Origin of the sequence: Streptomyces sp. NPDC001137 (assembly GCF_040298885.1) — a bacterium.
GTDB lineage: Bacteria > Actinomycetota > Actinomycetes > Streptomycetales > Streptomycetaceae > Streptomyces.
The window spans coordinates 452,213-646,830 of the sequence record NZ_JBEPBA010000001.1; the positions used below are offsets into that span (position 1 = coordinate 452,213).

The following is a 194,618-nucleotide window of genomic DNA, read 5'->3' on the forward strand; positions in this document are numbered from 1 at the left end:
ACGTGAGTGCTCCTTGACGAACGGATGGGATGGTTTAACGCATAGAAGAGTAGCCGATCGAAGGACCGACCCCGCAATCGGCTACTGTCAGTAGCGGTGACCGGACTTGAACCGGTGACACAGCGATTATGAGCCGCTTGCTCTACCGACTGAGCTACACCGCTGTGATGCGATCCGTTCCCGTCTTGCGACGGGAACCTCACACACCAGAGCCCCAATACGGAATCGAACCGTAGACCTTCTCCTTACCATGGAGACGCTCTGCCGACTGAGCTATTGGGGCGAGCGATGAAGACATTACACGCTCCGCCGCCGTTCACCCAAATCCGTTTCGCGGCCCCCGTCCCGGCCTGTTCCACGGGCGGCCGAGGCCTCCGCCCCGGTCCGTTTCCCGGCTGTCCCGGGAGCCACTGAGGGCGCTTCCATACGGCGGACCACACCGGTACGACTATTGCGCTCCTCCCCGACACGGGCGGATCGCCACCCTAGGCTCGACTCACTCTGCGTGATCTTGCGTTCCCCTGCGCAGCCCCCGAGCCCCTGGAGTGCGATGCCCGACAGCCAGCCGCAGCCACCACCCTCGTCGTCCTCCTCTTCGGGGTCGTCCTCCTCATCGGGGTCCTCGGGTTCTCCGGGGTCCTCGGGGTGGGTGGGCGACCCGGCCGCCCTGCTGCTGTGCGGGGCCCGGCTGACCGACGGCCGGACCGTGGACGTGCGGCTGAGCGGCGGGCGTATCGAGGCGGTCGGCACGGCCGGGAGCCTGGCCTCCGGCGGAGCGCGGGACTGCGGCATGCGCGTGGATCTCAGCGGCTATCTGCTGCTGCCGGCCCCGGCCGAACCGCACGCGCACGGGGACACCGCGCTGTCCGCCGAGGACGACGGTCCGGCCTCGTACGAGCCCCAGGACGTCCAGCGCCGGGCCACCGAGGCGGCGCTGCTGCAGCTGGGGCACGGGGCGACCGCGCTGCGGGCACATGTGCGCGTGGGGGACGTTCAGGGTCTGGGCGCGCTGGGTGCCGTACTGCAGGCGCGGCGTTCGCTGCGTGGGCTGACGGAACTGACGACGGTGGCGATGCCGCGCATGCTGACCGGCGTGGCCGGGGCGGACGGGCTGGCGATGCTGCGGGACGCCCTGAAGATGGGCGCCTCCGTGGTGGGCGGCTGTCCTGACCTGGACCCGGATCCGACCGGTTACGTGGAGGCGATCCTCGAGGTGGCCTCCGAACACGGCTGCCCTGTCGACCTGCACACCGACGCCGCCGATCCGGCCCGCCTCGCCCGCATCGTCGCGATGGCCGGGGGGCTTCGTCCCGGGGTGACGCTCGGACCGTGCGGCGGTCTCGGCCGGCTGCCCGCCGAGACGGCGCGGCGCACCGCCGACCAGCTCGCGGCGGCCGGGGTGACGGTGGTGTGTCTGCCTCAGGGCGGCTGCGGCGGCACCGACCGGCGCGACACGGCTCCGGTACGGCTGCTGCGGGCGGCCGGCGTACGGGTGGCAGCGGGCAGCGGCGCCCTGCGCGACGTGTCGAACCCGGTGGGACGCGGCGACCCCTTGGAGGCGGCCTATCTGCTGGCCTCCCGGTACGGGTTGCGGCCCGAGGACTCGTACGACGCGGTGAGTTCCTCGGCGCGGTCGGCCATGGGGCTGCCCGAGGTGCGGGTGGAGGCGGGTTTCCCGGCCGAGTTGCTGGCCCTGCGCGGCGACCGGCTGGCGGGCGCGTTGTCGCTGGCCTACAGCCGCATCGTGGTGCATCGGGGGCGGGTGGTGGCGCGGACGAGCGCGGTACGGGAGTACTGCAACTCGGCCGCGGCGGCTGAGCTGGGGTTGCCTCGGCAGGGGCGGGGGGAGTTGTCGTGACGGGTGGGGCGGGAGTGGGAGTGGGGTCTCATGTGAGAAGTGGGCGCACCGGTTGTGGGGGTGCGCGGGGTCGGGGTGCGGTGCTGCGGCCGTGGTGAGGAATCCCGGCGGGTGTCGAGGGGCGTGCAGGGCGCGCGTGTAAGCGTTAGGGGCGGTCGGCGTGAGGCTTGTGCGCGGGGCGCGTACGCCGGGAGTGTGCACCCGCGCAGCTTGCGCGCCGTGCTCCGGCCCACGCGCGGACCGGTGCGCAGCCAAGCCGTCGGTTCGGGCGACGGGAATGCGTGCCACCGGAACCACTCCGGGGTCTTGCGCACGGAGCGGGCGGGCAGGGCGAGCACCAGCGATGCGCGCCGGGAGCGCATGGTCGGGGGTCGTGCGCTCAGCGCGCACCCTCCGGCTGTGCGCTCCGCGTGCGCACGGTGAGGCGTGGCTCAAGTCGTGCGGCGGACGCGGTCGTCCGGGCGTACGGTCGGAAACATGCGCATTGTCATCGCTGGTGGTCATGGTCAGATCGCGCTGCGGCTGGAGCGGCTGCTCGCTGCGCGCGGAGACGAGGTCGCGGGGATCATCCGTCACGCCGAGCAGGGCGACGACCTGAGGGAGGCCGGTGCCGAACCGGTCCTGCTCGATCTGGAGTCTGCCTCGGTCGAGGAGGTCGCGGCGCATCTGCAGGGCGCCGACGCGGCGGTGTTCGCGGCGGGTGCGGGTCCCGGCAGCGGGGCGGCCCGCAAGGACACGGTGGACAAGGGAGCGGCGATCCTGTTCGCGGACGCGGCGGTTCGGGCGGGCGTACGACGACACGTGGTCGTCTCGTCGATGGGCGCCGATCCCGCGCACCAGGGGGACGACATCTTCGACGTGTATCTGCGCGCGAAGGGCGAGGCCGACGCCTACGTACTGCGACAGGACGCCCTGGACGCGACGATCCTGCGCCCCGGGATGCTGACGAACGACCCCGGCACCGGCCTCGTACGACTGGAGGCGCACACGGGCCGCGGCACGGTCCCGCGCGACGACGTGGCCGCCGTACTGGCGGAGTTGGTGGAGACCCCGGCGACGGCCGGACTGACCCTGGAACTGGTCGGCGGATCGGCGCCGGTGTCGGTCGCGGTGAAGTCGGTGGCCGGGAACTGAGGATGGGCGGCGAGGCGAAGGGTGCGGCTTGAGAAGATCTCTCTGGGTTTGCTGTAAGTCCCTTTTAGAACAGGGGCAGTTGGCCGGGCATCTCCGGGACGACGTATCCGTCCAGTGACGGCTGGGCCGCGTCGAGTTGTGCCTGGTGGCGTGAGCCGGGGCAGGAGACGAGTACGCCGTTCTCGCGCGCGCCGGGCGGGTCGTGACGAGCGAACCGTCCGGCGACGACGGCGATCTCGCGACGGCATTCGGGGCAGCGTCTGCGGCGAGTGGACATGGGGCAAGTGTGCCTCGGGCGGGGTGCGTTGTGCGCGGGGCGCACGCTCCGGCCTCCGCATGGACCTCGCACGCTGTTGTGTCACCCAGGGAGCCCCCAAGCGCCCGCGTCACCCCCGAAGCCTTCACCGGGGGCCTAAGCGGGGAGTAGTTGCCCCGCAGTTCTCGAGTGGTTCCGTCTGCCCAGGTGCGCTCCCCCGCTGCGAACTACGGTACGCCGGGGAACGGGCCGGACGCTGAGACCGGCCCGCCGGGGTCAGGAACGGATGAACGCGAGGATGTCCGGGTTGAGGACCTCCGGGTGCGTCGACAGCATCCCGTGCGGATAGCCCTCGTAGGACTTGAGGGTCCCGTTCTTCAGAAGCTTGACCGTCAGGGGTGCCGAGTCGTCGTACGGGACGACCTGGTCGTCGGTTCCGTGCGCGACGAGGACGGGCACCTCGATCTGCTGCAAGTCCTCGGTGAAGTCGGTCTCGGAGAACGCCGCGACGCACTCGTAGTGCGCGTTCGCCGCGCCCATCATGCCCTGGCGCCACCAGTTGTCGATCAAACCCTGCGACACCTGCGCTCCGGGACGGTTGAAGCCGTAGAACGGCCCCGAGGGAATGTCGATGAAGAACTGGGCCCGGTTGCGGGCAACGCCCTCACGGAAGCCGTCGAAGACCTCCATCGGCAAGCCGCCCGGGTTGGCCTCCGTCTTCAGCATCAGCGGTGGCACGGCGCCCACCAGGACCGCCTTTGAGACACGGCCGGGCTTGGCGCGGGCGACGTAGCGGGCGACCTCGCCACCGCCGGTGGAGTGGCCGATGTGCACGGCGCCCCGCAGATCGAGTGCGTCGGTCAGGGCGGTGACGTCCGCGGCGTAGGTGTCCATGTCGTGGCCGGTCGCGGTCTGGGGGGATCGTCCGTGGCCACGGCGGTCGTGAGCGATGACTCGGTAGCCCTGCGCCAGGAAGAACAACATCTGATTGTCCCAGTCGTCGGCGCTCAGCGGCCACCCGTGGTGGAAGACGACCGGCTCCCCATCCCGAGGACCCCAGTCCTTGTAGAAGATCGTGGTGCCGTCGTCGGTCGTGACTGTACCCATCGCAGATCCTCCGCTGGTCCAGGCGCACCCCAGCTACGGAGCAATGGGTGGGGGGCACGCGGGACTTCACGCCCAGCGGGCGCGGTCCGGATTGCCCACATTACGCCCTGTCCCTGCGGGCCACATCCGCAGCTTGTCGACGTCCGCCAAGCCTCAGAGATCGTCTCAACCGGCTTGATCGTCAGGCCGGCGGCCGTAATGCCGCCGCTGCGGCATCCATCCTCCTCAAAAGCCCGGCGAACTCGAAGGCGACCTCGGAAGAGCCGTGGCGGAGTTTCGGCATGCCGCCCCTGACGACAGCCTGCTGCGGGACCGCACTTGGGGAGGCCAGGAGTGGCGCCCGTACGTCTCACACGTAGCCGCGCCGCCGTACGAAGCCCAGGGCGAGCCCGCCCAGCGGGACGTTCAGCCAGAAGGTGAGCAGCCGGTAGACCAGGACCGCGGAGGTCGCCGGACCGGCGGGGACGCCGAGGGCGGTGAGGGCGGCGATCAAGCCGGCCTCGAGGGCGCCCAGGCCGCCGGGGACGGGGGCCGCGTTGGCGAGCAGACGGGCCGCCATGTAGGCGGCGCCCACCTGTACGAAGGGCAGGTCACCGCCGAGCGCGTGCAGGCTCAGCGCGAGGCCGACGACCTGGACGAGCGGCAGGCCGAGCGCACCCACAACGCCGATCGCGAGCTTGGCGGGGTCGGAGGCGATGCCGGTCAGCGTCGTCCCCGCTGAGCGCAGGAACGGCCAGACCTTCTCGCGCAGGAAGCGGCGGCCCGGTGGGGTGAGGCCGAGCAGCCCTCCGGCGGCCAGCAGGAGCGCGATCACGGGCAGGGCGTACTTGCCGGCGGGCAGGTCCAGGTGCACACCGCCGTGGTGCTGACCGGCCGCGGCGAAGAACACAGCGGCGACGACCGCGTTGGAGACCGCCCCGGCCAGGCTCTGCACCCCGATGGAGGCCGTCGCAGCGCCGGTCTCGATGCCCGTCTTCTGCAGATAGCGCAGGTTCAGCGCCATGCCGCCGACGTTGCCCGGGGTGATCCGGTTCAGGAACGAACTCCCGAACTGCACCTGGTACGTGGGCCAGAACGGCAACCGCCCGGGGACACTGCCCAGTTGCAGACAGGTCGAGAACGCCTGCGAGACGAACGTGACGGGCACGACCGCGAGCAGCCACCACCAGTCGGCGTCACGCAGTGCGTCAAGGGCGGCCGGGGCGTTGGCCAGTTGTGGCAACACCAGGTGCAGCACGAGAAACGCGCCGAGCAGGCCCAGGACGCTCTTCCAGGTGAACCGCGCGAGCTGGGCCGGCTTGGCCGCCGGGGCATCGCACGCCGTGCGCACCTCCTCGGCGAGGTCGTGCATCAGGTTCGGCCGGCCGCCCGGGCGCAGGGTGCGCCGCCGGCTCCCCTGCGCGGCCTCGCGGGCGCGGGCCTGGTCGTAGCGGGCCACCTCGCGTCGCGCGGGGCCGACCAGGGCCAGCGGTTGCAGATACGGCAGTGCGGTCGCCAGCGCCGTGGGGCCGAGTCCGGCCAGCGCGCAGGCCGTCGCCCGGGTCGGGCCGACCCGTACCGCGGTCGTGGCAAGGAGTTCGGCCAGGTCGGCGCCGAGGACCTCGGGCGGCGCGTTGAGCTGCGCCCGTGCGAAGGCGGTCAGCCGCGGCTTGCCGTCCGGGGCGAGCACGATGTGCTCGGGGCGCAACGCCCGGTGCGCCAGCCGGTGTTCCTGCAGGCGGGCCACCGACGTCCACACCGCGCCGAGCAGCGCGTCGGTGCATTCTTCGTCCGGGACTGGGGCATCCTGCCCGACGGTCACCAGCAGCGCACTCGAGCCGGTCACGGGGTAGGCGATGACGGGCTCGGCGACCCGGGCTCCGGTGCGGCCGGCGAAGACCAGCATGAGCAGTTCGTGCTCGGCCGCGCCGAGCGCCGTCTGCTCGCCGGGGTCGGCGGGATGCCGCAGCAGCAGGCGCCGGGCGAGCCGGAAGAACAGGTCGCGGTTGCGGTCCTCCGCGGCCAGGACGCGGACGGTCAGCCGCGCGCCCTCGGTGGTCTCGGCGCCGTAGAGCATCCCCTCTCCCACGAGCTGTCGGTGGTCGGGGGCCTGGCGCAGGGCGGCGAGCGGGATCCCGCAGGCGACGAGCGCGTCCGCGACGGCCCGGGCGGCGGGCGGTCGGTCGGACCGCCCGCCATGAGCAGGACCGCCGAACCCGCGGTGCCGCCCACGGCGAGGGCACCCACCGCGTCCAGCGGGACGAGCGAGGCGGCCAGCACGCCGAGTGCGGCGCAGCCGACGACCAGGGCCCACAGGGCCCGCCGCCACGGCCGTGCTAGCCACGGTCCTGCGGCGACGACCGCCGAGGCGCAGGCCGCCAGGTACACCGCCGGCGGCCAGCCCACGTGCAGCAGCCCGCCGCGGCCCACCAGGACCTCCGGCCACAGCTCGGGGCGGCTGTCGGACAGCGCGAGCCGGGTGAGCGTCCAGGCGACCACCGCGCCCAGGGCCGCGGCGGGCAGCACGCGCAACACCGCGTCCACGCGGCGCTGTACGACGAGAACGACCAAGGCGGCGACCGGCGCCAGAATGGCGATCACCTGGACCGTGCCGACGAGGCCGTCGCGCAACCCCGGTGACAGCGCGGTGGCCGCGGAGAGCAGGCCCTGCTGGGCCTTGCGGGCGAAGTCGCGGGTGGCGACCGCCAGCAGCACCGTCACTCCGAGCGCGGCAAGGGACACCAGCAGGCGCAGCAGGTCGGCCGCCCGGCGCACATCGTGCGGCGCGGCGACGTCGATGTCGGGCTCGGCCCCGCCCTCCGACGTGCCCACGAGGTCGGAGGAGAGCACCGGGCCGTGGTGGTCGGTCATTTCCGGCCGCCGGCTGAGGTGCGAGAACGGCGCATGCGCTCACTCCCTCGGGCACAGGTCCGGCTCGGCCGGACATGTCTCCATGCTTCCACGCGGCCGTGGTCCGCGTAGGGGGACGATGCTGTCGTTTCCGGGGCCGTCAGCCTCCTGTGGAAGGCCGGGCGGCGCCGTCCAGGCGGGCGCGGTTCTCGGCGAGCATCTCCTGGACGCGGCGCTCGACCTCCACGGGGTCGACGCCGAGGGCGCGGCCCATGTGGATGGACCACACCTCCGAGCGCACGTTGGTCTCGAAGTCCAGGTCGGCGCGGACGTTCTCGCGGGCGGCCTGACGGTTCTGGCTCACCATGACGAAGGTGGACAGGAAGATCGCCTCCAGGCTGACGATCATGGTGAGCAGTCCGAAGGGAAACGGGTCCCAGATCGCTCCGTCCCCGAAGACCCCCTCGTTGCACACGATCCACACCGTGAACCACGCGGCATGCAGATACACGAACGTCATGGTCCCGGAGAAGGCGGTGATCCTGTCCGCGATCTTGTCCTGGGTCCCACGCATCCGCGCGAGAACGTCCTGTTCATTGACGATCCGTACGCCCGGCCGCTTCGGCGCAGTGCCCATCCCTTCTCCCTGCCCGGTGTCCGACGAGGAATCGCCGTCAGCGTACGGCGGGCTGTAGCGAAGTCGACCCGATGGAACTCGCCCGTCGGGCCGGACCACTCCGTTGCCGTGCTGCCGCGCGTCTGCGCGAAGGTTCTGGCGCATGCCCAGCAGCGGGCGAACCGCCAGATTGAGGGTGGCCTGCGGGAATGGGATGAGACCGGTCCGTGCCCCGGGGGACGCCTGAGGGACATGCCCTGATCAGGGGTGGGACTCACCTGAGATCAGGTGAGTCAAGTCGCCCTTTTTCGGTTCTCGTTCGAATGAGGTTGCTCGAATACGAAAGGACCCCCTCCATCCTGCTCTTACACAGGTCAGAGGGGGTCTCTCTCAGCGTGGCGGCGCCAGGATTCGAACCTGGGAAGGCTGAGCCGGCAGATTTACAGTCTGCTCCCTTTGGCCGCTCGGGCACACCGCCGGGTTTGCTGCCGTTCGAACCGCTTTTCGGCGGTGCTCCCTGGCAACGACGTAAACAATACCCGATGCCGAGGGGTGCTCCGCCACCCGATTGATCTGCGCCCGGAGGACCGCGGGTGGCTAGGCTTGTCCGGATGCGGCCCGGGACCACGCCGGGCTCGGCGCCCGCCCCCACGTACGCCGATACGCCTCCGTACGCACCCCATAACGCACCGATACAAGGAGCCACAGGACATGGCCGACTCCAGTTTCGACATCGTCTCGAAGGTCGAGCGGCAGGAGGTCGACAACGCCCTCAACCAGGCCGCCAAGGAGATCTCGCAGCGCTACGACTTCAAGGGCGTGGGCGCCTCGATCTCGTGGTCCGGTGACAAGATCCTCATGGAGGCGAACTCCGAGGACCGGGTCAAGGCCGTCCTCGACGTCTTCCAGTCCAAGCTGATCAAGCGCGGGATCTCACTGAAGGCGCTGGACGCGGGCGAGCCCCAGCTCTCGGGCAAGGAGTACAAGATCTTCGCATCGATCGAGGAGGGCATCTCCCAGGAGAACGCGAAGAAGGTGGCGAAGATCATTCGCGACGAGGGCCCCAAGGGAATCAAGGCGCAGGTGCAGGGCGACGAACTGCGCGTCAGCTCGAAGAGCCGTGACGACCTGCAGGCCGTGATCGCGCTCCTGAAGGGCAAGGACTTCGACTTCGCGCTGCAGTTCGTGAACTACCGGTGAGCCACCGCTTCACCGTCATCGGCTGACAGCCACCGGCCGGCCGTCCTCGGCCGCCGGTCCACGAGGAAGGGTGGGCACCTGGCGGGTGCCCACCCTTCTCGCCTGCTGGCTGCGGTCCGGGGCGTGCTCGTCGTGCTCAGTTGCGCGAGTTGCCGAACAGGATGCGGTAGACGATCAGGAGCACGAGTGAGCCGCCTATCGCCGCGGCCCATGTCGCGCCGTCGTAGAAGTTCTTGGTGATCGGATGGTCCAGCCAGCGGGCCGAGATCCAGCCGCCGATGAACGCACCCGCGACGCCGATGAGCGTCGTGCCGATGAAGCCGCCCGGGTCGCGGCCGGGCAGCAGGAACTTGGCGATGGCTCCGGCCAACAGCCCCAGGATGATCCAGCTGATGATGGTCATGCCGTGAACCTGCCCTTCCGCACTGGGCCTGCACTTTCCGGACAGTGAGATTTCGGTCAAGATCCGCTGTGCGCCACGTGCTTGTTCCTGCTCTGTTGATGAGCAGGACGTCCCGGCGGCACTCATCGGTTGCAGTGATCAGTAGGGTGCCGGACATGGCATCGAGTTCTGCTTCCGAACTGCGGCGCACGCTGGGCGTGGGCGACGCCGTCGTCATCGGGCTGGGCTCGATGGTGGGTGCCGGGATCTTCGCCGCCCTGGGGCCCGCGGCGCGTGCGGCCGGGTCAGGGCTGCTGCTCGGCCTCGCCGTCGCAGCGGCCGTCGCCTACTGCAATGCCATGGCGTCGGCGCGGCTGGCCGCCCTGTATCCGGCCTCGGGCGGCACATATGTGTACGGGCGTGAGCGGCTCGGCCCGTTCTGGGGTTATCTCGCGGGCTGGTCGTTCGTGGTCGGGAAGACCGCCTCCTGCGCGGCGATGGCGCTCACCGTGGGGGCGTACGTCTGGCCGGGGCAGGCGCACGCCGTGGCGGTCGCGGCCGTGGTGGCGCTGACCGCGGTGAACTACGGCGGTGTCCAGAAGTCCGCGTGGGTCACCCGGGTGATCGTGGCGGTGGTGCTGGCTGTCCTCGCTTCCGTCGTGGTGGTGTGTCTGGGGGCCGGGACGTCCGCCGCGGGGCGCCTGGGTGTAGGCACCTCGGGCGGGGTGGGCGGGGTACTGCAGGCGGCGGGTCTGCTGTTCTTCGCGTTCGCCGGGTACGCACGCATTGCGACCCTGGGCGAGGAGGTACGGGATCCGGCGCGCACCATCCCGCGCGCGATCCCCTTGGCACTGGGCATCGCGCTGGCGGTGTACGTGTGTGTGGCGGTGGCTGTCCTTTCCGTGCTGGGGGCCGGGGGCCTCGCGCGTGCGGGTGCTCCGCTGGCCGACGCGGTGCGGGCGGCCGGCGTGCCGGGGCTGGTTCCGGTGGTGCGGGTGGGGGCCGCCGTGGCGGCGCTTGGTTCGCTGCTCGCCCTGATCCTGGGCGTCTCGCGGACGACCCTGGCCATGGCCCGCGACCGGTACCTTCCCGGCGCGCTGTCGGTCGTACATCAGCGCTACCAGGTGCCGCACCGGGCCGAACTGGCCGTGGGTGCCGTGGTCGCCGCCCTGGCCGCCACGGTGGACGTACGGGGTGCGATCGGCTTCTCCTCCTTCGGTGTGCTGGCGTACTACGCCGTGGCCAACGCCTCTGCCTGGACGCTGAGTTCGGCCCCGACGGCTCGGCTGTTGCCTGCGGTGGGTCTTCTCGGGTGTGTGCTGCTGGCGTTCTCGCTGCCGGCGGTTTCGGTGGTTGTCGGCGCGGGAGTGTTGGCGGTGGGTGTGGGCGCGTATGGCGTACGGCGATGGGTGGCTGCGCGGTAGCGGCGTGGACCGAACACCGTTCGGGGCGGGCACCTGATCAAGGCTTCCGACCCAGGATGGGCATGCTCGGCCATCAGGGCCGGGGGCAGGGCACGTTCTTCCGGCTGCCGGCTCGCGGGATCTCCGCAGTCGCCGTGCCAGAAGGATCGCTGCGATGTCGTACGCATGGTGTCGCGGCTGCTAGGACGCTTGCGCCGCCGTCGTGCGTATGCGGAAGTCGGTCCAAGGGGCCATCTCGAGCTCCTCGTTCGTCTCCTCGTACCAGCCCGTGCCGTCCACCCAGGACCTCAGCCAGGCCGTGAGGCTGGGGGCGTCGACATACCAGGCGTGGTCGGCGCTGTCGGCGTTCGGCTCGAAGAGGAGGACTGGTGCTTCCGGGTTGCGGCAGTCCACGCACGCGTACATCGCGCAGCCCCAGTGGGATATCGGCAGGACGCCTTCGGGCCAGGGCCAGTCGGGGTCTCTGCGGGCGCTCTCGCGGTTGGCCAGGTACTGGACTACGGCGGCGGGCTCGCCGGCGGGCGGGCTGTCGAGGAGGGGCAGCAGGCCGTACTCCGGTCCGAATCCGCCGTCTCCTATGCGGAGGTAGAGGTCGGCGAGCAGGGGCGGCAGGGGGAAGCCCAGGGTGGTTTCCGCGCGGGCCAGCGTGGACGCGTCAACGGGCTCGGGGAGTGAAGGCCAGCCCCATGGGCGGGTGTTGCGTGCCTTGACTGACACCCGTGCCAGCAACTGCTCGTTCTCGGTCATGGGTTCATGATGCAAGGCACCACTGACAATCGGGCCGGGCTGTGGACAACCCTCGGACTGTGGAAAACCCGGTCACTCGGACGGGGGCGAGCGCTCCGCACCCGCCCTGGTCCCAGTCGGTCAGCGAGGGGCGAACGGCTGGTCCGTCGGCACGATTTCGCGGCCGAGCGGCAGCAGCGAGACCGGGATCAGCTTGAAGTTGGCGATGCCGAACGGGATGCCGATGATCGTGATGCACAGGGCGATGCCGGTGACGATGTGCGTGAGCGCGAGCCACCAGCCCGCGAGGACCAGCCACAGGACGTTGCCGACGCAGGAGGGCGCACCTGCGTCACGGCGCTCGACCGTCGTGTACCCGAAGGGCCACAGGGCGTAGACACCGATACGGAACGCCGCGATGCCGAACGGAATGCCGATGATCGTGATGCAGAGGAGAACGCCCGCGGCCAGGTAGCCGAGGAACAGCCAGAAACCGCTGAGGACGAGCCAGATGACGTTCAGGATGGTTTTCACTGGGGGCGACCTGCCATCTTCTCGAGCCGGGCGATGCGCTCCGCCATCGGCGGGTGAGTCGAGAACATCTTGGAGAGTCCCTGGCCCGGGCGGAAGGGGTTCGCGATCATCATATGGCTCGCGGTCTCGATGCGCGGCTCGGGCGGCAACGGCAGCTGCTGGGTGCCTGCTTCCAGCTTGCGCAGCGCGCCGGCGAGCGCGAGGGGATCGCCGGTCAACTGGGCGCCGGAGGCGTCGGCTTCGTATTCCCTGGAACGGCTGATGGCCAGCTGGATGACGGTGGCCGCGAGCGGGCCCAGGATCATGATCATCAGCATGCCGAGGATGCCCGGGCCGTCGTCGTCGTCGGACCGGCCGACCGGGATCAGCCAGGCGAAGTTGACCAGGAACATGATCACCGAGGCCAGGGCGCCCGCGACCGACGAGATGAGGATGTCGCGGTTGTAGACGTGACTGAGCTCGTGGCCGATCACGCCGCGCAGTTCGCGCTCGTCCAGAATGCGCAGGATGCCTTCCGTGCAGCACACGGCGGCGTTGCGCGGGTTGCGGCCCGTGGCGAAGGCGTTCGGCGCCTCCGTCGGGGAGATGTACAGGCGTGGCATGGGCTGGCGGGCCTGGGTGGAGAGGTCGCGGACCATGCGGTACAGGGCGGGAGCCTCGAACTCGCTGACGGGGCGCGCGCGCATCGCGCGTAGCGCCAGCTTGTCGCTGTTCCAGTACGCGTACGCGTTCGTGCCCAGTGCGATCACAACCGCGACGACGAGCCCCATGCGGCCGAAGAAGCTGCCGATGACGATGATGAGGGCGGACAGTCCTCCGAGGAGAACCGCGGTCCTTAGCCCGTTGTGCCGGCGGTGCACGGTACGCCCTCCAAGTCGTGCAGCAGGGGAACCCTTTGCTTGCTGATCTCGGTGCCACTGGTGCCGTGGTGTCACGTCCAGTGGACCCTCCCGTACTGGTCAACGCCAGGCGAGGGCCACTAGTTCCCTTGTGCGTACGGCGGCCTGCGTGGGCCGTCCGGGTGATGGCGCCCCTGGGTGGCCGACGTCGGCTCAGAAGAGGGCTGTGCCGGCGAAGCGCAGGACCAGCTGGGGGGCTCCGGAGAGGGCGATGCCGAGGACGCCGGTGAGGGTGATCGCCGCGGTGAGGGGCGCGGGGAGGGGGTGCTTGACGGGCTCGCCCTCGGGGGCGCGGAACAGCAGTGCCGTCCATTGGAGGTAGTAGAACAGGGCGATGACGACGTTGACGGCCATGACCACGGCCAGCCAGCCGAGTCCGGCGTCGACCGCCGCCGAGAACACGGTGACCTTGGCGAACAGGCCGATGATGCCCGGGGGCAGTCCGGCCAGGCAGAGCAGGAAGAAGGCCAGCAGGAGGGCCGCGATCGGATTGCTCGCATAGAGGCCGCGGTAGTCCGTGATGCGGTTCGCGGACCTGGTACGGCCCACCAGTGCGGCCATCGCGAAGGCTCCCAGGTTCACCGCGGCGTACATGAGGGCGTAGGCGACCGTGGAACCGATCGAGTGTTCGGCGTTGTCGGAGTAGGCGGCCGCGGCGATCGGTACGAGGAGGTAGCCGGCCTGGCCGACCGACGACCAGGCGAGCAGTCGTACCGCGCTGTACGCGCGCGTGGCTTGCTGGCGCAGCGCGCCGACGTTGCCGACCGTCATGGTGAGCGCGGCCAGCGCCGCGAGCGCGGGACCCCAGACGTCGGCGTACGAGGGGAACGCGACGACCGTGACGAGGATCAAGCCGGAGAAGCCGACCGCCTTGCCGACGACGGACAGATAGGCGGCGATGGGCAGGGGCGCGCCTACATAGGTGTCGGGGACCCAGAAGTGGAAGGGCACGGCGGCCGTCTTGAAGGCGAAGCCGACGAGGGTGAGGACGACGCCGGTCTGGGCGAGCGTGTGGAGCTGTCCGTCGACGTGCTGGATCCGGTCGGCGACCTGGGTGAGGTAGAGGGTGCCGGTGGTGGCGTACACGAAGCTGATGCCCATGAGGCTGACGGCGGTCGCGGTGACCGACGACAGGAAGAACTTCAGGGCAGCTTCGGAGGACTTCTTGTCGCCGTGCCGGATGCCGACGAGGGCGAAGGCGGGCAGGGAGGCGACCTCCAGGGCGACGATCAGGGTGGCGAGGTCGCGGGAGGCGGGCAGGAGCGCGGCGCCGGCCGCGGAGGAGAGCAGCAAGAACCAGTACTCCCCTTCGGGGAGTTGTCTGTCGGCGTCCTTCAGGGCTGTGACCGACAGGAGGGCGGCGAGGAGGGCGCCACCGAGGACCAGGAACTGGATGACGAGCGTGAAGCGGTCCGCGGTGTAACTGCACGCGTGTGTGCCGTTCACGCAGAAGGTGCTGCGGTCGCCGTCCAGGAGGGGCAGCAACAGGAGCGCGGAGGCGGCGAGGCCGGCGACCGACACCCAGCCGAGGAGTGCCTTCCTGGCGTCGGCGACGAACAGGTCGGCGACGAGGACGACGAGTCCGACGACCGCCGTAAGGGTGGGTGGCGCGACGGCGAGCCAGTCGACGGACTGGACCAGACTCTCGGCCAGCGGCTGGGCCAGGGAGCTCATCGGGTGCCTCCTGAGAGGAGCTGCTGCACGGCCGGGTCGGTCAGGCCGAGAAGGGCCTTGGGCCACAGGCCGGCGGCGACGGTGAGGGCGACGAGCGGGATCCAGGCCGCGAACTCGTACGTGTGGACGTCGGCGAGCTGCGGCGCTTCCTGCGGTACGGCCCCCATGCAGACGCGGCGGACCACGACCAGCATGTACGCGGCCGTGAGGAGGGTGCCGAAGGCCGCGATCGCCATGAAGGTGAGGAAGGCCGGTCGGCTGAGGTCGCCGGCGGGCTTGAACGCGCCGAACAGGGCCAGCATCTCGCCCCAGAATCCGGCCAGGCCCGGCAGTCCGAGCGAGGCGACCGCGCCGAAGGCGAGCAGGCCGCCGAGCCGGGGCGCCTTGCCGTAGAGCGCGGCACCGGTCTCCTCGGCGAGGGTGTCGAGGTCGGTGGTGCCCGTGCGGTCCTTGAGCGCGCCGACCAGGAAGAACAGCAGGCCGGTGATGAGGCCGTGGGCGATGTTGGCGAACAGGGCGCCGTTCACGCCGGTCGGGGTCATCGTCGAGATGCCGAGCAGGACGAAGCCCATGTGCCCGACGGAGGAGTAGGCGATCAGGCGTTTGAGATCGCCCTTCGCGCCCTGCTTGGCGAGCGCCAGGCAGGCCAGCGAACCGTAGATGATCCCGACGACGGCGAAGGCGGCGAGGTAGGGCGCGAAGGTGTGGAAACCGTCCGGCGCGATCGGCAGGAGAATCCGGACGAAACCGTACGTACCCATCTTCAGCAGGACACCCGCCAGCAGGACCGAGCCGACGGTCGGGGCGGCGGTGTGGGCGTCGGGCAACCAGCTGTGCAGCGGCCACATCGGCGTTTTGACCGCGAGCCCGATCCCGATCGCCAAAACAGCGATGACCTGCACGGATGCGGTCAGCGACCGGCCGTTGTCAGTGGCGAGTGCCACCATGTCGAATGTGCCGGCCTTGATCCCGATCAGGAGCAGGCCGAGCAGCATGACGACCGAACCGAGCAGTGTGTAGAGGATGAACCGCCAGGCGGCCTGGGTCCTGCCCTCGCCGCCCCAGCGGGCGATGAGGAAGTACATCGGGATGAGGACCATCTCGAACGCGAGGAAGAACAGCAGCAGATCGAGGACGGCGAAGCTGGCAAGGGTGCCGGACTCGAGGACCAGCAGCAGCGCGACGAAGGCCTTCGGGGTCGGGCCCGCAGGCATCTTGAAGTAGGTGTACAGCGCGCAGAGGAAGGTCAGCAGCGCGGTCAGGACCAGAAGGGGGAGGGAAATGCCGTCGATGCCGAGGTGGATCCGCACATCGAGCGCGGGGATCCAGCTGATGTCCGTCGTGGCCTGCATCTTCGACGGGTGGTCGTGGTCGAAGCCGAGCGCGAGGACGACCGCTGCGATGAGCACCACGCCGGTCACGGTCACGCCGTGGCGGAGCACGGCCTGCTCGGGAGACTTCCCCTTCAGTCCGGGCGGAGCGGGCAGCAGAGCGGCGACGGCCCCGAGGAGCGGGCCGACGACGACGAACGCCAGAAGGAACTGCATCACGGACTCGTTGATATCGATCACGCCTGCTCACGCTCCCGTGGCGACGAGGAGGACGGCGACCGCCAGGACGACGGTGCCGGCGAGCAGCGCGCTCACATAGGTCTGCACATTGCCGGTCTGGGCGCGCCGTACGGCGGCACCGAGCAGGCGCGGCAGGGCGCCCGCGCCGCGTACGTAGGTCTCGACGACCTCGCGGTCCAGGAAGCGGACGAGACTCGCTCCGGCCTGGACGGGGCGGACGAAGAGGGCTGCGTACACGGCGTCGAGGTGGAAGCCGACGGCTGCGTGCCGGTGCAGCGGGCCGAGCAGCAGTCGTCCCGGGTCCGCCGGGTCGGGTGCGTAGGCCACTCCCCCGTATGCGGGCGCGTGGCTGGCGATGGCCTCGGCCTCGACGAGCCCGGCGTCGCCCTCGGGGTGGGCCGCGACCGCGCCGAGCGGGACACGGGACGCGAGGGCCGTGGTGTGCCGCCAGGCCGCATAGGTGACGATGCCGCCGACCAGGGCCACGCCCGTGCCGAGCACGGAGGTGGTGAGCGTCGGGGTGAGGTCACGGCCGTCGAACCAGTCGGGCAGCGAGCGGTAGGCGAGTCCGCCGAGCGCCAGGGAGGGTACGGCGAGCACCCACAGCACCACGGTCATGGTCAGTGGCTGGCGGCCGTGGTCGGGGGCCTCGGCACCCCGGCCGTGGAAGGCCAGCAGCCACAGGCGGGTCGCGTACGCCGCGGTGAGTACGGCGGTGAGCAGGCCGGCGACGAGAGTGATCCAGCCCGCGGCGGCGGGGGCGTGCCCGGTGTGGCCGGTGGCCACGTGCTCGGCCGCGCCGAGGACGGACTCCTTGGAGAAGAAGCCGCTGAAGGGCGGGATCGCGGCGAGCGCGAGAAGCGCCACGGTCATCGTCCAGTAGGCGTCGGGGATGCGTTCGCGCAGGTTCCGCATGCGGGACATGGTGGCCAGCGAGTTGGTGCCGGCGGCGTGGATGATCACGCCGGCCGCGAGGAACAGCAGCGCCTTGAAGGCGCCGTGGGACAGGAGGTGGAAGACGGCCGCTCCGCGGTCGCCGACGGCGAGGGCTCCGGTCATATAGCCGAGCTGCCCGATCGTCGAGTAGGCGAGGACGCGCTTGATGTCGTCCTGGGCGAGTGCGGCGAGACCCGAGCCGACCATCGTGACAGCCGCCATGACGGCGAGGACGACCATCGCGGCCCGTGAGGCCTCGAAGACCGGGAGGAGGCGGGCGATGAAGTAGACGCCGGCGGCCACCATCGTCGCGGCGTGGATCAGCGCGGAGACGGGCGTAGGGCCCGCCATCGCGTCGGGGAGCCAGGTGTGCAGCGGGAACTGTGCCGACTTGCCCGCCACGCCCGCGAGGAGCAGCAGGGCGACCAGTGTCGGGTGGTGGAGTCCGCCGCTCGTGACGGTGCCGAGGACCTTGGTGATGCGGAAGGAGCCGGCGTCGGTGGCGAGGGCGAACAGACCGATGAGGAAGGGGACGTCACCCAGCTTGGTCACCAGGAAGGCCTTGATGGAGGCGGCGCGGGCCTCCGGGGTCTCCCAGTAGTGGCCGACCAGGAAGTACGAGCAGATGCCCATGATCTCCCAGCCGACCAGCAGCACGATCAGGTCGCCGGAGTAGACGACGAGCAGCATCGCGGAGGTGAAGAGGGAGACCAGGGCGGCGTACGAGGGGTAGCGCGGGTCCTCGCGCAGGTAGCCCGTCGAGTAGATCTGCACGCAGGTGGCCACGACGCCGACCAGGACGGCGACGAGGGCGGCGAAGCCGTCGATGTGCAGGGCGAGTTCGATGGGGACCGAGCCGGTGGGCGTCAGCTCGGTGGCGGAGTCGATCGCCTGGTCGCCGCCCTGGCGCACGGCGACCAGTACGGCAAGGACGAGGGAGGCGAGGGTCGGCAGGACGGCGAGCGGTCGGACGAAGCCGGGTGCCGTGCGGCCCAGGAGCAGTCCGCAGGCGGCGCCCAGGAACGGCAGGAGGGGGACGAGGACGGCGAGGGTGGTCGTGGTCACGCGGCGGCCTCAGCCTTCCCGGTCTCTTCCGCCGTGAGGGCGCCCCCGTCGGGGCCGTCGCTCTCGTGACCCTCGGCGCTGTCGCGGAGCTTGTCGATGTCGGAGGTGCCGCGGTTGCGGTAGACGGCGAGGACGATCGCCAGGCCGATGCCGATCTCGGCGGCGGCGATGGCGATGGTGAACAGGGTCAGGGCCTGGCCGGAGTGCAGCTTTTCCTGGGCCGCCTTGCTGAGCCATACGTCGAAGGCGACGAGGTTGAGGTTGACGGCGTTGAGCATCAGCTCGACAGACATCAGGACGAGGATCGCGTTGCGGCGGGCGAGGACGCCGTACAGGCCGGTGCAGAAGAGGAGGGCGGAGAGTACGGCGGGATAGGCGAGGTGCATCAGCGGGCGCCTTCCTGCTCGGCCGGGCTGGTTCCCTCGACCCGGCCATTCCGCTCGATCGGGTGATTACGGGAATCCGGGACGGATGGGGAACTGCCGGTTGCTGCCCGGGAGTTCACAGGGGGAGAGCTCATCTCCGCCTTCGCCTTGCGGGACAGGACGATCGCGCCGACCAGGGCGGCGAGGAGGAGGACGGAGAGGGCCTCGAAGGGGAGGACCCAGTTCTGGAAGAGGCTCGCTCCGGTGACGGCGGTGGAGCCGGCCGCCGGGCCGTCCAGGTCGATCCAGGTCGTGCGGAAGGCGTCGACGACGACCCACACCAGGGCGGCGGCCGCCGTGACGGCCACGGTGAGCGCGGCCCATCGGTTGCCGGAGTCGGCGTCCGGGGAGCGGCCGATCGGGGCCTTGGTGAGCATCAGACCGAACAGAAGGAGGACGACGACGGATCCCACGTAGATGAGGACCTGCACCCAGGCGATGAACTCGGCGGTGAGCAGGAGGTATTCGACGGCAAGGCCCCCGAGGGTGACCACCAGCCACAGGGCGGCGTGCACCAGCTGCCGGGTCGTGACGGTGACCAGGGCCGCCCCGAAGGTGGCCAGGCCTACGAGGAGGAAGGCGATCTCGACACCGGTCGGCGAGAGGAAGCCGTGGGTGCCGGCGGCGGCCGTGGTGGCGTGGGCGTGAGCTGCCCTCGCGTGGGTTGCCGTGGCCTGTGCCACCGTCGCGGTGGCTGCGATGAAGGTCACGACGCGCCTCCCTCGGTTTCGGTCGGCCGGGCAGGGTCGGCAGGGTGCGAGGGCTCGGCCTGCGCGGCCGCGAGCTTCTCCGCGGTCTTGCGGGCGGCGGCGATCTCCTTCGGCTCCTCCGCGCCGGGGTCGAGGGCGGGCGGGGCCGGGACCGTCCACATCCACTCACGGAGCTTGTCGCGTTCGTGGGTGAGTTCGTGGATGTCGGTCTCGGCGTATTCGAACTCCGGGGACCAGAACAGGGCGTCGAAAGGACAGACCTCGATGCAGATACCGCAGTACATGCACAGGGAGAAGTCGATGGCGAAGCGATCGAGGACGTTGCGGCTGCGTTCGCGGCCGCCGGGGGTGGCCGCCGGCACCGTCTCCTTGTGGGAGTCGATGTAGATGCACCAGTCCGGGCACTCGCGGGCGCAGAGCATGCAGACGGTGCAGTTCTCCTCGAACAGGCCGATGACGCCGCGGGTGCGGGGTGGCAGGTCGGGCTGGACGTCCGGGTACTGCTCGGTGACGGTCTTCCGCGTCATCGTGCGGAGGGTGACCGCCAGGCCCTTGGCCAGGCCGGAGCCGGGGATGCGGGACCGGGTGGGTGGAAGCGGCTCAGCCATCAGGAGATCACCACCTTGACGATGCCGGTGAGGGCGATCTGAGCGAGGGAGAGGGGAACGAGGAGGGTCCAGGAGAGTTTCTGGAGCTGGTCCTCGCGCAGCCGGGGATAGGTGACGCGGAGCCAGATCACGAGGAAGGCGAGGACGGCCGTCTTCAGCAGGGTCCAGACCCAGCCGAGGCCGTCGGCGCCCCAGGGGCCGTGCCAGCCACCCAGGAAGAGGACGGTGGTCAGGCCGCACAGGACGATGATTCCGGCGTACTCGGCGAGGAGGAACAGAGCGAAACGCAGGCCGGTGTACTCGGTGTACGCGCCGAAGATGATCTCCGAGTCGGCGACGGGCATGTCGAAGGGCGGGCGCTGGAGTTCGGCGAGGCCGGCGACGAAGAAGACGATCGCGCCGACGATCTGCCAGGGCAGCCACCACCAGTGGAAGGCGTCCAGGATGCCGGGGAGGGAGACCGTGCCGGCCGCCATCGCGACGGAGGCGGCGGCGAGGAGCATCGGGAGTTCGTAGGCGAGGAGCTGCGCGGCGGTGCGGAGGCCGCCGAGGAGGGAGAACTTGTTGGCGGAGGCCCAGCCGGCCATGAGGGAGCCGAGGACGCCTACGCCCATCACCGCCAGGACGAAGAAGATGCCCGCGTCCAGGACCTGGCCTACGGCGCCCTCGCCGGGGCCGATGGGGATGGCGAGGAGAACCAGGAGGTACGGGAGGAGCGCCACGGCGGGGGCGAGCTGGAAGATGCGGCGGTCCGCGCCCGCCGGGACGACGTCTTCCTTCTGCGCGAACTTCACGCCGTCCGCGACGAGTTGGGCCCAGCCGTGGAAGCCGCCGGCGTACATCGGGCCGAGGCGGCCCTGCATGTGGGCCATGACCTTGTGCTCGGTCTGGCCGACGATCAGGGGGAAGGTGAGGAAGACGACGAACACGATCAGAAGTCGCAGGGTGACGTCCAGAGCGTCGGTCACTGCGTGCCTCCTGCGGGGTCTTCTGGGTTCGGGGTCGGATCTTCGGCGGACGGATCTTCGGGCGCGGCGTGGGGGTTCGATTTCGCCGCAGGCCTCGGCTCGTTCTCCGCGGGCGCCTCGCCCTCCAGGCTCCGCTCGCTCTCAGGCCTCGACTCTTTCTCCGGCTTCGGCTCGGTCTCCGGGCTCGGTCCGGTCTCCGGCTCGTCGAAAGCCGGGCGGGCGTGGTGCCACGGGGCGTCCGAACTGCGGGGGGCGGGTGCGGGTCGGGTGGTCGGGGCCTCCGACGACTGGGTCCGGGGGGCCTGCGAGGCGGAGCCTTCACCGGCGCTGTGTGTGCGTCGCGGCGTTGCCGCACCCGAGGCACCCGGCTCCTGGTCGGCCGAGGCGCCCGCCGCCGGAGTCGACGCCTGCCGGTCGGCCGAGGCACCCTCAACCGGGGTCGGTGCCGCCTGACTCGCCGACCCTTCCGCGGCCGACCGCGCCCGCCGCGGAGCAGCCGGAGCCGCCTCAGCACCCTCCGCCGGAACCGACCCCGCCTGACTCGCCGACCCTTCCGCCGCAGACCGCGCCCGCCGCGGAGCAGCCGGAGCCGCCTCAGCGCCCTCCGCCGGAGCCGGTGCCGCCTGGCTTGCCGAGCCCTGGGCTGCCGAGCGGGCGCGGCGGACCGGGCGGTCGGCTGCCGCGCGGTCGGCCGGGGGGCGGCCTGCGGCTCGGGTGGGGCGGGCCGGGGCAGGGGGAAGCTGGCCCTTCAGGGGGCCCCATTCGTTGGGGTCGGGGACGCCCGGGGGGAGCATCTGGCGGCGCTTGGGGCCGCCGTGGTCGGACTCGCCGGGTTCCTTGGCGCCCGGCCAGGCCTTGGCCACGCGGGCGGCCAGGACGAAGTCCTTGCGCAGGGGGTGGCCCTCGAAGGTTTCCGGGAGGAGGAGGTGGTCCAGGGCGGGGTGGCCCTCGAAGACGACGCCGAACATTTCGTGGGTCTCGCGTTCGTGCCAGGCCGCGCCCGCGTACACCCCGACGGCGGAGGCCAGTGTCGGCGCCTCGTGCGGGACCGTGGTGCGCAGCAGCAGACGGCGCACGGGAGACAGGGAGACGACGTGGGCCGAGACGCGGAAACCCGTGCCCGGTTCGTCGACCGCGCTCAGCCAGTCGAAGTAGGTGCACGACAGCCGGTCGCGGGCCACCTCCAGCGCTTCCACCCAGGTCGCCGGCGGGACGTCGACCGTCAGGAGTTCGTACGACTCCTCGGCGGTGGCCTCCGTACCGAACAGCTCGTCGGCGGGGGCGGGGAGCCAGCCGACCGTGCTCATCGCTCCTCCCCCGAAGGAGCGTCGGGAGCCGACGGGGATCCGGCAGCCGGTGGCTTCACCAGGCCGCTCTGCAGGGCCTCCGCCGAGGGGCGGGCCGGTCCGGTTGCGTACCGCTCCCCCAGCGACTCCCGGGCGATCTTCTCCTGGAGTTTGAGGATGCCCTGGAGGAGGGCCTCGGGCCGGGGCGGGCAGCCGGGGACGTAGACGTCGACCGGGATGATCTGGTCGACGCCCTTGGTGACGGAGTAGGAGTCCCAGTAGGGGCCGCCGCAGTTGCTGCAGGCGCCGAAGGAGATGACGTACTTGGGTTCGGGCATCTGTTCGTACAGGCGCTTCACGGCCGGGGCCATCTTGTCCGTGACCGTGCCGGACACGACCATCAGGTCGGCCTGGCGGGGACCCGGCGCGAAGGGGATGACGCCCAGGCGGATGAAGTCGTGGCGGGCCATCGACGCGGCGATGAACTCGATCGCGCAGCAGGCGAGGCCGAAGTTGAAGACCCACAGCGAGTACCGGCGGCCCCAGTTCAGGACCACCTTCATCGGCTCGGGGGCCAGGCGGGCGAGGGCGCCCAGCCGTTTCGGCTCCGGGAGGAGTACGGGCTGACCGTTGGTGTCCGGCGTCGTCACGTCCATGCCAGGACGCCCTTCTTGTATGCGTACAGCAGGCCCACGGCAAGGAAGCCGAGGAAGATGAACATCTCCACCAGTGTGGTCACGCCGTACCCGTGCGCGGCAAACACCGTCGCCCAGGGGAACAGGAAGATCGAGTCGACGGCGAAGATGACGTACAGGAAGGCGTAGACGTAGTAGCGGACCTGGGTGTGGGCCCAGCCCTCGCCGACGGGGTCGACTCCGCACTCGTACGTCAGGAGTTTCTCGGGGGTGGGGACCACGGGCCGCAGCAGTCGGCCGGCGCCGAAGGCGACGGCGACGAAGAGCACGCCGACGACGGCGAGCAGTCCGACGACCGAGTACGACTGGAAGTAGTCCGCCGCGACGACGGTCGTATCGGCGACGGTCGATTCCCGCACGTCCGTACCCCTCGCTCCCTGCGACCTTGATGAACGCTGCTGTTCGACGATCTGTACGCACGGGAGTCTAGGCCCTGATAAAGAGACGGTAAGCAGCCCGTCACCGCTTGAGACGACCTTGAGATCCCAGGAAGCCGCCGAGGAGCTGCCGGGGTGGGGTTTTCCCCAGGAGACGCGGGCGGCCGACCTCATGGCGCGGGCGCCCGGCGCGCGGCACGCTAGCCCATATGACCGAACGACACGCGCGCCCGATGGGGGCCCCGGAAGGTGACGGCGACCGTCTGCCGCCGGCCCGTTTCGCCTACGACCGGCACACCTGGAAGGAGATCGCGCATCTGCTGGCGAACCTTCCGGTGTCACTGATCGGGTTCGTCTACGTCGTGACGGTGCTGTTCACCGGCTTCTGGCTGACCGTGACGGTGATCGGGTTCCCGCTGCTGGCGGCCGGTCTGACCGGCGCCCGGCTGCTGGGCAGGATGGAGCGGGCGCGGGCCAGGAAGCTGCTCGGGGTGCGGGTGGACGAGCCGAGCCGGCTGCCCGGACGCGGCACCGGCTTCCTCGCGTGGATGTGGATGCGGGTGAAGGACCCGGTGGGCTGGCGGACGGTGCTGTACGACTTCATCCGGCTGCCCTGGGGGATCCTGACCTTCGTCATCACGCTGACCTCGCTGTTCGTGCTGTGGCCGGTGCTGCCGTTCATCGCGCGGGGGCTGGCCAACGCCGACCGGGCGATGGTGCGCGGGCTGCTGTCGCCCTCCGACGAGCTGGAGCGGCGTATCGCGGAGCTGGAGTCGGACCGGGGGGTCGTGGTCGACACGGCCAACGCCGATCTGCGGCGGATCGAGCGCGATCTGCACGACGGGGCGCAGGCCCGCCTGGTCAATCTGGCGATGGGTCTTGGCCTGGCCAAGGAGAAGCTCCTGGAGGACCCCGACTCGGCCGCGGAGATGGTCGCGGAGGCGCACGGCGAGGTGAAGCTCGCACTGCAGGAGCTGCGGGATCTGGCCAGGGGGATCCATCCCGCCGTACTGACGGACCGGGGGCTCGATGCCGCGCTGTCCGCGGTCGCCTCGCGCTGCACGGTGCCCGTGAAGGTGACGGTCGATCTGGCCTCGCGGCCCGCCGCGGCCATCGAGGGCATCGCTTATTTCACCGTGTCCGAGCTGCTGCAGAACGTCAGCAAGCACAGCGCGGCGAAGACCGCGTCCGTCGAGGTGTGGCGGGCGACGGACCGGCTGCTCATCCAGGTCGAGGACGACGGCCGCGGGGGCGCGCGCCTCGACGGCGGCTCGGGGATGCAGGGGCTCGCCGACCGGCTGGACGCCGTGGACGGACTGTTCGTCATCGACTCGCCGCCAGGTGGCCCGACCGTGGTCACGGCGGAGCTGCCGTGGCGCGACCGCGCGCCCGGCAAGGGGTAGGGAAAACCCCCCTTCCAAGAGGCCGACGGCCTCCATGGTCCGCGGACCTGCGGCGCAGCAGTGTGAGGGTACGGCAGGACAGCCGCAGCCGGACAGGGCGAACGGGACGAGTAGAACGGACGACGCCGATGGCCACGGAGTACGGACAGGGCTACGGGCACGACAGCGGGCTCGCCTTCACCGAGGGGACGCGGCGCCGGCTGCCGGCCGGGCTGCGGGCGCCGTTCGAGGGGCGCAGCTGGCGCGAGTTCGGGTATGTGCTGCTGAGCCTGCCGATCGGCATCATGCTCTTCGTGTACGCCGTCACGATGGTGTCGCTCGGGGCGGGACTGCTGGTGACGTTCCTCGGCATTCCGGTGCTGGCGGCGGGGCTGGCCGGCTGCCGCGGCTTCGGGGCGCTGGAGCGGGCGCGGGCGCGGGGGCTGCTGGGCCTCGAGGTGGCCGAACCGGAGCCGCTGCGGATGCGCAAGCCCGGGGTGATGGCCTGGATGGGGGCCGTGCTGAAGAGCGGCACGTCATGGCGAGCGCTGCTGTACGCGCTGGTGCAGTTCCCGTGGTCGGTGTTCTCGTTCGTGGTGGCCGTGAACTTCTGGGCGTACGGGTGGGGGTTGCTGACGTATCCGCTGTGGTTCTGGCTCTTTCCGATGTACGGCGGTCAGGGCGGGCTTCAGCTGTACGGCGACGGCAGCCACAGCATCTACCTCGACAACCCCTTCGAGATCACCGTCACGGCGCTGGTGGGGCTGTTGTTCACGCTGGCCACGCCGTGGATCGTGCGGGCGCTGACGATGGTGGACCGGGTGCTGGTGCACGGGCTGCTCGGGCCGTCCCGGCTGGCGACGCGCGTGGTGGAGCTGGAGTCGGACCGGGGCGTGGTGGTGGACACGGCGGCTGCGGATCTGCGGCGGATCGAGCGGGATCTGCATGACGGGGCGCAGGCCAGGCTGGTGGCCTTGGCCATGGATCTGGGGCTGGCGAAGGAGAAGCTGGCGGAGGATCCGCGGGCGGCGGCGCGGATGGTGGACGAGGCGCACGGTGAGGTGAAGACGGCGCTGCAGGAGCTGCGGGATCTGGCGCGCGGGATTCATCCGGCGGTGCTGACGGACCGGGGGCTGGATGCGGCGCTGTCCGCCGTGGCCTCGCGGTGCACTGTGCCGGTGCAGGTGGAGGTGGATCTGGTGGAGCGGCCGGCGCCGGCGATCGAGGGGATCGCGTACTTCACGGTGTCGGAGCTGCTGCAGAACATCAGCAAGCATGCGCGGGCGACGTGGGCCGCGGTGGACGTGTGGCGGGTGGAGAGCCGGCTGATGGTGCAGGTCGTGGACAACGGGGTGGGTGGGGCGGATGCCTCCGGGGGGTCGGGGCTCGGGGGGCTTGCCGAACGGCTGGATGCGGTGGACGGGATTCTGGTGGTGGATTCGCCGGTGGGGGGGCCTACCCGGGTGACCGCGGAGTTGCCGTGGCGGGGGGAGCGGGCGCTGGGGTGAGCGCCGGGGGCCTGCGGCGGAGCCGCTGATGGATGCAGTCGCCCCTGCCGCCCCTACCCGTCCCGTCCCATGGGCGCTGCCCCTGCGGCCCCGCCAGGGGGCTCCGCCCCCTGGACCCCCGATCGGCCTGAACGGCCTCGTCCTCAAACGCCGGACGGGCTGAAAGTGCCTGACCGGAAGCCGTCGTACCGTGCGTGTAGTCGCATTGATTCCCGTTGGTCACGGGCAATCGGGTCCGAATGCTGGAATGCTGGACTACTGGCAGACGGAGTCGGGCTGGGGGGCCGGGGATCGTGGAGGACAGGGTGCGGGTGGTCATCGCCGAGGATTCAGTGCTGCTCAGGGAGGGGCTGACCCGGCTGTTGACCGACCGTGGGCATGACGTGGTCGCCGGGGTGGGTGACGGGGACGCGCTGATCAAGACCATCACCGAGCTGGACGCGCAGGGTGAGCTGCCCGATGTCGTGGTCGCGGACGTGCGGATGCCGCCGACGCACACCGACGAAGGGGTGCGGGCCGCGGTGCAGCTGCGCAAGGCGCATCCGGGGCTCGGGGTGCTCGTGCTGTCGCAGTACGTGGAGGAGCGCTACGCCACCGAACTGCTGGCCGGTTCCAGTCATGGCGTCGGATATCTGCTCAAGGACCGGGTCGCCGAGGTCCGGGAGTTCGTGGATGCCGTGGTGCGGGTGGCCCAGGGGGGTACCGCGCTGGACCCGGAAGTGGTCGCACAGCTGCTCGGGCGCAGCCGTAAGCAGGACGTGCTGGCCGGGCTCACCCCGCGGGAGCGGGAGGTGCTGGGGCTGATGGCCGAGGGGCGGACCAACTCGGCGATCGCGCGGCAGCTGGTCGTGAGCGACGGCGCGGTGGAGAAGCACGTCAGCAACATCTTCCTGAAGCTCGGGCTGTCCCAGAGTGACGGGGATCACCGGCGAGTTCTCGCGGTCCTCACCTATCTGAACTCCTGACGGGCTGACACTGAGTCAGTAAGCGCGCGTTCAGTCGTCGATCCACTGTCCGTCCGGCGTCCGTCCAGCCCCAGAACCGAACCCATCGCACGGAGCGTCTTCACTGGAAGCGCCGGGGGGCGAGAAATCATGACAAGTCAGGGCGTCGCACCGTCTCAAAACTGTGTCCATGATGCGAATGGCCACGGGAAGGCGACCCTAACCGACGTAGGGTTGATTTTGGGAAGGCCTACGGGAAGGCCGGTCCCAGACAGCCGCCTCGAGGGAGGTCCAGTTCAGTGACCAGCCAGGTCAGCAGGACAGCGGAGCAGGCAGACGGAGCCGTCGTAGGAGAGCAGCGGGGGCCGGGCGGAACGAAGGACGTACGCAAGCTGGACCGGGTGATCATCCGCTTCGCGGGGGACTCCGGCGACGGTATGCAGCTCACCGGTGACCGTTTCACCTCCGAAACCGCGACCTTCGGGAACGATCTGTCCACTCTTCCGAACTTCCCCGCCGAGATCCGGGCCCCTGCCGGGACCCTGCCCGGTGTGTCGTCCTTCCAGCTCCACTTCGCCGACCACGACATCCTCACCCCGGGCGACGCGCCCAATGTGCTGGTCGCCATGAACCCCGCCGCCCTCAAGGCCAACATCGCCGATCTGCCGCGCGGCGCGGAGATCATCGTCAACACGGACGAGTTCACCAAACGGGCGATGCAGAAGGTCGGGTACGCCGCCTCTCCGCTGGAAGACGGCTCGCTCGACGGGTACAGCCTGCACGAGGTGCCGCTGACGACACTGACGGTCGAGGCGCTGAAGGAGTTCGATCTCTCCCGCAAGGAGGCCGAGCGCAGCAAGAACATGTTCGCGCTGGGGCTGCTGAGCTGGATGTACCACCGGCCCACCGAGGGCACCGAGAAGTTCCTGCGGACCAAGTTCGCGAAGAAGCCGGAGATCGCCGAGGCGAACCTCGCCGCGTTCCGTGCGGGCTGGAACTTCGGCGAGACGACCGAGGACTTCGCGGTCTCCTACGAGATCGCCCCGGCCACGACCGCCTTCCCGACCGGCACCTACCGCAACATCTCCGGGAACCTGGCCCTCGCCTACGGCCTGATCGCCGCCTCGCGCCAGGCCGATCTGCCGCTGTTCCTGGGCTCGTACCCGATCACTCCGGCCTCGGACATCCTGCACGAGCTGAGCAAGCACAAGAACTTCGGCGTACGGACCTTCCAGGCCGAGGACGAGATCGCCGGCATCGGCGCGGCGCTGGGCGCGGCCTTCGGCGGCTCGCTGGGGGTGACGACGACCTCCGGCCCGGGTGTGGCGCTCAAGAGCGAGACCATCGGGCTCGCCGTCTCGCTGGAGCTGCCGCTGCTCGTCATCGACATCCAGCGCGGCGGGCCGTCCACCGGTCTGCCGACCAAGACCGAGCAGGCGGATCTGCTGCAGGCCATGTTCGGGCGCAACGGCGAGGCCCCGGTCCCGGTGATCGCCCCCAGAACCCCGGCCGACTGCTTCGACGCCGCCATGGAGGCGGCGCGGATCGCGCTGACGTACCGCACCCCGGTGATGCTGCTCTCCGACGGCTATCTGGCCAACGGCTCGGAGCCCTGGCGCATCCCCGAACCGGACGAGCTCCCGGATCTGACCGTGCAGTTCGCGCAGGGCCCGAACCACACCCTGGAGGACGGCACCGAGGTCTTCTGGCCGTACAAGCGCGACCCGCAGACCCTCGCCCGCCCCTGGGCCATCCCCGGCACTCCCGGCCTCGAGCACCGCATCGGCGGCATCGAGAAGGAGGACGGGACCGGGAACATCTCGTACGCCCCCGCCAACCACGACTTCATGGTCCGCACCCGGCAGGCCAAGATCGACGGCATCGACGTGCCAAAGCTGGAGGTCGACGACCCGCACGAGGCGCGCACGCTGGTGCTCGGCTGGGGTTCGACCTACGGACCCATCACGGCGGCGGTACGGCGGCTGCGCACGGCCGGGGAGTCCATCGCGCAGGCCCATCTGCGCCACCTGAACCCCTTCCCGCGGAATCTCGGCGCGGTTTTGAAGCGTTACGACAAAGTGGTGATTCCCGAGATGAACCTCGGACAGCTCGCCACGCTGATCCGGGCGAAGTACCTGGTCGACGCCCACTCGTACAACCAGGTGAACGGCATGCCGTTCAAGGCTGAGCAGCTCGCCACGGCTCTCAAGGAGGCCATCGATGGCTGAGACGTCCACGGAAGGCACGGGCACGATCGAGGCGCTCTCGCTCGTCCCCAAGGCCGAGGCCCGCCAGTCCATGAAGGACTTCAAGTCCGACCAGGAAGTGCGCTGGTGCCCCGGCTGCGGTGACTACGCGATCCTGGCGGCCGTCCAGGGCTTCATGCCGGAGCTTGGCCTCGCCAAGGAGAACATCGTCTTCGTCTCGGGCATCGGCTGCTCGTCACGCTTCCCGTACTACATGAACACGTACGGCATGCACTCGATCCACGGCCGCGCGCCCGCCATCGCGACCGGGCTCGCCGCCAGCCGGCGGGACCTGTCGGTGTGGGTGGTCACCGGTGACGGCGACGCCCTGTCCATCGGCGGCAACCACCTCATCCACGCGCTGCGCCGCAATGTGAACCTCAAGATCCTGCTGTTCAACAACCGGATCTACGGTCTGACCAAGGGGCAGTACTCGCCGACCTCGGAGGTCGGCAAGATCACGAAGTCGACGCCGATGGGCTCGCTGGACGCGCCCTTCAACCCGGTGTCGCTGGCGATCGGCGCGGAGGCCTCCTTCGTGGCCCGCACCATCGACTCCGACCGCAAGCATCTGACCGAGGTGCTGCGCCAGGCGGCCGCCCACCCGGGAACCGCGCTGATCGAGATCTACCAGAACTGCAACATCTTCAACGACGGCGCCTTCGAGGCCCTGAAAGACAAGCAGCAGGCCGAGGAGGCGGTGATCCGGCTCGAGCACGGGCAGCCGATCCGCTTCGGCAGCGGCCTGTCCAAGGGCGTCGTCCGGGATGCGGTCACCGGTGACCTGAAGGTGGTCGACGTGACCGCGGAGAACGAGTCCCGGATTCTGGTCCACGACGCCCACGCCGAGTCGCCGACCACCGCCTTCGCCCTGTCCCGGCTGGCCGACCCGGACACCCTGCACAACACCCCGATCGGTGTGCTGCGATCGGTGGACCGGCCGGTGTACGACACCCAGATGGCCGACCAGCTGGACACGGCGATCGTGCAGAACGGCAAGGGCGACCTGGCCGCGCTGCTGGCGGGCGGGGACACCTGGACGGTCGTCGGCTGACCTGTGCGTAAGGGCCCGGACGCTGTACGGCGTCCGGGCCCTTACGCATCGATGTCACGCGTCGGGGATGTCCCGCTTCGCACGCAGGAGCGTCTCCCGAGTGATGACGACGATGCGCTCGTAGTCGGCGCGGGCGGCGTCCTCAGGGAGCAGGGCATCGAGCTCTTCGGTACGGTCCGTTCCGATGACGGCGAAGCTTCCGTCACTCAACTCGAAGAGATCGGGGCAGGTTTCCCCGGTCCAGCATCCGCGCGACTTGGGAGGATCTCCGAGACGGCGGCGGATATAGGGGCTCCACAACTCTTTGGGCATGGGCAATTGACTGACCTTTTCTCGATGCAGTGACCACCCTGAATTCGAGGTCGGCGTACCCCCACGACCGCACCCCGGATCTGCTGGCCCGAGTAAACATGACTCGCACCCAACGCGGGGACGTTTCTGCCTGTTTACTCCCCAGTCAGTCGACCGGCCCGCCCGCCGGAGGGGCATCCCGCGGCGCGGCCTCCTGCTCGGCCCCCACGACCCACCATTCCTCCAGGTCGTCCCAGCGTTCACCCATGATGACGTCGACCGCCCTGCCGATCCGCGCCTCCAGGGAGTCGAAGGGCAGCGCGTGCCGGTGCTCCCCCGTCCGGTCCCAGTACTCGGCGAACACCGCGTTCTTCCCCAGGATCCGCAGGGCACCGAGGAGTTCGCCCCGGTCGATCGCACCGATCTGGTAGGCCAGCAGGATCAGGCCGTACTGGCGGTTGGCGAAGAGCATCTGCCGCCGCCTGCTCTCGGAGACTCCGTCCAGCGTGCTCACCACCTCGGCGAGCAGCGGATCCTCGATCGCCCGGTCCAGCTGCTCCACGAACAGGCGGTGCAGCTCGATGAGGTTCGCCCGGCGCAGCTCCTCGCCGGCACGGGCGAGCTCGTCGGTCAGACGGCCGACCTGCTGGAGTAACTCCCCGACGAGCGTGTCCTGTTGCGGTACGGCCATGTCCGAGTCCCCCGATCCGACGCCCCGCTAGGAGGGGTGTTCCCCGAGCGGTTCGGCCGCATGCGTCAACGCGCCCGTGCGGGCACGTCAGCCCTGCTCAGGAGCCTGCTTTTCGCGCGTCGTACGCCTCGCGCGCCTCCTGTACCGCCCCCATGCGCCGCTCGGTCCACACCGCCAGGGCCCTCACCTGCTGTGCCGCCTCGCGCCCGAGGTCGGTCAGGGAGTAGTCGACCCTCGGCGGGATCACCGGCTTGGCGTCGCGGTGCACCAGTCCGTCGCGCTCCAGGGTCTGCAGGGTCTGGGTGAGCATCTTCTCGCTGACGCGGCCGATGGCCCGGCGCAGTTCGCTGAAGCGGTAGGGGCGCTCCAGGAGTTCGATCAGGACCAGGACGCCCCAGCGGCTGGTGAGGTGCTCCAGGACGAGGCGGTAGGGGCACATCGCCTCGCCGGTGTCGTACTTGCCGACGGGTACCGGTTCGACGGCGGACTCCGGAGTACTTACTGCCATGCCAGTACCTTACTTCAAAGTGGGTACTTTCCAATAGTTAGCGCCACTCCTAGGGTTAGTGGCACATCCGCACCCCACAAGGAGATCGCAGATCATGAGCATCGTCGTCACCGGGTCCACCGGACACCTCGGCCGTCATGTCGTGGAGCAGCTGCTGGAGAAGGTCCCGGCAGAGCAGATCACCGCCGTCGTACGCGACGAGGCGAAGGGCGCCGACTTCGCCGCGCGCGGTGTAAAGCTCGCGGTCGCCGACTACAACGCGCCCGAGACCTTCGACAGCGTCTTCTCGGCCGGTGACAAGGTGCTCCTCATCTCCGGCAACGAGTTCGACAAGGGCCGTGTCGGCCAGCACAAGGTGGTCATCGAGGCCGCGAAGGCCGCCGGCGTCGCCCTGCTCGCCTACACCAGCGCCCCCGGCAGCCTGACGGCCGCGCTCGTCGACGACCACCGCGGCACCGAGGAGGCCCTTCTCGCCTCCGGCGTGCCGTTCACGCTGCTGCGCAACGGCTGGTACCACGAGAACTACACCGAGAACCTGGCCCCCGTGCTGGAGCACAACGCCGTCGTCGCCGCCGCCGGTGACGGCCGGGTCTCCTCCGCCTCGCGCGCCGACTACGCGGCCGCCGCCGTCGCCGTACTGACCGGCGAGGGCCACGAGAACAAGACGTACGAGCTGGGCGGCGACGAGGCGTGGAGCTTCGCCGAGTACGCGGCCGAGCTCAGCAAGCAGACCGGCAAGGAGATCGTCTACAGCCCGGTCTCGGTCGAGGCCTACACCGGGATCCTGACCGGCGCCGGGCTGCCCGGCCCGCTCGCCGCCGTTCTTGCGGGCGTGGACGCCTCCATCGAGAAGGGCGAGCTGGTCGTCTCCACCGGCGACCTGTCCCGCCTGGCCGGCCGTCCGACCACCCCGCTCGCCGACGCGATCGCGGTGGCGGTCAAGGGCTGACGCTCCCGGGCGCCCGGGTGCGATACCCCCGCCTGTCATGACCGTATGGCGATACGGGCATGACAGACGGGGGCGCTCGGCGTTACCTTCTGCCTGGCACGCGTGCGCGACGAGGTGAGGAGGGGCCCGTGACCGGGAAGTCGAGGGGCGATCGGCGCATAGGACTGCTGAACGGCTTCGCCGCCTACGGGATGTGGGGACTCGTCCCCCTCTTCTGGCCCCTGCTGAAGCCCGCCGGCGCGGTCGAGATCCTCGCCCACCGGATGGCCTGGTCCCTTGTCTTCGTGGGCGCCGCGCTCGTGGTGATGCGGCGCTGGGCCTGGGCGGGCGAGCTGCTGCGGCAGCCGCGCAGGCTGGCGCTGGTCGCGGTCGCCGCGGCCGTCATCACCGTCAACTGGGGCGTGTACATCTGGTCCGTGAACAGCGGGCATGTGGTCGAGGCCTCGCTCGGGTACTTCATCAACCCGCTGGTCACCATCGCCATGGGCGTGCTGCTCCTGAAGGAACGGCTGCGGCCCGTGCAGTGGGTGGCGGTCGGGACCGGCTTCGCCGCGGTGGTCGTGCTCACGGTGGGATACGGGCAGCCGCCGTGGATCTCGCTCACGCTCGCCTTCTCCTTCGCGACGTACGGGCTGGTGAAGAAGAAGGTCGGGCTCGGCGGGATCGAGTCGCTGGCCGCGGAGACCGCGATCCAGTTCCTGCCCGCGGTGGGTTATCTGCTGTGGCTGAGCTCACGGGGGTCGTCGACGTTCGCCACACAAGGGGTGGGGCACGGGGCGTTGCTCGCCGCCACCGGGGTGGTGACCGCGTTGCCGCTGGTGTGTTTCGGGGCGGCGGCGATTCGGGTGCCGTTGTCGACGCTGGGGCTGCTGCAGTATCTGGCGCCGGTGTTTCAGTTTCTGCTCGGCGTTCTGTACTTCCACGAGGCGATGCCGGTGGAGCGGTGGGCCGGGTTTGCCCTGGTGTGGGTCGCCTTGTGTCTGCTGACCTGGGATGCGTGGCGCTCCGCGAGCAGGCCCGGCCGGGTTCGCGTGCCGAAGGTCGAGGCGGCGCCGCCCGCCGCTGTGGACGCCTGACCGGGGGCTCTGCCCCCCGGCCCCCGTGCCGGCCTGAACGGCCTCGCCCTCAAACGCCGAACGGGCTGATAGTGCCTGCCCAGCCAGAACGTGGACGCCGGTCCGGGCTGAGTGTCGTACCCGGCCGCTATAAGTGGTCCCATGACACAGACATCCGAAGCCGCCCCCGTTCACTGGAAGCTCGTCATCGACGCGGCCGATCCCCATGCGCAGGCCGACTTCTGGGCCGCCGCGCTGCGGTACGAGGTCGAGGACAACAGTGCGCTCGTCGAGCGGCTGCTGGAGCTCGGGGCGCTGCCTGTAGCGGCCACCGTCGAATTCCATGGGCGCCGGGCCTTCCGGGACCTGATCGCCGTACGGCATCCGGACGATCCGTACGACAAGGAGCGGGGGACGGGGCTCGGGCGGAGGCTGCTGTTCCAGCGGGTGCCGGAGGCGAAGAGCGTCAAGAACCGGCTGCATCTCGATCTGCACCCCGGCAAGGGGCGGTGGGAGGGCGAGGTCGAGCGGCTGGTGGGGCTGGGGGCGAGCGTGCTGCGGCAGGTGAAGGAGCCCGCCGGGGAGTGGGTGGTGATGGCGGATCCGGAGGGGAACGAGTTCTGCGTGCAGTAGGTCACAGCAGGGGAACCCCCGTGGGCCGGATGTTCCGTTATGCGAAACGGCTGTCCTGATAACGCTCTTGACGGGTGATTGGTAAAGGATTCACCATCCGGGGACCCAATTCACTCCAAGGAATTCGGAGCCCCCACATGAACTTCTCCGTTTCCGGGCGTGCGATGGCAGCGATCGGCGTATCGGCTGTCATGCTCCTGACCGGCGGTTCCATAGCCGGTGCGGCGCCCTCGTCTGCGGCGGCCGCCGCGCCCGACATCTCCGTGGCGAACGTCAGGGCCCACCTCGCCCAGCTGCAGTCCATCGCCACCGCCAACGGCGGCAACCGCGCGCACGGCAGCGCCGGCTACAAGGCCTCGCTCGACTATGTGAGGGCGAAGCTGGACGCGGCCGGATTCACCACCGCCGTCCAGCAGTTCACGTCCTCCGGCCGCACCGGATACAACCTGATCGCCGACTGGCCGGGCGGGAACGCCGACCAGGTCGTCATGGCCGGCTCCCACCTGGACAGCGTCAGCAGGGGGCCAGGCATCAACGACAACGGCTCCGGCTCGGCCGCCGTCCTGGAGACCGCCCTCGCCGTCTCACGGGCCGGCTACCACCCCGCCAAGCATCTGCGTTTCGCCTGGTGGGGCGCGGAGGAGCTGGGCCTCGTCGGCTCCAGCCGCTACGTCGACGGCCTCTCGGCCGCGAATCGCTCGAAGATCAGCGGCTATCTGAACTTCGACATGATCGGCTCGCCGAATCCCGGTTACTTCGTCTACGACGACGACCCGGCGATCGAGAAGACGTTCAAGGACTACTTCACCGGACTCGGCATCGCCACCGAGCCCGAGACCGAGGGGGACGGCCGCTCCGACCACGCGCCGTTCAAGGACGCGGGCGTCCCCGTGGGCGGGCTGTTCAGCGGCGCCGACTACGTGAAGACGGCGGCGCAGGCGGCCAACTGGGGCGGTACGTCGGGGAAGGCCTTCGACGCCTGTTACCACCGCTCCTGCGACACGACGACCAACATCGACGACACCGCTCTGGACCGCAACAGCGACGCCATCGCCCATGCGGTGTGGAAGCTGTCTCAGTAGCCGCCCGGACCGTCAACCCGATGTCTGCTGGGCCGACTTGCGGGCGCGTTCGGTGAGCCGGCCCATGCGGGCGCGGGCCGACTCCAGCCGCTCGATGTCCTCGGCCGCCGGGCCGTCCTCCGCCGCGAGCTCGGCCCACAGGCCGATCAGTTCGCGGCCGAGGTCCAGGCCCTGCTGCGGATCGCGCACGGCACGCCAGGCGGAGGCCGCGCTCTGGATGTTGCCGTAGGCCGCCTCCGCGTCCCGGGCGCGACGGTGGATCCGGGCCAGGTCGAGCGAGAGCCGGAACGCGCGGATCGGCTCGCCCGCCAAGTAGGCGATGTACGCGGTGAGTTCGCGCAGCCGGAGCACTTCGGGGTGCTCCGGCCCGAGCACCGCCGACGCCTCCTCGACCGTGGTCTCGGCCAGCCCGGCCGCCGTGTCTGTCCGCCCCGCCTTCACGGCCTCGTTGATCCGCGCCATCGGCTCGGCGAGGAAGGCGGGAGCGGTGGACGGTTCGTCACCGAGGACGGCCTCGGCCACGGCGTCGAAGCCGCGGGCGGGGGTGGGCTTGGGGTCGGGATCGAGGGCCGGGTCCGGGGGGACCAGGAGGAGGGGGCCGGTCGTCGAGCGGTGGGGGGCGGGGGCGTCCGCGGGTTCCTTGCGGGGTGCGGATTCCTCGGGAGGTGCGGATTCCTTGGCGGGGACGGGTGCGTCCTGGGGTTCCAGGTGGCGCTGCGGGACCGCGTCCATCGGTGGGGGCGGGCCGAACTCGCCGGTCGGGGCCGCCACCGTGCCCGGGGCCCTGTCCTGTACCGGTTGCGGCAGCGCACGCAGCACGAACGTCGGCGGGCTCTCCCGCGTGGGCTCCGCGGACGCCCGCAGCACGTGCGTCGGCTTGTCGCCCTGGGGCGGCAGCGGCTCGGGCTGGGGCGGCGGGGGCGGCGGACCCTCCGCCGCCGGAACAGTCATCCCTACGGGTTCCCCGGTGAAACTGCTGGACCCGTCCGTGTCCACCTGAAGGTGTACGACGCAGCCGATCCGCTCGTCGTGCACGGTGGCGTGGACGGGGCGGCCGGTGGCGAGCGCGATGCGGTGGAGGTGGTTCAGGACGGTCTGCTGGATCTCCTCGCCGGTGGCCGCGGTGACCGGCACACCGCCGACCCAGGCGCCGACCGCACCGGTTTCGGGTACGCGAACGTCGATCGGTGCTCCCACAAGGGCCGTGGAGCCCTCGGCGCGCTGGTGTTCCCGCTGCTTCTCGCGGCTGAGTCGAGCCATCGGTTCCCTCACTCGGATGCGTCGGGGAGTCTGCGGACAGCGCGTTCGGGTTCCATGGTGCTCCCTCCCGCCGTCGGGTTTCCGCTCCCCCGGCGTCAAGATCCGTTCGTGCACGTACTGTTGAGTCTCGCCGGTCGCTGCCGGTTCTCCGGTCACCGTGGCGTCACAGACTCGTCCCAGGAGCTCGCCCCCGTCGCCCGCCCGGCCGGTGCCCGGAGCACCGGTGGGTGTACGAGGGAGGAAGACGGGCAGGCGGACGGACGTGCAGCAGGGACCTGAGATCTGGATCCGCGGCCCGGTCACCGTACCGGAGCCGGGACCGCGGCAGCCCGCCGCGTCCGCGGCCACCGCCCGCCGCTACTCCTGGGTGGGCACGCACGGCGGCGCGGGCGCGTCCACACTCGCCGCCGTCTACGGCGGTCACGACTGCGGCCGTGCCTGGCCCGGCCCCGAGGACCCCCCGTCCGTGCTGCTCGTCGCCCGTACGCATGCGTCGGGGCTGGCGGCCGCCCTGCGCACCCTGGAGGTCTTCCGCCTCGGAGAGGTCCCGCCGGGGCTCGACCTCGACGCGGTCGTGCTCGTCGCGGACGCACCCGGGCGGTTGCCGCGGCCCCTCGACCGGCAGGTGCGGCTGATCGAGTCGCTCATCGACGTCTACCGCGTGCCCTGGGTGTCCGACTGGCGCCTCGGTGACCTCGGCGGGAGGCCGCCGCGCGAGACGGAGGCACTGGCCCGCCTCACGGGGGCGGCTAGGCGGTGATGTCCTTCGCCGTGAACCGCGCCCACGCCGCCGAACCGAACACGGCCGCGTACAGGGCCTGGATCTCGAGGTTCTTCACCAGGTCGTCCCAGTAGACCGGGTCGCGCATCAGGTCGGCGAAGGACAGCCAGTAATGGGAGAAGAAGTACGGCTGTATCGCGTGGAGCTGGGGTATCTGGTCGAGGATCTGGACGGTGATCAGCAGTCCGACGGTCGTCGCCATCGCGGCGATGCCGCTGCCGGTGAGGGTGGAGACGAACAGGCCGAGTGCGGCCACGCCGATGAGGGACACGGCGACGACCAGGGCGATGAGCAGGGCTCTGCCCAGGCCCTCGGTGAAGCTGATCTGCGTGCCGGAGATGGTCGTCAGACCGCCGAGCGGGAAGAGTATCGCCCCGACGGTGAGCGCCGAGACGGCCACCACGAAGGTGGCGACCAGGCAGAACACCATCACGGTCGCGTACTTGGTGAGCAGCAGACGGGTGCGCCCGGCGGGGGCCACCAGCAGATAGCGCAGGGTGCCCGAGTTCGCCTCGCCGGCGATGGCGTCACCCGCGATGACACCGATCGCCATCGGCAGGAAGAACGGGAGCGTCGCGGCCAGCGCGGTGAACACCAGGAACAGGCCGTTGTTGGTGATCTGCGAGATGAACGCGGGGCCGCCTCCGCCGCGACCGGGGCCGGCCGAGGAACCGTCGCCGGTCTCGATCTTGACTGCGATGCCGACCAGGATCGGGACGGCGGCGAGTACGGCGAGCAGGGCGAGGGTGCGCCAGCGCCGGAAGGTGGTGATCAGTTCGCTGCGCAGGAGCCCGAAGGTCCACAGCAGCCGTGGAGTGCGGAGACCGCCCACTGCTTCAGCCTGCGACATCGAAGCCCTCCCCCGTCAGCGCCACGAACGCGTCCTCCAGGGACGCCCGTTCCACACCGAAGCCGCGGACGCGGATGCCGGCCGTGACCAGCGCGGCGTTCACCTCGGCGAGGTCGCGGTCCGGGGGCTCGGCGGTCACCCGGTCGTCGGTGACGACGACGTCGGCGGCGCCCTGCTCCTTCAGCACCCGCGCCGCGTCCCCGGGGTCGGGCGTGGTGACGACCAGCCGGCCGCGCACCCCCGCGGCCAGGTCGGCCACGGCGCCCTGGGTGATCAGACGGCCCTGCGCCATCACCGCGGCATGGGTGCAGACCTGCTCGATCTCGTCGAGGAGGTGGGAGGAGAGGAAGACCGTCGTACCGTCGGAGGCCAACTCCCTGACCAGGGAACGGATTTCGCGCATTCCCTGCGGGTCGAGCCCGTTGGTCGGCTCGTCGAGCACCAGCAGTCGGCGGGGCTGGAGCAGCGCCGCCGCGAGGCCGAGCCGCTGCTTCATGCCCAGGGAGTACGCCTTCGCCTTCTTGCCGGCCGCCGCGGTCAGACCCACCCGGTCCAGCGCGGCCGCGACGCGGGTACGGCGGGTGCGCGGATCGGCGGTCGGGTCGGCGGCGTCGTAACGCAGCAGGTTGTCGCGGCCGGAGAGGAAGCCGTACAGGGCGGGGCCCTCGATGAGGGCGCCGACGTGCGGGAGCACGGTGCGCGAGGCCCGCGGCATGGGCTGTCCGAGCACGCGCGCAGCACCCGAGGTGGGCTCGATCAGGCCCATCAGCATGCGGATGGTGGTGGTCTTGCCCGAGCCGTTCGGACCGAGGAAGCCGAAGACGCTGCCCGCCGGGACGGTCAGGTCCAGGCCGTCGACGGCGAGTTGTCCGCCGCGGTAGCGCTTGGTGAGCCCACGGGTGGCGATGACGCTGTCACCCGGCGGCTCGCTCCGCTCCGGCTCCGTGGCGGACTCCTCGTCCATCGGCTTCCTCGATTCGTGCATGTGCTGCCTCTCGCGCGGCGGCTACGTACAGTGACTACGTACGAGCATCGCGCAAGGTTCCCGGCCAGGCGCTCGACGCATCGATACAGCCTCGCGCCCCTTTCGGGGCGCTGCGCTCAGCCCGCGTTCGCCGCCTTGACCAATGCGTCCTTGTTCACCGCGCCGACGTAGACCTTGCCCTTGTCGGTGATCAGGGCGTTGATCAGACGGGTCTTGAAGACCGTGCCCGAGCCGAACTTGCCGGAGACCTTGTCGCCGAGCGAATCGAGGAATCCGCCGAAGTTCCCGCCGACCTCGGAGCCGGACGGGATGCCCTTGCCGCCGGTGTCGAAGGTGGCGATGGAGGTCCAGCCCTTGCCCAGGACGTTCAGTCCGTCGAGGCCCTTGCCGAGGTCCTCGTCCGGCCTGCCGGGCTTGCCGGGCTTGCCGGGGAGCTTGCCGGCCTTGTGGTCGCCCTTCGGGGCGCCCTCGAAGTGGCCCTTCGCGTGGTCGCCCTGCTTGTCCTCGGTGACCTTCGCGCCCTTGGGCGGGGTGAAGTCGAAGGTCGATGCGCTCGGCTTGGCGAAGCTGACCCGGGTGAAACCGGCATCGATCACGGCGGCTCCGCCGCTCGCCGGGGTCAGGGTGAACTTCAGCGGCAGCCCGGTCTTCGAGTCCACGGCCACCGTGATCTGACCGACCGTCGAACCGGACTGCTTCGGCTTGATGACGAGCCGGTACGCGTCACGGCCCGCGACCTGGGCGGTCCCCTCGACGGTCACCGAGGTGGTGGAGTCGACCGACTTCAGGGCGTCCTTGGTGAGGTCCTGGGGCGTGGCGGGGACGTCTTCCTTCTGCTGCTTGTCCGCGCCGGCCGGGGCGGTCGAGTGGTAGACCTCGTTCGACTGGCTGTCGTAGCCCCAGACGTCCTTGCCGTTGTGGATGATGCTGTATTCGGCCGCGTTCTCCAGCAGGGACAGCTTCTGCCTGTCCTGGCCGTCGGCCGCGACGCGCAGGGTGTGCGTGCCGGTGGCGAGCTCCGTCAGCTTGGAGCTCGGGTCGGCGGACGAGCCGTCACCCGACGTGCCGGCGCCGGACGTCAGACTGCTCTCGAGACCGCCGAGGTCCGGCAGCCCCAGGTCAGTGGTGATCTTCACCGTGCCGGACAGCTGCTGCACGTCCGACTTGGCGATCTTGTCGATGAGTTGCTGCGCGCTGATCTTCGGCAGGTCGGGGTCACCGGAGTCGGCGAGCGCCGGGACGAGCCCGATGGTCGCCGCCGCCACCCCCACCACCGCGACCGGGACCACGTACCGCGCGGCCTTGCGCCGACCCGCGCGCAGGTCGTCGGCCTCCCCGGCGGTCGTACTGTCGTCGGATTCGTACGGTGCCATGTGTGCGCTACCTCCGTCGTCGGCGGCGGCTTGTCCAACTCGCGTGTTTCTGTTGTCCACCCCGAGCCGCCATTCTCACCCGAATCGGTGATCAGTGGTGATTTCCGTGGTTTCCATCTCACCAAATCGGCCAGGAGGAAGCGTCAGCCCCGGGGGCCAACTCCGTGTACACCTGGGGTATGACGCGACAGGGCGGCGCCTGCCCCCGACCCGTAGGGGTCGCAGGGGGAAGACGCCGCCCTGGGTGAGCTCCCGTCAGTTCTGCAGGAAGACGTAGTCCGCCCGGTACGGCACTCCAACGATCGCGCCCGGAGTGCAGGAGCCGGCCGGGGCCACTCCGCCCACGGTGTTGAGCCGCAGGATCTCGGTGGTGTTCGCGAGCAGACCGTGGTGCTTGCCGGCCTGAGTGGCCTTGAGGTCGAGCTCGGGGATGTTGCCGTCCCCGTTCGGCGTCTTGGCCAGGACGGCCCCGGTCACCGCGCTTCCGTCCGGCGCGACCCACTGCGGCGTACCGGAGTTGGGCGCCACGAAGGAGTGCCGGATGCCGCCGCCGAGCAGGGCGCCGACGTCTCGCTGGGCGAAGGCGTAGCCGCCGCCGGTGGCCGGCTTGCACTCGTAGATCTGCTTGCCCTTGATCACGGACGCCTGGAAGTTGTGCAGGGCGTGACGGAAGTCGAAGGCGGCGACGGTGACCTTGTGGAGCTGGCCGCGGACGGCTCCGCCGGGGAACTCGGTGGTGTGCAGGTTGGCGTAGAACGAACCGGGGTCGGACTTGAGGGCGGCGAGCAGCCCGGCGTCCTTGACCTCGACCGTGCCGGTGACGCTGTGCCGCTTGCTGTTCTTCAGCAGGTCGGTGAAGTCGACCTTGACGCCCCCGTTGGTCCCCCGGGCGCCCTGGTGGATGTGGAGCATGGTCGGTTTGCCGGTGCCGCGCCAGGTCACGGCGACGGACACCTTGTCGTCCTGCACCTTGATGAACTCGAGCGCGGCGCCGTCCTTGTCGCCGACGGCCGGACCGCCCGCCACGGGAACCTCGTTGGCCCCCCGCAGACTGGCGGCAAGAACGGTTCCCCCGGTGTCGCCGGACAGGGTCCCCCCGGCGGCGTGGGCCGGGATCACCGCGGCGGCGATCCCCCCTGCGGCGGCCACCGCGGCGGCGGCCACCATCAGGCTCTTACGGCGCTTCGAGAACGTCGTGTTCATGCCCATGATTCTGTTTTCTCCCCGTAGACCGGCCGACACCCCCTGCGTCGGCCTTCTGGGGAGGACTACGGAAGCGATCTTATTCTGGACTCAGTCCAGATATGTGACGTGTATCACATCACTCGAACATGCAGGTCGGAGTGGCAGCTCAGCCGGCCCGATGGACGACGGCGTCGCACATCTCCATCAGCGCCAGCTTCGCATCGCACTCCGGCAGCGGGGCCAGCGCCGCTCGCGCGTCCTCCGCGTACCGCACCGTGTCCCGGCGCGCCTGCTCCAGCGCGGGATGCTCCCGCAGCCCGGCGAGCGCCTCGGCGTGCCGCGCGTCGTCGCTCAGGTCGGAGTCCAGCAGCTCGCACAGGGCGATGTCCTCGGCGAGCCCCAGCCGGGCCGCCCGCTCCCGCAGTCGCAGCACCGGAAGGGTGGGGACCCCCTCACGGAGGTCGGTCCCGGGCGTCTTCCCGGACTCGCGCGACTCGGAGGCGATGTCCAGTACGTCGTCCGCCAGCTGGAAGGCGACCCCCAGCCGCTCCCCGTACTGCGTCAGTACGTCCACGACCGTCTCGTCGGCGCCCGACATCATCGCCCCGAAGCGGCACGACACGGCCACCAGGGAACCCGTCTTGCCGCCGAGCACGTCCAGGTAGTGGTCGACCGGGTCCCGGCCGTCCTGCGGCCCCGCCGTCTCCAGGATCTGCCCCGTGACCAGGCGCTCGAACGCCTCGGCCTGGACCCGGACCGCCTCGGGGCCGAGGTCGGCGAGGATGTGCGAGGCGCGCGCGAACAGGAAGTCGCCGGTGAGGACCGCCACCGAGTTGCCCCAGCGGGTGTTGGCGCTGTCGACGCCGCGCCGCACGGCGGCCTCGTCCATCACGTCGTCGTGGTACAGCGTCGCCAGATGGGTCAGCTCCACCACCACGGCCGACGGCACGACACCCGGCGCATACGGATCACCGAACTGGGCGGCGAGCATCACGAGCAGCGGGCGGAACCGCTTCCCGCCCGCCCGCACCAGGTGCTGGGCGGCCTCCGTGATGAAGGGCACCTCACTCTTGGTGGCTTCGAGCAAACCTTCCTCGACGGCCGCCAATCCGGCCTGGACATCGGCTTCCAGAGCCTGGTCCCGCACGCTCAGCCCGAACGGCCCGACGACGGTCACGAGGGGTCTCCTGTCTGCTGGTGTCTACTGGCGGTTACACGGTTTGTCGATAGGTCGCTGACATCACTCAAGTCAGCGTATCCGGTCACCTTTCGATCACCGATGCCACCCACCCGTCCAGCCCGGGCGGTATCGGATCACGACCGGTATGTTTTTGATCAACCGATAAGAACGGATATCTATCGACTTGTCTATCGGGGTGTCGGCCGACCCGCCTCTCGGAGCACCCCCCGGCTCGTCCCCGGCGCGCCGCTCGGCGTGTCCCTCGTTTGAACGAGCCCGAAACATCCTTCCCCCACGAAACGACTCACGAGGACCTCCGGATCCCGGGCCCGGGGTGCTCGACGGGCGACCGTCATGACAACGACGTGCACCACATGACAGGTTCCGCTTTCGCCCCCCAATGAGGCGATGGGCGGCTGGTTGACTATGAGTTGGGGTCATTGCCCTTTTTGCCGTTCTTGCGGATGCCGGTGACTTGACTCACACGGCACGACGGACGCGCGGTGCCGATTCCCCCGCCGCTTCCCCACCCCCGCAGGCGAGTTGAGGCTTGGCAACCGCAAAGGATCAAGCACCCCATAAGCCTCAGACCAAGGTCAATAGGCCTGATCTGTGAGCCCGACACTTGTTCCCGCCATGTGCTCTCGCATACGTTCCCGGCCTGTCGGGCGGACGCCGAATCCTGCCGCCGCCCGCGCACGACCATCGACCGAACCACTCGCACGGCAGGAGCGGGGGAACCAGGTAGGCCGCCGGACCGGGCATCCCGGTGCGGCTAGGGGTGAAGCCGCGTCGCCGTACGGCTGCGCGGCCGGGCATCTCCCCGCCCGAACCCGACAGCTCACCTCGCAGGCGACGGAGAGGATCCCGCCATGCCTGCAACAGGTCAGCACCGCCGTCCCAGAAGCAACCGCCTCGCCCGCAAGCTCGCCGTCACCGGCACCGGCGCCGCCGTTCTCGCCCTTCCGCTCATCGGGGCGAACACCGCGTCCGCCGCCACCCCGACCGTGGCCAACGTGAAGTCGATGGGCTACGCCGACAATCTCGACGGCTGGATCAGGGGCGCCCTCCAGGTCATGAAGCAGAACGGAATCCCCGGGACGTACAACGGGATCTACCGCAACATCATCCGCGAGTCCTCGGGCGACCCGGCCGCCATCAACAACTGGGACTCGAACGCGCTCGCAGGCACTCCGTCCAAGGGGCTGCTGCAAGTCATCGACCCGACATTCCTCGCCTACCACGTGCCCGGCACGGCGATGAACCCCTTCGACCCGATCGCAAACATCACGGCCGCCTGCAAGTACGCTGCCGCGCGGTACGGGTCGATCGACAACGTGTTCGGCGCCTACTAGGCGCTTTGCGGCGGAGCCGCACAGGGATACAGCCCCGCGCCCCTTCGGGGTGCGACCGCTCACAGCCCCTCGAGCTGGCCGAGCTCCACGAGTTCGTCGAGCTCCCCGAACTCGACGAACAGTCGCTCGAGGACGACGGCGATGCCGTCGTCCTCGTTCGACAGGGTGATCTCGTCGGCCACCGCCTTGAGTTCGGGGTGGGCGTTGGCCATGGCGACGCCGTGGGCGGCCCAGTCGAACATGGGAATGTCGTTGGGCATGTCGCCGAAGGCGATCGTCTGCTCAGGACCGAGTCCCAGGTGTGCGGCGGCCAGTGCGAGGCCCGTCGCCTTGGTGATGCCGCATGGCTGGAGTTCGACGGTCCCCGGTCCCGACATGGTGACGGTGGCCAGCGAACCGACGACCGAGCGTGCCGTCGCCGCCAACTCGTCGTCGGACAGTGCGGGATGGCGCAGCAGCACCTTGCTGATGGGTTCGCACCAGAGGTCGTCGCGCCGGTCGACCCGGACCGCCGGCAGCGTCGGATGCGGCATCAGGTAGCCCGGTTCGATGAGCGTGAGGCCCTCCACACCGTCCTGGTCGACAGCCGCGTACACCTGGCCCACCTCGGCCTCGATCTTGCCGAGGGCGGTCTCGGCCAGCTCCCGGTCCAGGGTGACGGACCACAGCAGACGGTCCGCGCCCACGTCGTACACCTGCGCGCCCTGCCCGCACACCGCGAGCCCCCTGCTGCCCAGTTGGTCGAAGAGCGGCCGCACCCTGGGGGCCGGCCGGCCCGTCACGACGAGGTGCCGGGCGCCGGCCCCGGCGACCCGGGCGAGCGCGGCGAGGGACCGGTCGGACAGCGTGTCGTCGCCTCGGAGCAGCGTGCCGTCCAGGTCGGTGGCGATGAGTGCATATGCGGTGGGTGCGGCCATGATCAGAGAATACGGACAGGACGCCCCACCGACTCATCGCGAACCGGACGACGGCCCGTTGCTCCACCGTCCCTCGCCCAACTCCCTTATCCTTGTGGGCTCTTCATCATCAGGCCGGGGCCCGCGGCCCCGGCCTAGCCGTGCGCTGCCGCCAGGTGTTTGGCCAGCCTCGGAGAGGCGAACTCGGTACCGCACACGAAACGCATCACCGGGCCGTACGACGCCGCGGCCGGCAGGCCGGTGAAGTACAGGCCGGGGACCGAGGAGACGTATCCCGCGCCCAGTTTGGGTGTGCCGCGGCTCACCGCGAGACGCGTGCGCAGTTCGTGGCCGAGGAAGTCCATGGCCGCGATGTCCACCCGGTAACCGGTGGCCGCGATGACGTGGTCCGCGGACATGTCCTGGACGCGGCCCGCGTGGGTGCGCACCGTGAGCTCGCAGCAGCCGTCGGCCGCGTCCGCCCGCACGATCCGGTCGACCTCGCTGACCTGTACCTTCCCCTCGAAGCGGTCGCGCAGCCACCAGGCGCCGAGCGGGCCGAGTACGCGCCGCACCAGGTAGTGGCGGGTCTCGGCCGGCAGGTAGCGGTAGGGGTGCGGGTAGTAGCTGAGGGCCCACAGGGACCAGGCGCGGCCGAAGGGCGACTCGGGGCGCAGCCTCGGCTGCTTCCACGGCGGTGCGCCGAAGGCGACCCTGCCGCGGCCCCGGGAGACCACCCGCACCCGTGCGCCCGCCTCCGCCGCCAGCGCCGCCGTCTCCAGCGCGGACTGGCCTGCGCCGATCACGATCAGTTCCTTGCCGGCGTAGCGCGTCAGGTCGTGCTGCTGGGAGCTGTGGGAGACCGGGCCCGTGGGGGTGGGTCCGTCCGCCGCGGCGGTGGCCAGTTCGGCCGGCAGGTACGCGAGGCCGGACAGACCGGTCGCCACGACGACCGCGCGGGCGGTGAACAACTCACCGGAGTCCAGCTTCAGTTCGAAGCCACCACCCTTGCGCCGGTCCACCGACACCACCCGCACCCGCTCCAGTTCGGGCACCAGCTTCTGCTGGAACCACTCGCCGTAGGAGATGAAGGTCTCGACGGGGATGATGTCCTCGTCCGTCACCAGCCGCCTGATGCCGGCGGCGTCGCAGTAGTCTGCGAGTGTGTGGCCCTGCTGCGGCGCGTCCAGACTGGAGGCGGCAGGGGTCGACTTGAGGAGCATTCCGGCGGGCATGTGGTCGCGCCAGCTGACCATGGGCTCGCCGAAGACACGGACCGGCAGTCCGCGTGCTCGGAGATGGGCGGCGGTCGACAGGCCGAAGGGCCCGGCGCCGATGACTGCAACCGGTTGAATCACGAAGTCCCTCCCCAGGACGCTCACTTCGTCACTTCGTGTGGTTCGTCTCGGGCGGCCGACCGGTCGGCTAGCCGCCTGAACTGGTGGTGCTGCCGCGGCGGTTGGTCCGCCACAGCTGGTACAGGTGCTTCGCGCCCGGCCGCACGAAGCGCGCGAGCATCGTGAGGAACGGCAGCGGGTCGTCACCCGCGAGCCAGGCCAGCTCCGTCCCGCTCGCGCGCGCCGGTGCGTGCGGCGTCGTATAGCCGCTGCGGCGGTAGGCGAGCAGGGCGGGCAGGTCGATGTTCTCCACGATGTACCGGTGGCCGGCCCGCTGTTCCCCCTCCGGGACGGAGCGGCCGGTCAGGTCCAGATGCATGGCGCGGACGACGTCCACCCCCGACTCGTTCTCGAAGAGCCGGAACTGGGCGCCCATGCGGGGGTTGAAGTCGAGGAGTTTGTACTGTCCGTCGCGCCGGTCGAAGCGCAGGTCGAGGTCGATGATGCCGGTGAAGCCGATCTGCTTGATGAAACGCGCGGCGATGTCCGCGAGTTCCGGGTTGTCGACGACGTACGCGTTCGCCGTCATGCCCGCGTGCGGCGGCCAGGAGCGCACCTTGACGCCGGTGAACATGGCCAGCGGGGTGGAGTCCTGGTCGAAGTAGGCGTGCACGATCCAGTCCTCGGCGTCCTCCCTCGGCAGGTACTCCTGGAGGATCACCCCCGGGCACTCGCCCCAGTCCCGAGCGAGGCGCAGCAGGCCCTCGGGGGTGGAGATCCGCGTGGTGCCGTTCACCGCCGGCTGCCTGCGGCGGACGAACGCCTCACGGTTCTTGGCGACCACCGGGAAGCGGGCCTTCTCGGCGAACGTGACGATGTCGTCGTACGACTGCGGGAAGGCGGCCGTGGGGCTCGGAATGCCGTGTTCCACGCACAGTTCGTGCAGTCCCTGCTTGCTCGCGAGGCGGCGGGGCAGGGCGGGCTCGACCCGTGGGAACAGGAAGCGGCCGGCGAGCGCGTCCTGGTGCTCTGCGATCAGCACCGCCGCCTCCTCGTCGGTCGGGACGAGGACGGCCGGGCGGCCGATGCGGCGCCCGATGCGCAGCAGGCCCTCCACCAGACGGGCGGGTTCCTCCGTGCCGGTGGTCGGCCAGACGAAGGCTTTCTCGAGATAGCGGGAGGAGGCGGCGGGTGTGTAACGGTCCTCGGCGATCGCATACATCGGCACGCCGAGACGGCCCAGGCTGCGGATCGCACCGACACCGCCGTGGTGCAGCGGGTAGTCGCCGAACTTGACGATCAGGCCCGGCACTTCACGGTCGGCCGCGAACGGCACACTGCGCGCGCTGCTGGCCACGGGTCCCCCCACGCGTCCCCCCTACGGACCGGACCCACCCCGTCCGTGTCCCCCAAAGGACGCTAAGCCGGAATTGCCACGTCCGACAAGCCCAATTCGGACATTGCAAACTCTTTAGACACTGCCCAAGACTGGCAACCCGGCCGTAACGTGTGGCGCGTCCACACAGCGGCCATGTAACGGTTCGCGCAGGTGGCACACGACAGACGGTCCGCGACACAGTGAGAGTGAGGCAGCACCCCATGCCCCCCTTCGATGTCCCCGAGGGCGATCCCTTCGGTCCGCACAACCTTCCGTACGGCGTCTTCTCCCCCGCCGGCTCGACGGAGCGGACCGTCGGCGTCCGGCTCGGCGAGCATGTCCTGGACGCGGGCGCGGCGGCGCGGGCGCTCGGTTCGCCGTACGCCTCCCTGCTCGCGCGGCCCTCGCTGAACCCGCTGCTCGCCGCGGGCCGCACCACCTGGTCGGACGTACGCCGCGCGCTGACGGCGTGGGTGACGGTACCGGCGCACCAGGAGGCGGTCGGGGCCTTTCTGCATCCGCTGGCGTCGGTGACGCTCCACCTCCCGTTCGAGGTCGCGGACTACGTCGACTTCTACGCCTCGGAGAACCACGCCCGGAATGTCGGCCAGATCTTCCGCCCGGACGCCACGGACTCGCTGACGCCCAACTGGAAGCATCTCCCGATCGGTTACCACGGGCGGTCCGGCACGGTCGTGGTGTCGGGCACGGACGTCGTACGGCCGTCCGGGCAGCGCAAGGCCCCGGCCGACGCGGCGCCCGTCTTCGGGCCGTCCGTCCGCCTCGACATCGAGGCCGAGGTCGGATTCGTGGTGGGTGTGCCCTCGGAGCGCGGGCGGCCGGTGGCGCTCGGCGACTTCCGGGAGCACGTCTTCGGTCTGTGCCTGCTCAACGACTGGTCCGCGCGGGACATCCAGGCCTGGGAGTACGTCCCCCTCGGCCCGTTCCTCGGCAAGTCCTTCGCCACGTCGGTGTCGGCGTGGATCACCCCGCTGGACGCGCTGGAGGACGCGCGGGTGGCACCGCCGGAGCGGACCCACCAGCTGCTGCCGTATCTGGACGACGCAGCCGACTCGGGCAACGGTCCCGGCGGGTACGACCTGCGGATCTCCGTCGCGATCAACGGCTCCGTCGTCTCCGAGCCGCCGTTCTCCACCATGTACTGGACGGCCGCGCAGCAGCTGGCCCATATGACCGTGAACGGCGCCTCCCTGCGGACCGGCGATCTGTACGGGTCGGGCACGGTCAGCGGTCCGGAGCCCGCGCAGCGCGGGTCGCTGCTGGAGCTGACCTGGAACGGGCGGGATCCGCTGGAACTTCCCGAGGGCAAGCGGACGTTCCTGGAGGACGGGGACGTGGTGACGTTGTCGGCGTGGGCGCCCGGACCGGGCGGGACCCGCGTGGGCCTCGGCGAGGTGAGCGGCCGGATCGTGGCAAGCGCGACTGAGTGAGCGGGAGTTGCGGGGCGTGACGGCGGCGGCACGGGTCGTGCGGGTGGTCGTACGAGACGTGCGAGATGTACGAGGTGTGTCGTACGGGACGGCCGTCGTCCCCTGACTCCTGGGCCGTTCGCCGTCATACTGGCGGCGGCGCCTTGTGCGCCGAGCCGCACCACCCGAGCGCCCCGCCCCTTCCTCCGACCAGGATCCGGAGACCGTGGCATGACCGTCTGTCTGCTCCTGCTGAGCCTCGTCGCCCTGATGGCCGCCGTGCCGGTGCCGCGTGCGCTGGTGCGGTCGGCGTGGCCCGAGCGGGAGCCCGTGGTCGCGCTGTGGGTGTGGCAGTGCCTGGTCGCCACGGTCCTGCTGTGCTGTCTGACGGCGCTCGTGCTGGGCGCGGCCGCCGTCTTCCACACCTTCCGCGACCACGTCTTCGCGCCGGCGCCGCCGGCCGTGACCGCGGCGTACGACCTGACCGCCGCGCCCGCCTGGTCCGCGGCCCTCACCCTGCTGCTGGCCTGCGGCGCCGCCTGGACGACGGCGATGCTCGCCCGCGAACTCGTCGAGGCGCGCCGCCGCCGCGGGCAGACCCGGGCGCATCTGCGCGAACGCGCCCCCGAGCTGCCCGCCGGGCTGGAGGAGGCGGCGCGCGGCCCCCTGCTGGTGCTGGAGGACGAGTACCCGGACGCCTGGTGGATGCCCGGGCACCCGCCCCAGCTGGTCGTGACCACGGGCGCCCTGCACCGGCTCACCGACCACCAGCTCGACGCGGTCCTGACGCATGAACGCGATCATGCGCGGGCGCACCACGACTGGCTGCTGCATCTGTCGAGCGCGCTGGCCACCGGGTTTCCCCGCATCCCGCTGTTCGCCCACTTCTGCGAGCAGACGCACCGGCTGGTGGAGCTGGCCGCGGACGACACGGCGTCCCGCCGGTGCGGCCATCTGACCACCGCGCTCGCCCTGATCGAGCTGAACCAGCACCGCGGCGTACTGTCCTGCGCCTCCAGCCACCGCCTCCTCGGCGAACGGGTCGACCGCCTCCTTGAGCCGCCGCCGCGGCTCGGGCGCCGGCACCGGGCGCTGACGACGACGGTGGCGGCGCTGGTGCCGTTGCTGCCGCTGCTGATCGCGTTCGCACCGGGGCTCACGGCGCTCGGCTGAGCCTTGCCCTGAGGGCTGCTTTCTTCGGGACGGGCGCTTTCGGCCCGACGGCCTCGTCCTCAACGCCGGACGGGCTGATCCGTCGTGGCAGATCTTGCTTGAGGGTGAACGTAATCCCAGGTCAGCGCCCCACCTGACGCCCCGGCAAGTGGCGCAACACTGCTGCAACACTCCGTTCCCTACCAGCTCGCTATGGTTCGAAGCATGCCTCCCGCCGACCGCATCCGAGACCACGCCGGACAGGGCGCGACCACCGTCGCCGCCCACCGTGCGCGGCGTCGGCTGCGCGCCGACCAGGCAAGGCAGCTTGCCGACCTGCTCCGCCACCAGCTCCTGGCCGGCGGTTTCCCGGACGGCACACTCCCGCACGAGACGACCCTCGCCACGGAGTACCGCGCCACCCGCAACACCGTCCGCCAGGCGCTGGACCTGCTGAGGGCCGAAGGCCTCGTGGAACGGCTCCCCGGAGTGGGCACCGTGGTCGTCGCCGAGAAGTACCCGCACGGCCTCGACCATCTGATGGGGCTCGCGGAGACCCTCCACGAACACGGCCGCGTCACCAACGAGGTCCGCACCGTGGGCCCCGCCCCCGCACCCGCCCCGGTCGCCGAACGCCTCCGCGTCCCCGCCGGCGACGACGTCCTCTACATCGAACGCCTGCGCAGGCTCAATGGTCTGCCCCTCTCCCTCGACCTCACCTACATCCCGCTCGACATCGGCACCGCCCTGCTCGGCGCCGACCTGGAGAACACCGACGTCTTCCGCCTCCTGGAGACGATCACCGGCCGGCGTCTCGGGCACGCCGAGATCACCCTGGAGGCGGTCAACGCGGACGCCCACTCCGCCGCCGTACTCGAAGCCCCGCGCGGCGCGGCCGTCCTCATGCTGGAACGGCTCACGCACCTCGCCGACGGCCGCCCGGTCGACCTGGAGTTCATCCGCTTCCGCGGCGACCGCATCACCATGAGCGGTCTGCTGCACCGCTCCCTCTGACCTCTCCCCGCCCTCTTTCAGACCCGTTTCCCGGAGACAGCCATGCCTTTGGTGCCCCAGCGGGCCGACGTGCCCGTGACCATCGACGAGTCGAAGTGCATCGACGGCTGCACCCTCTGCGTCGACATGTGCCCGCTGGACTCCCTCGCCATCGACGAGAGCAGCGGCAAGGCCTATATGCACGTCGACGAGTGCTGGTACTGCGGCCCGTGCGCGGCCCGCTGTCCCACCGGAGCCGTGACGGTCAACATGCCCTATCTGCTTCGGTGAAAGGCCCCGAACTCCCATGAAACACAAAGCAGTTGCCGCAGCCGCCGCCCTCCTTCTCCTCCCGCTGACCGCCTGCGGCGGCAACGCTGCGGCCGGCAGCGACGGCTCCACGGTCACCGTCACCGTCGGCTACCAGTCCAAGACCATCAACACGGTCACCGCGGGCACCCTCCTGCGCTCCCTCGGCTACTTCGAGAAGGAGCTGAACTCGCTGGGCGACGGCAAGCACTACAAGGTGGACTGGCAGGACTACGCCACGGGCGCCCCCATCACCGCGCAGATGACCGCAGGAAAGATCGACATCGGCTCGATGGGCGACTTCCCGCTCCTCATCAACGCGGCCCGCGGCAAGCAGCTCGGCAAGCCGACCCACCTGGTCTCCGTCACCGGCTACAACCTGCGCGGCGGCCTCAACACGATCGTCACCTCCCCGGACTCGAAGCTGGCCACCCTCACCGACCTGAAGGGCAAGAAGGTCTCCACGAGCGTCGGCTCCGCCGCCGACGGCACGCTCGTACGGGCCCTGCAGCGCGCCGGCATCGACCCCGACAAGGGCATCCAGAAGCTCAACCAGCAGCCCGCGGTCGGCGCCTCGGCCCTGACGGCGGGCAGCGCGGACGCCTTGTCGCAGTTCGTCGCCTGGCCGGGCCTGCTCACCTTCCAGGGCAAGGCGAAGGCCCTGTACGACGGCGGCCGGCTGAACCTCCCCACCTTCCACGGCGTCACCGCCCGCGAGGACTTCGCGGGGCAGCGGCCCGCCGTGCTCGAAGCCTTCCTCAAGGCCCAGTCGGAGGCCACCGACTACCTCAACGCCCACCCGGTCGCCGCCGCCGAGTCGGTCGCCAAGGCCACCGGACTACCCGCCGAGGTCGTCTACCTCTACAACGGCGCCCACGGCATCTCCACCTTCGACCCGGCGGTCAAGCCGCAGCTGATCTCCGCGCTGAAGAAGGACGTCGCGGTCCTGAAGTCGGCCAAGCTGACCGGCGACATCGACGTGGACTCCTTCGTCGACGACCAGTACGTCAAGAAGGCCCTCGGCTCGGACTACGCCCAGCGGCTCGCCGCGACCCCGCCGGCCTCCGCGAGTGAGGTGTGGCCCAAGGGCGCCGAGAAGACCGTCTCCTTCAAGTCGCCCGCCGAGTTGCTCGGTTACGTGAAGAAGCACACGGACGGCATCCGCGCGGCCTACGTCCCCGACGCCACCACCGGCACCCTCTGGTTCGCCGACAAGGCGGTCTGGGTGGCCGACGGCAGCCGGCTCCTCCCCTTCGTCGCCCCCGCCACCGCCAAGGCCTACGTCACCGCACACGGGGGTGCCCGCGTCATCACGTACGCCGACGCGCTGGGGCAGGCGTCGTGACCCGGCGAACGCCACAACCGGAGAACCGGTTCGCGCCCCGCCGTCCGCGGCGCGCGGGCCGGTATGCCCTGCGGCTCGTCTCGCTCGCGGCCGCCCTCGGCGCCTGGCAACTGCTGGCCGGACTCAACGTCGACCTGTGGCTGCGCTTCTCGCAGTTCCCGACCGTCACCGATGTGGCCCGCACCTTCGCCGACCGGCTGTCCGGCCCTGACTACTGGACGGATCTCACCGACAGCCTCACCCGCATCCTCACCGGCTTCCTCCTCGCCGCCGTGCTCGGCGTGGCGACGGGCGTGCTCGTGGCGCGCTCCCGCCTCGCCGAGGACCTGCTCGGGCCGGTGCTGGAGGTCGTCCGCCCGATCCCGGCGATCGCCCTGGTCCCCGTCGCGATCCTGCTCTTCCCCTCCAACGAACAGGGCATCGTCTTCATCACCTGCACCGCCGCCTTCTTCCCCGTTCTGGTCTCCACCCGGCATGCGGTCCGCGCGCTGACGCCCGTGTGGGAGGAGGCGGTCCTCACCATGGGCGGCGGCCGGTGGCGAATCCTCGGCTCCGTCGTCCTGCCGGGCGCGCTGCCCGGCATCTTCGGCGGGCTGTCGGTCGGCATCGGCGTCTCGTGGATCTGCGTCATCTCCGCCGAGATGATCTCCGGCCAGTACGGCGTCGGCTACCGCACCTGGCAGGACTACACCGTCGTCAACTACGCGGGTGTCTTCGTCGGCATGATCACGATCGGTGTGCTCGGCTGGGTGACGTCCACGGCCGTGGAGCTCCTCGGCCGCCGCCTGACCCGCTGGCTGCCGCGCACGTCGTATCTCCCCGGCGCACGGACTCCACGCCCGGCGCGCGGTGCCGCCGCCCCCGCGCCGGTGAGCCCCACCACCAAGGAGGAGGCGCCCCATGACCAGCTCGTCTGACCTCCGCTCGCCCGCCCGCACCGGCGCGGGACTGACCCTGCGGGACGCCACGCTCGGACGGCCCGGCGCACCCGTCCTGGAGGGAGTCGACCTCGACGTGGCCCCCGGCGAGATCCTCACCCTCGTCGGACCCTCCGGCTGCGGCAAGTCGACCCTGCTGCGCACCCTGGCCGGACTGCTCGCACCCCTCGCCGGAGACGTCGGCCAGGACGGACACCCGCTGACCGGCCCCGCCGCCGACCGCGCCCTGATCTTCCAGGAGGACGCTCTCCTGCCCTGGCGCACCCTGCGCGCGAACGTCGAACTGCCCCTCGCCGTCAAGGGACTGCCCCGTGCGGAGCGCCGGCGCCAGGCGGAGGCCTGGCTGGAGCGCGTCGGCCTCGCCGAACAGTCCCGGCAGCTGCCGCACCGCGTCTCCGGCGGCCAGCGCGGGCGGGCCCAGCTGGCCCGCGCGCTGGCCGGCGCACCCCGCGCCGTCCTCATGGACGAACCCTTCGGCGCCCTCGACGCCCAGACCCGCGCCGGCATGCAGGACCTGCTGGTGGAGGTACTGCGCGGCACGGGCGCGACGGTCGTCTTCGTCACCCACGACGTGGACGAAGCCCTCTTCCTCGGCGACCGCGTGGCCCTCCTCGGCAACGGCCGGCTGACCGCCGTACGCGAAGTGCCGCGCCCGCGCGACCGTACGGCGCACGACGATCCCGCGCGCGTGGCGCTGCGGCGCGACGTCCTCACCTCGCTCGGTACCTGAAAGGCCCTCCGGTGACCACCCCCTCCCTGAACACGCCCCTGGAGATCCCCGCCCTCACCGACGCCGAGGAGATCCACTGCGACGTCCTCGTCGTCGGCGGCGGCACGGCCGGCACCATGGCCGCGCTGACCGCCGCCGAGCACGGCGCGAACGTCCTCCTGCTGGAGAAGGCCCACGTCCGCCACTCCGGAGCGCTCGCCATGGGCATGGACGGCGTCAACAACGCGGTCATCCCCGGCCGCGCCGAACCCGACGACTACGTCGCCGAGATCACCCGCGCCAACGACGGCATCGTCGACCAGTCCACCGTCCGCCAGACCGCCACCCGCGGCTTCGGCATGGTGCAGCGCCTGGAGTCGTACGGCGTGAAGTTCGAGAAGGACGAGCACGGCGACTACGCGGTCCGCCAGGTCCACCGCTCCGGCTCCTACGTCCTGCCGATGCCGGAGGGCAAGGACGTAAAGAAGGTCCTCTACCGGCAGCTGCGGCGACGCGAGATGCGGGAGCGGATCCGCATCGAGAACCGGGTGATGCCGGTACGCGTGCTCACCGCCGAGGGGCGCGCCGTGGGGGCGGTCGGCTTCAACACGCGCACCGGCGCGTTCGTGGTGGTGCGCGCGGGCGCGGTGATCCTCGCGACCGGCGCCTGCGGCCGACTCGGCCTCCCGGCCTCCGGCTATCTCTACGGCACGTACGAGAACCCGACCAACGCCGGTGACGGCTACGCCATGGCCTACCACGCCGGCGCCGAGCTCACCGGTATCGAGTGCTTCCAGATCAACCCGCTGATCAAGGACTACAACGGCCCCGCCTGCGCCTACGTCGCCAACCCCTTCGGCGGCTACCAGGTCAACCGGCACGGCGAACGCTTCGTCGACTCCGACTACTGGTCGGGCCAGATGATGGCCGAGTTCGCGGCGGAGGTCGCAAGCGACCGGGGTCCCGTGTACCTGAAGCTGAGCCACCTCCCGGAGGAGTCGATCTCCGCCCTGGAGTCGATCCTGCACTCGACGGAGCGGCCCACGCGGGGGACCTTCCATGCGGGCCGGGGTCACGACTACCGCACCCACGACGTCGAGATGCACATCTCCGAGATCGGCCTGTGCGGCGGCCACTCGGCTTCGGGCGTAAGGGTCGACGACCACGCCCGCACGACCGTCCCCCGTCTGTACGCTGCCGGTGACCTGGCCTGCGTACCGCACAACTACATGATCGGCGCGTTCGTCTTCGGTGACCTCGCGGGCGCGGACGCGTCCCAGTACCAGGCCTACGAGGGCGAGTTGCCCGAGGAGCAGCTGCGCGAAGCGCACGAACTGATCTACCGTCCGCTGCGCAACCCGGACGGCCCCCCGCAGACCCAGGTCGAGTACAAACTGCGCCGCTTCGTGAACGACTACGTGGCGCCGCCGAAGTCCGGCGCCCGCCTGTCCCTGGCCCTGGAGGCCTTCGAGCGGATGCACGACGACATCGCGGCGATGGGTGCGCGCACCCCGCACGAGCTGATGCGCTGCGCCGAGGTCTCCTTCATCCGCGACTGCGCGGAAATGGCCGCCCGGGCCTCCCTGGCCCGCACGGAGTCGCGCTGGGGGCTGTACCACGACCGCATCGACCACCCCCGGCGCGACGACGCCTCCTGGTTCCACCACCTCGACCTGCACAAGTCCCCCTCCGGTTCGATGGAGTTCACGGCCCGTCCCGTGGCTCCCTATCTGGTCCCTGTCGACGAGTTCACGCCGGTGGGCGGCCCGTCCCGGCACATCGGCGAGGTCCACGCCGACGACGTGGCGACGGCCGGGTCGCGGGATGCGGCGCCGGTCGCCACGGGGCCGACCTCCGCACCTGCCGCCGGGCCCGTGGGCCATGGCTCGGGCGAGACCGCCTCGCCCCGGCTCCTGGAACTGCTGGAGCTGGCCGAGGAGCAGCCGGAACTCGCCGCGATCGAGCCCTACTTGACCGACCTCGACGCCGCCGTGCGGCGCACCGCGGTCTCGGTTCTCACCGAGACGGTGCCGCCCGGCACCGGGCAGGCCCTGGCCGGCGCCCTCGGCGACCCCGACGGTGACGTACGTGCGGCCGCCGCTGCCTCGCTGCGCGAGCTGGTCGAGACCCTCCCGCCCGAACCCGACCTGGGTGCCGCCCTCGTCGCCGCGGTCGCCGAGGCCGACCCCGTGGTCCGCGCCGCCGCCCTCGACGTACTGCGCGCCCTGCGCCTGGGGAACGTCGGCGTGTTCGCCGGGGCGCTGGACGATCCCGACATCGCCGTCCGTATCGAAGCCGTGCGCGCGCTCGTCTCGGTCGATGCGGTCGAACCGCTGTCCCGTGCGGCGGCCGACGCCTCGCGCGAGGTCCGCGTCGCCGTGGCCAAGGCGCTCGCCGCCGTCAGCCCCAGGGCCCTTGCCGCGAGCGGCCGGGAGCTGCTCACCGGCACCCTGGACCGGCTCTCCGAGGACAGCGACCCCCTGGTCCGCGGTGCCGCGCTCGGCGCCCTGTCCACCGTCGGCTGCCCGGCCCCGCTCGCCGCGCGTGCCGTGGCCGCGCTGGCCGATCCGGCGTGGCAGGTCCGCGCCGGTGCCGCCGCCGCCCTGTCCGCCGCGCCCGCCGACACCGCCGTGCCCGCCCTCGCCAAGACGCTCGCCGACGCCAACGCCGACGTGCGCAAGGCGGCGGTGCTCGCCCTGACCCGGCACAACGGCACAGCGGAGGCCCGGGCGGCCCTCGCCACCGTCACGTCGGACCCGGACGCGGACGTCAGGGCGTACGCGGCGCGGGGGCTGTGACGGCGCCTCGGACCCTGCGACCGCGCCTCCGCCAGGGGCTGACGCCGACCCGCCGGCCCGCCCTTATATCCAGTCCGGCTCCGGCTCCGGCTCCGCATCCATCTCGGGCCAGTCGTCCTCGGCGCCCGCACCGGCTCCCGCATTCCCCGGGGCCGTGTGAGGTGCTGTGACGGCGCCCCGCACCCTGTGACCGCGCCTCCGCCACAGGCCGGCGCCGACCCGCCGGCCCACCCCTATATCCAGTCCGGCTCCGGCTCCGCATCCATCTCGGGCCAGTCGTCCTCGGCGCCCGCACCGACCCCCGCATCGGCATCCCCGGCGGGAGCCGTGTGCGGTGCGCCGCTCAGTGAGGACAGCACCTCCAGCACCCCTTCCCCGTACGTCGCCAGCTTCTTCTCGCCGACCCCGCTGATGCCGCCGAGCTGCGTCACCGATGTCGGCCAAGCGGTGGCGATCTCCCGGAGCGTGGCGTCGTGGAAGATGACATACGCCGGGACGCCCTGTTCCCGGGCCTGCTCGGCGCGCCAGGCGCGCAGCGCCTCGAACGCGGGCTGCAGTTCCTCGGGCAGCTCGGCCGCCGCGGCCTTGGCCTTCCGCTCACCCCTGCCGGAGGAGGAGCCCGAGGCCGAGCGCGAGGTCGCCGGCTTCTTCGGCTCCTTGCGCAGCGGTACCTCCCGCTCGCGCCGGAGCACCGAACCGCTGGCCTCGGTCAGCACCAGCGTGCCGTACTCCCCCTCGACCGCGAGCAGCCCCTGCGCCAGCAACTGCCTTATGACGCCCCGCCACTCGCCCTCGTCGAGTTCCTCGCCGATACCGAACACGGACAGCTGGTCGTGGTCGAACTGGATCACCTTGGCCGTGCGCTTGCCGAGCAGGATGTCGACGATCTGGACGGCACCGAACTTCTGCCCCCGCTCCCGCTGCAGCCGCACCACCGTCGACAGGACCTTCTGGGCGGCGACCGTGCCGTCCCAGGTCTCCGGCGGGACCAGGCATGTGTCGCAGTTGCCGCAGCCCGCGGGATCGGGCTCCTGGCCGAAGTAGGCGAGCAGCTGGCCGCGCCGGCACTGGGCGGTCTCGCACAGCGCCAGCATCGAGTCGAGGTGGGCGGCGGCCCGGCGCCGGAACGCCTCGTCGCCCTCGCCGGACTGGATCAGCTTGCGCTGCTGTATGACGTCGTTGAGGCCGTATGCCATCCATGCCGTCGAGGGCAGTCCGTCCCGGCCGGCACGTCCCGTCTCCTGGTAGTAGCCCTCGACCGACTTCGGCAGGTCGAGGTGGGCGACGAACCGGACGTCCGGCTTGTCGATGCCCATGCCGAAGGCGATGGTCGCGACCACGACCAGGCCCTCCTCCCGCAGGAAGCGGGACTGGTGTGCTGCGCGCGTGCCCGCGTCCAGACCTGCGTGGTAGGGCACCGCCTCGATGCCGTTGCGGCTCAGGAACTCCGCCGTCGAATCCACCGACTTGCGGGACAGGCAGTAGACGATGCCCGCGTCCCCTTCATGCTCCTGCCGCAGGAAGCTCAGCAGCTGCTTCTTGGGGTCGGCCTTGGGCACGATCCGGTACTGGATGTTGGGCCGGTCGAAGCTGGCGACGAAGTGCCGGGCCGTCGGCATGTGCAGCCGCTGGGTGATCTCCTGGTGCGTGGCGTGCGTGGCCGTGGCCGTGAGCGCGATCCGTGGGACGTCCGGCCAGCGCTCGCCGAGGAGGGACAGGGCGAGATAGTCGGGGCGGAAGTCGTGGCCCCACTGGGACACGCAGTGCGCCTCGTCGATCGCGAAGACCGCGATCTTGCCGCGGGAGAGGAGGTCCAGCGTCGAGTCGAGGCGCAGCCGCTCCGGCGCGAGGTAGAGCAGGTCCAGCTCCCCGGCCAGGAACTCGGCCTCGACGACCCTGCGCTCGTCGAAGTCCTGCGTGGAGTTCATGAACCCGGCGCGCACGCCGAGCGCACGCAGCGCGTCCACCTGGTCCTGCATCAGTGCGATGAGCGGCGAGACCACGATGCCTGTGCCGGGTCTGACCAGGGCGGGGATCTGGTAGCACAGCGACTTGCCGCCGCCGGTCGGCATCAGGACCACGGCGTCGCCGCCGGTCACCACATGCTCGATGACGGCTTCCTGCTCGCCGCGGAAGGCCTCGTAGCCGAAGACCCGGTGCAGCGTGGCCAGCGCCTCGCTGTCTGTCACCCCTGGCATCTCGCTGATCCCGCCCGTCCCACCCATAGTTCCGTCCCCCGTACGTCGTCCCTCGACCACTGCCTCCACGATAGGGGCCCGGACTGACAGCCCAGGAGTTATCCACAGGCCCGTACCCCCTCCTTACGGCAGTGTGGGCCCCGGTTCCTGTTCGAGAACCGGGGCCCACGCCCACTCAACGCAGGTTCGTGCGGGTCAGCGCACGAACACTCCTGCCTGGCTCGCCAGGTCCAGGAAGTACTGCGGTGCCACACCGAGCACCAGCGTGACCACGACGCCGAGCCCGATCGCGGCCATGGTCAGCGGCGACGGCACGGCGACGGTCGGGCCCTCGGGCCGCGGCTCGCTGAAGAACATCAGCACGATCACGCGGATGTAGAAGAAGGCCGCGATGGCGGACGAGATCACACCGACGACGACCAGCGGGGCCGCCCCGCCCTCCGCCGCCGCCTTGAACACGGCGAACTTCCCGGCGAAGCCGGAGGTCAGCGGAATGCCGGCGAAGGCCAGCAGGAACACCGCGAACACGGCCGCCACCAGTGGCGAACGCCTGCCGAGCCCCGCCCACTTGGACAGATGCGTCGCCTCGCCGCCCGCGTCGCGCACCAGCGTCACGACCGCGAAGGCGCCGATGGTCACGAAGGAGTACGCGCCCAGGTAGAAGAGGACGGAGGAGACGCCGTCCTTCGATGTGGCGATGACACCCGCGAGGATGAATCCGGCGTGTGCGATCGACGAGTACGCCAGCAGCCGCTTGATGTCGGTCTGCGTGATCGCGACGATCGCACCGCCGAGCATGGTGACGATCGCGACGGCCCACATGACCGGCCGCCAGTCCCAGCGCAGGCCGGGCAGGACGACATAGAGCAGCCGAAGGAGCGCACCGAACGCGGCCACCTTGGTCGCCGCTGCCATGAACCCGGTCACCGGGGTCGGTGCGCCCTGGTAGACGTCCGGGGTCCACATGTGGAACGGGACGGCACCGACCTTGAACAGCAGCCCCATGACGATCATCGCGCCGCCGACGAGCAGCAGGGCGTCGTTGCCCATCGTGTCGGCGAGCGCCGGGTCGACGTTCGTGACCGAACCGTCGACGACATGCGCGATGGTCGCGTACGACACGGAGCCCGCGTAGCCGTAGAGCAGTGCGATGCCGAACAGCGTGAACGCGGAGGCGAACGCGCCGAGCAGGAAGTACTTCACCGCGGCTTCCTGCGACATGAGCCGCTTGCGGCGGGCGAGGGCACACAGCAGGTACAGCGGCAGTGAGAAGACCTCCAGGGCCACGAACAGGGTCAGCAGGTCGTTGGCCGAAGGGAAGACCAGCATGCCGGCGATCGCGAAGAGCAGCAGCGGGAACACCTCAGTGGTGGTGAACCCGGCCTTCACGGCCGCCTTCTCGCTGTCGCTGCCGGGCACGGAGGCGGCCTGCGCGGCGAACGAGTCGACGCGGTTGCCGTGTGCCTCCGGGTCCAGGCGCCGCTCGGCGAAGGTGAACAGGCCGACCAGTCCGGCCAGCAGGATCGTGCCCTGCAGGAACAGGGACGGCCCGTCGACCGCGATCGCGCCCATCGCCGCGATGTGCGCCTTGGTGGTGCCGTACCCGTCGGCCGCGAGTCCGACGACCGCGGCGAAGGCGGCGCAGAGCGCGACGGCGGACACGAACACCTGGGCGTAGTAGCGGGACTTGCGCGGCACGAAGGCCTCGATCAGTACCCCGACGATCGCCGCGCCCACGACGATCAAGGTGGGCGACAGCTGCCCGTACTCGATCTTCGGCGCATTGATCTTGGAAATCGGATCGGCCGCGGTTGCCGCCGTTGTCCACAGGCTGTGGACGGCTGATGCGCTCACTTGGCCACCGCCTCCACCTCAGGCTTGGGGTCCTTCTTGTGTACGTCGGACAAGGTCGACTTCACCGCCGGATTGACGATGTCGGTGACCGGCTTCGGATAGACGCCCAGGAAGATCAGCAACACGATCAGGGGGGCGACGACCACGAGTTCGCGTGCCCTGAGGTCCGGCATCGCGGAGACCTCCTGTTTCACCGGGCCCGTCATCGTCCGCTGGTAGAGGACGAGGGTGTAGAGCGCGGCGAGCACGATGCCGAAGGTGGCGATGATCCCGATGGCCGGGTAGCGCGTGAACGTGCCGACCAGGACCAGGAACTCACTCACGAACGGCGCGAGACCGGGGAGCGACAGGGTGGCCAGGCCACCGACCAGGAAGGTGCCGGCGAGGACGGGGGCGACCTTCTGCACACCGCCGTAGTCGGCGATGAGCCGCGAGCCGCGCCGCGAGATCAGGAAGCCCGCCACCAGCATCAGCGCGGCGGTGGAGATGCCGTGATTGACCATGTAGAGCGTCGCTCCGGACTGGCCCTGGCTGGTCATCGCGAAGATGCCCAGGATGATGAACCCGAAGTGCGAGATCGACGCGTACGCCACCAGCCGCTTGATGTCCCGCTGCCCGACGGCGAGCAGCGCCCCGTAGATGATGCTGATCAGGGCGAGGACGAGGATGGCGGGCGTCGCCCACTTCGAGGCCTCCGGGAAGAGCTGGAGGCAGAAGCGGAGCATCGCGAAGGTGCCCACCTTGTCGACGACCGCCGTGATGAGGACGGCGACCGGGGCGGTGGCCTCCTGCATGGCGTTGGGCAGCCAGGTGTGCAGCGGCCACAGCGGCGCCTTCACCGCGAAGGCGAAGAAGAAACCGAGGAACAGCCAGCGTTCGGTGCTGGTCGCCATGTGCAGCGAGCCGTTCGCGCGGGCCTGGGCGATCTCCTGGAGGCTGAAGTTCCCGGCGACCACATACAGGCCGATCACCGCGGCCAGCATGATGAGGCCGCCGACCAGGTTGTAGAGGAGGAACTTCACGGCCGCGTACGACCGTTGCGTGGACGCCGCCTCCTCGCCGTGCTCGTGGGCACGGTCCCCGAAGCCGCCGATGAGGAAGTACATCGGGATCAGCATGGCTTCGAAGAAGATGTAGAAGAGGAAGACGTCGGTGGCCTCGAAGGAGATGATCACCATCGCCTCGACGCCGAGGATCAGGGCGAAGAAGCCCTGCGTCGGCCGCCACCGCTTGCTGCCTGTCTCCAGCGGGTCGGCGTCGTGCCAGCCCGCGAGGACGATGAACGGGATCAGCAGCGCGGTCAGCGCGATCAGCGCCACCGCGATGCCGTCGACACCCAGCTCATACCTGACCCCGAAGTCCTTGATCCAGGCGTGGGACTCGGTGAGCTGGTAACGGCCGCCGTCCGGGTCGAAGCGGACCAGGACGGTGATCGCGAGGGCGAGGGTGGCGAGCGAGACGATCAGCGCGAGCCATTTGGCGGCGGTGCGCTGCGCGGCCGGCACGGCGGCCGTGGCGATGGCCCCGATCGCCGGGAGCACCGCTGTCGCTGTCAGCAGAGGAAAGGACATCGGTATCAGACCGCCCTCATCAGCAGGGTCGCGGCGATGAGGACCGCCGCACCGCCGAACATCGAGACCGCGTACGACCGCGCGAAGCCGTTCTGCAGCTTGCGCATGCGTCCGGACAGGCCGCCGACCGACGCGGCCGTGCCGTTGACGACGCCGTCGACCAGGGTGTGGTCGACGTACACCAGGGAGCGCGTGAGGTGCTCGCCGCCGCGGACCAGGACGACGTGGTTGAAGTCGTCCTGCAGCAGATCGCGGCGGGCGGCCCGGGTGAGCAGCGATCCGCGGGGGGCGACGGACGGGACCGGGCGGCGGCCGTACATGGCGTACGCGATGCCGACGCCGATGATCAGGCAGACCATCGTCCCGCCGGTGACCGCCGCCGCGCTCAGCGGGGAGTCGCCCTCGCTGTGACCGGTGACCGGCTCAAGCCAGTGCAGGAAGCGGTCGCCGATGCTGAAGAACGCGCCGCCGAAGACCGAGCCGACGGCCAGCACGATCATGGGGATCGTCATGACCTTCGGGGACTCGTGCGGATGCGGTTCGGCGTGCTCGCCGTGATGCTCGGCAGCAGGCTCCGCGCTGGGCGCCTGAGGGGAGCGGGTGGGCTGGTTGCGCCAGCGCTCCTCGCCGAAGAACGTCATCAGCATCACGCGCGTCATGTAGAAGGCGGTGATGGCCGCGCCCAGCAGGGCCGCGCCGCCGAGGATCCAGCCCTCGGTGCCGCCCTTCGCGAAGGCCGCCTCGATGATCTTGTCCTTGGAGAAGAAGCCGGACAGACCCGGGAAACCGATGATCGCGAGGTAGCCGAGGCCGAAGGTGATGAAGGTGACCGGCATGTACTTGCGCAGGCCGCCGTAATTCCGCATGTCGACCTCGTCGTTCATACCGTGCATGACCGAACCGGCGCCGAGGAAGAGCCCGGCCTTGAAGAAGCCGTGCGTCACCAGGTGCATGATCGCGAAGACGTAGCCGATGGGGCCGAGGCCCGCCGCCAGCACCATGTAGCCGATCTGCGACATGGTCGAGCCGGCCAGCGCCTTCTTGATGTCGTCCTTCGCGCAACCGACGATCGCACCGAACAGGAGCGTGACGGCACCGACCACGGTGACCGCCAGCTGTGCGTCGGGCGCGCCGTTGAAGATCGCTCCGGAGCGGACGATGAGGTACACACCCGCGGTCACCATGGTCGCGGCGTGGATGAGGGCCGAGACCGGGGTCGGGCCCTCCATCGCGTCCCCGAGCCAGGACTGCAGCGGCACCTGGGCGGACTTGCCGCAGGCGGCGAGCAGCAGCATCAGGGCGATCGCGGTGAGCTTGCCCTCCGACGTGTCACCGACGCTGTCGAAGACCGGTCCGAAGGCGAAGGTCCCGAACGTCGTGAACATCAGCATGATCGCGATGGACAGGCCCATGTCGCCGACGCGGTTGACCAAGAAGGCCTTCTTCGCCGCCGTCGCCGCGCTGGGCTTGTGCTGCCAGAAGCCGATCAGCAGGTAGGAGGCGAGGCCGACACCCTCCCAGCCGACGTACAGCAGCAGGTAGTTGTCGGCGAGGACGAGCAGCAGCATCGCCGCGAGGAACAGGTTCAGATAGCCGAAGAAGCGGCGGCGGCGCTCGTCGTGCTCCATGTATCCGACCGAGTACAGGTGGATCAGCGAGCCGACGCCGGTGATCAGCAGGACGAACGTCATCGACAGCTGGTCGAGGCGGAAGGTGACGTCCGCCTGGAAGCTCTCGACCGGGACCCAGGTGTACAGGTGCTGGATCAGGGTCCGGTGTTCGGCGTTCTTGCCGAGCAGGTCGGCGAAGAGGACGACGCCGATGACGAAGGAGGCGCCGGCGAGGACCGTGCCGATCCAGTGGCCGACGGCGTCGAGCCGCCGGCCGCCGCACAGCAGTACGGCCGCTCCGAGCAGTGGCGCCGCCACCAGCAGCGCAATCAGGTTCTCCACGATTCAGCGACCCCTCAGAGCTTCATCAGGCTGGCGTCGTCGACCGAGGCCGAGTGGCGGGAACGGAACAGGGACACGATGATCGCGAGCCCGACCACGACCTCCGCGGCGGCGACGACCATCGTGAAGAAGGCGATGATCTGGCCGTCGAGATTGCCGTGCATCCGGGAGAAGGTGACGAACGCGAGGTTGCAGGCGTTGAGCATGAGCTCGATGCACATGAACACGACGATCGCGTTGCGCCTGATCAGTACGCCGGTGGCGCCGATCGTGAACAACAGGGCGGCGAGATACAGGTAGTTGACTGGGTTCACTTCGACGCCTCCTCGGCCCGCTTGAGGTTCGCCGGATCGATCGCGGTCCGCTCCAGGCGCTCCTCCGCGCGCTGCTCCAGCGCCCGCAGGTCGTTGAGCGCCTCCGCCGAGACGTCACGGATCTGGCCGCGTTCACGCAGCGTCTTGCTGACCGTGAGCTCGGACGGGGTGCCGTCGGGCAGCAGGCCCGCGATGTCCACCGCGTTGTGCCGGGCGTACACGCCGGGCGCCGGCAGCGGCGGTACGTACTTGCCTTCCCGGACGCGCTGTTCGGACAGCTCGCGCTGGGTCTTGGCGCGCTCCGTGCGCTCGCGGTGCGTGAGCACCATGGCGCCCACGGCGGCCGTGATCAGCAGGGCGCCGGTGATTTCGAAGGCGAAGACGTACTTGGTGAAGATGAGGGCCGCGAGGCCCTCCACATTGCCGTTCGCGTTCGCCTCGCCCAGGCCGTTGAAGTCCTTGAGGGAGGCGTTGCCGATCCCGGCGAGCAGCAGGATGCCGAAGCCGAGCCCGCACAGAAGGGCCAGCCAGCGCTGGCCCTTGATGGTCTCCTTCAGGGAGTCCGCGGCCGTCACGCCGACGAGCATCACCACGAAGAGGAACAGCATCATGATTGCGCCCGTGTAGACGACGATCTGCACGATGCCCAGGAAGTAGGCGCCGTTGGCGAGGTAGAAGACCGCCAGGATGATCATGGTGCCTGCCAGCGACAGCGCACTGTGCACGGCCCTCTTCATGAAGACGGTGGCCAGGGCGCCGATCACGGCGACGGTGCCGAGGACCCAGAACTGGAAGGCCTCTCCGGTGGAGGTGGAGTAGGCGGCGAGTTGCGCGCTCATCGGCCGATCACCTTCTCCGAGGCGGGCTCTTCCTCGCCGAAGGTCGAGGCGGCCTCCTGGACGACCTCGCCCTTGGAGTGGGCCGCCTGGCGCTCGGTGCCGGGCGCGGCCTCGGTGACGAGCCCCCGGTAGTAGTCCTGCTCGTCCATCCCCGGGTAGATGGCGTGCGGGGTGTCGACCATGCCCTCTTCGAGGCCGGCGAGCAGCTGCTCCTTGGTGTAGATGAGGTTGGCGCGGCTGCTGTCCGCCAGTTCGAACTCGTTGGTCATCGTGAGCGCCCGCGTGGGACACGCCTCGATGCACAGGCCGCACAGGATGCAGCGGGCGTAGTTGATCTGGTACACGCGCCCGTACCGCTCGCCCGGCGAGTAGCGCTCCTCGTCCGTGTTGTCGGCGCCCTCCACATAGATGGCGTCGGCGGGGCAGGCCCAGGCGCACAGCTCGCAGCCCACGCACTTCTCCAGGCCGTCCGGATGGCGGTTGAGCTGGTGCCGTCCGTGGAACCGGGGGGCGGTGGTCTTCTGCTGCTCCGGGTACTGCTCGGTCAGCCGCTTCTTGAACATGGCCTTGAAGGTCACGCCGAAGCCTGCGACGGGGTTCATGAAACCGGGCTTGGTCTCCTTGGGCTCCTCAGCCATCGGACGCCTCCTTTCCATCCGAAGATCCGTCACTGGCAGTATCCGACCCACCACTGACAATCAGCTCTCGCTCGCGGCGCGGACTGCGCCTCGGCACCGGCGGCAACTCCTGTCCCGGCAGCGGCGGTACGGGGAACCCGCCCGCCATCGGGTCGAATCCGGCGGCCTGTTCGGCAGGCTGCTCGGCCTTCCCGGCCTTGTCGCGGAAGATGTCGGCGACGAAGGACAGAAGCAGCAGGGCGAGGACGCCGCCGCCGATGTAGAGGGCGATGTCGGCGAAGTCGTAGTTCTCGTTCCTGAGAGCCCGGACGGTCGCGACCAGCATCAGCCAGACCACGGAGACCGGGATGAGGACCTTCCAGCCGAGCTTCATCAGCTGGTCGTAGCGGACCCGTGGGAGCGTGCCGCGCAGCCAGATGAAGAGGAACAGCAGCAGCTGCACCTTGATCACGAACCAGAGCAGCGGCCACCAGCCGTGGTTGGCGCCCTCCCAGAAGGTGCTGATCGGCCAGGGGGCGCGCCAGCCACCGAGGAAGAGGGTGGTCGACACGGCCGAGACCGTCACCATGTTGACGTACTCGGCGAGCATGAACATCGCGAACTTGATCGACGAGTACTCGGTGTTGAAGCCGCCGACCAGGTCGCCCTCGGACTCCGGCATGTCGAAGGGCGCGCGGTTGGTCTCGCCCACCATCGTGACGATGTAGAGGATGAAGGAGACCGGCAGCAGGACGATGTACCAGCGGTCGTGCTGCTGCTCGACGATCGTCGACGTCGACATCGACCCCGAGTAGAGGAACACGGAGGCGAAGGCGGCGCCCATGGCGATCTCGTACGAGATCATCTGTGCGCAGGAGCGCAGACCGCCGAGGAGCGGATAGGTGGATCCGGAACTCCAGCCCGCCAGCACGATGCCGTAGATGCCGACCGAGGCGACCGCGAGGATGTACAGCATCGCGATCGGCAGGTCGGTCAGCTGCATCGCCGTACGGTGGCCGAAGATCGAGATCTCGTTGCCGGCCGGGCCGAAGGGGATCACCGCGATCGCCATGAAGGCCGGGATGGCCGCGATGATCGGCGCGAGGACGTAGACGACCTTGTCCGCGCGTTTGACGATGACGTCTTCCTTCAGCATCAGCTTGATGCCGTCGGCGAGCGACTGGAGCATGCCCCAGGGGCCGTGCCGGTTCGGGCCGATGCGCAGCTGCATCCAGGCGACGACCTTGCGCTCCCAGACGATGGAGAACAGCACGGTCACCATCAGGAAGGCGAAGCAGAAGACCGCCTTGATGACGACCAGCCACCAGGGGTCGCGGCCGAACATCGAGAGGTCTTCAGCGGCGAGGTACGGGCTCATGCCTCCACCTCCTCGGGGGCCGCGCCGACGAGCGTCGCCGGGCCGATACGGACGAGAGCGCCGGGCAGCGCCCCGGTGTCGGAGGCGACGCCCCCGCCTGCGGAGTTCAGCGGGAGCCAGACCACCCGGTCGGGCATCTCAGCGATCCGCAGCGGCAGTTCGACCACTCCGGAGGGACCGGTCACCGCGAGGGTGTCGCCGTCCTTGACGCCCGCCTCGGCGGCGGTCGCGGCCGACACGCGCGCGTGGGCGGCGTGCCGGGTTCCGGCGAGCGCTTCGTCGCCCTCCTGGAGGAGCCCCTGGTCGAGCAGGAGCCGATGGCCGGCCAGTACGGCTTCCCCGGCGGCGGGCCGCGGCAACTGGGCGGCGGTCTCCAGGGGTTCCGTGGCCCGGGGGCCGTCCCACGGACCGAGCCGGTCGATCTCCGCGCGTACGGTGCGCAGATCCGGCAGACCCAGGTGGACATCCATGGCGTCGGCCAGCATCTGCAGCACGCGCGCGTCGGTGGGCGCGGGGCGGCGGGTCATCTGGTCCGGCTTGATCGCGGCCTCGAAGAACCGCACCCGGCCTTCCCAGTTGAGGAAGGTCCCGGCCTTCTCGGCGACCGCGGCGACGGGAAGGACGACATCGGCGCGTTCGGTGACCTCACTGGGGCGCAGCTCCAGGGACACCACGAAGCCGGCCTCCTGCAGCGCTTCACGCGCGCGTGCCGGGTCCGGCAGGTCGGCGACCTCGACACCCGCGACCAGCAGTGCCTGCAGCTCGCCGGTGGCCGCGGCCTCGACGATCTGGCTGGTGTCGCGGCCGTAGCGGTGCGGAAGTTCGGCGAGGCCCCAGGCCGCGGCGACCTCCTCACGGGCGCGTGGATCGGTGGCCGGGCGGCCGCCCGGCAGCAACGACGGCAGCGCGCCCGCCTCCAGGGCACCGCGCTCACCGGCCCGCCGCGGGATCCACACCAGCCGGGCACCGGTCGCGGAGGCGGCCCGTACGGCTGCGGTCAGTCCGCCCGCCACGGCGGCCAGCCGCTCGCCGACGACGATCACCGCGCCCTCGGCGCGCAGCGCCTCGGCCGCCCTGGCCCCGTCGTCCTCCAGCCCGACCCCGCTCGCGAGTGCGTCCAGCCACTCGGTCTCGGTACCCGGGGCGGCCGGCAGCAGCGTGCCCCCGGCCTTCTCCAGACCGCGCGTGGCGTGCGTGGCGAGCGAGAACACCTGCTGGCCGTGCCTGCGCCAGGCCTTGCGCAGCCGCAGGAAGACGCCGGGCGCCTCCTCCTCGGCCTCGAACCCGACCAGCAGAACGGCGGGCGCCTTCTCCAGAGAGGTGTACGTGACGCCCGTACCGTCGAGATCACGTCCGCGTCCGGCGATCTTCGCGGCGAGGAAGTCGGCTTCCTCGCTGCCGTGCACGCGCGCGCGGAAGTCGATGTCGTTCGTGTCGAGGGCCACGCGCGCGAACTTGCTGTACGCGTAGGCGTCCTCGACGGTGAGGCGGCCGCCGGTCAGGACGCCGGTCCTGCCGCGGGAGGCGAGCAGTCCCTGCGCCGCGATCTGCAGCGCCTCCGGCCAGGAGGCCGGTTCGAGGTCGCCCTCCGCGTTCCGTACGAGGGGTGTCTGGAGCCGGTCCCGCTGCTGTGCGTAACGGAACCCGAAGCGCCCCTTGTCGCAGATCCACTCCTCGTTGACCTCGGGGTCGTTGGCGGCGAGCCGCCGCATGACCTTGCCGCGCCGGTGGTCGGTGCGGGTGGCGCAGCCGCCGGAGCAGTGCTCGCACACGCTCGGCGAGGACACCAGGTCGAAGGGGCGGGAGCGGAAGCGGTAGGCCGCCGAGGTGAGCGCGCCGACCGGGCAGATCTGGATGGTGTTGCCGGAGAAGTACGACTCGAAGGGGTCGCCCTCACCGGTGCCGACCTGCTGCAGCGCGCCCCGCTCGACCAGCTCGATCATCGGGTCGCCCGCGATCTGGTTGGAGAAGCGGGTGCACCGGGCGCACAGCACGCACCGCTCACGGTCGAGCAGCACCTGCGTGGAGATCGGCACGGGCTTCTCGTACGTGCGCTTCTTGCCCTCGAAGCGGGACTCGGCCTGCCCGTGGGACATCGCCTGGTTCTGCAGGGGGCACTCGCCGCCCTTGTCGCAGACCGGGCAGTCCAGCGGGTGGTTGATGAGGAGGAGCTCCATCACACCGTGCTGGGCCTTCTCGGCGACCGGCGAGGTGAGGTGGGTCTTCACCACCATGCCGTCCGTGCACGTGATGGTGCAGGACGCCATCGGCTTGCGCTGGCCCTCGACCTCGACGATGCACTGGCGGCAGGCACCGGCCGGGTCGAGGAGGGGGTGGTCGCAGAACCGGGGGATCTCGATGCCGAGCTGCTCGGCGGCCCGGATGACCAGGGTGCCCTTGGGCACGCTGATCTCGGCGCCGTCGATCGTCAGCGAGACGAGATCCTCCGGCGGGACCGCCGCCTCTCCCCCGCCGGAGGGAGCGTTGGTGGTCACGGTCATGCGTTCACCTCCGTGCGGGAGTCGGCCCAGGCCGTCGACTTGGCCGGGTCGAAGGGGCAGCCGCGGCCCGTGATGTGCTGCTCGTACTCCTCGCGGAAGTACTTCAGCGAGGAGAAGATCGGCGAGGCGGCGCCGTCGCCGAGGGCGCAGAACGACTTGCCGTTGATGTTGTCGGCGATGTCGTTCAGCTTGTCGAGGTCGGACATCACGCCCTTGCCGGCCTCGATGTCGCGCAGCAACTGCACGAGCCAGTACGTCCCTTCACGGCACGGTGTGCACTTGCCGCAGGACTCGTGGGCGTAGAACTCGGTCCAGCGGGTGACGGCGCGTACCACGCAGGTCGTCTCGTCGAAGCACTGCAGGGCCTTGGTGCCGAGCATGGAACCGGCGGCGCCCACTCCCTCGTAGTCGAGGGGTACGTCGAGGTGCTCGTCGGTGAACATCGGCGTCGAAGAGCCGCCCGGCGTCCAGAACTTGAGGCGGTGGCCCGGCCGCATGCCGCCGCTCATCTCGAGCAGCTGGCGGAGCGTGATGCCGAGCGGGGCCTCGTACTGGCCGGGGCTGGCGACATGGCCGCTGAGCGAGTAGAGCGTGAAGCCGGGGGACTTCTCGCTGCCCATCGACCGGAACCATTCTTTGCCCCGGTGCAGAATCGCGGGAACCGACGCGATCGACTCGACGTTGTTCACAACAGTCGGGCACGCATAGAGGCCCGCCACAGCGGGGAAGGGGGGACGGAGCCGCGGTTGACCCCGGCGGCCTTCGAGCGAGTCGAGCAGTGCGGTCTCCTCACCGCAGATGTACGCGCCGGCGCCGGCGTGCACGGTGAGCTGGAGGTTCAGCCCGCTGCCCAGGATGTTCTCGCCGAGGTAGCCGGCCTCGTAGGCCTCGCGCACGGCCTCGTGCAACCGCCGCAGAACGGGGACGACTTCACCACGCAGATAGATGAAGGCATGCGAAGACCTGATGGCATAACACGCGATGACAATGCCCTCGATGAGGCTGTGCGGGTTCGCGAAGAGGAGCGGGATGTCCTTGCAGGTTCCCGGCTCCGATTCGTCGGCGTTGACAACTAGATAGTGCGGCTTTCCATCTCCCTGGGGAATGAACTGCCATTTCATTCCCGTGGGGAATCCCGCGCCGCCGCGGCCGCGCAGCCCGGAGTCCTTGACGTACGCGATCAGGTCGTCCGGGGACATCGCGAGCGCCTTGCGGAGCCCCTCGTATCCCTCGTGCCTTCGGTAGACGTCCAGAGTCCAGGACCGGTCCTCGTCCCAGAAGGCCGACAGCACGGGTGCGAGCAGCTTCTCGGGACTGTTGTTCCTGAGTTCGGGTGCCAAGGTCATCACTCCCCCTCCTCGGCGGCAGGCCCTGCCGGGTGGGCCGGGTCGGAGGCCGACGTGTCCTGTGGCGCATCGTGTGAGCTGAGGTGCTCGGTCGGCGACGGCTCGTGCACTGCGCTGTCCTGCGGCTCGTCCTCGTGCGGGCCGCCGTCCCGCGGATGGACCACGCGCGCGGGTGCGGCCTCTCCCCTTGCCAGGCGAAGGCCCACCAGCGACGCCGGTCCCGCACTGCCGCTCTCCTCGACGGCCCCTGGCCGCTCGTCGGGGAAGCCGGCCAGAATCCGCGCGGTGTCCTTGAAGGTGCACAGGCGCGCCCCGCGCGTGGGCTCGACGTCCCGTCCCGCGCGCAGGTCGTCGACGAGGCGCTTGGCGCTGGCCGGGGTCTGGTTGTCGAAGAACTCCCAGTTGACCATCACCACCGGCGCGAAGTCGCAGGCCGCGTTGCACTCGATGTGCTCCAGGGTGACCTTGCCGTCGTCGGTGGTCTCACCGTTGCCGACGCCGAGGTGCTCCTGGAGCTCCTCGAAGATCGCGTCACCGCCCATCACCGCACACAGGGTGTTGGTGCAGACGCCCACCTGGTAGTCACCGCTCGGCTTGCGCCGGTACATCGTGTAGAAGGTGGCGACGGCGGTGACCTCGGCCGTGGTCAGGTTCAGCACGTCCGCGCAGAACTGCATCCCGGTGCGCGTGACATGGCCCTCCTCCGACTGCACGAGATGCAGCAACGGCAGGAGCGCGGACCGGGAGTCGGGGTAGCGGGCGATCACCTCGCGCGCGTCCGCCTCGAGCCGGGCCCGGACGTCGTCCGGGTAGGCGGGCGCGGGCAGTTCGGGCATGCCCAGGCTGACGCCCCGCTCCGAAGAACTGGTGGTCACCGGTCGACGCCTCCCATCACGGGGTCGATGGACGCGACGGCGACGATGACGTCGGCGACCTGGCCGCCCTCGCACATCGCCGCCATGGCCTGCAGGTTGGTGAAGGACGGGTCACGGAAGTGGACCCGGAAGGGGCGGGTGCCTCCGTCGGACACGGCGTGCACCCCGAGTTCGCCCTTGGGCGACTCGACGGCCGCGTACGCCTGTCCCGGCGGGACGCGGAAGCCCTCGGTGACCAGCTTGAAGTGGTGGATCAGGGCCTCCATGGAGGTGCCCATGATCTTCTTGATGTGGTCGAGGGAGTTGCCGAGCCCGTCCGGTCCCAGGGCGAGCTGGGCGGGCCAGGCGATCTTCTTGTCGGCGACCATGACCGGTCCGGGCTGCAGCCGGTCCAGGCACTGCTCGACGATCCTGAGCGACTGGCGCATCTCCTCCAGGCGGATCAGGAAGCGCCCGTAGGAGTCGCAGGTGTCGGCGGTCGGGACGTCGAAGTCGTACGTCTCGTAGTCGCAGTACGGCTGCGTCTTGCGCAGGTCGTGCGGGAGGCCGGTGGAGCGCAGGATCGGGCCGGTGGCGCCGAGGGCCATGCAGCCGGCCAGGTCGAGGTAGCCGACGTCCTGCATACGGGCCTTGAAGATGGGGTTCCCGGTGGCGAGCTTGTCGTACTCCGGGAGGTTCTTCTTCATCTTCTTCACGAACTCGCGGATGTGGTCCACCGCGCCGGGCGGCAGGTCCTGCGCGAGTCCACCGGGGCGGATGTACGCGTGGTTCATCCTGAGGCCCGTGATGAGCTCGTAGATGTCGAGAATCATTTCACGATCACGGAATCCGTAGATCATGATCGTGGTGGCGCCCAGTTCCATACCGCCGGTGGCGATGCACACCAGGTGCGAGGAGAGCCGGTTCAGCTCCATCAGGAGCACCCGGATGATCTTGGCCCGCTCGGTGATCTGGTCCTCGATGCCGAGGAGCTTCTCGACGGCGAGGCAGTAGGCGGTCTCGTTGAAGAAGGACGTCAGGTAGTCCATGCGCGTCACGAACGTGGTGCCCTGCGTCCAAGTGCGGAACTCGAGGTTCTTCTCGATGCCGGTGTGCAGGTAGCCGATGCCGCAGCGGGCCTCGGTGACCGTCTCGCCCTCGATCTCCAGGATCAGACGGAGCACTCCATGGGTGGAGGGGTGCTGGGGCCCCATGTTGACGACGATGCGCTCGTCGTCGGCGCGGGCCGCCGACTGGACGACCTCGTCCCAGTCGCCACCGGTGACCGTATATACGGTGCCTTCAGTGGTCTCGCGAGGAGAGGCTTGCGAAGTGCTCACGAGTACGACCTCCGCTGGTCCGGAGCCGGGATCTGGGCGCCCTTGTACTCGACGGGGATGCCGCCGAGGGGGTAGTCCTTGCGCTGCGGATGGCCCTGCCAGTCGTCCGGCATCATGATCCGCGTCAGGGCCGGGTGACCGTCGAAGACGATCCCGAAGAAGTCATAGGTCTCGCGCTCGTGCCAGTCGTTCGTCGGGTACACCGACACCAGCGACGGGATCTTCGGGTCGGCGTCCGGGGCGCTGACTTCGAGGCGGATCAGCCGGTTGTGGGTGATCGACCGCAGGTGGTAGACGGCGTGCAGCTCGCGGCCCTTGTCGTGCGGGTAGTGGACCCCGCTGACGCCGGTACAGAGCTCGAAGCGCAGGGCCGGGTCGTCGCGCAGGGTGCGGGCGACGCGCAGCAGGTGCTCGCGTTCGATGTGGAAGGTGAGTTCGCCGCGGTCGACGACCGTCTTCTCGATCGCGTTGTCCGGGAGGAGGCCTTGCTCCTCCAGGGCGCCTTCCAGTTCGTCGGCGACCTCGTCGAACCATCCGCCGTAGGGGCGGGCCGCCGGTCCCGGGAGACGGACCGAGCGGACCAGGCCTCCGTAGCCGGAGGTGTCGCCGCCGTTGTTGGCGCCGAACATGCCGCGCTGGACGCGGATCTCCTCACCGCCCTCGCCGCGCATGCCCGGGAGGTTGGAGGCGCCGAGATCCTTCTCCGGGTTGACCCCGTTGGTGCCGTTCGCGTCGCTCACCGCAAAAGCCCCTTCATCTCGATCGTGGGCAGGGCCTTGAGCGCCGCTTCCTCCGCCTCGCGGGCCGCTTCCTCGGCGTTCACGCCGAGCTTGGAGGACTGGATCTTCTGGTGCAGCTTGAGGATGGCGTCCATCAGCATCTCGGGCCGTGGCGGGCAGCCGGGCAGATAGATGTCGACCGGCACGATGTGGTCGACGCCCTGGACGATCGCGTAGTTGTTGAACATGCCGCCCGAGGAGGCGCAGACCCCCATGGAGATCACCCACTTGGGGTTCGGCATCTGGTCGTAGACCTGGCGCAGCACCGGCGCCATCTTCTGGCTCACGCGGCCGGCCACGATCATCAGGTCCGCCTGGCGGGGCGAACCGCGGAAGACCTCCATGCCGAAGCGCGCCAGGTCGTAGCGGCCGGCGCCGGTGGTCATCATCTCGATGGCACAGCAGGCGAGGCCGAACGTGGCCGGGAAGACGGACGCCTTGCGCACCCAGCCCGCGGCCTGCTCGACGGTGGTCAGCAGGAATCCGCTCGGCAGCTTTTCTTCGAGTCCCATGTGTTAAGGCCCCTCAGTCCCATTCCAGGCCGCCGCGCCGCCATACGTACGCGTACGCGACGAAGACGGTGAGCACGAAGAGCAGCATCTCCACGAGCCCGAAAATCCCCAGGGCGTCGAAGGTGACGGCCCAGGGGTAGAGGAAGACGATCTCGATGTCGAAGACGATGAAGAGCATCGCCGTCAGGTAGTACTTGATGGGGAAGCGCCCGCCGCCGGCCGGCGTGGGGGTCGGCTCGATTCCGCACTCGTAGGCCTCGAGCTTGGCCCGGTTGTACCGCTTCGGACCGATCAGCGTGGCCATGACCACGGAGAAGATCGCAAAGCCTGCCCCGAGGGCTCCCAGTACGAGGATGGGCGCATACGCGTTCACCGCTCCTCGCTCCTCTCAGTCGGCACTGACTGCTGGCGATGGCATCGGACTCACACCGACCTCATACGTCTCTCCAACCCCGCGCGTCCCGGCGAAGATCGAGAACATGTGAAGCAGGTCACAAGCCCAACTGCCTCGCATCTTATGCCCGCCGCTCTGTGATCTGCGACACGGGGTATTACACAACCTTTGTGATCTCCACCACCTGATGAAGGATCATGAAGTCGGATGAGCGGTGATCTTCGTACGCGAAGCGTCCAAGTGATCACCAGAGGTGACATTTTCGCTCGTCCGCGCAGCTCGGGAGGGGCGTCTCAATATCAAGAGACTTCCCTTGCATGCAAATTGGTCTTGGACGAGATGTCCTGATAATGCGCCCCGTTCACACATCAGAGGGAGGTGTGCGGTGCGGTGTGGACGCGTGCACGCATTCACGAGCGGGAGCCCTGTCGTGACCCGGGCGCAATCTGGTCGTGATCTTCGCGCGAGACGCGCACATTGCCGTGACCGTTGCGTGACCTCCGCCACACCATGAGAGGCGCCTGAGAACGGGGCTTGGCCACCTGCGCCAACCAATGGTAGGCGCGGGGCAATTCGGGCGTAATCATGAAACGCCGTGATCACAGGCCTGATGGGACGCGTCCGCAATGTCCGTTACGGCGTCAATAAAGAGCGAGCCGCCCGGAATTCGGGCCGACGGCTGAACAACTGTGGCGCACCACACGTTTCTTGAAGGTATGGAGGAGCCCCTGATACCCGTTGTTCTCATGTCCCACACCGCTCACATACGCAGCCACCGGAAGCCCCGCCGCAGCGCGACGACGAGTCTCGCGGTGCGCGCCGGAGTTGCCGGTGGCGTCCTCAGCATGGCTGCCGCGGGCGCGTCGGCCTCGGCGAGCGCCGCCGAGACCACGCAGACCCTGCAACTGCCCACCCTGACGGCCGATCTGGCCACTCAGGTCGCCCAGTCCGCGGACGCCACGCAGCAGGCAGCCGCGAACTACGAGCTGCAGGCCGAGCGTGACGCGGCCGCCGCAAAGGCCGCGAAGCAGGCCAAGGCGGACCTCGCGGAGGCGAAGAAGAAGGCCGAGGCCAAGAAGAAGGCCGAGGCCGCCCGCAAGGCCGCTGCCGAGCGGGCCGCCTCCCGCAGCGCGGAGCGGACCACGCTCTCCGCCACGACGAGCACTTCGACGTCCACGGCCACCGGTTCGGCCGCCGCGATCGTCAACTTCGTCAAGGCTCAGGTCGGTAAGGCCTATGTGTCCGGTGCGACTGGTTCGTCCGCTTACGACTGCTCGGGTCTGGTGCAGACCGCTTTCAAGCAGATCGGCATCAGCCTGCCGCGGGTCTCGCAGGACCAGTCGACCGCCGGCACCCAGGTCTCGCTGAGCAACCTGCAGCCGGGCGACATCCTGTACTGGGGCAGCGCGGGCAGCGCGTACCACGTGGCGGTGTACGTCGGCGACGGCATGTTCGTCGGCGCGCAGAACCCGTCCACCGGTGTGGTCGAGAGGCCGCTCTCCTACGACCCGCCGACCGGCGCGGTGCGGGTGCTCTGACGCCCCCCTCCGCAGCACAACCCGTGCTGCACGGACGCACGGAAGGGCCGCAGCCGCTCGGGGGCAGCGGCCCCTCCGTCCTTTCGCCGTCGACCCGCTTCAGGGGTTCCGTTTCCGGCGGCCGGTACGGCTCCCGGATCTCACACGGTTCGGCGTCCGAATTGTCCGCGTCCAGGAGGGCGTTGAGGGCCCGTCGCGCGGACTCGTCGGCGCCTTCCGTCGTCGCCAGGTCGATGTCGGTGTGGACGTAGTCGCCGGCGAGGAAGAAGTTCGGTGCCTTCGTTCGGGCCGCCCAGGTCCGTCACCGCCGGGTCCATGAGCGAGCCGAGACGGTCCTCGTCCGTGAGGGCCGTCTCACCGGCGTCGTTGGGGGGCCGTCCTTCAGCTGGGCCCCACAGCTCCCGGACCGGGCGGTGGTGCGCGGGTGGGACAAGGACGGCGAGCCCCTCAGCATCGAGGGCTCGGGGTGTTTCGGGCGCTGCCCGGCATACGCGCCGACCACTACCACTGCAACGGCCAGGTCTGCCTGGACAGGCTCTCCGAGCGGGAGCGGCAGGACGCCCTCAGGCAAATGGCGGCCCGGCGCGACGAGGTGTTCGCACGCCGAGCCGCCACCGTGGAGGCTCTCAGCAGCTGGTCACGCCTTCGGGGCCACCCTGCTCAGTCCGTTGATGATGCGGTCCATCGCGTCGCCGCCGGTCGGGTCCGTCAGGTTCGCCAGCAGCTTCAGGGTGAACTTCATCAGCATGGGGTGGGTCAGACCGCGCTGGGCCGCGATCTTCATGACCTTCGGGTTGCCGATGAGCTTCACGAAGGCGCGGCCCAGCGTGTAGTAGCCGCCGTAGGTGTCCTTGAGGACACGCGGGTAGCGCTGCAGGGCGAGTTCGCGGCTCGCGGGCGTCGGGCGGGCGTGGGCCTGGACGATGACGTCGGCGGCGATCTGGCCGGACTCCATGGCGTAAGCGATTCCCTCGCCGTTGAAGGGGTTCACCAGGCCGCCGGCGTCGCCGACCAGCAGCAGGCCCTTGGTGTAGTGGGGCTGGCGGTTGAAGGCCATCGGGAGGGCCGCGCCGCGGATCGGGCCGGTCATGTTGTCCGGGGTGTAGCCCCAGTCCTCCGGCATGGAGGCGCACCAGGCCTTCAGGACCTCGCGCCAGTCGAGCTCCTTGAAGGAGTCGGAGGTGTTCAGGACGCCCAGGCCGACGTTGGACGTGCCGTCGCCCATGCCGAAGATCCAGCCGTAGCCGGGGAGCAGGCGGTCCTGGGGGCCCCTGCGGTCCCAGAGTTCCAGCCAGGACTCCAAGTAGTCGTCGTCGTGGCGGGGCGACTCGAAGTACGTACGGACCGCGACGCCCATCGGGCGGTCCTCACGGCGGTGCAGGCCCATCGCCAGCGACAGGCGCGTCGAGTTGCCGTCGGCGGCGACCACGAGCGGGGCATGGAAGGTGACTTCGCGCTTCTCCTCGCCCAGCTTGGCGTGCACGCCGGTGATACGGCCGGTGCGGTCGTCGATGATCGGGGCGCCGACGTTGCAGCGTTCGAAGAGCCGGGCGCCCGCCTTCTGGGCGTTGCGGGCGAGCTGCTCGTCGAAGTCGTCGCGCTTGCGGACGAGGCCGTAGTCCGGGAAGGAGGCGAGATCCGGCCAGTCCAGCTGGAGGCGGACGCCGCCGCCGATGATGCGCAGGCCCTTGTTGCGCAGCCAGCCGGCCTCCTCGGAGACGTCGATGCCCATCGCCACGAGCTGCTTGACCGCGCGCGGAGTCAGGCCGTCGCCGCAGACCTTCTCGCGCGGGAACTCGGTCTTCTCCAGCAGCAGTACGTCGAGGCCGGACTTGGCGAGGTGGTATGCCGTGGTGGAGCCGGCCGGGCCCGCGCCCACGACGATCACATCGGCGGTGTTCTCGGAGAAGGGCTCGGGGGAGGGCTCGGAGTGGGGCTCGGTCACGACGGTCACGGCGGGATCTCCCCAAGTTCGATAAATCTCTGTGCCGAGCGGCACTGGACACAGGCAGTCTATTCAGCAGAATTGATCACCAGGCTGAAGGGCTGCCCTCGTGAACCGAGCTCTCCCCGTAGTACGGCTGCGCGTCCCCACCGACGAGGACGCGGTTGCCTGGCACCGCGTCTTCGACGACCCGGACGTCATGGAGTTCCACGGCGGGAAATCCGCCGACCTCTCCGTCTACGAGGAACTCACCGCCCGGCAGCGCAGACACGACGCGGAACTCGGCTTCTGCCTGTGGACCATGGTCGACGAGTCCGGTCAGGTCATGGGCTTCACCGGCGCCCAGCCGTGGCCGCAGGACTGGGGCCCCAAGGGCGAGATCGAGATCGGCTGGCGGCTCGGGCGGGACTTCTGGGGCAAGGGATATGCCACCGCGGCCGCGCAGATGACCCTGGAACGGCTCAGAGCGGCGGGCGTGCCGAGCGTGGTGGCAATGGTCAGGCCCGGGAACGAGCGGTCCATCGCGGTCACCAGGCGGCTGGGCATGGAGCCGGCGGAGAGCTTCCCGCACCCCCGGTTCCAGGAGGACGCCCTCTGCTTCCGGCTCCGGCTCCACAGCTCGTGACGCACAGTAACCGACTGCTACAGAAAGATACTTGACGCTTCCGGTCGGCGCCCCCGTGCGGTTACCCTTCCAGTACCGCTGGGGGTGACATCTGTGCGAATAACACCCAAAACGCCCGAGGTACGCGTACCACGGCTGGTCGGACTGATGGCCATGGACGCGCGCAGGACGGCGGAGGCGACCGGCCTCTTCCTGAATGCGCCGGACCGGCCCGACTTCCACCAGACCGTGGTCGAGTACGTCGTACGGCAGTATCCGCAGCCCAATGCGGAGGTGCCGCGGGACTCCGTGATCTACGTCTGGTTCGACTTCGGCGAGGGAGAGGGCGGCGGAGGCGTGCGCGAGCCGCGCATCCCGAGGCCCCCCACCGGCGGGCTGCAACGCGAGCTGGACGAGCCGGGCGACCCGTACGTCGTCAGCTCCGCCTGAACGTCAGGCCTTGAAACCGCGGTGCAGGGCCACGACCCCGCCCGTGAGGTTGCGCCACGCCACCTTCGACCAGCCGGCCTTTTGCAGGTGCTCGGCCAGCGCGGGCTGGTCGGGCCAGGCGCGGATGGACTCGGCGAGGTAGACGTAGGCCTCCGGGTTCGAGGAGACCGCGCGGGCCACCGGCGGCAGGGCGCGCATCAGGTACTCGGTGTAGACCGTGCGGAAGGGCGCCCAGGTCGGGTGCGAGAACTCGCAGATCACCACGCGGCCGCCGGGCCTGGTCACCCGGTACATCTCGCGCAGGGCGGCGTCGAAGTCCTGCACGTTGCGCAGCCCGAAGGAGATCGTGACGGCGTCGAAGGTGTCGTCCTTGAACGGCAGCTTCGTCGCGTCGCCCGCGGTCAGCGGCAGCCAGGGGTGCTTCTTCTTGCCCACCTGGAGCATGCCGAGGGAGAAGTCGCAGGGGACGACGTACGCGCCCGCACGGGCGAAGGGCAGCGAGGACGTGGCCGTGCCGGCGGCCAGGTCCAGGATCTTCTGCGCGGGCCGGGCGTCGACCGCCCGGGCCACCTCCTTGCGCCACACCCGGTCCTGGCCGAGCGACAGCACGTCGTTCGTCAGGTCGTACCGTTCCGCCACGTCGTCGAACATCGAGGCGACTTCGTGCGGCTGCTTGTTCAGGGAAGCGCGGGTCACGCCGCCATTCTTGCAGCCCGGCCCGCGGCTCCCGCTCAGGGGAGGACCCTGGGCTTCTTCTTCGCAGCGACGTCCTCCACCCATCCGCACACCACGACGAACACTTTGCGGGCTAACGGCGCCGGTGCACGAGGCGCCCCGCGCACACCGTCGCGAGGCACGCGCCGGTTTCGTCGAACACGGCGAGGTCGGCCCGGCCGGACTCGACCAGGGCCGAAGGCACCGCACCGGACAGTACGAGGACGTCGTTCCGGTCGGCCGCCGCCCGCAGTTCCGGCGAGTCGGCGTGCTGCGCGAGGATCGCCACGGCGCCCGACTTCAGCACGGCGTGGATGCGTTCGCGCGGGCTCGGCGCATCGGGAAGCGGGCCCTCGTGGAGCCGCCCGGGTTCCAGGACGCCCGGCCAACTCCGCACCCGCGCCTGCGGAAACCGCTCCCGCACCTGAGCAAGCGGACCCACCGCGGCGATCCGGTTCCCCTCGACCGCCACGGCTCCGTCCTCGATCGCTTCGACGTCCCGGCCGGTGCGGACCTCGTCCGCCGTGTGAATCGTCAGCACCGGTGCGTCAGTTGGAGGCCAGCAGCTTCAGCTCGGGATGCGCGGTGCCGCCCGCGATCGCCGTGGACGAGATGTGCGACATCACCCGCTCGTCGACGGGGTCGTTCGCCGGGTCGTCATGGACGACGATGTGCTCGTACGTCGTGGTCCGCTGGGCGGGAACGCGCCCGGCCTTCCTGATCAGGTCGATGATCTCGAGCCGGTTGGAGCGGTGCTTGGCGCCGGCCGAGGAGACGACGTTCTCCTCCAGCATGATCGAGCCGAGGTCGTCGGCGCCGTAGTGCAGGGACAGCTGCCCGACCTCCTTGCCGGTGGTCAGCCAGGAACCCTGGATGTGCTGGACGTTGTCCATGAACAGCCGCGCGATGGCGATCATCCGCAGGTACTCGAAGAGCGTGGCCTGGGTGCGGCCCTTCAGGTGGTTGTTCTCGGGCTGGTAGGTGTACGGGATGAAGGCGCGGAAGCCGCCCGTCCGGTCCTGTACGTCACGGATCATCCGCAGGTGCTCGATCCGCTCGGCGTTGGTCTCGCCCGTGCCCATGAGCATGGTGGACGTCGACTCGACCCCCAGGCGGTGCGCGGTCTCCATGATCTCCAGCCAGCGCTCGCCGGACTCCTTGAGCGGCGCGATGGCCTTGCGCGGCCGCTCGGGAAGCAGCTCGGCACCGGCGCCCGCGAAGGAGTCGAGCCCGGCCGCGTGAATACGGGAGATGGCCTCCTCCACGCTCACCTTGGAGATCCGGGCCATGTGCTCGACCTCGCTCGCCCCCAGGCTGTGGATGACGAGCTGCGGGAACTCCTTCTTGATGGCGGCGAAGTGCTTCTCGTAGTACTCGACGCCGTAGTCCGGGTGGTGCCCGCCCTGGAACATGATCTGGGTGCCGCCGAGTTCGACGGTCTCCGCGCAGCGCCGCAGGATGTCGTCCAGATCCCGCGTCCAGCCCTTGGCGGTGTCCTTGGGAGCGGCGTAGAAGGCGCAGAACTTGCACGCCGTGACACACACGTTCGTGTAGTTGATGTTGCGCTCGATGATGTACGTCGCGATGTGCTCGGTGCCGGCGTACTTACGGCGGCGCACGGCGTCGGCGGCGGCGCCCAGCGCATGCAGCGGGGCGTCGCGGTAGAGGTCGAGTGCCTCTTCGGGGGTGATCCGACCACCGGCCGCGGCACGGTCGAGGACGGACTGAAGGTCGGCCTTCTCGGTCACCGGGGCGTCCCTTTCGTCAAGGGTTGTGGACAGACCAGCCCAGCCTACGTCAGGCCGTGTACGCCCCGATCAGCAGCCCGAGAAACGCCCCGCCGAGCAGGAACGGCCCGAACGCGACTGCCTCCTCCCGCCCGGCCCGCCCCGTGACGGCGACCGTGCCCCCGTACAGCGCCCCGAGCAGGAACGCAGCGAGGGTGCCGAGCATGAGCGTGGGCCAGCCGTACCACCCCAGGGCGGCGCCCAGCCCGAGCGCCAGCTTGACGTTCCCCAGGCCCATGCCGTCCGGCTCGATGAGGGACAGCACGAAAAGGAACCCGCCGAGCGCGAGGGCGCCGTACAGCGCCGTCGTCCAGTCACCGGCGTGTTCGGGCAGCGGTGCCACCGCTCCGAGCAGCACGAGGACCGCGCCCGCGAGCGGCAGCGTCAGAGCGTCGGGCAGTCGCCGCAGCCTCAGGTCGACGACCGCCAGCAGCACCCCGACGGGCCCGAGCAGCAGCCAGACACCGAGTTCGAGGCGGGTGCCGGTGGCGGCGGCGAGGGCGGCACAGAGGGACGCGGTGGTGAGGGCGAGGACGCCCGGGCCGCACGACTGCACGGAGAACCGGTGGGCGGCCCGCGGCAGCAACACCCCTGCTGCCGCGCCCCAGAGCGCGGCGACGGCGATCAGCAACTTCATCCGTCCCGGGGGTCGTTGGCCGGCGAAATGGTGCCCCCCAGCCTCACACAGCGCCGAACAGAGAGGCGAGCCCCCGGTCGAGGGCCGGTTCCAGGGGCTCGCCGCCCGGCTCGGTGACCGTGTAGGAGCGGAGCAGGAAGCGGTGCAGGGCGGTGGTTTCGAAGCGGACCGCGGCAATGCCCTGCGGGGCGTGGAGTTCCACGACGGTGTGGGCCGGGCCGTAGGGGCGGAGCCGTACCGTGCCGAGACCCGCGGGGCCGCCCAGGCCCTCCTCCAGGAGGCTGCGGGCGAAGGTCCAGGTCACCTCCTCCTCGTCGAGCGAGATCCAGGCCGGGAAGACGAGATGCACCGCCAGCGGGTCGTCGGAGAGATATCGGAGGGTGACGGGCACCGCCAACTCCTGCTGGTCTGGGGTGAGCAGGTGGGCGCCGGTGGGCTGCTCCAGGGCTATGTACACGAGGGGGCTCCCTTTTCGGGCATCTAGAGCATTTCGAGCATGTCGGGTTCTGCGGCGGCCCGTTGGGCCTGTGCATCTCTTGGGAGCCCCTTCGGGGGGCGGGTATTACGCCGTAACGGAAATCAACTCTCGTGACGTGCGTCACATCGGCAATACGCCGCAACTTTGATTGAACCTTTTGCCATCTAGGCTTACAAATCTTCCTCGCCCTCAGTAGTAGGCAACTGGAGCGTTCCGCCATGTCCGACGGTTCCACTGCAGTGTCCGCACCGGCTTCCGCGTCCCATGCCGCCACGGCTGCGTATGCCCGGATCTATGAGGAACAGCAGCCGCGACTCGTCGCCTACGCCCGCTCGCTCACCCGGAACGCCTGGACCGCCGAAGACCTGGTCGCCGAGGCGCACTTCCGGGTGTGGCGGCGGCTGGCCGCGGGGCACGAGATCGACAACGTGCCGGCGTATCTGATGACGACGGTGCGGCACCTCGCGATCGCCGCGGGGAGCGCGGTGCGCGAGACGCCGCGGGACCCGCACGGCGAGGAGCGGGGCGAGACGGACGCTCATCCGCACACGGACGACCCAGCCGAGCGGGTGTCCTCCGTCGACCTGGTGGTACGGGTGCTGGGGCAGTTGCCCGAGCGGTGGGTGAAGGCGCTGTGGCTGGCCGAGGCGGAGGGACAGCCGCTGGCCGCGATCGGTCCGCAGCTCGGGACCAAGGAGGGCGCCACGGCCGTGCTGTTGCACCGGGCCCGGGAGGGTATGCGGCAGGCGTTCCTGCGGACGCAGACCGGTGCGCCCGACGACCCCGCGTGCCAGGTGTACTGGGCACGGATGCCCGCGTATGTACGGGGTGCGGCCACGGCGAAGCAGTCCGAGCGGCTGCTCGGGCATGTGGACGCGTGCGACGACTGCCGGGCGCGGCTGGCCGCGCTGATGAGCGCCAACGACCGGCTGCCCGCGCTCGTCGGGCCGGCGCTTCTCGTGTTCGCGGTGGGCGGTGCGGGCAAGTTCCTGCTCGCCTTCGCCGCCGGGTCCGCCGGTGCGGCGACGGCGGCCGGCGGGCACGCCGGGCTGCTGCACGGAGTGCGCCAAGCGGCGGTCGGCGGTTCGAAGACGCAGGTGGCGGCGGCTGCCGGGGCGGTCGTGGCGAGCGCCGCCGCGCTCCTGCTCGTCCTCGGCCCGGCCGAATCGGGCCGGATTCCGCACCGGACGCCGGTGGCCGACGCGCCCGTGGCTCACGCCCCGGTGGCCGAGGCGCCGGCGAGGGGCGGCGGGAGTGGGGCACCGAAGAAGGCCGGTGCGTCGACCCGTGCGGCCGGCGTTCCGAGCAGCGAGCGCGTGCACACGACCGACAACGGCAGGCCGGACGACACACCACCGCCCACCAGAACCGCGCCGGAGGCGCCGACCGCGCCCGCACCGAAGGGCACGGATCCGGCTCCCCCGAAGACCCCGGCACCTCCCACCAAGCAGCCCCCGAAGACCCCGGCACCTCCCACCGAACAGCCCCCCAAGACCCCAGCACCTCCGACCAAGCAGCCTCCGAAGACCTCGGCGCCTCCCACCAAGCAGCCTCCGAAGACCCCGGCACCTCCCACCAAGCAACCCCCCAAGACCCCGCCACCTCCGGCCCAGGAGTATCCGGAACCTCCCGGCGAGGACGCGCCGGAAACCCCGGCCGTCCCCTCCTCCCCGCCCGCATCGCAGCCCGAGACCCCGACTCCCGTGGAGCCCGGGCCTGTTGAGGACCCCCAGGACCCGACTCCCAGCCCCGCGGGGACCGAGCCGCCATCCGGGTCCGCGCCCACCGCCCCACCGGTCTCCGCACCTCCGGGGGACGGCTGCGGGAACCAGCACGACAGCGCGGGGCACGGCTCGGAGTAGACCCGCCGCCACCACGGACCCGCCGACGCGACGACCCGCCGTGGTCACACGGGCACGGTGCGTCGGCCGAGCACCCGCCGGTCGGGTGGGCACGACGTCTACAGTGGTGGCGAGGAGGCCTGATGAGCAGCGGAAACCACACCGGAACGCGTACCTCGCGAGCCCGCTCCCCGCTGCCACCACAGGTGCTGATCCCGTCGCCGACGGCGGCATGCACGGGCCGCCGGTCCGCCCCCGGGCCTGATCTCCGGCAGGAAACCGTCCCCAAGGGGAGCCCGCCGTGAAGAGATGCCTCGGACATCGCGGTCTCGGCGCTGTCGCCGTCCTCGCCGTCGCCGCGCTCAGCGCGTGCGGTGGCTCCGGTACCGACTCGGGGGGCGGCGCGAAGGGTGCCCCGGTGGTGGGTGTCGACTATCCCCGCTCCGACACCGACTTCTGGACCTCGTACATCAAGTACACCCCTAAGTTCGCCAAGGAACTCGGCCTGCGGCTGGAGACGACCAACTCGCAGAACGACGTCGGCAATCTCGCCGCCAACGTGCAGACGCTCATCATCCACGGGGTGAAGGGCGTGGCGATGGCTCCGCAGAGCACGGGTGCCATCGGGCCCGTCCTGCGGCAGTTGTCCGCCCAGAAGATTCCCGTGGTCACCCTGGACACCCGCCCCGACACCGGCCGCGTCTACATGATCGTCCGCGCCGACAACCGCGCATACGGCGAGAAGGCCTGCCGGTTCCTCGGCACCAAGCTGGGCGGTGAGGGCAAGGTCGTCATGCTCGAAGGCGACCTCGCCTCGATCAATGCCCGGGACCGCACCGAGGGGTTCAGCGGGTGCATGAAGAAGAACTACCCCAGGATCGAGGTCTTCGGCGAGGCGACCGGCTGGGACGGGGCGGTCGCGGCCCGGAAGCTGCAGACGGATCTCACCGCTCACCCCGACATCAAGGGCGTCTACATGGAGGCCAGCTCCATGCTCTCCGGCACCCTGCAGGTGCTCAGGCAGCAGGGTCTGCTGGTCGGTCCGAAGGACGACAGGCACGTGTTCGTCGTCTCCAACGACGGCACCCCCAGAGAGCTCCAGTACATCGCCCAGGGCAAGATCGACGCCACGGTCTCCCAGCCCGCCGACCTCTACGCGAAGTACGCCCTCTCCTACCTGAAGGCGGCGATCGAGGGCAGGACGTTCAAACCGGGCAGGACCGACCACGACAGCACGATCGTCCAGGTCCGCGGAGGTGTGCTGGAGGACCAGCTCCCCGCCCCGCTGGTGACCGCGGGCGGCGGGACGTACGGCGGGGTTCCCAGCCTCAGGAGCGACGACACGTCCCTCTGGGGCAACAACCCCTGACCTGGGCTTCGTCTACTTGACCTTCGACATCCGCGCCTTGGGCTTCCCCTCCGCGTCGCTGTCCGACATGTACATGAGGTCGTTGCCCTCCCGGGCCAACCGCACCGTGTGCGCCACCGGGTTGCACCCCGCGTGGTTGGACTTGGCACCCACCGACGTCGTGACGAGCTCCTGCTTCGTCACCTTCTTCAGGGTCAGTACGTCGTTGCAGACGCCCCCGAGCTGGTCGGTCTGCCGGACCCTGCCCACCTCCTCGCCCACGACCGCCTGATGGACCGTCACCCGGAAGGTGCCCGCGGGCAGGGCACCGTCGAGGACGAGGCCCTGGCCCTCCCAGGTGCCGAGGTAACCGGCGGGGACGGCGGCGCCGTCGGCGGCGGTGGTGGAGTCGGCGCTGGGTGAGGCACTCGAAGTGGCGCCCGGCCCAGGGGAGTACGCACCGCTTCCGGAACTGCCCCCGTCGTTCTCCCCGTTGCCCGGCAGCAGGTGGAACAGGAAGACCGACCCCACCGTCACGGCCGCCAAGGCCCCCGCGACCGCCAGTGCCACCGTGCAGCTCAGCCGCCGCCCACGCCCGCCGTCGCCCGTCGTGGACGCGGCCGTCACGGTCACGCTGACCCTGCCGGGGTGCTGCTCGACGGGAGGGGCGTCCCGCGGCTCGGGCACAGAGGCGGCAGACGCGGGAGTGGAAGAGGCAGAAGCCGCGGGTGCGGGCGCGGAACCGGAAGGGCCGGAGAGCGACGCAGCCGTCGGCATGACCGGCGCCGGCCCGAACTCCCCCATCGTCGGCTGCCCGGTCACCTCCCGGCCGGCCGTCGACCGCCCGGCTCCTTCCCCGCCCGCCGTCACCGCGTTCCCGACCGAAGGGCTGCCGAATGCCACCGGCCCCGAGGCCGCCTCGTCCCCCGCCTCCAGGTTCAGCAGCTTCACGACACTGCGGCTCACCTGTTCCACCAGCGTCCCCGGCAGCCACCCGGCCGCCACCAGCCGCGCCGCCCCCTCGGGAGCCAGCCGCCGTGCCACCTCACCGGGCGTCGGCCGCCGGCCCGGCTCCTTGACCAGGCACGCCTCCGCCACGTCCCGCAACTCACCGCTCAGCGAGCCGAGTTCGGGCTCCTCGTGGACGACCTTGTAGAGCAGGGCCGCGGACGAGTCCCCGGGGAACGGAGGCTCCCCGGTCGCCGCATACGCCAGCACCGCGCCCAGCGAGAAGACGTCGGCTGCTCCCGTGGCCCCTTTCCCGAGGATCTGCTCGGGCGACATGTATCCGGGCGAGCCGATGGACACGCCGGTGGACGTCAGGGAGGCCGTACCGTCCGTCGCCCGCGCGATACCGAAGTCGATCAGCAGCGGGCCGTCGAGCGTCAGCAGGACGTTGGAGGGCTTGACGTCCCGGTGCACCAGGCCCAGTTCGTGCACCGCCGCCAGCGCCTCCGCCAGCCCCGCACCCAGCACCCGTACCGAATGAGCCGGCAGCGGGCCGCCGTCCGCGATCGCCGACGCCAGCGACGGACCCGCCGCGTACGCCGTGGCCACCCAGGGGACGGCCGCCCCCGGGTCCGCGTCGAGCACCGGGGCCGTCCAGGCGCCGCCCACCCGCCGCGCGGCCTCCACCTCGCGGCGGAAGCGGGCGCGGAACTCCTCGTCGAGCGCGAAGTGCGGGTGCACGATCTTGACCGCGACCGTGCGGCCCCCGGCGCTGCGGCCCAGGTAGACGCGGCCCATCCCGCCGGAGCCGAGCCGGCCGAGCAGCCGGTAGGGCCCCACGACGGTGGGCTCGTCGGCTCCGAGCGGCTGCATGGCGTCCACCCCTCCCCCGTATCCCCCGTAACGACGAGAAAAGGGTAGTGCGCCGTTCCCGAACCGCTTACGGCTGCAGCAGATCCACCTTCACGTCCGCGGGGAAGCCGGTCGTCGGACCGATCCGCCGGGCGAACTCGGCGACCGCGGCCAGCTGCGGCCCGCCGAAGCGGAAGTCGAGCGTGGTGAAGTACTGCTCCAGGACCCGCTCGTCGAACTCCTCCCAGCGGGCCGCCTGTTCGGCGACCTTGCCGACCTCCTCCAGGGAGAGGTTGCGGGAGGCGAGGAAGGCCTCGTGGACCTTGCGGGTGATCTCCGGCTCGCGCTCCAGGTAGTCCCGGCGCGCCGCCCAGACCGCGAACACGAACGGCAGCCCGGTCCACTCCTTCCAGAGTGTGCCGAGGTCGTGCACCTGGAGGCCGAAGCGCGGCCCGTCGTGGAGGTTCGCCCGCAGGGCCGCGTCGCCGATGAGTACGGCCGCCTCGGCCTCCTGCATCATCAGGCTGAGGTCGGGCGGGCAGGTGTAGTAGTCGGGCTGGACGCCGTAGCGGTCGGCCAGGAGGAGCTGGGCGAGACGGACGGAGGTGCGCGAGGTCGAGCCGAGCGCGACCCGGGCGCCGTCCAGCTCGTCCAGCGGGACCTGCGAGACGATCACGCAGGACATCACCGGTCCGTCGCATCCCACCGCGATGTCCGGGAAGGCGACCAGGTCGTCCGCGTTCTTGAGGAACTCGACGAGGGTGATGGGACCGATGTCGAGGTCTCCCTGCACCAGCTGCTCGCTGAGCTTCTCGGGGGTGTCCTTCGTCAGCTCGAAGTCGAGGAGCGTGCCCGTTCTCGCGAGCCCCCAGTACAGGGGCAGGCAGTTCAGGAACTGGATGTGGCCGACGCGCGGCCGGGTGCGAGAATTGTCCACATCGCGAGGCTAGACCCCATGGGGTACGGTGCAGCCTTCAGGGTGGTGTGTCGCCGTCTCCGGTGCCCCGTCAACACCACCCGGACGATCTTCAAACGTCTGGGGGACGTGATCTTGCCCTCTATTGCTTTCGGCTGCCCGCGTGCTAGGCTCGCCGCAAGTTGCAGTTTGGTTTCCCTTGCAGTACAGAGCCTGCGGAGCATGTAACCGCGGGCTCTCGTCGTTTTCAGACGTATGCAGTTGTGCGGCACTGTTTTCACACTTGCAGGTTCTGGAGCAGGGCAACCCTTTGGGCCCAAGGAGGGCTTATGGCTACCGGAACCGTGAAGTGGTTCAACGCCGAAAAGGGCTTTGGCTTCATCGCCCAGGAAGGTGGCGGCCCGGACGTGTTCGTCCACTACTCCGCCATCAACGCGAGCGGCTTCCGCTCGCTGGAGGAGAACCAGCAGGTCTCCTTCGACGTGACCCAGGGCCCGAAGGGCCCGCAGGCGGAGAACGTCACCCCCGTCTGATCATTCGGTCTCGGAGCCTGGTGCTTTGATCCGGAACTGAGAGCAGTACCCAAGGAGCCCCGCGCCGCAAGGCGGCGGGGCTCCTGCCTTTCCCGCTTCGTTCAGCTCATACGTGCTGCATGACCAGCACGAACGTCGTCCCGGGCGCCAGTGCCTCGTACGAGTGCGGCACGTCCCCGCGATACGTCATGTAGTCCCCCGGCCCGAGTTCCTCGGCCTCCCCCGCCGGCCCGGCCTTCAGCCTCCCCGTGGACACGATCAGGTGCTCCACCGAGCCCGGGATGTGCGGCTCCGACACACGGGCGGGTCCCGGCTCCGCACGCAGGTGGTAGATGTCGCGCCGGGCGCCGGGCGGGCTCGCGGACAGCAGGGTGGCCCGGTAGTCCGCCCGTTCGGAGGCCACGACCGGCCCTTCTCCGGCCCGGATCACATGCACGGCCGGGGCGGGCGGCTCCACCAGCGCGCTGAACGGCACCCCCAGGGCCACCCCCAGCGCCCACAGCGTCTCCACGCTCGGGTTTCCGCTCCCGCCCTCCAGCTGCGACAACGTCGACTTCGCGATGCCGGCCCGCTTGGCCAGCTCGGAGAGGGACAGCCCGGCACGGGTGCGCTCGCGGCGCAGCGCGGCCGCGATCCAGTCCAGGGGGAGCCGGGGTGGCACATCGGACGTCATGTTCGCTCCATCGGTACGACCGTTCGTCTTGACGAACAGAGGCTCTGGCGTTCATTCTAGAGAACATGCGTACGGTATGGCGAACGCCCCGAAGGTCCGGCCCGTCGTCCCTCGCCCCGCCGCGGGATCTGATCCGCGACGCCTCGCTCGTCTGGCTGGCCAGCGGCATCGTCGGTGTCTCCTTCGGCGCGATCGCCGTGGCCGGGGGTCTGCCGGTGTGGGTGCCCGTGGTGATGTCCCTCGTGGTCTACGCGGGCTCCGCCCAGTTCAGCGCGGTCGGCGTGCTGCTGGCGGGGGGTGGCCCGATCGCCGCGGCGGCCACCGGTCTGCTCCTCAACACCCGTACGGCGGCCTTCAGCCTCGCGATCGCCGACACCCTCGGGCCGGGCCGCCTCACCCGCCTGATCGGCGCCCACCTGGTCACCGACGAGACGGTGGCCTTCGCCCTGGCCCAGGCCGATCCGGTACGACGGCGGAGGGCGTTCTGGGTCTCGGGGATCGGCCTGTTCGTCGTATGGAACGTGGGCGTCCTGGCCGGAGCGCTGGCCGGGGGCGCGCTGGGCGACACGGCGACGTACGGCCTGGACGCGGCCTTCCCCGCGGTGCTGGTGGCCCTGGTGCTGCCCACCCTGCGCGGGGATGCGCGGATACGGCGATGCGCGCTGCTCGGCGCCGCCGTGGCCCTCGCGGTGACGCCGGCTGTCCCGGCGGGGGTGCCGGTGCTGCTGGCGCTGGTGGGACTGGTCCTGCACGGCCGCAAGGGGGTCTGCGCATGAGCGCCACGGTCGCGCTGATCCTGGCCCTGGCGGCCGGGACGTACGCCTTCCGGCTGGTGGGTCCGGCGCTGCACGGGCGCGTGGAGCTTCCCGCGCGGGTGCAGGAGCTGCTGTCGACGGCAGCGGTCGTGCTGCTGGCCGCCCTGCTGACGACGGGCGCCCTCACGGAGAGCGGCGACTTCGCGGGGTGGGCGCGTCCGGCCGGAGTGCTGGCCGGGGGCCTACTGGCATGGCGGAGGGCCCCGTTCGCGGTGGTGGTGCTCGGCGCCGCGGGGACGGCGGCGGTGCTGCGGGGGGTGGGGGTGGGGTGAGCGGGGCGGTCGGTTGTCAGTGGTGGTCGCTACCGTTTTGACCATGACCGAGATCCGCGACGAGAGCGCGCCCGAACCCGACTTCGTCACCAGGACCCGGGCGTTCTACGACGCCGTGGCCGAGGACTACGCCGCCCGGTTCGAGCGCGAGCTCGCGGACAGGCCGCTGGAGCGGGCGATAGTCCGGGCGTTCGCCGAACTCGTCGGTGGCCAGGGGCCGGTGGCGGATCTCGGGTGCGGTCCGGGGCGGACGACGGCCCGCCTCGCCTCGCTCGGACTGGACGTCTTCGGCCTCGACCTGTCGGAGTCGATGCTGGCGGTCGCCCGCCGGGAGAACCCGCGGCTGCGTTTCGAGCAGGGCTCGATGCTGGACCTGGACCTCCCCGACGGGGCACTGGCCGGGGCGCTCTCCTGGTACTCCTCCATCCACACCCCCGCGGACGAACTGCCCGCCCTGTTCGCCGAGTTCCACCGGGTGCTCGCACCCGGCGGCCACCTCCTGCTCGGCTTCCAGGCGGGCGACAAGCACCGTCACCACGACCGCCCCTGGGGCCGTCCGGTCTCACTGACCTTCAGGCGCCGCCGACCGGAGGACATGGTCCGGCTGTTGGCGGACGCGGGCTTCACGCTCCTGTCGCAGACGGTCCGGGAGCCGGAGGAAAGCCTGGAGGAGGCCTGCCCGCAGGCCTTCCTCATAGCCCGGAAGCCGGCAGCGGTGGCCTCCTAGAGCACCCCGGCGATGTCCAGCGCCGCGATGTACCCGAACGTCATCGCGGGCCCGATCGTGGAGCCGGCCCCGGCGTAGCTGTGTCCCATCACGGCGGCGCTGGCGTTCCCCGCGGCGTACAGACCCGGGATCACCGAGCCGTCCGGACGCAGCACCCGCGCCCGCGCGTCCGTGACCAGCCCGCCCTTCGTCCCCAGATCCCCGGGGACGATGCGGAAGGCGTAGTAGGGCGGCAGCCACAGAGGTGCGAGGCAGGAGTTGGGGAGGACGGAGGGGTCCGTGTAGTAGTGGTCGTAGGCGCTGTCACCGCGGTGGAAGTCGCTGTCGGTCCCTTTGAGGGCAAGGGAGTTGAAGCGGCCGACCGTGGCGCGCAGTGCCGCGGCGGGGACGCCGACGGAGGCGGCGAGGGCATCGAGGGTCCAGGCCTTGTGCGCCGCCCCCGAGGTGTACCAGTCGTCGGGGAAGGTGAGGGTCGGGGCGACGTCCTTGAACAGGTACCGGTTGCGGTAGTTCTGGTCGACGATCAGCCAGGCCGGGATGTCCGGGTCGGTGGGGTCGCGGTCGTACATGGTGTGGACGACGTCGCTGTAGGGCCCGGCCTCGTTGACGAAGCGGAAGCCCGCCCGGTTGATGAGCAGGCCGCCGGGGAGGGTGCGTTCGGCGAGACAGAAGTAGGGCTGGTCGGGGAGCGGGATGGCCGGTCCCCACCAGGCGTCGTCCATGAGGGCGAGTGCGGCGCCCAGTTGCCGGCCCGCCCGGATGCCGTCGCCGGTGTTCTCCTTCGCGCCGACCGTCCATTCCGTCCCGATGGGCTGCCGCTGGTACTGGGCGCGCATGGCACCGTTGTGCTCGAAGCCGCCGGAGCCGACGACCACGGCACGGCGGGCGCGTACGAGACCGGGGGCGCCGTCCTGCGTGACCACCGCCCCGGTGACGGCACCGCCCTCGACGAACAGGTCGGTGAGCGGGGTGCCCAGCCGGACGGGAACGCCCGCGTCCAGCAGTCCCTTGCGCAACCCGGCGGCCAGCGACTGCCCCATGGTCAACGGCGTCTGCCCCAGCAGCGCCGCCTTCGTGCCGCGCGCCAGGCACTCGGCGGCCACGGCGGCGCCCTTGACACTCACGGCGGCGAGGGCGAGCCACTTGTAGTCGGCGCTGAACACGACCATGCCGGAAGGGACTTGCATGTACGGCGGATTGAGATGAGCGAGTTCGGCACCGAGGAGGTTGCCGTCGAACTGGGCGGGCTCGATGGAGCGGCCGCCCGGCAGACCGCCCGGCAGCTCCGGGTAGTAGTCGCTGTACCCCTCCATCCAGCGGAAGCGGAGCGGGCTGTTGGCCATGACGAAGGAGATCATGTCGGGGCCGTGGGCGAGGAAGGCGCTCTGCCGGGCGACGGGCACGTCCGGGCCGACGACCGCGGCGAGGTAGGCGGCGGCCTTGGCGGGGGTGTCCGGGACACCGGCCGCGAGGATCACGGGGTTGTTGGGGATCCAGATACCGGCACCGGAACGGGCGGCGGATCCGCCGAAGGTGGGGGCCTTTTCGACCACGACGGTGCTCAGTCCCCGCTTGGCCGCCGTGAGCGCGGCGGTCATTCCGGCCGCGCCGGAGCCGATCACGACGACGTCATGGGTGCCGAGGAGGGGGAGGTCGGCGGCGGTGGCCGTGCGGGCGCCGGGACCCGCGCCTGCGGCCAGGGCGAGACCGGTGGCACCCGCGGTACCGAGCACCTGCCTCCGGGTGGGTCGTGCTGTACGTCTCACGGGTTCCGCGCTCGTGACCATGGCAGGTCGCTCCAACCGGACGTGGGGTGGGGTGAGTTGCGCAGGTGCGGAGGTGCGGGGTGGGAATGTGGCGCGGGGGTCTTGGGAAGTCAAGGCCGGAGGCAGAAGCGGTACGAGGACTTCGCCATGGACTACAACCAGACCGCAGACCGGCATCGCCGCCATCGGCGACGTACGAGAGATTCACAAGCGGCGGCTCACCGCTCGTACAGAGCCTCGATCTCCGCGGAGAAGTCCCGCATCACGGCCTCCCGCCGCAGCTTCATCGACGGGGTCAGATGGCCCTCCTCCTCCGTGAAGTCCCGGGAGACGATGACGAAGCGCCGGATGGACTCCGGGCGGGAGACCAGTTTGTTCGCCTCGTCGACCGCACGTTGCAGGATCGCCCTCAACTCCTCGTCGTCGACGAGGAGTTCCGCGGGGACGGGGTGCCGGCCGTTCATCCGGCGCCAGTGGCTGACGCCCTCCATGTCGAGGGTGATGAGGGCGGCGATGTACGGGCGGCGGTCGCCGACGACCATGCACTGGGAGATCAGGGGGTGCGAGCGGAGCCAGTTCTCCAGTGGGGCCGGTGCGGTGTTCTTGCCGCCCGCCGTGATCAGGATCTCCTTCTTGCGGCCGGTGATCGTGAGGTAGCCCTCGTCGTCGAGGCGGCCGATGTCGCCCGTCGGGAACCAGCCGTCCGCCGAGGAGGGGATCACTCCGCCACCGTGCGGGTCCCAGTAGCCGCGGAAGACCTGGCCGCCCTGGAGGAGGATCTCGCCGTCCGCCGCGATGCGGACCTTCGTGCCGGGCATGGGCCAGCCCACCGTGCCCAGGCGGGGCTTGAGGGGCGGGGTGACCGTGGCGGCCCCGGTGGACTCGGTCAGGCCGTAGCCCTCGTAGATCTCCAGGCCGGCGCCCGCGTAGAAGGCGGCAAGGCGGCGGCCGAGCGGGGAGCCGCCGGAGATGATGTGGCGGATGCGGCCGCCCATCGCGTTGCGGATGCGCCGGTAGACGAGCGGGTCGTAGAAGGCGCGGGACGCCTTGAGGGAGGCGCCGGGGCCGGAGCCGGTGCCGGCGTGCCGGGCCTCCATCGCCTCGCCGTAGCGGACGGCCACGCTCGCCGCGCGGTCGAAGGCGGAGACCCGGCCGCCGATCTCCGCCTTGGCACGGGCGTTGTTGTAGACCTTCTCCAGCATGTACGGGATGCAGAGGAGGAAGGTCGGGCGGAAGGTGCCGAGGTCGGCCAGGAGGTCGTCCGCCTGGAGGCTCGCGGCGTGGCCCAGGCGGACCCGGGCACGGATACAGGCGATCGCCACCATGCGGCCGAAGACGTGCGACATGGGCAGGAAGAGGAGCGTGGCCGGGTCTTCCGACTTCGACTTGAAGATGGGGTAGAGGAGTTCGGTCGCGTTGTCGACCTCGGCGAGGAAATTGCCGTGCGTGAGTACGCAGCCCTTGGGGCGGCCGGTGGTGCCCGAGGTGTAGACGACCGTGGCGAGCGTGTCGGGCACCAACATCCCGCGGCGCACGGCGACTTCCTGGTCGGGGACGGGCGCGCCGAGCTCGGCCAGCCGCTCCAGGTGTCCCTTCTCCACGACCCACATGTGCTTCAGATCGGGCAGACGGCTGAGCTCCGGGCCGAGGGCCGACGCCTGCCCCGCGGTCTCCGTCACCAGGGCCACCGCGCCGGAGTCCTGGAGGATCCAACGGGTCTGGTAGACCGAGGAGGTCGGGTAGATCGGGACGGTGACGAGGCCTGCGGCCCAGGCGGCGAAGTCGAGGAGCGTCCACTCGTAGATCGTCCGCGCCATGACGGCGATGCGGTCGCCTGCCACCAGCCCTTCCGAGATCAGCCCCTTGGCCAGGGCCAGGACCTGCTCCGCGAACTCCGCCGCGGTCACGTCCGCCCACTCCCCGTCCTGGGTACGGCGGCTGAGGACGCGGGCCTCGGGTGCCGCCTCCGCGTTGTCGAACGGCAGGTCGGCGAGCGAACCATGGGTGGGCGGCGGGACGAGCGGCGGCACCGACGCCTCACGCACTTCGCCGTCCAGCCGCCGTATTTCGGGCGCCACCAACTGGGGCACGCCGTCGTAGTCGGACGCGGACGGGTAGGGCACGGACACGGACATGGCAGCTCCTGGGGCGTGCAGCTCGGTACCGCTGTGCTGTTGTACGTACTGCGCGTACCGAGACGTTCACCAGCGGTGTGCGGCTTCGGGGTTACCGCGGGTTAGAACGGCGATCGTACGGTGCGGGCGTGCCGAGTTGGTGCGGGCCCTCCGGGGGTTTTGCGGTGGGGTTGTGCCTTGGTCTGCCATCTGCGCGCCCCTACAGGGGCGCTCCCGTGCCGCGAGGGTCGTAGAGCTGCTCGATTTGCTCGGCGAATTCCTCCGCGATCAGCTCCCGCTTCAGCTTCATCGACGGGGTCAGATGTCCCGCCTCCTCCGTGAAGTCGACCGGGAGGATGGTGAAGCGGCGGATGGACTCCGGGCGGGAGACCAGTTTGTTGGCCTCGTTCACCGCGCGCTGCAGGACCTGTCTCAACTCGTCGTCGTCCAGGAGGAGTCCCGCCGGTACCGGGTACTTGCCGCGCATCCGGCGCCAGTGGCTGACGCCCTCCATGTCCAGGGTGATCAGGGCGCCGACATAGGGGCGGTTGTCGCCGACGACCATGACCTGGGAGATCAGGGGGTGGGCACGGAGCCAGTTCTCCAGCGGTGCCGGGGCGACGCTCTTGCCGCCCGCCGTGATCAACAGCTCCTTCTTGCGGCCGGTGATGTAGAGGTAGCCCTCCTCGTCGAGGCGGCCGATGTCGCCGGTGGCCAGCCAGCCGTCGACGGTCGCCGGGACGACGCCGCCCGCGTTCGGGTCCCAGTAGCCGCGCAGGACGTGGTCACCGGCCAGCAGGATCTCGCCGTCGGCGGCGATACGGACCTTCGTGCCCGGTATCGGCCAGCCCACCGAGCCCAGACGGGGTCTGAGCGGCGGGGTCACGGTGGACGCGCCCGTCACCTCCGTGAGGCCGTAGCCCTCGTAGATCTCTATGCCCGCCCCGGAGTAGAACGCGGCCAGCCGTCGGCCCAGCGGGGAGCCGCCGCAGATCATGTAGCGGACCCTGCCGCCCATGGCGCCCCGGATACGGCGGTAGACGAGCGGGTCGTAGAAGGCGCGGGCGGCCTTCAGCGCGGCACCCGGGCCGGGGCCGGTGCCCGCGTGGCGGGCCTCCACCGCCTCCCCGTACCGCCGGGCCACGCCCGCCGCGCGGTCGAAGGCGGTGACCCGGCCGCCGGTCTCCGCCTTCGCGCGGGCCACGTTGAACACCTTCTCCAGCATGTACGGGATGGCGACCAGGCAGGTCGGGCGGAAGCTCGCCAGGTCGGGAAGGAGTTCGTCCGCCTTCAGGCTCGGCGCGTGGCCCAGCCGTACCCGGGCCCGGATGCAGGCGACCGCCACCATGCGGCCGAAGATGTGCGACATCGGGAGGAAGTGCAGGACGGACGCCTCTTCGCTGGTCCGTGAGCGGAACACCGGATAGAGGAGTTCGATGGCATTGTCGACCTCGGCGAAGAAGTTGCCGTGGCTGATCGCACAGCCCTTGGGGCGGCCGGTGGTGCCCGAGGTGTAGACGACGGTGGCGAGCGTGTCGGGGCTCAACATCCCACGCCGTACGGCCACTTCCTGGTCCGGCACCTGGCCGCCCCGTTCCGCCAGCCGCTCCACATGGCCCTTCTCGACGACCCAGAGGTGCCGCAGGTCCGGCACGCGGTCGAGTTCCGGGCCGAGGGCCGCGGCCTGGGCGGCGGTCTCCGTGACGAGTGCGACCGCGCCGGAGTCCTGGAGGATCCACCGGGTCTGGAAGGCCGAGGAGGTCGGGTAGATCGGGACGGTGACGAGGCCCGCGGCCCAGGCGGCGAAGTCGAGGAGCGTCCACTCGTAGATCGTCCGCGCCATCACGCCGAGCCGGTCCCCCGGGACCAGCCCCTCGGCGATCAGCCCTTTCGCCACCGCCAGCACCTCGTCGGCGAATTCGGCCGCCGTGACGTCCGCCCACCGGCCCGATTCGGTGCGGCGGCTGAGCACCTTGTCGTCCGGGGCGATGCGCGCGTTGTCGAAGGGCAGGTCGGCGAGCGAGCCGTGGGTCACCAGCGGGACGAAGGGCGGCACGGAGACCTCGCGCACCTCCCCGTCCAGCCGCCGGATCACGGGCTCCACGAGAACCGGCGTGCCGTCGTACGTCGTGGAGTGGACGACGGCGGGCGCGGACGGCTGCGAGGTGGACACGGGCGACTCCAGAGGTTCACCAGAGTTGCCCTGCGGGGGAGTTGCCGCAGGCTGGGAGGGAGGTGATCGTACGGCGCGCCCGTGATGAGCCGGTGTGGGTTCCAAGGTGGTCCGGCGGCGGGGATGCGTCGGGGATGTGCAAGCTCGTGGCTTTTCTGGCCGATAGCGACGGGCCGGACGGGATGGTGAACGTTTTTCATCTTCTGCCCCGCCCCCACCTGCCCTTACCTCGGGTAACCTGACTCTGGAGTAAGCAGAGCCGCCCGTGGGGAGTCTCGGAATGTCGATGTCCGTCGTCCTGCCCGGTACGCCCGCCCTCGGGCCGCTGCTCGCCCGCGGCGCCCTGCTGTCCCCCTTCAAACGCCCTCGCCCTGACGCCGACTTCCCCCGCAACCGGCTCGTCCTGCCCGGGCTGCGGATCGACCTCGCGCGGCTGGCGGCGTACGAGCGGGTGTGCGGCTTCGCGACCGGCGCCGACGCGCTGCCCCCGACCTATCCGCATGTGCTGGGCTTCCCGCTGGCCATGCGACTGATGAGCGACCGGGGCTTCCCGCTGCCGCTGCTCGGCCTCGTCCACACCTCGATCGAGATCACGCAGCGGTGCGCGCCCGCGGCGACCGGCGAGTACGAACTCGCCGTGTACGTCGGCGGTCTGGAGCCGCACAGGCGCGGCACCGAGGCCTCGGTGATCACCGAGATGCGGGCCGGCGGGGAGGTCGTCTGGGAGTCACGCAGCACCTATCTGGCCCGGCACCGGACGCGGCATTCCGGTGAGCCGCCCAGGGACGACCGGGAAGAGCTGCCCGCCGTCGCCGAGTGGCGGCTGGCCGCCGACGTCGGGCGGCGGTACGGAGCCGCGTCCGGCGACCGCAACCCGATCCATCTGCACCCCCTCACCGCCCGCCTCTTCGGCTTCCCACGCGCCATCGCGCACGGCATGTGGACGGTGGCCCGCTGCCTCGCCGCGCACGGGGTGCCGCAACGGGCCCGGGTGGAGGCGCAGTTCAGGGCGCCGGTGCTGCTGCCGGGGACGGTGACGTATGCGGCGGACGGGGAGCTGTTCGAGCTGCGCGGGAGCGGGGGCCGCGTTCATGTGAGCGGAAGTGTCAGCGACCTCGCGGCGGCTGACGCCGCGTCATGACTCCGGGGTGGGTGGCGGCGACCAGGGCCGCCCGTCCATGAGGTTGCCCAGGCCCGCCCAGGCGAAGTTCATCAGGGTGGCCGCCGCCTGGCGGGCCGAGGTGCCGGGGGTGGCGTTGGCCCAGGCGGCGAGGGCTTCGGCGGCGCCGACCAGAGCCTCGGCGAGCCCGGCGACCTCCCGCTCGGGGAGGTTCGGATTGCGGTGCGCCTCCCTCGCCGCGACGACGATGAGCTGCGTCACGAACGCGACGATCTCCTCGCGCATCGCGGTGACCTCGGCCGCGAAGGGTTCGCGGGTACGGGCCTGAAGGTGCAGCACGGCCCAGCCGTCCGGGTTCTGCGCGGTGTGCGTGAAGAACGCCCGCAGTCCCTCCCAGAGCTGGCGGTCGGCGGGCAGTTCGGGCCTGACCCCGGCCCTGACCGCCTCGACGAGCGCGGTCGCCTCCCGGCGGATGCAGGCCGTGAACAGGTCTTCCTTCGAGTTCAGGTACAGGTACACCAACGGCTTGGACACGCCCGCCAGTTCGGCGATCTCGTCCATCGACGCGGCCATGTACCCACGCTGCCCGAAGGTCCGCACGGCGGCGTCCATCATCTGCTGCTCACGGACCGCCCGCGGCATCCGCTTGGTCTTCACGGCACCCATGGGGCAAGGGTAATTGGGAGCGGGCGCCCGCAACCCCCTCAAGAAGCCTGGGGTGCCTGGCCCTGCGGGCGGCTCGCGTCGTCCGCCTCGTCCTCCTGGGCGGCGTTCGCCGCGAAGCCGGCCTTCATCCGGTCGACGCGATGGGCGACCGTCACGGAGGCGCGGTCCCGCTCCTTGCGCAGGACGACGAAGCTGATGGGAGCGGAGATCACCAGCGCCAGCAGGCAGATCCACATGAAGTTGGAGGCGCCGTAGCCGCGCGGGACGATGCCGGAGTAGACGAGGCCCCAGACGACCACGAAGCAGCCCGCGAAGATCCCGAGGCGCATCAGCGTGTAGCGGAGCATCTCAATCCACTCTTCCGTCAACGGTACGAACATTCCCAAAGGGCACCGTCCAGTGAAGCACGCCCGGGACCCGATCTTGCAGGGGGGTGGGCGGGCTCTCAGCCCAGCGGCAGCAGCATGAAGACGTCGTCGCGGTAGTCGTCCGGGGCGACGCGGATGGCGCCCGGGACCCGGCCGACCTCCTTGTAGCCGCAGGAGCCGTAGAACCGCTCCAGGCCGTTCCCGCCGCGACAGGTGAGCCGGATCGCGTCGATCCCCTCGAAGCCGCGGGCCGCGTCCTCGGCGGCGGCGAGGAGGTCCCGGCCGTATCCCCTGCCCTGGTGGCGGGGGTGGACCATCACCGTGTACAGCCAGACCCAGTGTGTCATCAGCCGGTGAGTGTTGAAGCTGAAGAAGGCGGTCGCCGCGACCTCGCCGGACGCGTCCAGGCCGACCAGCAGCCGGGTCCGCCCCTCCGTCATGGCGAGGAAGTGCTTCATGAGCTCCGGTCGGATGTCCTCGGCCGTGACCGGCGGTACGAAGCCGACCGAGCCGCCCGCGTTCGAGACGTCGGCCCACAGGTCGAGGATCCCGTCGCGCAGGGCGGGAGTGACGGCGGGGTCGAGAGTGAAGGTAAGGGACACCGCGCCATAGTACCCATTACGACAGTGCTCGCGCCGCCACCTCCAGATCCGAGACGAGGCCCCGGTAGGCCGCCTCCCTGTCGTCCGCCCGCAGTACGGCCGAGGGGTGCACGGTCGGCACCAGCCGCTCCCGCCTGCCGTGGATCTCCTCCTCCAGGACCGTCCCGCGCACCTGGGTGACCCGGAACGAGGAGCCCAGCAGCGCCTTGCCGGCGGTCGCCCCCAGCACCACGATCAGCTCGGGTTCCACCACGGCCAGCTCGGCGGCCAGCCACGGCCCGCACGCCGTCATCTCCCGCAGACTGGGCGCCTTGTGGATACGGCGCTTGCGGGGTTCGGCCTGGGTGAACTTGAAGTGCTTGACGGCGTTGGTGACGTACGCGTCCGCGGGGTCCAGACCGGCCTCGCCGAGAGCCCGGTCCAGCAGCTTGCCCGCCGGGCCGACGAACGGCTTTCCCTGGCGGTCCTCCTGGTCCCCGGGCTGCTCGCCGACGAGCATCACGCGCGCGTGCGCGTTCCCCGCCCCGAAGACGGTCTGCGTGGCGTCCCTGTGCAGGGGGCACCCCCTGCACTCGGCAGCCGCCTTGCGCAGGGCCGGAAGCCCGCCGCGCTCCGGAAGGAAGGGTTCGGCGGTATAGGCATCCTCGGGCGCCTTCGTAACCATGCGCCCCGGGTACCCACCCCAGGGGCGCGGGACCGTATCTCTTTGCGGCTGCGCCGCGGGGCGCGACAAGCCCCCACTCAGCGGCAGCCGAAGAACAAGCCGAAAATCACACCCGCATCGGCTGCGGCGACTCCCGACGAGCCGGATCCGGGCCCTCGTACTCCCGAATGATCTCGTACCGGGTGTTCCGCTCCACCGGCCGGAACCCGGCATCCCGGATCAGATCCAGCAGATCCTCACGGGTCAGCTTGTTCGGCGTGCCGTAATTGTCCGCATCATGGGTGATCTTGTACTCGACCACCGACCCGTCCATGTCGTCCGCACCGTGCTGCAGCGCGAGCTGAGCGGTCTGGACGCCGTGCATGACCCAGAAGACCTTGACGTGCGGGACGTTGTCGAACAGCAGCCGGGAGACCGCGAAGGTCTTCAGCGCCTCCGCGCCGGTCGCCATCTGCGTCCGGGCCTGGAGCCGGTTGCGGACCTTGCCGTCCTTCATGTCCACGAAGTCGTGCTGGTAGCGCAGCGGGATGAAGACCTGGAAGCCACCGGTCTCGTCCTGGAGTTCGCGCAGGCGCAGCACGTGGTCGACACGGTGCCGCGGCTCCTCGATGTGGCCGTACAGCATGGTGCACGGGGTCTTCAGACCCTTCTCGTGCGCCAGCCGGTGGATGCGGGACCAGTCCTCCCAGTGGGTCTTGTGGTCCACGATGTGCTGCCGGACCTCCCAGTCGAAGATCTCCGCGCCGCCACCGGTGAGGGACTCCAGGCCCGCGTCGATCAGCTCGTCCAGGATCTCGCTCGCGCTCAGCCCGGAGATCGTCTCGAAGTGGTGGATCTCCGTCGCCGTGAACGCCTTCAGGGAGACGTTCGGCAGGGCGGCCTTGAGCTCCCGCAGCGAACGCGGGTAGTAGCGCCACGGCAGGTTCGGGTGCAGGCCGTTGACGATGTGCAGCTCGGTGAGGTTCTCGCCCTCCATCGCCTTGGCGAGCTTCACCGCCTCCTCGATGCGCATCGTGTACGCGTCCTTCTCCCCCGGCTTGCGCTGGAAGGAGCAGTAGGCGCAGGAGGCGGTGCAGACGTTGGTCATGTTGAGGTGCCGGTTGACGTTGAAATGAACCACGTCACCGTTCTTGCGCGTGCGCACCTCGTGGGCGAGGCCGCCGAGCCACGCCAGGTCGTCCGACTCGTACAGTGCGATGCCGTCCTCGCGGGTCAGCCGTTCACCGGCCCTGACCTTCTCCTCCAGCTCGCGCTTGAGCCCGACGTCCATACCCTCAACCTCTTTCTACGACAGCTCGACCCCACCGTACGCCTACGATCTCAGACCTCTTCGGGCAGTTCCCCGACCCGGTTCTCCCACTTCGTGGAGAGCACGATCGTCGTACGGGTACGGGAGACGCCCTTGGTGCCACTGAGCCGCCGGATGATCTTCTCCAGGCCGTCCACGTCGTTCGCCCGCACCTTGAGCATGTACGAGTCGTCGCCGGCGATGAACCAGCAGTCCTCGATCTCGCTGAGCTCCTTCATCCGCTGGGCCACGTCCTCGTGGTCGGCGGCGTCCGAGAGCGAGATGCCGATGAGGGCGGTGACACCGAGGCCCAGCGAGGCGGCGTCCACGGTGGCGCGGTAGCCGGTGATGACGCCGGCCGCCTCCAACCGGTTGATGCGGTCGGTGACGCTGGGTCCCGACAGGCCGACGAGGCGCCCCAGCTCCGCGTACGAGGCCCGGCCGTTCTCCCTCAGGGCCTGGATGAGCTGCCTGTCCACCGCGTCCATGCGATTCGATGCCTTCCGCTGAAGATTCCCGAGTAGATGAGAGGTACTGCGGCGTGCCTACCGGCCGGCGCTCCCGCCGCCCAGTTCGCCCGCCCAGCGCCGGTACAGACCGTGCTCGACGCCCGCCGCGTCCAGCACCCGCCCGGCGACGAAGTCCACCAGGTCCTGGATGTGGGTGGCACCCGCGTAGAAGGCGGGCGAGGCGGGCACCACGGTCGCGCCCGCGTCGTCCAGCGCCACCAGGTGCCGCAGGGTCTGACCGTTCAAGGGGGTCTCCCGTACGGTCACGACCAGCGGCCGGCGCTCCTTGAGCGTGACGCTCGCCGCACGCTGGAGCAGATCCTTGGACAGCCCGAGGGCGACACCGGCCACACAGGCGGTGGAGGCGGGCACGATCAGCATGCCCTTGCTCGGGTACGAGCCCGAGGACGGCCCCGCGGCCAGGTCCCCGGCGGGCCAGTACCGCACCCCGTCGATGTCCGCGTCGTGGACCCCGGGCTTGCCGTCGGCTCCCCGGCCCAGCCATTCCCGCAGGTCGTCCCGCCAGTGCGCGTCGCGGAACGAGATCCCCGTCTCGTCCAGCAGCGTGAGCCGCGAGGCCCGGCTGACGACCAGGTCCACGCTCTCGCCGGCCTCCAGGAGTGCGCGCAGCACCGACGCGGCATAAGGCGTGCCGGAGGCCCCGGACACCCCTACGATCCAAGGTGTACGCGCCGTCTCTCCTGGCTTGGCTGGGTTCACAACACCGAGCCTATCCGGCCTCGCAGGGTGGGAACCGGTCGAGGGGGCTCGGGCGTTCTCCAGGCGGGGACGAGTGAGCGGTGGGGGTTGCCATGTCGGACAGCGGGCTCGAGTGGTCGCGCGGGGACCGGGCGAAGGCCGCGGCCAAGCTGATGGTGGGCTGGGTCGCGCTGCTGTGGCTGCTGGAAGTGGTCGACGTGATCAGCGGCCATGCGCTGGACGGGCTGGGCATCACGCCGCGCGAGCCGTCCGAGCTGGTGGACGTCGTGCCGGCCGCGTTCATCCACTTCGGCTTCGCCCATGTGGCCGCCAACAGTGTGCCGCTGCTGGTCATGGGCTTCCTCGCGGCGCTGGGCGGGATACGCCGGTTCGCCGCGCTGTGCCTGTTCGTCATCGTGGCGGACGGACTGGGGGTGTGGCTGATAGCCCCGGCGCACACCAACACGGCGGGCGCCTCCGGCCTGATCTTCGGCCTCTTCGGCTTCCTGCTGGTCAGCGGCTTCGTGGAGCGCCGGCCGCTGGGCGTGCTGGTGGGCCTGCTGGTGGGTGCGGTCTGGGGCGGCTCGATCCTGCTCGGCCTCTCCCCGTTGCAGACGGGCGTCAGCTGGCAGGGCCACCTCATCGGCCTGGCGGCGGGCGTGGGGGCGGCGTTCTGGTTCCGGCGGCGGCCCGTGGAGGCTCGCGCGATTCAGGGCTGAAGCCAGCTGCGCGAACGGTCCCTGGGGCGGACCGTACTCAGACGGTCAGACCCCGCACCAGAAGATCGAGCAGCGCACACACGAACAGGGCGATCCCGATGAACCCGTTGACGCTGAAGAACGCCCTGTTCAGGCGGGACAGGTCGTTCGGGCGCACGATGTTGTGCTCGTAGACGAACGCGCCCGCGACGATCATCAGGCCGACCCAGAAGAAGCCGCCCGCGTCCGTCGCCACGGCGTACCAGATCAGCAGTGCCGTCACCACGGCGTGGCAGATCCGCGCGCCCCAGATGGCGGCCGGGATGCCGAAGCGCGCCGGGACCGACATCACGCCGATCTCACGGTCCGTCTCCACGTCCTGGCAGGCGTAGATCAGGTCGAAGCCGCCGATCCAGATGCCGACCGCGAGGCCGAGGATCACCGCGTCCCAGGACCACTCCCCGCTGATCGCCAGCCAGCCGCCGACCGGGCCCATCGCCTGGGCCAGGCCGAGGATGGCCTGCGGGAAGTTCGTGAAGCGTTTCCCGTACGGGTAGACCACCATCGGGATCACCGCGATGGGGGCCAGGGCGAAGCAGAGCGGGTTGAGCAGGGCCGCCGAGCCGAGGAAGACGACGACCGCGATCAGCGCGCCGGTCCAGGCGTGCTTCACCGACATCGCGCCGGTGACCAGTTCCCGCTGTGCCGTGCGGGGGTTCCTGGCGTCGATCTCGCGGTCGATGATCCGGTTGACCGCCATCGCGAAGGTGCGCAGGCCCACCATGCAGATGGTGACCAGGAGCAGCCGCCCCCAGTGGATGTTCCTGTCCCACTGGAACATCGCGGTCAGCGCGGCGATGTAGGCGAAGGGCAGGGCGAAGACCGAGTGCTCGATCATCACCAGGCGGAGGAACGCCTTGGTGCGTCCTGGCTGCGGGATCGCGGCGGAGGCGCTGCTCACAGGCCGTACTCCTTCCAGCGGCGGTCGACCTTCGCCGCCGTCTCCGGGTCGGACAGGACCATGTCGGGCCAGCCGCCGTCGCGTGTGTAGCCCTCCTCGGGCCACTTCTTCGTCGCGTCGATGCCTGCCTTGCCGCCCCAGAACTGCTGGTAGGAGGCGTGGTCGAGGTGGTCGACGGGCCCTTCGACGACGCTGAGGTCACGGGCGTAGTCCGTGTTGCCGAGCGCGCGCCACGCCACCTCGTGGAGGTCGTGGACGTCGCAGTCGGAGTCCACGACGACGATCAGCTTCGTCAGGGACATCATGTGTGCCCCCCAGATCGCGTGCATCACCTTCTGCGCGTGCTTGGGGTACTTCTTGTCGATCGAGACGATCGCACAGTTGTGGAAGCCGCCCGCCTCCGGCAGGTGGTAGTCCACGATGTCCGGCACGATGATCTTCAGGAGGGGCAGGAAGAAGCGCTCGGTCGCACGACCCAGCGGTCCGTCCTCCGTCGGAGGGCGGCCTACGACGATCGACTGAAGCAGCGGCCGCTTCCGCATCGTCACACAGTCGATCTTCAGCGCGGGGAAGGGCTCCTGCGGGGTGTAGAACCCGGTGTGGTCGCCGAAGGGCCCCTCGGGGAGCATCTCGCCCGGCTCCAGCCAGCCCTCGATGACGACCTCCGCCTGCGCCGGCACCTGGAGCGGCACGGTCTTGCAGTCGACCATCTCGATCCGCTTCCCGGCGATGAACCCGGCGAAGAGGTACTCGTCGATGTCGCCGGGGAGCGGCGCGGTGGAGGCGTAGGTGACCGCGGGCGGGCAGCCGAAGGCGATCGCGACCGGCAGCCGTTCGCCCCGCCTGGCCGCGACCTGGTAGTGGTTGCGGCTGTCCTTGTGGATCTGCCAGTGCATGCCGATGGTGCGCCTGTCGTGGCGCTGCAGCCGGTAGAGCCCGAGGTTCCGGATGCCGCTCTCCGGGTCCTTGGTGTGGGTGAGCCCGAGGTTGAAGAAGGACCCGCCGTCCTGCGGCCAGGTGAACAGCGCCGGCAGCTGGTCGAGGTCCACGTCGTCGCCGGTGAGGACGACCTCCTGGACGGGGGCTTCCTTCACCTTCTTCGGCGGGACGTGGGTCATCGCGCCCAGCTTCCCGAAGGCCTCGCGGACACCGACGAACCCGTGCGGGAGCTCGGGGCGCAGCAGCCCGCCGATCTTCTCGCTGATCTCGCCGTACGACTTCAGGCCCAGGGCCTTCAGCAGGCGCCGGTCGGTGCCGAAGACGTTCATCGCGAGGGGCATGGCGGAGCCCTTCACGTTCTCGAAGAGCAGCGCCGGGCCCCCCGCCTTCTGCACCCGGTCGACGATCTCCCCGACCTCCAGATACGGGTCCACCTCGGCCTTGATGCGCTTGAGGTCACCCTCGCGTTCCAGTGCCCTGAGCAGGGAGCGAAGATCGTCGTAAGCCATGCGTCCCAGTATCGCCGAGCCCCTCGGACCCCCGACGCCCGCCCCGCCCTCAGGCGGTTCGCCGGCGCTCCCGCTCGGCGGTCAGCCGGGCGGCCGCACGGCGTGCCTCGGCGAGGCGGTGCGGCGAGTCCCAGGCGGACGCGACGCGTTCGGCCAGCGCGTAGTTCTCGGCCGCGGCCCCGTCCTCGCCGAGGAGCCGGTAAAGGTCCGCGAGGGCGTGGGCCAGGGGCCGGGTGGCGTAGGCGGCGCCGGCCGTCCCGGCGAACTGGTCGCGGATCGGCAGCAGATGCCCGAGCAGCATGGCCGCCGTCTCCGTGTCGCCGAGCAGGACCGCGAGTTCCGAGCGGTAGTCCAGCTCCAGGCCGTAGAGGTGGTCCGTCACCGGTCGCGGCGCGATCGACACCGCGGCCGCCTCGTCCAGCCGTCCTAGCCGGGCCAGGACCAGGGCGTGCGCCACCGCCACCGGGGTGCCGATCTCCGCGTAGAGGTCGCGGAAGACCCCCTCGATGTCGGCCGCCCGGCCCTGGGCGAGCCGGATGGTCAGCAGGCCCAGCGTGCGGGGTCCGGTGGCGTGGTGGGCGCCCACGCGCCGCAGCAGGCCGTCGGCCTCGGCGTAGCGGGCCTCCGCCTCGTCGAAGCGGCCGGTGACCGTGGCCAGCATGGCCGAGGTCGCGGCGGCGATGCCCTGCGCCCACAGCATGCGGTAGCGGCGGGCCAGTTCCAGGGCTTCGGCGTTGTGCCGGCGCAGCCCGTCGGGGTCGTTGCGGGTCGCGGCGGTCATGCCGTCGAGGTGCTCGCAGACCCAGCGGTAGGCCGGCAGGTCGTGCGCCTCGGCCAGCTGCCGCAGCTCCGCGACGAGCGGGGTGCGCAGCGCGCCCTGGGCCTCGTGCGGGAGCAGCTTGGCGGACGTCATCAACGCCGAGGCCAGCAGACGCGGTTCGCCCTCCGCCCGGGCCAGCGCCAGTTGCGCGTGCGCCGCCCGTACGGCCCGCGGCGCCTCCTCGGCGGCCACCGCGTCGACGAGGACCTGGAGGACCCGGGCGCGGGTCGCGCCGTCGAGCGCCGCGTCGTCGGCGAGCCGTTCCAACCGGGCCAGGGCGGTGCGGTCGAAGAGCCCCTCCAGCCGGGAGCGCCAGGGCGAGGGCTCGGTCCAGGCGCCGTAGACCGCGGCGACCAGGTCGTCCCGGCCGGCCCGCACCGCGAGGTCGACCGCCCGCTGCCGGGTGTGCCGGGCGGCGTCGGTGGACCCGGCCCGCAACTGCGCCGCCAGCAGCCGTACGTGGAGGGCCACCGTGTCGTCCGGGGCGGCGTCGGGGTCGGCCACGGCCGCCCGGTGTGCCTCCAGGGCGTGCTCGATCAGCTCGACGGCCACGTCGTGCGCGTACCGTCGTTCTGCCAGTTCGGCCGCCCGCAGCGCGTAGTCGACGGCCAGGGGCGCGTTCGCGGTACGGCCCGTGCGGGCGAAGTGGAAGGCGAGGGCCGCGAGGTCGTGCGGGCGGTGGCGGCGCAGGCCCTGTGCGACCCGGTCGTGCAGACGGGCCCGCCGGACCCCGGACAGGTCGGTGTAGACGGTGTCACGGACCAGTGCGTGCACGAAACGGACCCGGCCGAGAGCGGGCTCGGTCGTCGTCCTCGTCGTCACGGTGGCGGCAACGGCCGGCGTCCGGGCGCTCGGCCGCCGGCCCCACCAGCCCACCGACACCGACCGGATCCGGCACGTGATGCGCTCGCCCCACCACTGACCGGCGTACGGGAGAGGAGTTGCGGCCACCCGCTACCCTGACCCCGTCACCGGGGCCCGACAGCGCCCCGTCACCGCCTTTGGGGGATCGCACACCATGTTCCGGTATCTGCCGTTTCTGCTGGTCCTGGCGCTGTGGATCTATGCCTTCATCGACTGCCTGAACACCCCCGAGGAGCAGGTGCGCGGGCTGCCCAAGGTGGTCTGGGTCATCATCATCCTGCTGTTCGGGGAGGTGCTGGTCGGGCCGATCGCCTGGCTGGTCGCGGGCAAGTACCGCGGGCCCGTCCCGGCCGGCGGAACCACGCCCTCCGAGTGGCACCGCAACCACCGCGCCCAGTTCGTCGCACCCGACGACAATCCCGAGTTCCTGAAGTCCCTCAAGGAGGAGAACAAGAAGGACGAGGCGCTGCTCAAGGACTGGGAGGCCGATCTGCGGCGCCGCGAGGAGGAGCTGCGGCGGCGGGAGCGCGGCGAGGACCCCAAGGCGGACTGATGGAGCTGCGGCTGCTCGTCACCTTCGAGAAGGTCGCGACCGTGCTGAGCTTCACGCAGGCCGCGGCCGAGCTGAAGTACGCGCAGTCCAGCGTGACCAGTCAGGTACGGGCCCTGGAGTCGTCCCTGGGTGTCGAGCTGTTCGACCGGCTCGGCAGCCGTATCCGGCTCACGGAGGCGGGTGAGCGGCTGCTCCCCTACGCCCGGCAGATCATCGAGCTGAACGAGGAGGCGCGGGCCGCGGTCACCGGTACCGAGGAGCCCGCCGGTTCGCTGGTGGTCGGGACGATGGAGTCGCTGACCTCGTACCGGCTGCCCCCGCTGCTCGAGTTCTTCCACCACCGCTACCCCAAGGTGCGGCTCTCCCTGCGCACCACCATCGGCGACGAGACCCGGCAGGCGCTGCGGCAGGGCACGTACGATCTCGGCTTCCTGATGGAGGAGGCGACCGAGCACCCGGGGCTGGAGAGCGTGGTGCTGTGCGAGGAGCCGCTGGCGCTGGTCGCCGCGCCCCGACACGCCCTCGCGGGCCGGGAGTTCGCCACCGCCGATCTCGTACGGCAGTCCCTTCTCGCGACCGAGCCGGGCTGCGCCTACCGGGACTTGTTCGAGCGGGAGCTCGAGTCGTCCGGTGAGCCGGCCGACTTCATGGAGTTCGGGACGATCGAGGCCACCAAACGCGCGGCGGCGGCCGGCCTCGGGGTCTCGTTGCTGCCCGAGGTGACGGTCGCCGCCGAACTCGCCGAGGGGTCTTTGGTACGGCTGCCGTGGCAGCCGCCGTTCACGCTTCGGACGCAACTCGCGTGGCGGGCCGGGAAGCGGCTTCCGGCGCACGTACGGCTGTTTCTCGAGCAGGCGCGGAAGCTGGTGTCCGAAGAGGCCGGGCAAGCGTGACCTTCAGGCTGGCCAGCACGATCAGCGGGACGCCCAGCGCCTGGACGAGGCCGATGTGGTGGCCGTACACCGCCCAGTCCATGACCATCGCGACCGCCGGGTAGACGAAGGCGAGGACGGCGATCTTCGAGGTCGGCAGCTTGGCGTAGGCGGCGTACATCAGGACGTACATCACGCCGGTGTGGATGAAGCCGAGGCCGACCAGCCAGCCCCAGTCCCAGCCGGTGCCGGCCATCGCGCCGAAGTCGGCGAAGGGAAGCAGCAGCGGGATGCCGACCACGACCTGGACCAGCGCGATGAGGTGCGGGCGGACGCCGGTGATGCGCTTGGTGACCAGGGTGGACAGTCCGTACAGGAGCGCGGCGAGGAGGGCCTGGCCCACGCCCGTCAGATAGGTGCCGCCGCTGGTGAAGTCGGCCGGTGTGACCCCCGAGACCAGGATCAGGCCCACGAAGGCCAGCGCGATCCAGCCGACCTTGGCGGCGGTGAGGCGCTCGCGGAAGAGGAGGGCGCCGAGCAGGACCACGTAGAACGGCTGGGTGTGGTAGACGACCGTGGCGACCGAGATCGAGGTGTTCTCGTACGACTCGAAGAGGAACACCCAGTTGAAGACGATGAACACGCCGCCCAGGACGGCGAGTCCGAGCGTGCGCGGGGTGAAGCCGTGGTCGCGGAGCCAGCCGCGGGCGAGGACGTAGGAGCCGAGCGCGAGGGCTCCGAAGACGACCCGGAAGAAGACGACGTCGAACGGCGAGGCGCCCGACTCGACGACGAAGACGCCGAGGGTGCCGGACAGCACCATCGCGGTCATCAGCTGGGCGATGCCCCTGCTCTCTGCGGACTTGCTCTGCGTGTTCATGTCCTGGACGCTACGAGCGGGCGGCGGCGGTGGTCCACGCGCCAGTGGGGCGTCCTGCCGATGGGGTCATCGGCGGCGCCGATGCCTACAGGTTGTACGCCGCAGGGCCCCCCGAAGCGGACAATGCGCCCCTGTGCCCGGACCGGCCGGAACCGGACACTTACCTCGCATGACGACTGCTCCCGCCGACTCCTCCGGCACCCTCGCCCCCGCATACGGTGACAAGGTCATCGCCGTCGAGACGGCGGGCTCCGAGCCCATCCCGGACGCCGAACGCCATGGCTCGCCGCTGCAGCTGCTGTGGACCTGGGCCTCCCCCAACATCGAGTTCGCGACCGTCTTCATCGGTGTGATCTCGGTGCTGTTCTTCGGTCTGAGCTTCTGGGAGGCGACCGCGGCCATCGTCCTCGGCACCGCCGTCGGCGCGATCACCCAGGGCTTCCTCTCCCTGGACGGCCCGCGCTTCGGCGTCCCGCAGATGGTGATCGGCCGGTTCTCCTTCGGCTACTTCGGCAACATCCTGCCGTCCGCGGCCAACGGCCTGATCGCGGGCGTGGGCTGGTTCGCGGTGAACAGCGTGAGCGCGGCCTTCGCCCTGAACACGCTGACCGGGCTGCGTCCGCTGCCTTCCCTGCTGCTCGTGGTCGTGGTCGAGATCGTGATCGGCTTCATCGGCCACAACTTCGTGCACACCTTCGAGAAGTACGCGTTCCCCGCACTCGCCGTGATCTTCCTTCTCGCCGGCGTGTGGACCTTCAAGGACGCGAACCTCGGCGGAGGCGGCACGGGCGGCGGCATCGGCGGGTTCCTGCTCGCGTTCAGCGCGGCCTGGGGCTACGCGGCCGGCTGGAACCCGTACGCCACGGACTACTCGCGCTATCTGCCGCGCACCGCGAACAAGGTGAAGACGATCGTCTACCCGGCGGTCGGCCTGTTCGTGTCCGTCGCCCTCGTGGCGATCATCGGCGCGGCCTCGGCGACGATCGTGGCTCCGAAGGACGCCACCCCGACGGCGGCCTTCACCGGTCATCTCCCGGGCTGGCTGGGCGACCTGGTGCTCCTCGCCATCATCCTCGGCGCCATCTCGGCGAACGCCCTCAACATCTACTCGGGCGCGATCTCCATCACCTCCTTCGGCCTGAAGCTCCCGACGTGGCTGAGCCGTAGCGTGCTGGTCGTGGTGTCCGGTGTGGCCGGTACGGCGGCGGCGTGGGCCTCGCTCGACGACGCGGGGTCGGCGTACGAGGCGTTCCTGCTGGTGATCGCGTACTGGGTGGCCCCTTGGCTCGGGGTCGTCCTGGTGGAGCGGTGGCTCCAGTCCCGCACGGCCACGGACGAGGAGCTGACGGCCCGGCTGACCGATCGTTCCTTCACCAACTGGCCCGGTATCGCCGCCCTGTTGATCGGCGTCGCGGTGTCCGTTCCGCTCTTTTCCAACCAGGAGGACTTCGTCGGCTACGTCCCGAAGCACTGGCCGTCCTTCGGCGACATCACGCCGGTGGTCGGTTTCGTGGTGAGCGCGGCGTTGTATGCGGTGCTGCGCCGGGCGAAGGCTCACTCCGCGTCCAGCGCTTCTGCCTGATCCGCGTACTCGACCCTGATGTACCTGCTGTTGTTCTCCCCGTAGGCCTTCTCGAGGATCGGTTCCGCCTTGTCGGGGTCGTCGACCCCGACAAGGACGAAGCCCCGTTCGTCCGCGGCCACTTCGCGCATCTCGAAGGCTCCGTCCCAGCGGCGCATGTCGTCGCCGATCCGGTCGGAGAGGGCGTCGAGTGTCTTTCTGCTGACGTCGGTGTCGTGCAGCCGTATGGTCACGCCCCGGACGGCCACCCCGCAGACCTCGTCGTCGAAGGCGGCGGAAGGTATGCGCCAGACATCGGTGACCTGGCGGTCCTCGTCGACGGAAAGACCCGTGTAGACGTCGGAGTAGTTCTTCCGGGCCAGTTCGTCGACGTGTACGACCACACGCATCAGCGGGGTGCCGTCGTCGCGGTCGGGCAGGCTGCCGACGGGGCGGGTGCCGGCACAGGTCCGGTCCGCGACCGCCGACTTGATCCGGTCGGGGCCCACCCTGAGGCCCCCGTCGGTGTGGCCGGCCCCCATTGCCTGGACGTACAGGCCCGTGGCCACCACCAGCGCGACGCTCGCTCCGGCCGATGCGACCCAGGTGCGGTTGCTGCCCATGTCCCCCTCCATCCCCCTGCGTAGGCGTCAGCACTGTGACGCGGGAGGGGGCGCAGAGGTTCAGATCGCCGGTTCGTCCCGCAGGACGAGGTCCAGCAGCCCCGGGAAACGGGCCTCGAACTCCGCCCGCCGCAGACGGTTGACCCGCCGGGGCCCCTCGTCGCGCTGCTCGACCAGGCCCGCGCCCCGCAGCACCACGAAGTGATGGCTGAGCGCCGCCTTGCCGACCGGCACGTCGAAGCTGCCGCAGCTGCGCGACCAGTCCGCCGAGCCCGCCAGCTCCCTGACGATGCCGATGCGTACGGGGTCGGCCAGCGCCGCGAGCGCGGTCTGCACGGAGACGTCGTCGGGGTGGGTGTGCTCGGGGGCGGCCCGATGACTGGTGCGCTGCGCCACGCGGGTCTCCCTTCCCGTCTTGCCGAGGTTCACATCTTGCAGAGTGTTCGATGAAAATCATACACTCGCGACTGTTCGCTTTTCATTGAACAGTCGTCGGCTGAACAGTCATGGGTGGTGCGGCATGCGCGCGGTGGAGTTCCAGGAGTACGGCGGGCCCGAGGTCCTGAAGGTCGTGGAGGCGGAGGTCCCCGAGCCCGGTCCGGGCCAGGTGAGCCTCGACGTGGCGTACACCGGGGTGAACTTCGCCGACCTCAAGGCGCGCGGCGAGGGCTACCGGGTGCCGCGGCTGCCCTTCGTCCCGGGGCTCGAGGCGTCCGGGCGCATCCGAGCGCTCGGCGAGGGGGTCACGGGTCTGTCCGTCGGCCAGGAGGTGACGGCACTGACGGAGGGCGGCGCCTACGCGGATGTCGTACTGGCGAACACCTCGACCGTCTTCCCGGTCCCGGCAGGCATGAGCCTGCGCACGGCGGCGACCCTGCCGACCGTGCTGCCGACGGCGTACGCGCTCGTGCACGCGGTCGGCCGGCTGCAGCCGGGCGAGACGGTGCTCGTGCAGGGTGCGGCGGGCGGCGTCGGCACGGTGGTGGGGCAGCTGGCGAGGGCGGCCGGCGCGGGGGCCGTGTACGGGGTGGTGTCGGGCGCGGCGAAGGCGGCGTACGCGCGCGAGTACGGCTACGACGAGGTGTTCGTCGGCGAGTTCAGCGAGGCGGTGCGGGAGGCGACCGGCGGCCGGGGTGTCGACCTGGCGCTCGACCCGGTCGGCGGTGAGACGTTCCGGGGCAGCCTGGCCTCGCTCGCGGTCTTCGGACGCCTGGTCTCCTTCGGCAACGCGAGCTCGGCGCCGGCGTGGGCGGTGGGCCAGCCGGAGCTCTACCCCTCCGGGGTGTCGGTCGGCGGCTTCTCGATCCTCACGTTGTCGAAGACGGCCCCCGGCGAGCTGCGCTCCCTCGCCGAGCGGGCCTTGGCGAAGGCGGTGGACGGCACGGTGTCGCTGCCGGTCACCGCCGAGTTCGGGCTGGAGGAGGCGGTGGAGGCGCACCGGCTGATGGGGACGCGGACCAGCACCGGGAAGCTGTTGCTGCGGGTGACCGGCTGAGGGCGGCGCGCGGGCTGGACATGTGCCGGCGAATTTTGACACGGTGAGCCGCACCGATCCATATTCGAACATGCGATCGGTGACCTGACGACTCCGGACAACCGGGAGGCCGGCCATGTCACTTGCCTTCTACGCGATGCACAGCACCTTCTCCGACCCCGGCGAACTCGGCGGCCACTACGCCGGCTTACCCCGTGACCCCGCCCGACTCGCCCGTATCGCACGCGACTTGATCGTCCACCGTGTGGAGGGCGGCCTCTTCGACCACACCCACCCGCACGACCGCCTGCACAACGACGCCGAGACCCGCTACATCGACGACATCCTGCGGCTCCTCGTGGCCCGGAACGACGCCCCGCTGCACATGCGACGCGAGGTCGGCGACCGTTTCGTCGGCACCTGCCGGGACTTCTCGCTGCTGCACTGCTCGTTCCTGCGGCAGGCGGGCATCCCTGCGCGCATCCGGTCCGGCTTCGCCGACTACTTCGGCTCCGACGGCTTCCACTGCGACCACGTGGTCACCGAGTACTGGGACGAGGAGCGGGGCTGGCTGTTCGCGGACGCCCAGCTCGCCGACCCCGGTATCACCGCCCACTGGAACGTGGACTTCGACCCGGTGGACGTCCCGCGCGACCGCTTCCTGGTCGCGGGCAAGGCGTGGCGCGCCATCCGCGAGGGCGGGGCGGACCCGCGGGCCTTCGGGCTGCATCCGCCGGAGGAAGGGCCGTTCTGGGGCGAGCGCTTCGTGGCCGGCAACATCCGGCTCGACCTCGCGGCCCTGAACAAGGTCGAGACGCTGCTGTGGGACGAGTGGGGAATGGACGAGGGCAAGCCGGGCACGCCCCTGTCCGAAGCGGCCCGCGAGCTGTACGACCGCGCAGCCCAGGTAGCGGGCGACGAGGTCCCCTTCGACGAAGCCCGCGCACTGTTCACGGAGGACGACACCCTGCGGACTCCGAAAACGGTGCTCTGCTCGGCCCCGTACAACGGACCGAGCCAGGTCACCCTGCGCTGAGCTCAAGCAACCGTTCGCAGTCCGCGGACCGAGGGCGCCGCCGTCCCCCGGACGACCCGATGCGCACATGTCGCCGCCAGCAACTCCCCCAACAGCTCCGGATCGTCGATCTCCAGCCCCAGCAGGGACTCGATCCGCTCCAGCCTCTGGTAGAGCGACTGGCGGCCGATGTGCAGCAGCGCCGCGGTCCGGGTCGGGGAACAGCCGTGGCGCAGATGGACCTCCAGGGTGCGGACCAGATCGCTGGGGTGGGCCGCCTCCCAGGCCAGCAGCGGGCCCAGGGTGTGCTGGACCAGCCGGTCGAGGCGGTCGCGGTTGGTGTCGATGCCACCGCGGGTCAGCTCCCGTTCCAGGGCGAGCGCGCGGGCGGAGGTGACCAGCGGGCCCTCGGGGGCGGGCGGTTCGGCGGCCGGCACGGTCAGCGCCAGCTCCAGGGTCGTCCGCGCCGCCCGCAGCGTGTCGCTCCAGCGCAGCCAGCCGCTGCCCGCGTCGACGGCGTGCCCGACGGCGACGGTGAGGCCCGCGTCCGCCGCCGTACGAAAGGCCTCCTGGACGGCACGGACCGGGTCACCGGAACCGATGCCACCGCCGTCGCCGGGCAGCGCGAGCAGCGCCAGCACATCGCCGGGGAACGGCGCCCGCAGCGCCCTCGCCCCGCCCAGCAGCCGTGCCGCCCGGTCCACTGCGGCCACCTCGCGCGTGCCGTGCACCGACACCCCGATCAGCCGGGCCCCCGGCCCGGGGTGGAACCCGGCGAACGCGGACCGTGCCTCGACCTCCGGCTGGTTGAGGGCCGCGCGGTCGGCCAGGTCGGCGAGCAGGGCCGCCGCGTGGTCCTCGCCCCAGGGACGCACCACCGACCGCCCGGACAGCCCCCGGGCCACGATCGCGCGGTTCGCCGCCTCCGTGATGCGTACGAAGGGCACGACCCGGTGCAGGGCCAGCAGGGGCAGACCGAGGCGGCGGGCCTCGTCGACGACCTCGGGGGGCATCTGCGGCAGAGAGCGGCCCACCTCCACCGCCAGCCCGGCGGCACCCCGCGCGGCCAGCTCGCGGACGTACCGGCGGCGGACCTCCTCGTCGGCGTCCATCAGGCCGAAGCCGTTCGTGAGCAGCAGTTCTCCGCCGTCGAGGAAGTTGGCGCCCTCGTACACCTCGCTCGAGTGCACCCAGCGGACCGGGCGGTCCAGGGCGTTGTCGCCGGCGAGGAGGGCGGGCTCGGAGGCTCGGACGGGATCGAGGTTCAGGACTTCGCGGAGGGTGAGTGCGGCCACGGGCACCTCCAGGGACGGCGCGTGGACAGTTCGTCCGGCGGCGGGATGCCCGGAGAGTACTTTCCGCACGTTGCCCTCGTGTTTCGGCCACAGCAGAGTGAGGACATGGACCTTGAGGACCCCATGGACCGGGCGACGGCACGGGCCTGGCTCGCCACCGCCGTCGCGGAGGCGCGCGCCGGGCTCGCTGAGGGCGGCATCCCGATCGGCGCCGCGCTCTACGGCGCCGACGGCACCCTGCTCGGCCGCGGCCACAACCGGCGCGTCCAGGACGACGACCCCTCGATGCACGCGGAGACGGCAGCGTTCCGCAATGCGGGACGGCAGCGCTCGTATCACGGTACGACGATGGTCACGACCCTGTCGCCGTGCTGGTACTGCTCCGGTCTGGTCCGCCAGTTCGGCATCTCCCGGGTGGTGGTCGGCGAGGCGGCCACCTTCCACGGCGGCCACGACTGGCTGGCGGAACACGGCGTGCGGATCGTGCTGCTGGACGACGCCGAGTGCATCGGGATGATGCGCGACTTCATCAAGAACCATCCGGCACTGTGGAACGAGGACATCGGTGAGTGACCCGCGTATTCCGACCATCGATCTGCGGCCCTGGCTCGACGGCGACGAGGACGCCCGTGCCTCCATCGCCCGCACCGTCGACGAGGCCCTGCAGACCGCCGGGTTCCTGCTGGTCACCGGGCACGGTGTGGATCCGGCGCTGCGGTCCGCGATCCGGGAGGCGGCCCGGGCGTTCTTCCGGCTGCCCGCCGGCGTCAAGGAGCCGTACGCGGCGAAGGTCGGCGGCCGCGGCTGGCTCGGCCCGGGCGCCGAGGCCAACGGCTATTCGGAGGGTACGCAGACCCCGCCGGACCTGAAGGAGTCGCTGACGTTCGCGACGCACGAGCCCTTCGAGGACCCGGTCGTCAACGCGGAGTGGTACGCGCCCAACGTGTGGCCGCGGGAAGTGCCGGAGCTCCGGGCGCTGTGCGAGGAGTACCTGGAGCGGATGGGCGAGCTGGAGAAGCAGCTCCTGTCGCTGCTCGGCGAGGCGCTGGGCCTGGAACCGGACTTCTTCTCCCGGCACATGGACCATCCGACGTACGGCTTCAACATCAACTGGTATCCGGGCACCGAGGTGATCGGGGAGCCGCAGCCGGGTCAGTTCCGCATCGGGCCGCACACCGACTTCGGGACGGTCACGATCCTCGACCGGCAGGCCGGGAAGGGCGGGCTGCAGGTGTACACGGACGAGGGCGGCTGGGAGGACGCGCCCTTCGACCCTGAGGCCTTCACCATCAACATCGGGGATCTGATGGCCCGTTGGACCGGTGACAGGTGGCGGTCGGGGCGGCACCGGGTGCTGCCGCCGCCCGCGGACGCGCCCGCCGAGGAGCTGATGTCGCTCGTGTACTTCGGCGAGTGCACACCGGGGACGCTGGTGGAGTCCGTGCCGGCGCCGGTGGGGCGGGTGGCGTACGAGCCGGTCGACTCGCACCGCTATCTGCGGGAGAAGCTGGACTCGATCACGGTCGGCTGACCAGCTTCTCGAAGCGGGACCGCCAGACGGGCTCCGCCGTCCCGGCTCCCCGGTACTCGTGGGTGAAGCGGAGGGCGGTGCCCTCTTCGCCGTCCCGCTCCAGGTGGAAGCGGATCCGGTCGCCGTCGTCCAGCGTGTACTCGGCGACCCGGTCCACGTCCCATGCGGTGACCCGGCCGCTCCCCAGGTCACGCAGGGTGACCGCGCCGCCGAGCCTGGGTTCGAGGACGTCGGCGGCGGTGAACCACTGGGCGAGCCCTTTGGGGGTGGCGACCGCCGGCCAGACGTCCTCCATGCGCCGTGGGACCCGCACCAGGAAGTGGAGCATGTGCGTGTTCCCGTGGCTCTGACTGGTGCCCTGTGCGATGGAACCGCTCATGACACCAGTGTCGGCCCTCTGCGGCTCAGACGCCCGCGTACGAGTGCTTGCCGGAGACGAAGATGTTGACGCCGTAGTAGTTGAACAGCCAGCAGCCGAAGGCGATCAGCGCCAGGTAGGCGGCCTTGCGGCCCTTCCAGCCGGCGGTGGCGCGGGCGTGCAGGTAGCAGGCGTAGGCGACCCAGGTGATGAACGCCCAGGTCTCCTTGGGGTCCCAGCCCCAGTAGCGGCCCCAGGCCGACTCGGCCCAGATGGCGCCCGCGATGATCGTGAACGTCCACAGCGGGAAGACGGCCGCGTTGATGCGGTAGGAGAACTTGTCCAGGGAGGAGGAGGCGGGCAGCCGCTCCAGGAAGGACGTCGCGAAGCGGCCGGGGGTGCCGCCGTTCTCCAGCTTGGTCTCGTAGGAGTCCTTGAAGAGGTAGAGGAGCGTGCCGACGGCGCCCACGTAGAAGACCGCGCCGCACAGGATGGCGGTGGAGACGTGGATGTAGAGCCAGTACGAGTGCAGGGCGGGAACCAACTGGTCACTGGCGGTGTACAAGACAGTGACGGCGACGCCGAGGTCGAGGAGGACCGTGGTGATCAGGAACAGCCCGAGCCAGCGGATGTTCTTCTTCAGCGCGAGCAGCGTCAGGTACACGCCGACGGCGACGGTGGAGAAGGTGATGTTGAACTCGTACATGTTGCCCCACGGCGCCCGCTCCACCGAGGCCGCGCGGGCGACCACACCACCGAGGTGGATGAGAAAGGCGAGCACGGTGAGCGAGATGGCGATACGCCCGTAGAGGTCGCCCTGCTCGTCCCCGCCGTGCGCCCCGGGCCCGTCGGGCACGTCCCGTGCACCGGATGCGGCCCGTACGACGACCTTGGGCCGCTCCAGTACGGCGGTGCCGCCGGCCTTGTTCACGGTGACGGCGGGGGCCTTGCCCTTGGCTCCCTTGGCCTCCGTGGTGAGCGCGGCGGCCGTGCGGCCGACCCTGCTGCGGCTGCCGAAGAGCCATTCGGCGATGTACGCGAAGAAGGCCAGGGTGTAGACGGCCATCGCGGAGTAGATCAGCGTGTTGCTGATGTTCGCGAGGTGTTCGTTGGTGGCCGTGGCCAACTCGGTTCCGGCGGCGAGAGTCACTTCGTCTCAGCCCCTTCGGCAGGTACGACTTCGGTGTCGGGGGTGGTGGTGTCGTCTTGGTCCGGTGAGCCGGCGTCGGGTTCGGCGTCGGAGTCGTGGGAGTCCTCGTCGGGCTCGGGTGCGCCCGGTGCCTGGTCGTACAGGTTTCCGGCGAGGTCGCCGAGCTCCTCCGGCACCTTGGCGGACTCGCTGCGGCCGAGGCCGGCCATCTCGACGACGGTCACACCGTCGGCGCCCTTGACGGCCCGTACCCAGACGCGGCGGCGCTGGATGAACAGGGACGCGGCGAGGCCGAAGATCGCGGTGAGGGAACCGGCGAGCGCCCAGGAGGTGCCGGGCTGCTGGACGATCTGGAAGTTCGCCCACTGCTTGGTGGTCTCGTAGGTGATCGAGCCGGCGCCGTTCGGGAGCTGCATGGTCTGGCCGGGCTTCAGGTTGTCCCTGAGCTGGGCGCCCTTGGAGTCCTTGAACTCCTTCACATGCGACTTGTCGAGCTGGTACACGCTCTGCGGGATGCCGGAGTTGACGCCGAGGTCGCCGTGGTACGGCGTCAGGTTCAGCACCGGGTTCTGCAGCGCGGGGAAGGTGGAGGCGGTTTCGCTGCCCTTGGTGTAGGTCGGCAGGAAGAAGGCCGAGATGCCGAGCTGTTCGCTGACGCCCTTGGCGTTCCTGTAGCCGTCGAGGACCTTGACCACACCGGTGGAGGTGACGTTCGAGTCGAGCGGGAGGAGGGGGACGGCATCGCGGTAGACGACGTTGCCCTTGCCGTCGCGGACGGTGATGACGGGGGCGTAGCCGTGGGCGGTGAGGTAGACCTTGGCGTCGCCGACCTCCAGCGGCTCGTTGACCTTGACGAGGTCCTTCTTGTCCTTGCCGTAGGCGCCCTGGCTGTAGGTGAGGGCGGCCTGGTAGGTGCGCGGGGTGCCGCGGTTGGGGCCGCTGCTCTCGTAGGTGCCGGTGAACTTGTCCAGCTTGAAGCTGAACGGCACCAGGTCGTCGCTGCTGAAGAGGTTGCCGGACTTGAAGTCGTCGTAGGAGATGAGGGTGTTGGAGAAGCCGTCGGCGTCGCCCTCGACGACCAGCTTGTTGCCCTCGGACTTGAAGAGCTGGCCCCAGGCGAAGGCGATCAGCATCACGATCAGCGCAATGTGGAAGGCGAGGTTGCCGACCTCCCGCAGATAGCCCTTCTCGGCGGCTACGGCGTCACCGGCGAGGTGGGCGCGGAAGCGGCGCTTCTTGAGGAGGGCGAGGGCGGCCTCGCGTACCTGCTCGGGTTCGGCCTCGGTGCGCCAGGTGGTGTAGGCGGGCAGCCGGGTCAGGCGCTTGGGGGCGCCCGGCGGCCGGCCGCGCAGCTGGCCGATGAACTGCCAGGTGCGCGGGACGATGCAGCCGATGAGGGAGACGAACAGCAGGATGTAGATCGCGGAGAACCACACCGAGCTGTAGACGTGGAAGAGGCCCAGCTTGTCGTAGACCGGCGCGAGGAAGGTGTGCGCCTTGCGGAAGTCGGCGACCTTCGTCTCGTCGATGCCGGACTGCGGGATCAGCGAGCCGGGGATGGCGCCTAGCGAGAGGAGCAGGAGGAGCAGCAGCGCGACCCGCATGGAGGTGAGCTGCCGCCAGAACCAGCGGACCCAGCCGATGACGCCCAGGGCGGGCAGGTTCGCCAGTTCCTCCCTGGGGGCGGTGGAGAGCTGGGAGCCGGCGGCGCCGAGGTCCGGGTCGTCGGTCCGCTCGGGAGGCGTACCGGTGGTGGTGGCCTTGCTCATCGATCAGATCCCCACAGTGAAGCCGGCGGACCAGGACTGCATGTCCTGCACGATGCGGTCCCAGGCGCCGGTCAGCAGCAGCAGACCGGTCACGATCATCATCGTGCCGCCGATCCGCATCACCCAGACATAGTGGCGCTTGACCCAGCCGAAGGCGCCGAGCGCCTTGCGGAAGGCGACCGCGGCGAGCACGAAGGGCACGCCGAGGCCGAGGCAGTAGGCGATGGTCAGTATGGCGCCCCGGCCCGCGCTCGACTGCTGCGCGGACAGGGTCAGCACGGAGCCGAGGGTCGGGCCGATGCACGGGGTCCATCCGATGCCGAACAGCGCGCCGAGCAGCGGGGCACCGGCGAGACCTGCCACCGGCCGCTTGTGGAAGCGGAACTCCCGCTGGGTCATCCAGGGCATCAGGCCCATGAAGAAGACACCCATGAGGATCATGAGCGCGCCCAGCACCTTGGACAGGATGCCCTTGTTGTCCTGGAGCGTGTCGCCGAAGTAGCCGAACAGGGCCCCGCTGGAGACGAACACGGCGGTGAAGCCGAGGACGAAGAGGGAGGCGCCCGCGACCATCCGCCCGCGCCGGGCCTCGGCCAGATCGGTGCCCGCGACCCCGGTGACATAGGACAGATAACCGGGGACGAGCGGCAGGACGCACGGGGAGAAGAAGGAGACGAGGCCGCCGAGGAGCGCGATGGGCAGGGCGAGCAGCAGGGCGCCGTTGAGCACCGTGTCGTTGTAGCCCGTCGCGGCGAGCGTGGTGACTGAGGTCACGTCACTTCTCCGCGAGGACCGGGGCGATCATCTTGCGCAGCTTGTCCTCGCTGAGCGCGGCCAGCGAGCGCGCGGCGATCCTGCCCTCCCGGTCGAGGACGAGCGTGGAGGGGACCGCCTGCGGGTTGAGCGTGCCCTTCTTGAAGCGCAGCATCAGCTTGCCCGTGGGGTCGTACAGGCTCTGGTAGGTGATGCCCTGCTGCTTCTCGAAGGCGACCGCGTTCTGGGTGCTGGTGTCACGGGTGTTGATGCCGACGAACTGGACGCCCTTGCCCTTGAGGTCCTGGTAGACCTTCTCGAAGTTCGGCGCCTCGGCCCGGCAGGGGGCGCACCAGGAGCCCCACACGTTCAGGATGACGACCTTGCCCTTGTAGGAGGCGACGTCGAGCTGTCCCCCGTTGACGGTCTCGCCGGAAAGGTCGGGCGCCGCGGCCCGCTCCCCCTTCTTCGCGGTGGAGATGCCGTCCTTGCCCATGACGAAGTTGGTGTCACCGCCCCCGCCGGAGGTCCCCCCGGAGGAGCAGGCGGACATCAGCAGCGTGGCGACCGCGGCACCGGCGGTGGTCAGGACTGTTCGGCGACGTGCGCGGTTCGAGCGCACATGGGCGCGGCTGGCGGCACTCATGTGAAAAGTTTCGCATGCCCGTTCCCGGGGTCGTGCGCACCCCCCTTGCGGGGGGAAATCCGCATTTCAGGCAGCCTGCCCGGTGGGTGAGGACGAGGAGGTGGGGGTCTCCTTGAGGAACGTCTTCCAGCCGCCCGCCGGCGGCCGTCCGACCTCGAGGGTGCGCAGCTTGGCGAGGATCTCCGGCTTCTGTACGTCCATCCAGTCGACGAACTGCCGGAAGGAGACGAGGCGTACGTCCGCTCCCTTCTCCTTCTCCTGCGCGATGTGCTTGAACGCCTCCTCGACGGCGTCCATGTAGATGCCGCCGTTCCAGTGTTCGAAGTGGTTGCCTATGAAGAAAGGTGCACGGTTTGTCTCGTATGCCCGCTGAAAGCCTGCTATGTAGGCCTTCGAGGCCTGAGTCCGCCAGCCCGGGTAGTTGTAGGCGGGCGCGTTGGTCGAGTTGACCGACTGGTTGGCGAGCATGTTGTAGTCCATGGACAGGACCTCGAAGCTGCGCCCGGGGAACGGGATCTGCTGCAGCGGCAGGTCCCACAGCCCGTGCTTCTTCTCGGGCCAGACCTGGCGGCCGCCGGGCGAGGAGGCGTCGTAGCGCCAGCCGAGTTCCCTGGCGGTGGGCAGCAGGTTGTTCTGGCCGAGCAGGCAGGGCGTGCGGCCGCCGACGAGCTCCTTCTCGTAGTCGAAGGGCAGGGACGGCATCTGGGACCACCCCGTGTTCGTCCGCCACTCCTTCACGAAGGCCTTGGCCTGCTGGATCTCGCTGCGCCACTGGGCGGGCGTCCAGTTGCCGACGGTGCCGTAGCCGGAGCAGAAGTGGCCGTTGAAGTGGGTGCCTATCTCGTGCCCTTCGAGCCAGGCGCGGCGGATGTTGGTGAGCGTGGCCCTGACGTGCTCGTCGGTGAGGTAACCGATGTCGGAGGCGCCGCGCGGGTTGTTCGGCGGGTTGTAGAGACGCTTCTTCGACTCGGGCAGCAGATACAGCCCGGACAGGAAGAAGGTCATGGACGCGCCGTGCTGCTTGGCGAGGTCGAGGAAGCGGGGGAAGAGCCCGTTGCCGACCTCGCCGGCCCCGTCCCAGGAGAAGATCACGAACTGCGGCGGGGTCTGCCCCGGCTCCAGCGGCTCGGGCTTCGCGGGCTGGTGGGGCTGCTTGCCGGTGAAGGAGGTCGAGCCGTCGCCGATGGGGCGGGCGGGGTGCGAGGGCTTGCCGGATCCACCCCTCTTGGAACCCGAGGAGTGGGTGGACCCGTCTGACGGCGTGAGGGTGCCGCAGCCGGAGAGTCCGACGGCGGCCGCGGCGCCCGCGCCGAGACCGAGCATTCCCCTGCGAGTGAGAGCGCTGCGAGTGCGCATTCCAACCCCGATTCGTCGTGTCCTGTGGTGGTCACCCATTCAGAGGACATGACGAAGGGGGAGGTTCCTCACGATCACATTGATCTGACAACAAATGTCACGAACGTGTCATGGAACCCCAAAGGGGATTTCTCGTCCGCCAATGGCACCCCATGACTCCCTAAAGGGGAGCGTCAGGCGCCGAAGGCCTTGGCCTGTCCCTTCACCGGCTTGGCGCCCGCGAGGAGATGGGCCGGGACGAGATCGCGGGCCGGCTCGCTGTAGCCGACGGACACCAGCTTGTCACCCTGGTAGGTGAAGGACGTCAGCGAGGCGAGGGTGCACTGCCGCTTGCGCGGGTCGTGCCACAGCCGCCGCTTCTCGACGTATGACCGCACGATCCAGATCGGCAGCTGGTGGCTGACGAGGACGGCCTCGTGCCCCCGCGCCCGGTCCTTGGCGGAGTCCAGCGCCTGCATCATCCGGACGACGATGTCGACGTACGGCTCGCCCCACGACGGCTTGAACGGGTTGACGAGGTGCTTCCAGTTGCCCGGCTTGCGCAGCGCGCCGTCCCCGACCCCGAAGGTCTTGCCCTGGAAGACGTTGTCGGCCTCGATGAGCCGCTCGTCGGTGGCCAGGTCCAGCCCGTGGGCCTTGGCGATCGGGGTGGCCGTCTCCTGGGCCCGCTCCAGCGGGGAGGCGCAGACGTAGGTGATGTCGCGGGGCGCGAGGTGCTCGGCGACCCGCTCGGCCATCTGCCGGCCCAGCTCGGACAGGCGGTAGCCGGGCAGCCGCCCGTACAGGACCCCGTCCGGGTTGGCGACCTCGCCGTGCCGCATGACGTGGACGACCGTGATGTCGCTGCCCGCCGTGTTGGTGCTGTCGCTCATGCTGCCGTGGCCTCCGCCGCCGCTCGGGCCGCCGCCGGAAGGGCGTCGGCGATGCGCTGTACGGCCTGTTCGTCGTGGGCCGTGGACACGAACCAGGACTCGAAGGACGAGGGCGGCAGATAGACGCCCTGCGCCAGCATCGAGTGGAAGAAGGCGGTGAAGCGGAAGGACTCCTGCTTCTTGGCGTCCTCGTAGTCGCGGACCTCCCGGTCCGTGAAGAAGACGGAGAACATGTTGGAGGCGTTCTGCAGCCGGTGCGCGACGCCTTCCTTGCTCAGCGCCTCGGTCACGAGCCCCTGAATGCTCTCCGACACGGCGTTGACCTTGTCGTAGGCGGCGTCGTCGAGCAGGCGCAGCTGGGCGAGGCCGGCCGCGGTGGCGACCGGGTTCCCGGAGAGGGTGCCGGCCTGGTAGACGGGCCCGGCGGGCGCGAGATGCGCCATCACGTCGGCACGCCCGCCGAAGGCGGCGGCAGGGAATCCGCCGCCCATGACCTTCCCGAAGGTCATGAGATCGGGCTTGACCCCGTCGATCCCGAACCAGCCCGCCCGGCTGGTGCGGAAACCCGTCATGACCTCGTCGGAGATGAAGAGGGCGCCGTTCTTGGAGCAGGCGTCCTTCAGGCCCTGGTTGAACCCGGGCCGGGGCGGCACGACGCCCATGTTCCCGGGTGAGGCCTCGGTGATCACGCAGGCGATCTCACCGGGGTGCCGGTGGAAGGCCTCGTGGACGGCCTCGAGGTCGTTGTACGGCAGCACGATGGTGTCGCCGGCCTGGGCGCCGGTGACGCCGGGGGTGTCGGGAAGGGCGAAGGTGGCCACGCCACTGCCGGCCGCGGCGAGCAGCGAGTCGACGTGACCGTGGTAACACCCGGCGAACTTGATCACCTTGGTGCGCCGGGTGAACCCGCGGGCGAGCCGGATGGCCGACATGGTGGCCTCGGTCCCGCTGCTGACGAGCCGCACCTGGTCCACGGGCTCGACCCGCTCGACGATCTCCTCCGCGAGCGCGACCTCGCCCTCACCGGGCGTACCGAAGGAGGTACCGCGCGAGACGGCGTCCTGAACGGCGGCGATGACCTCCGGGTGGGAGTGCCCGAGGATCATGGGCCCCCAGGAGCACACCAGGTCGACGTAGTCCCGCCCGTCCGCATCCGTCAGATACGGACCGGTACCGGACACCATGAACCGGGGCGTACCGCCCACGGCACGAAATGCGCGTACCGGGGAGTTCACCCCACCGGGAGTGACGGCCGCGGCCCGGTCGAACAGTGCCTGCGAGGCAGGCGCTTCGTATGAATAAGGCAGTGAATTAGGCAGTTCGCTCATGACCTGCGACTTCTCCGACCTTCTCCGACTTCTCGGGCTCCGGTTGCAAGGGACCTCCTCAGGGTAGGCCAGGGTGGACGGGTGGCAGCGGGCACCGCTGCTGACCCGGGAGACAGCCGCCACCCGGCGCGATCTGCGAAACTGGGACCTGATACACACAGCTCATACGGCCCTGGCGTACGTATAGGTGTACGGACGGATGTACGACCGGGTGCGCGGCCAGGTGATACGACGAGGTGTACGGAGGCTTGTTCAGAGGCTGCGAAGATCCTGCGGACAGGTGTTTCAACGCACGTTTCGGCGGGCGGCCGTGGGGGAGGTCACTGACACGATGATCGGGTTGCGCGGCGGGGGCCACGCGTCCTAGAAAAGCAGTCGGGTGGAGATATGCATCGCGGTGGCGGACTGGGCGAGGGGACTGATGACCTGGGTCCTCGACGTGCCCATCGAGGAAGGCACCGACGCGAGGCGGAGGAAGCGACCGAGGCACGTCGGGGACAGGGTGCACCGAGCGAGCCCGAGCAGATCGACCGGCGGATCGACCGCCGGGGCGACGCGCTCCGGGCCGGGAGCAGGAATGGTGGTCGGGTGGGGGTGACGTACAAGTACTTCGGCGCGCCGGACGGCGCGACCGCGGCCCGTGTCCCGATCTCGATGCGCCCCGAGGAACTCGGCGGCGACGAGCTCGGCATGAACGGCATGTTCACCAAGATCAAGCCGGAGACGATGGCGGCGATGGTGCTGACGGGCATCGAAGGCGTCCCCCTCCACAAGGTCCCGCCCCTCGAACTGGTCGTCCTGCACCCCGACTACGCGGTGGTCAAGCTCCCGATGACGGTCGTCGACCCGCTGCGGGGCATAGGCGAGGAGGCGGTGGGCGCGGCGGCGTTCATCTGGTCGACGGTGCCGGACCGCGGGGGCCCGCGGGACGCGTTCAACGTGTACCAACTGCTGCACGAGTGGCAGGACTTCAGCCATCGGTTGCATGAGGCGGGGCATCAGCCGTACTGCCTTGTGTGGCCCTGATCGGCTCTGGGCTGGGGTTTCTTGCGGGTTGGGCGGGGTCTTCGGGCCTCGCCCTTTTTGGTGGCGGAGGGGGGCCGTCAGGCGCCCAGGGCGCATTGAAGGCACATTGGTTTGGCCGAGGGCACTGATGCGCCCTGGGCTTCTGGTGCTGGCTACTGTCCGACGGCACTTCTCCGGCGGACATCACAGTCGAAAAGGGTTCTCGCCCGAGGGGGACGAAAAGTACCTTGTGCTGCTGATCAGCATGTTCTTCTTGTATGCGAAAGAGGCTTCGCCATGGGGCGCCCCGAACTACCGGTCGACCCGGCGGCCGGTCCCGTGCAGCGACTCGCCCATGATCTTCGGGAGCTGCGCCGTTCGGCGGGTGGCGTGTCGTACCGGGCCATGGCGAAGAAGGCCGGCTTCTCGGTGACGACCCTGGCGAAGGCGGCGAGCGGCGAGCGGCTGCCGTCGTTGGCCGTGCTCCGGGCGTACGTCCAGGCATGCGGGGAGGACCCCGCTGAGTGGGAGGCCCGGTGGGCGGAGGCCGAGGCGCTGGCCGGGGAGGAGAGGCAGGAGGATACCGACGCCGCACCGCCCTACCGCGGCCTCGCCCGCTTCGAGCCGGACGACCGTGAGCTGTTCTTCGGCCGGGACCGGCTGATCGACGAGCTGAGCGAGCTGGCCTGCGGGTCCCCGTTCGCCGTGGTGTTCGGGGCGTCCGGCAGCGGCAAGTCCTCCCTGCTGCGGGCCGGTCTGATTCCCCTGCTGCGGGAGAGGATCGCGCAGCAGGGGCGTACCGCGGTGCTCCGTATCCTCACTCCGGGAGCCCGGCCCGCCACCACCTACGGGCATCTGCTGACTCCGACGGCCGACGACCCGGAGAGCTGGGTGGTGGTGGACCAGTTCGAGGAGGTCTTCACCCTCTGCCGCGAGCGCGCCGAGCGGGACCGTTTCCTCGACCTTCTGCTCGCCGCGCGCGACCCGGGAAGCCGACTGCGCGTGCTCATAGCCGTACGGTCCGACTTCTATGCGCGGTGCGCCGAGCACCCGCGACTGGCGGAGGCGCTGCACTCGAGTGGGCTGCTGGTCGGGCCCATGACCGCGGACGAGCTGCGCGAGGCGGTGATCGGTCCCGCGCAGGCGGCCGGGCTCATCGTGGAGCGGACCCTGACCGCACGGATCGTCGAGGACGTGCTCGACGAGCCCGGCGGACTTCCGATGCTGTCCCACGCCCTGCTGGAGACCTGGCGGCGGCGCAAGGGCCGGATGCTGACCCTGGCCGCGTACGAGGCGGCCGGCGGGGTGCGCGGCGCGATCGCGGCCAGCGCCGAGAAGGCGTACGGGGAACTCTCACCGGAGCAGGCGCATGTCGCCCGGCACCTGCTCCTGCGGATGGTCGAGCCCGGCCAGGGCAACGCCGACACGCGCCGCCCGCTCAGCTGGGAGGAAATGGCCGGGTGGGAGGACCCTGAGGTGCGAGCCGTCGCCGGGCGGCTGACCCGGGCCCGGCTGCTGACCACCGACGACGACGGAGTTCAGCTCGCCCACGAGGCTCTCATCACCTGCTGGCCGCGGCTGCGCGAGTGGATCGACGCGGACCGGGAGCGGCTGCGCCAGCACCGGCAGCTGACCGACGCCGCCCGTACCTGGCTGGAGCACGACCGCGACCCGGGCACGCTGTACCGGGGCACCCGCCTGGCGCGGGCCGAGGAACTGTTCGCGGGCGACGACCGCGGCCACGACGGTCTGACGTCCGAGGAAACGGCCTTCCTGGTCGCCGCGGCGCAGCAGCGGGCGACGGAGGAGCGGTCCGCCACCCGGGCCCGGCGCCGCAGCCGCACGCTCACGGCCTCGCTCTGTGCCGTGCTGGTTGTGGCCCTGGTCGTCGGCCTGACCGCGCTGCGACTGCGGCAGGACAGCGAGCAGCAGACCACCGACACGGCGGCCCGCCGGGTGGCCGCGGTCGCCGACGCACTGCGGACCACCGACCCGCGCACCGCGATGCTGCTCGGCGTCGCCGCATGGCGCACCTCCGCGCTGCCGGAGTCCCGCCGTGCCCTGCTGGGCGCGCTGGCCCAGCCCGAACTGGACAACTTCACCGACCCGGCGCCCGGTGACGCCTCGGCGCGGTTCCTCGACGTCTCCGGGCGATCTCTGCTCAGCACCACCGACGGCAGCACCTGGCGGACGTGGGATGTGGGCACCCACCGCCGTATCGCCTCGGGGCCGCTACCGCACGGGGCCGTACTCGGCGCGGATCCGGGCGGCCGGGTGCTCGTCATCCAGACCACTGACAGGACCCAGCGGCTGTGGGACACGCGAACGAGGCGCTGGATCGGGGGTCCCCTGCCGGACACGTACACCGTGAGCTTCGCGGCGAGTGGGCGCAATTACCTGGTGACGAGCCTGTTCGACGACCGGGTTGGGCTCTACTCCGCCACCGACGGCCATCTGGTCTTCCGGACCCCGTCGGCCGGCAGCGGGGAGCGCGCCACCGCGGCGGCCGACGACCGGCTGCTGGCCGTCTGCCCGCGCGGCCGGGCCCCGCAGGTCCGGGACACCTCCACGCGCAGCGTCCGGTCCGGTGCCTGGACGAGCGCTCGCGGCGTCTGTGATGACGGCACCCTCCTCGACCTCACCGGCGGCCGACTCCTGGCCCTTGCCGGGGGCCGGGTGCGGGTGTGGGACACCACTTCGGGACGAAAGCTCGCCGACGTCGCCCACCCGGGTGCCCTTTCGGCCGTCGTGAGCGCGGACGGCTCCTTTCTGGCGACCGGCGGCGGCCAGGAGATCAGAGTGTGGCGTCTGTCCAAGGGCGGCGCCCCCGTTTTCCGGCACTCCTTGGACAACGAGTCGCTCTCGGGTCTCGCCTGGGACCCCTCGCGGCCCCTGCTGCGGTACCTCGAGGGAGGCACGGTCCACACCCTCGACCTCACCACGACGCTCACCCGCGCCTGGCGCACGAGTCCGCTCGCAGGGGTCCGGCTCAGTCCCGACGGCAGGACGCTCGCCACCGCCGAACGTATCGGTGACCGCTACGTCGTCCAGCTGCGGAACACGCGTGACGGCCGTCTGCTGCGAACCCTGCCGACCCCGTCACGTCCTTCCTTCCGCACCGGCGTCCCGAGGGTCCCCGGGGACATCACCGAGCCCTTGCTGTCCTTCAGCCCCGACGGCGGCACGTTCGCGTACGGAGTCTCCGCCCCCTGGGACACGGCGCCTCAGCGCCTGACGGTGTGGGACGTGGCCGCCGGACACACGAAGGCCACGGTGGACCTGGCGACGGCGTCCACCACATCCACGGACGCGATCGCCCTGGGACCGGGCGGTCGTACGCTCCTCACCGCACGTCTGACCGAGGGCGGCTACTTCAACGAGACATGGGACACCACGCGGCAGCGGAGGACGGCGCTTCTCCCCGGCCCGGCCGGCCGTCATCTGGCCGTCAGCCCGGACGGCGGGCTCCTCGTGACCGACAACCGCGTCGTCCGGGCGGGCCGGTCCCACGCCCATGACCTCGTCCAGCACGACGACATCGGAGCCGTCGCCTTCGCGCCGGACGGCGGCCGCCTCGCGGCCGGCGACGGGACAGGGCGGGTGGCCATCTGGGACGGCGGTCTCCGGCACCGAGCGGGCATCCTGAGGAACGTCTTCTCGGCGCCCAACGATCCGTCCACCGGCTCAGCCGAGACGATCACGTCTCTCGCGTTCAGCCCGGACGGCAGCACACTCGCCGTGGGCGGCGACGCGGGCACCGTCCAACTCTGGGACATCGCGACCCAGCAGCCTCTCGGTCCTCCTCTGCCCACCCCCGGTGAGAGCGTCGACACGCTCGCCTTCAGCCCGGACAGCACGATGCTGTACGCGGGCGGCAAACACGTCCCGATGCAGCGGTACGTCGTGGATCCTGACCGGGCGGCATCCCTTGTCTGCTCCCGTGCCGGGAACACGGAACTGACCCGGGCGCAGTGGCACACCTACGTTCCGGACCGGCCGTACAGGCGGGTCTGCCCCTGACGGTCACGGGCCTCGCGCCGGTACGGCCCGAACCAGCCGGACGGCCCCTCCTGGGCATCCCCACCGGCACAACCCGGCTGTGACCCCGTGGTCTCGCGTCCCGCCGCAAGGCGCGAAGAAGCGGGCGGGGCGTCGAGCAGCGGGTTTACATCCGGACAAGTAACGTGGAACTTGATCCTCCGGAATTGTTTGCGGTGGCCAAGGGGGCCTGCCGGACAACCCCCCGGCTGTGAGCGTCGGTCGTGACATCGCTGCACGTCGAACAACCGGAGCACACCATGCCCACCAGCGTCCTCATGGTGGTCGCCTTGTCCGTCCTTCTCGGGATCCTGGTGTTCTTCACGGTGCCCAGGGACACCGAGACATCCGCCTCGACGGCGGCGGACCATGTGCCGATCAACGCCGAGAACGTCGCCGGCAGGAAACACGTCGACTTCCCACAGGTCCGCTGGAACATCAACCGCGGCTCGGGTGCCTATCTGACCATGCTGGACCAGCTGCGCAACCTCGCCGAGACCTCGGCCAACGGCCGTGTCATGCCCGACGTCGACACCGAGGTGAACGTCGCCGTCACCGGCAGCACGGAGAGCCAGAGTTTCGCCGACATCGTGATCAGCAGCGGCAACCACACTCCCACGGTGCATGCGGTCGTACGACTCAGGGACTTCTGCGTCGTACGGTTCTTCTCCAGCGACACCCCGCACAACTTCGTCCTGAACCTCGCCTCCGACGTCCCCAACCAGGAGGACGCCGACGACGACTGGTTCCTCGGCAAGGTGGGCTACGACACCCTCGCCCGCGTGGCGAACCAGTCGCTGACCGCCGTCGACCTGAGCGAGTCCAGCCTTGAGAACAGCCTCAGGGACCTCGGGGTCCGCGGAACCGACCGCACCGCCCAGGCTCGCGGCATGCTGCGCTACATCATCGCCATCACCGAAGCCTCCCGGTTCCGCCCCATCGCACACCACATCGCGAACGGCATGGACCACGGGTCAGATGTCTTCGTCACCGCACAGCAGGTCGGCCTGATGCGCAACTAGACCGGCATCAGCCATGTCCTCATCGGCCGCACCGATCTCTCCGCCGGCACCAGCCTCGCCGGCAACGCCATCACGGACGTCCGCGTCGCCGTGAACCTGCGCGCGGTCGCTGTCCACGGCGCGCATGAAGCGACGGGTCGCGGCAATTTCCATCCGCTGATGCGCTTCATGAATATGCTCTGCGCGTTCTTGCGTGACCTGGAATACACGCGGGCCAAGCGGTTTCGGCAGCAACCAAGTGTTAGTCACGCGTGGAGGGATTTGAGCGGAAGTCGGTTGGGCGAATTCCGGTCATTGAAGCGGTGGGGCGTGGCAAAAAAAGGCGCGATCCAGGGTGTGACCAAGAACGCGTGGGCCATGCGGACACCCTGATGGCATCCTTGATCAGGCTCGCTTCGATCGGGCCGCACACACGGGGGATCTACGGGAGGACTGCGGGTTCATACGCTTCGCGCGCGATGCATGGCTTCCGCGCTGCTTCTTCATGCCGCTGCCACTTCGCGCAGCTGACACTCAGCCTTGTTCAACAGCCTTTCCGGAAGCCCTCTTTCATGCCCATCACCCATGCCTTTCGCTCGACTCCGCGCTCTTCCTGGGCCGGAAAACCGCCTGAGGCATTGCCAAGTGCGCCACGACATCAGGCGGTTCGCGTCTGGCTGATACCGATGCTGTGGACGGTGTCCCTCGGCCTTTGGGGCATATCGCGGCAGAACACGGTGTGGCGGGACGAGGCCGCGACCTGGCAGGTGGCGGAGCGCTCCACGGCTGAGATCTGGCACATGCTGGGGAACGTCGACGTCGTGCACGGCTGCTACTACCTGCTGATGCACGCCCTGTTCGAGTGGTTCGGGCCCGGCACCACGACCCTGCGGCTGCCCTCGGTTCTGGCCACGGCGGTGGCGGCGGCGTGCGTGGCCGTCATCGGCCGCCGGCTGGCCGGCCTGTGGGTGGGCCTGGGAGGAGGGATGGCGTTCGGGCTGCTGCCGGCCGTGCAGTTCTACCTCCAGGAGGGACGGCCGTACGCGCTGGTCGCAGCCGGGGCCGGGGTCTCCACCCTGCTGCTCGTGACCGTGCTGCAACGCCGTGTCCGCGCGGGGCGCTGGGTCGCCTACGGCGGCACGGTCCTGCTGTGCGCCCTGCTGAACTGGCTCTCGCTCCTGATCCTTCCGGCACATCTGGCGACGCTGGTCTGGGCCCGGGCCGGCCGCGGGACCCGAACTCGCTGGGCGGCCGCCTCCGCGACCGCCACGGCCTGCGCGCTGCCCTTGGTGCTCTTCAGCCGGGGCCAGTCCGCGCAGGTGTCTTGGATACCGCCGCTCACCTGGCACATGCTGATCGGCCCGGCGGTCCTGCTGCTGATCGGCGGAGTCGGCGCACTGCTGGATCGCCCCCGGGTGGGCCGGCTGTCGGTGGCGACCGTCGGGCTGCCGCTGCTGGCGGTGCCGCAGATCGGCCTCATCGGTCTGTCGCTGATCCAGCCGCTGTTCCTGGACCGGTACGTTCTCTTCAGCCTGCTGGGTCTGGCACTGCTGATCGGTTCGGTGATCGGTTCGGCGGTGCGGGCGGTGAAGCCCCGCCTCCCGAGAGCCTCGACGTCGGTTCTCCCCGCGCTGATCGCCGTGGCGACGGTGGCGCTGCTGCCGCAGTCGCTGGCCAAGCGCTCCCCCTCCAGCCGGGTGGACGACGTCCTGGCGCTCGCCTCGGACGTACGGCGGCTCAAGGAGACCGGGGATGCCGTGCTCTTCGTCCCCGCGGCGCGCCGGGACACCAAGTCCGTGACCCCGAGCGCCTTTTCCGGTCTGCGGGACATCGCTCTGGCGCAGACCCCGCAGGAGTCCGGGACTCTGAAGGGCATCGAGGCGAACCCGGCTCGGATACGTGCCGCGATGCTGACGCAGCGACGCATCCTGCTGGTGACGGACGCGAGCGGGGTGGCGCGACCGGTGACGGCCGAGCGGGACAGGACGAAGACGTCCGTGCTGAAGAAGTACTTCAGGGTGGTGGCCGACCAGCAGGTGCACGGGCGAAGGCTGACGGTGTACGAGCGCCTTGCGCCGACACGCCGAACGGTTGGATGAGGCGGAGCCTCAGCCGTACTGCCCCGTGCGGCCCTGGCCGGAGGTCCCCTGGGTCAGCCTGCGCGCCAGCGAGCCGATCAGTGCCGCGTTGACCAAGCCGGACAGGGCCGCGCCGGCGGTGAAGATCAACGGGCTCAGCCACGCGAGCGAGGAGTCCCAGTCCGGTGACAGAGCCGTCAGGGGCACGGTCACGAGCAGGCCGAGCGGGGCCGTGGCCATGAGTGGCCAGATGCCGGCGAAGCCCGGGTCCGGCGACAGATAGACGGCGTACAGGAAGAAGCCCAGCGACGCGGCGACGACCGCGAGGTAGCCGCGTGCGAGCCAGTTGTCGACCGCGGGCGCGAGCAGGGCCCGGATCCCGCGCGGTCGGGGGCGTGCGGAGCGTGCCATGTCGTTCCTTGTCTCTCGGGAGCCTCGGATCGGGTCCGTGGCGGATGTCCTCCACGGTGGACCGCGGTGCGCGTTCCGGCATGAGTACGAGTGCTCATCTCGGCAGGGGCTCGACGCACCGGGGGCGGGACCCTTTTCGAGTCCCGCCCCCGGCGAGTGTGCGGTTCGGTGCCGTGTCCGCGATCGGCGTCTGCCCTCTACGACAGATGGAACGTCGTCGTCCGGTCATTCGTCCTGGGGACGTACTGCTGCTTCCAGGTCCAGGCCGCGTTGCCCGGCTTGTGGTGGAGTTCGACCGACGAGTTCTGCTTCCACCAGTAGTCCCAGCCGGTGGCGCAGGTGCCTGCGTCGACCGTCCAGATCGGCGAGCCGACCCAGTCGTTGTGCTGGTTGTAGCCCTTGACCCAGAACACCTGTGTCACGCCGGCGTCGTTGCAGACCGTGATCTGCACGGCGGAGACCGACTCGGCGGCGGCCGTCGTCGGGACGGCGAGAGAGCTGAAAGCGGCTCCTGCGGCGAGTGCCGCGATGGCGAACTTCCTTCTGATGTCACGCATTTCGCTGTCACCGTTCTGTACGAGTGAGGTACGGGTGAGGTACGTGGGAGGGAGGCGAGAGGGGGTCAGCCGAGCAGGCCCTTGGACCGCAGCCAGGTCCGGGCCGTCGCGGCGGGCGACCGGCCCGCGTCGACGGCGGAGGCGAGCGCGGCCAGTTGGTCCGTGGTGAGGGCCGCGTTGACCCTGGCCAGGGCCTTTCTTGCGGCCAGGCCCGCGTAGGGGGCCTGGATGAGAGGGAAGACGTGCTCGGGCGGGATGACGCCCTCGGGGTCGCTCAGCACGACCAGCCGGTCACGGGTGAGGACGGGGTCGGTGCTGCGCAGGGCCAGCACATCGGCGGTCGCCGAGGTGCCGGCGCCGGTCAGGGTGACGCCGTACGCCTTCTTCAGCGACGAGGGCGCCGGGGCGTCCGGATCGCCCGAGGCGGAGCCGCCGAGGGTGAGGCGGCGGCCGGCTCCGGCGAGGTCGGCGAGGCTGTGCAGGGCGTGGCGGCGGGCGGTGGCCCGGGTGACCGCGAGGACGACGCCGTGTTCGGCCGCGGCCGGCGGCAGGGCGTCGATCCCCATGGGCAGCGCCATGCTCAGCGTCGCCGGCATGTTCCCGGGCAGCGTGTCGCTGCCCGGGAACGTGCGCAGCAGGGCGCTCTCGTATGCGGGAGCCAGGCCGATCCTGCCCGCCACCACGGCCCTGGCGGTGGCGGCGGGCGACGGGTAGCTGGTGGTCGCCATCCGCACCGGCTGTCCGGCGTGGGTGAGGAGTTCACGGTAGAGCGCGGCCGTCACCCGACTCTCCGCCGAGGTGTCGGTGCCGATCACCGTCGGCCCCTGCCGGTCCGCGTGGGCGGTGTCGGGTTCGCTCTTCGCGCCGGCCGCGCAGCCGGTCAGCAGGACCAGGGAGCAGACGGCGGCCGCCGCGAGGCGGAGCCGGCGGCGGGTTCCCGGAGTCACGGAGCACCACATGCCGTCGGCCGGTGTCAGTTGCAGTGGGCGGCGCGGTCGGCGGCGGTCATCTTCGCGTCCTTGAAGTTGACGTAGCCCGAGTTGGGGTTGTCCTTGTTGAAGCCGGACGACTGGTAGTTGTTGATGTACCAGATGTAGTGGCCGTAGAAGCGCTTGCCGAAGTGGATCTCGTACCAGCCCTTGGCCTGCTGCTTGGCCGTGCCGCGCTCTATCCAGCCCTTGTAGCCGGCCGGGATGTTGACCGTGTTGCTCTCGGTGTCGGTGTGCGAGGCCTCCCAGCTGTGCGAGTACGTGGTGCTGACGCCGACCGTGAACACCTCGAACCACTTGTATTCCGCGCTGATCGAGATGCCGAAGGTGTTGGTGGAGCCGGTGGTGTCCGCCCAGTCGATACGGTGCTGGTTGGTCTGGCTCGCGCAGTTGTACGCGGTGCTGCCGACCTGGTGCTGGGGGCCGGTGTACGTCCAGTAGTCCGTGGCGTGGAACTCGCACAGGTCGGCCCAGCTGCAGGCGTCCAGGAGCTCCTTGGTGGTGGGGCTGTCGGCGGCGGAGGCCTGCGGGGCCGCCAGCAGCGAGGCGCCCAGCGCCAGGGCCGCTACGGCCCCGCCGGTACGGAGGACGCGCTGGGGGGAGGCGGGCTTACGGCGTGCGAATCGCATCGGGTTACTCCGGTGAGTGGGGGGTGGTGTCCTGGTGGCCCTCCACTCTTCGGTGTGCCGATTTGTTGATCAATGCAGGTCAGAGGCGTAAACAACCCAACCCGGGGGACGGAACCGGACAGGTGCCCGCGCAGGGGACCGCGGCGGGCTTCCGGGCGTCGGGCCTACGAGGTCCCGTCGCCGGAGAGGTCGCACACGCGCCGGTAGGGCACCTCGGGGAGGTACGTCCGCCATTCGTCGGCGGTCAGGTCACGGCCGGTGCGCGCGCAGAGCCGGGTGGCGACCCGGGCGGCCCCGACGGCGTACCGCTGGACGGGCACGTGCGGGCCGGCGGCGTACACGGAGTCCCCGTGCGGGTCGAAGGCGAGCGAGCGGATCGCGTCGCCGGGGGTGGCGAGGCCGGCGCCCAGGGGCTGCCGGCCGGCGGTGTCCCACAGGCGCAGCGCGCCGGAGCGGTACCCCACCGCGAGGGTGCGGCCGTCGGGGCTGAAGGCGAGGGCGGTGACCGGGGAGCCCGGGGCGCCGGCCGGGACGACGGCCTCCCGGTGGCGTTCCCCGCGGCCCCGCCAGACGGTGACGCTGCCGAAGGAACCGCCGGTGGCCAGGTGGACGCCGTCGGGGCTGAGGGCGAGGAGGTCGGCGTCGCCGAGTGGTACGCCGGTCTCCGGGCCGAAGGGCAGGGAGGCGGCCGGTCCCGTGAACCCGGAGGCCAGGACGGACGCAAGGGTTCCGGCGAGAGCCGCGGGCCGGTCGGTCCTCGTCCGCCGGGCGGTGTCCCACACCTCACCGACGAGCGAACCGGTGGAGGTCACCCGGGTGAGCAGCAGGTGTCGGCCGCCCCGGGTGAGCGCGACCGAGCGGACGGCGGACGGCCCGCCCGGCTCAAGTACCGCCTGCACACGGTGAGTTGTCGCATTCCATACGACGATCCGGGCGCCGTTGCCGTAGGCGAAGGTCCGGCTGTCGGGGCTGAAGGCCAGGAGGGGGGCGGCGGCCTCGGGGCGCCCGGGCGCGAGGGCGGGCAGTCCTGCGACGCCGCGGCCGGTGCGGGTGGAGCGCAGGCGGAAGCGGTAGCTGTCGCCGTACCGTTCGGCGGTGGCCAGCAGGCGCCCGTCCGGGCTGAGCGTCTCGTGCTCCAGCGGCCGGTCGCGCCACGCGGAGGTGAGGGCCGCCGAGAGGTCGAGGGTGTGGACGGTGGCGCCGGTCAGGTAGCGCAGGGTCGGGGCGCCGGGGTCCCAGGCGAGTGCGGTGACGGGCCCGTCGGCCAGGGCGTGGCGGAACACCGGTGCTCTCGCCCCCGGGATGCGCCAGACGGTGATCCCGTCCTGCCCGGCCGCCGCCAGGAACCGCCCGTCCGCGGTGAACGCCGGGCGAGTGGCGCCCGGTTGGCCGAGATCCGCGAGCTGCCGCCCCGAGGCCGTGTCCCAGACACGTACGCCCTTGTCCGAAACCGCGGCGAGCCGTGTACCGCGCCGGTCGAGGACGAGCGAGTCGGCGGCGCACTTCCCGACCGGCCGGCCCTCCCAGGCGCCCGGAACAGTGCGGTGCCGGACGAGGTCCCGCACCACGAGCGCCCGCTCCCGCCCGCAGACGACGGCCAGCCGCCCCTCCGCACTCACCACCACGACACCCCCGGCGGCCCCCGCCGGCACCACGGAGTCATCGGTGAATCCCCGCAACCGCGCCTGCGTGTCCGGCCCGTCCGCGACATGACCGCCGGCCCCGGTCCCCGGACCGGCCGCACCGCGGTACCGGGCGGGGTCTCCCGCCCTCTCCGGCAGACGCCACAGCCGTCGCTCTCCGCCGGGGCCGGCCAGGGCGAGTGTCCGGCCGTCGGGGCCGGCCGCGGTCACCGGAAGGTCCGGCAGGTGGCCGGAGGCGGTGCGGCGGTGGGTGCGGACGTTCCAGGTCGACCAGGTGCCCGCGCCGGTGGTGAGGAGGGTGTGGCCGGAGTCGATGAGGAAGGTGCGGGTGGTGGTCTTCCGGTCGGGGGCGGTGAAGGTGTCGCGCTCGGGGTCGGTCAGGGCGTCGAAGAGGGCCGCGCGGCTCTCCGGCAGCGGGGCGAGCCGCCAGGCGGCGACGGCGAGCAGGGCGCGGGTGCGTGGGTCGGTCACCCGGTCCCGGTCGGCGAGGCCCGCGACCCGGCGGGCCGCGGCGAGGGTGCGCTCGGCCTCGGCCGCATCGCTCTGCTGCCAGGCGAGGTGACCGGCGACCAGGGCCCCGCCCAGGACACAGGTGAGGGCGACGACGAGTGCCCGTATGCGGCGTTGCATACGGGCGGCCGTCCAGCGCTCCATGCGGTGGGCGACCCGGGAGGCGCACAGGAAGGCCCGCTCCCGCGCGGTCAGGTCGTCCTCGTGCCGCTCGCGGGTGAACAGCACGTCGGCCAGGGCGAGATGGACCCCCCGGTACAGGGTGCCGGGGTCGCTGCCGTGCTCCTGCCAGTTGCGGGCGGCCTCGGCGAGGTGACGGTGCATGCGCAGCCGCTCGCGGTTCTCCTCGATCCACTGCTGCAGCCGGGGCCAGCGGGTGATCAGGGCCGCGTGGGCGAGTTCCACGTTCTCCTCGTCCACGGTGATCAGCCGGGCGCGGGAGAGCCGTTCGAGGACGACGGGCACCTCGGGGTCCGGCCATTCGCGCAGATCGGCGCGTCTGACCGGGCGGGGGCTGTCGGGGGTGCCGTCACCGGGGGCGATGAGGGCGAGCAGGAGGCGCCGGGCGGTGCCGGCCTGGTCGGCCAGGAGCCCGCCGTAGACCTCCTCGGCCGCGGCGGCGATCGCTCCGTGGACGCCGCCGGCCTCCTCGTACGCGGCCAGCGTCAGCACTCCGCTGCGCCGTCTGCGCCAGGTCTCCCGCAGGGCGTGCGAGAGCATCGGGAGCGCGCCGGGCTGGTCGTGGACCTCTTCGACGATACGGGCGGTGAGTTCCCGCTCGACCCGCAGGCCCGCCGCCGTGGCCGGTTTGACGACCGCGTCCCGCAGTTCCTCCCGGCTCATCGGCCCCACCGACAGCGTGGTGTGCCGCAGCGCCTCGGCGAGCCCGGGGTGCTCCACGCACCGGCCGTGGAAGCCCGCCCCGACCGCGACGACCACCCGTAACCGGCCGTCACCCTCCTTGGCGGCGAGCAACCGGTCGACGAACAGCCACCGTTCGGCCCGGTCCCGGCAGAGGGTGAAGATCTCCTCGAACTGGTCGACCACGACCACGCGGTGGGGCTCGTCCGGCCCCGGCGCGAGCAGCCGGCCGTGGGTGGTGGCGGGCCGCGCGCCGGGCGTGATCAGCCGCAGCCGGGCGCCGCAGCCCGCTTCGTCCACCACCCGCTCGAGGCGCGGCATGACCCCGGCCCGCAGCAGCGAGGACTTGCCGCTGCCGGACGCCCCGATCAGCACCGCGAACCGGTGCTCCTTCATCAGCTGCACGGCGTCCTCGGCGAGCGCGTCCCGCCCGAAGAACAGCTCCTGGTCACCCGGTTCGAACCGGGCCAGGCCCTGGTACGGCGACTCCCCCTCGGCCGGTCCGCAGGCCGCGACCTCCTCGGCCGCCGCCCGTAATCGGTCCTGCCAGACGTCCGGGTCCGCCCCGCAGGCCTGCGCGTAGGCGCGCACCACGGCCACCGACGGCAGCCGTTCGCCGGAGGCCGCCCGCGACAGCGCCGCCACCGAGATCCGGGCCTGGCCGGACATCGTCCGGTACGACGGGGAACCGGCCCGGGCCCGTAAGGACCGCAGCTCGTGCGCGAAGCGCTGCACCGGCCCCGCGTCGGGATCGAGCGGCCGCTCGGGACGTCCCCGCTGCCGGCTCACGGCCGCTCCAGCACATGGCTTCTCACGTTCACTGGCAATCGCTTTCCCAACCCTGAGGGGGACGATCACACGCCGGATCGCGAGTATGTCATGACAGCTTGAGAGTTAAATGGGGTTGAGCGGAATGGCCTGTTCCAGCCCCTGGCAGGAGAGGCGGCGTCACCCCCCGGCGCCCGACCCGCCCCCCGGCACCCCGCCGACGGTGAACCCGATCACCGCTCCGCCCCCCTCACGCTGCACCGCGAACGGCGCCCCGCCGTGCGCCATGGCGACCTCCCGCACGATCGACAGACCGAGCCCCGAACCGGGCAGGGACCGTGCGTCGGCCGCGCGGTAGAAGCGGTCGAAGATACGGATCAGGTCGCCGTCGGCGATTCCTGGGCCGCGGTCGAGGATCTCCACGCGCACGGTGCCCGACCGGGCGGGTCCGGAGACGGCGATCTCGATGGGCCCGGTGCCGTCGCGGTCGAACTTGGCGGCGTTCTCGACGAGGTTGGAGATCGCGCGCTGCAGCATCGCGGGCCGTCCGTCGGTCGTCGTGTCGCCGCTCACCCGGACCGTGATCTGCCGCCCGTTGCGCCGCCGCGCGAGCCCGGCCACCTCCTCCGCGATGTCCGCGAGGTCGACCCGCTGCGGCGGCTCGGTGTCGGACTGCCCGGCCGCCAGGTCCACCAGCTCGTTGACCAGGTCGGTCAGTTCGCGCGCCTCCTGGCTCAGGTCCGCGACCAGCTCGTCGCGGGTGGCCGGGGGAAGCTCGTCGATCCGGCGCAGCAGGGAGATGTTCGTACGGAGCGAGGTGAGCGGCGTACGCAGTTCGTGGCCCGCGTCCTGGACCAGGCGCCGCTGGTCCTCCTCCGACTGGGCGAGGCGGCCCAGCATGCGGTCGAAGGCGCGGCCGAGGCGGCCCACCTCGTCGTAGCCGGTGACGGGCACCTCGATGCCCAGCTGCCGGGTGCGGGCGACGTCCTCCGCGGCCGAGGTGAGCAGGATCAGACGGCGGGTGATGCGCCGCGCCAGCCACCAGCCGAACAGACCCGCCGCGATCACCACCGCGCACATCAGGATCAGCGTGCGCTGCTGCAGCGCCCGCAGCAGGTCCTCGGTGTCGCTGAACTCCTGCGCGACCTGCACCGCGCCCCGGCCGGTGCCGAGCGAGACGGTCGCGATGCGGTAGACGTCCGTGTCGACGTCGACGTCCTTGTGCTCGACCAGCTTCCCGGCCTTCCGGGCGGCCGCGACCGACCGGTCGGCGGCGACCACCGGCAGCCCGGGGCTGCCCGGGTCGACGACCTTGCCGTCCGGCCCCAGCACCTGCACATCCGTACGGGCGGGCCGCACGATGTCGTGGCCCGGTGCCGAGGAGGAGAAGTCGTCCGTCGTCATCCGGTGCTGCCGCACCTCGTCCCGCAGGTCCTGGACGACCTGGTCGAACACGGACTCCTGGTCCACCCGCACCAGCCGGGCCGCGGCGCTGTACGACAGCACACCGACCAGCACCGTGACGGCGGCGGTGACCGCCGCGAACGAGACCGCGAACGTGGTGCGCAGGGAGACCAGCCCGGGCCGCCTTCTCGCCAGCAGCCGCCTGATCCCGCCCACTAGTCTTCCCGCAGCACGTAACCCACACCGCGCACCGTGTGGATCAGCGCCGGCGCGCCCGGCTCGTCCAGCTTGCGGCGCAGATAGCCGACGTACACGGCGAGGTTCTTGGAACCGGGTCCGAAGTCGTAGCCCCAGATGCGGTCGTAGATCGTGGAGTGGTCGAGGACGATCCCGGCGTTGCGCACGAGCAGCTCCAGCAGCTCGAACTCGGTCCGCGTGAGCTCCAGCTCGCGCTCGCCGCGCCAGGCCCGCCGCGCCTGTACGTCCATGCGCAGTCCGGCGGCCTCGATCTGCCGGTCGGAGGCCGCGGGCAGCTCCTTCGGCACGTCGGTCAGGGCCGCGGGATCCGTGCTGGTCCGGCGCAGCAGCGCCCGCAGCCGGGCGAAGACCTCCTCGACGTCGAACGGCTTGACCACGTAGTCGTCGGCGCCCGCGTCCAGGCCCGCGATGCGGTCGGCGGTCTCGACGAGCGCGGTGAGCATGAGGATCGGCGTGCGGTCGCCCTCGGCGCGCAGCACCCGGCAGACCTGCAGCCCGTCGATGCCGGGCATCATCACGTCGAGCAGGAGCACGTCCGGCGGGGTCTTGTGGGCCTGCGCCAGCGCCTCGACGCCGTCGGCGACCGCGGTGACCTGGTAGCCCTCCAGGCTCAGGGCGCGTTCCAGGGCGTGACGGATGGCGCGGTCGTCTTCGGCGAGCAGCACAGTTTGGGGCACGTACCCATACTGCCAAGGCCTCCGGCCGTTCAGCCGAGGACGGAGGCCGTACGATCTGCCTTTTTACCGGGCTCTCACCGTCACACGAGCAACCCGGCGCTCCCTCCTACCGTCCTCTCACTGAAGGGGCGGACAGTGCGGCAAGCTGCTCGGCGAACGGCACCACCTCGAAACCGTCCGTCCTGGTCGGCGCCTTCGCCGCCCGCGACAGGCCGCTCATCAGACCGGCCAGCTCCTCCGCCGCCCGTTCGATCCGCCCGTCCAGGCCCTCCGCGCCCCACTCCTCCGACGCGGCGTACACCCCGGTGGGGACGACCACCGCGCGCAGGTGGGCGAAGAGCGGACGCAGCGCGTGCTCCAGCACCAGGGAGTGCCGGGCCGAACCGCCGGTCGCCGCGATCAGCACCGGCCTGCCCGTCAGCGCGTCCTTGTCGAGCACGTCGAAGAAGGACTTGAACAGCCCGCTGTACGAGGCCGAGAACACGGGGGTGACGACGATCAGCCCGTCCGCCTGCGTCACGGCGTCCAGCGCGGCGGCGAGTTTCCGCCCCGGGAACCCGTTGGTGAAGTTGTGCGCGATCTCCACCGCGAGGTCGCGCAGCTCCACGACCTCGATGTCGACCGGGGTCTGCCGGCCCACGGCGGCGGCGAGCCGGTCGCCCAGCAGCCGGGTGGACGACGGGACGCTCAGCCCCGCCGAGACGACGACGAGCTTCATACGGCGGCCTCCTCCTTCTCCGCGGCGGCCTTCAGCGACGCGTGCGTCGGCGCCTCCGGCACGTCCGCCGGACGCCCGGCGGCGAACTCCTTGCGCAGCACCGGCACGACCTCCTCGCCCAGCAGGTCGATCTGCTCCAGCACGCTCTTCAGCGGCAGCCCGGCGTGGTCCACCAGGAACAGCTGGCGCTGGTAGTCGCCGGCGTACTCCCGGAAGGACAGGGTCTTCTCGATCACCTGCTGCGGAGAGCCGACGGTGAGCGGGGTCTGGTCCGTGAAGTCCTCCAGGGAGGGCCCGTGGCCGTAGACCGGCGCGTTGTCGAAGTACGGCCGGAACTCCCGCACCGCGTCCTGCGAGTTGTGCCGCATGAACACCTGGCCGCCCAGGCCCACGATCGCCTGCTCGGGGGTGCCGTGCCCGTAGTGCGCGTACCGGGACCGGTACAGCTCGACCATCCGCTTGGTGTGGTCGGCCGGCCAGAAGATGTTGTTGTGGAAGAAGCCGTCGCCGTAGAACGCGGCCTGCTCGGCGATCTCCGGCGAGCGGATCGAGCCGTGCCAGACGAACGGCGGGACCCCGTCCAGCGGGCGGGGCGTGGAGGTGAAGCCCTGCAGCGGGGTGCGGAACTTGCCCTCCCAGTTCACGACGTCCTCGCGCCACAGCCGGCGCAGCAGGGCGTAGTTCTCGATGGCGAGATTGATGCCCTCGCGGATGTCCTGGCCGAACCACGGATAGACCGGTCCGGTGTTGCCGCGGCCCATCATCAGGTCCACCCGGCCGTCGGCCAGGTGCTGGAGCATCGCGAAGTCCTCGGCGATCTTCACCGGGTCGTTGGTGGTGATGAGAGTCGTGGAGGTGGACAGGATCAGCTTCTCGGTCCGCGCGGCGACATAGCCGAGCATCGTGGTCGGCGACGAGGGCACGAACGGCGGGTTGTGGTGCTCTCCGGTCGCGAAGACGTCGAGGCCGACCTCCTCGGCCTTCAGCGCGATGGCGACCATGGCCTTGATGCGCTCGCGCTCGGTCGGCGTACGCCCGGTGGTCGGGTCCGGCGTGACGTCGCCGACGCTGAAGATCCCGAACTGCATGGTCGCTCAACCTCCAAGTTGTTGACTGTTCAACTATAGCCGCTCAACGGTCGCCCCGGCCCCCTTATTCCGGCGATTGTCAGTGCCCCGTCCTACGATCCCGACATGGCCGCCCCACGCCGTGACACCCGAGGCATCGTCGGCGCCGCGGACTTCCTCGCCCGCGTGGACTTCCGCCGCCCGGACCCCGCCGAGCCGCTGCGCCGCCATGTCGAGCACTACTGGCTGATCGACTGGGACCTGGACGAGCCGTACGTCTCGCACGTGGTCCCGCACCCCGCGGTCCACATCGTCTTCCAGCAGTTCGCGGACCAGGAGCCGTTCGTCGAGGTCGCCGGCGTCCAGCAGGGGCTGTTCGCGCAGAAGCTGGAGGGGCGCGGCCGGGTGTGCGGCATCAAGTTCCGGCCCGGCGGCTTCCGCCCCTTCGCGCCCGGACAGGCCGTGAGCGAGTGGACGGGCCGGCGGGTGCGCTCCCCCGAGGCCTTCCCGACAGCGGATCTCGCGGCCGTCCTCGCCCCGGCCGACGAGACCGCCCGGATCGCCGCCCTCGACACCTTCCTGCTCTCCCTCTCGCCCCGCCCCGACCCCCAGGCCGACCTCGCGACGACCCTGGTCGAGCGCATCCGCACCGACCGCACCATCCGCCGCGTCGCCGACTTCGCCCGCGCCGAGGGCGTGTCCGTACGGCTGCTGCAGCGGCTGTTCGCCGGGTACGTCGGCGTGGGCCCGAAGTGGGTCATCCTGCGCTACCGCATCCATGAGGCCCTGGAGCACGCGGAGACGGATCGCGAGGTGGACTGGGCGGCCCTGGCGGCCGACCTCGGCTATGCCGACCAGGCCCATCTGGTGCGGGACTTCACGGCGACGGTCGGGGTGCCGCCCACCGCCTACGCCGCCAGAACCGCCGGCTAGCGAAATCCCCTTGACGCCCGGCGGCGCACTCCGCATATTTATCTGCGTGACGCAGATTCTTCTTAACGCAGCGGATAGTCCTCCGCTCTCCACCCGTGCCCGCTGGGCCGTCCTCGCCGTCGTGCTCGCCGCCGACGTCCTCGACCTCCTCGACGCGACGATCACCAACATCGCCGCACCCACCATCACCCGGGACCTCGGCGGCGGCGCGAGCCTCGTCCAGTGGCTCGGCGCCTCCTACGCCCTCGCGCTCGGCGTGCTGCTGGTGCCCGGCGGACGGCTCGGCGACAAGTACGGCCGCCGGCGGCTGTTCCTGACCGGCCTCGCCGGCTTCGTCGCCGCCTCACTGGCCTGCGGGCTCGCCCCGAACCCGACCTCACTGGTCCTCGCCCGGCTGGTCCAGGGCGCCTTCGGGGCACTCGTCATCCCGCAGGGCTTCGGCATCCTCGGCGCGACCTGGCCGCGCGAGGAGATCGGCAAGGCGTTCAGCCTCTTCGGGCCGGTCATGGGCCTGTCCGCGGTCGGCGGGCCGATCCTCGCCGGCTTCCTCGTCGACGCCGACCTCGCGGGCCTCGGCTGGCGCCCCATGTTCCTGATCAACCTGCTCCTCGGCGGCGCCGCCCTGCTCGCCGCCGCCCGGCTGCTCCCCCGCGACACCGGCGCCCCGTCCCTCTCCGTGGACGTCCCGGGTGCGGCCCTGCTCGGCGGCGCGATGCTCGGCCTGCTCGGCGGGCTCATCGACGGCTCGGCGTCCGGCTGGACGCCCCGCCCGCTCGCCCTGCTGCTGCTCGGTCTCGCCCTGTTCGCCGCCTTCTGCCACCGCCAGCGCACCGCCGCCGAACCCCTGATCCGCCCGACCCTGCTCCGCAACCGCGGCTTCACCTCGGGCCTGATCCTCGGCGTCCTCGCCTTCGCCGCGGTCGCCGGCCTCCTCTACGTCGTCTCCCTCCACCTCCAGCGGGGCCTCGGCCGCTCCCCCGCCGGCACCGCACTCGGCCTGATCCCGCTCTCCGCGGGCATCGTCCTCGCGTCCATCGCCTGCTACCGGCTGATCCACACCCACGGCCGACGGCTCGTCGTCGCCGGACTGCTGATGATCCTGGGCGGCTGCGGCTGCCTCGCCCTCCTGACCGAAGGGTCCGGCTGGGCCCTCGTCCCACCCCTCCTGCTGACCGGCCTCGGCATGGGCACCTGCTTCGGCACGGTCTACGACGTCACCATCGGCGACATCGCCCCCGAGGAGGCCGGCAGCGCGAGCGGCTCCCTCAACGCGGTGCAGCAGCTCGCCAACGCGGTCGGCGCGGCAGCCGTGACCACCGTGTACTTCAAGGCGGTCGGCGGCGGCGAGACCCACGCCCTCCTGGTGAGCCTCGCCGTGGTCGCCGCGGCCGTCGCCCTGTGCCTGCCGCTCGTACGACTGCTGCCGCGCAAGGCACCCCAAGGGGACCACTAGGCAGGACCTACGGGACGAGAACCAACCGGCCGCGCACCCCGCCGTCCGCCAGGCGGGCGTGCGCCTTCGCCGCGTCCTCCAGGGCGTACGTCTCGGCCACCCGCAGCGTCAGCACGCCCGCGTCCACCAGCTCCGCCAGCTCGGCCAGCCGCGCCCCGTCGGCGCTCACCTCCACCGCACCGGTCCGCACACCGCGCACGGACGCCGGGGCCGCCTGCGGGATGACGCCGACGTACGCGCCCCCGTCCCGCACCCACTCCAGCGCCGCCTCGCCGAGGACCGCCGCGTCCAGCACGGCGTCGACGCTCCCCGCCCCGACGGCACCGGACGTGAAGTGCGCGGCCCCCAGGGACCGTACGAGCTCCTCGTCGTCCTCCCTGGCCAGCGCGGTCACGGCCACCCCCCGACGGGCGGCGAGCTGGACGGCGAACCCGCCGACCGCACCCGCGGCCCCCGTCACCAGCAACGACTGCCCCGGCGCCAACTCCAGCAGATCCAGGGCCTGTACGGCGGTCAGGGCGTTCAGCGGCAGCGTCGCCGCGTGCACGGCGTCCACCGTGGCCGGCGCCTTGGCCACCGCGTCCGTGTCGACGACGACGTACTCGGCGTGCGTGCCCAGCGGCTTCACCATGCCGTAGTCCAGCGCCACCACCTCGTCGCCGACGCTCCACGCGGTGGCCACTCCCGTCGCGTCCACGGTCCCGGCGACGTCCCAGCCGAACCCGATCTGCTTGCCCGCACCCCCGAAGGCACCGGCCCGCACCCCCGCGTCCACCGGGTTCAGCGCGGCCGCGGCGACCCTGATCCGCACCTGCCGGGCCGCCGGCTCCGGCACCTCCACGTCCACGACCTCCACGGCCTCGGGCCCGCCGAACGTCCTCACCACTGCAGCACGCATGGTCATTGCTCCCGTAAGACTCTTCACATCGTTTTGTTTGGTTCCGCTGTGCGTGCAACAACCCTAGGAAGAGTTACTATCCATGAGGAAGTAGTTACCTGGAGGTGCCTACCTCACCGGGAGGAGAGCCATGGCGACCATGACCGCGGCCCAGAAGCGCGAGCAGGCCCGCGTGGAGTACGACGCGTTCCTCCGCGCCTGCCCCACCAACCAGCTGCTCGACCGCCTCAGCGACAAATGGGTCAGCCTCGTCCTCGCGGCCCTCTCCTCCGGCCCCATGCGCTACAGCGACCTCAGCCGCAAGATCGCGGGCGTGAGCCCCAAGATGCTGACGCAGACACTGCGTTCACTGGAACGCGACGGCATCCTCACCCGCACCGTCACCCCGTCCGTACCGGTCCGCGTCGACTACGAACTCACCGAACTCGGCGGCAGCCTCGCCCAGTTGCTCACCGCCGTGAAAACCTGGGCCGAAACCCACTTCGACGAGGTCCACGAGGCCCGCGAGCGCTACGACACCGAGAACACGTAGACATCAGCCGCCGCCGCGGCGCGGAACGACGGGGGCCCTCCCGGGGAGGGGGGTGTTCCGGGCCCGGCGACGCCGAGCCGATCCGCCGGACAGGCCCTAGACCTCTCCCGCCCGCAGCCGAGCCACCTGCTGCGCGCTGAACTCCACCGTGCGCCGCATGTGCCCGATGACCACGGCGAGTTCGGCGTCGTCCAGCTCCTCGAAGAGAGCGGACCAGCCGCCGCCCAGCCGGTCCCACATCCGCCCGAACTCGGCGATCCGCTCCGGCACGGTCGCCACCAGCACCCGCCGCCGGTCCTGCGCGTCCCGCTCCCGTACGACGTAACCCGCCTTCTCCAGCCGGTCCACCAGCCGCGTCGCCGAACCGGTCGTCAGACCCGTCATCTCGGCGATCCGGCCGCTGGTCACCGGCCCGCCCTCCAGCGTCAGCAGATTCAGGCACTGAAGATCCGTGGGGTGCAGCCCCAGATGGTCGGCCACGGCCTGGTTGAAGAGGGCGTACGAGGCCATGTAGCGACGCGAGACACCGGCCAGCTCGTCGAGCAGCCGCTCCCGCACGTTCCCGGCCATGCCCCGCTCCTCTTCGCCCCGCTTCATCTGCGCCGTGCAGGAATCGTACGACCCGGCCTCCCTAGAAGGAGTACTCGTCCCCGGTGGCGAGCACCAGCACCCGCTGCCGGTCGTTGTGCCGATGACGGTCGACGGCGCCCCCGTTCCACGCCGTGTCGATCTCCACCCGCACCTCGGACGGCGCACCCCGCAGCCGAACCCGCAACCTGATCTGCCGGGCCACGGACTTCGCGGCCAGCACCCCCACCCGGCACAGCATCACCCGCTCCCCCGACCGCACACACCCGGCCGGCAGCGCCTGCTTGTTCACCGGCGCCGCCGACCAGCGCAGCCGCACCGTCGCGTCCGGCACCGCGGACGGCCCGTAATTGCGCGTCATGAGCCGCAGGTCCACGCGGCCACCGGACATGGCGACGACACCGTGATACGCCAGATCCGCCTCGGGAGCGCCGACGGCACCGCCCGGCACAGCAGCCGCCATCACCAGGGCGGCAGCCCCGACCACAGGAACCCGCATCCTCCGCATACCGCCACTCCTCACTCCACGCAGTCGTACGGATGTATCCCACGCGGAGCACGCGGCAGGCGCCGTCCAACAGGTGACAGCACGGCCGGCCACGGCGGCAGACATGCCAAGCTGCAGGCATGCTCGTCGCCCGCTCCGCCGCCCTCTTCGTCCTCGCCGCCCTCTTCGAGATCGGCGGTGCCTGGCTGGTCTGGCAGGGCGTACGGGAACACCGCGGCTGGCTGTGGATCACCGGCGGCATCCTCGCCCTCGGCGCCTACGGCTTCGTCGCCACCTTCCAGCCCGACGCCCACTTCGGCCGCATCCTCGCCGCATACGGAGGCATCTTCGTGGGCGGCTCGATCCTGTGGGGCATGGTCGCCGACGGCTACCGCCCCGACGGCTGGGACATCACGGGCGCCCTGGTGTGCCTGGCCGGCATGGCTCTCATCATGTGGGCACCGCGCAGCGGCGGCTGAGCCTCACCTACGCTGGACGGAGCCGACCGCCGACCCAACACCAGGAGCACCGCATGGCCCCCGCACCGTCCGCCGCCTCCCGCATCGCCGTCGTGACGGGTGCCAGCAGCGGAATCGGCGCCGCCACCGCCCGGCAGCTGGCCGCGGCCGGCTACCGGGTCGTCCTCACCGCCCGCCGCAAGGACCGCATCGAGGCACTGGCGGAGGAAATCAACGCAGCCGGCCACCAGGCCACGGCGTACCAGCTCGACGTCACCGACCGTACGGCCGTCGACGAGTTCGCCACCGCCTTCAAGACCATCGGCGTCCTGGTCAACAACGCGGGCGGCGCACTCGGCGCCGACCCGGTCGCCACCGGCGACCCGGCCGACTGGCGCGCGATGTACGAGACGAACGTCATCGGCACCCTGAACGTCACCCAGGCCCTGCTCCCCAAGCTGGTGGCGAGCGGCGACGGCACAGTCGTCGTCATCTCCTCCACCGCCGGCCTCGGCACCTACGAGGGCGGCGCGGGCTACGTCGCCGCCAAGCACGGCGAGCACGTCCTCGCCGAGACCCTCCGCCTGGAGATCGTCGGCCAGCCCGTCCGCGTGATCGAGATCGCCCCCGGCATGGTCAGGACCGACGAGTTCGCCCTCACCCGCTTCGGCGGCGACCAGGCCAAGGCGTCGAAGGTCTACGAGGGCGTCGCCGAACCCCTCACGGCCGACGACGTCGCGGACACCATCACCTGGGCCGTCACCCGCCCCCACCACGTCAACGTCGACCTCCTGGTCCTCCGCCCGCGCGCGCAGGCCTCCAACACGAAGGTCCACAGGGAGCTGTGATGGCGGAAGACGCCGAGCGGGAGGCGGAGCAGCAGCGCCTGCGGCTGGAGAAGAAACGCGAACGCTACGTCTGGTACTACCTCGCGTACTTCCTCTTCGGCATCCACATCGTGGCCTTCGTGATGATCTACGCGGTGCTGCACGCCAAGTAGGCATAGGGTCACAGCCTGTGGACCGACACATAGCTTTCGACGCGCTGCACAACTTCCGCGACCTGGGCGGCTACACGACCCCGGACGGCCACCGCATCCGCCCCGGACGCCTGTACCGCGCCGACTCCCCGGGCAAGCTGACCGAGGGCACACAGGACTGGGACCGCTTCCTCTCCCTCGGCATCCGCACGGTCATCGACCTGCGCCACCCCTGGGAGGCGGAGGCGCGCGGGCGCGTCCCCTCCCACTCCTCCTTCGCGTACCACAACCTCAGCATCGAGCACCGCGCCTACGAGCAGGCGGTCCAGGCCCCCGACGTCGACCCCGGCCCGTACCTGGCGGAGCGCTACATGGAGGTGGCGGAGGACGGGGTGAAGGAGATCCGCAGAGCCCTGGAACTGGTGGCGGAGTCGGCGGAATCGGACACCCCGCTGGTCTTCCACTGCGCGTCGGGCAAGGACCGCACGGGCCAACTCGCCGCGCTGATCCTGACGTTGCTGGGCATCCCGGAAACAACCATCATCGAGGACTACAGCCTCACCGAACTGGCCGCCCCGGCCATCCTCGCCTCCTGGAAGGCGAGAAACGACGGCCGCGAACCGACCTGGCCGGGCTTCGGCCGGGCCCCGCAGCAGGTGATGCGCACCTTCCTGGCGGCCATGAAGCAGCGCTACGGCTCTCTGGAGGACTACATCACGCGGGAACTGTCCCTGGACGCAGAGGCGTTGGCGACCACCCTCCGCACGGCCCTCCTGGAACCCCGGCCCACGACCTCGCCGCCCCTCACCTACCGCAAGGCCACCCCACCCGACGCCCGCACCCTCGTCCGCCTCCGCGACTCGGCCGCGCTCTGGCAACTGGCCCGGGGAATCGACCAGTGGAAGCCGGGCGAGAAGGACGAGACCCACTTCCGCACGCGCATGCAGGAGGGCGAGGTCTGGCTGGCCCACGCGGGCGGCCACCTGGCCGGCGCCTGGGAACTCTGGTGGGAGGACGAGGCCGCCTGGGGCCCCCGCCCCGCCGACGCGGGCTACATCCACCGCCTGATGACCACCCCGCACACGGCCCCACCGGGCGCGGGCCGCCGGATGCTGGCGGAGGCGGAGTCCCGCATCGCCGCCACAGGCCGCCCCTACGCCCGCCTGGACTGCCTGGCCGCCAACCCGCGGCTGCGCGCGTACTACGAGTCGGCGGGCTACAGGGTCGTAGGCGAACAGCGGGCGAAGGACGGCGGGTTGGGGAGCCCGTATGCGGTGACGCTGCTGGAGAAACAGCTCCACTGACCAAATGAGGGCCCGAGCCATCCGGCTCGGGCCCATGGGCGCGCACGGCAGTCGGCCGCGTCAACCCTTCACGCAGACGACCTGCTTCAGCTTCGCCACGACCTCCACAAGGTCCCGCTGCTGGTCGATGACCTGCTCGATCGGCTTGTAGGCGCCCGGGATCTCGTCCACCACGCCGGAGTCCTTACGGCACTCGACGCCCCGCGTCTGCTCCTCCAGGTCCTTCGTCGAGAACCGCCGCTTGGCCGCGTTGCGGCTCATACGCCGACCCGCGCCGTGCGAGGCCGAGTTGAAGGCCTTCTCGTTGCCGAGGCCCTTCACGATGTACGAACCCGTGCCCATGGAGCCAGGGATGATTCCGTACTCGCCGGAGCCCGCGCGGATCGCGCCCTTGCGGGTCACGAGCAGGTCCATGCCGTCGTAGCGCTCTTCGGCCACGTAGTTGTGGTGAGCGCTGATCTCGGGCTCGAAGGTCGGCTTCGCCTTCCGGAACTCCTTGCGGATCACGTCCTTCAGAAGCGCCATCATCAGGGTGCGGTTGTACTTCGCATACTCCTGCGCCCAGAAGAGGTCGTTCCGGTAGGCCGCCATCTGCGGGGTGTCCGCCACGAAGACAGCGAGGTCACGGTCGACGAGGCCCTGGTTGTGCGGGAGCTTCTGGGCAACGCCGATGTGGAACTCGGCGAGTTCCTTGCCGATGTTCCGCGACCCCGAGTGCAGCATCAACCAAACAGAACCGGTTGTATCCGTGCATACTTCGACAAAGTGGTTGCCGCTTCCGAGCGTACCCATCTGCTTTTCGGCGCGCTCGTGACGGAACTTGACCGCTTCGGCGATCCCGTCGAACCGCCCCCAGAAGTCGTCCCACCCGCCGGTGGCGAGCCCGTGGAACCGCCCCGGATCCACGGGATCGTCATGCATCCCCCGCCCCACCGGAATGGCCTGCTCGATCTTCGACCGCAGCCGCGACAGATCCCCCGGCAGATCATTGGCGGTCAGCGACGTCTTCACCGCCGACATCCCGCACCCGATGTCCACCCCCACCGCCGCAGGACAGACAGCCCCCTGCATGGCGATGACGGACCCGACCGTCGCCCCCTTCCCGTAATGCACGTCCGGCATCACGGCCAGCCCCTTGATCCACGGCAGTGTCGCGACATTGCGGAGCTGCTGGAGGGCCACGTCCTCGACCGTCGTCGGGTCGGTCCACATGCGGATCGGGACCTTCGCGCCCGGCATCTCTACGTACGACATATCGTCCTCATTCCCCCGAAAACATGACAGAAGTCTTAGATCGCAAAACCGGCGCCAAGGTCGATGAAAAAGGACAACGGACCGGCGTCCACGGCAGTGCGTGCGATACACATTGTCTCCAGTGGACGCCCCCGCGCGGCAAGCGATTAACCAGCGGGGACACTGGAGCAACGGCACAGAGCCACCGTCGAGAGGAGCCCGACCGTGCAGCGGAAGGCGTACGTATCCGGCGTCGCCGCGCTCCTCGTGGCGCTGCTGGCCGGCTGCACGGGCGGTTCGGGCGGCGGCGGTGCGACGGATGACGCGAATCCCGGTAACGCCGGTACGGCGAGCGTCGTGGCGCAGCCGGGCAAGTACCGCACGCTGCCCGGGCCGTGCAGTGCGGTGAGTCAGGACACGCTCGATTCGCTGTTGCCCGGCATCAAGCAGATTGCCGATGCGGACCAGCGGGAGAAGGCGTACGAGGGTGAGGCCACGCTCGCGTTCGACAACGACCGCAAGGCGGGCTGCCGGTGGAAGGTGGACTCGACGACCGCGACCGACCGGCTGCTGATCGACTTCGAGCGTGTCGTCTCCTATGACAACTCGGTGAGCGACGACACGCAGGCGCAGGAGTTGTTCGCGGAGAAGGAGACGGCGGCCGACCTGCCGGAGCCGACGAGTTCGCAGAGCGGTTCCGGCTCCGCTTCCACTCCCACTGCCGGCTCCAGTGCCAGTTCCAGCGCCAGTGCCAGTTCCTCGGCGTCCGCCTCCCCTTCCGATTCCGAGTCGGCTTCCTCGTCCGCGACCCCGGCCAGTCTTCAGCCCCGGACTCTCGACGATCTCGGTGACGAGGCGTTCCTGGACGACGCTCTGAGTGGCTCGGGTTCGACGGCCCGGCAGCGCACGGTGACTGTGGTGTTCCGCACGTCCAACGTCATGGTGACCATCGAGTACGAGGAGCAGCCGGCTGCTGTCGGCGTTGTGCCGGACAGCAAGGAAATGCAGGACAGGGCCCGGAATCTGGCTGCGCAGCTGGCGGACACGCTGGGTGGTTAGGGGGCTCTGGGGCGCCTCGGGCGCCCCTTCGTCATGCTGACGAAGCGGAAGCACACAGTTTCCTCACCGCGTACGGTGGCTCCTCGGACCCGATCCGCCGACCTCAGGAACCACAGCGTCATGAGTGAAGGAACCATGCAGCGACCAGCAGAGCGAGACCAGCGCAACCGGCGAGAGCAGCAGGCGAGGCGGTCAGGCCGTCTGCTTGTGGGCGCGGTCGCAGTCCCCGTGATGGTGTTCGCCGTCGGCTGCTCCTCGGACTCCGGCTCCGGTGACGGGGGGAGCAAGGGCGCGAGCCCCGGTGACACGGCGGCGGCGACCGCGAGTACGGCGCCGACGGTGCAGGCGGCGGCGTACAAGAAGTTGCCGGATTCGTGTGGGGTGCTGTCGAAGAAGACGCTGACCTCGCTCGTGCCGAAGGGCGTGAAGTCCGGCAAGGCGGGCAAGTCCGGTGATACGGCGACGCGGGCGAGCTGCTCCTGGAGCAGCCTGGACAACAACGGTGTGAAGGGCTCGCAGTTCCGCTGGCTCAATGTGTCGCTGCTGCGCTTCGAGTCGGATGCCTCGCGTGGCGCGGGCGACCAGTTGGCGCACGCGTACTTCGAGAAGCAGGTGAAGGACGCCCAGGGCGCTCAGGGTGCGAAGAACCTGAAGACGCAGCCGGTTGCCGGGACGGGCGCCGAGGCGACGCTGGTGCGTTACGACCTGAAGAAGAAGGAAGGCGCCTTCAAGCAGCAGACGGTGGTGGCGCGCGTCGAGAACGTGGTGATCACGCTGGACTACAACGGTGCGGGTCTGGCTGGTGAGAAGACCCCGGACGCGGACGATCTGGTGAAGGTCGCGGAGGCGGCGGCCAAGGAGGCGGTGGCCTCGGTGGCGGCGGCGAACGGTGACGGCGGCGCGGCCACGGGTGGTGGTGCGGGCACGGCGAAGCCCTCGCCGTCCGGGTCGGCGTCGAAGTCGGCCTCGGCGTCTCCTTCGAAGTCCGCTTCGGCCTCTCCCTCCTCCTCAGCGTCCAAGAAGAGCTGACTGTCACATCTGGGCCGCGTGTGGACGCCAACTCGCAGCTCAGCACCGTTTTTTGATGGAGCCCGGCCCACTGCGGGGGTCGGGCTCCACCCGTTCCGTTACCTCGTTCGGCGTACACATGTGCCACTCTGTTGCGCGCAACAGCACGCAATGGGAGGGGAGTACGGGTGGCCGCGCCACTGCAGCTGACTCGGATGCACCGGATTCTCATCGGCGTGGTCGTGACCGGCGCGGTGATCATCGCCGGCATCGGCTTCGCCGGTTCGTATGCGGCGGTCCGTGAGTTGGCCATCAAGAAGGGTTTCGGGAACTTCTCGTATGTCTTCCCGATCGGCATCGACGCGGGTATCTGTGTCCTGCTGGCCCTGGATCTTCTCCTGACGTGGATCCGTATACCGTTCCCGCTGCTGCGTCAGACGGCGTGGCTGCTGACGGCGGCGACGATCGCGTTCAACGGTGCGGCGGCCTGGCCGGACCCGTTGGGTGTGGGGATGCACGCCGTGATCCCGGTGCTGTTCGTGGTGGCGGTGGAGGCGGCCCGCCATGCCATCGGCCGTATCGCGGACATCACGGCGGACAAGCACATGGAGGGTGTCCGGCTGACGCGGTGGATGCTCTCGCCGATTCCGACATTTCTGCTGTGGCGCCGGATGAAGCTGTGGGAGCTGCGCTCCTACGAGCAGGTGATCAAGCTGGAGCAGGAGCGGCTGGTCTATCAGGCGCGGTTGCGTTCGCGCTTCGGGCGGGCGTGGCGGCGTAAGGCTCCGGTGGAGTCGCTGATGCCGCTCAGGCTGGCCCGGTACGGGGTCCCGCTGGCGCAGACGGCTCCGGAGGGGCTGGCGGCGGCGGGCATCGAGCCGGCGTTGCTGCCGCCGGCGCCGCAGCCGGTTCCCGTGGCGGTTCAGGAGGTGGCAGCGCCCGCACCCCACCGCGAGGTCGAGGCGGCGCCCGCCGCGCAGTACGCGCCGGAGCCCGAGCCCGATCGCAGCCAGTGGCTGCACGCACGGCACCCGCAGCAGGTCGAGTACCACGGCGACTACGACCCCACGTACGACCCGGAGCAGTACGCCCAGTGGTTCGACGAGCAGCAGCAGGCCGAGCACTATCAGCAGGAGCAGTTCCGGCAGGAGCAGTTCCCGGAGCAGCCGGTGTATGAGGAGCCCTCTCCGGAGGAGACGGGCAGCTTCCCGATTCCGGCCGGCCCGGGGCGCACCCGTGAGCTCGGCGAGGGCGGTGGCCCGCCGGAGCCGGACGAGGACGCGTACTACCAGGTCTTCCGTGAGTCGATAAAGAGCGGGAACGGGGCGCCCACTCCTCGCGGGTTCATCGCCGATGTGGAGGCGACGTACAACGTCACGCTTCCGCAGCGTGAGGCCGAGCAGATGGTGAATCGCTTCTCCAACCGGCTCAACGCGGAGCTGGCGGAAGAGCACATCGCATAGGCGTGTCGCATGAGAAAGCGCCCGGTGCCGTGCGGCACCGGGCGCTTTCTCATGGCGTCACTCCCCGAGCAGGACCCGTACCCGCTCCTGCCCGACCGCCAGGAGCAGCGTGGGCAGTCGCGGACCCGTGTCCCGGCCGACCAGCAGGTGGTACAGCAGGGCGAAGAAGGTCCGCTGGGCGGTCTTGATCTCCGGCGGGAGTTCCTTGGGCGTGGCGTCGGCCGGGAATCCGGCCTGCACCTTCGGCACGCCGTAGACGAGGTGGGTGAGCCCGTCGAGCGACCAGTGGTCGGCGAGGCCGTCGGTCAGCAGCCGCAGGGACTGCTGGGAGGCCTCGTCGAGGGACTTGAGGAGTTCGGCGTCGGGTTCGTCGCGCACGATGGTCCGCTGGTCGGCGGGGACGTGCGTGTTGATCCAGGCCTCCGCCTTGTCGTAGCGCGGGCGGACCTCGTCGAGGGAGCCGAGCGGGTTGGCGGGGTCCAGTTCGCTCAGGATCCGCAGGGCCTGGTCCTCGTGGCCGGCGGTGATGTCGGCGACGGAGGCCAGGGTCCGGTACGGCAGCGGGCGGGTGGTCTTCGGCAGTTCGCCGCCGGCGGTGCGCACGGCGCGCGAGTGGGCCGCGACGTCCGCCGGGAGGGCCGACCCGTCGGCGACCTTGGCGTCGAGCTTGTCCCACTCGTCGTAGAGGCGCTGGATCTCCTGGTCGAAGGCGATCTTGAAGGACTGGTTGGGCTTGCGCCGGGCGTACAGCCAGCGCAGGAGCTGCGGCTCCATGATCTTCAGGGCGTCGCCGGGGGTGGGCACGCCGCCTCGCGAGGAGGACATCTTGGCCATGCCGCTGATGCCCACGAAGGCGTACATCGGCCCGATGGGCTGCTTGCCGCCGAAGATCCCGACGATCTGTCCGCCGACCTGGAAGCTGGATCCCGGGGAGGAGTGGTCGACACCGCTCGGCTCGAAGATCACGCCCTCGTAGGCCCAGCGCATCGGCCAGTCGACCTTCCAGACCAGCTTGCCGCGGTTGAACTCGTTCAGCCGGACGGTCTCGGAGAAGCCGCAGGCGGTGCAGGCGTAGGTCAGCTCGGTCGTCTCGTCGTCGTAGGAGGTGACCGTCGTCAGGTCCTTCTCGCAGTTGCCGCAGTAGGGCTTGTACGGGAAGTAGCCCGCGGAGCCGGACGAGCCGTCGTCCTCGCCGGCGGCTCCGGAGCCCTCGGCGGCCTCCAGTTCGGCCTCGTCGACGGGCTTCTGCTGCTGCTTGGGCTTGGCCGGGGCCTTCTTGGTGCGGTACTGGTCGAGGATCGCGTCGATCTCGGCGCGGTGCGCGACGGCGTGCAGGATCTGCTCGCGGTACACGCCGGAGGTGTACTGCGCGGTCTGGCTGATGCCGTCGAACTCGACGCCCAGCTCGGCGAGCGACTCGATCATGGCGGCCTTGAAGTGCTCGGCCCAGTTGGGGTGCACGGACCCCTTCGGGGCGGGCACGGACGTCAGCGGCTTGCCGATGTGCTCGGCCCAGGCCTCCTTGTCGACCCCGGGGATGCCCTCCGGCACCTTGCGGTAGCGGTCGTAGTCGTCCCAGGAGATCAGGTGCCGGACCTGGTACCCGCGGCGCCGGATCTCGTCGGCGACGAGGTGCGGGGTCATGACCTCGCGGAGGTTGCCGAGGTGGATCGGACCGGAGGGGGACAGGCCGGACGCGACGACGACAGGTTTGCCGGGGGCCCGGCGCTCCGACTCCTCGATGACGTCATCCGCGAAACGGGAGACCCAGTCGGCGGTCTCGGTGCTCTGAGCCACGATCGGCACGTCCTTCTTTCTGTTCTGGTACGCCGTGGAGACACGTCCTCGGGGCCGTGCCGGTGCGCCTGCGCCGACGGGACCCGCCACCCATTGTCACCCGCGCCCGTCCCTGCCGGAAACGGATTGGGTCGCCGTACAACCCCCGGGGCCCCACGGCAGTCCTCTTGCCGTGATCACAGACAGATTCCGGGCCGGGCTGCGCGTGGGTGCGGCCGGACTCGCGATGACCTTGCCGACGGCCTGCGTCCTCCTCGCGGCGCCCGCCGCCGAGGCGGCCACGACCTGCGGCGACACCACGTTCAAGCGCACCTTCTACACGAACACCTCGTTCTCCGGCACGCCGAAGAGGACGGACTGCGACACCACGATCGACCAGTCCTGGTCGGGCGCCGCGTTCTCCGGGATGCCCACGAACTATTTCGGTGTCCGCTGGTCGCTCACCCGCGACTTCGGTTCGGGCGGTTGTTTCACCTACCGTCTGTCCGGCACGGACGGCCTGCGGCTGTACGTGGACGGGGTGCGGAAGGTGAACAAGTGGACCGACACCGGTGACTCCGGCAACAGCGTCCCGGGCATGTTCTGCATCGGCTCGGGCAGCCACACCGTGCGCGTCGACCACGTGAACTGGACGGGCTCGTCCCGGGTGAAGTTCACCTGGCCCGCCTCCTCCGACAGCAAGCCGCCGCTGGCCCCGACGGGCATCACCACCACGTACGACGCGGCGACCGGCAAGGCGAGCGCCGGCTGGAAGAAGAACCGGGAGCTGGACATCTCCCACTACCGGGTGCGGGTGGAGACCCCCGCGTCCGGCGTGGCCTCCTGGACGACCACCGGCACCACCGCCGCGTACACCCCGCCGAAGGACGGCCAGAAGTACCGGTTCTGCGTCCAGGCCGTCGACAAGTGGACGAACTACGGCGCCACCGCCTGCGGCCCGTACGTCAGCACACCGGACCGGACGGCACCTGGGGTACCGGCCGTGAACGCCTCCGACGTCTCGGTGTCGGTGACCGACGGTCACGAAGGCAGCGACGGCACCACGCCGATCCCGCGCGTCAACGTCTGGCTGGGCCAGGTACAGCCGTCCGACGGCCCCGTCTTCACGCTGTGGCGCGCCACGGCGGCGGCGGGCCCGTTCACGAAGGTCGCCGCCCTGGACCTGCGGCAGACGCCGGGTGAGCAGTACCTGTACGACGAGACAGCCGCCGAGAAGCAGACGTACTACTACGCGGCCACGGCCACCGACGCCGCGGGGAACACCTCGGCGCGCTCCACGCCGGTCGCGGTGACCACGCCGGACGTGGCGGCGCCGGGCGCCGTGAAGGGGCTCGCGGCGAAGGCGGACACCGACAAGGTCGCGCTGACCTGGGCCGCGCCGTCGGACGACGCGGTGCGCTGGCAGGTCTACGGTGCGGACGGCGGCGCGGAGTCGGTCCTCCTGGGCACCGCCACGGCCGCCGCGTACGAGGACACGACGGCGCGGCCGGGCGTCACCCGCACCTACAAGGTGTACGCCGTCGACGCGGCCGGTCACCGCTCCGCACCGGTGACGATCGCCTCCCGGCGCCAGGTGGCGCCCGCCGTGCCCGTCTATCTGAAGCCGGACGCGAACGGCCGGCCGGAGCTGCGCTTCCGGGTCGCGGCGGACAACGACCACAGCGGCGGCTTCCGGGTCTACTCCGGCAGCAGCGCCTCCACGGTCCGCACCACCCTGCGCGCCTGCGCACCGGAGGAGATCCTCAGTACCGATCTGTACGTCGAGTACCGCTGCATTCTCACCGACTTCGGCGACTCGACCGACCGGTACATCACGGCGCTCGCCGTGGCGGCGAACGGCGTGACCTCGACGGAATTCAAGGCCGTGCAGTACGTGGACACCGTGGCGCCGCCCGTGCCGTCCGGTTTCACCGCCACGCCGCAGCCGTGGGGCACGACCCTGCGGTGGGACGCCTCGACCGCCGCCGACGTGCGGGCCTACTGGCTGAGCGTGGGCACTCCCGAGACGGTCGACGGGGTGCGCACCTGCGGGGCGGACACCACGGTGACCCTGGCGGGCGGGGCCACGTCCTACGAGGACACCTCGGGGCTGCCGGACGGCGAGGAGCGCTGCTGGGAGCTGCGCGCGGTGGACGGCTCGAACAACTACACGGACGGCGTCACCGTCTTCGCGACCGAGCAGGACACCCGGCCCTCCGAGGCGACCGCGCCGGGTTCCCCGGTGACCGGCCTGGACGCGGCGGAGAACGCCGGTGACGCCGTCCTGAACTGGGACTCCGTCGACGGTGCCACCGGCTACCGGGTCTACCGCTGGGACCGCGCCACGGGCTCGTACGAGCGGATCGCCGAGGGGGCGCTGCCGAACCCGTACTCGGACGCGTTTCACACGTACCGCGACGAGAACCCGCCGTCCGGCACCGCCGCCTACTACCGTGTGACGGCCGTGTACGCGGACGGCACCGAGTCCGCGCCGGCCCTCGCGGCCGTGGCGCTGGCGCCCACGGCCTGACGCGCCGCCGGGGGCGGGCGGTAATGCGGGCGACCGCCCGTCCGCCCCCATGGGACACTGGAGGGGTTTTCGTACTCCTACGAGCGGAACGGCATCCACTCCATGGCCTCGGTCACGTCCCTCACGTCCTCCGTCCACCAGCGTCTCGCCGACGCCCTGGTCACCGCCCTCCCCGAGGCCGGTGCGGGCGCGGACCCGCTGCTGCGACGTAGCGACCGGGCCGACTTCCAGGCCAACGGGATCCTGGCGCTGGCGAAGAAGGCGAAGGCGAACCCGCGGGAGCTGGCGACCCAGGTCGTCTCCCACATCGTCACCGGTGAGGGGCTGATCAAGGACGTCGAGGTCTCCGGGCCCGGCTTCCTCAACATCACCATCTCGGACCGGGCGATCACGGAGACGCTCGCGGCGCGTGCCGCCGACGGCGAGCGGCTCGGTGTGCCGCTGAAGGAGAACCCGGGCATCACGGTCGTCGACTACGCGCAGCCGAACGTGGCGAAGGAGATGCACGTCGGGCATCTGCGGTCGGCGGTGATCGGTGACGCGCTGCGCGGCATGCTCGACTTCACCGGCGAGCAGACGATCGGCCGGCACCACATCGGCGACTGGGGCACCCAGTTCGGCATGCTCATCCAGTACCTGTTCGAGCACCCCGGCGAGCTTGCCCCGGCCGGCGAGGTCGACGGCGAGCAGGCCATGTCGAACCTGAACCGGGTGTACAAGGCGTCGCGTGCGGTCTTCGACGCGGACGAGGAGTTCAAGGAGCGCGCCCGCAAGAGGGTGGTCGCCCTCCAGTCGGGCGACAAGGAGACCCTCGAGCTCTGGCAGCAGTTCGTGGACGAGTCGAAGGTCTACTTCTACTCGGTCTTCGAGAAGCTGGACATGGTGATCCGTGACGAGGAGATCGTCGGCGAGTCCGCGTACAACGAGGGCATGCCCGAGACGGCCCGCCTCCTGGAGGAGATGGGCGTCGCGGTGCGTTCCGAGGGCGCGCTCGTCGTGTTCTTCGACGAGATCCGGGGCAAGGACGACAAGCCGGTCCCGCTGATCGTGCAGAAGGCCGACGGCGGCTTCGGCTACGCGGCCTCCGACCTGACCGCGATCCGCAACCGCGTCCAGGAGCTGCACGCGACGACGCTGCTGTACGTCGTGGACGTGCGCCAGTCGCTGCACTTCAAGATGGTCTTCGAGACGGCCCGGCGGGCCGGCTGGCTGAACGACGGCGTCACCGCGCACAACATGGGCTACGGCACGGTGCTGGGCGCGGACGGCAAGCCGTTCAAGACGCGTGAGGGCGAGACCGTACGGCTGGAGGACCTGCTCGACGAGGCGGTGCAGCGGGCCGCCGAGGTGGTCCGGGAGAAGGCGCAGGACCTCACCGAGGACGAGATCCAGGAGCGGGCCGCGCAGGTCGGCATCGGTGCGGTGAAGTACGCGGACCTGTCGACGTCGCCGAACCGGGACTACAAGTTCGACCTGGACCAGATGGTGTCGCTGAACGGCGACACGTCGGTGTATCTGCAGTACGCCTACGCCCGTATCCAGTCGATCCTGCGCAAGGCCGGGGAGACGAAGCCGGCCGCGCACCCGGAGCTGGGGCTCGCCCCGGCGGAGCGGGCGCTGGGCCTGCACCTGGACGCGTTCGGGGACACGGTCTTCGAGGCGGCCGCGGAGTACGCGCCGCACAAGCTGGCCGCGTACCTGTACCAGCTGGCTTCGCTGTACACGTCGTTCTACGACAAGTGCCCGGTGCTGAAGGCCGAGACGCCGCAGCAGGTGGAGAACCGTCTGTTCCTGTGCGACGTGACGGCCCGGACCCTGCACCAGGGCATGGCGCTGCTGGGGATCAGGACGCCCGAGCGGCTCTGAGGCCCGTACCGGCCGACGTACCGCGGCCCGCCCTCTCGGTGGAGAGGGCGGGCCGCGGTCGTTCGGGTGCGGGCGTCAGATGCCGTTGGCGAACCGCTTGAACGCGGCCTTGGTGCCCGATCCGGCGTCGCCGTCGATGTCGCCGGTGTAGCCCCAGGAGTCCTTCAGCAGGCGCTGGAGCGCCTTGATGGTGTTGGGGCCCGGGTCTCCGTCGATCGTGTCGTTGTAGCCCCAGTAGGTGTGCAGGCAGCGCTGGAACGCCTTCCAGCTGTTGGTGCCGAGCTCTCCGTCGATGCCGTCGTTGTAGCCCCAGTACGTGTGCAGCCAGTTCTGGACCTTCTTGGCCTCCGTGGAGGTCAGGCCGAAGTTGTGCGTCGCCCGGATGGTGACGGTGTGGGCGGTGGTGGCCGAGGCCGGCGCGGCGAAGCTGGTGCCCGCGGTGGCCAGGCCGCCGGCGGCGAGTCCGACCACGGCGGCGGCGCTGACGAGTGTCCTGGCCAAGGCGTTCGATCGCATGCTGGTCCCTCTCGGGTCGTGGTGTGTGGTGCCGGGGACGAGACTGCGGGGCGGGCGGCGGGGGCCGCCATGGTTGCCGCGGAAGTGACGACCTCGCGGGACGTCCCGCACTCTGACCTGCGGGGACATGGGGTGGGGCGACGGTGCGGAGGGACGGCTGTCGACGGGTGGTGGCCGATTGTGCATGGGTGCAGGACGCAGGTTCCGGTGCGGTCCTGGGGATGCTGGTGCAGAATGCGGCACGGGGTACAGGGGCCACTGACCACGGCCGCTGTTCATGAACGCGTGGGGGGACCACACCATGTCGCGTTGGAAAGCGCTGCCTGCGGAACTCGATCCGCGTGTACGGCAGTTACTGGTGCGCCTGCGCCGGCTGAAGGACCACAGCGGGCTGAGCGTGCGTCAACTGGCGGCGCGCACGGGGTACAGCCCGAAGTCGTGGGAGCGGTATCTGGGCGGCCGTTCGCTGCCGCCGCGGGAGGCCGTGGAGGCGCTGGCCCGGATCGGCGGCGAGGACCCGACCCGGCTGCTCGCGCTGCACGAGGTCGCCGCCGAGGCCTGGGGGAACCCGCGCGGCGCGGTTTCCGTACCGGAGACGGCGGTCGTTGAAACCGCCGTGCCAAAGCCGGAGATCCTGTCGGCGGAGCCCGGCGCAGGCATGCTGTCGTTGCGCGTCGCGCTCGTCGCGGGGGCGGTGGTCCTGGTGCTGGCCGTGTCGTCGGCGGTGCTGGTGACCATGCGGCTCATGGACCACCGCGGCGGCACGGCGGCGGGGACGACGACCACGGTCACCTTGTCGGCGGGGACGTCGGCGCCGTCGTACGCCTGCCATGTGCAGCAGGTCGACGGCCGCTGGTACGCGGGCAACAGCCGTACCCGGACCGCCACGGTGGGGTACGGCGACTCCGGGCCGGCGGTGGCCGAGGTGCAGTGTCTGCTGCGCCGGGCGGGCATCTCGCCGGGCGGCATCGACGGCATGTTCGGCCCGCTGACGCAGCGCGCGGTCAAGACCTTCCAGAAGCGGGCACGGGTCGATGTGGACGGAACCGTGGGCCCGGACACCTGGAAGGCGCTGCGCGGATGACCCCGGAACAGGCCCGACTGGCGGCTGCGCTGAGGGAGTTGAGAACGCGCACCGGTCTGAGCCTGGCGGCTCTCGCGGCGAAGACGGCGTTCAGCAAGTCGTCCTGGGAGCGCTATCTCAACGGCAGGACGCTGCCGCCGCGCTCGGCGGTGCAGGAGCTGTGCCGGCTGGCCGGTGAACCGGAGGGCCGGTGTCTGGCGCTGTGGGAGATCGCGGAGTCGGAGTGGAGCGGGCGGGCGTCGCAGGCGGATCGGTCGGATCGGGCGGATCGGGCGGATACGCCTGTGCAGGCTTCGCTACCGGTCGCGTCCCCGGCCGCGGGTCCCGTGCCGCCTCCGGATCCGCCGGGGGCCTTCCGGCGCGGTGGTCACCGGGGTGCGGCAACCGTGGCGGTGCTGGCGTCGGTGTGTGCCGTGGCCGTCGGCGCCGTGGCGGTCGCGCTGCTTCTGCTGCCGCGCCAGCACGGCGAACCGCGCCCGGCCGCCGCGACCACCTCCGCTCCGGGACCGCACTGCCGGGGTTCGTCCTGCGAGGGCAAGAGCCCGATCGACATGTACTGCGCCACCACACCGGACACGATCGCCACCCATCACACGGCCGCCGGTGCCTGGCTGGAGGTGCGCCACAGCAAGGAGTGCGGGACGAGTTGGGCCCGGATGTGGGGCACGCGGATCGGCGACCGGCTCGAACTGACGGCGGGCGGCCGGGTCCGCGCCGCCGAGGTCGGCAACGCCGTCGACGCGGACAACTTCGTCTACACCCCGATGACGGTGACCCGCCCGGGAACGGCCCTCCGCACCTGTTTCCGGCCGGCGAAGAGCCGTGCGGAGGAGTGCTTCACGTCCGTCGTGCGGTGACGGCCATGGTGGCGTACGGCATGGTGATGCTGCCGCCGCGGGCGTCGATGGCGCTCCCGGCGGCCTCCAGGACCTCGGCGAGCGCCGCGGCCGGGAGGCGGGTGAAGGCGCCCTGGGTGGGCATGACGTCCAGCCAGGCGTCACGGGTGTAGGTGAACTCCCAGTCGTACCGCCACTGTTCGGGTTCACCGAAGCAGCCGGCCGCGCGGATCCCGTCGGCCGCCTTGTCGAGGATGGTCCGGTACGGGACCGCGGCGGGCCGGGTGAGGGCCGCGCGGAAGTCGAACGGCGAGTCGGGCATGACGCGTTCGCAGGCGTCGGCGACTGCTTCGGTCAGGTCGGCCGGGAGCAGGGCCACGTTCCAGAAGACGGACAGCACCCCGCCGGGCCGCAGGGCGCCCGCCGCCTTCGCGGCCCCCGCGACGGGGTCGATCCAGTGCCAGGCGGTCCCGGCGACGACGGCGTCGAACCGCCGCCGCCCCGGCTCCCATTCCTCGAACCTCGCCACGTCCACCGTCACGCCGGCGTCCGACCGCCGGGCCACTTCGGCCATACGTGCGTCGGGCTCGACCCCGAGCACGCTGCACCCGGCGGCGGTGAACTGCCGGGCGGCGATGCCCGTGCCGCAGCCGACGTCGAGGATGTCGGGGCCGGGGCTCGCGGCGACGATCCGCGCCACCAGGGCGTCGGGGTAGCGGGGCCGGGCCCGGTCGTATCGCTCGGCGTCGCCGCCGAACGACTCCGCGATGTCCCGGCGCTGATGGGGCTGGTTCTCGGCGGGGGAGTCCTGGGCAGATGGCGAGGACGGTAAAGTGGGCATGCGCCCACTATGAGTGGGCGCGCGCCCACTCGTCAATGGGCACCCGTCCATGGGCATTGCGCCCACTCGTGCCGTGACAGGGGGCGGTATGCCGACTGGTGTGGCCATCCGCGACCCACGCCGGCAGCTCTTCGACGCCGCCGAGCGCATCCTGCTGCGCGCCGGTCCGACCGGCTTGACCAGCAGGGCGGTGACGGCGGAGGCGGGCTGCGCGAAGGGGGTTCTGCACCGGCACTTCGCGGACTTCGACGCGTTCCTGGCCGAGCTGGTGCTGAACCGTATCCGCCGGCTGGCGGACCTGGATGCGGCCCTCCGCGAGGCCGCCGGGACGGGCACGGTCGCCGGCAACCTCATCGAGGCGCTGACGGACCTGTTCGACGCGGTGGCGATCGCCGTCGTGGGCCTGGTGATCACCCGGGACGAACTCCGCGCCCGTCTGCGCGCGGCCGGTTCCAGCGGCATCCCGCTCATGACGGAGGCGTCGGCGATGCTCACGGGCTACCTCGCCGCCGAGCGCGACCTTGGCCGCGTCGCGGCGGACGCGGACGTCGGCCTTCTCGCCGCCACCCTGCTGGGCGCCGCACACCTCCTGTTCGCCGACCGGGAGGCGGGGCCGCCGGACCGGGCGGCGGTGCACGGGACGGTGGCGACGGTCGTCGGGGGCGCCCTGCGGTGACGGCCGCCCGGGGATTGTCAGTGGCTGCCCCTACAGTCACTGACATGGCGACTCTTCCCAACCCCCTGCCGCGTCTCGCGTCCCTCGGCCTCGAACTCCCGCCGGGCGTACTGGTCGACGCGACCGACGACGGGCCGTGGCATGAGCCGTTGCTGTGGCTGACCGACGGCCGGGCGGTGCCCGGTGCCCTGGCCGCGCTCCAGCACTCGGCACCGGCCGCCGGACTGCTCCCGGTGGTCCTCGATGTCGGTGCCGGTCACGGCGGGCCGGAGCAATGGGAGTTGATGCCGGGTGAGATGTCCTACCCCGGGGATCACGACGCCGAGGAGGTGCTGGAGGAACTCTGGTACGAGTGCGCGGAGGACGGCGCCGACTGGCCGGGCCCGGCCGTCGGCCGACTCGTTGCCGCCGGCGCGGACCCCGAGTCCGTCGCCTCCGCCGTCGTGGACTCCCTGCTCGACGGCGGCGGCCCCCTCAAGGAGCCCCGTCTCGCCCTCGTCCCCGCCCGCCGCAGCGCCGACATACCCGCGGCGATCGGCTGGATGGGCCCCGCGAACCACGAGAACGACGTGGCCCGGCTCTGCGCGGTACTCCGCTCCTGGGAGGACCGCTTCGGCATACGGGTCGTGGCGCTCGGCTTCGACCAGCTGACGGTGTCCGTCGCAGCGCCGCCCACCACTCTCGCCGAGGCGGAGGCCGTCGCCGCCGAGCACTTCGCGTTCTGTCCGGACAACTTCCTCCAGGGCGCGGACACCACCCTGGCCGCCTATGCCGAACACCAGCTCCTCAACCAGCCGGCCTGGCACTTCTGGTGGGACTGACGGTCCGTCGCGGCCGGGTCCGGTGGTGGGCGCACCGGTCCGGCCGCGGCGTGAGGGCTGTCTTCAGACGCCGAGAGCGTGGTGAAGGAGGAGAGCCAGACCGGTGAGCAGAGCAGCGAGAACCATTCGAGACCTCCATGTACGAAATGTGACGTTTCTGCCGTTCTCAATAACGTCACATTCCCACCCGCGTTACGGGCGTGATCCAAACGGGAGGGCCTGGTCCCGCAGCCCCTCCCCCAGCCTCCCGAGCCCCTCCCGGATCTCTTCCGGCGTCTGCGTCACAAAGCACAGCCGCAGGGTCGAGCGGTCGGGCTCGCCGGCGTAGAAGGGTGCGCCGGGAACGTACGCCACGTCGTGCCGCACCACTCGCGGCAGCAGCGCGGTGGTGTCGTACGGCTCCGGGAGGCGGGCCCAGAGGAACATGCCGCCCTCGGGCCGGGCCCAGGCCGAGCCTTCGGGAAGCGCCTCGGGCAGCCCGGCGAGCATGGCGTCCCGGCGCTCGCGGTAGACGCCCGCGACCCGCGCCACATGGGCGTCCAGGTCACGGTCCGCCAGGTACCGTGCCGCAGCCAGCTGGTTGAGGGTCGGGGTGTGCAGGTCGGCGGCCTGCTTGGCGACGACACAGGCGCGCCGCAGTTCCCCGGGCGCCCGCAGCCAGCCGAGCCTGAGGCCCGGCGCCATGACCTTGGAGAAGGAGCCGAGCAGCACGGTCCGGTCGGCCGCCTCCTCGTTGGAGGCGATCCACGGCACCCGTTCGCCCTCGAAGCGGAGTTCGCCGTAGGGGTCGTCCTCGACGATCCACAGCCCCCGGCGGGCGGCCACTGCCGCGACGGCGGCCCGGCGGCCGGCCGGCATGGTGCGGCCGGTCGGGTTCTGGAACGTCGGCACGGTGTACAGCAGCTTGGGGCGCTCCCGCACCACCAGTTCCTCCAGGGCTTCGGGGTCGACGCCCTCGCCGTCGCCGGGCACGGCGACCACCCGCGCGCCCGCGAACGCGAAGACCTGAAGTGCCGCGAGATAACAGGGGCTTTCGACGAGGACGACGTCCCCGGGCTCCAGCAGCGCCGTGGCCAGCAGGGACAGCGCCTGCTGCGAGCCGGTGGTGACCAGGATGTCGTCGGCGTCCGTGGGCAGCCCGCGGGCCGCCGTCCGCGCGGCGAGCGCACCCCGCAGCGTCGGCTCGCCCTCGGTCGTGGAGTACTGCAGGGCCTGCGCGGACGCCTGCGACAGCACCGCCCCGAAGGCCTCCGCGACCCCCTGCGCGTCGAACAGCTCCGGCGCCGGCAGGCCTCCAGCGAAGTTGATCACCTCGGGGCGGGCGGTGACGGCGAGGATGTCCCGTACCGGCGAACCGCCGATCGACCGGGCCCGCGCGGCGAGCGGCGGGACGGGGGCAAAGGCGGGTGCGACGGTCATGGCGCGACTCCTTCGGCTGCGGTGACGGCGGCTCGTGACCGCAGCCTAGGGATGTACGTGCCCTCTACAAGCAGGTTTTCGCGATACGGACGACCCCTCGAAGCGTCCCGTACCGAGCCCGTGGGACGCGATGTCCCCGCAGGTCAGAGGTAATCCCCCGGCTCCGGCGTCCCGAATCGTCCGCAGACTGTGGCGGGCGGAGCCGATCACCGCTCAGGCTGGAATCCCCAGCCCACCGCCCACGGAAGGCCCGTACCACCATGCCTGCCCGAGCCCCCCGCACCCGTCTTCTCGCCGCCACCGCCCTGGTACTCGCCGCGTTCGCGCTGGCGGGGTGCAGGGACGGGAAGGGGCTCAAGGACGAGGGCCCGGCAACGACCCACTCCCTGCACGCTCCCGCCGTACTGCATGCGAAAAGGCCGCCCGGTCATGGACCGGACGGCCTCGACGCTCACAGGATCAGGCGTGGGCCAGAGCCGCTTCCTTCGGGTTCGGGCCGTACTTGTTCTCGCCCGGCTGACTGTCGGAGCACTGGAAGACCAGCAGCGTGATACCGCCGACGAGCGGGACGAGCCCGAAGAGGATCCACCAGCCGGAGCGGCCGGTGTCGTGCAGACGGCGAACGTGGACGGCCAGGCTGGGCAGCAGGATCGCGACGTAGAAGACGATCGCGATGTACGGCGCCTTGATCGCGAAGCCGACGCCGGCCAGCACGGCGTAGATGATCACGGTGAACAGCACGAACATCCAGAACTCCTTGCGGCGCGCGCGCCCGCTGAACACCGCGTACTTCTTCAGCGCCTCGATGAACCAGCTCATGTGTGTCCCCCAGGGATCGACGTTCGGACCATCCGGAACGGATCAGGCCAGGCGAGAAGGTAAGGACACTGACGAGAACTCGTCAATTCGGTGTGTACGACGCAAGGGTTGATCTCTTTTCGGACAGATCTACCGCGAATCGGCCCCGGACCCGCCGCTGATCGCCCAGAACGGCGGGCAACCGCGGGGCAGAAGGCCTCAGTTCACGGATCCGAGTTGCTTCCGTTGCCGAACCGAGTGCATTCCGATGCAGGCCGGTGGCCGATTCGAGGCCTGACCTATCCCCATCCGTAGCGCAAATCAGCGCAACTTTTCCGCCACTTCGGTCGCCCAGTACGTGAGGATGTTCTGCGCGCCCGCCCGCTTGATGCCGGTCAGCGTCTCCAGGATGGCCCGGTCGCGGTCGATCCAGCCCTTCTCGGCGGCGGCCTCGATCATCGAGTACTCGCCGGAGATCTGGTAGGCGGCGACCGGTACGTCCACCGCGTCGGCGACCCGCGCGAGGATGTCGAGGAACGGTCCGGCCGGCTTCACCATCACCATGTCGGCGCCCTCTTCGAGGTCGAGCGCCAACTCCCGCAGCGACTCACGCACATTGGCGGGATCCTGCTGATAGGTCTTCCGGTCCCCCTTCAGGGAGGAGCCGACGGCCTCCCGGAACGGCCCGTAGAACGCGGAGGCGTACTTCACCGTGTAGGCGAGGATCGCGACGTCCTCCCGGCCGATCTGGTCGAGCGCGTCACGGATGACACCGATCTGGCCGTCCATCATCCCGCTGGGCCCCACCACATGGGCGCCCGCGTCGGCCTGGACCTGCGCCATCTCGGCGTACCGCTCGAGCGTGGCGTCGTTGTCGACGCGCCCCTCCGCGTCGAGCACACCGCAGTGCCCGTGATCGGTCGTCTCGTCGAGACACAGATCGGACATGACGAGGAGGTCGTCCCCGACCTCGGCCCGCACATCACGGATCGCGACCTGCAGAATCCCGTCCGGGTCGGTGCCCGGCGTCCCGAGGGCGTCCTTCTTCTCCTCCTCCGGCACGCCGAACAGCATGATCCCGGAGACTCCGGCGGCCACCGCCTCGGCGGCGGCCTTCTTCAGGCTGTCGCGCGTGTGCTGGACGACGCCTGGCATGGCGGAGATCGGCACGGGCTCGGAGACGCCCTCGCGCACGAAGGCGGGGAGGATGAAGTCCGCCGGGTGCAGCCGGGTCTCGGCGACCATGCGCCGCATGACGGGGGTGGTCCGCAGCCGCCGCGGCCGCGTGCCGGGGAAGGATCCGTACTTCGTCATGCACCTACGCTACGCCCGGCCCACCGGCACCTTTGCCGACGGTATGTCGGGCCCGCGCGGCCGCTCGGCCCCCGCGATGCGGCCCGCATCCCACGGGTCCATCCTGAAAAAACAGCAAGGAGCAAGGACCGGGCCCCCGTCCCCTCGCCGCGCACGGCTGCCCGCCTGCGCGAAGGAGGAGGACGAGATGACCGCCACCCACCACACCCCGCACCAGGCCCCGGACCTGTTCGCCCTGTCCGAGATCCACGGGCCCGTCCTGCGGCCCGGTGACGACGCCTATGTGGCCGAGGTCACCGGCTTCAATCTGTCGGCCTTCCACCACCCGGACATCGTGATCGGAGCGTCAGGCGTCGACGACATCGTGACGGCGATGCGCTGGGCCGCGGCCACCGGGACGCCGGTGGCGGTCCAGGCCACCGGCCACGGCGCGAACTTCCCGATCGACGGCGGCCTGCTCATCAGCACCACCCGCATGACCGACGTGACGATCGACCCGGCCGAACGCACCGCGACGGTCGCCGCCGGTGCGAGGTGGCGCGACGTCCTGGAGGCGGCCGCCCCTCACGGCCTCGCCCCGCTGAACGGGTCGTCCTCGGACGCGGGTGTCGTCGGCTACACCCTGGGCGGCGGTCTGCCCATCCTCGGCCGGGCCTACGGCTACGCGGCCGACCGGGTCCGCTCCGTCCAGGTCGTCACGCCGGACGCGACCCTGCGCACGGTGACCGCCGACACCGAACCGGACCTCTTCTGGGCCCTGCGCGGCGGCAAGGGCAACGTGGGCGTGGTCACCGAGCTGACCTTCGAACTGCTCCCGCTGGCCACGGTCCTCGGCGGTGGCATCTACTTCCCCGGCGAACACGCGAAGACGGTCCTGCGCACCTGGGCCGACTGGACGGCCGACCTGCCCAACGAGATGTGCAGCGCGTACACGCTCCTGCGCCTGCCGCCGATCCCGCAGATCCCCGAGCCCCTGCGCGGTGGCTTCTGGGCCCGCGTCGCCCTGGCCTGGACCGGCGACACGAGGGAGGGCGAGAGCCTGCTGGCCCCCATCCGCGCGGCCGCTCCCGTCGCCATCGACACCGTGGAGGACATGCCGTACGCCGCCATGGACCGCATCTACGAGGACCCGCACGACCCGCTCCCCGCCCGCGAGGCCTGCACCCTGCTCAGGGCGCTGCCCCCGGACGCCCGGGCCGCGTTCCTGGACCGGGCGGGCCCGGCCGTCCCGGACCTCCCGCTCCTGCTGATCGAACTCCGTCACATGGGCGGCGAACTCTCCCGCCCGGCCCCCGTCGAGGACGCCATCTGCGCCCGCGACGCCGCCTACCTCCTGGAAACGGTCGGCGTCCTGCCCGACCCGGACACGGCAGCGGCGGTGGAATCAGCCACCACGGCCCTCCACCGGACCATGTCGCCATGGAGCACCGGCCACACGATGGTCAACCTCCACGGCAGGCCGGGCGACGAGAAGGACCGGGCCCGCGCCTGGACGGACGAGGTCTACACCCGCCTGACCAGGACGAAGTCCCACTACGACCCGGACAACTTGCTGCGCTTCGGCCACACGGTATGCACCACTTCCGCTTAGCCTGCGGTCAGTCGTGCCGCCCTAGCCTGCGTGCCTTCGCACCGCCCTAGCCTGCGGGCAGTGGTGCCGCCTGGGGCGGCACGGGTGGGCGCAGGCGGCACCCCGCAAGCGCGGGCCGGCGAACCCACCCCACCCCAGCCTCCGGTCACGCAGCTACGTCGTCCGCCTCCGCCGAGCCCCCGGCCGCCGCTCACTCGGCCGAGTAACCGCATCCCCGGCCTCCAGCGCGGCAGCGCGCCGCCGCAGCCCGAAATCGGCAAGCGCCTCAGCCAACTTGTGCACGGACGGCTCCGGAGCCATCACATCCACCCGCAGCCCATGCTCCTCAGCGGTCTTGGCGGTGGCCGGCCCAATACACGCGATCACGGTCACGTTGTGCGGCTTCCCGGCAATACCCACCAGGTTCCGCACGGTGGACGACGAAGTGAACAGCACCGCATCGAACCCACCCCCCTTGATCGCCTCCCGCGTCTCGGCCGGCGGCGGCGACGCCCGCACGGTCCGATACGCCGTGACGTCGTCGACCTCCCACCCGAGCTCGATCAGCCCGGCGACAAGCGTCTCCGTCGCGATGTCGGCCCGCGGCAGGAACACCCGGTCGATCGGATCGAAAACAGGGTCGTACGGCGGCCAGTCCTCAAGGAGCCCCGCAGCCGACTGCTCCCCACTGGGCACCAGATCCGGCTTCACACCGAAGGCGACGAGCGCCTTCGCGGTCTGCTCCCCCACCGCGGCGACCTTGATCCCCGCGAACGCCCGGGCGTCGAGCCCGTACTCCTCGAACTTCTCCCGGACCGCCTTCACGGCGTTGACCGAGGTGAACGCGATCCACTCGTAGCGCCCGGTGACGAGCCCCTTCACGGCCCGCTCCATCTGCTGGGGCGTGCGCGGCGGCTCGACGGCGATGGTCGGCACCTCGTGCGGTACGGCCCCGTAGGACCGCAGTTGGTCGGAGAGCGAAGCCGCCTGCTCCTTCGTACGCGGCACGAGGACCTTCCAGCCGAACAGCGGCTTGGACTCGAACCACGACAACCGGTCACGCTGGGCGGCGGCGGAACGCTCACCGACCACGGCTATCACCGGCCGCCCGCCCTCGGGCGAGGGCAGCACCTTGGCCTGCTTCAGCGTCTGGGCGATGGTCCCCAGCGTCGCGGTCCAGGTCCGCTGCCGGGTCGTCGTACCGGCCACCGTCACGGTGATCGGCGTGTCCGGCTTACGGCCGGCCGACACCAGCTCGCCCGCGGCCGCACCCACGGAGTCGAGGGTCGTCGACACGACCACCGTCCCGTCGGAGACACCCACCTCCGTCCAGCAGCGGTCCGAGGCGGTACGGGCGTCCACGAACCGAACGTCCGCGCCCTGGGCGTCGCGCAGCGGAACACCGGCGTACGCGGGCACGCCGACGGCCGCGGCGACGCCGGGCACGACCTCGAAGGGCACGCCCGCGGCGGCGCAGGCGAGCATCTCCTCGGCGGCGTACGCGTCGAGTCCGGGGTCACCGGACACCGCACGGACGACCCGCCTGCCGCCCCGCGTGGCCTCCATGACAAGATGTGCGGCATCCCGTACCGCGGGGACCCCAGCGGTTGTTGACGAGCTGTCAACAACCGCGAGCTGAGGTGTGCCCGTGCCCGGAAGCGGGTCCGAGGAAGGACCCCCGTCCGTGTGCACCTCGGCGACGCCCTGTCTGGCGTGCTGACGCACCACGTCGAGCACGTCGTGCTCGGCGACGAGGACGTCCGCGTTCGCCAGCGCCTCCACGGCGCGCAGAGTCAGCAGTCCCGGATCCCCGGGTCCGGCACCGAGGAAGGTGACGTGCCCGTGTTCAAGGCCGGCGGGAAGGGTGGTGGGGCTCAATGTGCTCGCTCCCCCATCAGACCGGCCGCGCCCTGGGCAAGCATCTCGGCAGCGAGTTCACGGCCGAGCGCCATTGCTTGGTCGTACGTCTCGGGCACGGGACCGGTGGTGGACAGCTGCACCGTGCGGGAACCGTCGGTGGTACCGACGACGCCCCGCAGGCGCATTTCCTTGACAATCTGCCCGTCGGCCAGCAGGTCGGCCAGCGCGCCCACAGGGGCGCTGCAGCCGGCCTCCAGGGCGGCGAGCAGTGACCGCTCGGCGGTCACGGCGACCCGGGTGAAGGGGTCGTCGAGCTCTCCGAGCGCGGCGATCAGTTCCGCGTTGTCCGCGGCACACTCGATCGCCAGTGCCCCCTGGCCGGGGGCGGGCAGAACCGTGTCGACCGACAGGAAGTCGGTCACTTCATCGCTACGGCCTATCCGGTTGAGGCCGGCGGCGGCGAGGACGACGGCGTCCAGCTCACCGTCCCGCACGTATCCGATCCGGGTATCCACGTTCCCCCGTATCGGGACCGTTTCGATGTCCAGCGCGTGGCTGCGCGCGTACGCGTTCAGCTGCGCCGTGCGACGCGGCGAACCCGTACCGATGCGCGCCCCGCGCGGCAGGTCGGTGAACTTCAGCGCGTCCCGGGCGACGATCACGTCACGCGGGTCCTCGCGCCGCGGGACGGCGGCGAGCGCCAGCTCCTCGGGCTGCGCGGTGGGCAGGTCCTTGAGCGAATGAACCGCGAAGTCGACCTCCCCCCGCACCAGCGCGTCGCGCAGCGCCGTGACGAACACACCCGTGCCGCCGATCTGCGCGAGGTGCTCGCGAGAGGTGTCGCCATAGGTGGTGATCTCGACGAGCTCGACGGGCCGTCCGGTCACCTGGCTCACGGCGTCCGCCACCTGCCCGGACTGGGCCATGGCGAGTCTGCTTCGCCTCGTCCCCAGTCTCAATGCCTTGCTACTCATGCCGGCCCTCGGTTCTTGCTGTTCTCAGATTCCTCGTCGGCGCCCTCGGCCCGGGAGACGGCGGCCACCGCTTCCTGGTCGAGGTCGAACAGGGTCCTCAGGGCATCCGCGTACCCTGCTCCGCCCGGTTCGGCCGCGAGCTGTTTGACTCGTACGGTCGGCGCGTGCAGCAGCTTGTCGACGACGCGCTTGACGGTCTGGGTGATCTCGCTGCGGTGCTTGTCGTCGAGCCCGGGCAGCCGCCCCTCGAGCCGCGCGATCTCACTGGCGACGACATCGGCGGCCATGGTGCGCAGGGCCACCACGGTGGGTGTGATGTGCGCGGCCCTGAGCGCCGCCCCGAAGGCCGCGACCTCGTCCGCGACGATACGGCGTACCTGGTCGACGTCGGCCGCCATCGGAGCGTCCGCGGAGGCCTCGGCGAGCGACTCGATGTCGACGAGCCGCACCCCGGCCAGCCGGTGCACGGCCGCGTCGATGTCCCGGGGCATCGCGAGGTCGAGAAGGAACAGCACGGGCGCGGGCCGCGGCGTCTCGACGACCGGCTCGGCCTTACGGCGCTCCGGAATCCGCCCCACGGTGGCCACGGTGGCGGCCAGCGCGGTGATCAGCTCGGCATCGGCCTCGGGCCCCCGCCGCCCGGCCTCACGCCGATCGACGGTCCCGTTGTCCACCCAGGCGGCATGCTGCTCCAGGGTCGCCGCATCCATCCCGGCAACGGCAGCTTCCCCCATGACGGAGAACCCCTGCTGCACAGCGGGCAGGTCAAGCGGACAGTTCTCTTCATCAACGGAGCCCGCGGAGCCTGCGGGCAGTCGTGCCCCCTCGCCCGCGGAGCCTGCGGGCAGTCGTGCCGCTAGGGCGGCTCCCGACCCAAAGACAGGCGGCACCTCGCCAGCGCCGGGTTGCGCGACCGCCCCCCGGCCAGCACCAGCATCCGGCACCTGGTCAACCACCCGGCCCTGCACCGCCGTAGCAACCGCCCCGGCAGACAGCACCAGCCCAGTGGCCCCGGTACAAGACACCACGACATCAGCACGTGTCAGCTCACCCGACACCGCACCCATCGGCACCGCACGAGCCAGCACGCCCTGCTGGGCGCCCTCGTTCAAGATCTCGGCGAGCCGCTCGGCCCGCTCCCCCGTCCGGTTGGCGATCACGATCTCCGCGACCCCGGCCCGCGCAAGCGTCGCCGCAGCCAGCGAAGACATCGACCCGGCCCCGATGACCAGCGCCTTCTTCCCCCGGGCCCACGCCTGCACATCCGCCCCGGCCGCCAGCTGCTCCAGCCCGAAGGTGACCAGCGACTGCCCGGCCCGGTCGATCCCGGTCTCGGAGTGCGCACGCTTGCCGACCCGCAGCGCCTGCTGGAACAGATCGTTCAGCAGCCGTCCGGCGCTGTGCAGATCCTGCGCCCTGGCCAGCGAGTCCTTGATCTGCCCGAGGATCTGCCCTTCCCCCACGACCATGGAGTCGAGCCCGCACGCCACCGAGAAAAGATGGTGAACGGCCCGGTCCTCGTAGTGGACGTACAGATAGGGCGTGAGCTCGTCCAGTCCGACCCCGCTGTGCTGAGCGAGCAGCGTGGACAGCTCGGCGACACCGGCGTGGAACTTGTCGACGTCGGCGTACAGCTCGATGCGGTTGCAGGTCGCGAGTACCGCGGCCTCGGTGGCGGGCTCCGCGGCGACCGTGTCCTGCACCAGCTTGACCTGGGCGTCCGCGTTCAGCGCGGCCCGCTCCAGGACGCTGACCGGAGCGCTGCGGTGACTCAGCCCGACGACGAGGAGACTCATGCCGGCATCACGGCGGGTACGTCCCCGTCGGGCCCCTGCTCGGCGGACTCCTGGCGGGCCGCGGCCACGGGCCCCGAGCCGTCGGTACCCGCGGCCTCGGCCTCCTCGCCGGCCTTGCGCTGCTCGTGGAAGGCGAGGATCTGCAGCTCGATCGAGAGATCCACCTTGCGTACGTCGACGCCGTCCGGGACGGACAGCACGGTCGGCGCGAAGTTCAGAATGGAGGTGACCCCGGCGGCCACGAGCCGGTCGCAGACCTGCTGGGCGGCGCCCGCGGGAGTGGCGATGACGCCGATGGACACCCCGTTGTCCTCGATGATCTTTTCCAGGTCATCGGTGTGCTGCACGGGGATCCCCGCGACAGGCTTGCCCGCCATGGCCGGATCGGCGTCTATGAGGGCCGCGACCCGGAAGCCACGGGAGGCGAACCCGCCGTAATTGGCGAGAGCCGCGCCGAGGTTGCCGATACCGACGATCACAACCGGCCAGTCCTGGGTGAGCCCCAGCTCACGCGAGATCTGGTAGACGAGATACTCGACGTCGTAGCCGACACCGCGCGTTCCGTACGAGCCCAGGTAGGAGAAGTCCTTGCGCAGCTTGGCGGAGTTGACCCCCGCCGCGGCCGCGAGCTCCTCGGAGGAGACCGTGGGTACCGAGCGCTCCGACAGTGCGGTCAGGGCGCGGAGGTACAGCGGAAGCCTGGCGACGGTGGCCTCGGGAATCCCTCGGCTACGGGTCGCCGGTCGGTGAGTTCGGCCAGTTGCCACGGTGCTCCTGCGGGTAGAGCGGGGCTGCAGGCGGTCACACGTACCCGGACCGCCCCGTCGACAGCAGGCTATGTCTTTGTGAACGCGTGCACAAAGATGGTGTCCGATTTGCCCGGCCAACGTGACCGGGGTCACGCGCCCCCGGCACACGGGTGCGGAACCGGCGCACAAGCACCACCGCTTCTCATCTCGTGGGGGCAAAACCGCACACTCTCCTCTTACGATCCCCGCCCCCGAGACCAGTCGCCGTCGATCCTAAGCGAGGTTCCGGACGACTTGGACTACTCAGTCAGTGCCTTGCGCAACCGCTGCTCGTCCACGCGCCAGAAGGTGTGCTGCCGGCCGTCGACGAGAACCACGGGAATCTGCTCCCAATACTGGTCGTGGAGCTGCTGATCCAGGGAGATGTCCTTCGCCTCCCACTCCACCCCCACCTCCGCGCACACCTTCTCCACCACAAGCTGTGCGTCATCACACAGATGACACCCGGGCTTGCGGATGAGAGTGACGTTCCGGCTCCGGAGGTCCTGGGCCTTACGACGGAAGAGGGGACTCATGTCAGCCATTCTCGCGCGAGCGCACGGCGGCGGCACACCCGCGAAAACGCCAAGGAACGGGCGGATCGGATCAGTTCTTTAACGACGCGGTCGCGGAGAGTTCACAACCTCCAAACCTGTCGCGTCCGGAGGCACCGAACAAACTGGCTATGCTCACGGGCATGGCCGCTCTCGGATGGCTCACTCCCCGTAGGCGCTCCGCCACGGCGCGGAGCGTGTTGGCAGGCGAGGCCTCGGCAGAGGCTGCGCGCAAGTCCTCGCAGGACGTCCCCCCGGAGGAACCGGAGTTCCCGGTGCTCGGCGACGACAAGGCCGCAGCCTTCTTCGACCTCGACAACACCGTGATGCAGGGTGCCGCCCTCTTCCACTTCGGGCGGGGCCTCTACAAGCGCAAGTTCTTCGAGACCCGCGACCTCGCCAAGTTCGCCTGGCAGCAGGCGTGGTTCCGGCTGGCCGGCGTCGAGGACCCGGAGCACATGCAGGAGGCCCGCGACTCGGCCCTGTCCATCGTGAAGGGCCACCGCGTCGCGGAACTCCAGTCCATCGGCGAGGAGATCTACGACGAGTACATGGCCGAGCGCATCTGGCCGGGTACGCGCGCACTCGCCCAGGCGCACCTGGACGCGGGCCAGAAGGTGTGGCTCGTCACCGCGGCCCCGGTCGAGATCGCCACGGTGATCGCCCGCCGCCTCGGCCTCACCGGCGCCCTGGGCACGGTGGCCGAGTCCGTCGACGGCGTCTACACGGGCAAACTGGTCGGCGAACCCCTCCACGGCCCCGCGAAGGCGGAAGCCGTCCGCGCCCTCGCCGCCGCCGAAGGCCTCGACCTCTCCCGCTGCGCCGCGTACAGCGACTCCCACAACGACATCCCCATGCTCTCCCTCGTGGGCCACCCGTACGCGATCAACCCCGACACCAAGCTCCGCAAGCACGCCCGCAAACTCGACTGGCGCCTGCGCGACTACCGCACCGGCCGCAAGGCGGCCAAGGTCGGCATCCCCGCAGCGGCAGGCGTAGGAGCAGTGGCAGGCGGCACAGCAGCAGCGATCGCCCTCCACAAACGCCGCCGCTGACCCACCCGCCCGGGCAACCCACCGCAGACCGCCCCATCACCGCACAGCAAGCCGACCCGAGATCGGCCCACCGGCGACCACCCGATGCAGGACTGACCCCCGCACATCGCGAGCGCCCACCCGACACAAACACCTTGCCCCGCAAGCCAGTTACCCCCCTCCACCCCGACACCCAAGCCACCACAGCCGGTCTCAGCCGACCCGGCGACCGAGGACGAGGCCTTCAGGCCGCAGCGGACCTCGGGGGGTGCAGGGCGGAGCCCCGCGAGGGGCGCAGGGGACGTAGCCCCCGCCGGGGTTCGGGGACGGAGCCCCGCTAGGGGTGCAGGGGGGAGCCCCGCCGGGGTGCAAGCGGAGCCCCCGCCGGAGTTCAGGGGCGGAGCCCCGCGAGGGGCGCAGGGGACGCAGTCCCCGCCGGGGTTCGGGGACGGAGGATCACGAGGGGTGCAGGGGCGGAGCCCCACGAGAGGTACAGGGGACGCAGCCCCCGCCGGGGGTTCGGGGACGGAGCCCCGCGAGGGGCGCAGGCGGAGCCCCCGCCGGGGTGCAGGGGCGGAGCCCGCGCTGCGGCGCAAGGGACGCAATCCCCGCCGGAGTGCAAGGGACGTAATCCCTGCCGGAGTGCAAGGGACGTAATCCCTGCCGGGGTACAGGGGACGCAGTCCCCGCCGGGATGCAGGGGCGGAGCCCCACGAAGGGCGCAGGGGACGCAGTCCCCGCCGGGGTTCGGGGACGGAGCATCGCGAAGGGCGCAGGGGCGGAGCCGCACGAGGGGTACAGGGGACGCAGTCCCCGCCGGAGTTCAGGGGCGGAGCCCCACAAGGGGCACAGGGGACGCAGCCCCCGCCGGAGTTCAGGGGCGGAGCCCCACAAGGGGCACAGGGGACGCAGCCCCCGCCGGGGTGCAGGAGCGGAGCCCCCGCTGCGGTGCAAGGGACGCAATCCCTGCCGGGGTCCGGGGGCTGAGCCCCGGTGGAGTGCAGGGGCGGAGCCCCGAAACGGGGTTCAGGGGCGGAGCCCCGCCGGGGTCGAAGGGGCGGAGCCCCTGGGGATGGGACGGGTAGGGGCGGCGGGGGCGAGAAAAACATCAACACCCGCACCACTCCTGATCACACCGCAACCAGCCCCGCCCCGAACACGCCAATCCCCCCTGTCTACCCCCACACCCCCTGTCCAGTCCCATTGGCTGCACACGGCCACAACACGCCCCGTTCCCACTCGAAACAAGACCCATACCGATCAACAATCAGTCACGCTACGGCACTTGATGCGCCGCCAATCGGTTACAGAAGCGACGTAATCGATGATTTGAGCAACTGGGTGTAGCAGCGCCTGTACGAAGCGTTATTCTCCTCAGACGCAAACCGGTACCCCTCCGTCGCTACGACGGGTGAAAGGTCCCGCACTGCACGTGATGGAAGCTCTGCCTCTGGGAGTCCCGTGTACCCACACGTCGGGGTTGACGCCTCGGGCCTGGCTACGCTGCGCGCAACGGTCCACAACCTGTTGCGCGGCTTCGTCCCCACCGCGTACGCCGTCCCCGCCCTAGCCGTAGCCAGTACCCCCGTCGGCCCGTGCTACGCCCTCGCCGACGGCAGCACCGCCGCCGTCGGCAGACGCAGCCGCGCCGCCGGCGCCACCACCACCCGCCGCCCGGCCGCGGACAGCGACAGCGCCCGGATGATGGACCTCGTCGAACGCGCCCAGGCCGGCGAGGCCGACGCCTTCGGCCGCCTCTACGACCAGTACAGCGACACCGTGTACCGGTACATCTACTACCGCGTCGGCGGCAAAGCCACCGCCGAGGACCTCACCAGCGAGACGTTCCTGCGCGCCCTGCGCCGCATCGGCACCTTCACCTGGCAGGGCCGCGACTTCGGCGCCTGGCTGGTCACCATCGCCCGCAACCTCGTCGCCGACCACTTCAAGTCGAGCCGCTTCCGCCTCGAGGTGACCACCGGCGAGATGCTCGACGCCAACGAGGTCGAGCGCTCCCCCGAGGACTCCGTCCTGGAGTCCCTCTCCAACGCCGCCCTGCTCGAGGCCGTACGACGCCTCAACCCCCAGCAGCAGGAGTGCGTGACGCTCCGCTTCCTCCAGGGCCTCTCCGTCGCCGAGACCGCCCGCGTGATGGGCAAGAACGAGGGCGCCATCAAGACCCTCCAGTACCGAGCCGTACGCACCCTGGCCCGCCTCCTCCCGGACGACGCCCGCTGACGGAACGCGCGGAACACGGAAACGCACCCGGCCCCCACACCGGTCCTGACAGAACGCACCGGTACACGCTCAGTGATGTCCAACTAGCTGTCAGTGAAAGTCCGTTGACTTCCCGATCCGATCATCCGTCGTCCGTAACCCAAGTGCCGAGACACTCGTTGTGCGGGATGCAGGCTCCCTGTGGTCACTCCCTGGCCGTCTCCGATCACCCGATCGTGTGGATGTGGTCAGAGCGTGCAACCCTCAGGACCCCCTGGGGAGTCGACCGTCATCACGAGAGGAGGTGCCGCCAGTGATCGCGAACGTATCGGCACACCGGCGGGCGAACGCCTTCGCCCAGGCCCTGGAGGAGCAGCCGGACCAGGGCACGGCGGCCGAGCAGTCCGAAGGACCGGCCCCGGCCCCGGCTGCTGCGGAACAGACCGAGCAGGGCCGTCTGTTGGCCCTCGCGGAGTGTCTCGGCGAGGTGCCAAGACCGGCGCTCGACCCCGAGGTCAAGGTCGTCCAACGAGCACAACTGGTGGCCGCGTTCGAGGCCATGGTGCAGGAGGGCGCCGGCGGCGAGGCGGCGGACACGGCGGTACCCGAGCAGCGCTCCCGCGGCGCACACCGGGCAAGTCCACTGGGCAAGCTGCGACCCCGGTCGCGGCTGACCAAGGGCCTGGCCGCGGGCGGGCTCAGCGTCGGCGTCGCGGCGGGCGCCTTCGGCGGAGTCGCCGCCGCGAGCTCGGACGCGCTGCCAGGCGACTCGCTCTACGGACTCAAACGCGGCATCGAGGACTTCAAGCTCAACTACCTCTCCCAAGGGGACGACGAGCGCGGAGTGGCCTACCTCGATCAGGCCTCCACCCGGCTGGCCGAGGCCCGCCGCCTGATGGAGCGCGGCCGCGGCGGCGGCCACCTCGATCACGAGTCCGTCGGCGAGATCCGCCGCACGTTGTCGGGCATGACGCGCGACGCGTCCGAGGGCCACCGGCTGCTGCACGAGGCGTATGAGCGGGACCCCGGGTCCCTCGGCCCCATCCAGGCCCTGTCGGCCTTCTCGCGCTCGCACCGCGAGGTCTGGGGCGCCCTGCGCCAGAAGCTCCCGGTCCAGCTCGGGGACGTCAGCAACCAGGTGTCGTCGGTGTTCGCCGCCATAGACGAAGAGGTCGCCCCGCTGCAGTCCCTGCTGCCCCCGTCCTCGGCCCACGGCGGCGGCCACGGCAAGCATCACGGCTCGGGTGCGGCGCCCAAGGGGACACCCGGCTCCAGCCGGGGATCGACAGCATCCAGCAGCGGTGGCGGCACCTCCAAGCACGGCCACTCGAGCAGCCCCAGCCAGTCGGCCGGCTCCACCGGCGAGGGCCTGCTCGGAGGCAGCACCGGCGGCCTGCTCGAGCCGCCCAAGGACAGCGGCAGCGCTTCCCCGTCGTCCACCAAGTCGCCGTCCACCGAACCGGACGTGACGATCCCGCCCCTGCTCCCGGGCCTGCTCCCCGGACTGGGCATCGAAAGCGGCGAAACAAACCAGTAGCCCGTACGGCAGCGGGGGCGCCCTTCTGGAGAGGGCGCCCCCGCTGCCGTACGAAAAACCCTCAGAAGAACACAGACCGCCGCTGCACCAGCAACTTGTACAGCGTGTGCTGGATCTGCTCCCTCACCTGGTCCGTCAGGTTGAACATCAGCATCGGGTCCTCCGCCGCCTCCGGCGGGTAGCCGTCCGTCGGGATCGGCTCGCCGAACTGGATCGTCCACTTCGTCGGCAACGGCACCGCACCCAGCGGACCCAGCCACGGAAACGTCGGCGTCAGCGGGAAGTACGGGAAACCCAGCAGACGCGCCAAAGTCTTCGCGTTGCCGATCATCGGGTAGATCTCCTCCGCCCCGACGATCGAGCACGGGATGATCGGCGTGCCGTGCCGCAGGGCGGTGGAGACGAAGCCGCCGCGGCCGAAGCGCTGGAGCTTGTAGCGCTCGCTGAAGGGCTTGCCGATGCCCTTGAAGCCCTCCGGCATGACCCCGACCAGCTCGCCCTGGCCCAGCAGCCGCTCGGCGTCCTCCGCGCAGGCCAGGGTGTGACCCAGCTTGCGGGCCAGTTCGTTGACCACCGGCAGCATGAAGACGAGGTCCGCCGCGAGCAGGCGCAGATGGCGGCCCGCGGGATGGTTGTCGTGGACGGCGACCTGCATCATCAGGCCGTCCAGCGGGAGCGTCCCCGAGTGGTTGGCGACGATCAGCGCCCCGCCCTCCGAGGGGATGTTCTCGATGCCCTTCACCTCGACCCGGAAGTACTTCTCGTACACCGGCCGCAGCAGGGACATCAGGACCTGGTCGGTCAACTCCTCGTCATAGCCGAAGTCGTCGACCTCGTAGTCGCCGGTGAGGCGGCGGCGCAGAAAGCTCAGGCCGCTCGCGACGCGCCGCTCCAGGCCCCCGTCGCTCTGCGGCCGCTGGGGCGGCTGTTCCTCATGCGTCACAGGAACATCATCCTGCGTGCGTGCCCTGCTGGGCAGGGGCTGGACGTCCCCGACCAGCGCGGGTTCCGTGGCCTTGCGTCGGCTCCCCGCGCCCCGGCGGCGCGGCGGGCGCTGTACGGCACTCCCACGGGACCGGTCGTCGTCGAACGGAATGACCTTGGCATCCGCCATCGTTGATGCGCTCCTCAGTTGGCGCTCTGCGTCGGGGGGTGGCCGCTGCCCGGCAGGGACAGCGCGGCGATCCGGTCGACGGCCCCCGCAAGGGCCTCCGGCGGCAGGAGCCCGGGTCCGTGACTGCGCGCGAAGTCCGCGAACGTCTCCGCGGTCGTGTACTTCGGCTTGAATCCGAGCGTCTCACGCATCTGGTCCGTCGCCACGACCCGGCCGTGCGTCAGCAGCCGGATCTGTTCGGGCGAGAAGTCCGTCATGCCCAGCGTACGCACCAGGGAGCCCGCCCAGGTGACCGCGGGCAGCAGCAGCGGCACCGTGGGCCGGCCGAGCCGCCTGGAGCACTGGGAGAGCAGCAGGACGCCGTCGCCGGCGATGTTGAAGGTGCCGCTGTTCAGGGTGCCCCGCTCCGGCTCGTGCGAGGCGATCCGCAGCACCTCGATCACGTCGTCCTCGTGCACGAACTGCAGCCGCGGGTCGTAGCCGAAGACGGTCGGCAGGACCGGCAGCGCGAAGTAGGACGCGAGCGGCGTGTCGGCGGTGGGCCCCAGGATGTTCGCGAACCGCAGCACACACACGGCCACATCCGGCCGCCGCCGCGCGAAGCCCCGTACATACCCCTCGACCTCGACGGTGTCCTTGGCGAAGCCGCCGCTCGGCAGGGACTTGGGCGGGGTCGTCTCGGTGAACACCGCGGGGTCACGGGGCGCGGACCCGTACACGTTCGTACTGGACTTCACGACGAGCCGCTTCACGGTCGGCGACTTCTGGCAGGCGCCGAGCAGCTGCATCGTGCCGATGACGTTGGTTTCCTTGATCGCCGTCCGGCTGCCGCTGCCGAGCCCGGTCGCGCTCACATCCATGTGGACGACCGTGTCGGCGCCCGTCTCAGCGAGCACGCGCGCGATGGTGGGCTGCCGGATGTCGGCCTGGATGAAATCGGCACCGCCCAGGTGGTGCTCGGGGGGGACCGCGTCCACGGCGACGACCCGGTCCACCTGCGGGTCACGCTGGATCCGTCGTACGAACCGGCCCCCAAGCCTGCGGGCCACTCCGGTCACGAGCACGACCTTGCCCAAGATCTGCGCCTTCCTTCCAGCCCATCCGGTACCCGTAGCCTGCCGTGTTCCCCGTGTGCGGCCAACTTAGCGGGTCGATGTTGCGCTGTGATGACCACCCAATGCACGAAGTGACGACATCCACAGACGTACGAACAGACCAAGCCATGTGAAACACGTGCGTACGCACAGGCCTTGTGCGAAGTCCCGTGCGCTTCTGGGAACTCCTGTGAACTCCAAACGCACGTGGCCCCCCACCGGTTGCGGTGGGGGGCCACAGAACACGCTCCTGGAGCGTCGCCTACTTCTTGTTGCGACGCTGAACGCGCGTGCGCTTGAGCAGCTTGCGGTGCTTCTTCTTGGCCATCCGCTTGCGCCGCTTCTTGATAACAGAGCCCACGACTACCCTCGCTCACTTCTCATCACTCGGTGCTGGGCGCCATGGGCCCATACGACCTACGAGGGGTCAGCCTACCCGCCCGAGCGCTGAGGTCGTAATCGAGGGTGCCGGGGGAGATCCAGAAGAGCCCTGAGGATCCCCCCGGGGATCGCCGTCAGGCGGTTTCCACCCCCACGTAGCTCTCGCGGAGGTACTCGTGAACCGCGTTCTCGGGGACGCGGAAGGACCGCCCCACCCTGATCGCGGGCAGATGACCGCTGTGCACCAAGCGGTACACGGTCATCTTCGACACTCGCATCACCGAGGCGACCTCCGCCACGGTAAGGAACTGAACCTCGCTCAGAGGCCTCTGCTCAGCAGCCATGACACACCTGAACCTTCCGCACTCGACGGCCACCGGCTTCCCCTTCCGGTGACTCTTCGTCGCTGCGTGCTCACTCCCCAATGTAGGGGCGGGTGATGCGAGTGGGGAAGAGGTGCACCCATCGGCGGCCTACTGTGACAGACACGCTCGATTGAGTACGTAGCGGGTAAGCGGCCGGTAGTAATCAGACCGCACGGCGTCATCAAGTGGAACGACGACGGACACGGACCCCTCGGCTTCTCCCACGAAGAGCGCGGGGTCGTCCGTATCGGCGAGCCCAATGGCCTCGAACCCCAGCTGACCTGCCCCGCAGACCCAGCCGTGGTCCCCGACCACCAACTCGGGAAGCGGCCCGCCGGCCTCGGCCGCCGCGGCCAGCGCGGTACGAACCGGGAGCGGTGAATGCGTGTGCGCGCCGGTCGCACAACCGGGGCGGGGCGCGCCGGGTTCCCGCACCAGCGCGACACCTTGTACGTAGTCAAGGTTGTACGTGCGTAGGCCGAACCGGGTCGTTATGTCGACACAGTGACCATGCGCCGGTGTGAGGACGGTACATCCCGCCGCCGACAGAGCGTCCGCCAAGGCGGCGTAGAAGCCGAGCAGCCGGTGCGGGTGACCGGTGCCGAGGAGCACAGGGGCGCTGCGCTGGGCGGCTGCGGCCAGACGGTCCGCGAAGGCATCCAGAGCAGTCAGGGTCCGCTCCGGATCGATCACGTCATGGCCTGAGACATGCCGTGGGTCGGCCGAAACCCCGCACTTGTCCGCCATCAGTTCGATCAAATCCCGCTGCGCCCAGGTCCATTCGGGATCGAGCCCGATCATCACGCGGGGGTCGCCGGCGGCGAACAACCGATAGCTGCGCAGGCTCTCCTCCCGGGAGGTGGCCACGGGCCCGGCGAGACGGGCGGCCAGGAGATGGGCCCGCAGGGCTCCGGTGCTCAACACACCTCGATGGTGGCGGACGGTGCCGGGCAGGGGCATGCGAACGCGCAAACACCGCACAGTTGGCGTAACGGCTCCCGTGACACTGGTGACAGGACAGGGACACAACAACCCACAACTGTCCCGGGGCCTCCCGGGTCTCATCATGCGTGGCCGGCAACGACCAGCCGCCACCCACGCACTGATCAGCCAACAGGGGGAACACCATGAAGTCGATCCGTCGCAAGGCAGCCACCGCCGGCGCCCTCGCCGTCCTCGCCCTGGGCGGCACACTCGCCGCGACCACCCCGGCCGCGGCCGCCACACCCACCGCCTACAACGGCGCCTGCGGCAAGGGCTACGACGTCATCCGGGCCACGCCGATCCACTCGACCTCGCAGTCGGCCATCCCGGCCACCACGTTCGTGACCGTCAACAAGGACGCCGGCAAGGTCTGCGCGGTCACCGTCCGCACCACCCCGGGCACCCGCGTCTTCATGGAGGTCACGCTCGACACCTGGCCCTACAGCAGCGGGCAGGCCAAGGACTACGGCTCCTACACCTCGTACGCGGGCCCGGTCTACAAGGACGCCCCCGACGACGGCCAGTGCCTGACCTGGAGCGGCTCGTACGACATCTACTACACCTCGGACAACGGCCTCTGCACCTGAGCCACCGCGGCGCCCTGCCGGCGTGACCGCACGGGCTACGCGAGCAGCCCCCGCAACGGGAAAACGGCCCGCCGCGTAGCCAGCACCGCCTGATCCAACCGGTCCGCAGGGTCGTACCCCGCCTCCCAGGAGGGGTACGACACCGGCCACCGCCCATCAGTCATCCGCGCCGGCGCCAACTGCCGCGTCCGCGCGAACACTTCCTGCCGCCACCCCTCCGGGATCATGGCCTCCGGCGCGATCTCCCGCCCCGCCGCGATCGCCACCAGATGAGTCCACGACCGCGGCACGACCTCGACCACCGCATAACCGCCACCACCCAGCGCGACCCACTTCCCGCCGGCGTACTCGTGCGCAAGCTCATGGCAGGCGACCTGCACGGCCCGCTGCGCGTCCAGCGACACCGCCAGGTGCGCCAGCGGATCCTCGAAGTGCGTGTCCGCCCCGTGCTGCGTCACCAGCACCTGCGGCCGGAAGTCGGCGATCAGCTCCGGTACGACAGCGTGGAAGGCCCGCAGCCACCCGGCATCCCCGGTCCCGGCGGGAAGCGCCAGATTGACGGCAGCCCCCTCCGCGGAGTCCGCCCCCGTCTCCTCCGGCCACCCGGTCTGCGGAAACAACGTACGGGGATGCTCGTGCAGCGAGATCGTCAGCACCCGCGGGTCCTCCCAGAAGGCCGCCTGCACACCGTCCCCGTGATGCACGTCCACATCGATGTACGCGACCCGCTCGGCGCCCAGCTCCAGCAGCCGGGCGATCGCCAGCGCGGCGTCGTTGTAGATGCAGAACCCCGAGGCGGTCCCCGGCATCGCATGATGCAGGCCGCCCGCGAAGTTCACCGCGTGCAGCGCGTCCCCCCGCCACACCGCCTCCGCGGCCCCGACCGACTGCCCGGCGATCAGCGCCGACACCTCGTGCATACCGGCGAAGGCGGGATCGTCCATCGTCCCCAGCCCATACGCCCCGTCCGCCGCCTCCGGATCCACCGAGGCCGCCTTCACCGCGTCGACGTAGTCCTCCCGGTGGACGAGCCGCAAAGTCGACTCCCCGGCCGGCTTCGCCGCCACCACCTCGACCTCCTTGTCGAGCCCGAAGGCATCGACAAGACGCCTGGTCAGGGCGAGCCGGACCGGATCCATCGGATGGTCCGGACCGAAGTCATAGCCCGTTACTGCCTCGTCCCACATCAGCTGTGCGCGGCCACTCATGTCCGCCACCGTATCGGTCCGGTTGAGGGGCGAACGACCTGGCGTAGACCACGGTCACCAGGACCAACACCATCGGGACGGCCATGGCCCCGCGGTAGCTCCACGCATCCCCGAGAGCACCCACCAGCGGCGAGCCGATCAGAAAGCCGACGTAGTTGAACACATTCAGCCGCGCGACGGCCGCATCGGACGCATGCGGGAACAACCGCCCGGCCGCCGCAAAGGTCTGCGGGACCAGCACACACAGTCCCAGCCCCAGCAGCGTGAACCCGAGCATCCCCACCCACGCCCCCGACGCGAGGGCCACCACCGCGAACCCCAGCGCCGCCACCAGCGCCCCCAGCCGCACGACCGCCACCGCCCCGAACCGCCGTACCCCGAGGTCCCCGAGCGACCGCCCCAGCAGTGTGGTCACCATGTAGACGTTGTACGGCACGGTCGACAGCTGCTCCGAGCTCCCGAGCACGTCCTTCAGATACTTGGCGCTCCAGTTGGAGACGGTCGAGTCCCCGATGTACGCGAAGGTCATCACCAGACACAGCGGCAGCAGCAGCTTGAAGACGACGGACTGCCCCTGCGCCCGGCCCTCCCCCTCTTCCGGTACGTCGACGGAGGCACCGGAGTCGACGTACCACCGGCTCCCCACCAGCGTGGCGGGCAACAGCACCGCGACGACCGGCAGATACGACACCCACAGCGCCAGATGCCAGTGCGCCCCCACCCAGGCCAGCGAGGCCCCCACGATCCCGCCCAGGCTGAACGCGGCATGGAAGCTGAGCATGATGCTGCGCCCGTACGCCCGCTGCAGGCTCACCCCGAGCATGTTCATCGAGGCGTCGAGCCCGCCCACCGCCAGCCCGAAGGCCCCCAGCGCGATCCCCAGCTCGGCCAGGTGATCGCCGGATCCGACCCCGAGAAGCGCCAGGAGCACCACGGGCTGCAGCCATCGCAGCAGCAGCCCGGGCCGTATCCGCTTGACCAGCTGCTCGGTCGTCACACTCCCGACACCCGCCAGGATCGGCACGGCGGCCAGGAAGACGGGCAGCAGCGCGTCGGAGACCCCGTACCGGTCCTGAATGGCCGGGATACGGGTCACCAGAAGGGCGAAGGTGGCGCCCTGGGCAAGGAAGCTGAACGCCAAAGAGGCCCTACCGCGCCGCAGCACATCTGTCATGGCGGCGAGCGTAGGGCCCCGGGCTACCTGTGGGTAGATCAAGCCAAAGATGAATTTCCCTCAGCTTTACTTTCTCTGTCAGGCGGCGACGGCGATGGAATCCCGCGCGGCCGCTTCTTCGGCCTCGGCCTCCACCTCTGCGCGGATCATCTCCTCCATGGGTCCGGCGGCCAGCCCACCGCTGACGACGAAGGTCAGCACCATCACACCGGCCATCAGGACGCCACCGAGCCAGACCATGGTGTCCACGGGGACGGTGTACGCCCCCACGACCCGCGCCACGCACTCGGCGAGCAGGGCCACGCCCCAGACCACGGAGAACGTCCGCTCCTTGCGCAGGAAGTCGGCCGAGGCGGTCGCCCGGCCCGAGGCCAGTCGCTGCCACGCGGCCTCCTTCTTGGGGTCACCCTTCACCAGGAAGGGCTTCATCCCCGCGGTCATCATCGGCCGGCCGAGAGCCACCGAGACCAGGATGCCGATACCGACCGTGCTGCTGACCGCGCCGTCCTTGGCGAGCATCAGCCGCGGGTCGCCGGAGACGAAGCTCAGCAGCAGGGAGACGACGTTGACGACGAGGATCAGCCCCGCCAGCCCGTTCGTCCTGCGCTCCTTCACCACGCTCCAGACGGTCCGCACCGCCGGGACGACGCTGCTCCAGGCGAGCGCCGCGAAGGTGCTCATCCCGAAGGCGTCCTTGAACAGGTAGTACGAACCGAGCGGGACCGCCACATCCACGATCAGCGGGCGGAGGTTGTCGAGCGCGCTGGGAGTCTGGTTGCTGCTCTGGCCCTGGGACACCGTGTTCGTCGTCATGCCCTTAGCTTCGCGTCCGGCACCCGGTCGGCAGTAGAAACGATCGTCCGGAGCTCGGCATGACAAATGTCAGTGCAGCAGCCCTGACAACTCCCCCATGGAGCCGAAGAGTCCAGTGGCCCCCACCAGCCGCTCGGCAGGCGTCATGGCCGTGAACCCATAGACGTCCATCCCGGCCGCGACAGCCGCCTGCACGCCCAGCGGCGAGTCCTCGACGACCACACAGCGCTCGGGCGCGACCCCCATCCGCTCGGCCGCGAACAGGAAGAGATCGGGCGCCGGCTTCCCGCGCCCCACATCCTCCGAACTGAAGATGCGCTCCTCCCCGAACCACCGGTCCAGCCCGGTCGTCCGATGCCCCACCCGGATCCGCGCATGACTCCCGGAGGACGCGACACAGTACGCCGCCCCGTCCGCCGCCAGCTTCTCCAGTACGTCCGTGGCCCCGGCGACGGGCTTCAACTCCCGTTCGAAGGCGGCGAAGACCCGCGCATGAAAGACGTCGTCGAAGTCTGCCGGCAACCGCTGCCCGGTCCGCTCCTCCACCAGGTCGTGTACGCGGTGCATGGCGGCGCCCATGTAGTCGCGCAGGGAGTCCTCGTAGGAGGTGGGGTGCCCGAGCTCGGTGAGGTAGTCGGCGAGGAGCCGGTTGGAGATCGGCTCGCTGTCGACGAGGACACCGTCGTTGTCGAAGATCACGAGGTCGTAGCGCATGGCTCCGAGCCTAACTTGAGCCGAAACGCAGAAAACCCCCGCACCGAATGGTGCGGGGGTTTTCTCAAGAATTGTTCGGCGGCGTCCTACTCTCCCACAGGGTCCCCCCTGCAGTACCATCGGCGCTGTAAGGCTTAGCTTCCGGGTTCGGAATGTAACCGGGCGTTT

General features: G+C 70.5%; 181 protein-coding genes, 3 tRNA genes, 1 rRNA gene, 1 pseudogene and 1 riboswitch (1 of these 187 cut by a window edge). Of the genes and pseudogenes, 67 read left to right on the top strand and 119 right to left on the bottom strand.

Going from position 1 to position 194,618, the window contains the following annotated elements; translation table 11 throughout:
- From rpmG to ABT254_RS02135, 3 genes are all read right to left on the bottom strand, one after another.
- Window positions 1-2, bottom strand: partial view of a 50S ribosomal protein L33 gene (gene rpmG, locus ABT254_RS02125; RefSeq protein ID WP_003948671.1) — a 2-nt sliver only. The gene continues 163 nt to the left of window position 1, outside the view; just 2 of its 165 coding nucleotides fall inside the window; only part of the start codon is in view: it crosses the left edge, with 2 bases visible at window positions 1-2; its stop codon lies off the left edge, out of view.
- Window positions 3-91: 89 nt separating this feature from the next.
- A tRNA-Met gene (locus tag ABT254_RS02130) sits at window positions 92-164 on the bottom strand.
- Window positions 165-210: 46 nt separating this feature from the next.
- Window positions 211-283, bottom strand: a tRNA-Thr gene (locus tag ABT254_RS02135).
- Window positions 284-550: 267 nt separating this feature from the next.
- On the opposite strand from ABT254_RS02135, the gene ABT254_RS02140 reads away from it, so the two are divergent.
- Complete coding sequence (locus ABT254_RS02140; RefSeq protein ID WP_351462505.1) at window positions 551-1,858, top strand: amidohydrolase family protein; 1,308 nt, start codon at window positions 551-553, stop codon at window positions 1,856-1,858.
- Window positions 1,859-2,335: 477 nt separating this feature from the next.
- Window positions 2,336-2,992: an NAD(P)H-binding protein gene (locus ABT254_RS02145; RefSeq protein WP_351462506.1), complete on the top strand. Its 657-nt coding sequence runs from the start codon at window positions 2,336-2,338 to the stop codon at window positions 2,990-2,992.
- Window positions 2,993-3,056: 64 nt separating this feature from the next.
- Here ABT254_RS02145 and ABT254_RS02150 read toward each other — a convergent pair whose 3' ends face one another.
- The 6 genes from ABT254_RS02150 to ABT254_RS02175 all read right to left on the bottom strand — a co-directional run bounded on the left by ABT254_RS02150 (window position 3,057) and on the right by ABT254_RS02175 (window position 8,278).
- On the bottom strand, window positions 3,057-3,269 hold the full coding sequence (locus ABT254_RS02150) for a hypothetical protein (RefSeq protein ID WP_351462508.1): 213 nt from the start codon (window positions 3,267-3,269) through the stop codon (window positions 3,057-3,059).
- Window positions 3,270-3,524: 255 nt separating this feature from the next.
- Window positions 3,525-4,355: an alpha/beta fold hydrolase gene (locus tag ABT254_RS02155; protein ID WP_351462510.1), complete on the bottom strand. Its 831-nt coding sequence runs from the start codon at window positions 4,353-4,355 to the stop codon at window positions 3,525-3,527.
- A gap of 349 nt (window positions 4,356-4,704) precedes the next feature.
- A complete protein-coding gene (locus ABT254_RS02160) occupies window positions 4,705-6,411 on the bottom strand; it encodes a lysylphosphatidylglycerol synthase transmembrane domain-containing protein (RefSeq protein ID WP_351462512.1) in 1,707 nt (568 codons plus the stop codon).
- Window positions 6,372-7,205, bottom strand: a complete 834-nt coding sequence (locus ABT254_RS02165; RefSeq protein ID WP_351462514.1) for a hypothetical protein — start codon at window positions 7,203-7,205, stop codon at window positions 6,372-6,374. The genes ABT254_RS02160 and ABT254_RS02165 overlap by 40 nt, the downstream gene beginning before the upstream one ends.
- A gap of 139 nt (window positions 7,206-7,344) precedes the next feature.
- On the bottom strand, window positions 7,345-7,821 hold the full coding sequence (locus ABT254_RS02170) for a DUF1003 domain-containing protein (protein ID WP_351462516.1): 477 nt from the start codon (window positions 7,819-7,821) through the stop codon (window positions 7,345-7,347).
- A gap of 375 nt (window positions 7,822-8,196) precedes the next feature.
- Window positions 8,197-8,278: transfer RNA gene (locus ABT254_RS02175), tRNA-Tyr, on the bottom strand.
- Between the two features lie 233 nt (window positions 8,279-8,511).
- Between ABT254_RS02175 and ABT254_RS02180 the strand changes: the two genes are divergently transcribed.
- Complete coding sequence (locus ABT254_RS02180; protein WP_030945172.1) at window positions 8,512-9,000, top strand: YajQ family cyclic di-GMP-binding protein; 489 nt, start codon at window positions 8,512-8,514, stop codon at window positions 8,998-9,000.
- A gap of 136 nt (window positions 9,001-9,136) precedes the next feature.
- On the opposite strand, the gene ABT254_RS02185 is transcribed toward ABT254_RS02180, so the two are convergent.
- Window positions 9,137-9,403: a GlsB/YeaQ/YmgE family stress response membrane protein gene (locus ABT254_RS02185; RefSeq protein ID WP_351462518.1), complete on the bottom strand. Its 267-nt coding sequence runs from the start codon at window positions 9,401-9,403 to the stop codon at window positions 9,137-9,139.
- Window positions 9,404-9,558: 155 nt separating this feature from the next.
- Here ABT254_RS02185 and ABT254_RS02190 point away from each other — a divergent pair, with 155 nt between their 5' ends.
- Complete coding sequence (locus ABT254_RS02190) at window positions 9,559-10,806, top strand: APC family permease (protein ID WP_351462520.1); 1,248 nt, start codon at window positions 9,559-9,561, stop codon at window positions 10,804-10,806.
- A 180-nt stretch (window positions 10,807-10,986) separates the two neighbouring features.
- Here ABT254_RS02190 and ABT254_RS02195 read toward each other — a convergent pair whose 3' ends face one another.
- From ABT254_RS02195 to ABT254_RS02255, 13 genes are all read right to left on the bottom strand, one after another.
- On the bottom strand, window positions 10,987-11,553 hold the full coding sequence (locus ABT254_RS02195) for an SMI1/KNR4 family protein (RefSeq protein WP_351462522.1): 567 nt from the start codon (window positions 11,551-11,553) through the stop codon (window positions 10,987-10,989).
- Between the two features lie 120 nt (window positions 11,554-11,673).
- Complete coding sequence (locus ABT254_RS02200; RefSeq protein ID WP_351462524.1) at window positions 11,674-12,066, bottom strand: YccF domain-containing protein; 393 nt, start codon at window positions 12,064-12,066, stop codon at window positions 11,674-11,676.
- Window positions 12,063-12,926, bottom strand: a complete 864-nt coding sequence (gene htpX, locus ABT254_RS02205; RefSeq protein ID WP_351462526.1) for a zinc metalloprotease HtpX — start codon at window positions 12,924-12,926, stop codon at window positions 12,063-12,065. Before htpX ends, ABT254_RS02200 begins: the two co-directional genes overlap by 4 nt.
- 192 nt (window positions 12,927-13,118) lie before the next feature.
- Window positions 13,119-14,639, bottom strand: a complete 1,521-nt coding sequence (locus tag ABT254_RS02210) for an NADH-quinone oxidoreductase subunit N (protein WP_351462528.1) — start codon at window positions 14,637-14,639, stop codon at window positions 13,119-13,121.
- Window positions 14,636-16,210 carry an NADH-quinone oxidoreductase subunit M gene (locus tag ABT254_RS02215; RefSeq protein ID WP_351462530.1) on the bottom strand — a complete coding sequence of 525 codons (1,575 nt, stop codon included), beginning with the start codon at window positions 16,208-16,210 and terminating at the stop codon, window positions 14,636-14,638. Before ABT254_RS02215 ends, ABT254_RS02210 begins: the two co-directional genes overlap by 4 nt.
- Window positions 16,211-16,216: 6 nt before the next feature.
- Window positions 16,217-18,211 (bottom strand): NADH-quinone oxidoreductase subunit 5 family protein, encoded by a 1,995-nt coding sequence (locus ABT254_RS02220; protein ID WP_351462531.1) that lies wholly within the window; start codon window positions 18,209-18,211, stop codon window positions 16,217-16,219.
- Window positions 18,208-18,597: an NADH-quinone oxidoreductase subunit NuoK gene (gene nuoK / locus ABT254_RS02225; RefSeq protein WP_351462533.1), complete on the bottom strand. Its 390-nt coding sequence runs from the start codon at window positions 18,595-18,597 to the stop codon at window positions 18,208-18,210. The genes ABT254_RS02220 and nuoK (ABT254_RS02225) overlap by 4 nt, the downstream gene beginning before the upstream one ends.
- The gene (locus ABT254_RS02230) at window positions 18,597-19,319 is read right to left on the bottom strand and encodes an NADH-quinone oxidoreductase subunit J family protein (protein ID WP_450749793.1); all 723 of its coding nucleotides are present in this window, start codon (window positions 19,317-19,319) and stop codon (window positions 18,597-18,599) included. The genes nuoK (ABT254_RS02225) and ABT254_RS02230 overlap by 1 nt, the downstream gene beginning before the upstream one ends.
- A 23-nt stretch (window positions 19,320-19,342) precedes the next feature.
- Window positions 19,343-19,954: a NuoI/complex I 23 kDa subunit family protein gene (locus tag ABT254_RS02235; RefSeq protein WP_351462535.1), complete on the bottom strand. Its 612-nt coding sequence runs from the start codon at window positions 19,952-19,954 to the stop codon at window positions 19,343-19,345.
- Window positions 19,954-20,922 carry a complex I subunit 1/NuoH family protein gene (locus tag ABT254_RS02240; protein WP_123966915.1) on the bottom strand — a complete coding sequence of 323 codons (969 nt, stop codon included), beginning with the start codon at window positions 20,920-20,922 and terminating at the stop codon, window positions 19,954-19,956. The genes ABT254_RS02235 and ABT254_RS02240 overlap by 1 nt, the downstream gene beginning before the upstream one ends.
- Window positions 20,919-22,229, bottom strand: coding sequence for an NADH-quinone oxidoreductase subunit C (locus ABT254_RS02245; protein WP_351462537.1), 1,311 nt, complete (start codon window positions 22,227-22,229; stop codon window positions 20,919-20,921). Before ABT254_RS02245 ends, ABT254_RS02240 begins: the two co-directional genes overlap by 4 nt.
- Complete coding sequence (locus ABT254_RS02250; RefSeq protein ID WP_351462539.1) at window positions 22,226-22,864, bottom strand: NADH-quinone oxidoreductase subunit B; 639 nt, start codon at window positions 22,862-22,864, stop codon at window positions 22,226-22,228. The genes ABT254_RS02245 and ABT254_RS02250 overlap by 4 nt, the downstream gene beginning before the upstream one ends.
- A complete protein-coding gene (locus tag ABT254_RS02255) occupies window positions 22,855-23,262 on the bottom strand; it encodes an NADH-quinone oxidoreductase subunit A (protein ID WP_351462541.1) in 408 nt (135 codons plus the stop codon). The genes ABT254_RS02250 and ABT254_RS02255 overlap by 10 nt, the downstream gene beginning before the upstream one ends.
- 227 nt (window positions 23,263-23,489) lie before the next feature.
- Here ABT254_RS02255 and ABT254_RS02260 point away from each other — a divergent pair, with 227 nt between their 5' ends.
- The 5 genes from ABT254_RS02260 to ABT254_RS02280 all read left to right on the top strand — a co-directional run bounded on the left by ABT254_RS02260 (window position 23,490) and on the right by ABT254_RS02280 (window position 30,414).
- Window positions 23,490-24,683 (top strand): sensor histidine kinase, encoded by a 1,194-nt coding sequence (locus ABT254_RS02260; RefSeq protein WP_351462543.1) that lies wholly within the window; start codon window positions 23,490-23,492, stop codon window positions 24,681-24,683.
- A gap of 128 nt (window positions 24,684-24,811) precedes the next feature.
- Window positions 24,812-26,170, top strand: coding sequence for a sensor histidine kinase (locus tag ABT254_RS02265; RefSeq protein WP_351462545.1), 1,359 nt, complete (start codon window positions 24,812-24,814; stop codon window positions 26,168-26,170).
- A gap of 305 nt (window positions 26,171-26,475) precedes the next feature.
- Window positions 26,476-27,135, top strand: coding sequence for a response regulator transcription factor (locus ABT254_RS02270; protein WP_311736815.1), 660 nt, complete (start codon window positions 26,476-26,478; stop codon window positions 27,133-27,135).
- A gap of 278 nt (window positions 27,136-27,413) precedes the next feature.
- Window positions 27,414-29,342, top strand: coding sequence for a 2-oxoacid:acceptor oxidoreductase subunit alpha (locus tag ABT254_RS02275; RefSeq protein ID WP_351462547.1), 1,929 nt, complete (start codon window positions 27,414-27,416; stop codon window positions 29,340-29,342).
- Complete coding sequence (locus ABT254_RS02280) at window positions 29,335-30,414, top strand: 2-oxoacid:ferredoxin oxidoreductase subunit beta (protein ID WP_351462549.1); 1,080 nt, start codon at window positions 29,335-29,337, stop codon at window positions 30,412-30,414. Before ABT254_RS02275 ends, ABT254_RS02280 begins: the two co-directional genes overlap by 8 nt.
- 54 nt (window positions 30,415-30,468) lie before the next feature.
- Here ABT254_RS02280 and ABT254_RS02285 read toward each other — a convergent pair whose 3' ends face one another.
- From ABT254_RS02285 to ABT254_RS02295, 3 genes are all read right to left on the bottom strand, one after another.
- Window positions 30,469-30,726: a hypothetical protein gene (locus tag ABT254_RS02285; RefSeq protein WP_351462551.1), complete on the bottom strand. Its 258-nt coding sequence runs from the start codon at window positions 30,724-30,726 to the stop codon at window positions 30,469-30,471.
- 145 nt (window positions 30,727-30,871) lie between these two features.
- Window positions 30,872-31,396 (bottom strand): DUF6082 family protein, encoded by a 525-nt coding sequence (locus tag ABT254_RS02290; RefSeq protein ID WP_351462553.1) that lies wholly within the window; start codon window positions 31,394-31,396, stop codon window positions 30,872-30,874.
- Window positions 31,397-31,493: 97 nt separating this feature from the next.
- Window positions 31,494-31,904: a winged helix-turn-helix transcriptional regulator gene (locus ABT254_RS02295; RefSeq protein ID WP_351462555.1), complete on the bottom strand. Its 411-nt coding sequence runs from the start codon at window positions 31,902-31,904 to the stop codon at window positions 31,494-31,496.
- 94 nt (window positions 31,905-31,998) lie between these two features.
- On the opposite strand from ABT254_RS02295, the gene ABT254_RS02300 reads away from it, so the two are divergent.
- The 4 genes from ABT254_RS02300 to ABT254_RS02315 all read left to right on the top strand — a co-directional run bounded on the left by ABT254_RS02300 (window position 31,999) and on the right by ABT254_RS02315 (window position 35,623).
- Window positions 31,999-32,853 carry an SDR family oxidoreductase gene (locus tag ABT254_RS02300; RefSeq protein ID WP_351462557.1) on the top strand — a complete coding sequence of 285 codons (855 nt, stop codon included), beginning with the start codon at window positions 31,999-32,001 and terminating at the stop codon, window positions 32,851-32,853.
- Window positions 32,854-32,981: 128 nt separating this feature from the next.
- Complete coding sequence (rarD, locus tag ABT254_RS02305) at window positions 32,982-33,929, top strand: EamA family transporter RarD (RefSeq protein WP_351462559.1); 948 nt, start codon at window positions 32,982-32,984, stop codon at window positions 33,927-33,929.
- 141 nt (window positions 33,930-34,070) lie between these two features.
- Window positions 34,071-34,541, top strand: coding sequence for a VOC family protein (locus tag ABT254_RS02310; RefSeq protein WP_351462561.1), 471 nt, complete (start codon window positions 34,071-34,073; stop codon window positions 34,539-34,541).
- 137 nt (window positions 34,542-34,678) lie between these two features.
- Complete coding sequence (locus tag ABT254_RS02315) at window positions 34,679-35,623, top strand: M28 family metallopeptidase (protein ID WP_351462563.1); 945 nt, start codon at window positions 34,679-34,681, stop codon at window positions 35,621-35,623.
- Window positions 35,624-35,635: 12 nt separating this feature from the next.
- Here ABT254_RS02315 and ABT254_RS02320 read toward each other — a convergent pair whose 3' ends face one another.
- Window positions 35,636-36,883 carry a tetratricopeptide repeat protein gene (locus ABT254_RS02320; protein WP_351462565.1) on the bottom strand — a complete coding sequence of 416 codons (1,248 nt, stop codon included), beginning with the start codon at window positions 36,881-36,883 and terminating at the stop codon, window positions 35,636-35,638.
- Between the two features lie 262 nt (window positions 36,884-37,145).
- Between ABT254_RS02320 and ABT254_RS02325 the strand changes: the two genes are divergently transcribed.
- On the top strand, window positions 37,146-37,643 hold the full coding sequence (locus ABT254_RS02325; protein ID WP_351462567.1) for a hypothetical protein: 498 nt from the start codon (window positions 37,146-37,148) through the stop codon (window positions 37,641-37,643).
- Here ABT254_RS02325 and ABT254_RS02330 read toward each other — a convergent pair.
- From ABT254_RS02330 to ABT254_RS02350, 5 genes are all read right to left on the bottom strand, one after another.
- Window positions 37,633-38,514 carry an ABC transporter permease gene (locus ABT254_RS02330; RefSeq protein ID WP_351462569.1) on the bottom strand — a complete coding sequence of 294 codons (882 nt, stop codon included), beginning with the start codon at window positions 38,512-38,514 and terminating at the stop codon, window positions 37,633-37,635. The two genes, ABT254_RS02325 and ABT254_RS02330, sit on opposite strands and share 11 nt — an antisense overlap.
- Window positions 38,501-39,478: an ABC transporter ATP-binding protein gene (locus ABT254_RS02335; RefSeq protein ID WP_351462860.1), complete on the bottom strand. Its 978-nt coding sequence runs from the start codon at window positions 39,476-39,478 to the stop codon at window positions 38,501-38,503. The genes ABT254_RS02330 and ABT254_RS02335 overlap by 14 nt, the downstream gene beginning before the upstream one ends.
- 137 nt (window positions 39,479-39,615) lie before the next feature.
- Window positions 39,616-40,872, bottom strand: a complete 1,257-nt coding sequence (locus ABT254_RS02340) for a LolA family protein (RefSeq protein WP_351462571.1) — start codon at window positions 40,870-40,872, stop codon at window positions 39,616-39,618.
- 255 nt (window positions 40,873-41,127) lie between these two features.
- On the bottom strand, window positions 41,128-42,075 hold the full coding sequence (locus tag ABT254_RS02345) for a CHRD domain-containing protein (RefSeq protein WP_351462573.1): 948 nt from the start codon (window positions 42,073-42,075) through the stop codon (window positions 41,128-41,130).
- 148 nt (window positions 42,076-42,223) lie between these two features.
- On the bottom strand, window positions 42,224-43,234 hold the full coding sequence (locus ABT254_RS02350) for a polyprenyl synthetase family protein (protein ID WP_351462575.1): 1,011 nt from the start codon (window positions 43,232-43,234) through the stop codon (window positions 42,224-42,226).
- Window positions 43,235-43,934: 700 nt separating this feature from the next.
- A riboswitch (cyclic di-AMP (ydaO/yuaA leader) is annotated at window positions 43,935-44,105 on the top strand.
- 4 nt (window positions 44,106-44,109) lie between these two features.
- Between ABT254_RS02350 and ABT254_RS02355 the strand changes: the two genes are divergently transcribed.
- Window positions 44,110-44,592, top strand: coding sequence for a transglycosylase SLT domain-containing protein (locus tag ABT254_RS02355; protein ID WP_351462577.1), 483 nt, complete (start codon window positions 44,110-44,112; stop codon window positions 44,590-44,592).
- 59 nt (window positions 44,593-44,651) lie between these two features.
- Here ABT254_RS02355 and ABT254_RS02360 read toward each other — a convergent pair whose 3' ends face one another.
- From ABT254_RS02360 to ABT254_RS02370, 3 genes are all read right to left on the bottom strand, one after another.
- Complete coding sequence (locus ABT254_RS02360; protein ID WP_351462579.1) at window positions 44,652-45,509, bottom strand: HAD family hydrolase; 858 nt, start codon at window positions 45,507-45,509, stop codon at window positions 44,652-44,654.
- Window positions 45,510-45,643: 134 nt separating this feature from the next.
- Window positions 45,644-46,846, bottom strand: a complete 1,203-nt coding sequence (locus ABT254_RS02365; RefSeq protein ID WP_351462581.1) for an FAD-dependent oxidoreductase — start codon at window positions 46,844-46,846, stop codon at window positions 45,644-45,646.
- A 67-nt stretch (window positions 46,847-46,913) separates the two neighbouring features.
- Window positions 46,914-48,161, bottom strand: coding sequence for a carboxylate--amine ligase (locus tag ABT254_RS02370; protein ID WP_351462862.1), 1,248 nt, complete (start codon window positions 48,159-48,161; stop codon window positions 46,914-46,916).
- A gap of 263 nt (window positions 48,162-48,424) precedes the next feature.
- Between ABT254_RS02370 and fahA the strand changes: the two genes are divergently transcribed.
- The 8 genes from fahA to ABT254_RS02410 all read left to right on the top strand — a co-directional run bounded on the left by fahA (window position 48,425) and on the right by ABT254_RS02410 (window position 57,877).
- Window positions 48,425-49,654: a fumarylacetoacetase gene (gene fahA, locus ABT254_RS02375; protein ID WP_351462582.1), complete on the top strand. Its 1,230-nt coding sequence runs from the start codon at window positions 48,425-48,427 to the stop codon at window positions 49,652-49,654.
- A gap of 210 nt (window positions 49,655-49,864) precedes the next feature.
- Window positions 49,865-50,806 carry a M56 family metallopeptidase gene (locus ABT254_RS02380; RefSeq protein ID WP_351462584.1) on the top strand — a complete coding sequence of 314 codons (942 nt, stop codon included), beginning with the start codon at window positions 49,865-49,867 and terminating at the stop codon, window positions 50,804-50,806.
- A 204-nt stretch (window positions 50,807-51,010) separates the two neighbouring features.
- On the top strand, window positions 51,011-51,799 hold the full coding sequence (locus tag ABT254_RS02385; protein ID WP_351462586.1) for a GntR family transcriptional regulator: 789 nt from the start codon (window positions 51,011-51,013) through the stop codon (window positions 51,797-51,799).
- Window positions 51,800-51,841: 42 nt separating this feature from the next.
- Window positions 51,842-52,069 carry a 4Fe-4S dicluster domain-containing protein gene (locus ABT254_RS02390; protein ID WP_009338563.1) on the top strand — a complete coding sequence of 76 codons (228 nt, stop codon included), beginning with the start codon at window positions 51,842-51,844 and terminating at the stop codon, window positions 52,067-52,069.
- A 16-nt stretch (window positions 52,070-52,085) separates the two neighbouring features.
- On the top strand, window positions 52,086-53,432 hold the full coding sequence (locus ABT254_RS02395) for an ABC transporter substrate-binding protein (protein WP_351462589.1): 1,347 nt from the start codon (window positions 52,086-52,088) through the stop codon (window positions 53,430-53,432).
- Window positions 53,429-54,349 carry an ABC transporter permease gene (locus ABT254_RS02400; RefSeq protein ID WP_450751657.1) on the top strand — a complete coding sequence of 307 codons (921 nt, stop codon included), beginning with the start codon at window positions 53,429-53,431 and terminating at the stop codon, window positions 54,347-54,349. The genes ABT254_RS02395 and ABT254_RS02400 overlap by 4 nt, the downstream gene beginning before the upstream one ends.
- Complete coding sequence (locus ABT254_RS02405) at window positions 54,333-55,100, top strand: ABC transporter ATP-binding protein (RefSeq protein ID WP_351462591.1); 768 nt, start codon at window positions 54,333-54,335, stop codon at window positions 55,098-55,100. Before ABT254_RS02400 ends, ABT254_RS02405 begins: the two co-directional genes overlap by 17 nt.
- 11 nt (window positions 55,101-55,111) lie before the next feature.
- Complete coding sequence (locus tag ABT254_RS02410; protein WP_351462593.1) at window positions 55,112-57,877, top strand: fumarate reductase/succinate dehydrogenase flavoprotein subunit; 2,766 nt, start codon at window positions 55,112-55,114, stop codon at window positions 57,875-57,877.
- A 233-nt stretch (window positions 57,878-58,110) separates the two neighbouring features.
- On the opposite strand, the gene recQ is transcribed toward ABT254_RS02410, so the two are convergent.
- The 15 genes from recQ to ABT254_RS02485 all read right to left on the bottom strand — a co-directional run bounded on the left by recQ (window position 58,111) and on the right by ABT254_RS02485 (window position 76,305).
- Window positions 58,111-60,102, bottom strand: coding sequence for a DNA helicase RecQ (gene recQ / locus ABT254_RS02415; RefSeq protein ID WP_351462866.1), 1,992 nt, complete (start codon window positions 60,100-60,102; stop codon window positions 58,111-58,113).
- Window positions 60,103-60,270: 168 nt separating this feature from the next.
- The gene (nuoN, locus tag ABT254_RS02420; protein WP_351462595.1) at window positions 60,271-61,929 is read right to left on the bottom strand and encodes an NADH-quinone oxidoreductase subunit NuoN; all 1,659 of its coding nucleotides are present in this window, start codon (window positions 61,927-61,929) and stop codon (window positions 60,271-60,273) included.
- Window positions 61,926-63,500 (bottom strand): NADH-quinone oxidoreductase subunit M, encoded by a 1,575-nt coding sequence (locus ABT254_RS02425; protein ID WP_351462597.1) that lies wholly within the window; start codon window positions 63,498-63,500, stop codon window positions 61,926-61,928. The genes nuoN and ABT254_RS02425 overlap by 4 nt, the downstream gene beginning before the upstream one ends.
- Before the next feature lie 5 nt (window positions 63,501-63,505).
- Window positions 63,506-65,452, bottom strand: a complete 1,947-nt coding sequence (nuoL, locus tag ABT254_RS02430; protein WP_351462599.1) for an NADH-quinone oxidoreductase subunit L — start codon at window positions 65,450-65,452, stop codon at window positions 63,506-63,508.
- A 14-nt stretch (window positions 65,453-65,466) separates the two neighbouring features.
- On the bottom strand, window positions 65,467-65,766 hold the full coding sequence (gene nuoK, locus ABT254_RS02435) for an NADH-quinone oxidoreductase subunit NuoK (RefSeq protein WP_020130147.1): 300 nt from the start codon (window positions 65,764-65,766) through the stop codon (window positions 65,467-65,469).
- The gene (locus tag ABT254_RS02440; protein WP_351462601.1) at window positions 65,763-66,605 is read right to left on the bottom strand and encodes an NADH-quinone oxidoreductase subunit J; all 843 of its coding nucleotides are present in this window, start codon (window positions 66,603-66,605) and stop codon (window positions 65,763-65,765) included. The genes nuoK (ABT254_RS02435) and ABT254_RS02440 overlap by 4 nt, the downstream gene beginning before the upstream one ends.
- Window positions 66,602-67,243, bottom strand: coding sequence for an NADH-quinone oxidoreductase subunit NuoI (nuoI, locus tag ABT254_RS02445; RefSeq protein WP_351462603.1), 642 nt, complete (start codon window positions 67,241-67,243; stop codon window positions 66,602-66,604). The genes ABT254_RS02440 and nuoI overlap by 4 nt, the downstream gene beginning before the upstream one ends.
- Window positions 67,236-68,600: an NADH-quinone oxidoreductase subunit NuoH gene (nuoH, locus tag ABT254_RS02450; protein ID WP_351462605.1), complete on the bottom strand. Its 1,365-nt coding sequence runs from the start codon at window positions 68,598-68,600 to the stop codon at window positions 67,236-67,238. The genes nuoI and nuoH overlap by 8 nt, the downstream gene beginning before the upstream one ends.
- Window positions 68,597-71,101, bottom strand: a complete 2,505-nt coding sequence (locus ABT254_RS02455) for an NADH-quinone oxidoreductase subunit G (RefSeq protein ID WP_351462607.1) — start codon at window positions 71,099-71,101, stop codon at window positions 68,597-68,599. Before ABT254_RS02455 ends, nuoH begins: the two co-directional genes overlap by 4 nt.
- Window positions 71,098-72,450, bottom strand: coding sequence for an NADH-quinone oxidoreductase subunit NuoF (gene nuoF / locus ABT254_RS02460; RefSeq protein WP_351462609.1), 1,353 nt, complete (start codon window positions 72,448-72,450; stop codon window positions 71,098-71,100). Before nuoF ends, ABT254_RS02455 begins: the two co-directional genes overlap by 4 nt.
- Complete coding sequence (gene nuoE / locus ABT254_RS02465) at window positions 72,447-73,322, bottom strand: NADH-quinone oxidoreductase subunit NuoE (protein ID WP_351462611.1); 876 nt, start codon at window positions 73,320-73,322, stop codon at window positions 72,447-72,449. Before nuoE ends, nuoF begins: the two co-directional genes overlap by 4 nt.
- Window positions 73,319-74,641 (bottom strand): NADH-quinone oxidoreductase subunit D, encoded by a 1,323-nt coding sequence (locus tag ABT254_RS02470; RefSeq protein ID WP_351462612.1) that lies wholly within the window; start codon window positions 74,639-74,641, stop codon window positions 73,319-73,321. Before ABT254_RS02470 ends, nuoE begins: the two co-directional genes overlap by 4 nt.
- Window positions 74,638-75,381 (bottom strand): NADH-quinone oxidoreductase subunit C, encoded by a 744-nt coding sequence (locus ABT254_RS02475; RefSeq protein ID WP_351462614.1) that lies wholly within the window; start codon window positions 75,379-75,381, stop codon window positions 74,638-74,640. Before ABT254_RS02475 ends, ABT254_RS02470 begins: the two co-directional genes overlap by 4 nt.
- Window positions 75,378-75,932, bottom strand: a complete 555-nt coding sequence (locus tag ABT254_RS02480) for a NuoB/complex I 20 kDa subunit family protein (RefSeq protein WP_007383964.1) — start codon at window positions 75,930-75,932, stop codon at window positions 75,378-75,380. The genes ABT254_RS02475 and ABT254_RS02480 overlap by 4 nt, the downstream gene beginning before the upstream one ends.
- Before the next feature lie 13 nt (window positions 75,933-75,945).
- Complete coding sequence (locus ABT254_RS02485) at window positions 75,946-76,305, bottom strand: NADH-quinone oxidoreductase subunit A (protein WP_003992243.1); 360 nt, start codon at window positions 76,303-76,305, stop codon at window positions 75,946-75,948.
- Window positions 76,306-77,072: 767 nt separating this feature from the next.
- Between ABT254_RS02485 and ABT254_RS02490 the strand changes: the two genes are divergently transcribed.
- Together ABT254_RS02490 and ABT254_RS02495 are read left to right on the top strand one after the other, a co-directional pair.
- On the top strand, window positions 77,073-77,864 hold the full coding sequence (locus tag ABT254_RS02490) for a C40 family peptidase (RefSeq protein ID WP_351462616.1): 792 nt from the start codon (window positions 77,073-77,075) through the stop codon (window positions 77,862-77,864).
- A gap of 401 nt (window positions 77,865-78,265) precedes the next feature.
- Window positions 78,266-78,495, top strand: a pseudogene (locus tag ABT254_RS02495) (peptide deformylase); the annotation flags it as partial.
- A gap of 6 nt (window positions 78,496-78,501) precedes the next feature.
- Here the strand turns inward: ABT254_RS02495 and ABT254_RS02500 are convergent.
- Entirely contained in the window at window positions 78,502-79,818 is a 1,317-nt protein-coding gene (locus ABT254_RS02500; protein ID WP_099930699.1) for a geranylgeranyl reductase family protein, read from the bottom strand.
- Window positions 79,819-79,918: 100 nt separating this feature from the next.
- Between ABT254_RS02500 and ABT254_RS02505 the strand changes: the two genes are divergently transcribed.
- Entirely contained in the window at window positions 79,919-80,434 is a 516-nt protein-coding gene (locus ABT254_RS02505; protein ID WP_351462618.1) for a GNAT family N-acetyltransferase, read from the top strand.
- Between the two features lie 93 nt (window positions 80,435-80,527).
- A complete protein-coding gene (locus tag ABT254_RS02510) occupies window positions 80,528-80,863 on the top strand; it encodes a PASTA domain-containing protein (protein ID WP_351462620.1) in 336 nt (111 codons plus the stop codon).
- A 3-nt stretch (window positions 80,864-80,866) separates the two neighbouring features.
- Here ABT254_RS02510 and ABT254_RS02515 read toward each other — a convergent pair whose 3' ends face one another.
- The 5 genes from ABT254_RS02515 to ABT254_RS02535 form a co-directional block, all read right to left on the bottom strand.
- Window positions 80,867-81,559: a demethylmenaquinone methyltransferase gene (locus tag ABT254_RS02515; protein ID WP_351462622.1), complete on the bottom strand. Its 693-nt coding sequence runs from the start codon at window positions 81,557-81,559 to the stop codon at window positions 80,867-80,869.
- A 112-nt stretch (window positions 81,560-81,671) separates the two neighbouring features.
- On the bottom strand, window positions 81,672-82,118 hold the full coding sequence (locus ABT254_RS02520) for an imidazolonepropionase-like domain-containing protein (protein WP_351462624.1): 447 nt from the start codon (window positions 82,116-82,118) through the stop codon (window positions 81,672-81,674).
- A gap of 7 nt (window positions 82,119-82,125) precedes the next feature.
- Window positions 82,126-83,325 (bottom strand): cyclic dehypoxanthinyl futalosine synthase, encoded by a 1,200-nt coding sequence (gene mqnC, locus ABT254_RS02525; RefSeq protein WP_115906557.1) that lies wholly within the window; start codon window positions 83,323-83,325, stop codon window positions 82,126-82,128.
- 49 nt (window positions 83,326-83,374) lie between these two features.
- The gene (locus tag ABT254_RS02530; protein WP_351462626.1) at window positions 83,375-84,001 is read right to left on the bottom strand and encodes a prepilin peptidase; all 627 of its coding nucleotides are present in this window, start codon (window positions 83,999-84,001) and stop codon (window positions 83,375-83,377) included.
- 43 nt (window positions 84,002-84,044) lie between these two features.
- On the bottom strand, window positions 84,045-84,458 hold the full coding sequence (locus ABT254_RS02535; protein ID WP_351462628.1) for an SsgA family sporulation/cell division regulator: 414 nt from the start codon (window positions 84,456-84,458) through the stop codon (window positions 84,045-84,047).
- A 239-nt stretch (window positions 84,459-84,697) separates the two neighbouring features.
- Here ABT254_RS02535 and ABT254_RS02540 point away from each other — a divergent pair, with 239 nt between their 5' ends.
- Window positions 84,698-86,341 carry a sigma-70 family RNA polymerase sigma factor gene (locus ABT254_RS02540; RefSeq protein WP_351462630.1) on the top strand — a complete coding sequence of 548 codons (1,644 nt, stop codon included), beginning with the start codon at window positions 84,698-84,700 and terminating at the stop codon, window positions 86,339-86,341.
- A 280-nt stretch (window positions 86,342-86,621) separates the two neighbouring features.
- Window positions 86,622-87,689, top strand: a complete 1,068-nt coding sequence (locus ABT254_RS02545) for a sugar ABC transporter substrate-binding protein (protein WP_351462632.1) — start codon at window positions 86,622-86,624, stop codon at window positions 87,687-87,689.
- A gap of 12 nt (window positions 87,690-87,701) precedes the next feature.
- On the opposite strand, the gene ABT254_RS02550 is transcribed toward ABT254_RS02545, so the two are convergent.
- Both ABT254_RS02550 and ABT254_RS02555 read right to left on the bottom strand, forming a co-directional pair.
- On the bottom strand, window positions 87,702-89,489 hold the full coding sequence (locus ABT254_RS02550) for a serine/threonine-protein kinase (RefSeq protein ID WP_351462634.1): 1,788 nt from the start codon (window positions 89,487-89,489) through the stop codon (window positions 87,702-87,704).
- Window positions 89,490-89,556: 67 nt separating this feature from the next.
- A complete protein-coding gene (locus ABT254_RS02555) occupies window positions 89,557-90,405 on the bottom strand; it encodes a menaquinone biosynthetic enzyme MqnA/MqnD family protein (protein WP_351462636.1) in 849 nt (282 codons plus the stop codon).
- 308 nt (window positions 90,406-90,713) lie between these two features.
- Here ABT254_RS02555 and ABT254_RS02560 point away from each other — a divergent pair, with 308 nt between their 5' ends.
- On the top strand, window positions 90,714-90,917 hold the full coding sequence (locus tag ABT254_RS02560) for a cold-shock protein (protein WP_003992177.1): 204 nt from the start codon (window positions 90,714-90,716) through the stop codon (window positions 90,915-90,917).
- A gap of 106 nt (window positions 90,918-91,023) precedes the next feature.
- Here the strand turns inward: ABT254_RS02560 and ABT254_RS02565 are convergent, their stop codons facing one another.
- Complete coding sequence (locus ABT254_RS02565; protein ID WP_351462638.1) at window positions 91,024-91,590, bottom strand: helix-turn-helix domain-containing protein; 567 nt, start codon at window positions 91,588-91,590, stop codon at window positions 91,024-91,026.
- A gap of 65 nt (window positions 91,591-91,655) precedes the next feature.
- Here ABT254_RS02565 and ABT254_RS02570 point away from each other — a divergent pair, with 65 nt between their 5' ends.
- Genes ABT254_RS02570 through ABT254_RS02580 form a run of 3 tightly spaced genes read left to right on the top strand, consistent with a single transcriptional unit; the run spans window position 91,656 to window position 93,404 of the window.
- Complete coding sequence (locus ABT254_RS02570) at window positions 91,656-92,366, top strand: AzlC family ABC transporter permease (RefSeq protein WP_351462640.1); 711 nt, start codon at window positions 91,656-91,658, stop codon at window positions 92,364-92,366.
- Entirely contained in the window at window positions 92,363-92,677 is a 315-nt protein-coding gene (locus tag ABT254_RS02575) for an AzlD domain-containing protein (protein ID WP_351462642.1), read from the top strand. The genes ABT254_RS02570 and ABT254_RS02575 overlap by 4 nt, the downstream gene beginning before the upstream one ends.
- Window positions 92,678-92,720: 43 nt before the next feature.
- The gene (locus ABT254_RS02580) at window positions 92,721-93,404 is read left to right on the top strand and encodes a class I SAM-dependent DNA methyltransferase (protein WP_351462644.1); all 684 of its coding nucleotides are present in this window, start codon (window positions 92,721-92,723) and stop codon (window positions 93,402-93,404) included.
- On the opposite strand, the gene kstD is transcribed toward ABT254_RS02580, so the two are convergent.
- From kstD to ABT254_RS02595, 3 genes are all read right to left on the bottom strand, one after another.
- The gene (gene kstD / locus ABT254_RS02585; protein WP_351462646.1) at window positions 93,401-95,191 is read right to left on the bottom strand and encodes a 3-oxosteroid 1-dehydrogenase; all 1,791 of its coding nucleotides are present in this window, start codon (window positions 95,189-95,191) and stop codon (window positions 93,401-93,403) included. The genes ABT254_RS02580 and kstD overlap by 4 nt on opposite strands.
- A gap of 197 nt (window positions 95,192-95,388) precedes the next feature.
- Window positions 95,389-97,305: an AMP-dependent synthetase/ligase gene (locus tag ABT254_RS02590; protein WP_351462648.1), complete on the bottom strand. Its 1,917-nt coding sequence runs from the start codon at window positions 97,303-97,305 to the stop codon at window positions 95,389-95,391.
- A gap of 199 nt (window positions 97,306-97,504) precedes the next feature.
- Complete coding sequence (locus tag ABT254_RS02595) at window positions 97,505-99,457, bottom strand: AMP-dependent synthetase/ligase (RefSeq protein WP_351462650.1); 1,953 nt, start codon at window positions 99,455-99,457, stop codon at window positions 97,505-97,507.
- A gap of 286 nt (window positions 99,458-99,743) precedes the next feature.
- Between ABT254_RS02595 and ABT254_RS02600 the strand changes: the two genes are divergently transcribed.
- The gene (locus ABT254_RS02600; protein WP_450751674.1) at window positions 99,744-100,598 is read left to right on the top strand and encodes a MaoC family dehydratase; all 855 of its coding nucleotides are present in this window, start codon (window positions 99,744-99,746) and stop codon (window positions 100,596-100,598) included.
- Here the strand turns inward: ABT254_RS02600 and ABT254_RS02605 are convergent.
- The 7 genes from ABT254_RS02605 to ABT254_RS02635 all read right to left on the bottom strand — a co-directional run bounded on the left by ABT254_RS02605 (window position 100,593) and on the right by ABT254_RS02635 (window position 105,394).
- Complete coding sequence (locus ABT254_RS02605) at window positions 100,593-101,243, bottom strand: TetR/AcrR family transcriptional regulator (RefSeq protein ID WP_351462654.1); 651 nt, start codon at window positions 101,241-101,243, stop codon at window positions 100,593-100,595. The two genes, ABT254_RS02600 and ABT254_RS02605, sit on opposite strands and share 6 nt — an antisense overlap.
- Window positions 101,244-101,281: 38 nt before the next feature.
- A complete protein-coding gene (locus ABT254_RS02610) occupies window positions 101,282-101,590 on the bottom strand; it encodes a DUF4229 domain-containing protein (RefSeq protein WP_351462656.1) in 309 nt (102 codons plus the stop codon).
- Between the two features lie 98 nt (window positions 101,591-101,688).
- Window positions 101,689-102,213, bottom strand: a complete 525-nt coding sequence (locus ABT254_RS02615) for a GNAT family N-acetyltransferase (RefSeq protein ID WP_351462658.1) — start codon at window positions 102,211-102,213, stop codon at window positions 101,689-101,691.
- Between the two features lie 16 nt (window positions 102,214-102,229).
- A complete protein-coding gene (locus ABT254_RS02620) occupies window positions 102,230-102,877 on the bottom strand; it encodes a UdgX family uracil-DNA binding protein (RefSeq protein WP_351462660.1) in 648 nt (215 codons plus the stop codon).
- 106 nt (window positions 102,878-102,983) lie between these two features.
- Window positions 102,984-104,147, bottom strand: coding sequence for an aminofutalosine synthase MqnE (gene mqnE / locus ABT254_RS02625; RefSeq protein WP_351462662.1), 1,164 nt, complete (start codon window positions 104,145-104,147; stop codon window positions 102,984-102,986).
- Between the two features lie 50 nt (window positions 104,148-104,197).
- Window positions 104,198-104,653, bottom strand: coding sequence for an Lrp/AsnC family transcriptional regulator (locus tag ABT254_RS02630; protein ID WP_030945405.1), 456 nt, complete (start codon window positions 104,651-104,653; stop codon window positions 104,198-104,200).
- A gap of 57 nt (window positions 104,654-104,710) precedes the next feature.
- Window positions 104,711-105,394 (bottom strand): UbiX family flavin prenyltransferase, encoded by a 684-nt coding sequence (locus ABT254_RS02635; RefSeq protein ID WP_450751629.1) that lies wholly within the window; start codon window positions 105,392-105,394, stop codon window positions 104,711-104,713.
- Between the two features lie 92 nt (window positions 105,395-105,486).
- Between ABT254_RS02635 and ABT254_RS02640 the strand changes: the two genes are divergently transcribed.
- Complete coding sequence (locus ABT254_RS02640) at window positions 105,487-106,092, top strand: rhomboid family intramembrane serine protease (RefSeq protein WP_099930675.1); 606 nt, start codon at window positions 105,487-105,489, stop codon at window positions 106,090-106,092.
- Window positions 106,093-106,129: 37 nt separating this feature from the next.
- Here ABT254_RS02640 and mqnP read toward each other — a convergent pair whose 3' ends face one another.
- Genes mqnP through ABT254_RS02655 form a run of 3 tightly spaced genes read right to left on the bottom strand, consistent with a single transcriptional unit; the run spans window position 106,130 to window position 110,251 of the window.
- A complete protein-coding gene (gene mqnP / locus ABT254_RS02645) occupies window positions 106,130-107,032 on the bottom strand; it encodes a menaquinone biosynthesis prenyltransferase MqnP (protein WP_351462665.1) in 903 nt (300 codons plus the stop codon).
- Window positions 107,029-108,480, bottom strand: coding sequence for a menaquinone biosynthesis decarboxylase (locus tag ABT254_RS02650; protein ID WP_351462667.1), 1,452 nt, complete (start codon window positions 108,478-108,480; stop codon window positions 107,029-107,031). The genes mqnP and ABT254_RS02650 overlap by 4 nt, the downstream gene beginning before the upstream one ends.
- A gap of 49 nt (window positions 108,481-108,529) precedes the next feature.
- Window positions 108,530-110,251 carry an ATP-binding protein gene (locus ABT254_RS02655; RefSeq protein ID WP_351462669.1) on the bottom strand — a complete coding sequence of 574 codons (1,722 nt, stop codon included), beginning with the start codon at window positions 110,249-110,251 and terminating at the stop codon, window positions 108,530-108,532.
- Between the two features lie 67 nt (window positions 110,252-110,318).
- On the opposite strand from ABT254_RS02655, the gene ABT254_RS02660 reads away from it, so the two are divergent.
- Complete coding sequence (locus ABT254_RS02660) at window positions 110,319-110,717, top strand: PLD nuclease N-terminal domain-containing protein (protein WP_351462671.1); 399 nt, start codon at window positions 110,319-110,321, stop codon at window positions 110,715-110,717.
- Window positions 110,717-111,610: a LysR family transcriptional regulator gene (locus ABT254_RS02665; RefSeq protein WP_351462673.1), complete on the top strand. Its 894-nt coding sequence runs from the start codon at window positions 110,717-110,719 to the stop codon at window positions 111,608-111,610. Before ABT254_RS02660 ends, ABT254_RS02665 begins: the two co-directional genes overlap by 1 nt.
- Here ABT254_RS02665 and ABT254_RS02670 read toward each other — a convergent pair.
- Window positions 111,498-112,469, bottom strand: a complete 972-nt coding sequence (locus ABT254_RS02670; RefSeq protein WP_351462675.1) for a DMT family transporter — start codon at window positions 112,467-112,469, stop codon at window positions 111,498-111,500. The two genes, ABT254_RS02665 and ABT254_RS02670, sit on opposite strands and share 113 nt — an antisense overlap.
- A gap of 169 nt (window positions 112,470-112,638) precedes the next feature.
- On the opposite strand from ABT254_RS02670, the gene ABT254_RS02675 reads away from it, so the two are divergent.
- Window positions 112,639-114,051 carry a purine-cytosine permease family protein gene (locus ABT254_RS02675; protein WP_351462677.1) on the top strand — a complete coding sequence of 471 codons (1,413 nt, stop codon included), beginning with the start codon at window positions 112,639-112,641 and terminating at the stop codon, window positions 114,049-114,051.
- On the opposite strand, the gene ABT254_RS02680 is transcribed toward ABT254_RS02675, so the two are convergent.
- Both ABT254_RS02680 and ABT254_RS02685 read right to left on the bottom strand, forming a co-directional pair.
- Window positions 114,024-114,653, bottom strand: a complete 630-nt coding sequence (locus ABT254_RS02680; protein WP_351462679.1) for a hypothetical protein — start codon at window positions 114,651-114,653, stop codon at window positions 114,024-114,026. The two genes, ABT254_RS02675 and ABT254_RS02680, sit on opposite strands and share 28 nt — an antisense overlap.
- 60 nt (window positions 114,654-114,713) lie before the next feature.
- Window positions 114,714-115,049, bottom strand: coding sequence for an ArsR/SmtB family transcription factor (locus tag ABT254_RS02685; RefSeq protein WP_351462681.1), 336 nt, complete (start codon window positions 115,047-115,049; stop codon window positions 114,714-114,716).
- Window positions 115,050-115,173: 124 nt separating this feature from the next.
- Between ABT254_RS02685 and ABT254_RS02690 the strand changes: the two genes are divergently transcribed.
- A complete protein-coding gene (locus ABT254_RS02690) occupies window positions 115,174-116,148 on the top strand; it encodes a quinone oxidoreductase family protein (protein ID WP_351462683.1) in 975 nt (324 codons plus the stop codon).
- A gap of 115 nt (window positions 116,149-116,263) precedes the next feature.
- Window positions 116,264-117,163 carry a transglutaminase-like domain-containing protein gene (locus ABT254_RS02695; RefSeq protein WP_351462685.1) on the top strand — a complete coding sequence of 300 codons (900 nt, stop codon included), beginning with the start codon at window positions 116,264-116,266 and terminating at the stop codon, window positions 117,161-117,163.
- A gap of 2 nt (window positions 117,164-117,165) precedes the next feature.
- Here the strand turns inward: ABT254_RS02695 and ABT254_RS02700 are convergent, their stop codons facing one another.
- On the bottom strand, window positions 117,166-118,437 hold the full coding sequence (locus ABT254_RS02700; protein ID WP_351462687.1) for a PucR family transcriptional regulator: 1,272 nt from the start codon (window positions 118,435-118,437) through the stop codon (window positions 117,166-117,168).
- A gap of 105 nt (window positions 118,438-118,542) precedes the next feature.
- On the opposite strand from ABT254_RS02700, the gene ABT254_RS02705 reads away from it, so the two are divergent.
- Window positions 118,543-119,010: a nucleoside deaminase gene (locus ABT254_RS02705; RefSeq protein WP_351462689.1), complete on the top strand. Its 468-nt coding sequence runs from the start codon at window positions 118,543-118,545 to the stop codon at window positions 119,008-119,010.
- Entirely contained in the window at window positions 119,003-119,968 is a 966-nt protein-coding gene (locus ABT254_RS02710; protein ID WP_351462691.1) for an isopenicillin N synthase family dioxygenase, read from the top strand. Before ABT254_RS02705 ends, ABT254_RS02710 begins: the two co-directional genes overlap by 8 nt.
- On the opposite strand, the gene ABT254_RS02715 is transcribed toward ABT254_RS02710, so the two are convergent.
- The 8 genes from ABT254_RS02715 to hemL form a co-directional block, all read right to left on the bottom strand.
- Window positions 119,955-120,347: an SRPBCC domain-containing protein gene (locus tag ABT254_RS02715; protein ID WP_351462693.1), complete on the bottom strand. Its 393-nt coding sequence runs from the start codon at window positions 120,345-120,347 to the stop codon at window positions 119,955-119,957. The genes ABT254_RS02710 and ABT254_RS02715 overlap by 14 nt on opposite strands.
- Window positions 120,348-120,372: 25 nt before the next feature.
- On the bottom strand, window positions 120,373-121,476 hold the full coding sequence (gene ccsB / locus ABT254_RS02720; RefSeq protein ID WP_351462695.1) for a c-type cytochrome biogenesis protein CcsB: 1,104 nt from the start codon (window positions 121,474-121,476) through the stop codon (window positions 120,373-120,375).
- The gene (gene resB, locus ABT254_RS02725) at window positions 121,473-123,245 is read right to left on the bottom strand and encodes a cytochrome c biogenesis protein ResB (protein WP_351462697.1); all 1,773 of its coding nucleotides are present in this window, start codon (window positions 123,243-123,245) and stop codon (window positions 121,473-121,475) included. The genes ccsB and resB overlap by 4 nt, the downstream gene beginning before the upstream one ends.
- A gap of 3 nt (window positions 123,246-123,248) precedes the next feature.
- Window positions 123,249-124,019 (bottom strand): cytochrome c biogenesis CcdA family protein, encoded by a 771-nt coding sequence (locus ABT254_RS02730; RefSeq protein WP_351462699.1) that lies wholly within the window; start codon window positions 124,017-124,019, stop codon window positions 123,249-123,251.
- A gap of 1 nt (window position 124,020) precedes the next feature.
- Window positions 124,021-124,644 (bottom strand): TlpA family protein disulfide reductase, encoded by a 624-nt coding sequence (locus ABT254_RS02735; RefSeq protein ID WP_351462701.1) that lies wholly within the window; start codon window positions 124,642-124,644, stop codon window positions 124,021-124,023.
- A 66-nt stretch (window positions 124,645-124,710) separates the two neighbouring features.
- Window positions 124,711-126,000 carry a polysaccharide deacetylase family protein gene (locus ABT254_RS02740; RefSeq protein WP_351462703.1) on the bottom strand — a complete coding sequence of 430 codons (1,290 nt, stop codon included), beginning with the start codon at window positions 125,998-126,000 and terminating at the stop codon, window positions 124,711-124,713.
- Between the two features lie 173 nt (window positions 126,001-126,173).
- Complete coding sequence (locus tag ABT254_RS02745) at window positions 126,174-126,872, bottom strand: histidine phosphatase family protein (protein ID WP_351462704.1); 699 nt, start codon at window positions 126,870-126,872, stop codon at window positions 126,174-126,176.
- Window positions 126,869-128,200, bottom strand: coding sequence for a glutamate-1-semialdehyde 2,1-aminomutase (hemL, locus tag ABT254_RS02750; RefSeq protein ID WP_351462706.1), 1,332 nt, complete (start codon window positions 128,198-128,200; stop codon window positions 126,869-126,871). The genes ABT254_RS02745 and hemL overlap by 4 nt, the downstream gene beginning before the upstream one ends.
- Window positions 128,201-128,587: 387 nt before the next feature.
- Between hemL and ABT254_RS02755 the strand changes: the two genes are divergently transcribed.
- The 3 genes from ABT254_RS02755 (at window position 128,588) to ABT254_RS02765 (ending at window position 134,265) form a co-directional block, all read left to right on the top strand.
- A complete protein-coding gene (locus ABT254_RS02755) occupies window positions 128,588-129,226 on the top strand; it encodes a hypothetical protein (protein ID WP_351462708.1) in 639 nt (212 codons plus the stop codon).
- A 276-nt stretch (window positions 129,227-129,502) separates the two neighbouring features.
- Window positions 129,503-133,225: an nSTAND1 domain-containing NTPase gene (locus ABT254_RS02760; protein ID WP_351462710.1), complete on the top strand. Its 3,723-nt coding sequence runs from the start codon at window positions 129,503-129,505 to the stop codon at window positions 133,223-133,225.
- A gap of 278 nt (window positions 133,226-133,503) precedes the next feature.
- Window positions 133,504-134,265, top strand: a complete 762-nt coding sequence (locus ABT254_RS02765) for a ribosome-inactivating family protein (RefSeq protein WP_351462712.1) — start codon at window positions 133,504-133,506, stop codon at window positions 134,263-134,265.
- Here the strand turns inward: ABT254_RS02765 and ABT254_RS02770 are convergent.
- Window positions 134,218-134,514: a hypothetical protein gene (locus tag ABT254_RS02770; RefSeq protein WP_351462714.1), complete on the bottom strand. Its 297-nt coding sequence runs from the start codon at window positions 134,512-134,514 to the stop codon at window positions 134,218-134,220. The genes ABT254_RS02765 and ABT254_RS02770 overlap by 48 nt on opposite strands.
- A gap of 416 nt (window positions 134,515-134,930) precedes the next feature.
- Between ABT254_RS02770 and ABT254_RS02775 the strand changes: the two genes are divergently transcribed.
- Window positions 134,931-136,343 carry a glycosyltransferase family protein gene (locus tag ABT254_RS02775; RefSeq protein ID WP_351462716.1) on the top strand — a complete coding sequence of 471 codons (1,413 nt, stop codon included), beginning with the start codon at window positions 134,931-134,933 and terminating at the stop codon, window positions 136,341-136,343.
- A gap of 9 nt (window positions 136,344-136,352) precedes the next feature.
- Here the strand turns inward: ABT254_RS02775 and ABT254_RS02780 are convergent, their stop codons facing one another.
- The 9 genes from ABT254_RS02780 to ABT254_RS02820 all read right to left on the bottom strand — a co-directional run bounded on the left by ABT254_RS02780 (window position 136,353) and on the right by ABT254_RS02820 (window position 146,835).
- Window positions 136,353-136,733, bottom strand: coding sequence for an SCO4225 family membrane protein (locus ABT254_RS02780; protein WP_351462718.1), 381 nt, complete (start codon window positions 136,731-136,733; stop codon window positions 136,353-136,355).
- 197 nt (window positions 136,734-136,930) lie between these two features.
- Complete coding sequence (locus ABT254_RS02785; RefSeq protein WP_351462720.1) at window positions 136,931-137,290, bottom strand: hypothetical protein; 360 nt, start codon at window positions 137,288-137,290, stop codon at window positions 136,931-136,933.
- Between the two features lie 65 nt (window positions 137,291-137,355).
- Window positions 137,356-138,237, bottom strand: coding sequence for a glycine betaine ABC transporter substrate-binding protein (locus tag ABT254_RS02790; RefSeq protein ID WP_351462722.1), 882 nt, complete (start codon window positions 138,235-138,237; stop codon window positions 137,356-137,358).
- 26 nt (window positions 138,238-138,263) lie between these two features.
- Window positions 138,264-138,908, bottom strand: a complete 645-nt coding sequence (locus tag ABT254_RS02795) for a hypothetical protein (protein WP_351462724.1) — start codon at window positions 138,906-138,908, stop codon at window positions 138,264-138,266.
- 164 nt (window positions 138,909-139,072) lie between these two features.
- Window positions 139,073-142,711, bottom strand: a complete 3,639-nt coding sequence (locus ABT254_RS02800; RefSeq protein ID WP_351462726.1) for an nSTAND1 domain-containing NTPase — start codon at window positions 142,709-142,711, stop codon at window positions 139,073-139,075.
- A gap of 159 nt (window positions 142,712-142,870) precedes the next feature.
- Window positions 142,871-144,310, bottom strand: a complete 1,440-nt coding sequence (locus tag ABT254_RS02805) for a sensor histidine kinase (protein ID WP_351462728.1) — start codon at window positions 144,308-144,310, stop codon at window positions 142,871-142,873.
- Window positions 144,310-145,017: a response regulator transcription factor gene (locus ABT254_RS02810; protein WP_351462868.1), complete on the bottom strand. Its 708-nt coding sequence runs from the start codon at window positions 145,015-145,017 to the stop codon at window positions 144,310-144,312. Before ABT254_RS02810 ends, ABT254_RS02805 begins: the two co-directional genes overlap by 1 nt.
- 118 nt (window positions 145,018-145,135) lie before the next feature.
- Window positions 145,136-145,747, bottom strand: a complete 612-nt coding sequence (locus ABT254_RS02815) for an FMN reductase (protein ID WP_351462730.1) — start codon at window positions 145,745-145,747, stop codon at window positions 145,136-145,138.
- The gene (locus ABT254_RS02820; RefSeq protein ID WP_351462732.1) at window positions 145,744-146,835 is read right to left on the bottom strand and encodes an LLM class flavin-dependent oxidoreductase; all 1,092 of its coding nucleotides are present in this window, start codon (window positions 146,833-146,835) and stop codon (window positions 145,744-145,746) included. The genes ABT254_RS02815 and ABT254_RS02820 overlap by 4 nt, the downstream gene beginning before the upstream one ends.
- A 105-nt stretch (window positions 146,836-146,940) precedes the next feature.
- On the opposite strand from ABT254_RS02820, the gene ABT254_RS02825 reads away from it, so the two are divergent.
- Window positions 146,941-147,747, top strand: a complete 807-nt coding sequence (locus ABT254_RS02825; RefSeq protein ID WP_351462734.1) for a DUF6597 domain-containing transcriptional factor — start codon at window positions 146,941-146,943, stop codon at window positions 147,745-147,747.
- Between the two features lie 46 nt (window positions 147,748-147,793).
- Window positions 147,794-149,200 (top strand): MFS transporter, encoded by a 1,407-nt coding sequence (locus tag ABT254_RS02830; protein ID WP_351462736.1) that lies wholly within the window; start codon window positions 147,794-147,796, stop codon window positions 149,198-149,200.
- Between the two features lie 7 nt (window positions 149,201-149,207).
- Here ABT254_RS02830 and ABT254_RS02835 read toward each other — a convergent pair whose 3' ends face one another.
- Window positions 149,208-150,098, bottom strand: coding sequence for an NADP-dependent oxidoreductase (locus ABT254_RS02835; RefSeq protein WP_351462738.1), 891 nt, complete (start codon window positions 150,096-150,098; stop codon window positions 149,208-149,210).
- Window positions 150,099-150,228: 130 nt separating this feature from the next.
- Here ABT254_RS02835 and ABT254_RS02840 point away from each other — a divergent pair, with 130 nt between their 5' ends.
- Window positions 150,229-150,630 (top strand): winged helix-turn-helix transcriptional regulator, encoded by a 402-nt coding sequence (locus ABT254_RS02840; protein WP_351462740.1) that lies wholly within the window; start codon window positions 150,229-150,231, stop codon window positions 150,628-150,630.
- A gap of 96 nt (window positions 150,631-150,726) precedes the next feature.
- Here the strand turns inward: ABT254_RS02840 and ABT254_RS02845 are convergent, their stop codons facing one another.
- Window positions 150,727-151,200, bottom strand: coding sequence for a MarR family winged helix-turn-helix transcriptional regulator (locus ABT254_RS02845; RefSeq protein WP_351462742.1), 474 nt, complete (start codon window positions 151,198-151,200; stop codon window positions 150,727-150,729).
- 61 nt (window positions 151,201-151,261) lie between these two features.
- Window positions 151,262-151,726, bottom strand: coding sequence for a hypothetical protein (locus tag ABT254_RS02850; protein ID WP_351462744.1), 465 nt, complete (start codon window positions 151,724-151,726; stop codon window positions 151,262-151,264).
- Between the two features lie 119 nt (window positions 151,727-151,845).
- Here ABT254_RS02850 and ABT254_RS02855 point away from each other — a divergent pair, with 119 nt between their 5' ends.
- The 4 genes from ABT254_RS02855 to ABT254_RS02870 are packed head-to-tail and all read left to right on the top strand — an operon-like array spanning window position 151,846 to window position 154,446.
- A complete protein-coding gene (locus ABT254_RS02855; RefSeq protein WP_351462746.1) occupies window positions 151,846-152,184 on the top strand; it encodes a YnfA family protein in 339 nt (112 codons plus the stop codon).
- Window positions 152,185-152,237: 53 nt separating this feature from the next.
- Window positions 152,238-153,011, top strand: a complete 774-nt coding sequence (locus ABT254_RS02860; RefSeq protein ID WP_351462748.1) for an SDR family NAD(P)-dependent oxidoreductase — start codon at window positions 152,238-152,240, stop codon at window positions 153,009-153,011.
- Window positions 153,011-153,163 (top strand): hypothetical protein, encoded by a 153-nt coding sequence (locus ABT254_RS02865; protein WP_351462750.1) that lies wholly within the window; start codon window positions 153,011-153,013, stop codon window positions 153,161-153,163. Before ABT254_RS02860 ends, ABT254_RS02865 begins: the two co-directional genes overlap by 1 nt.
- A gap of 17 nt (window positions 153,164-153,180) precedes the next feature.
- Window positions 153,181-154,446: a GNAT family N-acetyltransferase gene (locus tag ABT254_RS02870; RefSeq protein ID WP_351462752.1), complete on the top strand. Its 1,266-nt coding sequence runs from the start codon at window positions 153,181-153,183 to the stop codon at window positions 154,444-154,446.
- A 60-nt stretch (window positions 154,447-154,506) separates the two neighbouring features.
- On the opposite strand, the gene ABT254_RS02875 is transcribed toward ABT254_RS02870, so the two are convergent.
- A complete protein-coding gene (locus ABT254_RS02875; protein ID WP_351462754.1) occupies window positions 154,507-155,700 on the bottom strand; it encodes an RtcB family protein in 1,194 nt (397 codons plus the stop codon).
- A 204-nt stretch (window positions 155,701-155,904) separates the two neighbouring features.
- Between ABT254_RS02875 and ABT254_RS02880 the strand changes: the two genes are divergently transcribed.
- The 3 genes from ABT254_RS02880 (at window position 155,905) to ABT254_RS02890 (ending at window position 159,209) form a co-directional block, all read left to right on the top strand.
- Window positions 155,905-156,738, top strand: coding sequence for a DUF3558 domain-containing protein (locus ABT254_RS02880; RefSeq protein ID WP_351462756.1), 834 nt, complete (start codon window positions 155,905-155,907; stop codon window positions 156,736-156,738).
- A gap of 135 nt (window positions 156,739-156,873) precedes the next feature.
- A complete protein-coding gene (locus ABT254_RS02885) occupies window positions 156,874-157,767 on the top strand; it encodes a DUF3558 family protein (protein WP_351462757.1) in 894 nt (297 codons plus the stop codon).
- Between the two features lie 167 nt (window positions 157,768-157,934).
- Window positions 157,935-159,209: a DUF2637 domain-containing protein gene (locus ABT254_RS02890; protein ID WP_351462758.1), complete on the top strand. Its 1,275-nt coding sequence runs from the start codon at window positions 157,935-157,937 to the stop codon at window positions 159,207-159,209.
- Between the two features lie 57 nt (window positions 159,210-159,266).
- Here the strand turns inward: ABT254_RS02890 and lysS are convergent, their stop codons facing one another.
- Window positions 159,267-161,015 carry a lysine--tRNA ligase gene (gene lysS, locus ABT254_RS02895; RefSeq protein WP_351462760.1) on the bottom strand — a complete coding sequence of 583 codons (1,749 nt, stop codon included), beginning with the start codon at window positions 161,013-161,015 and terminating at the stop codon, window positions 159,267-159,269.
- A gap of 163 nt (window positions 161,016-161,178) precedes the next feature.
- Here lysS and ABT254_RS02900 point away from each other — a divergent pair, with 163 nt between their 5' ends.
- Both ABT254_RS02900 and argS read left to right on the top strand, forming a co-directional pair.
- On the top strand, window positions 161,179-163,515 hold the full coding sequence (locus ABT254_RS02900) for a PA14 domain-containing protein (RefSeq protein ID WP_351462762.1): 2,337 nt from the start codon (window positions 161,179-161,181) through the stop codon (window positions 163,513-163,515).
- A gap of 102 nt (window positions 163,516-163,617) precedes the next feature.
- Window positions 163,618-165,381, top strand: a complete 1,764-nt coding sequence (gene argS / locus ABT254_RS02905) for an arginine--tRNA ligase (protein WP_351462764.1) — start codon at window positions 163,618-163,620, stop codon at window positions 165,379-165,381.
- A 75-nt stretch (window positions 165,382-165,456) separates the two neighbouring features.
- On the opposite strand, the gene ABT254_RS02910 is transcribed toward argS, so the two are convergent.
- Window positions 165,457-165,897: a peptidoglycan-binding domain-containing protein gene (locus tag ABT254_RS02910; RefSeq protein ID WP_351462766.1), complete on the bottom strand. Its 441-nt coding sequence runs from the start codon at window positions 165,895-165,897 to the stop codon at window positions 165,457-165,459.
- Between the two features lie 301 nt (window positions 165,898-166,198).
- Between ABT254_RS02910 and ABT254_RS02915 the strand changes: the two genes are divergently transcribed.
- Both ABT254_RS02915 and ABT254_RS02920 read left to right on the top strand, forming a co-directional pair.
- Entirely contained in the window at window positions 166,199-166,981 is a 783-nt protein-coding gene (locus ABT254_RS02915; RefSeq protein WP_351462767.1) for a peptidoglycan-binding protein, read from the top strand.
- Window positions 166,978-167,838 (top strand): helix-turn-helix domain-containing protein, encoded by an 861-nt coding sequence (locus ABT254_RS02920; protein WP_351462769.1) that lies wholly within the window; start codon window positions 166,978-166,980, stop codon window positions 167,836-167,838. Before ABT254_RS02915 ends, ABT254_RS02920 begins: the two co-directional genes overlap by 4 nt.
- On the opposite strand, the gene ABT254_RS02925 is transcribed toward ABT254_RS02920, so the two are convergent.
- Window positions 167,819-168,658 carry a class I SAM-dependent methyltransferase gene (locus tag ABT254_RS02925; RefSeq protein WP_351462771.1) on the bottom strand — a complete coding sequence of 280 codons (840 nt, stop codon included), beginning with the start codon at window positions 168,656-168,658 and terminating at the stop codon, window positions 167,819-167,821. The genes ABT254_RS02920 and ABT254_RS02925 overlap by 20 nt on opposite strands.
- 88 nt (window positions 168,659-168,746) lie before the next feature.
- On the opposite strand from ABT254_RS02925, the gene ABT254_RS02930 reads away from it, so the two are divergent.
- Complete coding sequence (locus tag ABT254_RS02930) at window positions 168,747-169,334, top strand: TetR family transcriptional regulator (protein WP_351462773.1); 588 nt, start codon at window positions 168,747-168,749, stop codon at window positions 169,332-169,334.
- 44 nt (window positions 169,335-169,378) lie between these two features.
- On the top strand, window positions 169,379-170,155 hold the full coding sequence (locus tag ABT254_RS02935; RefSeq protein WP_351462775.1) for a DUF4253 domain-containing protein: 777 nt from the start codon (window positions 169,379-169,381) through the stop codon (window positions 170,153-170,155).
- A gap of 192 nt (window positions 170,156-170,347) precedes the next feature.
- On the opposite strand, the gene ABT254_RS02940 is transcribed toward ABT254_RS02935, so the two are convergent.
- The 3 genes from ABT254_RS02940 to hemB all read right to left on the bottom strand — a co-directional run bounded on the left by ABT254_RS02940 (window position 170,348) and on the right by hemB (window position 173,686).
- Entirely contained in the window at window positions 170,348-171,574 is a 1,227-nt protein-coding gene (locus ABT254_RS02940; protein WP_351462777.1) for an aminotransferase-like domain-containing protein, read from the bottom strand.
- A gap of 459 nt (window positions 171,575-172,033) precedes the next feature.
- Entirely contained in the window at window positions 172,034-172,393 is a 360-nt protein-coding gene (locus ABT254_RS02945) for a DUF805 domain-containing protein (protein ID WP_351462779.1), read from the bottom strand.
- A 300-nt stretch (window positions 172,394-172,693) separates the two neighbouring features.
- Window positions 172,694-173,686: a porphobilinogen synthase gene (gene hemB, locus ABT254_RS02950; protein WP_030945597.1), complete on the bottom strand. Its 993-nt coding sequence runs from the start codon at window positions 173,684-173,686 to the stop codon at window positions 172,694-172,696.
- A gap of 187 nt (window positions 173,687-173,873) precedes the next feature.
- Here hemB and ABT254_RS02955 point away from each other — a divergent pair, with 187 nt between their 5' ends.
- Window positions 173,874-175,277: an FAD-binding oxidoreductase gene (locus tag ABT254_RS02955; RefSeq protein ID WP_351462781.1), complete on the top strand. Its 1,404-nt coding sequence runs from the start codon at window positions 173,874-173,876 to the stop codon at window positions 175,275-175,277.
- Window positions 175,278-175,430: 153 nt separating this feature from the next.
- Here the strand turns inward: ABT254_RS02955 and ABT254_RS02960 are convergent, their stop codons facing one another.
- The 5 genes from ABT254_RS02960 to ABT254_RS02980 form a co-directional block, all read right to left on the bottom strand.
- Entirely contained in the window at window positions 175,431-177,134 is a 1,704-nt protein-coding gene (locus tag ABT254_RS02960) for a bifunctional uroporphyrinogen-III C-methyltransferase/uroporphyrinogen-III synthase (RefSeq protein WP_351462783.1), read from the bottom strand.
- On the bottom strand, window positions 177,131-178,090 hold the full coding sequence (gene hemC / locus ABT254_RS02965; protein WP_351462785.1) for a hydroxymethylbilane synthase: 960 nt from the start codon (window positions 178,088-178,090) through the stop codon (window positions 177,131-177,133). The genes ABT254_RS02960 and hemC overlap by 4 nt, the downstream gene beginning before the upstream one ends.
- Complete coding sequence (locus tag ABT254_RS02970) at window positions 178,087-179,886, bottom strand: glutamyl-tRNA reductase (RefSeq protein ID WP_351462787.1); 1,800 nt, start codon at window positions 179,884-179,886, stop codon at window positions 178,087-178,089. The genes hemC and ABT254_RS02970 overlap by 4 nt, the downstream gene beginning before the upstream one ends.
- Complete coding sequence (locus ABT254_RS02975) at window positions 179,883-180,653, bottom strand: redox-sensing transcriptional repressor Rex (RefSeq protein ID WP_351462789.1); 771 nt, start codon at window positions 180,651-180,653, stop codon at window positions 179,883-179,885. Before ABT254_RS02975 ends, ABT254_RS02970 begins: the two co-directional genes overlap by 4 nt.
- A gap of 281 nt (window positions 180,654-180,934) precedes the next feature.
- The gene (locus tag ABT254_RS02980) at window positions 180,935-181,210 is read right to left on the bottom strand and encodes a glutaredoxin family protein (RefSeq protein ID WP_351462791.1); all 276 of its coding nucleotides are present in this window, start codon (window positions 181,208-181,210) and stop codon (window positions 180,935-180,937) included.
- Between the two features lie 161 nt (window positions 181,211-181,371).
- Here ABT254_RS02980 and ABT254_RS02985 point away from each other — a divergent pair, with 161 nt between their 5' ends.
- From ABT254_RS02985 to ABT254_RS02995, 3 genes are all read left to right on the top strand, one after another.
- Window positions 181,372-182,283 (top strand): HAD family hydrolase, encoded by a 912-nt coding sequence (locus tag ABT254_RS02985; RefSeq protein ID WP_099934325.1) that lies wholly within the window; start codon window positions 181,372-181,374, stop codon window positions 182,281-182,283.
- Window positions 182,284-183,723: 1,440 nt separating this feature from the next.
- On the top strand, window positions 183,724-184,500 hold the full coding sequence (locus ABT254_RS02990) for an ECF subfamily RNA polymerase sigma factor, BldN family (protein WP_351462793.1): 777 nt from the start codon (window positions 183,724-183,726) through the stop codon (window positions 184,498-184,500).
- Between the two features lie 292 nt (window positions 184,501-184,792).
- Window positions 184,793-186,016, top strand: coding sequence for a DUF5667 domain-containing protein (locus ABT254_RS02995; protein ID WP_351462795.1), 1,224 nt, complete (start codon window positions 184,793-184,795; stop codon window positions 186,014-186,016).
- A 61-nt stretch (window positions 186,017-186,077) separates the two neighbouring features.
- Here the strand turns inward: ABT254_RS02995 and ABT254_RS03000 are convergent, their stop codons facing one another.
- The 5 genes from ABT254_RS03000 to ABT254_RS03020 all read right to left on the bottom strand — a co-directional run bounded on the left by ABT254_RS03000 (window position 186,078) and on the right by ABT254_RS03020 (window position 189,894).
- On the bottom strand, window positions 186,078-187,130 hold the full coding sequence (locus ABT254_RS03000) for a lysophospholipid acyltransferase family protein (protein WP_351462797.1): 1,053 nt from the start codon (window positions 187,128-187,130) through the stop codon (window positions 186,078-186,080).
- 14 nt (window positions 187,131-187,144) lie between these two features.
- Window positions 187,145-188,206, bottom strand: a complete 1,062-nt coding sequence (locus ABT254_RS03005) for an NAD-dependent epimerase/dehydratase family protein (protein WP_344403491.1) — start codon at window positions 188,204-188,206, stop codon at window positions 187,145-187,147.
- A 280-nt stretch (window positions 188,207-188,486) separates the two neighbouring features.
- Window positions 188,487-188,585 carry a 30S ribosomal protein bS22 gene (locus ABT254_RS03010; protein WP_003948845.1) on the bottom strand — a complete coding sequence of 33 codons (99 nt, stop codon included), beginning with the start codon at window positions 188,583-188,585 and terminating at the stop codon, window positions 188,487-188,489.
- 154 nt (window positions 188,586-188,739) lie between these two features.
- The gene (locus ABT254_RS03015; protein ID WP_016437488.1) at window positions 188,740-188,949 is read right to left on the bottom strand and encodes a helix-turn-helix domain-containing protein; all 210 of its coding nucleotides are present in this window, start codon (window positions 188,947-188,949) and stop codon (window positions 188,740-188,742) included.
- A 129-nt stretch (window positions 188,950-189,078) separates the two neighbouring features.
- Entirely contained in the window at window positions 189,079-189,894 is an 816-nt protein-coding gene (locus ABT254_RS03020) for a phosphatase (protein WP_351462870.1), read from the bottom strand.
- Between the two features lie 203 nt (window positions 189,895-190,097).
- Here ABT254_RS03020 and ABT254_RS03025 point away from each other — a divergent pair, with 203 nt between their 5' ends.
- Window positions 190,098-190,541, top strand: coding sequence for a hypothetical protein (locus tag ABT254_RS03025; RefSeq protein WP_351462799.1), 444 nt, complete (start codon window positions 190,098-190,100; stop codon window positions 190,539-190,541).
- A gap of 35 nt (window positions 190,542-190,576) precedes the next feature.
- On the opposite strand, the gene ABT254_RS03030 is transcribed toward ABT254_RS03025, so the two are convergent.
- The 5 genes from ABT254_RS03030 to rrf form a co-directional block, all read right to left on the bottom strand.
- On the bottom strand, window positions 190,577-191,749 hold the full coding sequence (locus ABT254_RS03030; RefSeq protein ID WP_351462801.1) for an acetoin utilization protein AcuC: 1,173 nt from the start codon (window positions 191,747-191,749) through the stop codon (window positions 190,577-190,579).
- Complete coding sequence (locus ABT254_RS03035; RefSeq protein WP_351462803.1) at window positions 191,700-192,923, bottom strand: MFS transporter; 1,224 nt, start codon at window positions 192,921-192,923, stop codon at window positions 191,700-191,702. The genes ABT254_RS03030 and ABT254_RS03035 overlap by 50 nt, the downstream gene beginning before the upstream one ends.
- A gap of 78 nt (window positions 192,924-193,001) precedes the next feature.
- The gene (locus tag ABT254_RS03040; RefSeq protein ID WP_351462805.1) at window positions 193,002-193,736 is read right to left on the bottom strand and encodes a VC0807 family protein; all 735 of its coding nucleotides are present in this window, start codon (window positions 193,734-193,736) and stop codon (window positions 193,002-193,004) included.
- Window positions 193,737-193,805: 69 nt separating this feature from the next.
- Window positions 193,806-194,450 (bottom strand): HAD family hydrolase, encoded by a 645-nt coding sequence (locus ABT254_RS03045; RefSeq protein ID WP_351462807.1) that lies wholly within the window; start codon window positions 194,448-194,450, stop codon window positions 193,806-193,808.
- A gap of 73 nt (window positions 194,451-194,523) precedes the next feature.
- Window positions 194,524-194,618: ribosomal RNA gene (gene rrf / locus ABT254_RS03050) — 5S ribosomal RNA — on the bottom strand; the annotation flags it as partial.

Coding starts and splice junctions, on each gene's coding strand:
- ABT254_RS02140 (WP_351462505.1), top strand. CDS start 551: ATGCCCGACAGCCAGCCGCAGCCACCACCCTCGTCGTCCTCCTCTTCG.
- ABT254_RS02145 (WP_351462506.1), top strand. CDS start 2,336: ATGCGCATTGTCATCGCTGGTGGTCATGGTCAGATCGCGCTGCGGCTG.
- ABT254_RS02150 (WP_351462508.1), bottom strand. CDS start 3,269: ATGTCCACTCGCCGCAGACGCTGCCCCGAATGCCGTCGCGAGATCGCC.
- ABT254_RS02155 (WP_351462510.1), bottom strand. CDS start 4,355: ATGGGTACAGTCACGACCGACGACGGCACCACGATCTTCTACAAGGAC.
- ABT254_RS02160 (WP_351462512.1), bottom strand. CDS start 6,411: ATGCTCTACGGCGCCGAGACCACCGAGGGCGCGCGGCTGACCGTCCGC.
- ABT254_RS02165 (WP_351462514.1), bottom strand. CDS start 7,205: ATGACCGACCACCACGGCCCGGTGCTCTCCTCCGACCTCGTGGGCACG.
- ABT254_RS02170 (WP_351462516.1), bottom strand. CDS start 7,821: ATGGGCACTGCGCCGAAGCGGCCGGGCGTACGGATCGTCAATGAACAG.
- ABT254_RS02180 (WP_030945172.1), top strand. CDS start 8,512: ATGGCCGACTCCAGTTTCGACATCGTCTCGAAGGTCGAGCGGCAGGAG.
- ABT254_RS02185 (WP_351462518.1), bottom strand. CDS start 9,403: ATGACCATCATCAGCTGGATCATCCTGGGGCTGTTGGCCGGAGCCATC.
- ABT254_RS02190 (WP_351462520.1), top strand. CDS start 9,559: ATGGCATCGAGTTCTGCTTCCGAACTGCGGCGCACGCTGGGCGTGGGC.
- ABT254_RS02195 (WP_351462522.1), bottom strand. CDS start 11,553: ATGACCGAGAACGAGCAGTTGCTGGCACGGGTGTCAGTCAAGGCACGC.
- ABT254_RS02210 (WP_351462528.1), bottom strand. CDS start 14,639: ATGAGCTCCCTGGCCCAGCCGCTGGCCGAGAGTCTGGTCCAGTCCGTC.
- nuoK (WP_351462533.1), bottom strand. CDS start 18,597: ATGCACCTCGCCTATCCCGCCGTACTCTCCGCCCTCCTCTTCTGCACC.
- ABT254_RS02235 (WP_351462535.1), bottom strand. CDS start 19,954: ATGGCTGAGCCGCTTCCACCCACCCGGTCCCGCATCCCCGGCTCCGGC.
- ABT254_RS02245 (WP_351462537.1), bottom strand. CDS start 22,229: ATGAGCACGGTCGGCTGGCTCCCCGCCCCCGCCGACGAGCTGTTCGGT.
- ABT254_RS02250 (WP_351462539.1), bottom strand. CDS start 22,864: ATGGACGTGACGACGCCGGACACCAACGGTCAGCCCGTACTCCTCCCG.
- ABT254_RS02260 (WP_351462543.1), top strand. CDS start 23,490: ATGACCGAACGACACGCGCGCCCGATGGGGGCCCCGGAAGGTGACGGC.
- ABT254_RS02265 (WP_351462545.1), top strand. CDS start 24,812: ATGGCCACGGAGTACGGACAGGGCTACGGGCACGACAGCGGGCTCGCC.
- ABT254_RS02280 (WP_351462549.1), top strand. CDS start 29,335: ATGGCTGAGACGTCCACGGAAGGCACGGGCACGATCGAGGCGCTCTCG.
- ABT254_RS02285 (WP_351462551.1), bottom strand. CDS start 30,726: ATGCCCAAAGAGTTGTGGAGCCCCTATATCCGCCGCCGTCTCGGAGAT.
- ABT254_RS02290 (WP_351462553.1), bottom strand. CDS start 31,396: ATGGCCGTACCGCAACAGGACACGCTCGTCGGGGAGTTACTCCAGCAG.
- ABT254_RS02295 (WP_351462555.1), bottom strand. CDS start 31,904: ATGGCAGTAAGTACTCCGGAGTCCGCCGTCGAACCGGTACCCGTCGGC.
- ABT254_RS02300 (WP_351462557.1), top strand. CDS start 31,999: ATGAGCATCGTCGTCACCGGGTCCACCGGACACCTCGGCCGTCATGTC.
- ABT254_RS02310 (WP_351462561.1), top strand. CDS start 34,071: ATGACACAGACATCCGAAGCCGCCCCCGTTCACTGGAAGCTCGTCATC.
- ABT254_RS02315 (WP_351462563.1), top strand. CDS start 34,679: ATGAACTTCTCCGTTTCCGGGCGTGCGATGGCAGCGATCGGCGTATCG.
- ABT254_RS02320 (WP_351462565.1), bottom strand. CDS start 36,883: ATGGCTCGACTCAGCCGCGAGAAGCAGCGGGAACACCAGCGCGCCGAG.
- ABT254_RS02330 (WP_351462569.1), bottom strand. CDS start 38,514: ATGTCGCAGGCTGAAGCAGTGGGCGGTCTCCGCACTCCACGGCTGCTG.
- ABT254_RS02335 (WP_351462860.1), bottom strand. CDS start 39,478: ATGGACGAGGAGTCCGCCACGGAGCCGGAGCGGAGCGAGCCGCCGGGT.
- ABT254_RS02340 (WP_351462571.1), bottom strand. CDS start 40,872: ATGGCACCGTACGAATCCGACGACAGTACGACCGCCGGGGAGGCCGAC.
- ABT254_RS02345 (WP_351462573.1), bottom strand. CDS start 42,075: ATGAACACGACGTTCTCGAAGCGCCGTAAGAGCCTGATGGTGGCCGCC.
- ABT254_RS02355 (WP_351462577.1), top strand. CDS start 44,110: ATGCCTGCAACAGGTCAGCACCGCCGTCCCAGAAGCAACCGCCTCGCC.
- ABT254_RS02360 (WP_351462579.1), bottom strand. CDS start 45,509: ATGGCCGCACCCACCGCATATGCACTCATCGCCACCGACCTGGACGGC.
- fahA (WP_351462582.1), top strand. CDS start 48,425: ATGCCCCCCTTCGATGTCCCCGAGGGCGATCCCTTCGGTCCGCACAAC.
- ABT254_RS02380 (WP_351462584.1), top strand. CDS start 49,865: ATGACCGTCTGTCTGCTCCTGCTGAGCCTCGTCGCCCTGATGGCCGCC.
- ABT254_RS02385 (WP_351462586.1), top strand. CDS start 51,011: ATGCCTCCCGCCGACCGCATCCGAGACCACGCCGGACAGGGCGCGACC.
- ABT254_RS02390 (WP_009338563.1), top strand. CDS start 51,842: ATGCCTTTGGTGCCCCAGCGGGCCGACGTGCCCGTGACCATCGACGAG.
- ABT254_RS02395 (WP_351462589.1), top strand. CDS start 52,086: ATGAAACACAAAGCAGTTGCCGCAGCCGCCGCCCTCCTTCTCCTCCCG.
- ABT254_RS02405 (WP_351462591.1), top strand. CDS start 54,333: ATGACCAGCTCGTCTGACCTCCGCTCGCCCGCCCGCACCGGCGCGGGA.
- recQ (WP_351462866.1), bottom strand. CDS start 60,102: ATGGGTGGGACGGGCGGGATCAGCGAGATGCCAGGGGTGACAGACAGC.
- ABT254_RS02425 (WP_351462597.1), bottom strand. CDS start 63,500: ATGTCCTTTCCTCTGCTGACAGCGACAGCGGTGCTCCCGGCGATCGGG.
- ABT254_RS02440 (WP_351462601.1), bottom strand. CDS start 66,605: ATGAGCGCGCAACTCGCCGCCTACTCCACCTCCACCGGAGAGGCCTTC.
- nuoI (WP_351462603.1), bottom strand. CDS start 67,243: ATGGCTGAGGAGCCCAAGGAGACCAAGCCCGGTTTCATGAACCCCGTC.
- nuoH (WP_351462605.1), bottom strand. CDS start 68,600: ATGAGCCCGTACCTCGCCGCTGAAGACCTCTCGATGTTCGGCCGCGAC.
- ABT254_RS02455 (WP_351462607.1), bottom strand. CDS start 71,101: ATGACCGTGACCACCAACGCTCCCTCCGGCGGGGGAGAGGCGGCGGTC.
- ABT254_RS02480 (WP_007383964.1), bottom strand. CDS start 75,932: ATGGGACTCGAAGAAAAGCTGCCGAGCGGATTCCTGCTGACCACCGTC.
- ABT254_RS02490 (WP_351462616.1), top strand. CDS start 77,073: ATGTCCCACACCGCTCACATACGCAGCCACCGGAAGCCCCGCCGCAGC.
- ABT254_RS02530 (WP_351462626.1), bottom strand. CDS start 84,001: ATGAAGTTGCTGATCGCCGTCGCCGCGCTCTGGGGCGCGGCAGCAGGG.
- ABT254_RS02540 (WP_351462630.1), top strand. CDS start 84,698: ATGTCCGACGGTTCCACTGCAGTGTCCGCACCGGCTTCCGCGTCCCAT.
- ABT254_RS02550 (WP_351462634.1), bottom strand. CDS start 89,489: ATGCAGCCGCTCGGAGCCGACGAGCCCACCGTCGTGGGGCCCTACCGG.
- ABT254_RS02560 (WP_003992177.1), top strand. CDS start 90,714: ATGGCTACCGGAACCGTGAAGTGGTTCAACGCCGAAAAGGGCTTTGGC.
- ABT254_RS02565 (WP_351462638.1), bottom strand. CDS start 91,590: ATGACGTCCGATGTGCCACCCCGGCTCCCCCTGGACTGGATCGCGGCC.
- ABT254_RS02570 (WP_351462640.1), top strand. CDS start 91,656: ATGCGTACGGTATGGCGAACGCCCCGAAGGTCCGGCCCGTCGTCCCTC.
- ABT254_RS02575 (WP_351462642.1), top strand. CDS start 92,363: ATGAGCGCCACGGTCGCGCTGATCCTGGCCCTGGCGGCCGGGACGTAC.
- ABT254_RS02580 (WP_351462644.1), top strand. CDS start 92,721: ATGACCGAGATCCGCGACGAGAGCGCGCCCGAACCCGACTTCGTCACC.
- kstD (WP_351462646.1), bottom strand. CDS start 95,191: ATGGTCACGAGCGCGGAACCCGTGAGACGTACAGCACGACCCACCCGG.
- ABT254_RS02590 (WP_351462648.1), bottom strand. CDS start 97,305: ATGTCCGTGTCCGTGCCCTACCCGTCCGCGTCCGACTACGACGGCGTG.
- ABT254_RS02600 (WP_450751674.1), top strand. CDS start 99,744: ATGTCCGTCGTCCTGCCCGGTACGCCCGCCCTCGGGCCGCTGCTCGCC.
- ABT254_RS02605 (WP_351462654.1), bottom strand. CDS start 101,243: ATGGGTGCCGTGAAGACCAAGCGGATGCCGCGGGCGGTCCGTGAGCAG.
- ABT254_RS02610 (WP_351462656.1), bottom strand. CDS start 101,590: ATGCTCCGCTACACGCTGATGCGCCTCGGGATCTTCGCGGGCTGCTTC.
- ABT254_RS02620 (WP_351462660.1), bottom strand. CDS start 102,877: ATGGTTACGAAGGCGCCCGAGGATGCCTATACCGCCGAACCCTTCCTT.
- mqnE (WP_351462662.1), bottom strand. CDS start 104,147: ATGGACGTCGGGCTCAAGCGCGAGCTGGAGGAGAAGGTCAGGGCCGGT.
- ABT254_RS02630 (WP_030945405.1), bottom strand. CDS start 104,653: ATGGACGCGGTGGACAGGCAGCTCATCCAGGCCCTGAGGGAGAACGGC.
- ABT254_RS02640 (WP_099930675.1), top strand. CDS start 105,487: ATGTCGGACAGCGGGCTCGAGTGGTCGCGCGGGGACCGGGCGAAGGCC.
- ABT254_RS02650 (WP_351462667.1), bottom strand. CDS start 108,480: ATGGCTTACGACGATCTTCGCTCCCTGCTCAGGGCACTGGAACGCGAG.
- ABT254_RS02660 (WP_351462671.1), top strand. CDS start 110,319: ATGTTCCGGTATCTGCCGTTTCTGCTGGTCCTGGCGCTGTGGATCTAT.
- ABT254_RS02665 (WP_351462673.1), top strand. CDS start 110,717: ATGGAGCTGCGGCTGCTCGTCACCTTCGAGAAGGTCGCGACCGTGCTG.
- ABT254_RS02670 (WP_351462675.1), bottom strand. CDS start 112,469: ATGAACACGCAGAGCAAGTCCGCAGAGAGCAGGGGCATCGCCCAGCTG.
- ABT254_RS02675 (WP_351462677.1), top strand. CDS start 112,639: ATGACGACTGCTCCCGCCGACTCCTCCGGCACCCTCGCCCCCGCATAC.
- ABT254_RS02680 (WP_351462679.1), bottom strand. CDS start 114,653: ATGGGCAGCAACCGCACCTGGGTCGCATCGGCCGGAGCGAGCGTCGCG.
- ABT254_RS02690 (WP_351462683.1), top strand. CDS start 115,174: ATGCGCGCGGTGGAGTTCCAGGAGTACGGCGGGCCCGAGGTCCTGAAG.
- ABT254_RS02695 (WP_351462685.1), top strand. CDS start 116,264: ATGTCACTTGCCTTCTACGCGATGCACAGCACCTTCTCCGACCCCGGC.
- ABT254_RS02705 (WP_351462689.1), top strand. CDS start 118,543: ATGGACCTTGAGGACCCCATGGACCGGGCGACGGCACGGGCCTGGCTC.
- ABT254_RS02715 (WP_351462693.1), bottom strand. CDS start 120,347: ATGAGCGGTTCCATCGCACAGGGCACCAGTCAGAGCCACGGGAACACG.
- resB (WP_351462697.1), bottom strand. CDS start 123,245: ATGAGCAAGGCCACCACCACCGGTACGCCTCCCGAGCGGACCGACGAC.
- ABT254_RS02735 (WP_351462701.1), bottom strand. CDS start 124,644: ATGAGTGCCGCCAGCCGCGCCCATGTGCGCTCGAACCGCGCACGTCGC.
- ABT254_RS02740 (WP_351462703.1), bottom strand. CDS start 126,000: ATGCGCACTCGCAGCGCTCTCACTCGCAGGGGAATGCTCGGTCTCGGC.
- ABT254_RS02745 (WP_351462704.1), bottom strand. CDS start 126,872: ATGAGCGACAGCACCAACACGGCGGGCAGCGACATCACGGTCGTCCAC.
- hemL (WP_351462706.1), bottom strand. CDS start 128,200: ATGAGCGAACTGCCTAATTCACTGCCTTATTCATACGAAGCGCCTGCC.
- ABT254_RS02755 (WP_351462708.1), top strand. CDS start 128,588: ATGCATCGCGGTGGCGGACTGGGCGAGGGGACTGATGACCTGGGTCCT.
- ABT254_RS02760 (WP_351462710.1), top strand. CDS start 129,503: ATGGGGCGCCCCGAACTACCGGTCGACCCGGCGGCCGGTCCCGTGCAG.
- ABT254_RS02765 (WP_351462712.1), top strand. CDS start 133,504: ATGCCCACCAGCGTCCTCATGGTGGTCGCCTTGTCCGTCCTTCTCGGG.
- ABT254_RS02775 (WP_351462716.1), top strand. CDS start 134,931: ATGCTGTGGACGGTGTCCCTCGGCCTTTGGGGCATATCGCGGCAGAAC.
- ABT254_RS02780 (WP_351462718.1), bottom strand. CDS start 136,733: ATGGCACGCTCCGCACGCCCCCGACCGCGCGGGATCCGGGCCCTGCTC.
- ABT254_RS02785 (WP_351462720.1), bottom strand. CDS start 137,290: ATGCGTGACATCAGAAGGAAGTTCGCCATCGCGGCACTCGCCGCAGGA.
- ABT254_RS02795 (WP_351462724.1), bottom strand. CDS start 138,908: ATGCGATTCGCACGCCGTAAGCCCGCCTCCCCCCAGCGCGTCCTCCGT.
- ABT254_RS02815 (WP_351462730.1), bottom strand. CDS start 145,747: ATGAAGCTCGTCGTCGTCTCGGCGGGGCTGAGCGTCCCGTCGTCCACC.
- ABT254_RS02820 (WP_351462732.1), bottom strand. CDS start 146,835: ATGCAGTTCGGGATCTTCAGCGTCGGCGACGTCACGCCGGACCCGACC.
- ABT254_RS02825 (WP_351462734.1), top strand. CDS start 146,941: ATGGCCGCCCCACGCCGTGACACCCGAGGCATCGTCGGCGCCGCGGAC.
- ABT254_RS02835 (WP_351462738.1), bottom strand. CDS start 150,098: ATGCGTGCTGCAGTGGTGAGGACGTTCGGCGGGCCCGAGGCCGTGGAG.
- ABT254_RS02840 (WP_351462740.1), top strand. CDS start 150,229: ATGGCGACCATGACCGCGGCCCAGAAGCGCGAGCAGGCCCGCGTGGAG.
- ABT254_RS02845 (WP_351462742.1), bottom strand. CDS start 151,200: ATGGCCGGGAACGTGCGGGAGCGGCTGCTCGACGAGCTGGCCGGTGTC.
- ABT254_RS02850 (WP_351462744.1), bottom strand. CDS start 151,726: ATGCGGAGGATGCGGGTTCCTGTGGTCGGGGCTGCCGCCCTGGTGATG.
- ABT254_RS02855 (WP_351462746.1), top strand. CDS start 151,846: ATGCTCGTCGCCCGCTCCGCCGCCCTCTTCGTCCTCGCCGCCCTCTTC.
- ABT254_RS02860 (WP_351462748.1), top strand. CDS start 152,238: ATGGCCCCCGCACCGTCCGCCGCCTCCCGCATCGCCGTCGTGACGGGT.
- ABT254_RS02865 (WP_351462750.1), top strand. CDS start 153,011: ATGGCGGAAGACGCCGAGCGGGAGGCGGAGCAGCAGCGCCTGCGGCTG.
- ABT254_RS02875 (WP_351462754.1), bottom strand. CDS start 155,700: ATGTCGTACGTAGAGATGCCGGGCGCGAAGGTCCCGATCCGCATGTGG.
- ABT254_RS02885 (WP_351462757.1), top strand. CDS start 156,874: ATGCAGCGACCAGCAGAGCGAGACCAGCGCAACCGGCGAGAGCAGCAG.
- argS (WP_351462764.1), top strand. CDS start 163,618: ATGGCCTCGGTCACGTCCCTCACGTCCTCCGTCCACCAGCGTCTCGCC.
- ABT254_RS02910 (WP_351462766.1), bottom strand. CDS start 165,897: ATGCGATCGAACGCCTTGGCCAGGACACTCGTCAGCGCCGCCGCCGTG.
- ABT254_RS02915 (WP_351462767.1), top strand. CDS start 166,199: ATGTCGCGTTGGAAAGCGCTGCCTGCGGAACTCGATCCGCGTGTACGG.
- ABT254_RS02920 (WP_351462769.1), top strand. CDS start 166,978: ATGACCCCGGAACAGGCCCGACTGGCGGCTGCGCTGAGGGAGTTGAGA.
- ABT254_RS02925 (WP_351462771.1), bottom strand. CDS start 168,658: ATGCCCACTTTACCGTCCTCGCCATCTGCCCAGGACTCCCCCGCCGAG.
- ABT254_RS02930 (WP_351462773.1), top strand. CDS start 168,747: ATGCCGACTGGTGTGGCCATCCGCGACCCACGCCGGCAGCTCTTCGAC.
- ABT254_RS02935 (WP_351462775.1), top strand. CDS start 169,379: ATGGCGACTCTTCCCAACCCCCTGCCGCGTCTCGCGTCCCTCGGCCTC.
- ABT254_RS02940 (WP_351462777.1), bottom strand. CDS start 171,574: ATGACCGTCGCACCCGCCTTTGCCCCCGTCCCGCCGCTCGCCGCGCGG.
- ABT254_RS02945 (WP_351462779.1), bottom strand. CDS start 172,393: ATGAGCTGGTTCATCGAGGCGCTGAAGAAGTACGCGGTGTTCAGCGGG.
- hemB (WP_030945597.1), bottom strand. CDS start 173,686: ATGACGAAGTACGGATCCTTCCCCGGCACGCGGCCGCGGCGGCTGCGG.
- ABT254_RS02955 (WP_351462781.1), top strand. CDS start 173,874: ATGACCGCCACCCACCACACCCCGCACCAGGCCCCGGACCTGTTCGCC.
- hemC (WP_351462785.1), bottom strand. CDS start 178,090: ATGAGTAGCAAGGCATTGAGACTGGGGACGAGGCGAAGCAGACTCGCC.
- ABT254_RS02970 (WP_351462787.1), bottom strand. CDS start 179,886: ATGAGTCTCCTCGTCGTCGGGCTGAGTCACCGCAGCGCTCCGGTCAGC.
- ABT254_RS02980 (WP_351462791.1), bottom strand. CDS start 181,210: ATGAGTCCCCTCTTCCGTCGTAAGGCCCAGGACCTCCGGAGCCGGAAC.
- ABT254_RS02985 (WP_099934325.1), top strand. CDS start 181,372: ATGGCCGCTCTCGGATGGCTCACTCCCCGTAGGCGCTCCGCCACGGCG.
- ABT254_RS03000 (WP_351462797.1), bottom strand. CDS start 187,130: ATGGCGGATGCCAAGGTCATTCCGTTCGACGACGACCGGTCCCGTGGG.
- ABT254_RS03015 (WP_016437488.1), bottom strand. CDS start 188,949: ATGGCTGCTGAGCAGAGGCCTCTGAGCGAGGTTCAGTTCCTTACCGTG.
- ABT254_RS03025 (WP_351462799.1), top strand. CDS start 190,098: ATGAAGTCGATCCGTCGCAAGGCAGCCACCGCCGGCGCCCTCGCCGTC.
- ABT254_RS03030 (WP_351462801.1), bottom strand. CDS start 191,749: ATGAGTGGCCGCGCACAGCTGATGTGGGACGAGGCAGTAACGGGCTAT.
- ABT254_RS03035 (WP_351462803.1), bottom strand. CDS start 192,923: ATGACAGATGTGCTGCGGCGCGGTAGGGCCTCTTTGGCGTTCAGCTTC.
- ABT254_RS03040 (WP_351462805.1), bottom strand. CDS start 193,736: ATGACGACGAACACGGTGTCCCAGGGCCAGAGCAGCAACCAGACTCCC.
- ABT254_RS03045 (WP_351462807.1), bottom strand. CDS start 194,450: ATGCGCTACGACCTCGTGATCTTCGACAACGACGGTGTCCTCGTCGAC.